This is a genomic window from Nitrospira sp. (assembly GCA_016715825.1).
Classification (GTDB): domain Bacteria; phylum Nitrospirota; class Nitrospiria; order Nitrospirales; family Nitrospiraceae; genus Nitrospira_D.
On sequence record JADJXO010000003.1, the window covers coordinates 1 to 230,686 of the forward strand.

Annotated in this window: 236 protein-coding genes, 3 tRNA genes, 1 other RNA gene and 3 pseudogenes (1 of these 243 cut by a window edge); 142 read left to right on the forward strand and 101 right to left on the reverse strand. The window is 54.5% G+C overall.

Annotated elements, in window-relative coordinates; all coding sequences use genetic code 11:
- Positions 1–595, reverse strand: a 595-nt coding sequence (leuD, locus tag IPM58_09615) for a 3-isopropylmalate dehydratase small subunit (protein ID MBK9307321.1), incomplete at its 3' end; no start/stop codon positions are given.
- Positions 596–649: 54 nt separating this feature from the next.
- Positions 650–2,049: pseudogene (leuC, locus tag IPM58_09620) on the reverse strand (3-isopropylmalate dehydratase large subunit).
- 114 nt (positions 2,050–2,163) lie between these two features.
- On the opposite strand from leuC, the gene IPM58_09625 reads away from it, so the two are divergent.
- Complete coding sequence (locus IPM58_09625) at positions 2,164–2,634, forward strand: MEKHLA domain-containing protein (GenBank protein MBK9307322.1); 471 nt, start codon at positions 2,164–2,166, stop codon at positions 2,632–2,634.
- A 1-nt stretch (position 2,635) separates the two neighbouring features.
- Here the strand turns inward: IPM58_09625 and IPM58_09630 are convergent, their stop codons facing one another.
- From IPM58_09630 to IPM58_09640, 3 genes are all read right to left on the reverse strand, one after another.
- Positions 2,636–3,337: a hypothetical protein gene (locus IPM58_09630; GenBank protein ID MBK9307323.1), complete on the reverse strand. Its 702-nt coding sequence runs from the start codon at positions 3,335–3,337 to the stop codon at positions 2,636–2,638.
- Between the two features lie 252 nt (positions 3,338–3,589).
- The gene (locus tag IPM58_09635; GenBank protein ID MBK9307324.1) at positions 3,590–5,935 is read right to left on the reverse strand and encodes a glycosyltransferase; all 2,346 of its coding nucleotides are present in this window, start codon (positions 5,933–5,935) and stop codon (positions 3,590–3,592) included.
- A gap of 182 nt (positions 5,936–6,117) precedes the next feature.
- Positions 6,118–6,732, reverse strand: a complete 615-nt coding sequence (locus tag IPM58_09640; protein ID MBK9307325.1) for a CBS domain-containing protein — start codon at positions 6,730–6,732, stop codon at positions 6,118–6,120.
- A 286-nt stretch (positions 6,733–7,018) separates the two neighbouring features.
- Here IPM58_09640 and IPM58_09645 point away from each other — a divergent pair, with 286 nt between their 5' ends.
- The gene (locus IPM58_09645) at positions 7,019–7,495 is read left to right on the forward strand and encodes a hypothetical protein (protein ID MBK9307326.1); all 477 of its coding nucleotides are present in this window, start codon (positions 7,019–7,021) and stop codon (positions 7,493–7,495) included.
- Positions 7,496–7,633: 138 nt separating this feature from the next.
- Here IPM58_09645 and IPM58_09650 read toward each other — a convergent pair whose 3' ends face one another.
- A complete protein-coding gene (locus IPM58_09650; protein MBK9307327.1) occupies positions 7,634–7,981 on the reverse strand; it encodes a 4Fe-4S dicluster domain-containing protein in 348 nt (115 codons plus the stop codon).
- Between the two features lie 278 nt (positions 7,982–8,259).
- Here IPM58_09650 and IPM58_09655 point away from each other — a divergent pair, with 278 nt between their 5' ends.
- From IPM58_09655 to IPM58_09725, 15 genes are all read left to right on the forward strand, one after another.
- On the forward strand, positions 8,260–8,703 hold the full coding sequence (locus IPM58_09655) for a DUF192 domain-containing protein (GenBank protein ID MBK9307328.1): 444 nt from the start codon (positions 8,260–8,262) through the stop codon (positions 8,701–8,703).
- 36 nt (positions 8,704–8,739) lie between these two features.
- Positions 8,740–9,060 carry a Rieske 2Fe-2S domain-containing protein gene (locus IPM58_09660; protein MBK9307329.1) on the forward strand — a complete coding sequence of 107 codons (321 nt, stop codon included), beginning with the start codon at positions 8,740–8,742 and terminating at the stop codon, positions 9,058–9,060.
- A 46-nt stretch (positions 9,061–9,106) separates the two neighbouring features.
- Positions 9,107–9,445 carry a protease inhibitor I42 family protein gene (locus tag IPM58_09665; GenBank protein MBK9307330.1) on the forward strand — a complete coding sequence of 113 codons (339 nt, stop codon included), beginning with the start codon at positions 9,107–9,109 and terminating at the stop codon, positions 9,443–9,445.
- A gap of 4 nt (positions 9,446–9,449) precedes the next feature.
- Positions 9,450–10,289, forward strand: a complete 840-nt coding sequence (gene dat / locus IPM58_09670; GenBank protein ID MBK9307331.1) for a D-amino-acid transaminase — start codon at positions 9,450–9,452, stop codon at positions 10,287–10,289.
- 104 nt (positions 10,290–10,393) lie between these two features.
- On the forward strand, positions 10,394–10,876 hold the full coding sequence (locus IPM58_09675; GenBank protein MBK9307332.1) for a ribosome maturation factor RimP: 483 nt from the start codon (positions 10,394–10,396) through the stop codon (positions 10,874–10,876).
- Between the two features lie 50 nt (positions 10,877–10,926).
- Positions 10,927–12,078: a transcription termination/antitermination protein NusA gene (gene nusA, locus IPM58_09680; GenBank protein ID MBK9307333.1), complete on the forward strand. Its 1,152-nt coding sequence runs from the start codon at positions 10,927–10,929 to the stop codon at positions 12,076–12,078.
- Between the two features lie 22 nt (positions 12,079–12,100).
- A complete protein-coding gene (infB, locus tag IPM58_09685; protein ID MBK9307334.1) occupies positions 12,101–14,665 on the forward strand; it encodes a translation initiation factor IF-2 in 2,565 nt (854 codons plus the stop codon).
- A gap of 102 nt (positions 14,666–14,767) precedes the next feature.
- Positions 14,768–15,049, forward strand: a complete 282-nt coding sequence (locus IPM58_09690; GenBank protein ID MBK9307335.1) for a DUF503 domain-containing protein — start codon at positions 14,768–14,770, stop codon at positions 15,047–15,049.
- Between the two features lie 43 nt (positions 15,050–15,092).
- Positions 15,093–15,503, forward strand: coding sequence for a 30S ribosome-binding factor RbfA (gene rbfA, locus IPM58_09695; protein ID MBK9307336.1), 411 nt, complete (start codon positions 15,093–15,095; stop codon positions 15,501–15,503).
- Complete coding sequence (gene truB, locus IPM58_09700) at positions 15,503–16,459, forward strand: tRNA pseudouridine(55) synthase TruB (GenBank protein ID MBK9307337.1); 957 nt, start codon at positions 15,503–15,505, stop codon at positions 16,457–16,459. Before rbfA ends, truB begins: the two co-directional genes overlap by 1 nt.
- Positions 16,460–16,475: 16 nt before the next feature.
- Positions 16,476–16,745, forward strand: a complete 270-nt coding sequence (gene rpsO / locus IPM58_09705; GenBank protein ID MBK9307338.1) for a 30S ribosomal protein S15 — start codon at positions 16,476–16,478, stop codon at positions 16,743–16,745.
- A gap of 192 nt (positions 16,746–16,937) precedes the next feature.
- Positions 16,938–19,055: a polyribonucleotide nucleotidyltransferase gene (pnp, locus tag IPM58_09710; GenBank protein MBK9307339.1), complete on the forward strand. Its 2,118-nt coding sequence runs from the start codon at positions 16,938–16,940 to the stop codon at positions 19,053–19,055.
- A 3-nt stretch (positions 19,056–19,058) separates the two neighbouring features.
- On the forward strand, positions 19,059–20,324 hold the full coding sequence (locus tag IPM58_09715; protein ID MBK9307340.1) for an insulinase family protein: 1,266 nt from the start codon (positions 19,059–19,061) through the stop codon (positions 20,322–20,324).
- Positions 20,325–20,610: 286 nt separating this feature from the next.
- A complete protein-coding gene (locus tag IPM58_09720) occupies positions 20,611–21,129 on the forward strand; it encodes a hypothetical protein (GenBank protein ID MBK9307341.1) in 519 nt (172 codons plus the stop codon).
- 40 nt (positions 21,130–21,169) lie between these two features.
- Positions 21,170–21,832: a hypothetical protein gene (locus tag IPM58_09725; GenBank protein ID MBK9307342.1), complete on the forward strand. Its 663-nt coding sequence runs from the start codon at positions 21,170–21,172 to the stop codon at positions 21,830–21,832.
- An 88-nt stretch (positions 21,833–21,920) separates the two neighbouring features.
- Here IPM58_09725 and mutS read toward each other — a convergent pair whose 3' ends face one another.
- The 5 genes from mutS to IPM58_09750 are packed head-to-tail and all read right to left on the reverse strand — an operon-like array spanning position 21,921 to position 27,825.
- Positions 21,921–24,575, reverse strand: coding sequence for a DNA mismatch repair protein MutS (mutS, locus tag IPM58_09730; protein ID MBK9307343.1), 2,655 nt, complete (start codon positions 24,573–24,575; stop codon positions 21,921–21,923).
- Positions 24,568–24,912 (reverse strand): LapA family protein, encoded by a 345-nt coding sequence (locus tag IPM58_09735; GenBank protein ID MBK9307344.1) that lies wholly within the window; start codon positions 24,910–24,912, stop codon positions 24,568–24,570. The genes mutS and IPM58_09735 overlap by 8 nt, the downstream gene beginning before the upstream one ends.
- Entirely contained in the window at positions 24,909–25,460 is a 552-nt protein-coding gene (tsaE, locus tag IPM58_09740) for a tRNA (adenosine(37)-N6)-threonylcarbamoyltransferase complex ATPase subunit type 1 TsaE (protein ID MBK9307345.1), read from the reverse strand. Before tsaE ends, IPM58_09735 begins: the two co-directional genes overlap by 4 nt.
- A gap of 40 nt (positions 25,461–25,500) precedes the next feature.
- Positions 25,501–27,066: an NAD(P)H-hydrate dehydratase gene (locus IPM58_09745; GenBank protein ID MBK9307346.1), complete on the reverse strand. Its 1,566-nt coding sequence runs from the start codon at positions 27,064–27,066 to the stop codon at positions 25,501–25,503.
- Positions 27,067–27,111: 45 nt separating this feature from the next.
- Complete coding sequence (locus IPM58_09750; protein ID MBK9307347.1) at positions 27,112–27,825, reverse strand: pyridoxine 5'-phosphate synthase; 714 nt, start codon at positions 27,823–27,825, stop codon at positions 27,112–27,114.
- Between the two features lie 308 nt (positions 27,826–28,133).
- Between IPM58_09750 and alaC the strand changes: the two genes are divergently transcribed.
- The 13 genes from alaC (at position 28,134) to rlmB (ending at position 40,690) form a co-directional block, all read left to right on the forward strand.
- Positions 28,134–29,330, forward strand: coding sequence for an alanine transaminase (gene alaC, locus IPM58_09755; GenBank protein ID MBK9307348.1), 1,197 nt, complete (start codon positions 28,134–28,136; stop codon positions 29,328–29,330).
- Positions 29,327–30,640: a homoserine dehydrogenase gene (locus tag IPM58_09760; GenBank protein MBK9307349.1), complete on the forward strand. Its 1,314-nt coding sequence runs from the start codon at positions 29,327–29,329 to the stop codon at positions 30,638–30,640. Before alaC ends, IPM58_09760 begins: the two co-directional genes overlap by 4 nt.
- A 3-nt stretch (positions 30,641–30,643) precedes the next feature.
- Positions 30,644–31,702, forward strand: coding sequence for a threonine synthase (locus IPM58_09765; GenBank protein ID MBK9307350.1), 1,059 nt, complete (start codon positions 30,644–30,646; stop codon positions 31,700–31,702).
- 21 nt (positions 31,703–31,723) lie between these two features.
- Positions 31,724–32,932 (forward strand): phosphoglycerate mutase, encoded by a 1,209-nt coding sequence (locus tag IPM58_09770; protein ID MBK9307351.1) that lies wholly within the window; start codon positions 31,724–31,726, stop codon positions 32,930–32,932.
- A 5-nt stretch (positions 32,933–32,937) separates the two neighbouring features.
- Positions 32,938–34,161 (forward strand): aspartate kinase, encoded by a 1,224-nt coding sequence (locus IPM58_09775; protein MBK9307352.1) that lies wholly within the window; start codon positions 32,938–32,940, stop codon positions 34,159–34,161.
- Positions 34,162–34,389: 228 nt separating this feature from the next.
- Entirely contained in the window at positions 34,390–35,952 is a 1,563-nt protein-coding gene (locus IPM58_09780) for a citramalate synthase (GenBank protein ID MBK9307353.1), read from the forward strand.
- A 142-nt stretch (positions 35,953–36,094) separates the two neighbouring features.
- Entirely contained in the window at positions 36,095–36,370 is a 276-nt protein-coding gene (locus IPM58_09785) for an integration host factor subunit alpha (GenBank protein ID MBK9307354.1), read from the forward strand.
- A gap of 42 nt (positions 36,371–36,412) precedes the next feature.
- The gene (locus IPM58_09790) at positions 36,413–36,760 is read left to right on the forward strand and encodes a MerR family transcriptional regulator (GenBank protein MBK9307355.1); all 348 of its coding nucleotides are present in this window, start codon (positions 36,413–36,415) and stop codon (positions 36,758–36,760) included.
- A 77-nt stretch (positions 36,761–36,837) separates the two neighbouring features.
- A tRNA-Pro gene (locus tag IPM58_09795) sits at positions 36,838–36,914 on the forward strand.
- 102 nt (positions 36,915–37,016) lie between these two features.
- Positions 37,017–37,829 (forward strand): 5'/3'-nucleotidase SurE, encoded by an 813-nt coding sequence (gene surE / locus IPM58_09800; protein MBK9307356.1) that lies wholly within the window; start codon positions 37,017–37,019, stop codon positions 37,827–37,829.
- Positions 37,826–38,467 carry a DedA family protein gene (locus IPM58_09805; GenBank protein ID MBK9307357.1) on the forward strand — a complete coding sequence of 214 codons (642 nt, stop codon included), beginning with the start codon at positions 37,826–37,828 and terminating at the stop codon, positions 38,465–38,467. Before surE ends, IPM58_09805 begins: the two co-directional genes overlap by 4 nt.
- 5 nt (positions 38,468–38,472) lie before the next feature.
- Entirely contained in the window at positions 38,473–39,942 is a 1,470-nt protein-coding gene (locus IPM58_09810; GenBank protein MBK9307358.1) for a cysteine--tRNA ligase, read from the forward strand.
- Positions 39,943–39,952: 10 nt separating this feature from the next.
- Complete coding sequence (gene rlmB / locus IPM58_09815; GenBank protein ID MBK9307359.1) at positions 39,953–40,690, forward strand: 23S rRNA (guanosine(2251)-2'-O)-methyltransferase RlmB; 738 nt, start codon at positions 39,953–39,955, stop codon at positions 40,688–40,690.
- A gap of 1 nt (position 40,691) precedes the next feature.
- On the opposite strand, the gene IPM58_09820 is transcribed toward rlmB, so the two are convergent.
- Positions 40,692–40,970, reverse strand: a complete 279-nt coding sequence (locus IPM58_09820) for a response regulator transcription factor (protein ID MBK9307360.1) — start codon at positions 40,968–40,970, stop codon at positions 40,692–40,694.
- A gap of 158 nt (positions 40,971–41,128) precedes the next feature.
- Here IPM58_09820 and IPM58_09825 point away from each other — a divergent pair, with 158 nt between their 5' ends.
- From IPM58_09825 to IPM58_09850, 6 genes are all read left to right on the forward strand, one after another.
- Positions 41,129–41,917: a prepilin peptidase gene (locus tag IPM58_09825; GenBank protein ID MBK9307361.1), complete on the forward strand. Its 789-nt coding sequence runs from the start codon at positions 41,129–41,131 to the stop codon at positions 41,915–41,917.
- A gap of 287 nt (positions 41,918–42,204) precedes the next feature.
- On the forward strand, positions 42,205–42,636 hold the full coding sequence (locus IPM58_09830; GenBank protein ID MBK9307362.1) for a GspH/FimT family pseudopilin: 432 nt from the start codon (positions 42,205–42,207) through the stop codon (positions 42,634–42,636).
- A complete protein-coding gene (locus IPM58_09835) occupies positions 42,633–43,118 on the forward strand; it encodes a prepilin-type N-terminal cleavage/methylation domain-containing protein (GenBank protein ID MBK9307363.1) in 486 nt (161 codons plus the stop codon). Before IPM58_09830 ends, IPM58_09835 begins: the two co-directional genes overlap by 4 nt.
- Positions 43,119–43,144: 26 nt before the next feature.
- Positions 43,145–43,873: a hypothetical protein gene (locus IPM58_09840; GenBank protein MBK9307364.1), complete on the forward strand. Its 729-nt coding sequence runs from the start codon at positions 43,145–43,147 to the stop codon at positions 43,871–43,873.
- 13 nt (positions 43,874–43,886) lie between these two features.
- The gene (locus IPM58_09845) at positions 43,887–45,356 is read left to right on the forward strand and encodes a pilus assembly PilX N-terminal domain-containing protein (protein ID MBK9307365.1); all 1,470 of its coding nucleotides are present in this window, start codon (positions 43,887–43,889) and stop codon (positions 45,354–45,356) included.
- 164 nt (positions 45,357–45,520) lie between these two features.
- Positions 45,521–47,248, forward strand: a complete 1,728-nt coding sequence (locus IPM58_09850) for a type II/IV secretion system protein (GenBank protein MBK9307366.1) — start codon at positions 45,521–45,523, stop codon at positions 47,246–47,248.
- Positions 47,249–47,273: 25 nt separating this feature from the next.
- On the opposite strand, the gene IPM58_09855 is transcribed toward IPM58_09850, so the two are convergent.
- A complete protein-coding gene (locus IPM58_09855) occupies positions 47,274–47,594 on the reverse strand; it encodes a PilZ domain-containing protein (protein ID MBK9307367.1) in 321 nt (106 codons plus the stop codon).
- A 297-nt stretch (positions 47,595–47,891) separates the two neighbouring features.
- Here IPM58_09855 and IPM58_09860 point away from each other — a divergent pair, with 297 nt between their 5' ends.
- The 14 genes from IPM58_09860 (at position 47,892) to IPM58_09925 (ending at position 64,678) form a co-directional block, all read left to right on the forward strand.
- Entirely contained in the window at positions 47,892–48,428 is a 537-nt protein-coding gene (locus IPM58_09860) for a prepilin-type N-terminal cleavage/methylation domain-containing protein (GenBank protein MBK9307368.1), read from the forward strand.
- Positions 48,429–48,443: 15 nt separating this feature from the next.
- A complete protein-coding gene (pilV, locus tag IPM58_09865; GenBank protein MBK9307369.1) occupies positions 48,444–48,971 on the forward strand; it encodes a type IV pilus modification protein PilV in 528 nt (175 codons plus the stop codon).
- A gap of 30 nt (positions 48,972–49,001) precedes the next feature.
- Complete coding sequence (locus IPM58_09870; GenBank protein ID MBK9307370.1) at positions 49,002–50,228, forward strand: PilW family protein; 1,227 nt, start codon at positions 49,002–49,004, stop codon at positions 50,226–50,228.
- Between the two features lie 68 nt (positions 50,229–50,296).
- On the forward strand, positions 50,297–50,851 hold the full coding sequence (locus IPM58_09875; protein ID MBK9307371.1) for a hypothetical protein: 555 nt from the start codon (positions 50,297–50,299) through the stop codon (positions 50,849–50,851).
- 85 nt (positions 50,852–50,936) lie between these two features.
- Positions 50,937–51,248: a hypothetical protein gene (locus tag IPM58_09880; protein ID MBK9307372.1), complete on the forward strand. Its 312-nt coding sequence runs from the start codon at positions 50,937–50,939 to the stop codon at positions 51,246–51,248.
- A gap of 63 nt (positions 51,249–51,311) precedes the next feature.
- The gene (locus IPM58_09885) at positions 51,312–55,703 is read left to right on the forward strand and encodes a hypothetical protein (GenBank protein MBK9307373.1); all 4,392 of its coding nucleotides are present in this window, start codon (positions 51,312–51,314) and stop codon (positions 55,701–55,703) included.
- A gap of 41 nt (positions 55,704–55,744) precedes the next feature.
- The gene (locus IPM58_09890; protein MBK9307374.1) at positions 55,745–56,716 is read left to right on the forward strand and encodes a putative Ig domain-containing protein; all 972 of its coding nucleotides are present in this window, start codon (positions 55,745–55,747) and stop codon (positions 56,714–56,716) included.
- Between the two features lie 94 nt (positions 56,717–56,810).
- The gene (locus IPM58_09895; protein MBK9307375.1) at positions 56,811–57,878 is read left to right on the forward strand and encodes a PhoH family protein; all 1,068 of its coding nucleotides are present in this window, start codon (positions 56,811–56,813) and stop codon (positions 57,876–57,878) included.
- Positions 57,878–58,372, forward strand: coding sequence for an rRNA maturation RNase YbeY (ybeY, locus tag IPM58_09900; protein MBK9307376.1), 495 nt, complete (start codon positions 57,878–57,880; stop codon positions 58,370–58,372). The genes IPM58_09895 and ybeY overlap by 1 nt, the downstream gene beginning before the upstream one ends.
- Before the next feature lie 2 nt (positions 58,373–58,374).
- A complete protein-coding gene (gene ftsY / locus IPM58_09905; protein MBK9307377.1) occupies positions 58,375–59,310 on the forward strand; it encodes a signal recognition particle-docking protein FtsY in 936 nt (311 codons plus the stop codon).
- Positions 59,311–59,397: 87 nt separating this feature from the next.
- Positions 59,398–60,183 carry a response regulator gene (locus IPM58_09910; protein MBK9307378.1) on the forward strand — a complete coding sequence of 262 codons (786 nt, stop codon included), beginning with the start codon at positions 59,398–59,400 and terminating at the stop codon, positions 60,181–60,183.
- A gap of 10 nt (positions 60,184–60,193) precedes the next feature.
- Positions 60,194–62,404, forward strand: coding sequence for a hypothetical protein (locus IPM58_09915; GenBank protein ID MBK9307379.1), 2,211 nt, complete (start codon positions 60,194–60,196; stop codon positions 62,402–62,404).
- 31 nt (positions 62,405–62,435) lie between these two features.
- Positions 62,436–63,515, forward strand: coding sequence for a PD40 domain-containing protein (locus IPM58_09920; protein ID MBK9307380.1), 1,080 nt, complete (start codon positions 62,436–62,438; stop codon positions 63,513–63,515).
- 26 nt (positions 63,516–63,541) lie between these two features.
- Entirely contained in the window at positions 63,542–64,678 is a 1,137-nt protein-coding gene (locus IPM58_09925; protein ID MBK9307381.1) for a phosphatase PAP2 family protein, read from the forward strand.
- 162 nt (positions 64,679–64,840) lie between these two features.
- Here IPM58_09925 and IPM58_09930 read toward each other — a convergent pair whose 3' ends face one another.
- From IPM58_09930 to IPM58_09945, 4 genes are all read right to left on the reverse strand, one after another.
- Positions 64,841–65,482: a hypothetical protein gene (locus IPM58_09930; protein ID MBK9307382.1), complete on the reverse strand. Its 642-nt coding sequence runs from the start codon at positions 65,480–65,482 to the stop codon at positions 64,841–64,843.
- 41 nt (positions 65,483–65,523) lie between these two features.
- The gene (locus IPM58_09935) at positions 65,524–66,603 is read right to left on the reverse strand and encodes a glycosyltransferase family 39 protein (GenBank protein ID MBK9307383.1); all 1,080 of its coding nucleotides are present in this window, start codon (positions 66,601–66,603) and stop codon (positions 65,524–65,526) included.
- Positions 66,604–66,667: 64 nt separating this feature from the next.
- Positions 66,668–66,958, reverse strand: coding sequence for a lipid-A-disaccharide synthase N-terminal domain-containing protein (locus IPM58_09940; protein MBK9307384.1), 291 nt, complete (start codon positions 66,956–66,958; stop codon positions 66,668–66,670).
- Between the two features lie 36 nt (positions 66,959–66,994).
- Positions 66,995–67,735 carry a glycosyltransferase family 2 protein gene (locus tag IPM58_09945; GenBank protein ID MBK9307385.1) on the reverse strand — a complete coding sequence of 247 codons (741 nt, stop codon included), beginning with the start codon at positions 67,733–67,735 and terminating at the stop codon, positions 66,995–66,997.
- A gap of 500 nt (positions 67,736–68,235) precedes the next feature.
- Between IPM58_09945 and IPM58_09950 the strand changes: the two genes are divergently transcribed.
- Complete coding sequence (locus IPM58_09950; protein ID MBK9307386.1) at positions 68,236–69,843, forward strand: RHS repeat-associated core domain-containing protein; 1,608 nt, start codon at positions 68,236–68,238, stop codon at positions 69,841–69,843.
- Between the two features lie 423 nt (positions 69,844–70,266).
- Positions 70,267–71,103: a transposase gene (locus IPM58_09955; protein MBK9307387.1), complete on the forward strand. Its 837-nt coding sequence runs from the start codon at positions 70,267–70,269 to the stop codon at positions 71,101–71,103.
- 58 nt (positions 71,104–71,161) lie between these two features.
- Here IPM58_09955 and IPM58_09960 read toward each other — a convergent pair whose 3' ends face one another.
- Complete coding sequence (locus tag IPM58_09960) at positions 71,162–71,725, reverse strand: hypothetical protein (GenBank protein ID MBK9307388.1); 564 nt, start codon at positions 71,723–71,725, stop codon at positions 71,162–71,164.
- 139 nt (positions 71,726–71,864) lie between these two features.
- Here IPM58_09960 and IPM58_09965 point away from each other — a divergent pair, with 139 nt between their 5' ends.
- Together IPM58_09965 and IPM58_09970 are read left to right on the forward strand one after the other, a co-directional pair.
- The gene (locus IPM58_09965; GenBank protein MBK9307389.1) at positions 71,865–73,283 is read left to right on the forward strand and encodes a class I SAM-dependent methyltransferase; all 1,419 of its coding nucleotides are present in this window, start codon (positions 71,865–71,867) and stop codon (positions 73,281–73,283) included.
- 13 nt (positions 73,284–73,296) lie between these two features.
- Complete coding sequence (locus IPM58_09970) at positions 73,297–73,500, forward strand: hypothetical protein (protein ID MBK9307390.1); 204 nt, start codon at positions 73,297–73,299, stop codon at positions 73,498–73,500.
- 96 nt (positions 73,501–73,596) lie between these two features.
- On the opposite strand, the gene IPM58_09975 is transcribed toward IPM58_09970, so the two are convergent.
- The 3 genes from IPM58_09975 to IPM58_09985 all read right to left on the reverse strand — a co-directional run bounded on the left by IPM58_09975 (position 73,597) and on the right by IPM58_09985 (position 75,542).
- Positions 73,597–74,622: a hypothetical protein gene (locus IPM58_09975; GenBank protein ID MBK9307391.1), complete on the reverse strand. Its 1,026-nt coding sequence runs from the start codon at positions 74,620–74,622 to the stop codon at positions 73,597–73,599.
- 88 nt (positions 74,623–74,710) lie between these two features.
- Entirely contained in the window at positions 74,711–75,184 is a 474-nt protein-coding gene (locus IPM58_09980) for a carbohydrate-binding protein (GenBank protein MBK9307392.1), read from the reverse strand.
- 43 nt (positions 75,185–75,227) lie between these two features.
- Entirely contained in the window at positions 75,228–75,542 is a 315-nt protein-coding gene (locus IPM58_09985) for an HPF/RaiA family ribosome-associated protein (protein ID MBK9307393.1), read from the reverse strand.
- A gap of 409 nt (positions 75,543–75,951) precedes the next feature.
- Here IPM58_09985 and IPM58_09990 point away from each other — a divergent pair, with 409 nt between their 5' ends.
- Positions 75,952–77,421 carry an amino acid permease gene (locus tag IPM58_09990; GenBank protein ID MBK9307394.1) on the forward strand — a complete coding sequence of 490 codons (1,470 nt, stop codon included), beginning with the start codon at positions 75,952–75,954 and terminating at the stop codon, positions 77,419–77,421.
- Between the two features lie 83 nt (positions 77,422–77,504).
- Complete coding sequence (locus IPM58_09995; GenBank protein ID MBK9307395.1) at positions 77,505–78,653, forward strand: agmatinase family protein; 1,149 nt, start codon at positions 77,505–77,507, stop codon at positions 78,651–78,653.
- Between the two features lie 134 nt (positions 78,654–78,787).
- On the opposite strand, the gene IPM58_10000 is transcribed toward IPM58_09995, so the two are convergent.
- Positions 78,788–79,213, reverse strand: a complete 426-nt coding sequence (locus IPM58_10000; GenBank protein MBK9307396.1) for a hypothetical protein — start codon at positions 79,211–79,213, stop codon at positions 78,788–78,790.
- Positions 79,214–79,443: 230 nt separating this feature from the next.
- On the opposite strand from IPM58_10000, the gene IPM58_10005 reads away from it, so the two are divergent.
- The 11 genes from IPM58_10005 to IPM58_10055 all read left to right on the forward strand — a co-directional run bounded on the left by IPM58_10005 (position 79,444) and on the right by IPM58_10055 (position 91,321).
- Positions 79,444–81,093, forward strand: a complete 1,650-nt coding sequence (locus IPM58_10005; GenBank protein MBK9307397.1) for an AsmA family protein — start codon at positions 79,444–79,446, stop codon at positions 81,091–81,093.
- A gap of 359 nt (positions 81,094–81,452) precedes the next feature.
- Positions 81,453–82,070, forward strand: coding sequence for a hypothetical protein (locus IPM58_10010; GenBank protein ID MBK9307398.1), 618 nt, complete (start codon positions 81,453–81,455; stop codon positions 82,068–82,070).
- 111 nt (positions 82,071–82,181) lie between these two features.
- Positions 82,182–83,954 carry an OmpA family protein gene (locus IPM58_10015; GenBank protein ID MBK9307399.1) on the forward strand — a complete coding sequence of 591 codons (1,773 nt, stop codon included), beginning with the start codon at positions 82,182–82,184 and terminating at the stop codon, positions 83,952–83,954.
- Positions 83,951–84,472, forward strand: coding sequence for a GTP-binding protein (locus IPM58_10020; protein MBK9307400.1), 522 nt, complete (start codon positions 83,951–83,953; stop codon positions 84,470–84,472). The genes IPM58_10015 and IPM58_10020 overlap by 4 nt, the downstream gene beginning before the upstream one ends.
- Entirely contained in the window at positions 84,469–86,271 is a 1,803-nt protein-coding gene (locus IPM58_10025; protein ID MBK9307401.1) for a sigma 54-interacting transcriptional regulator, read from the forward strand. The genes IPM58_10020 and IPM58_10025 overlap by 4 nt, the downstream gene beginning before the upstream one ends.
- Positions 86,272–86,945: 674 nt before the next feature.
- Positions 86,946–87,317 carry a hypothetical protein gene (locus IPM58_10030; GenBank protein MBK9307402.1) on the forward strand — a complete coding sequence of 124 codons (372 nt, stop codon included), beginning with the start codon at positions 86,946–86,948 and terminating at the stop codon, positions 87,315–87,317.
- The gene (locus tag IPM58_10035; protein MBK9307403.1) at positions 87,314–88,066 is read left to right on the forward strand and encodes a response regulator transcription factor; all 753 of its coding nucleotides are present in this window, start codon (positions 87,314–87,316) and stop codon (positions 88,064–88,066) included. The genes IPM58_10030 and IPM58_10035 overlap by 4 nt, the downstream gene beginning before the upstream one ends.
- Before the next feature lie 292 nt (positions 88,067–88,358).
- The gene (locus IPM58_10040) at positions 88,359–89,480 is read left to right on the forward strand and encodes a DUF481 domain-containing protein (GenBank protein MBK9307404.1); all 1,122 of its coding nucleotides are present in this window, start codon (positions 88,359–88,361) and stop codon (positions 89,478–89,480) included.
- Positions 89,481–89,527: 47 nt separating this feature from the next.
- A complete protein-coding gene (gene mscL, locus IPM58_10045) occupies positions 89,528–89,947 on the forward strand; it encodes a large-conductance mechanosensitive channel protein MscL (GenBank protein MBK9307405.1) in 420 nt (139 codons plus the stop codon).
- 73 nt (positions 89,948–90,020) lie between these two features.
- Positions 90,021–90,986, forward strand: a complete 966-nt coding sequence (locus tag IPM58_10050; protein MBK9307406.1) for an OmpA family protein — start codon at positions 90,021–90,023, stop codon at positions 90,984–90,986.
- 77 nt (positions 90,987–91,063) lie between these two features.
- Positions 91,064–91,321: a hypothetical protein gene (locus IPM58_10055; protein ID MBK9307407.1), complete on the forward strand. Its 258-nt coding sequence runs from the start codon at positions 91,064–91,066 to the stop codon at positions 91,319–91,321.
- A gap of 102 nt (positions 91,322–91,423) precedes the next feature.
- Here IPM58_10055 and IPM58_10060 read toward each other — a convergent pair whose 3' ends face one another.
- The 8 genes from IPM58_10060 to IPM58_10095 form a co-directional block, all read right to left on the reverse strand.
- Complete coding sequence (locus tag IPM58_10060) at positions 91,424–91,903, reverse strand: nuclear transport factor 2 family protein (protein ID MBK9307408.1); 480 nt, start codon at positions 91,901–91,903, stop codon at positions 91,424–91,426.
- A 133-nt stretch (positions 91,904–92,036) separates the two neighbouring features.
- A complete protein-coding gene (locus IPM58_10065; protein ID MBK9307409.1) occupies positions 92,037–93,050 on the reverse strand; it encodes an alpha/beta hydrolase in 1,014 nt (337 codons plus the stop codon).
- 100 nt (positions 93,051–93,150) lie between these two features.
- Positions 93,151–93,510, reverse strand: a complete 360-nt coding sequence (locus IPM58_10070) for a hypothetical protein (GenBank protein MBK9307410.1) — start codon at positions 93,508–93,510, stop codon at positions 93,151–93,153.
- 86 nt (positions 93,511–93,596) lie between these two features.
- Complete coding sequence (locus IPM58_10075) at positions 93,597–94,262, reverse strand: MOSC N-terminal beta barrel domain-containing protein (GenBank protein ID MBK9307411.1); 666 nt, start codon at positions 94,260–94,262, stop codon at positions 93,597–93,599.
- 252 nt (positions 94,263–94,514) lie between these two features.
- Positions 94,515–96,092, reverse strand: a complete 1,578-nt coding sequence (locus IPM58_10080) for a sigma 54-interacting transcriptional regulator (protein ID MBK9307412.1) — start codon at positions 96,090–96,092, stop codon at positions 94,515–94,517.
- Between the two features lie 251 nt (positions 96,093–96,343).
- The gene (locus tag IPM58_10085; protein ID MBK9307413.1) at positions 96,344–96,694 is read right to left on the reverse strand and encodes a DUF86 domain-containing protein; all 351 of its coding nucleotides are present in this window, start codon (positions 96,692–96,694) and stop codon (positions 96,344–96,346) included.
- The gene (locus IPM58_10090; GenBank protein ID MBK9307414.1) at positions 96,691–96,981 is read right to left on the reverse strand and encodes a nucleotidyltransferase family protein; all 291 of its coding nucleotides are present in this window, start codon (positions 96,979–96,981) and stop codon (positions 96,691–96,693) included. Before IPM58_10090 ends, IPM58_10085 begins: the two co-directional genes overlap by 4 nt.
- A 100-nt stretch (positions 96,982–97,081) precedes the next feature.
- Positions 97,082–97,525, reverse strand: a complete 444-nt coding sequence (locus IPM58_10095) for a DUF1810 domain-containing protein (protein ID MBK9307415.1) — start codon at positions 97,523–97,525, stop codon at positions 97,082–97,084.
- Positions 97,526–97,772: 247 nt separating this feature from the next.
- On the opposite strand from IPM58_10095, the gene IPM58_10100 reads away from it, so the two are divergent.
- From IPM58_10100 to IPM58_10120, 5 genes are read left to right on the forward strand one after another with little or no spacing between them, the layout of a single operon-like run.
- Positions 97,773–98,063 (forward strand): type II toxin-antitoxin system RelE/ParE family toxin, encoded by a 291-nt coding sequence (locus tag IPM58_10100; GenBank protein MBK9307416.1) that lies wholly within the window; start codon positions 97,773–97,775, stop codon positions 98,061–98,063.
- Positions 98,064–98,080: 17 nt separating this feature from the next.
- Positions 98,081–98,380, forward strand: a complete 300-nt coding sequence (locus tag IPM58_10105; protein ID MBK9307417.1) for a HigA family addiction module antidote protein — start codon at positions 98,081–98,083, stop codon at positions 98,378–98,380.
- Positions 98,377–98,709 (forward strand): hypothetical protein, encoded by a 333-nt coding sequence (locus IPM58_10110; GenBank protein MBK9307418.1) that lies wholly within the window; start codon positions 98,377–98,379, stop codon positions 98,707–98,709. The genes IPM58_10105 and IPM58_10110 overlap by 4 nt, the downstream gene beginning before the upstream one ends.
- A gap of 41 nt (positions 98,710–98,750) precedes the next feature.
- Positions 98,751–99,323, forward strand: a complete 573-nt coding sequence (locus IPM58_10115; protein ID MBK9307419.1) for a hypothetical protein — start codon at positions 98,751–98,753, stop codon at positions 99,321–99,323.
- Positions 99,324–99,358: 35 nt separating this feature from the next.
- Positions 99,359–100,288 (forward strand): hypothetical protein, encoded by a 930-nt coding sequence (locus IPM58_10120; GenBank protein ID MBK9307420.1) that lies wholly within the window; start codon positions 99,359–99,361, stop codon positions 100,286–100,288.
- A gap of 1,428 nt (positions 100,289–101,716) precedes the next feature.
- Here IPM58_10120 and IPM58_10125 read toward each other — a convergent pair.
- Positions 101,717–101,890 (reverse strand): hypothetical protein, encoded by a 174-nt coding sequence (locus IPM58_10125; protein ID MBK9307421.1) that lies wholly within the window; start codon positions 101,888–101,890, stop codon positions 101,717–101,719.
- A gap of 453 nt (positions 101,891–102,343) precedes the next feature.
- On the opposite strand from IPM58_10125, the pseudogene IPM58_10130 reads away from it, so the two are divergent.
- Positions 102,344–102,720 (forward strand): annotated as a pseudogene (locus tag IPM58_10130) (type II toxin-antitoxin system VapC family toxin).
- Positions 102,721–102,831: 111 nt separating this feature from the next.
- On the opposite strand, the gene IPM58_10135 reads toward IPM58_10130, so the two are convergent.
- Positions 102,832–103,914, reverse strand: a complete 1,083-nt coding sequence (locus IPM58_10135; protein ID MBK9307422.1) for a HEAT repeat domain-containing protein — start codon at positions 103,912–103,914, stop codon at positions 102,832–102,834.
- A gap of 240 nt (positions 103,915–104,154) precedes the next feature.
- Here IPM58_10135 and atpH point away from each other — a divergent pair, with 240 nt between their 5' ends.
- The 7 genes from atpH (at position 104,155) to IPM58_10170 (ending at position 110,778) form a co-directional block, all read left to right on the forward strand.
- Positions 104,155–104,694, forward strand: coding sequence for an ATP synthase F1 subunit delta (gene atpH, locus IPM58_10140; GenBank protein ID MBK9307423.1), 540 nt, complete (start codon positions 104,155–104,157; stop codon positions 104,692–104,694).
- 9 nt (positions 104,695–104,703) lie between these two features.
- The gene (locus tag IPM58_10145; protein ID MBK9307424.1) at positions 104,704–106,224 is read left to right on the forward strand and encodes a F0F1 ATP synthase subunit alpha; all 1,521 of its coding nucleotides are present in this window, start codon (positions 104,704–104,706) and stop codon (positions 106,222–106,224) included.
- A 101-nt stretch (positions 106,225–106,325) separates the two neighbouring features.
- On the forward strand, positions 106,326–107,204 hold the full coding sequence (gene atpG, locus IPM58_10150) for an ATP synthase F1 subunit gamma (protein MBK9307425.1): 879 nt from the start codon (positions 106,326–106,328) through the stop codon (positions 107,202–107,204).
- Positions 107,205–107,234: 30 nt separating this feature from the next.
- Positions 107,235–108,677: a F0F1 ATP synthase subunit beta gene (gene atpD, locus IPM58_10155; GenBank protein ID MBK9307426.1), complete on the forward strand. Its 1,443-nt coding sequence runs from the start codon at positions 107,235–107,237 to the stop codon at positions 108,675–108,677.
- Between the two features lie 132 nt (positions 108,678–108,809).
- Positions 108,810–109,232: a F0F1 ATP synthase subunit epsilon gene (locus IPM58_10160; GenBank protein MBK9307427.1), complete on the forward strand. Its 423-nt coding sequence runs from the start codon at positions 108,810–108,812 to the stop codon at positions 109,230–109,232.
- Between the two features lie 135 nt (positions 109,233–109,367).
- Positions 109,368–110,336 (forward strand): RluA family pseudouridine synthase, encoded by a 969-nt coding sequence (locus IPM58_10165; protein MBK9307428.1) that lies wholly within the window; start codon positions 109,368–109,370, stop codon positions 110,334–110,336.
- A 28-nt stretch (positions 110,337–110,364) separates the two neighbouring features.
- Positions 110,365–110,778, forward strand: a complete 414-nt coding sequence (locus IPM58_10170; GenBank protein ID MBK9307429.1) for a hypothetical protein — start codon at positions 110,365–110,367, stop codon at positions 110,776–110,778.
- 102 nt (positions 110,779–110,880) lie between these two features.
- Here IPM58_10170 and IPM58_10175 read toward each other — a convergent pair whose 3' ends face one another.
- Positions 110,881–111,060: a hypothetical protein gene (locus IPM58_10175; protein MBK9307430.1), complete on the reverse strand. Its 180-nt coding sequence runs from the start codon at positions 111,058–111,060 to the stop codon at positions 110,881–110,883.
- Between the two features lie 49 nt (positions 111,061–111,109).
- Between IPM58_10175 and IPM58_10180 the strand changes: the two genes are divergently transcribed.
- Both IPM58_10180 and IPM58_10185 read left to right on the forward strand, forming a co-directional pair.
- Positions 111,110–111,541 (forward strand): GNAT family N-acetyltransferase, encoded by a 432-nt coding sequence (locus IPM58_10180; protein MBK9307431.1) that lies wholly within the window; start codon positions 111,110–111,112, stop codon positions 111,539–111,541.
- A gap of 524 nt (positions 111,542–112,065) precedes the next feature.
- A complete protein-coding gene (locus tag IPM58_10185; GenBank protein ID MBK9307432.1) occupies positions 112,066–112,647 on the forward strand; it encodes an outer membrane beta-barrel protein in 582 nt (193 codons plus the stop codon).
- A gap of 150 nt (positions 112,648–112,797) precedes the next feature.
- Here the strand turns inward: IPM58_10185 and IPM58_10190 are convergent, their stop codons facing one another.
- Genes IPM58_10190 through IPM58_10200 form a run of 3 tightly spaced genes read right to left on the reverse strand, consistent with a single transcriptional unit; the run spans position 112,798 to position 115,425 of the window.
- Positions 112,798–113,628 carry a metal ABC transporter permease gene (locus IPM58_10190; protein ID MBK9307433.1) on the reverse strand — a complete coding sequence of 277 codons (831 nt, stop codon included), beginning with the start codon at positions 113,626–113,628 and terminating at the stop codon, positions 112,798–112,800.
- Between the two features lie 16 nt (positions 113,629–113,644).
- On the reverse strand, positions 113,645–114,436 hold the full coding sequence (locus tag IPM58_10195; GenBank protein MBK9307434.1) for a metal ABC transporter ATP-binding protein: 792 nt from the start codon (positions 114,434–114,436) through the stop codon (positions 113,645–113,647).
- A gap of 47 nt (positions 114,437–114,483) precedes the next feature.
- On the reverse strand, positions 114,484–115,425 hold the full coding sequence (locus IPM58_10200; protein ID MBK9307435.1) for a zinc ABC transporter substrate-binding protein: 942 nt from the start codon (positions 115,423–115,425) through the stop codon (positions 114,484–114,486).
- Positions 115,426–115,595: 170 nt separating this feature from the next.
- On the opposite strand from IPM58_10200, the gene IPM58_10205 reads away from it, so the two are divergent.
- Positions 115,596–116,786: an anhydro-N-acetylmuramic acid kinase gene (locus tag IPM58_10205; GenBank protein ID MBK9307436.1), complete on the forward strand. Its 1,191-nt coding sequence runs from the start codon at positions 115,596–115,598 to the stop codon at positions 116,784–116,786.
- Between the two features lie 6 nt (positions 116,787–116,792).
- Complete coding sequence (locus IPM58_10210; GenBank protein ID MBK9307437.1) at positions 116,793–117,302, forward strand: DUF2726 domain-containing protein; 510 nt, start codon at positions 116,793–116,795, stop codon at positions 117,300–117,302.
- 31 nt (positions 117,303–117,333) lie between these two features.
- On the opposite strand, the gene ybgF is transcribed toward IPM58_10210, so the two are convergent.
- The 3 genes from ybgF to IPM58_10225 form a co-directional block, all read right to left on the reverse strand.
- A complete protein-coding gene (ybgF, locus tag IPM58_10215) occupies positions 117,334–117,825 on the reverse strand; it encodes a tol-pal system protein YbgF (protein MBK9307438.1) in 492 nt (163 codons plus the stop codon).
- 220 nt (positions 117,826–118,045) lie between these two features.
- Complete coding sequence (locus tag IPM58_10220) at positions 118,046–118,984, reverse strand: GGDEF domain-containing response regulator (protein MBK9307439.1); 939 nt, start codon at positions 118,982–118,984, stop codon at positions 118,046–118,048.
- Between the two features lie 289 nt (positions 118,985–119,273).
- Positions 119,274–119,462 carry a hypothetical protein gene (locus IPM58_10225; GenBank protein MBK9307440.1) on the reverse strand — a complete coding sequence of 63 codons (189 nt, stop codon included), beginning with the start codon at positions 119,460–119,462 and terminating at the stop codon, positions 119,274–119,276.
- A gap of 566 nt (positions 119,463–120,028) precedes the next feature.
- Between IPM58_10225 and IPM58_10230 the strand changes: the two genes are divergently transcribed.
- Positions 120,029–121,204 (forward strand): hypothetical protein, encoded by a 1,176-nt coding sequence (locus IPM58_10230; protein ID MBK9307441.1) that lies wholly within the window; start codon positions 120,029–120,031, stop codon positions 121,202–121,204.
- A gap of 5 nt (positions 121,205–121,209) precedes the next feature.
- A complete protein-coding gene (locus tag IPM58_10235; GenBank protein ID MBK9307442.1) occupies positions 121,210–121,842 on the forward strand; it encodes a hypothetical protein in 633 nt (210 codons plus the stop codon).
- A 114-nt stretch (positions 121,843–121,956) separates the two neighbouring features.
- On the opposite strand, the gene rsmA is transcribed toward IPM58_10235, so the two are convergent.
- The 5 genes from rsmA to larC are packed head-to-tail and all read right to left on the reverse strand — an operon-like array spanning position 121,957 to position 126,342.
- Entirely contained in the window at positions 121,957–122,754 is a 798-nt protein-coding gene (rsmA, locus tag IPM58_10240) for a ribosomal RNA small subunit methyltransferase A (GenBank protein ID MBK9307443.1), read from the reverse strand.
- A gap of 2 nt (positions 122,755–122,756) precedes the next feature.
- Entirely contained in the window at positions 122,757–123,074 is a 318-nt protein-coding gene (locus IPM58_10245; GenBank protein ID MBK9307444.1) for a hypothetical protein, read from the reverse strand.
- Positions 123,064–124,137 carry a 4-hydroxythreonine-4-phosphate dehydrogenase PdxA gene (gene pdxA / locus IPM58_10250; GenBank protein MBK9307445.1) on the reverse strand — a complete coding sequence of 358 codons (1,074 nt, stop codon included), beginning with the start codon at positions 124,135–124,137 and terminating at the stop codon, positions 123,064–123,066. Before pdxA ends, IPM58_10245 begins: the two co-directional genes overlap by 11 nt.
- Positions 124,127–125,128 (reverse strand): sodium:calcium antiporter, encoded by a 1,002-nt coding sequence (locus tag IPM58_10255; protein ID MBK9307446.1) that lies wholly within the window; start codon positions 125,126–125,128, stop codon positions 124,127–124,129. Before IPM58_10255 ends, pdxA begins: the two co-directional genes overlap by 11 nt.
- Positions 125,125–126,342 (reverse strand): nickel pincer cofactor biosynthesis protein LarC, encoded by a 1,218-nt coding sequence (larC, locus tag IPM58_10260; GenBank protein MBK9307447.1) that lies wholly within the window; start codon positions 126,340–126,342, stop codon positions 125,125–125,127. The genes IPM58_10255 and larC overlap by 4 nt, the downstream gene beginning before the upstream one ends.
- Positions 126,343–126,524: 182 nt before the next feature.
- On the opposite strand from larC, the gene IPM58_10265 reads away from it, so the two are divergent.
- Positions 126,525–127,133: a hypothetical protein gene (locus IPM58_10265; GenBank protein ID MBK9307448.1), complete on the forward strand. Its 609-nt coding sequence runs from the start codon at positions 126,525–126,527 to the stop codon at positions 127,131–127,133.
- Here the strand turns inward: IPM58_10265 and larB are convergent.
- The 5 genes from larB to IPM58_10290 all read right to left on the reverse strand — a co-directional run bounded on the left by larB (position 127,108) and on the right by IPM58_10290 (position 132,597).
- A complete protein-coding gene (gene larB / locus IPM58_10270; GenBank protein ID MBK9307449.1) occupies positions 127,108–127,863 on the reverse strand; it encodes a nickel pincer cofactor biosynthesis protein LarB in 756 nt (251 codons plus the stop codon). The genes IPM58_10265 and larB overlap by 26 nt on opposite strands.
- A gap of 2 nt (positions 127,864–127,865) precedes the next feature.
- Positions 127,866–128,882 carry an NAD(P)-dependent glycerol-3-phosphate dehydrogenase gene (locus tag IPM58_10275; protein ID MBK9307450.1) on the reverse strand — a complete coding sequence of 339 codons (1,017 nt, stop codon included), beginning with the start codon at positions 128,880–128,882 and terminating at the stop codon, positions 127,866–127,868.
- A 418-nt stretch (positions 128,883–129,300) separates the two neighbouring features.
- Positions 129,301–130,239 (reverse strand): amidinotransferase, encoded by a 939-nt coding sequence (locus IPM58_10280; protein MBK9307451.1) that lies wholly within the window; start codon positions 130,237–130,239, stop codon positions 129,301–129,303.
- Complete coding sequence (locus IPM58_10285) at positions 130,236–131,480, reverse strand: TIGR00300 family protein (protein MBK9307452.1); 1,245 nt, start codon at positions 131,478–131,480, stop codon at positions 130,236–130,238. The genes IPM58_10280 and IPM58_10285 overlap by 4 nt, the downstream gene beginning before the upstream one ends.
- A 70-nt stretch (positions 131,481–131,550) precedes the next feature.
- On the reverse strand, positions 131,551–132,597 hold the full coding sequence (locus IPM58_10290; GenBank protein ID MBK9307453.1) for a tRNA pseudouridine(13) synthase TruD: 1,047 nt from the start codon (positions 132,595–132,597) through the stop codon (positions 131,551–131,553).
- A 142-nt stretch (positions 132,598–132,739) separates the two neighbouring features.
- Between IPM58_10290 and IPM58_10295 the strand changes: the two genes are divergently transcribed.
- The 3 genes from IPM58_10295 to IPM58_10305 all read left to right on the forward strand — a co-directional run bounded on the left by IPM58_10295 (position 132,740) and on the right by IPM58_10305 (position 134,788).
- Positions 132,740–133,555 carry a metallophosphoesterase gene (locus tag IPM58_10295; GenBank protein ID MBK9307454.1) on the forward strand — a complete coding sequence of 272 codons (816 nt, stop codon included), beginning with the start codon at positions 132,740–132,742 and terminating at the stop codon, positions 133,553–133,555.
- 327 nt (positions 133,556–133,882) lie between these two features.
- The gene (locus IPM58_10300) at positions 133,883–134,107 is read left to right on the forward strand and encodes a hypothetical protein (GenBank protein ID MBK9307455.1); all 225 of its coding nucleotides are present in this window, start codon (positions 133,883–133,885) and stop codon (positions 134,105–134,107) included.
- Between the two features lie 72 nt (positions 134,108–134,179).
- Complete coding sequence (locus IPM58_10305; protein ID MBK9307456.1) at positions 134,180–134,788, forward strand: ankyrin repeat domain-containing protein; 609 nt, start codon at positions 134,180–134,182, stop codon at positions 134,786–134,788.
- Between the two features lie 89 nt (positions 134,789–134,877).
- Here the strand turns inward: IPM58_10305 and IPM58_10310 are convergent, their stop codons facing one another.
- Positions 134,878–135,519 (reverse strand): HEAT repeat domain-containing protein, encoded by a 642-nt coding sequence (locus IPM58_10310; GenBank protein MBK9307457.1) that lies wholly within the window; start codon positions 135,517–135,519, stop codon positions 134,878–134,880.
- Between the two features lie 122 nt (positions 135,520–135,641).
- Between IPM58_10310 and IPM58_10315 the strand changes: the two genes are divergently transcribed.
- The gene (locus IPM58_10315; GenBank protein ID MBK9307458.1) at positions 135,642–136,397 is read left to right on the forward strand and encodes an MBL fold metallo-hydrolase; all 756 of its coding nucleotides are present in this window, start codon (positions 135,642–135,644) and stop codon (positions 136,395–136,397) included.
- Position 136,398: 1 nt separating this feature from the next.
- On the opposite strand, the gene IPM58_10320 is transcribed toward IPM58_10315, so the two are convergent.
- The 4 genes from IPM58_10320 to IPM58_10335 all read right to left on the reverse strand — a co-directional run bounded on the left by IPM58_10320 (position 136,399) and on the right by IPM58_10335 (position 139,819).
- A complete protein-coding gene (locus IPM58_10320; GenBank protein ID MBK9307459.1) occupies positions 136,399–137,256 on the reverse strand; it encodes a transglutaminase family protein in 858 nt (285 codons plus the stop codon).
- Positions 137,257–137,366: 110 nt separating this feature from the next.
- Entirely contained in the window at positions 137,367–138,146 is a 780-nt protein-coding gene (locus IPM58_10325; protein ID MBK9307460.1) for an ABC transporter permease, read from the reverse strand.
- Between the two features lie 9 nt (positions 138,147–138,155).
- A complete protein-coding gene (locus IPM58_10330) occupies positions 138,156–139,127 on the reverse strand; it encodes an ATP-binding cassette domain-containing protein (protein ID MBK9307461.1) in 972 nt (323 codons plus the stop codon).
- Positions 139,128–139,129: 2 nt separating this feature from the next.
- Positions 139,130–139,819 carry an LON peptidase substrate-binding domain-containing protein gene (locus IPM58_10335; GenBank protein ID MBK9307462.1) on the reverse strand — a complete coding sequence of 230 codons (690 nt, stop codon included), beginning with the start codon at positions 139,817–139,819 and terminating at the stop codon, positions 139,130–139,132.
- A 169-nt stretch (positions 139,820–139,988) separates the two neighbouring features.
- On the opposite strand from IPM58_10335, the gene IPM58_10340 reads away from it, so the two are divergent.
- Positions 139,989–141,128, forward strand: coding sequence for a carotenoid 1,2-hydratase (locus IPM58_10340; GenBank protein ID MBK9307463.1), 1,140 nt, complete (start codon positions 139,989–139,991; stop codon positions 141,126–141,128).
- Positions 141,129–141,149: 21 nt separating this feature from the next.
- Here IPM58_10340 and IPM58_10345 read toward each other — a convergent pair.
- Positions 141,150–141,922, reverse strand: a pseudogene (locus IPM58_10345) (sulfite exporter TauE/SafE family protein).
- Positions 141,923–142,096: 174 nt separating this feature from the next.
- Positions 142,097–142,567, reverse strand: a complete 471-nt coding sequence (locus IPM58_10350; protein MBK9307464.1) for a hypothetical protein — start codon at positions 142,565–142,567, stop codon at positions 142,097–142,099.
- Between the two features lie 313 nt (positions 142,568–142,880).
- Between IPM58_10350 and IPM58_10355 the strand changes: the two genes are divergently transcribed.
- The 3 genes from IPM58_10355 (at position 142,881) to IPM58_10365 (ending at position 144,669) form a co-directional block, all read left to right on the forward strand.
- Positions 142,881–143,174 (forward strand): type II toxin-antitoxin system HigB family toxin, encoded by a 294-nt coding sequence (locus tag IPM58_10355; GenBank protein ID MBK9307465.1) that lies wholly within the window; start codon positions 142,881–142,883, stop codon positions 143,172–143,174.
- 16 nt (positions 143,175–143,190) lie between these two features.
- Positions 143,191–143,550 (forward strand): helix-turn-helix domain-containing protein, encoded by a 360-nt coding sequence (locus IPM58_10360; GenBank protein ID MBK9307466.1) that lies wholly within the window; start codon positions 143,191–143,193, stop codon positions 143,548–143,550.
- Positions 143,551–143,634: 84 nt separating this feature from the next.
- Entirely contained in the window at positions 143,635–144,669 is a 1,035-nt protein-coding gene (locus tag IPM58_10365) for a hypothetical protein (protein ID MBK9307467.1), read from the forward strand.
- Here the strand turns inward: IPM58_10365 and IPM58_10370 are convergent.
- Positions 144,663–145,148, reverse strand: a complete 486-nt coding sequence (locus IPM58_10370; GenBank protein MBK9307468.1) for a hypothetical protein — start codon at positions 145,146–145,148, stop codon at positions 144,663–144,665. The two genes, IPM58_10365 and IPM58_10370, sit on opposite strands and share 7 nt — an antisense overlap.
- A 62-nt stretch (positions 145,149–145,210) precedes the next feature.
- On the opposite strand from IPM58_10370, the gene IPM58_10375 reads away from it, so the two are divergent.
- Complete coding sequence (locus IPM58_10375) at positions 145,211–145,579, forward strand: hypothetical protein (protein ID MBK9307469.1); 369 nt, start codon at positions 145,211–145,213, stop codon at positions 145,577–145,579.
- Here the strand turns inward: IPM58_10375 and IPM58_10380 are convergent.
- The gene (locus IPM58_10380) at positions 145,576–146,193 is read right to left on the reverse strand and encodes a hypothetical protein (GenBank protein ID MBK9307470.1); all 618 of its coding nucleotides are present in this window, start codon (positions 146,191–146,193) and stop codon (positions 145,576–145,578) included. The two genes, IPM58_10375 and IPM58_10380, sit on opposite strands and share 4 nt — an antisense overlap.
- Before the next feature lie 297 nt (positions 146,194–146,490).
- On the opposite strand from IPM58_10380, the gene IPM58_10385 reads away from it, so the two are divergent.
- Positions 146,491–147,228, forward strand: a complete 738-nt coding sequence (locus IPM58_10385) for a methyltransferase domain-containing protein (protein MBK9307471.1) — start codon at positions 146,491–146,493, stop codon at positions 147,226–147,228.
- 18 nt (positions 147,229–147,246) lie between these two features.
- Here the strand turns inward: IPM58_10385 and IPM58_10390 are convergent, their stop codons facing one another.
- Both IPM58_10390 and IPM58_10395 read right to left on the reverse strand, forming a co-directional pair.
- Positions 147,247–148,065, reverse strand: coding sequence for a hypothetical protein (locus IPM58_10390; protein MBK9307472.1), 819 nt, complete (start codon positions 148,063–148,065; stop codon positions 147,247–147,249).
- Between the two features lie 32 nt (positions 148,066–148,097).
- Positions 148,098–148,976, reverse strand: coding sequence for a hypothetical protein (locus IPM58_10395; GenBank protein ID MBK9307473.1), 879 nt, complete (start codon positions 148,974–148,976; stop codon positions 148,098–148,100).
- 383 nt (positions 148,977–149,359) lie between these two features.
- On the opposite strand from IPM58_10395, the gene IPM58_10400 reads away from it, so the two are divergent.
- The 4 genes from IPM58_10400 (at position 149,360) to IPM58_10415 (ending at position 152,872) form a co-directional block, all read left to right on the forward strand.
- On the forward strand, positions 149,360–150,043 hold the full coding sequence (locus tag IPM58_10400) for a type 1 glutamine amidotransferase (protein MBK9307474.1): 684 nt from the start codon (positions 149,360–149,362) through the stop codon (positions 150,041–150,043).
- A gap of 166 nt (positions 150,044–150,209) precedes the next feature.
- Positions 150,210–151,370: an LL-diaminopimelate aminotransferase gene (locus IPM58_10405; GenBank protein MBK9307475.1), complete on the forward strand. Its 1,161-nt coding sequence runs from the start codon at positions 150,210–150,212 to the stop codon at positions 151,368–151,370.
- A gap of 87 nt (positions 151,371–151,457) precedes the next feature.
- Positions 151,458–152,012 (forward strand): 2-amino-4-hydroxy-6-hydroxymethyldihydropteridine diphosphokinase, encoded by a 555-nt coding sequence (folK, locus tag IPM58_10410; protein MBK9307476.1) that lies wholly within the window; start codon positions 151,458–151,460, stop codon positions 152,010–152,012.
- Positions 152,009–152,872 (forward strand): pantoate--beta-alanine ligase, encoded by an 864-nt coding sequence (locus IPM58_10415; GenBank protein ID MBK9307477.1) that lies wholly within the window; start codon positions 152,009–152,011, stop codon positions 152,870–152,872. The genes folK and IPM58_10415 overlap by 4 nt, the downstream gene beginning before the upstream one ends.
- An 11-nt stretch (positions 152,873–152,883) precedes the next feature.
- Here IPM58_10415 and IPM58_10420 read toward each other — a convergent pair whose 3' ends face one another.
- The 6 genes from IPM58_10420 to IPM58_10445 all read right to left on the reverse strand — a co-directional run bounded on the left by IPM58_10420 (position 152,884) and on the right by IPM58_10445 (position 160,377).
- On the reverse strand, positions 152,884–153,330 hold the full coding sequence (locus IPM58_10420) for a PilZ domain-containing protein (protein ID MBK9307478.1): 447 nt from the start codon (positions 153,328–153,330) through the stop codon (positions 152,884–152,886).
- 62 nt (positions 153,331–153,392) lie between these two features.
- A complete protein-coding gene (locus IPM58_10425; protein ID MBK9307479.1) occupies positions 153,393–153,827 on the reverse strand; it encodes a hypothetical protein in 435 nt (144 codons plus the stop codon).
- A gap of 10 nt (positions 153,828–153,837) precedes the next feature.
- Positions 153,838–155,184, reverse strand: a complete 1,347-nt coding sequence (rmuC, locus tag IPM58_10430; protein MBK9307480.1) for a DNA recombination protein RmuC — start codon at positions 155,182–155,184, stop codon at positions 153,838–153,840.
- Between the two features lie 142 nt (positions 155,185–155,326).
- Positions 155,327–157,963: a hypothetical protein gene (locus IPM58_10435; GenBank protein MBK9307481.1), complete on the reverse strand. Its 2,637-nt coding sequence runs from the start codon at positions 157,961–157,963 to the stop codon at positions 155,327–155,329.
- A 15-nt stretch (positions 157,964–157,978) separates the two neighbouring features.
- A complete protein-coding gene (locus IPM58_10440; GenBank protein ID MBK9307482.1) occupies positions 157,979–159,316 on the reverse strand; it encodes a glycerate kinase in 1,338 nt (445 codons plus the stop codon).
- 11 nt (positions 159,317–159,327) lie between these two features.
- A complete protein-coding gene (locus tag IPM58_10445) occupies positions 159,328–160,377 on the reverse strand; it encodes a lytic transglycosylase domain-containing protein (GenBank protein MBK9307483.1) in 1,050 nt (349 codons plus the stop codon).
- Positions 160,378–160,499: 122 nt separating this feature from the next.
- Between IPM58_10445 and IPM58_10450 the strand changes: the two genes are divergently transcribed.
- Positions 160,500–161,186 carry a uracil-DNA glycosylase gene (locus tag IPM58_10450; protein ID MBK9307484.1) on the forward strand — a complete coding sequence of 229 codons (687 nt, stop codon included), beginning with the start codon at positions 160,500–160,502 and terminating at the stop codon, positions 161,184–161,186.
- Positions 161,187–161,335: 149 nt separating this feature from the next.
- On the opposite strand, the gene fsa is transcribed toward IPM58_10450, so the two are convergent.
- Entirely contained in the window at positions 161,336–161,983 is a 648-nt protein-coding gene (fsa, locus tag IPM58_10455) for a fructose-6-phosphate aldolase (protein ID MBK9307485.1), read from the reverse strand.
- Positions 161,984–162,160: 177 nt separating this feature from the next.
- Between fsa and IPM58_10460 the strand changes: the two genes are divergently transcribed.
- Positions 162,161–162,472, forward strand: coding sequence for a hypothetical protein (locus IPM58_10460; GenBank protein ID MBK9307486.1), 312 nt, complete (start codon positions 162,161–162,163; stop codon positions 162,470–162,472).
- A 70-nt stretch (positions 162,473–162,542) separates the two neighbouring features.
- Here IPM58_10460 and IPM58_10465 read toward each other — a convergent pair whose 3' ends face one another.
- The gene (locus tag IPM58_10465) at positions 162,543–162,818 is read right to left on the reverse strand and encodes a hypothetical protein (GenBank protein ID MBK9307487.1); all 276 of its coding nucleotides are present in this window, start codon (positions 162,816–162,818) and stop codon (positions 162,543–162,545) included.
- Between the two features lie 201 nt (positions 162,819–163,019).
- Between IPM58_10465 and IPM58_10470 the strand changes: the two genes are divergently transcribed.
- A complete protein-coding gene (locus IPM58_10470) occupies positions 163,020–163,172 on the forward strand; it encodes a hypothetical protein (GenBank protein ID MBK9307488.1) in 153 nt (50 codons plus the stop codon).
- A gap of 341 nt (positions 163,173–163,513) precedes the next feature.
- Here the strand turns inward: IPM58_10470 and dapB are convergent, their stop codons facing one another.
- From dapB to IPM58_10510, 8 genes are read right to left on the reverse strand one after another with little or no spacing between them, the layout of a single operon-like run.
- On the reverse strand, positions 163,514–164,317 hold the full coding sequence (gene dapB, locus IPM58_10475) for a 4-hydroxy-tetrahydrodipicolinate reductase (protein MBK9307489.1): 804 nt from the start codon (positions 164,315–164,317) through the stop codon (positions 163,514–163,516).
- Between the two features lie 26 nt (positions 164,318–164,343).
- Complete coding sequence (locus IPM58_10480; protein ID MBK9307490.1) at positions 164,344–165,216, reverse strand: 4-hydroxy-tetrahydrodipicolinate synthase; 873 nt, start codon at positions 165,214–165,216, stop codon at positions 164,344–164,346.
- Positions 165,217–165,218: 2 nt separating this feature from the next.
- A complete protein-coding gene (gene lysA, locus IPM58_10485; GenBank protein ID MBK9307491.1) occupies positions 165,219–166,490 on the reverse strand; it encodes a diaminopimelate decarboxylase in 1,272 nt (423 codons plus the stop codon).
- Between the two features lie 45 nt (positions 166,491–166,535).
- Complete coding sequence (locus tag IPM58_10490; protein ID MBK9307492.1) at positions 166,536–166,751, reverse strand: hypothetical protein; 216 nt, start codon at positions 166,749–166,751, stop codon at positions 166,536–166,538.
- An 8-nt stretch (positions 166,752–166,759) separates the two neighbouring features.
- Entirely contained in the window at positions 166,760–168,169 is a 1,410-nt protein-coding gene (argH, locus tag IPM58_10495; GenBank protein MBK9307493.1) for an argininosuccinate lyase, read from the reverse strand.
- Positions 168,166–169,383, reverse strand: a complete 1,218-nt coding sequence (locus IPM58_10500) for an argininosuccinate synthase (GenBank protein MBK9307494.1) — start codon at positions 169,381–169,383, stop codon at positions 168,166–168,168. Before IPM58_10500 ends, argH begins: the two co-directional genes overlap by 4 nt.
- Positions 169,384–169,393: 10 nt before the next feature.
- Positions 169,394–170,368 (reverse strand): ornithine carbamoyltransferase, encoded by a 975-nt coding sequence (argF, locus tag IPM58_10505; GenBank protein MBK9307495.1) that lies wholly within the window; start codon positions 170,366–170,368, stop codon positions 169,394–169,396.
- Entirely contained in the window at positions 170,368–171,585 is a 1,218-nt protein-coding gene (locus IPM58_10510; GenBank protein ID MBK9307496.1) for an acetylornithine transaminase, read from the reverse strand. Before IPM58_10510 ends, argF begins: the two co-directional genes overlap by 1 nt.
- Before the next feature lie 190 nt (positions 171,586–171,775).
- On the opposite strand from IPM58_10510, the gene IPM58_10515 reads away from it, so the two are divergent.
- Positions 171,776–172,429 (forward strand): DUF2628 domain-containing protein, encoded by a 654-nt coding sequence (locus IPM58_10515; GenBank protein ID MBK9307497.1) that lies wholly within the window; start codon positions 171,776–171,778, stop codon positions 172,427–172,429.
- Positions 172,430–172,491: 62 nt separating this feature from the next.
- Positions 172,492–173,097, forward strand: a complete 606-nt coding sequence (locus tag IPM58_10520; protein MBK9307498.1) for a 2,3-bisphosphoglycerate-dependent phosphoglycerate mutase — start codon at positions 172,492–172,494, stop codon at positions 173,095–173,097.
- A gap of 31 nt (positions 173,098–173,128) precedes the next feature.
- Here the strand turns inward: IPM58_10520 and IPM58_10525 are convergent, their stop codons facing one another.
- From IPM58_10525 to IPM58_10535, 3 genes are all read right to left on the reverse strand, one after another.
- Entirely contained in the window at positions 173,129–173,611 is a 483-nt protein-coding gene (locus IPM58_10525) for a hypothetical protein (protein MBK9307499.1), read from the reverse strand.
- Positions 173,612–173,766: 155 nt separating this feature from the next.
- The gene (locus IPM58_10530) at positions 173,767–175,095 is read right to left on the reverse strand and encodes an OmpA family protein (protein MBK9307500.1); all 1,329 of its coding nucleotides are present in this window, start codon (positions 175,093–175,095) and stop codon (positions 173,767–173,769) included.
- A gap of 401 nt (positions 175,096–175,496) precedes the next feature.
- A complete protein-coding gene (locus tag IPM58_10535; protein ID MBK9307501.1) occupies positions 175,497–177,503 on the reverse strand; it encodes a methyltransferase domain-containing protein in 2,007 nt (668 codons plus the stop codon).
- A gap of 411 nt (positions 177,504–177,914) precedes the next feature.
- Between IPM58_10535 and IPM58_10540 the strand changes: the two genes are divergently transcribed.
- Together IPM58_10540 and IPM58_10545 are read left to right on the forward strand one after the other, a co-directional pair.
- On the forward strand, positions 177,915–178,109 hold the full coding sequence (locus tag IPM58_10540) for a hypothetical protein (protein MBK9307502.1): 195 nt from the start codon (positions 177,915–177,917) through the stop codon (positions 178,107–178,109).
- A gap of 451 nt (positions 178,110–178,560) precedes the next feature.
- Positions 178,561–180,210 (forward strand): DUF2235 domain-containing protein, encoded by a 1,650-nt coding sequence (locus tag IPM58_10545; protein MBK9307503.1) that lies wholly within the window; start codon positions 178,561–178,563, stop codon positions 180,208–180,210.
- Positions 180,211–180,238: 28 nt separating this feature from the next.
- On the opposite strand, the gene IPM58_10550 is transcribed toward IPM58_10545, so the two are convergent.
- Positions 180,239–182,857 (reverse strand): sigma 54-interacting transcriptional regulator, encoded by a 2,619-nt coding sequence (locus IPM58_10550; GenBank protein ID MBK9307504.1) that lies wholly within the window; start codon positions 182,855–182,857, stop codon positions 180,239–180,241.
- Positions 182,858–182,861: 4 nt separating this feature from the next.
- On the reverse strand, positions 182,862–184,082 hold the full coding sequence (locus IPM58_10555) for a tetratricopeptide repeat protein (GenBank protein MBK9307505.1): 1,221 nt from the start codon (positions 184,080–184,082) through the stop codon (positions 182,862–182,864).
- Positions 184,083–184,519: 437 nt separating this feature from the next.
- Here IPM58_10555 and IPM58_10560 point away from each other — a divergent pair, with 437 nt between their 5' ends.
- A complete protein-coding gene (locus IPM58_10560; GenBank protein ID MBK9307506.1) occupies positions 184,520–184,750 on the forward strand; it encodes an RHS repeat protein in 231 nt (76 codons plus the stop codon).
- Here the strand turns inward: IPM58_10560 and IPM58_10565 are convergent.
- From IPM58_10565 to IPM58_10590, 6 genes are all read right to left on the reverse strand, one after another.
- The gene (locus IPM58_10565; protein ID MBK9307507.1) at positions 184,657–185,073 is read right to left on the reverse strand and encodes a transposase; all 417 of its coding nucleotides are present in this window, start codon (positions 185,071–185,073) and stop codon (positions 184,657–184,659) included. The two genes, IPM58_10560 and IPM58_10565, sit on opposite strands and share 94 nt — an antisense overlap.
- 352 nt (positions 185,074–185,425) lie before the next feature.
- Complete coding sequence (locus tag IPM58_10570; protein ID MBK9307508.1) at positions 185,426–185,635, reverse strand: hypothetical protein; 210 nt, start codon at positions 185,633–185,635, stop codon at positions 185,426–185,428.
- Between the two features lie 709 nt (positions 185,636–186,344).
- Positions 186,345–187,016, reverse strand: a complete 672-nt coding sequence (locus tag IPM58_10575) for a DUF4393 domain-containing protein (protein ID MBK9307509.1) — start codon at positions 187,014–187,016, stop codon at positions 186,345–186,347.
- A gap of 354 nt (positions 187,017–187,370) precedes the next feature.
- Positions 187,371–187,793, reverse strand: a complete 423-nt coding sequence (locus IPM58_10580) for a hypothetical protein (GenBank protein MBK9307510.1) — start codon at positions 187,791–187,793, stop codon at positions 187,371–187,373.
- 146 nt (positions 187,794–187,939) lie between these two features.
- Positions 187,940–188,368, reverse strand: coding sequence for an HIT family protein (locus tag IPM58_10585; protein MBK9307511.1), 429 nt, complete (start codon positions 188,366–188,368; stop codon positions 187,940–187,942).
- Positions 188,365–189,006, reverse strand: coding sequence for a hypothetical protein (locus IPM58_10590; protein MBK9307512.1), 642 nt, complete (start codon positions 189,004–189,006; stop codon positions 188,365–188,367). Before IPM58_10590 ends, IPM58_10585 begins: the two co-directional genes overlap by 4 nt.
- 149 nt (positions 189,007–189,155) lie before the next feature.
- On the opposite strand from IPM58_10590, the gene IPM58_10595 reads away from it, so the two are divergent.
- The 9 genes from IPM58_10595 (at position 189,156) to IPM58_10635 (ending at position 198,379) form a co-directional block, all read left to right on the forward strand.
- The gene (locus tag IPM58_10595; GenBank protein MBK9307513.1) at positions 189,156–190,037 is read left to right on the forward strand and encodes a hypothetical protein; all 882 of its coding nucleotides are present in this window, start codon (positions 189,156–189,158) and stop codon (positions 190,035–190,037) included.
- Positions 190,037–190,459, forward strand: a complete 423-nt coding sequence (locus IPM58_10600) for a YjbQ family protein (protein MBK9307514.1) — start codon at positions 190,037–190,039, stop codon at positions 190,457–190,459. Before IPM58_10595 ends, IPM58_10600 begins: the two co-directional genes overlap by 1 nt.
- Positions 190,452–191,648: a trypsin-like peptidase domain-containing protein gene (locus IPM58_10605; GenBank protein MBK9307515.1), complete on the forward strand. Its 1,197-nt coding sequence runs from the start codon at positions 190,452–190,454 to the stop codon at positions 191,646–191,648. The genes IPM58_10600 and IPM58_10605 overlap by 8 nt, the downstream gene beginning before the upstream one ends.
- A gap of 113 nt (positions 191,649–191,761) precedes the next feature.
- Positions 191,762–193,378 carry an AAA family ATPase gene (locus tag IPM58_10610; protein MBK9307516.1) on the forward strand — a complete coding sequence of 539 codons (1,617 nt, stop codon included), beginning with the start codon at positions 191,762–191,764 and terminating at the stop codon, positions 193,376–193,378.
- A 95-nt stretch (positions 193,379–193,473) separates the two neighbouring features.
- Positions 193,474–195,000, forward strand: coding sequence for a proteasome accessory factor PafA2 family protein (locus IPM58_10615; protein MBK9307517.1), 1,527 nt, complete (start codon positions 193,474–193,476; stop codon positions 194,998–195,000).
- A complete protein-coding gene (locus tag IPM58_10620; protein MBK9307518.1) occupies positions 194,997–195,188 on the forward strand; it encodes a ubiquitin-like protein UBact in 192 nt (63 codons plus the stop codon). The genes IPM58_10615 and IPM58_10620 overlap by 4 nt, the downstream gene beginning before the upstream one ends.
- Before the next feature lie 103 nt (positions 195,189–195,291).
- On the forward strand, positions 195,292–196,065 hold the full coding sequence (locus IPM58_10625) for a proteasome subunit alpha (protein MBK9307519.1): 774 nt from the start codon (positions 195,292–195,294) through the stop codon (positions 196,063–196,065).
- Between the two features lie 12 nt (positions 196,066–196,077).
- Positions 196,078–196,887 carry a proteasome subunit alpha gene (locus tag IPM58_10630; GenBank protein ID MBK9307520.1) on the forward strand — a complete coding sequence of 270 codons (810 nt, stop codon included), beginning with the start codon at positions 196,078–196,080 and terminating at the stop codon, positions 196,885–196,887.
- Between the two features lie 4 nt (positions 196,888–196,891).
- On the forward strand, positions 196,892–198,379 hold the full coding sequence (locus tag IPM58_10635; protein ID MBK9307521.1) for a proteasome accessory factor PafA2 family protein: 1,488 nt from the start codon (positions 196,892–196,894) through the stop codon (positions 198,377–198,379).
- 87 nt (positions 198,380–198,466) lie between these two features.
- Here the strand turns inward: IPM58_10635 and IPM58_10640 are convergent, their stop codons facing one another.
- Positions 198,467–199,453 (reverse strand): alpha/beta fold hydrolase, encoded by a 987-nt coding sequence (locus tag IPM58_10640; GenBank protein MBK9307522.1) that lies wholly within the window; start codon positions 199,451–199,453, stop codon positions 198,467–198,469.
- A 145-nt stretch (positions 199,454–199,598) separates the two neighbouring features.
- Between IPM58_10640 and IPM58_10645 the strand changes: the two genes are divergently transcribed.
- Positions 199,599–200,222 carry a class II aldolase/adducin family protein gene (locus IPM58_10645; protein MBK9307523.1) on the forward strand — a complete coding sequence of 208 codons (624 nt, stop codon included), beginning with the start codon at positions 199,599–199,601 and terminating at the stop codon, positions 200,220–200,222.
- Between the two features lie 78 nt (positions 200,223–200,300).
- Here the strand turns inward: IPM58_10645 and IPM58_10650 are convergent.
- The 10 genes from IPM58_10650 to IPM58_10695 form a co-directional block, all read right to left on the reverse strand.
- Positions 200,301–200,376: transfer RNA gene (locus tag IPM58_10650), tRNA-Asn, on the reverse strand.
- Positions 200,377–200,438: 62 nt separating this feature from the next.
- Positions 200,439–200,708 (reverse strand): hypothetical protein, encoded by a 270-nt coding sequence (locus tag IPM58_10655; GenBank protein ID MBK9307524.1) that lies wholly within the window; start codon positions 200,706–200,708, stop codon positions 200,439–200,441.
- 77 nt (positions 200,709–200,785) lie between these two features.
- On the reverse strand, positions 200,786–201,064 hold the full coding sequence (locus IPM58_10660; protein MBK9307525.1) for a pyruvate ferredoxin oxidoreductase: 279 nt from the start codon (positions 201,062–201,064) through the stop codon (positions 200,786–200,788).
- Positions 201,065–201,082: 18 nt separating this feature from the next.
- Complete coding sequence (locus tag IPM58_10665; GenBank protein ID MBK9307526.1) at positions 201,083–201,790, reverse strand: 2-oxoacid:acceptor oxidoreductase family protein; 708 nt, start codon at positions 201,788–201,790, stop codon at positions 201,083–201,085.
- 18 nt (positions 201,791–201,808) lie between these two features.
- A complete protein-coding gene (locus IPM58_10670; protein MBK9307527.1) occupies positions 201,809–202,717 on the reverse strand; it encodes a ferredoxin oxidoreductase in 909 nt (302 codons plus the stop codon).
- Positions 202,718–202,771: 54 nt separating this feature from the next.
- Positions 202,772–203,986 (reverse strand): ferredoxin oxidoreductase, encoded by a 1,215-nt coding sequence (locus IPM58_10675; GenBank protein ID MBK9307528.1) that lies wholly within the window; start codon positions 203,984–203,986, stop codon positions 202,772–202,774.
- A gap of 38 nt (positions 203,987–204,024) precedes the next feature.
- Entirely contained in the window at positions 204,025–204,660 is a 636-nt protein-coding gene (locus IPM58_10680) for a carbon monoxide dehydrogenase (protein MBK9307529.1), read from the reverse strand.
- A gap of 324 nt (positions 204,661–204,984) precedes the next feature.
- Complete coding sequence (locus tag IPM58_10685) at positions 204,985–206,142, reverse strand: hypothetical protein (protein MBK9307530.1); 1,158 nt, start codon at positions 206,140–206,142, stop codon at positions 204,985–204,987.
- Positions 206,143–206,358: 216 nt separating this feature from the next.
- Positions 206,359–206,637, reverse strand: a complete 279-nt coding sequence (locus tag IPM58_10690; GenBank protein ID MBK9307531.1) for a hypothetical protein — start codon at positions 206,635–206,637, stop codon at positions 206,359–206,361.
- Between the two features lie 69 nt (positions 206,638–206,706).
- The gene (locus IPM58_10695) at positions 206,707–207,123 is read right to left on the reverse strand and encodes a DUF2203 domain-containing protein (GenBank protein ID MBK9307532.1); all 417 of its coding nucleotides are present in this window, start codon (positions 207,121–207,123) and stop codon (positions 206,707–206,709) included.
- A gap of 514 nt (positions 207,124–207,637) precedes the next feature.
- On the opposite strand from IPM58_10695, the gene rho reads away from it, so the two are divergent.
- The 8 genes from rho to hisB all read left to right on the forward strand — a co-directional run bounded on the left by rho (position 207,638) and on the right by hisB (position 215,121).
- A complete protein-coding gene (gene rho, locus IPM58_10700) occupies positions 207,638–208,885 on the forward strand; it encodes a transcription termination factor Rho (GenBank protein MBK9307533.1) in 1,248 nt (415 codons plus the stop codon).
- A 95-nt stretch (positions 208,886–208,980) separates the two neighbouring features.
- Complete coding sequence (rpmE, locus tag IPM58_10705) at positions 208,981–209,187, forward strand: 50S ribosomal protein L31 (GenBank protein ID MBK9307534.1); 207 nt, start codon at positions 208,981–208,983, stop codon at positions 209,185–209,187.
- Positions 209,188–209,247: 60 nt separating this feature from the next.
- A complete protein-coding gene (gene prfA, locus IPM58_10710; GenBank protein ID MBK9307535.1) occupies positions 209,248–210,357 on the forward strand; it encodes a peptide chain release factor 1 in 1,110 nt (369 codons plus the stop codon).
- A 5-nt stretch (positions 210,358–210,362) separates the two neighbouring features.
- Positions 210,363–211,268, forward strand: a complete 906-nt coding sequence (prmC, locus tag IPM58_10715; GenBank protein MBK9307536.1) for a peptide chain release factor N(5)-glutamine methyltransferase — start codon at positions 210,363–210,365, stop codon at positions 211,266–211,268.
- Entirely contained in the window at positions 211,261–212,523 is a 1,263-nt protein-coding gene (gene murA, locus IPM58_10720) for a UDP-N-acetylglucosamine 1-carboxyvinyltransferase (GenBank protein MBK9307537.1), read from the forward strand. Before prmC ends, murA begins: the two co-directional genes overlap by 8 nt.
- A 14-nt stretch (positions 212,524–212,537) precedes the next feature.
- Positions 212,538–213,233: an ATP phosphoribosyltransferase gene (locus IPM58_10725; GenBank protein MBK9307538.1), complete on the forward strand. Its 696-nt coding sequence runs from the start codon at positions 212,538–212,540 to the stop codon at positions 213,231–213,233.
- Positions 213,233–214,516 carry a histidinol dehydrogenase gene (gene hisD / locus IPM58_10730; protein ID MBK9307539.1) on the forward strand — a complete coding sequence of 428 codons (1,284 nt, stop codon included), beginning with the start codon at positions 213,233–213,235 and terminating at the stop codon, positions 214,514–214,516. The genes IPM58_10725 and hisD overlap by 1 nt, the downstream gene beginning before the upstream one ends.
- On the forward strand, positions 214,513–215,121 hold the full coding sequence (gene hisB / locus IPM58_10735; GenBank protein MBK9307540.1) for an imidazoleglycerol-phosphate dehydratase HisB: 609 nt from the start codon (positions 214,513–214,515) through the stop codon (positions 215,119–215,121). Before hisD ends, hisB begins: the two co-directional genes overlap by 4 nt.
- Positions 215,122–215,218: 97 nt before the next feature.
- Here hisB and IPM58_10740 read toward each other — a convergent pair whose 3' ends face one another.
- Both IPM58_10740 and IPM58_10745 read right to left on the reverse strand, forming a co-directional pair.
- Complete coding sequence (locus tag IPM58_10740) at positions 215,219–215,632, reverse strand: DUF86 domain-containing protein (protein ID MBK9307541.1); 414 nt, start codon at positions 215,630–215,632, stop codon at positions 215,219–215,221.
- On the reverse strand, positions 215,625–216,020 hold the full coding sequence (locus IPM58_10745; GenBank protein ID MBK9307542.1) for a nucleotidyltransferase domain-containing protein: 396 nt from the start codon (positions 216,018–216,020) through the stop codon (positions 215,625–215,627). Before IPM58_10745 ends, IPM58_10740 begins: the two co-directional genes overlap by 8 nt.
- A gap of 148 nt (positions 216,021–216,168) precedes the next feature.
- Between IPM58_10745 and hisH the strand changes: the two genes are divergently transcribed.
- The 10 genes from hisH to IPM58_10795 all read left to right on the forward strand — a co-directional run bounded on the left by hisH (position 216,169) and on the right by IPM58_10795 (position 224,966).
- Positions 216,169–216,777, forward strand: a complete 609-nt coding sequence (gene hisH, locus IPM58_10750) for an imidazole glycerol phosphate synthase subunit HisH (GenBank protein MBK9307543.1) — start codon at positions 216,169–216,171, stop codon at positions 216,775–216,777.
- 11 nt (positions 216,778–216,788) lie between these two features.
- On the forward strand, positions 216,789–217,514 hold the full coding sequence (locus IPM58_10755; GenBank protein ID MBK9307544.1) for a hypothetical protein: 726 nt from the start codon (positions 216,789–216,791) through the stop codon (positions 217,512–217,514).
- A gap of 1 nt (position 217,515) precedes the next feature.
- On the forward strand, positions 217,516–218,265 hold the full coding sequence (gene hisA, locus IPM58_10760; protein MBK9307545.1) for a 1-(5-phosphoribosyl)-5-[(5-phosphoribosylamino)methylideneamino]imidazole-4-carboxamide isomerase: 750 nt from the start codon (positions 217,516–217,518) through the stop codon (positions 218,263–218,265).
- A complete protein-coding gene (gene hisF, locus IPM58_10765) occupies positions 218,255–219,034 on the forward strand; it encodes an imidazole glycerol phosphate synthase subunit HisF (GenBank protein MBK9307546.1) in 780 nt (259 codons plus the stop codon). The genes hisA and hisF overlap by 11 nt, the downstream gene beginning before the upstream one ends.
- Positions 219,012–219,704, forward strand: a complete 693-nt coding sequence (locus tag IPM58_10770) for a bifunctional phosphoribosyl-AMP cyclohydrolase/phosphoribosyl-ATP diphosphatase HisIE (protein MBK9307547.1) — start codon at positions 219,012–219,014, stop codon at positions 219,702–219,704. The genes hisF and IPM58_10770 overlap by 23 nt, the downstream gene beginning before the upstream one ends.
- 93 nt (positions 219,705–219,797) lie before the next feature.
- Positions 219,798–220,142: a histidine triad nucleotide-binding protein gene (locus tag IPM58_10775; GenBank protein MBK9307548.1), complete on the forward strand. Its 345-nt coding sequence runs from the start codon at positions 219,798–219,800 to the stop codon at positions 220,140–220,142.
- Positions 220,143–220,262: 120 nt separating this feature from the next.
- A complete protein-coding gene (locus tag IPM58_10780) occupies positions 220,263–222,089 on the forward strand; it encodes a DNA primase (GenBank protein ID MBK9307549.1) in 1,827 nt (608 codons plus the stop codon).
- Positions 222,090–222,091: 2 nt separating this feature from the next.
- Positions 222,092–223,906, forward strand: coding sequence for an RNA polymerase sigma factor RpoD (gene rpoD / locus IPM58_10785; protein MBK9307550.1), 1,815 nt, complete (start codon positions 222,092–222,094; stop codon positions 223,904–223,906).
- A gap of 154 nt (positions 223,907–224,060) precedes the next feature.
- A tRNA-Ile gene (locus IPM58_10790) sits at positions 224,061–224,137 on the forward strand.
- Between the two features lie 52 nt (positions 224,138–224,189).
- The gene (locus IPM58_10795; protein ID MBK9307551.1) at positions 224,190–224,966 is read left to right on the forward strand and encodes a hypothetical protein; all 777 of its coding nucleotides are present in this window, start codon (positions 224,190–224,192) and stop codon (positions 224,964–224,966) included.
- A gap of 191 nt (positions 224,967–225,157) precedes the next feature.
- Here IPM58_10795 and rnhC read toward each other — a convergent pair whose 3' ends face one another.
- Entirely contained in the window at positions 225,158–225,820 is a 663-nt protein-coding gene (gene rnhC, locus IPM58_10800) for a ribonuclease HIII (protein MBK9307552.1), read from the reverse strand.
- Between the two features lie 118 nt (positions 225,821–225,938).
- On the opposite strand from rnhC, the gene IPM58_10805 reads away from it, so the two are divergent.
- The 5 genes from IPM58_10805 to ilvC all read left to right on the forward strand — a co-directional run.
- Positions 225,939–226,808 (forward strand): M48 family metallopeptidase, encoded by an 870-nt coding sequence (locus IPM58_10805; protein MBK9307553.1) that lies wholly within the window; start codon positions 225,939–225,941, stop codon positions 226,806–226,808.
- An 87-nt stretch (positions 226,809–226,895) separates the two neighbouring features.
- An RNA gene (gene rnpB, locus IPM58_10810) (RNase P RNA component class A) lies at positions 226,896–227,323 on the forward strand.
- Between the two features lie 225 nt (positions 227,324–227,548).
- Complete coding sequence (ilvB, locus tag IPM58_10815; GenBank protein ID MBK9307554.1) at positions 227,549–229,324, forward strand: biosynthetic-type acetolactate synthase large subunit; 1,776 nt, start codon at positions 227,549–227,551, stop codon at positions 229,322–229,324.
- Positions 229,325–229,372: 48 nt separating this feature from the next.
- A complete protein-coding gene (gene ilvN / locus IPM58_10820; GenBank protein MBK9307555.1) occupies positions 229,373–229,891 on the forward strand; it encodes an acetolactate synthase small subunit in 519 nt (172 codons plus the stop codon).
- A 61-nt stretch (positions 229,892–229,952) separates the two neighbouring features.
- Positions 229,953–230,686 carry the 5' portion of a ketol-acid reductoisomerase gene (gene ilvC, locus IPM58_10825; GenBank protein ID MBK9307556.1) on the forward strand. Its footprint extends 280 nt past the window's final position, so the window shows 734 of its 1,014 coding nt (coding positions 1–734); it begins with the start codon at positions 229,953–229,955; its stop codon lies off the right edge, out of view.

Here is a 230,686-nt window from a genome sequence, read left to right on the forward strand (position 1 = left end):
GAGCTTCCGTCTTTCGACGAGTCTCATAGGCTGTGATCGCATCCTCGTGTTGAAGCGTTAAACCGATCGCATCCAGCCCTCGATACAAACAATCTTTACGAAACGGATCAATCTCGAACCGATAAGTAATTTTCTGAGGCGTCGTCACGGTCTGACGCTCCAGGTCCACGGTGAGCTGATATCCCACTGTGTTGATCACCTCATTCAGGAGTGAGAGGACTTCCTCTGCTTTCAATACCACGGGGAGGACTCCGTTCTGAAAGCAATTGCTGTAGAAAATATCGGCAAAACTTGGGGCAATGAGACAGCGGAATCCCTGATCCAATAAGGCCCACGGTGCATGTTCCCGGGATGAGCCACAGCCGAAGTTGTCGCGAGTCAAGAGGATGGTTGCCTCCTGATATCGAGGCTGGTTTAAAAAGAACGATGGATCGGGAGAGCCATCCGGCAGTTTCCGCCAATCGAAAAAGAGGCCCTCGCGCAGGCCTGTGCGCTTGATGGTCTTCAGAAACTGCTTAGGAATGACTTGATCAGTGTCGACGTCGACACGATCCAATGGAGCGACAAGACCGGTCAGTATCGTAAAAGGTTGCATGTTGTGTATCCCCTTGTTTCGATAAGCGAATGTGCCGTGTAGGATCTTGAAGGATCAAGACCAGTGTCTGATATCGACAAAGTGGCCCTCAATCGCCGCGGCGACTGCCATGGCCGGAGACACGAGGTGAGTTCGCCCTCCAGCACCCTGGCGTCCTTCGAAATTGCGATTGCTCGTTGAAGCACAGCGTTCGCCAGGCTTCAGCACATCGGCATTCATCGCCAGACACATGCTGCATCCTGCCTCCCGCCACTCAAACCCAGCTTCACGAAATACGTGATCGAGCCCTTCTGCCTCCGCCTGCTGCTTGATGAGCCCAGATCCTGGCACCACCATGGCGTGCACGGTCTTCGCAACTTTCTTGCCCTTCGCGAAGCTGGCCGCAAGGCGAAGATCTTCAATTCGAGAATTAGTGCAGGAACCAATGAACACTTTATCAATCTTGATATCGGTGATCGGCATATTGGGGGATAGCCCCATATAGGATAAAGCCCGTTCGGTAGCGTCTCTCGATTTCTCATCAACCATTGTCCGTGGATCTGGCACATGTTCATCGACACCACTCACCATACCAGGACTCGTTCCCCAACTAACCTGAGGGGCGATGTGTTCGGCTTGTAGCGTGACGCTTGCATCATACTTGGCATCAAGACCAGTCTTGAGGTCTTGCCATGCCTGGACAGCCTGCTCAAATTGATCTCCCTTTGGAGCGAGCGGACGTCCTTTGATATAAGCAATCGTCTTCTCATCAGGCGCGACCATGCCCGCACGAGCTCCACCCTCGATCGACATGTTGCAGAGGGTCATACGGCCTTCCATGCTCAGTGAGCGAATCGCTTCGCCGGTGTACTCAATCACGTAGCCGGTCCCACCTGCGGTTCCGATCTTTCCGATGATCGCCAGAATAATGTCCTTGGCTGAACAACGGTCTGAAAGCACCCCATCGACGCGGATCTCCATTGTCTTGGGCCTCTTTTGCACTAAACATTGAGTGGCCAAGACATGTTCCACTTCACTGGTCCCGATTCCGAAAGCCAACGCGCCAAACGCACCATGGGTGGATGTGTGTGAATCACCACATACGATTGTGGTGCCGGGGAGGGTAAACCCCTGTTCGGGACCGATGACATGGACGATGCCCTGGCGGATGTCATTCATATTGAACAGGGGAATCTGAAAATGGGTGCAGTTATCTTCAAGCGTTTGAATCTGAAGAGCGCTGATGGGATCCATGATTCCCAGACGACGGTCCGTGGTCGGGACATTGTGATCTGGTACAGCCAACGTGGCCATGGGCCGCCGGGGTTGTCCGGCGCCGCAATCCCTCAAACGCTTGAGGGGAAGTCACCTCATGAACCAACTGGCGATCGATATACAGCAACGTCGTCCCGTCCGGATTCAGCCCGAACGACGTGGGAGTCCCAAATCTTGTCAAACAATGTTTTAGCGGCCATCACGACTCCTACTAGTTTTGGCACAGAGGCCACATTATACAGAGACAGACCATGCGGTTGACAAGGCGTCTGTGAACCTTGTCCTGAGGGGCAAGACGTGATAGCAAAACGAGTATGGGTATCACAGACTGGAACCAACCCGATACCATACAGTGGTGCCAACGTTTGCTGGATAGCTACCATCATTGGACGGGACGAGAACTAATCGAACGGGTAGGCAAGGCCGAACATCAGGCGCGTATCTTGTTTGAAACTCCGTTTGTCGTGGTCTCGCATGGAAACGAGCACGATCCAATCTTGAACTATGGGAACCAAAGGGCACTAGATCTGTGGGAGCTCTCCTGGGATCAATTCGTTCAGACGCCATCGCGGCTGACGGCCGAACCGGATGACCGTGACGAACGAGAACGGATGTTGCGGCAAGCAAAGTCCGATGGCTATTTCGATGGATATCGGGGAGTCAGAATCTCTTCAACGGGGCGGCGTTTTCGTGTCGAACAGGCATTGATCTGGACGGTGATTGATTCAGCTCAGAAACTGATCGGTCAAGCGGCGACTTTCTCGAATTGGTCGACACTACGATAAGCTAGAAAGGAAAGTAGACCTCGGCTCCGCCATAGCCTCCGCTGTGAAACGAGGTGCTGTTCTGATACCCACCCCTGACGAGAAAGAAAACCTTACCAATCGGGATCTCGAGAATTGGTCCTGTCTGGATGGCGCGGTATTCACCGTTGCCCATTCCAGCGATATCCCACCCGGTATAGAGGGGACAGCAACCTTGATTGGACTTGTAGGTCAGCAATTTCCCGCGCAGCCGACCCCAGAAGAAGTCGTCCAGATCGGCATAAGATCCGATAGCATGGAGGCTGCCTTTTTCATGCCAGTAGAGTCCTTCAATCTGGCCGAAGAACCCGACTTGATGGTCCACGCGCGAGCTTGTATTGAAACGGGCTTCCTCGACCCGGCGCAGCTGTGGACCTGCAAGTGCGAGAAGAGTCCACCTTCCGAGCGACTGTGAAATCCCAAGAGATGGAACGACAAATTGTATGTTCGCATCCAACAGTTGTCCACTGCTTTTGAAGCTATATCCAAGACCGGCTGTCATCGCCTGCGCGAATAGGGTTGTTCCTCCTGACATGAGCAAGACCGGCGTTCGTACGCCTAAGTAGCCGAAGTATTGGCTCTTATTATCGATTTGAAATCCAGTGAACACGTCTCCTGCTTGTGCGCGGACGGGTATGATAACCAAGATAAGTGTTACCAGTAAGAATGACACAGATCGCGCCATCGGCTTTCCCCTTCGAGTAAAGAGTCAATATGAAACCGACCAACAGGTGAGTAATCGAGCTGAATGACGCTGGAGATCAACGGGTGTTGCCTCGAATGTGATGAACGAGAGCTAGATTAGGATAGTGCAATACCTGGACAATCAGGAGAAAAATAAGAACATGAGACGGGACATCCCCTGCGGACTAACTCTGAAGTGACACTACCGATCGACCGTGAGTGATGAATGATTGGAAGGAAATTCAGGTGACGATTATCGAATCACATTGACCAAAAATGGGCAGCAGACTAGAGGTGTTTTCAACACGCCATTCATCATGACCGTCTCCACCCCCTCGTGCAACGCTCTCCAGTGCTCTTCGCCTCGTTCGATACTATCGACCCTGAAACGGACATTAGTCTTACGGAGAGCGTGCACAATCGATACAGGACTTACCTTCAGGGTGGTACGGGGGAGTTCTAGGAGAGCGCCGTTAAACGATCCATCTGGAGTTGAAGGGAAGCGGACGCTCACGCCCGTGAAGGATATATCTTCCAGCTTCCCAGGCAGAAAGGACGTCGAGGTGCGTAATCGACAGGAGCTCTCATGAGAGACTCGCAGCATCCGACGCCGTTCCCAGTTGAATGACCGCCATGGAGCGGTTAGAGCATAAAGCAGTGATCGCAGGCTGCTCGAGATACCGGGTTGGAATCGATAGCTGTCTTCCCAGGGCGCTGGATCACCAAAAATCTTGTCAAGGAGCACCTCCCTAATTGTGTCATCAAGCTCTATAAACTGAAGCCCAGCTCCCACGCCACCGGATGGAAGCCGTTCCTGTCTAACGATTCGGCTTGGTAGCCGTACGATCGTGCCTTGAGAAGAGGTTAACAGGAGAGACACGGTACCCTGGGCGGTAAAGACTGGTTGCTCCAACAGCAAGGCGGCACCGTGTTCATTAATGTTTAGGATGCGAGCGGCGACCGAGGTGTCATCCATAAACAATTCACCGGCAAAGTCACGATTGAGTCGGAACGCCTGTCGGCCTTGGGCTTGTTCGTTGGCGACGAACATGGCGATTGTTAGCAGCAGCAGATTGACGGATCCCCAAAAAAGGCTGACCGGCAGACCGGGGTCCCCAACGTCGTGGCGAAGGTTCTGAATCCCCAATGCCAAACCCACGACCAACAATCCAAATGTCAACAAGTGCGGCCAGGCGAACATCAATTCAGCGGATGTATCTTTTCTAATGCGTTGCCCTTTTGGCGTCACTTCGAAGGCTCGCTCTTTACGAGGCGCGATCAGGGCTCTCAATGCGACAGCGCTGAGTGCGAAGCACATGGCGATCTCATAGATATCAGACCAGAATGGATTGCGTGACCCTCGGCTGACAGGGCGCATGACGAGTGCCGATGCGATGTAAAACGAAAGGAAATGCACACCAAGCAGGAGTATATCGGCATGAATTGGCGAGGTATGGAACAAAAGGCTCGATAATGGAGCAACAAGGCAAATAAGGCGTGGGAGACCAAAAAAGAAATAGAAGATCGATCCGAAATAGTCCAGCCGCTGTGGCAACGTGAGACCTCGTTTGGTGAGGGGGTTGTCACGGAGGAGTACCTGAATGCAACCCATGGCCCATCGCTTTCGCTGCCTAAGATACCCTTCAAACGTCTCTGGCATCAGGCCGGCAGAGAGGACACGATTGAGGTAGCAGGACCTGTAGCCTTTCGCATGTAGGTTCATACTGGTATGAATGTCTTCGGTGATGGTTTGGGTTTGAAATCCACCGATCTCCTCTAGTGGTTGCCGACGAAAGAGGCCACCACTGCCAGCGAAAAAGGCACTATTGTGCGAATCTCGTCCAGCCTGAAGTGAGCGGAAGAATAAGGCCTGCTCGTTCTTGACGAGCTCTCCTACACGGAGATTGCGCTGGAAGATATCTGGATTGTAGAAGTGGTGCGGAGTCTGAACTATGGCCACCGTTGGATCATCGAAAAACCCAACAGTTTCTTTCAGAAACCTATGGGTCGGGACATGGTCAACATCGAAGACCGCTATGAGGTCGCTATCGGTTAAACGAAGTGCATGATTGAGGTTTCCGGCTTTTGCATGGCGGGGACGATCCGGGCGTCTGAGGTAGCCACAGCCCAGCGCGGTCGCGAGTTTTTTTGCTTCAAGCCGGTGGCCATCATCGAGTACGTACACGGTGAAACGATCTTTAGGATATTCCTGTGCTAAACAGCCCACCAACGTCTGCCGTAAGAGCGATAGAGGTTCATCAACGACCGTGACCATGATATCAACGGTCGGATAAGTCGTGATTGACGCCGGTTGGCGATTGGTAGGGGACCAGGATTGATATGTAAAGAAGCAAAACTGACAGAGTCCGTACAGCTCTGCGAGATACACGATCCATCCTATAACCATACTGCTGGTGTCTTCGGTAGGTAGGGTGTAGAGAGCGCGCCAGACCATGTAGCGGATATACAAGAGGAGGCTCAAACTCAGAACCCAACGACGTCCCTGCTCCTTCTTGAGAAGAAGCCCAATAACCAATAACACCAGCGCGGAAACTCCTACTGCGACTGGGGTGTCGAAGAATATGTCGAAGAGTGTCATAGTGAAGGTACCTAACAAGAAGCTATTCCTCGGCCTACCTTCTATGTGAAGTCACCCTATTACGGAATCGCCGGTCAGCCTAGTCCTACGAATGTGGAGGAGCCTTATGAGGGGGGCAAACCGCTTGATCGTATGAGGGATTTCTCCGGGTACAGAAGTGAACGCTTCTTCGAAAGGGGGGGCTAAGTCCAGAGTTCAAGAGGGCCATGCTGAGTAATGGCTTGGAGTAGGTCGTGCGTTGATACGATGCCGGTGAGAAGGCGATGTTGGTCCAGGATCGGAACCGCATGGATCTGTTCGTCGAGCATGATGTGTGCAATCTCTCGGATTTCCGTCGAAGGAGTTGCCGTAATTACTCTGGGAGTCATGATTTCAGCTAATCGCCTTTGTGCTGCCTGTCGCTTGTCACCTCCAGTGAATAGTTCAGGGACGTGCAGGAGCAGGTCACGATGCGATACCATACCAACTAGGGTGCCATGGAGGGAGGTTACGGGAATATGGTGAAAACGTTTCTGAGACATGATAGCCCAGGCATCGAGCAACAGACTGTCCGATGGAAGAGAGACGACCGGAGATCTCATGAGATCTTTGGCTAAAAGGGCTGGTTTTGGGTGTCGTTGTTGAATGTCAGCCTGACGGTAAGCAGTCTGCGCAGTCAGAGCGGAATGATCCAATGACGGAGAGTGTTGGTCGTGAGGTTCACGATCTCCGGCATTTTCTGCGCGGCTAGACCGAGAGCTCACCTGCTTTGCGGGGTAGATCTCGGTTATCGCATTGACTGCCAAATTGATAGGCATGGGGCACTCTCTCCAACGTCCGTATCGGAACTCTTGGGAAATACTTAAGCCGCAGCAAAGACTTGGACCGAAGGAAGAACAACCTCTGGGCCTAAGGCCCTCCAACTTGGTTGCTTCCATTTTAACCCTTGTGTTATAAAACTCGAGATCTTGTGCATTAGGTGGTGAAGAAGCGAGAGAGAAAAATATACATTAACGAGCAAGCCTGCACGTCCTCCGGAGTTTGGCGATACATATTCACAAGCCTCTTATCTATATCTCTTCATTTCTTGTTAAGGGGGTAGTCATGGGCAAGTCAATGCTGACAGTTTTCCTGAGCCTGGGAATGGTCTTGGCAGGAGTTTCGGGTTCGTATGCGCTGCAAGCAGGCGGTGTTGAAGTTGGAGATTTGGAAACTGGATCTGTGGTGGGCCAACCGTTCAAAGAACTGCCTGTGGATCTTACCTTCTATGCCGTTGAAATTGGAAACATGAAGGTATGGTATCCGCCCATGACGGTCATTGATTTCAAGACGCGCCCAGGCGCACCTGTTCTCCTGAAGGTGACGAATAATTCATCGGCTGAACATGGCTTTCACCTGAGTGGTGCGGCCAATCAAGCGGGGCCTTTTGTCTTGGAAACTAAGCTGGTGCTGAAACCTGGAGAAACTCGATTTATCGGTATTCCAACAAGTGATTTGTTTTATTCGGCTGGAAGCGTCTTGGAATATCGTTGCCATTTGCATGCCGGGCATGTCGGCGGTAAGTTGCTCATGCTGAAGTAATCTGCGACGGCGCTCTCGAATAAGTAGAGAAAAGGCCTCGGTTGGTTTAACCGAGGCCTTTTCTATGGGAACGTAGAACAACCCTAGTGTAGTCTAAACCCTGGGGTCGCTTTGAAGACGAAAGAGTAAATAGCTAGGTTAGTTTCTTACTCCGCTCCACACCTTGGCCGCATCTATCTCTTTATCAGGATTCAACGTCCTTGCTTTGTCAAGAAGTACTTCTGTCGTCTCAGGGTAGGCAGGGTCTGAGATACAGCAATTATCGACGGGACACACCGCTGCACATTGAGGCTCGTCAAAATGACCGACGCATTCAGTGCACCGATCGTGTGCGATGACATAGATGTTGTCTCCGACACCTTGCCCGTCACCCACGTGATTACCCTTGCCTTCGGCGTCGCTTCTGGTCTCAAAGATCGCTTCATTCGGACATTCCGGCAGGCATGCGCCGCAAGAGATGCATTCATCCGTGATCAATAAAGCCATGGCCAAAGCCTCCTTCTCACTCTCAAAGACGAAACAATATTGACAAGTTCACGTCACTCCAACCATAGTGCGCTCATCATCATACATGAAGCGCGCGGGGAGGCATTTTATTCTCCGATTCTTTTCCAAGTCAACAGAATGCCCTGCTTCCAGAAGACCTAGGTTGGTATCGAGAGTAGGCCATTGGGCTCAGCAGGGGCAGTAGTCGTTGAACATTACCGATGAGCTCTAATCAGACACAGCTGGGAAGCCGGGAACAACGAAACAAGCGGATCATTATGATGGTCTTGCTCGCACTTCTTTTGATGAGTGTGTCCGTTTTCCTGGGCGAACGCAAAGAATCAAGCATCATTGTCGTGACTTTCCCCAGTGGACTTCAGCTTGAGGCTGAAGTGGCGGATACTCCAGAGAAATTGCTTTTTGGGCTGGCCTTTCGCGATACATTGCCTCCCAATGGAGGCATGCTTTACATTTTCGAACAAAACGGCTTGCACCGGATCCAGACCAAAGAATATCGATTTCCTATTGATATTCTTTGGATAGACGAGAGTCATCATGTTGTCCATATGCTGGAGCATGCGGAGCCGTGTCGTAAAGAGCCGTGCCCGTTCCTTGGGCCACCACCTGAACCAGCTCGCTATGTCATACAGGCCGAATCGGGATTTATTCAGAAGGCAAGGGTTGCCGCCGATGATGAACTTAAATATACGCTCCGTATGTAGGATGTAGCCGCTGGAACCGCAATAAAGGATATCGGTATGACCAATAGCTTTCAGAAAGTTGCGCAGATCGATGAGTTACTACCAGGTCAGTCGAAAATCGTGAAGGTCAATGACAGGCCGATCGCGCTGTTTAACATTGGCGGAACATTTTACGCCATTCATAACAGCTGTCCTCATGAGGGTGGACCGCTTATTGAAGGAAGACTCAAAGGATTCGTCATTGCCTGTCCATGGCACGATCTGGCGTTTGATATTCGAAACGGCCAAGGTACAGATGGTGGTGGCTACTGTGTTGGAAGCTATGAAGTACAGGTTGAAGGAGCTGACATCTTGATCGGTCCACGCAAAAAGATGTAAGCATCGGAGCAGCCCTCGATGAAGGTTCTCATGAGAAGAAAGAGACGTGAGCATTTCTAGCACAGACCACAACCCTACCCTCGATTCGGCCGATTGTCGTAAGGTTGTCGTTGAACAGCCGTTCGTCATTCGCATGTGGGAAGATCGGACCAGAGGCGAACAATGGGTACCGACGTACGACACAAAAGCCCTCGCACTTTTGAGCGACGAATTCCTCCGTATCGCGAGTAATAATGCGGTGGAGAATGGGCAACGCAGCTTTGAGCTGAAGGCCGTCCAGCCCGGTGTGTATCATCTCGTTTTTGAAAAACGCATGGGATGGAAATTTACTGCCGAAGAACGGCGAGTCTTCACAATAGAGGCCAGGCCGGTCACTGAGAGTTGAACTCATGCCTGATATTGCGTTCATTAATGGTCGTTTTGTTCCATGGCAGGATGCGACGGTTTCGATTGATGACCGGGGATTTCAGTTTGGTGACGCAGTCTACGAAGTGGTCAGGACCTATCGCGGTATACCCTTCCAGCTGGAGGCGCACCTCGTGCGACTGGAACGGAGTGCGCGAGAGCTCTTTATTCCCTTTCTCTACCCAAGGGCTCAATGGATGCAGTGGATTCAAGATGGACTCAGCCTTGCTGAATACCAAGAGGCCAAGGTTTATATCCAGATTACCCGGGGGGTGGCTCCTCGGGAACACGCCTTCCCTTCGCAGAACTGCCCCACGACCGTGATGACAATTAGGGAGTTGCAAGGCCTGCCAGCTGAGATGCGCCGGGTCGGCGTCAGGGCATGTACTCGCGAAGACCTTCGATGGGGACGATGCGACATCAAGAGCGTCAATTTGCTTGCCAACGTTCTTGCACGGGAAGAGGCCAGAAAAGCCGGGGTGTTCGAGACCATTTTCGTTCGAGAGGGTCTGGTCATGGAAGGAGCGCTTAGTAATGTGATGGTTGTGCGGGAGGGAGTGGTTATGACGGCTCCCGAAAGTTCCAGAATTCTATCTGGGGTCACAAGAACAGTGGTATTGGATTTGGCGAGAAAGGAGAAGATCCCGATTGAGGAACGGTTCGTCCGAGTCAATGAGCTGTACGCTGCAGATGAGGTCTTTCTGACGGGAACTACGCTCGAAGTGCTCGGGGTGGTTCAGATTGATGGGAAGACAATTGGCCCTGGCCAGCCCGGTCCCGTGACGAAAGCGTTGGCTGCCCAGTGGGCACTCTTGACCGGTTAGTGCCCTTGCTTTGCTTCTGGGTGCGTGATATGGTGCCCCCTCTGTAAGTGGGCTCATGCCCACTTTTTTGTTTGGACACATGTCAAAGAATATATAGGTTGCGCATGCCGGATGATGGTTCGGAACCGGTTGCCGACCGGTTGCAAAAAATTGTTTCCCCGATTTTGTGGACACTAGGGCTTGAGTTGGTAGACGTGATCTGTGTCGGTCAAGGTTCTCGCTCAGTCGTTCGTGTTCTGATCAGTAAACCCGGTGGAGTCACCATCGCAGATTGTGAGCAAGCACATAAGGCCCTGGGACCAGCTCTGGATGTAGCTGATCCCTTTCCCCACGCCTATACGCTAGAGGTCTCTTCACCGGGTCTGGATCGACCGTTTAAGAGACTTCAAGACTATCAACGGGCAATTGGCAAAGAAGTGAGTCTCAAGCTTCGCCAACCACTCGAAGGTCAGTGGAAAATTAAGGGGCGATTACTGAATGTGGATGAGCAAGCGGTCGTGCTGGATCTCCTCATGTCAAAGATGACGCAGTCGATAAGGTTGGATCGAGAAGTGATCGCCGAGGCAAAGCTGGTTGTGAAACTATAAGCACGTGAAGTCCGGCGTATGAATGGTAACTGGATGCAGGAGCCTGAGGTATGAACCGAGAACTGATTTCAGTCATTGATGAAATCGGGCGTCAAAAAGGGATCGACAAAACCCGAGTAATCGGAGCCATTGAATCCGCCCTGCAGACAGCCGCGAAGAAGCGCTTTGGTCAGGCCGAAAACATTCAAGTGGAAATCGACCCCAAGACCGGAGAAATTTCTGTCGTCTCTAAAAAGACGATTGTAGAAACAGTGACCAACCCCAAAGCCGAAATTTCACTTCAGGAAGCGCGTTATTACGACAGCGAAGCGGAAGTCGGCGATGAAATTGGATCACTGATCGAGATGAACGAATTGGGACGAATCGCCGCGCAAACGGCGAAGCAAGTCATCTTTCAGAAAGTCCGGGAAGCCGAATGGGAAGCAGTTCAAAAGGAGTACTCGACGCGGCAGGGAGATCTTGTCACGGGGATCATTCTTGGTATGGAGCGTCGGAATTATCTCGTCGATCTTGGCAAGACCGAAGCTATTCTGCCGATCCAGGAGCAGATTCCTCGCGAAACCTATCGGCGTGGGGATCGTGTGAAGGCCATGTTGCTGGAAGTCCGTCGTACGCCGAAAGATGTTCAGGTCATCTTGTCTCGAAGTCACCCGCAATTCGTGGCGAAGCTTTTTGAGCTCGAAGTACCAGAGGTGATGGAGAAGATCATTGAAATTAAGTCGGTTGTTCGAGAACCGGGTGATCGGACGAAAATTGCAGTCACGTCGCGCGAAAAGGCTGTCGACCCAGTTGGAGCCTGCGTTGGGATCAAAGGGTCCCGTGTTCAGGCGGTTGTTCGTGAATTACGGGGTGAGAAGATCGACATCATCACTTGGACGCAGGATCCTCGTGTGTTCATTGCCGAAGCATTGAATCCAGCGACGATCGAAAAGGTCGGGATCGACGAAGAGAAAAAGTCGGCCCTCGTCGTTGCGGCTGACTCGCAATTGTCCCTAGCGATCGGTAAGAACGGGCAAAATGTCCGACTTGCCGCCCGATTGACCGGATGGAAAATCGATATCATCAGTGCAACTGAATACGAGAAGGAGAAGGTCGAGCGCGATAAGGAAATAAAAGCAGCTCTAGCAGAAGAGGCGGAAGCGCAACGACTCCAAGAGGAAGCGCGTCAAGCAGCAAGAGCCGAAGAAGCGACGAGCGAATAACAGACGGAACCATTTGATGGCTATGCGTGTATATGAACTCGCTAAAAAGTTAGGAATGGAAAATCGCGTGCTCATCCCCGAGCTGAAGAAAATGGGTGTGTCGGTTTCGTCTCATAGCAGCACTCTGGACGATGAGACGGTGCAAAAAGTATTGGAATCGATCGGTTCAAAATCCAATGAGCCATTACGGGTGACTGAAGGAGGTGTCACTGCAAAGTCAGTTCGTGAGGGGATGCGCGGTAAAGATGCCCCAGCCAAAGCGCAGTCGCCTGGGGACCCTCCTAAGTCAGACAAGCGGCGTATTCTGATTAAGCGAAAGAAGGAGGAGGATGAACCGCCCGAAGTTCCGCTTCCAACGCCTGTGGTTGGAGATGAGCGTTCAACGCAAATCGAGGCGGACGCTTCCGTAGCCACCTCTTCGACGTCTGTGGATCAGGTCAGCGTAGACGTGGAGACTGAGCAAGCGTCCCCCATGGATGAAGCTCCAGCTAAGATCGTGCCGGCTCCACCATCTCCTCTTGTTCCGCAGCAGGAGGCAGTACCGCCAAGGCCAGCGACGGCTCCACCAAGCCTTGCAGCAGGAACAGTGGAGTCAGTGGCTGCCAAAAAGAAAAGCATGGCTTTTGAGGCCATTGAGGCTGAGAGGCAGAAAGATAAGGCTAAAAAAGTTCGAAAACCGGGTCGTCCCAAAGACGAGCAACCGGATGTGAAACTCCGTGAAGATGCCGCCCGGTGGCAGGATCTTCGTGCAATCCCGGTGCAGCGACGGGAAGACCGATCCAAGCACCTGCACCACAGTGCCCCCGCTGAAATCACGAAGCCGCGTCGAAAAAGCGTCAAGGTCACCCCACGGACAACAGTCAAGGAGTTTGCTGAGCTCATCGGTCAACGGCCGGCAGACATTGTGCGCAAATTGATGGACATGGGCCAAATGTTGACCTTTCAACAACCGATGGATCTTGATGCGGCCTCGATTTTTGCAGAAGAAAGTGGGGTCAAGATTGAAATAGCCGTTGAACGAGGAAGTGAGGAGTTACTGCAGGATCTTGTTGAGACGGGAGAGGATGAACGGCCTGAACCTCGACCTCCGGTCGTCACCATCATGGGACACGTCGATCATGGGAAGACCTCATTGCTTGATGCGATTCGTCAAACTAATGTCGCCGAAGGTGAGGCTGGAGGTATTACTCAGCATATCGGGGCGTACACAGTTTCAGTGCATGGGAAGCAAGTCACGTTTCTGGACACCCCTGGCCACGAGGCCTTCACCGCGATGCGTGCTCGCGGAGCAAAAGTCACTGATATCGTCATTCTGGTTGTGGCCGCGGATGACGGGGTTATGCCGCAGACAGTCGAAGCGATCCATCATGCCAAAGCTGCCGGTGTGTCTTTGATTGTTGCGATCAACAAAGTCGACAAACCTGGCGCGAACACAGAACGAGTCAAAAATGCTCTCTCGGAACACGGTTTAATTTCGGAGGCCTGGGGAGGGGACACCATTATGGTGGAGGTCTCCGCGAAACAGAAGACGGGGCTTGATACCCTGCTGGAGATGATCTTGCTCCAGGCCGAGGTGCTTGAATTTAAGGCGGATCCACACCGACCAGCCCGAGGCATCGTGATCGAAGCTAAAATTGAGCGAGGTCGGGGGCCGGTCGCAACGGTCTTGATACAAAGCGGGACACTCAAGGTAGCCGATGCCTATGTTGTGGGCCCATATAGCGGACGCGTTCGAGCCCTCATCAATGATCGGGGGGAAAAGACAAAACAAGCCGGTCCATCGATTCCTGTGGAAGTGATCGGATTACCCGGAGTTCCTTCGGCGGGAGATGTCTTCCACGTTGTTTCGAACGAAAGAGTGGCACGCGAGATCGCTGAAGAGCGAGCGCAAAAACGACGGGCGGTTGAGTTAGGTGGCCCGGCAAAGGTGTCGCTGGATGATCTTTTTGCGAAGATCCAGGAAGGGTCGGTCAAAGAATTAGCCATCGTAATTAAAGCTGATGTTCAAGGCTCATCTGAAGCGTTGGCAGGCGCCGTTGAGAAGCTCTCGACTGACGCGGTCAAGCTCCGTGTGATTCATAACGGAGTCGGGGGTATCATGGAGTCCGATGTGCTCCTGGCTGCTGCATCACGAGCGATCATTATCGGTTTCAACATTAGGCCAGAACCTAAGGCTGCTTCCTTAGCCGAGCAGCAAGGCGTAGATGTTAGACTCTATACCATCATCTACGACGCCATTGCCGACATCAAGGCTGCAATGGAAGGATTGCTGGAGCCTACACTCAAAGAACGAGTCTTAGGCCGAGCCGAAGTGCGGCAAGTCTTTACGATTCCCAAGGTTGGTGCGGTGGCCGGGGCGTACGTCGTCGATGGTACAATTGCCCGATCGAGTGCTGGGGCTCGGGTTATTCGCGATAATGTCGTCGTCTATCAGGGTAAGTTGGGGTCGCTTCGGCGATTCAAGGACGATGTGCGGGAAGTTCAGCAGGGGTACGAGTGTGGATTGAGCGTTGAAAATTTCAATGATGTCAAGACCGGAGACATCATCGAGACCTATGCAATCGATAAGATCGCAGCGAAGCTCTAGCTACGATTTCCTCGCGAGCATTGTCAATACACGGTAGAAGCCACCCAGGGAGATGACATTTACAGAGACTCATCGGTTGTCTAATCCGAATGAGCAATCGATATGGTCGTCGGACTCTGTACCGTTGAATTATTCATGGCGGGGAACCAGTCGCTAAAAGATAAGCGGCAGGTGTTGCACTCATTGAAAGATCGACTTCGAGGCAAATTTAACCTCTCCATCGCTGAAGTGGACAGCCAGGATCTCTGGCAGAGAGCTGTCTTGGGAATGGCTTGTGTCGCGAATGACGGTGGTCATGTGAATCAAGTGCTTGACCAAGCGTTGAACACGATCAGGGACATGACGGCAGTCGAGATTGTTCGGACTCAGCTAGAATTGCTGTAATTCTCGTTGTAATGCGTGTGATTGTCAACGACACGCGGACAAGATGTCAAAAACAACCTACAAAAGGGCGGATCGGGTGGCTGATCAGATCAGGATGGAAGTAGCTGACATCCTCATGCGAAAAGTCAAAGATCCTCGTGTGCACGATGTCACGGTCACCGATGTCGATATGACCGGAGACTTGCGTACAGCCTATGTGTATATTACGACAATGGAAACCGGCGAGGCAGAACGAAATGTTTTTTCCGGGCTCTCAAAGGCTTCTGGCTTTGTGCGAGCAGAGTTAGGACGCCGACTGTCACTTCGCTATCTTCCCGATCTCATTTTTAAAAAGGATATCAGTGGGCCTCGTGGCGATCGCATTCTGCAGTTGCTCGAAGGGCTGCAGGGGGAATCAGAAGGACATACGATAGCTGAGTCTCAGAGTGAAAGGGCGCAGGCCACCAACTCCTAATGAGTACGAAGACCTCTGGCATCACGATAGATCGTCGAGCCAGCCTAGACGGCGTCCTTATCGCTTACAAGGAAGCCGGATGGACGTCCCATGATGTCGTGGCCAAACTCAGGAAGGTACTTGGAGAAAGTAAGGTTGGTCACGCTGGCACTCTAGACCCCACTGCGACTGGTGTGCTTCCTATTCTGCTCGGTCGGGCTACGAGAATTTCGGAGTACCTCATGGATTGGGATAAGGAATACCGAGCGGTGTTGCGGCTTGGAGAAACGACCGATACGCAAGATGCTGCCGGCAGGGTGCTTACAACGCACAACCCATTCCAAGTGAACGAAGATGCAATTCGAACGACTGTGGCTGATTTCCGAGGGGAGCAAAAGCAATTACCTCCGATGTATTCTGCTGTAAAAGTCAGTGGCCAACCGCTGTATAAAGCAGCCAGAGCGGGAAAAGTTCTCGACAGAGTCGAACGGTCTATAACCATCCACAAACTTGAGGTGGTCGCCGTGAAGGGTCGTGATGTGACGCTGCATATTGTGTGTTCAAAAGGAACATATGTGCGCACATTATGTGCGGACATTGGGCAGTCTTTGGGGGTCGGTGGACATCTCTGTGCCTTGGAACGTGTTCGAGTTGGTCCTCTTTCGATGGATCAGGCCTTGACGATCGATCAAATTGCCGATCATCTCACCATGGGCACGCTTGAACATCACGTGCTTTCATTAGACCATCTCTTATCCCAGCTCCCGGCCGTGGTTGTTAACGCAGAGCAGGCCGAAAGGGTCATACATGGGAATCCGGTCTCTCCGGCTGGAATCCACCAGCTTCCGGTTTCACCGAGTCCTATGTTTGTACGGTTAAAGAATGAAGCCGGTCAACTGTTGGCAATTGGCACACATGATACTGGTAATTTGGGACCAATTAGAATTCGGAAAGTATTCAGTCTCTTGACCCATTAGGATGGAAGGAACCATTATGGCCTTACTTAAGGAAGCGAAGACCGAACTTATTAAACAATTTCAACAGCATGATAAGGACTCGGGTTCCCCCGAAGTTCAGATTGCCGTGTTGACCAACCGGATCACGTATCTAACCGAACATTTCAAGACGCATAAAAAAGATCACCATTCCCGTCGGGGTCTCTTGCAACTGGTCGGACGCAGACGGCGGTTACTTGACTATCTTCGCGGTGTAGAAGAAGCACGATACCGAACGGTGATCGAACGTCTCGGCATTCGGAAGTAAACGGTTACCACAAGAGTCGGGTGGGCTCCGGCTATTGTCGAGCCCACATAAATTCCACAGGTGAACACCGATATGCGCTTTGGCCCTGCGATGTTCGATGCCGTCAGACCAGCTTCTTCGGCTGATCGGAAGATTCGCCCGTTCGAGCGTATCTCAGTGGGCATCTGTGGATCTAACCAGAGGAGACCATAGATGGTACATGTCGTAGAGGTGGACATTGCTGGCCGAACACTTCGCCTTGAAACTGGTCGTGTCGCCAAGCAAGCTGACGGATCAATTTGGGCGACATACGGAGACACCGTTGTTCTGGCGACAGCTGTTGCTGCACAGACGGCCAAACCAGGAATTGATTTTCTTCCACTCACAGTCGACTATCAGGAAAAGGCGTACGCGGCGGGGAAAATTCCAGGCGGCTATTTTAAACGCGAAGGTCGGCCGGCGGAAAAAGAAGTCCTGACCAGCCGATTGATCGACCGCCCCATCCGACCACTCTTTCCGGAAGGCTACTATTTTGAAACACAGGTCATTGCCTCGGTGCTCTCCGCGGATAAGACCGGGTCTTCTGATGTGATCGGAATCACTGCGGCATCCGCTGCCCTGGCGGTTTCCAATATTCCGTTTCATGGGCCAGTCGCTGGAGTGAAGATCGGCCGTATCAAGGGACAACTTGTCGTTAATCCAGACCTTGAGTCACTGGAGCAGAGCGACCTTCACCTGGTCGTCGCCGGTACCGCCGATGCGGTCATGATGGTCGAAGCCGGAGCCAATGAACTACCGGAACAGACTATGCTCGAAGCCCTGGAGCTAGCTCATTCCGAAATCAAAATAATCGTCAAGAAGATCGAAGAGCTGGCGAGCAAAGTCGGCAAGGTGAAGCGAGAGGTGACGGCTGAATCGATCGATGCCCACTTACAGGCCGAGGTCAAGGCCCTGGTTGCTCAGCCGATCCGGGAAGCAATCATGATCTCCAACAAGACTGCTCGGCAAGAACGACTGGATCAGATTCTAGCCGACACCCTTGAAAAGCTGAAAAAGACGGATGACTTGTCACGTGAACGGCACGTGAAGATAGTCTTCCATCAGCTCGAGTACACGGAAGTTCGAAAGATGATCTTAGAAAATCAGTCCCGAGCCGATGGGCGTGGTCCTGCCGATATCCGTCCGATTACCTGCGAAGTGGGTGCGTTGCCAAGGGCCCACGGGTCAGCAATTTTTACCCGCGGCGAAACACAGAGCTTGGCGGTTGTTACGTTGGGAACAACCGACGATGAGCAACGCATCGACGCGCTGGAAGGTGAATACACCCGTACATTTATGCTCCACTACAACTTTCCGCCCTTCAGCGTCGGTGAAGCACGACCTTTACGCTCTCCAGGTCGACGGGAAGTCGGGCATGGCGCATTGGCTGAACGGGCGTTGAAGCCCGTTATCCCAAACAAGGATGTGTTCCCTTACACGCTGCGGATTGTGTCTGAGATTCTAGAATCAAATGGGTCGTCGTCGATGGCGACGGTCTGTGGGGGTACACTGGCCATGATGGATGCCGGTGTTCCCATCAAGGAACCGGTAGCAGGCATTGCGATGGGGTTGATCAAGGAAGGCGACGACGTCATCATTCTCTCAGACATTCTTGGCCTGGAAGACCATTTGGGCGATATGGACTTCAAGGTGTGTGGAACGAAGAACGGGGTCACGGCGCTCCAAATGGATATTAAAATTGGGGGAATTACCACCGCACTGATGCAGCGGGCTTTGGAGCAAGCTCGCCTGGGACGATTGCACATCCTCGGTCATATGGCGAACGCGCTTGCCGGAGCCAGGACCGTTCTTTCTCCATTTGCCCCACGCATCCATACGATGAAAGTCAAACAGGATAAAATTCGAGACATCATCGGCCAGGGTGGGAAAACGATTCGAGGTATTCAGTCCGATTGCGGAGTCAAAATTAGTGTTGAAGATACCGGAATCGTCACTATTGCTTCTTCCGACGAAGCGTCATTACAAAAGGCCAAGGACATCATCGGTCGCTTGACGGAAGAAGTCGAAGTAGGGAAGGTCTATATGGGAACCGTCAGAAAGATCATGGACTTCGGTGCTTTTGTAGAGGTCTTGCCAGGAACAGATGGGTTGGTCCACATTTCTCAACTGGCGCATCACCGTGTAAAGGCGGTGTCCGACGAAGTCTCAGAAGGGGACCAAATTCTGGTCAAGGTCCTGGAAATCGATAAACAGGGCAAGATTCGTCTGAGTCGAAGAGAGACGCTTCCTATGCCGACAGGAAGCGGCGACAAAGATCCTTCCAGCGAGTAACTCTTGTATCGCAAGCTCATTCTCGATAACGGGATTCGCCTCGTTACTGAGCGAATCCCGACTCTCAAGTCTGTCACTATCGGTATTTGGGTCGATGTGGGATCCCGGGACGAAAGCCCAGCGCAAGCCGGGTACTCCCACTTTATCGAACACATGTTCTTCAAAGGGACGGCCACTCGCTCGGCAACGGACATTTCGAAAGAAATCGATGGTCTTGGAGGCGAAATCAATGCCTTCACCACGCGCGAGACGACGACGTTCTACGTCAAGATCTTGGATCAACACCTGCCCAAAGCCTTGGATCTTCTATCGGACCTCTTCCTCCGATCACGGCTCGCTAAAAAGGAGATCGAGAAAGAAAAGCAGGTGATTCGTGAGGAAATCCGTATGGTCCAAGATGATCCGGAGGACTTGGTCCAGGACCTCCACACAAAATTGATCATGGGGCGACATCCCTTGAGTCGCCCGATTCTAGGAAGGGAATCAACGATCGCCCACATCACCCGACAAGATCTGTTGCACTACATCGATGCGCACTATCGACCCGAAAAGATTGTCATTGCCGTGGCTGGGAACTTTGATCAGCCGCAACTTGAAGATACCATCACCCACGTGTTCGAGAAGTATGGCCATACCGCTCGGGCACTGCCCGCCGAACGCCGGCCTCCCGAACTGTGTAGCGGCGTGACCATGAAACTAAAGCCTTTGGAACAAGTCCATCTGTGCGTCGGATTGCCCGGAGTTGCCGCTGGTCACAAGGATCGATACGCGGTCTATGCTCTGAATAGTGTGCTGGGTGGCAGTGTCAGCTCAAGACTTTTTCAAGAGATACGGGAGAAACGAGGGTTGTCCTATTCGATCTATTCCTTCTTGTCGGGCTATTCTGATGGCGGAACCATCACGATTTATGCAGGGACTCAGGCGCGAGAAGTTGAGCGCGTACTCGATTTAGTTTGTCGCGAAATTCGAAAGCTGGCCAAGCAGGGCATCGACCCCACTGAATTGAGGCGCACGAAGGATCAAATGAAAGGCAGCCTCATGCTCAGCCTGGAGAGTTCCCATAGTCGCATGAATAAGCTGGCCAAAGACGAACTCACGGCGGGCGCCCATACGACCCTCGAAGACATGATCCGAAAAATTGATGCCGTGACGGATCATCAGATCGCTCGTGTCGCGCGGGACTTTCTCATTTCTCATAAAATGGCGCTGACCGCCCTTGGGCCGCTTTCCTCCCGCCAGAGCCAAGCCCTCAGTGCCAGGTATCCGTGATCACTCGGTACTTTCCCCTGCTAATGTCATCTAGCGCATTGTTTTATAAACGGTTTTATAGGGTACCCTCTTCTGGTTTGTTCAAGCAAACATTTCCTTGACTTGACCTCGCAGTTTCAGTACCGTTCCGATACTATTGCCCGGTTTTGTGGATTGTTCTCAGAAAATTACAGAATCCGAGGTGGGCAATGAGTGATTTTGCATATCCTTTGGATACATCACAAACACTGAATAATTATTGGCTGGTCAACCTATCGTGTTCAATTTGATGAAGGAGGGAAGAGGTATGAAGAGGGCTGTCGTTCTAGCTGCCGTAGCGGTATTTTGTGGGTTCGGCTTGCTAGCAGCCGAATCGTCATTTGCCGCGGGGGCCATTGAAAAATTGGGCCTTGCTGATTCGGTCGTTGGTGGGAAACCACTGAAGGCTGAGGCTGGGTTGAAGACGCTGCAAGGACGGGTCTGGTCGCAATGGGCTGACAATCCCGATGGGGAACTTCTGTTTGGGATCCAGTACTGGAATACCGGAGAACCAGGCTCTGGTGACACCGGTGGCCGATCCTCGACCATGCTTGACGTAAAACCGCCGGATCCTTTGTTCAGTTGCTGCGCCTGGGGATTTTCGGGTGGAGCCGAAAAGAATTCGACGTACTCTGGCTGGTATCACGCAGCGACCACCGTTCGCCTGGCCGTTAAGGACAAGGCGCTAATGGACCAGATCATCAAGGCTTCTCAGGAACTGGTCGCTATGGAAGTCACGCTGAGTGGTCGAACCATTACCGCTTTCAAAGTGCTGAAGGAAGACTAGGCATTCCAACGGCGGAAGACGTTTTAAGGAGGATGTGATCATGATCTTGCAGAAGCAAAGTGCAGCTATTCTTGCAGCCGTTGCGCTGGTACTTGGTATGGGTTCGACGGCTTCCGCGATTGAATCATTTCAGGAACGGTTTGAGTGGGGAGATATGAGCAAGCCGACCACCATCCAAGGTCGGGTGATCGTGCTGGATCCCTATGAAGAGGCTGTCTGGATCAATGTTGCTGTCTACGGCGGTAGCGCCGAAAGCGGCTTGTTTTGGCAAAAGGTTCATCCGGGGAAAACGTTGAAATTCTATGCCGAGAAGTCTGCCTGGCAAGAGATCAAGAAGATGGGGCGATCCCACGCGGGACCGGCAGCTGCCAAGGAAGTGCCTCCTGGTAGCACCACAGATTTGATCGAATTCGTTGCCGTAGAAAGTGATCAAAACCATCGTGTTATTTCGTCAGTGAAAAAGCTTCACGAGGTTGCTGGTAACATGGGCAAGCCTCTAAGTATTTCCGGCCTTCGTTTGAAGGAATGTGCTGGGAAAAACGATTTTGACTCGGCCTGTTCAAAGGCCAAGACAAGCCTTAATGAATCACCGGTATCGCCGGATGGGAGCAACGTAGGCATGCAATATGATGTGATGATTCCTGGTGGAAAAACAGTCGGTGGATTGATTCCCTGGACTGCATCCTATAATCAAGCACACTAGACCATAGAACGAGGTAAGTAGTCAAAAAGGCGGCCTTCTCCGTGTAGGGAAGCCGCCTTTTTCTTTATCGCATTAATCAGTCCACGGTCTAGGTGCTGGATGCCTGGCCGGAATCCTGTTTAACCATGCGCTGAAGGTCGGCCAGGCGATTCATCGCATCCAGCGGTGTTATTGAAAATAGATCGATCTGCTTCACCTCATCGATGATTGGATGGGGTTGAGGGAGAGCTTGGGTCGTCCTGGTAGAATGTTCTCGTGTGAACTCGGAACGGGCTGCATCGGGTTGCTCCAGTTGGCACAGGACAGCTTGTGCTCTACTAATCACAGCGGTCGGTAACCCGGCGAGCTTTGCCACATGAATCCCATAACTGCGATCTGCCTTCCCGGCCACAATCTTTCTTAGAAAGACGACATCTCCGCCGCGTTCCTGAACTGCCACGCGATAATTCCTGATCCCCTCCCGTTGCCGTTCCAAATCGGTCATTTCATGATAGTGCGTGGCAAACAGGGTACGTGCCCCTAAACGAGTGCGGTCATGGATATATTCCGCAATCGCCCAGGCCAGACTGAGCCCATCGTAAGTGCTGGTGCCTCGACCGATTTCATCCAACAAGATTAAACTTCGCGGTGTGGCTGTTCGTAGAATCTGCGCGGTTTCGACCATTTCAACCATGAAGGTGCTCTGGCCTCCGGCTAAATTATCAGAGGCCCCTACCCTTGTGAAAATTCGGTCTGTGACCCCAATTCGGGCCTCGGCCGCCGGAACAAAGCTCCCTATTTGCGCCATCAGCACAATCAGCGCCACCTGCCGAAGATACGTGCTCTTTCCTGCCATGTTCGGCCCGGTGAGGATCACGAGACGGTTCGTGCCCAAATCCAGACACGTGTCATTCGGGACGAAAGTAGTATCCACACAGAGGCGCTCCACGACAGGATGGCGACCCTCCTGAATCGTAAGCGATCCATCTTCGGTGACCGTCGGTTTCACGTACCGATGGAGGGCGGCCACTTCAGCCAGCCCGGCCACGACATCGATCAGGGAGAGAGTCGTGGCTATCTGGTCCAATCGAGCCGATCCCTCGGCAAGCCGTGCAAGAAGCCGAACAAACGCATCCTGTTCGCAGGCCAGCAGCTTCGCATCAGCGCCGATGACACGTTCCTCCAGCTCCTTCAACTCGGCCGTCATAAACCGTTCGGCATTGACGAGGGTCTGTTTACGGATGTAGTCGGCCGGCACACGGCTGAGATTGGCCTTAGTCACCTCGATGTAATAGCCGTAGACATTGTTGTAGCGAACTTTCAGCGAATCAATACCGGTCCGTTCACGTTCGCGAACCTCAAGAGAGGCAATCCACCCTTTGCCTTCCTTACTGACCTTGCGCCACTCGTCGATGTGCGGGTCGTATCCCTCCTTGAAAATATTTCCCTCTCGAACCAAGAATGGGGCATCAGGCAGGATGGACTGTTCGATCAGCTCATGGAGATCCTGCGCGCTGTCCCACGAGCCGAGCGCATCACCAAACAGTTGGCTCCGAAGCACGTGTAATTGAGTGAAGATTTCCGGCAGCGCACCGAGCGAGCGTTTCAAGGCAAGCAGTTCACGCGGGCCCGACAACCCCAGAACAAGCCGGCTACCCAGTCGTGCGATATCTTGAACCTCGCGTAGGGCAGAACGGAGGGCCGTTCGAACCATCATCCGGTCCTTCAATTCCTCAACGGCGTCCAATCTCGGCCGAATCTGCTCGCAGCGAATCAACGGCCTGACCAGCCACTGGCGGAGAAGGCGGCTTCCCATGGCGGTGCCGGTGCGATCGAGAATACCAACGAGTGTCGTCGGGTTGGAGCCGGAGGCACCCTCACCTCCGACCATTGGTTTCAGCAATTCAAGATTGCGAATGGTCGTACTGTCGAGTTGCATGCACTCGCTGGTGTGACGTCGCGTGATCCGACGGATATGCGTGAGGGGGACGGCCGGCTGGGTCTCACCCAGGTATTCCAACACTGCTCCAGCCGCACCGATACCTGCTGATAGATCTTGACATCCAAAATGTTCAAGTGACTCCCTCCCGAACTGTGCCTGAAGTACACGCTCGGCATGTGTGCGGTCGAACGAGTCAGGGGGACGCAGACACAGACGGGCTCCTCCCACCTCATCAATCCACCGGAAGTTTTGGCGATCGCAATTCTCAGGGAGCAGCAATTCGCGAGGCTCCGAACGGGCAAGTTCCGCCAGGGTCTGGGTAACCGCGTGAGGACCGTCTGTCTCCATGACCCAAAATTCTCCCGTGGACACTTCAAGGGAAGCCAATCCGATGACCAATCCTCGGGTAGAATCCTGACGAATCGTCAGTGCGGCCAGGTAGTTGAGCTCGTGAGGAGACAAAAACTCAGTATCGACCAGGGTGCCCGGGGTGTAGAGTCTGACCACTTCACGGCGTACCAAGCCCTTGGCAGCCTTGGGGTCTTCGACCTGTTCGCACAAGGCCACGATCCGTCCGGCTTTCAATAACTTCGCAATGTAGCCGGTCGCGGCATGAAACGGAACGCCACAAAGGGGAACTGGATCGGCGCTGTTCTTATCGCGTGACGTCAGGGCAATAGAGAGAATTCCGGAAGCCACCTGAGCGTCTTCATAGAACATCTCATAAAAATCTCCCACTCGAAAAAACAGAATCGCGTCAGGATATCCCTGCTTGATGTCGCGATACTGTCGCATCAACGGACTCAGTGTAAGGTCACGCATTGTGATAATTCCCAGGATCTTCCAGCTGGGACGAGGCAGAGGGTCGCCCGGACATCTTCTCCAATGATTGCCGAAGACGTTCCAGATCAACCTCGGCCTGCTGTAACGACTTCGTTTTTCGTTTAAGGTCGATTCGCGCTCGTACCCAAGGGGGAAACAATAAGATCGCTGCGACGAGAAGACCGACGAGGAACCCAGCCATGATGGGTTGGTAAATAGGAGTCGAGGCTTCAAGCAAGCCGAAGAAATACCTCAGGGTGACTTCCTCTTCTTGGTTTTGAAGGAAAAACGCCAGTGAAAGCAGTAAGAGGATACCAATTAGGACAACGCGGATCATCGGTCAGACACCTTTCCCCTGGCTCGGCTTTCCGATCGAGGGGATCGTGACCGTCGACCACTTAAATGGCGAGCCCTATAGATCCGCATCAAAAGCGATCGAGCCTCGGCCCCTCGGGCTCTTAGCCGCGCTATTCTGGTCGTTCTGGTTCGATGAATCAACTGCACGTCAAGGCGATCTGATGGGAGTAACTCAGGAAATCGATCGGCCCATTCAACCGCGGTCGCAGTCTCACCTGAAAAGCAAGCCGATAGTCCGATTGCCTCAGCTTCTGCAGCGTGGTGCAATCGATAGAGATCAAGGTGAAGGAGCGGAAGTCTTCCGTGGTATTCGTGCATGAGCATGAATGTGGGACTGGAGACAGCCGACGCTGATCCTCCAAGTCCGGCGAGGATCCCGCGGACCAGGGCAGTTTTTCCTGCGCCCAATTCTCCGATCAAAGCGAGCACGTCGCCCTCTTGCAGCACCGTCCCAATCGTCCGGCCAAACAAATCTGTCTCACGAGGAGATAAAAGCGGCACATCCAGGAGGTCACGAAATTTAGACATAAAACCGGTCCAGGACGGGCTTGTCGTGCACCAAATCGAATCAATTGTCCGCGGTCTCGCCGACAAGTTTGAAGGCATAGGGAATCTGTTCCACCAGATCTCCCGCGATCATCCCAGCTTGTCCCTTGTCGGCAGCAGCCAAATCACCAGCCAATCCATGAAGGTAGGTCGCGGCGCAAGCGGCCTCCCATGATGGAAAACCTTGTGCAAGAAGTCCTACCATCATACCCGTCAACACATCACCGGTTCCCGCTGTCGCCATTCCAGGATTTCCGGTCGGACAGATGGCAACCGCACCGTCCGGTCGTGCCACCATCGTTCTGGATCCCTTTAACACAACGAACAAACCGCGCTCCCGAGCAAAGCGTGTGGCAATACCGAGCCGGTCATTATTGACGGTTTGAGACGTGGCCTCCGGCTCGAGTCGTGCCATCTCACCGGGATGGGGAGTGATGATCGGAGGAGTTTTGCAGGATGCGAGCAAACCGATACGTCCAGACAAGGCGTTCAGCGCATCAGCGTCAAACACCGTTGGTCGGTCAACATGCTTCGTCAGGGCTTGAATGAGCTCGACTGTCTCGGGAGCCGTTGAAAGCCCTGGCCCAATCGCTATAGCCGTTCTGGCCGACATGAACGAGATCAACCGGTCCAAGCCCGTCCTTGCCAACGTCCTGGCCTTGGTTTCCGGCATGGGGAGGGTCATGGCCTCAAGCAGCTTGGCTTCTAGTACATCATTGACGCTGGAGGGAGTTGCGACCGTTACCAACCCTGTTCCCACTCGAAGTGCGGCTCGCGCGGTAAGCGCAGCGGCGCCAGTCTTCCCTACTGAACCAGCGATGATACCGGCATGCCCGAACGTTCCTTTATGGCTCGATGGACGTCGACTGGGTAGGAATGCCTGCACCGCTGTTCGGTTTATCAAGGCGATACGACTGGCCACAGCGTCAACGTAAGCGGGCGGAATACCGATATCAATAACCGTGATCTCCCCCGCGTGATCCATTCCCTGGCCTTGATAGAGCCCCAATTTAGGGAGGCCGAATGTGACCGTGAGGGAGGCGCGCACCGTTCGACCAAGGATGGCTCCGGTGTCGGCATGGAGCCCCGATGGAAGATCGACGGCTACCACGGGATGAGGGGCGTCGTTGATACTGTCAATGACTTCGGCATAACGCCCAGTGACTGGGGAGGAAAGCCCCGTTCCGAGGAGCGCATCAATCAGGAGGTCACTGTCGTTCACAAGCGTTTGCGCCTGAGCCTTTGACGTGTAGGGATACACGGAACCAGTGCCTGCTCCGCGAACAAATTGTTTATACATCGTGGCGGCATCACGGCTGAGTTCCCGGGGGGATGCAAGCGTGAGGACACGCACCTTCGCCTGACGTCGGCGAAGAAGACGAGCTGCAACGAACCCATCACCACCGTTATTTCCCTTGCCGCAGACGATGGTCACCGTCTTGCCGCGTACAGATCCCCACCGTTTCTCAAGGGACGAGACAATCCCCATTCCGGCTCGTTCCATCAACGTCGTGGCCGGCACGCGAGCCTCGGTGATCGTTCTCCGATCAAGCTCCTGCATCTGTGCAGCGGTGACGATTTTGGTCATGACGAACCGAGGATGAGAAACCGACGGACTCGTCGGCTCACAGAGTTAGCTCAAGAGGGCCTTCATTTCTTTAACAGCCTGAACGAGACCCACAAGGACGGCCCGTGCGATGATACTATGGCCGATGTTGTACTCGACGATTTCTGCAATATGCGTCAAGCGCTTGACGTTACGGTAGTCCAGTCCGTGACCAGCATTGACTCCAATCCCTAACTTGTACGCCAGTCTTGCGGCTTGCGTGATGGATTCAAACTCCGTATCAGCTTCTTTCGATCGTGTGGCATTTGCATATCGCCCGGTGTGCAACTCCACAAAATCTGCGGAGATTTTGTGAGCCGCTTTCACTTGACCGAGATCCGGTTCGATAAAGACGCTGACCGGAATCCCGCCGCCATGCAACGCGGAAATGATGTGTTGAATTCGATCCCGCTGTCCGGCGACATCGAGTCCCCCTTCGGTGGTCAGCTCCTGTCGCTTTTCTGGTACCAATGTGACCAGGTCCGGTCTGACATTCAGTGCGATTTTCACCATCTCGTCGTCCGCCGCCATTTCTAGATCAAGCTTGGTACGGGTCACTTCGCGTAGAAGACGAAGATCGCGATCTTGAATATGCCGACGATCCTCCCGCAAGTGCACGACCAGCCCGTCGGCTCCCGCGAGCTCCACGAGCACCGCTGCGGCCAACGGATCCGGATCGGTCCCTCCACGAGCCTGTCTCAAAGTCGCAACATGGTCAACGTTCACACCAAGCCGAGGCATCACCCCTCCTTGTTCTATAAACGCAATTCCTATCGGACAATGTGAAGGTGGAACTTTTGGGGGATCAAGCTAAAATCACCCGTTTGTATTACTAGCAGAAAGGAATCAGAGGGGGCAAGGATAGGATTGCCGAGTCGTTCAGCAGTCGCTCTGATAGAACCTGACCAGATACTTGTCAGACGCATAGAAAAATGACGCAAATTGACTCGACCACAGCCGTGAATTAGAATAGGCGCCTCTCGTCCCCTCGCTCATTCAGGGCGATGAGTCCTGCTGCTACATTTTCTGGAAACGGTCAAGGGAAGTTCATGGGGTTGGGTGAAGGTTTCTATCGGATCAAACGACTGCCTCCGTATGTCTTCGCCCAGGTTCAATCCCTGAAGCTTGAAGCACGGCAACGCGGTGAGGACATTATCGATTTCGGGATGGGTAATCCCGATCAACCGACTCCGTCCCATATCGTGGAGAAGATGATCGAGGCGGCCCGAAAGAGCAAGAATCATCGGTATTCGGCGTCACGTGGGATTACGAAGCTGCGCCATGCAATTTGTAGTTGGTATAAGCGAAATTATGATGTCGAGTTGGATCCAGAGACGGAAGCTATCGTTACCATTGGATCCAAAGAAGGGCTTGCCCACCTGGCATTGGCCACGATTGGTCCGGGTGATGTCGTTCTGACCCCGACGCCCACATATCCGATCCATATGTACAGTTTCATCATCGCCGGTGGAGAAGTTCGTGGCATCGAACTCCGCCAGGACAGCGACTTTTTCGAAGACTTGACCCGTGTCTATCGACAGACTCTTCCGAGGCCAAAAATTCTCGTCATCAATTTCCCACACAATCCCACCACCGCCGTGGTGGATTTTGAATTTTTCAAGAAGATCGTGGCCTTTGCTAAAGAGCATAACGTCATCGTCATCCACGACCTGGCCTATGCCGATCTGGTGTTTGACGGGTACAAGGCTCCCAGTTTTCTTCAGGTCCCTGGCGCCAAAGACTGTGGCGTGGAGTTCTATACACTTTCCAAAGCCTACAATATGCCGGGCTGGCGAGTCGGGTTCTGTGTGGGCAATCGAGAGGTGGTCGGGGCCTTGGCAAAGATCAAAAGCTATCTTGATTATGGGATTTTTCAGCCGCTGCAGATCGCGAGTGTGATCGCGCTGAACGGTCCTCAGGACTGCGTCAAGGAGACGGTGCAGCGGTATCAGAAGCGCCGCGATGTGCTGGTGGGTGGACTCAATCGAATTGGATGGCACGTCACCAAACCACAGGCCACGATGTTTGTGTGGGCACCCATCCCCGTACCCTACCGACATATGGGATCATTGGAGTTTTCAAAATTGTTGCTCAAGGAGGCGAAGGTAGCCGTATCACCAGGCATCGGATTCGGCGAGGGTGGCGACGATTATGTACGATTTGGTCTCGTGGAAAATGAGCATCGAACCAGACAAGCCGTCCGAGGAATCCGTAAGGCCCTCAACCTCGATGGGAGTGACGAGTGAAGTCGCGCATAGGAGTCGGGATCGTCGGATTTGGCACAGTCGGGACCGGAGTCGCGAAGATTCTCGTGAACAGTGCGGCCCTCATCACCCGCCGCGTGGGTGTGCCGATCGAACTGGTTCGTGTGGCGGACCTCGACATTGCCAGAGATCGCGGTGTCACGCTGAAACCTGGGGTGCTTACCACCGACGCCAAACAGGTGTTGACCGATCCGAACGTCGATATCGTGATCGAACTCATCGGTGGATACGATACGGCGAAGCGGGTCATGTTGGATGCGATTGCCGCAGGAAAACATGTCGTCACTGCCAACAAGGCGTTGCTCGCCCAACATGGAGAGGACATTTTTCAAGCCGCCACGAGCAAGGGTGTGGAGTTGGGGTTTGAGGCCAGTGTAGGCGGAGGTATTCCTGTCATTCGAGCATTGACGGAGGGGTTGGCCGGCAATAGGATTGAGTCCATCTACGGGATCATCAACGGGACGTCGAACTACATTTTGTCCCGCATGACCCATGAAGGACACAGTTTCCAAACGGTACTAGAGGACGCACAGCGAGCCGGCTATGCTGAGGCTGACCCAACCTTTGACGTCGCGGGGATCGATTCGGCCCACAAGCTTGCCATTCTGGCTTGTCTTGCCTACGGCATGCCGGTTGACTTCAAGGAGGTCTATACCGAAGGCATTACCAGCATCACGCCGGTCGACATCGCCTATGCGAAACAGTTCGGGTATACCATCAAGCTGCTCGGTATCGCGAAGCTCATGGATGGGGAAATTGAGGCGCGGGTTCATCCGACCATGCTTCCATCCACCTCACCGATCGCTCAAGTCGAGGATGTGTACAATGCCATTCAGCTTGTGGGTGACGCGGTTGGGGATGTCGTCCTCTATGGGCGAGGAGCCGGATCCATGCCGACCGGAAGCGCAGTAGTGAGTGATATCATCGCGATCGCGCGAAACGTGATCAAGGGCGCCATTGGTCGGGTACCAGTGGCCTCGTTCCAGCAGGATCAACGAAAACCACTACGGGTGCGGTCGATGGAGGAAATCAGCTCGCTCTACTATCTGCGGTTCACGGTTGTGGATCGCCCTAGTGTGTTGGCGCAGATCGCCGGGGAGTTGGGACGCTGTGGGATCAGCATTTCGTCCATGGTGCAACAAGGACGTTGTGAAGGACAAACGGTCCCGGTCGTCATCAAGACACACAGCGCGAAAGAACGTGATGTGCAAACCGCCCTTCGTGAAATCAACCGAAAGCCGTTCGTCTCCGAGCCGACAATGCTCATTCGGGTCGAAGGCAAGGATGAGTGATCGATGAATCGCTGGCGTGGAATCATAGAGGAATACCGAAAATTCCTCCCTGTGACCGAGAAGACCCCGGTCATTAGCTTGGGAGAAGGCAACACGCCGCTGATTCGTGCCACCAGATTGGCCCAGGCGATCGCCCCGGGAATTGAGCTCTATCTCAAATTTGAAGGAGTCAATCCCACTGGGTCATTCAAAGATCGCGGCATGACGCTGGCCATCTCAAAGGCGGTAGAAGCCGGCGCACGGGCCGTGATGTGCGCCTCGACAGGCAATACTTCAGCCTCAGCCGCCGCCTATGGAGCGCGTGCCGGATTGTCCGTCTATGTCTTGATTCCAGCCGGAAAGATCGCGATGGGCAAACTCTCCCAGGCGATGATGCATCAGGCGACGGTCATTCAAATCGAGGGTAATTTTGATCAAGCCCTGGCGCTCGTGAAAGACTTTTCTACGTCGCTCCACATTGAACTCGTCAACTCAGTGAACCCGTTCAGGATCGAGGGACAGAAAACCGCGGCCTTTGAGATCTGCGACCAACTCGGCGAAGCTCCGGCCCTTCATGTCTTGCCGGTCGGGAATGCCGGCAACATTACCGCCTATTGGAAAGGGTACAAAGAATACCGTGCGGCGAACCAGGTCAGGCAAGTCCCACGCATGATGGGGTTTCAAGCTTCAGGGGCAGCCCCAATCGTGTTGGGGAAAGTCGTCGAACACCCCCAAACCGTTGCTACCGCGATTCGAATCGGCAATCCTGCCAGTTGGTCCTCGGCCCTTGCAGCGGTTGACGAGTCCACCGGCCTGATCGATCTGGTGACGGATGAGGAAATTCTTCAGGCGTATACTACCGTAGCAGCTACGGAAGGAGTCTTTTGCGAACCGGCGTCGGCCGCATCCGTTGCCGGGGTGGCAAAACTGCATAGAAACCAAGCCCTGAAAGAAGGGGAAACCGTCGTCTGCACCTTGACAGGACATGGATTGAAGGATGCTGATACGGCGATCGGCGTGTCGAAACCACCACAAACTGTCAAGGCGACCCGCGAGGATGTTGCCAGGTTTTTGAAAGTCTGATCTGAGAGGCGAGTAAACCCCATGAAATATGTGATCGTGCATGCCGGCGGAATCGCCAATCACCCGCAAGAAGAACTAGGAGGTCGGACCCCACTCCAAGAGGCTGCCACGCCTTCTCTCGATCGTCTGGCACGGTGCGGAGAACTTGGGCAACTGCTGATTCCTGCTGAAGGTGTTCACCCGGGTGGAGGCCTAATCGGCACCGCGATCCTTGGCTATGACCCGAAGAAGTTTTACCCCGGCCCTGGTCCCCTTGAGGCTGCCAGCTTGGGAGTGTCTGCGACGGAACAGGACGTGGTCTATCGCTGCACGATGGTCACCTTGGCACCAGAGGGAAGGAAGAGCGGCGAAATCAAAAAATTAGGCCCCCACGTCATTATGGAAGATGCCACGGCCGGGTTGATCGAGACAGAGGACGCGCGTGACCTACTCGAGTCGATCAATGAACAGCTCGGCTCCGAAACCATCCAGTTCTATCCAGGCGCTGGACACCGTCATGTCATGGTGTGGGTGAATGGAAAACCGAGAGCTCTCTGCACTGATCCGCAGTCGATCCTCGGCAAGCCGATTGCCGATGCGCTCCCGGCTGGAGATGGGGCAGACATTCTTCGGAAGCTCATGGATGCATCCTATCTCATTTTGCGGGATCATCCGATCAATGATGAACGGGTCGCGGCCGGGAAGAAACCAGCCAATTGCCTCTGGCTCTGGGGTGAAGGACGGGCCGTGATGTGGCCGAGTCTAGCGGAACAATACGACATCGTGGGCTCGGTCGTGGCCACCAACGACGTCCATCGGGGCCTCGGGATCAATGCTGGCCTCGATGCGGTGGATCCTGAACGGCTGGAAGGTGGAGATCTTCGGACCAAGGCGACTATAGCCTTGGAGGAATTTGCCAAGAAGGATTTTGTGTATGTCCATGCCAAGTTGACGGACGAAGTCATCCATGGCACCGACATCAAGGCCAAGGTTCTGGGAATAGAAGAGTTCGATCGGAACCTGGTCGGTCCCTTGGTTGAAGGGTTGGACAAGCAAGGACCCTATCGCTTCCTGGTGATCTGTGACCATAGCGCAGGCATTCAGGGGCCGGCATTCTATGCGTTCGGTGAAGGAGGCGGAAAAGATATCGGGACTCCCGGTCGCCGCTTCACCGAGGCCGATGCGAGTGCCTCCAGCACCTCTGCTCGTGACGCGACTAAATTCGCGAACAAGTTCTTCTCAAAAACCTGACGATTGTGGCGCTGATCGTTCAAAAATACGGTGGCACCTCCGTGGGCACGATCGAGCGCATCCATCGCGTAGCCGACCGTATAGCCCGAACCCAAGGTGAAGGGCATCAGGTCGTCGTCGTCCTCTCGGCGATGAGCGGCGAAACGGATCGACTGCTCAAACTCGCCCATGAGGTAACCGGGACTCCAGATGAACGTGAATTGGATATGTTGCTCTCGACGGGCGAGCGAGTCACCATCGCCCTGCTGGCGATGGAGTTGCGCGGGCGAGGGCTCAATGCGCGGTCCTTCACAGGCCGTCAGGTCGGCATCATCACCGATAGCGCCCATACCAAAGCTCGTATTGCACGCGTCACGGCTGATCGAATTAAAGAGGCCTTGAACGAGGGCGTCATCCCCATCGTGGCCGGATTCCAAGGCATCAACGAACGCTCTGATGTCACCACCCTCGGCCGAGGCGGATCCGATCTTTCCGCCGTTGCGCTGGCAGCAGCCTTGAAGGCGAATCGGTGCGTCATCTTCACCGATGTCGACGGGGTTTATACTGCGGACCCCAACATCGTGCCCGCAGCCAAGCGGATCGACAAGATTGCCTATGAAGAGATGCTGGAGATGGCCAGTCTTGGCGCAAAAGTGCTTCAAACCCGATCAGTGGAGTTTGCCGCCAAGTTCAATGTGCCGGTCGAAGTGAATTCCAGCTTCACAGAAGGGAAGGGAACGCTCGTGTCGAAGGAAGATAAGGATATGGAGGCCGTGGCGGTAGCTGGGGTGACTGGCGACCGTAATCAAGCCAAGATCACGATCATCGGCGTTCCTGACAAGCCGGGTATTGCCGGGCGAATTTTTGGTCCCGTGGCAGAGGCCCACATCAATGTCGACATGATCATTCAGAACATCGGTCAAGCGGCCTTGACCGATCTCTCTTTCACCGTCCCCCGCGCCGATTTGAAGAGAGCTGAGCCACTCATTCAACGAGTGGCAAAGGACATCGAGGCCAAGTCTGTTTCGATCACCGAAGCCATCGCCAAAGTGTCGCTTATCGGCGTCGGCATGCGCTCGCACTCTGGGGTGGCAGCGAAGATGTTCGAAGTACTGTCTCGGGAGGGCGTCAATATCATGATGATCAGCACCTCGGAGATCAAAATTTCCTGCGTGATCGAGGAGAAGTACTTGGAGCTGGCCATGCGCTCGCTCCATACGGCCTTCGATCTCGATCAGAGGCAGACCTAACACCCAATTGACCTCATTCTCATTAAACCAGCGGCCCTGAACGATACTCCTCTACGGGAATGAATTTGATGTGAATACCCACACGAACGATGGCCCTCCCATCTCGACAGGCGAGCCCATCTCCTGATACCCTTTCTCACCATGACTAGAAAATCCCACCAATCTCGCGTTTCTCGCGCCTCACGTGAGCATCCGCCCGTGCATCCGCGACGGCCGTCGGCGGAACAAATGACGGAGTTGGAGATCTATGACACGACCTTGCGGGACGGCGCCCAGGCGGAAGACGTCAGTTTCTCGGCAGATGATAAGGTCTTGATCGCGCAGAAGCTGGACGAGTTGGGTGTCCATTTTATCGAGGGCGGGTGGCCGGGGGCGAACCCGAAGGACATTGAATTCTTCCGGATGATGAAGACCATCCCGCTGAAGCATGCGAACGTGATCGCCTTTGGGTCGACCCGGAAGGCCAGCAACACGGTCCGTAAGGATCCGAATCTTCAAGGCCTACTCGCAGCTGAGACCGCGATCATCACGCTCTTTGGAAAGACCTGGTCGTTGCATGTGACCGACGCACTCGGTATCTCATTGGCCAAGAACTTGGAATTGATCGGCGATTCCGTTGCCTATCTGCGAAGCAAGGGGCGCCGGGTCTTCTACGACGCCGAACACTTCTTTGACGGCTATAAGACCAATCCTGATTATGCGATGACCACGATTCGAAAAGCGGTGGAGGCTGGGGCTGAGCGGGTGATCTTGTGTGATACGAACGGCGGGGCAATGCCATGGGAGATCCGTGAAATCTGCAGTGTGGTGCAACGCGACTGTCCGGTCCCGCTCGGCATTCATGCCCATAACGATTGTGAAATGGCCGTAGCGAACTCACTGGTCGCAATTGAAACCGGTATCCGTCAAGTCCAGGGGACGATTAATGGGATTGGAGAACGCTGCGGGAATGCCAACCTCTGTTCGATCATTCCCAATTTAGAATTGAAAATGAAACGCCGTGTTTTGAGCGATCGATTGAGCCATTTGAAAGATGTGGCCGGATACGTCACGGAGATCGCGAATCTGATGCCCAATACACACCAACCCTACGTTGGAGACTCGGCGTTTGCACACAAAGGGGGCGTCCACATTCATGCCGTGCTGAAAAATCCGGCGACCTATGAACATGTCGATCCGGCACGCGTCGGCAATCGACAGCGGATGCTGATCTCCGATTACGGAGGACGCAGCGGACTGCTGGATAAGATTGACGCCTATGGCATCAAACTGACGAAAGGCCACGCGAAGGTCAGTGAGCTGATCCATGCCTTGAAAGATCGAGAAAGCCAGGGCTATCAGTTCGAGGGGGCCGAAGGTTCATTTGAGCTCCTGATGCGCAAGGTCATGGGGAGTCATAAATCATCGTTTCAGCTCCTAGGTTTTCGTGTGATTGTCGAGAAAAAACAAGAAGATGGGCTACCTCTTTCAGAAGCCACTGTGATGGTGAAGGTTGGTGAGGTGGTCGAGCATACGGCAGCCGTCGGTGCAGGGCCGGTGAATGCGCTGGACCACGCCTTACGCAAGGCTCTGGAAAAATTCTATCCACAGCTACAAGAAGTCAAACTGCTTGATTATAAGGTGCGCGTCCTCGCAGCCAATAAAGGGACGGAATCCAAGGTTCGGGTCCTGATTGAATCCGGGGATCACAAGGATAAATGGGGTACGGTTGGGGTATCGGAAAATATCATGGAGGCGACATGGCAGGCCCTGGCGGATAGTATCGAGTACAAGCTACTTGCCGCGGATTAGCGTATTTTCGTAGGAGTTCTCCAAATTTATTCTTGACAGGCTTCATAACCTCACGTAACTTAAGCAAAACTCATCGCGACGGGAATCGATCTCATAAGCGGAGCAGCGCGGCGAGTTGTTACGGTCACGTTGGGGGGAGAGCATGCGAAAGGCTGATATCGCTGAGGAAATCTTCAAGCAGGTCGGTATTTCAAAAAACGAGGCATCGGATATCGTGGAGTTTGTCTTGAATCTCCTCAAGTCTGTATTGCAAAAGGGAGACTCGGTCAAAATCGCGGGATTTGGAAATTTTGTTGTACGCAGTAAGGGTGCCCGTAAAGGACGAAATCCTCGAACTGGAGAAGAAATTGGGATTACCCCCCGACGCGTCGTCACGTTTCGACCAAGCCAAGTGTTCAAGAAGTACGTCAATTCGTAAGGCTACTTCATCCACATCGTCGACGGCACCGTGAGGCCGGTCATGGGAACTGAGCCCAGGCTGGGGAGCAAGGTTTTCTATAAAATTGGTGAGGTGAGTCACCTAACGAAGCTTCCCGCGTACGTGCTCCGCTTTTGGGAATCGCAATTCACCTTTTTAAAACCAAAAAAGAGTCGAGGGAATCAGCGCCTCTATATCCAACGCGACGTGGAAACCGTCCTAGAAATCAAGCGGATGCTCTATGAAGAAGGACATACGATCGAAGGGGTGAAACGATACTGGGTTCGTCGCAGGAGGATTAACTCACGCAAACTGCGCCCGAGGGAAATCGCAAAAAAGGTGATGGGAGACCTTCGAATTATTCTCAAGATCCTCGACTCGCACGCATGAGTATAGCAAGGACATTTCATCGAGAACGATTCACAGGCAGGTGATAAAACAGCAGCTCGATTGAGCTTCGGATATGTCGGGGCGTAGCGCAGCCCGGTAGCGCACTCGCTTGGGGTGCGAGTGGTCGTGGGTTCAAATCCCGCCGCCCCGACCAGTTTCCAGTGTCGCAGACGTCCGGACCTTCACCGATGATCGTAACGAAATGAGTGCCGATCCCCGAGCTGCTGCAGGCAGCTCTTTTTGTTGAACCTCCATCATGCGCATTCTTGTCACCAACGACGATGGGATTCACTCGCCAGGAATCCTGGCCCTCGCAAAAGGATTGGCTAAAATTGGCGATGTCTGGGTGATCGCCCCAGATCGTGAGCGCACGGCCGTAGCCCATGCTGTGACCTTGCACAAACCACTGAGAGTTCAGGAGGTTAAGCCACGATTCTTTGCAGTCAATGGGACCCCAGTGGATTGCGTGAATTTGGCGTTGCTGAAGATTATGCCCAAAGCACCGGATCTCGTAGTCTCCGGGATCAATAAGGGGGTCAATCTCGGCGATGATGTGATGTATTCAGGCACTGTTTCGGCAGCCATGGAGGGAGCCATCCTCGGTGTCCCATCCATCGCGGTGTCTCAAGAAGGGACAGATAGATTTCACTTTGATGTGGGTGTCATTTTTGCTGTACGGGTCGCACGGTTGGTGCTGGCCAGCGGACTGCCCGACGAGACCCTATTGAATGTGAATATTCCTGATCGCCCACGGTCAGGCATCAAAGGTGTGCGAGTCACCTGTCTGAGCCGAAGGCGGTTCCACAATCCAATTATCGAAAAGCTTGATCCTCACGGTCGAAAATACTATTGGATTGCCGGAAAACGCGTCTCATGGAGCCGCAGTAAAAATGCGGACCACGAGGCCATCGAAGATGGATGTATTTCCATTACACCGATCCGTCTGGACAGTACGCATTATGAGATCCTCGATCAGTTTCGCCCGTGGGAGGCGATGGTGAAGCAGGGCGTTCGAAAATCAGCCATCATGCGGTCACTACGTGTTGGCGCGGAGGGGTTAAAGACATGATCGGCGAACTCATCGAAACCATCATTGGCGAACTCAGCCGTTTCGTGATCGCCGTCATCTCACGATTCGGCTACGGCGGTATTCTGTTCACGATGGCCGTTGAGAGCGCCTGTATCCCGCTACCGAGCGAAATCATCATGCCGTTTTCCGGCTATCTCGTGACGACCGGAGAGTTCACCATGCTGGGGGTGACGCTGGCCGGTGCCGTTGGGAATGTGCTGGGCTCCATTGTCGCGTACTATGCGGGTGTCTGGGGAGGACGACCCTTTGCGGAGCGCTATGGACCGTACTTCTTAGTGTCACGGCATGATCTGGATGTAGCTGATCGCTGGTTCGCCAAATATGGAGAGGCGGCGGTGTTTTTTGGAAGGATGCTGCCGGTCGTGCGGACGTTTATCTCACTCCCGGCCGGCATTGCGAGGATGAATTTCCCGCGCTTCGTCCTGTTTACGTTTGTCGGGGCCTTGCCCTGGTGCTATCTCCTGGCATACATCGGCCTTCGGATGGGAGAAGAATGGGAACACCTCCGTGATTACTTTCATCAATTTGACATCCTCATCGGGCTCGTCCTGGCTGTAGGCATTGGGTATTTCCTGTGGTCACATTGGCCCAAACGCAGAACGAGCGCAGAGCCGTAAGTCTTATGCTCAAACTGTTCAATACGATGAGCGGGCGGCAAGAAGTGTTCGAGCCGATGGAACCGAAACACGTGCGCATGTATGTCTGCGGTGTCACGGTCTACGACTATTGCCACATCGGCCATGCCCGTAGTGCACTGGTCTTCGACGTGCTCAGGCGCTACTTGGAATACAGTGGTTACAGTGTCACCTTTGTGAAGAACTTCACGGATGTGGATGACAAGATCATCAAGAGGGCCAATGAACAGGGCGTTACCTGTGAGACGGTGACGCAGAAGTTCATCCAAGCCTATCATGACGACATGGCAAAGCTTGGTGTGCGCCCAGCCTCAATCGAACCCAAGGCGACGGAACACATGGAGGAGATCATCGAACTGACCGGGACTTTGCTCCGCAAAGGGTTGGCGTACCAAGTCGAAGGCGACGTGTATTTTGACGTGGCCCAATATCCAGCCTACGGCGCTCTCTCCAAACGCAAGCTTGAAGATCTGCAAGCCGGGGCCCGGGTTGAAGTCGATGAGCGAAAGCGCCATCCGATGGATTTTGCCCTCTGGAAAAAAAGCAAGCCCGGAGAACCGGCGTGGGAGAGCCCTTGGGGACCAGGCCGTCCTGGCTGGCATATTGAGTGTTCAGCCATGTCGATCCGGCATCTCGGTGAAACCTTTGATATTCACGGTGGCGGGATGGATCTGATCTTTCCTCACCATGAGAATGAAATCGCTCAGTCGTGCGGTGCGACTGGCCAGCACTTTGCCAAATATTGGGTGCATAACGGATTTGTCCAGATCAATAAGGAGAAGATGTCGAAGTCGCTCGGCAACTTCTTTACCATCCGTGAGATCTTTGAGAAATCAGAATGGTCGGAAGCGATTACTGGTGAAATCCTCCGCTACTTTCTTCTGTCCACTCACTACCATGGGCCGTTGGATTTCTCAGACCAAGCTCTGAAAGAGGCCAAAAACGCTCTGAATGGTTTCTATGATTTATTCGCTCGCCTGGAAGAGACTGGGACAGGGGCACAAGAGGCCGAGGAAAGCCTCCGCGCTTCGGTTGGCTTGACGCAAGACATGTTCATGAAGGGCATGGGTGATAATCTGAATACACCCATGGCATTAGCGGAGTTCCAGCAATTGAAGAACCAAGTCAACAAATTGTTGGGGCAGGGTCTTTCAACGGAAGCAAGGAAGATTGCAAGACAAGCGTTTCGGTCGCTGGGAAACTGCCTGGGATTGTTTCAACTAGACCATTGGCAGTTTACTCCTTCAGTTTCAGATTCTCAGCCGATCAAGATCCATGAAACCGCCACAGTTCAATCTGTCCCCACAGAGACAATTATTAAGGGAATGCTGGAAGAGCGAAAAGAAGCCCGTAGTCAGAAAAACTTCAAACGGGCTGACGAGATCAGAAACTCGCTCGCAGCTCAGGGCATCATAATCGAGGATAAGCCCGATGGCACCAGCCGGTGGAAACGGTAGTCCACAAGAGATCCTCTACGGTCTCCATGCCGTCCGGGAAGCACTGAAAGCTGAAAACCGCCCATTGCAGCGAGTGTTGGTTCTTCGGACCGATAAGCAGTACACAGATGTGGTGCAACTCGCTCGAGCACGCCAAATTCCCATTCATGTTCAACCTCTTGCCTCCTTCGACCGGCTGGTGCCCAACGGCAGGCACCAAGGCGTGGTTGCCGTTGCCTCAGTAAAGGCCTATCAGACGGAGGATTCGATTCTTGCTGGAGCTGCTCACCGGCATGAACCTCCGCTGCTTGTCATTCTTGATGGGGTGGAAGACCCTCACAACCTTGGCGCTGTACTTCGGACGGCAGAAGGTGCGGGCGTCCATGGAGTGTTTATCCCGGAACGCAGGGCTGTCGGTCTGACATCCGCCGTCGCAAAAGCGTCAGCCGGGGCGATCGATCACATTCCCGTAGCGCGTGTCACCAACATGAGCAGATCGATCGAATCGTTGAAGGCCGCCGGTGTTTGGATCTACGGTGTCACCCCGTCGGCCGATAAGGTCTTTACCGAGATCGACCTGCGAGGGCCGGTTGGGCTAGTGCTAGGCGGAGAGGGGACGGGCATCAGACCAGGCGTGTTACAGCATTGCGATGACTGCATTCGCATTCCGCTGAGAGGGCGAGTTGAATCGCTGAATGTGTCGGCGGCTGCCGCGATTGTCCTCTTCGAAGCCGTTCGTCAACGAGCTCAGCAGAATCACCGGCCATGACTCATCGGATTCTTAGCGACCCACCTTGGATAGCGGTCTTCAGCAGCTGAGCGGTATTCGAGACCCGCATCTTCTTCATCATATTGGCCCGGTGGGCCTCGACGGTTTTCACGCTGATCTTCAGCCGGTTGCCGATTTCCTTGTTCTTAAATCCAGCCCAGATCAATTCCAGGATCTCTTGTTCCCGTGACGTAAGCGACTCCGGACGTCTTGGGCGCGGAGGAGGCTCGAGGTTCACAAGGGATTTCCGAGGTCGTGGCTTGACACTCCCTTTAGCCATGATGACAAGTTCTCCTTTGATCGGAATAGGTTTCAGGTATACTCGACGTGATCGTCGAACCGATCACGCGAGCATTATGGAACGATTAAGGAAGAATGTAAATTCGGGTAGTTTGGCCCTAGTAGGGTTCCTGGGTAAGGGATGCACTCTGAGCAATTATGCATGAGAGCCAGTCACTAATCTCGGTCTATTTCGTGGCTGGTCTTTTGGGGGCACTCGTCGGGAGCTTTCTGAATGTCTGTATTTACCGATTGCCTCGACACGAATCCATCGCATGGCCAGGGTCCCATTGCCCAGCCTGTTCCTACTCTATTGCGTGGTATGACAACATCCCGGTCCTCAGCTACGTGCGACTCAGGGGGCGTTGCCGGCACTGCGCGGTTGGCATTCCGTACCGCTATCCCTTGGTGGAGACGCTGAATGCCCTGGGCTATGTCGGGATCGTCTGGTTTTTTGGGATGACCTGGTCGGCAGCTGTGTACGGGATATTGTTTTCGGCTCTTCTGGTTGTCGCCGGAACGGATCTATCGCATAAGATCATTCCCAATGCCATCACCTTCCCTGGGATTGTGGTTGGGCTCCTCAGCGCCGCGACGGTTCTCCCCCTTGGATTCTTTGAGGGTTTACTGGGTATGCTCGTAGGCGGAGGTCTCCTATGGCTCCTAGCCTGGGCGAGTCCGTACCTTTTCGGCAAAGAAGGGATGGGTGGAGGAGACATCAAGCTCCTCGCAATGATCGGAGCCTTTCTTGGGTGGAAGCCAGCACTGATGACTATCATGGTTGGTTCCTTCCTTGGGTCCCTGGTTGGAGTAGGTCTTATCGTAACTAAAGTGATACGGCGGGAAGACTATATTCCCTTCGGTCCCTTTCTCGTCTGTGGGGCGCTGGTCTCCTTGTTCTTTGGTCAATCTCTCCTCGGTTGGTATCAAGGCTTATTGGCTGGATAATGGCTCCCATGGCTGATTCACAGCTAGTTAGGTGTATCTCTTTCGATAAGCACTGTATCTAATCGTGCATGAAATAACTCCGACGTCATCCCCTCCTTCAATCGGCCGCTTCACCTTCGCTTAAAGCACAGCCACATACCTGAAGCCCTAATAAATCCATGCCTTATGGGATCCTGTGTTCCTTGGAATAGCTCCGTCCAGTACTCACGGATAGCCGCTAGAAGAGCGGCACGCATTTTGACATACAGCCATATCAAATGAGTAGGGTGTGGGACATAGGGGAAAGTATGAAGCAGGAAGGAAAATCATTAGCTGAACTCATGGTGGTCGCGGGGATACTTGCCATGGTCTCTCTTCTGGCACTTCCCAACTACCTTGGGCTCAATTCACGAACCCAACTCCGGTGTGTCACGGAAGACATAGCCTCCGACCTGCGTCTCGCGAGGCAGCTCGCTTTAACCAATCGAGAGCGAGTTCGAATTGTCATTGACGCAGCAGACCAGCGGCTGGTCACACAGTTCGTCAACCAGGATAGCACTCACCACGCGTATCACTATGGGGGGAAGGGGCTCATCATTGAAGAACCGAGTGCAGGGTGGGACATTCTTTTCCATCCCAGCGGTCGCTCAGCTACAGCAACGACAATCCAGCTTCGGAATAGGGAGGGCCAGACCCAAACACTCACGGTGAGTATTACCGGTCGGGTATTGATCTTATGAGCAGTCATCTTCAATGCGACGGTTTCAGCCTGATCGAAGTCATGGTGGCGATGATGATCTCGGGAATTGCGTTGCTGGGGACACTGGGTGCGGTAGAGATCACGTCAAGATACGTGCAGCAGGGTGGTCTCAGCAGCAAGGCGCTAGAGTTTGCACAAGGGAAACTCGAAGCGAAGCGTTCCATGCGATGGTCATCCCTTCTCGAGGATGATCTGGATCATGACGGCATAATTGATGCCATCATGGTGGACGACGGTCAAGGGGCTGATATCAACGCCGGGGACGGGATCTATACGGCTAGCTACGAACGCGATGGCATCACACTGGTCTGGACCATTGAAATTGATCATGAGAGGTCGCTACACACCTCGGGGATTATCGTCATCCGAGCGGTGGCTTCTTACTCCGACCGAAGAGGCCAACGACGAGAGGTTCAAGTGGCGACCCTCCGAGCGAATCCGAATTATGTGGGGCTGCGATGATCTTCAGGAATTATCCTCATTCCATCATGAGACGTCAGTCAGGCGCGCGCAGCCTGTTTAACAGCGACGGTGTCTGCCTGAGTGAACTCATGATCAGTTTGTCGATCGGTGCGGTCGTGCTTGCAACGGCGTTAACCACCGTGAATATCGTCCAGACGCATGCGGGTAAACAGCAACGCTCGCTGAATCAGCAGCAAGAGTTACGACTAGGGCTCGAAGTATTTGAACAAGAAGTGCGACTTGCTACAGCCGAGACGATAGTGACGGCAGCCTCGGACCAATTCCTATTTTATGCCAATCTCAGTGACCATCGGACTGTCACGACCGCCGGGCTGAGTCCTGGACAAACCGTGTTGCCGGTACGGGATGGCAGTGGATGGGGAGAAGCCAAGACGATCTCTGTGTGCGGGCGGCAGGGCTGCGAATCCCATCGGCTCGCCTATGCGGGGCAACGGTTTCACCTCACGCTTGTGGACCCGATTCAGTCATCATTTCCTGAAGGTGCATCTGTGCAAATCCTTAATCGAGTCGTCTACTACGTCAAACGCCAGGAACCCGACCAGTGGAGTCTGATGCGTATGGTTGATGGCGGCGCGAGCGTTCTGATTGGCAAACTCGACGAGCTCCGATTTTCATACAGAAACGACCTAGGACAACGCACGGATCAGGCAGCACTCGTGAGACGAGTCATCTTAGCCATCCATTCAGATCAACCCCTGCATCGAATGGTGCGGGAAGTGAGCATCCGCTCTTAGGAGGGTCCCCATTATGTTCTGCAGAAGCATCGACGGTGATCAACGAGGAATCGCACTTCTGGGAGCCATGGTGATCGTGCTGGTTCTCTCAGCGCTTGCAACGACACTCTTGAACCTGAGTGGGCAAGAGGCTGTCAGTGCAAGTGCAGCGGGCCAAGTGGCCATCGCCCAACAACTTGCTGACGCATCCGCCGAACTTGTGGTGGGATGGTTTCATGAACCATCGTCAACGAGTACGATCCCTGCAATCGTGGCACTGCGTACCAGGACCGGGCGTGACACGGACGGTACACCCTCATTTTTTGATGCGACTGGTCGATCCCAGTTTATGGGGACAGTAGACCGTCCGGATTTACACGTGCAGGCCCAGAATGATTTAGACAATCGATTACTGAATGATCCGAAAGACGGACTGTTTCGTACCATGCAACACCTTGGGCATGTAGAGGAACTCAAAGTGTATGCGCCGACCGATCCAGGGCTGCTTTGTACCGTTGATACCACCATCGCAACCAATACAACCCCTTCCGTTCGGCAATCAGTCCGAATGCAGTTGAGCACCTTGGGACTGCCTGCATTGAAGACCGCGGTGCAGGTCCTCTGGAATCTAGGCCAGCCGCAACCTGGTAGGGAATCACCGGTCTTTCTACATTGGGGTGATGTGAAAGTTGGGGGAAACCTGGTGCTCAAAACGGTTACTGATCTTCCAAAGAAAAGCGGAATCGCTCCACTCAGCGGTCAGAGCTATGAGGAGCTCGGTCAACGAGAAGATCGGTGGGTGGAGGTCTGGGTGGGAGGCGATGTTCAGTTGACTCAACCGCTTGCCCGACCATTTACGGATGTGCCCAGTAACATTCATGTCGGTCAACATCCCGTTCCAGGAGTTCGCTTCGATGAGTGGCCATACGAACACCTGAAGCGAATAGCCCAACGGTTCGGTCGGTACTACGCAATCGATCGAGACGGCCTTCTTTATCCCCAAGGGATCGTGGAACCCGGCAAAGGCGTGTCTCCGGAGCTGGTAGTACGGTCCCAAGCTCCTGGTGATCAGTTGGGCCTGATCTTTGTCGATACCCTCGACCAGATGCCGCCGCGTGCCGACAATCTGGGAGTGCTCAAGCTCAGGGCGCCGTATATCGAGGGGACGGTGGTCATGCAGGGGCATATTGAACTGGCTCCCAGCGGCAGCGGTGCCGTGATTCCAGCACTGAGCCCTCCAATGCCTGATCAAAGCAACTCGCTCGCGCGCACTCCCCTTCACCTCACGGGTATCAATTTCAATGGAGTGCTACACGCCATCGGTACCATCTCGCTCTCTGGAGGAGTACGGCTCTATGGAGCGGCATTGGTAGGCGAAACAATTACGCGATCAGATCCAGGTAGTTCAATGGAGGTGTGGTATGACCACGATCTTGGGGAGGGTTTATTTCGAGGGTTGCCGGTGGTCTATCGCGCTCCAGGCACCTGGATGGCACGCTTCTAAAACCGACGTGAGAGAGGAATCCGTAAAAACAACTTCTTATTGGCGATGGAAAAGGATGAGTTAAAATGATTGTACAAGACCGTGCGGTACGTCCAAGGCGGGCAGTTCTATCAGGTGGAAGCCAGAAAAAACACACGATGGCGAAACAACCTCGCAAGATGACGATGGAGCGCAGTCTCTTGGATTGCATTGCCTATCGAGGCTTGATGAGTCAAGCCGACTTGGATGTGGCCATAGAGGAATCATTATCACGCGAGGTGGACCTCGAAACGATCTTGCTTGAAAAGTACCGGGTACCACGTGCGGCACTTGGGTCAGCACTCAGCGAGTTCTATCAGTGTCCCTATGTTCCGTATGATGAGCGGACCATTATTGACCCCGATCTCCTCAAGAATTTGAGTTTCGACTACCTGAGAAGAAATTCGTGGCTTCCCTTGAAGCGACAGGGAACGGTTCTCGATGTGGTCATCAATGATCCTCATGATTTGGAAAAAGGTCTTGATATCCGGCGTGCTTTTCCGGGGGTGACCGTTCGTTTCTCAGTTGGGCTTCGGCGCGATATTGAGCAATATCTGCTTGTTGCCACGGGGCAGGCCAATGGGGGTTCCATTAGCGATATCCTTGGGGAACTTGTCGATGAAGCCGGCATTGAGCGAGGTGCTGAGGGTGAGCCTGGCGAGATCGACGAAAACGATTCGGCCATCGTGCGCCTAACAAACCAAATCATTGCAGAGGGGTACCGGCTTGGGGTTTCTGATATCCACATTGAGCCATACTCGGATCGAAAAGAGACGGCCGTACGGTTTCGCGTCGACGGCACGTGTTTTACCTACATGCGTATTCCCGCCGTCTATCGGCGGGCCATTGCCTCGCGACTGAAGATCATGGCCAATCTAGATATTGCTGAACGCCGAAAGCCCCAAGACGGGAAAATCCGCTACAAATTGGCCAAAGATCGTGAAATCGAATTACGCGTCGCCACCTTGCCAACCGCCGGCAACAATGAGGATGTGGTGTTACGGCTTCTGACTGCCAAGGAGATCATGCCGCTGGAGGCCATGGATTTTTCACCGGAGATTTTACAGATCGTCAAGGAACTTTCAGAACGCCCGCATGGCATCTTTCTGTGCGTGGGGCCTACCGGGTCAGGAAAGACCACCACGCTGCATGCCGTGATGAGACATATCAATACCGATGAACGAAAGATTTGGACGGCCGAAGATCCGATCGAAATCACGCAGGAAGGTTTGAGGCAAGTTCAGGTCCATCCCAAAATTGGGTTCTCCTTTGCCTCGGCGATGCGGGCATTTCTTCGGGCGGATCCTGACGTGATTATGATCGGAGAGATGCGGGACAAAGAAACGGCCGACATCGCGATAGAAGCGTCGCTCACCGGGCATTTAGTGATGAGCACGCTACACACCAACAGTGCGGTAGAGACCGTTACCCGGCTGTTGGACATGGGGTGTGACTCGTTCAACTTTGCTGATGCGATGCTGGGCATCCTCGCGATGCGTCTTTGTAAGTGTATTTGCCTTCACTGTCGAGAGAGCTATCACCCGACGCAACAGGAATATGAAGAGCTGGTACAAGGCTATGGAGCTCGGTATTGGGAGAGGCTGGACGTCACCTACACCGAGGATTTCACGCTCTATCGGGGAAAGGGTTGTGACGCGTGCAATAACAGTGGGTTTAAAGGGCGGGTGGCTCTGCATGAGCTTCTGGTTGGGTCGGAAGATCTGAAAAACCTGATTCAAGGGAAAGCAAGAACCGCGGAGATCCTGAGCGTGGCCATGCGAGATGGCATGGTGACCCTGCTACAGAATGGCATTCAGAAAGTGCTGAGAGGAGTCACCACGTACCGACAAGTGCGGGCGGTCGCTGTAAAATAGTCTCATCGGGGATGGGCGAGTTCAGTTAGGGGGTGGTGTCCAGGACCAGCACAAAAGCCGACAATTGTCTTAATGCGTCCGATGACATCCGAATAAACTCGACTCCACATCGAGGCGCTGACACCCACCGTACACCGGCCAGCTCAATCTGAACGGGTATCTCTCCGTTCAAGAAGTCAATATCCAGTGACAGGTATGATCCTTTGCTGGGTACGCGCTCAGCTGTGAGGGCGCATCCATGCGCTGAAAGATTCAAGATTGTGCCGCGGCACTGGCCTTCCGAGGTTCCAAGCGTACAAGGAATCTGAACGGCATACCGTTGTGCTTTGCGAAACTCCCGTTTCATAGCGTCATTTGGCCCCATATAGAGATCGACATTCTTTCACCCAACGCATGAGCGAACATTCCGGTCACGGCACCTTTGTCGCATCGCTGTGATGTCAGTACGCTTCCACAAATAGGGGAAGCGTATTCCCCCGTACCAAACCGTACAGCCTGAGCGCCGAAATTTGTTGTTCCTGGGTACGAAAAGTGGTCGATCTCCATCAACTTCGAGACCAAACCCACAGAGTTAAATCAAGGGGTTACGGGAAAGTGACCTCTTTGGTAAAGAGGCATGTACCTTGCTCAACTCTGAGGCGTCATGAAGAATATGCCAATTCTGAGCCCAATACAGTCGGACGAGAAAGGCTTCACCCTTGTAGAAATTGCAATTGTTGGGGCGATCCTGAGCGTTGCAGCCGCGGTATCAGTCCCGAATTTTCTGCAGATGTACGCAAAGCATGAGCTGTATCAAGCCACCACAGGCCTTTATAACAGACTCATCCTCGCCCGATCCTCGGCGATTAGCCGAAATACCATGATTGCCGCGACACCTTCCAGTGTGCCCATGGGACTAGACACGGTCGCGTTTACGGCCCCGCTGGGACCGGAAACTCTTCCGGAAACAATCAGATTCATCACGGTACCGCCCGCAACGACGCCGCCGCCAACGTTGCCGTTACCCGTGTTGAGCTTCACCCCTCGAGGCTTGAGCACGACGCCTTTAGCGACGCAAACGGTTCAATTGCAAAGTACGCGAGACCCGAATCTGATCTATTCGATATCGCTGATGCCGTCTGGGAAGGTGACATGGTGTCGGCAAGCCATCAATCCCTGTCTCGTCAATGACCGGTCATGAGTCAGAGGTTCACAGATGATGAAGCCACAGAGTGAAAAAGGATTTACGTTAGCAGAGGTGATGATCTCTGCTGCGATTCTTGGTGTCGGGGTCATGGGGATGGCTGCCATGCAAGGTGTGTCTTTTTCAAAGAACGTAGATGCCAATGACCTATCCATCGTTACCAATGTCGCGGCTGACATGATGGAACGAATCCAAAGCAACAGGCGGTTTGCATGGGCCTACAACAATATCGACACGACCGGGCCAGGGAACTGTTTAGCGGGCGGAATTCCGGCTCCCGCCCCACCTACGCCGTTCTTCTCCGTTTCGCCATCAGTTCAAGCAACAAGAGGCATACAGGGTGATTGCACCCAATGGAGAACATTGGTCTTGGCTACCAACCTATTGAATGTGCGTGGCACGGTGCAGGCTGCTCCTATACTGCCACTCAAGGACGACTCCAGTGCTGTGCAGCTGACCGTACAGCTGCAGTGGAATGAACGCACGGGAGTACAACGACAACGCTCGGTGGCTTTTCGAACGGTAATTGAGCCGGAGTAGAGTGGCTTTCTACAGGCAGGGGGCGTCCACATGAACCCATTCCTAAGAGTGTGCGGCCGGAACCAGCAGGGCTTTACCTTGGTGGAAATCATGGTGGCGACAATGATGACCGCTGCAATAGTTGCTGCGGGGTTTGGTGCACTCGTCGTCAGTCAGAAGACCACGCGCATTACCGGACAGATTGGGAATACCCAGGCGACTGCTAGAAATGCCTTGGACATGATCACGGCCGATTTGAAGCTAGCCGGGTTCGGGATGCGTGGACTGTCATCAACGGTAGGAGGGTGCCACATCAACGGCACTCCATATGCGCTCGTACCCGGTGATAACAATCCGCTTGGGGCCGACAGTGGACCCGATACCATCTCGATGGTTGTGCCGATGACCAATTCCATCACCGCAGTGGGACCGTTGTGGCAGGTCTTCGTTCCGGGGGCTCCTGGGATCATTGGCGGAGGGGTACCGATCTCGAGTATTCCCATGCCGGCCAATGCGACTACTGCGATGGGGAATACTATCCCCGGTGGTGGAGCGGCATTACTCGGGATGCCGGTTTCCATCGGCGGGATGGCGGGATCGACGATATCGGCCGTCAGTCCCGGAGGTCTTACCGTGAATCCAGCCATTCCAGCGCCTGCGGCCTTTGGGTCGGGAACGCAGGTATACCTGCTCCAGTGCATCACCTATCAAGTCATTCCACCTCCAGACAATCTGAATCTCTGTCAAGGAAACGCCCCCTGCCTGGTTCGTGGCGCTGTCCCGGCTGCGCTCGTGGGCCCTGGTAGTCCGCCCAACTGCAACCAGGTCAATTCAAGCTGCATCCCGATCATGGACGGAGTGGAAGACCTTCAACTGGCCTATGCCTGCGATGGCTGTGATCCGCGTGTCAATGGCGCTATCCCTGATTTGCAGCCGGACGACCTCAATCTGTCGAATCAGTTCGACCAAGCGGATTTCATCACGGACCGAAATTGGTTCGGTACAGCTGGGCCATACGGTTCCTTCATGACCCCGAGAACGATTCGGTTGGTGCAGGTCAACATTGTGGCTCGTCAGACCAGAGCTGATCAAGGAATGGGGGAAGCTCAATCAACCCCCGTCCACAGTTCGGTGTTTCCTGTACTCAGTGATCACAATCATGCAACCGGACTCTTTGTGCTGGGAGACACTGCGTCAGCGGCACAGCAGTCGGCCTATTTCCAGTTTCGTCGACGGATTTTGACTCGGACCATCGAACTCCGCAACCAAAGGTTCTAACGATGCTATCTACTCATGTGGGTTCCAATAAACGAGGGCTGTTCGCTAATGAGCGAGGAACTTCCTTCATGACGACGATGCTGTTGATGCTGATTATAGGAGCCCTTGGCGTCGCCGCGCTCACCATGACTGGGATGGAAAACTCCATGGCCGGAGCGATACGCATGGTTGAAGAAGGGACTGATGCAGCAGAAGCCTGTGTGGGGTCGGCGGTCCGAGCGATCCGGTTGACGATTGACGACCCAGATATGGGTGGCCCAGCGGCTGTCCTTCTTGCACCACAGGGTCCGGTGCCCGCTTCTAATCAGGCGGTATTCAGTCAAGAAATCAACGGCACGCTTCGGAACAACCCCGACATTGCGGTTGGGGCAGGTAATGCGCCAAACCTTGTGATGAACGTCAATGGATATGTAGTCAACGGCGATATCGACTTTCTCTACTCAAAACAACGGGTAGGCAGTAATCTCGCTGATCCAGATAAGACCACTCGTGAAAATTACTATCGAGTCGACTGTACTGCGGCGAACGCGGCAACAGGAACGACGAGTCGGGTGATTGTGACGTTCGAGTGCTTGGACACCACCGGTGAAGGTTGTGTCAAGAGAAGCGCGAACGGTATCTAGTCGATAGGAGATGCGTATGATGAGGATCGGCTCACTCAAATCATTCTCTAGGATGCTCAAGCCTGCAACAATAAGCATGTTTGCCATGCTCGGAGTTAGCCTTCTGGTTGCGGTGTTCGGCATGGCTAACGGATTAGTGCCGCTGGCTTATGCGCTTGATCCGATTCCCCCGCATGTCGCGAACGGATTACGGGCTGGAGTCGTGACGTCGGTTGAGTCTCGCTCCCTCTTCATCAACGGAAAAGAATACCTGGTAGACCCAGACGTAGAAATTCGAGACCAAGAAGATAACGTGTTTCCGCCAGAGGTTGTCAAACGCGATCAGGAAGTGAAATTTCATCTCAAGAAGGGCGCCGGCAACACCATCGATTTCCTGATCGTCTACTTGCCGCAATAGCATGGGCACGAAGTGACACGAGTGAAGAACGAAAATGGTATCAGAGCGGAGGAGGTTAGGACCATGAAACGCAAGACACAGGCCCTCCCACGAACTGCGGGGATCACAATGGCGGCCGGCCTCGCGTGGGCATTGACCGCGTCAGCCCAGACAATGGATCAGTACGCATCTGCTCCGCCCTTTGTCTCTGACCAAGTTGCTCCAAACATCATCATTCTGATGGATAACTCCGGGAGTATGAGGAATCGGGCTTGTGAAATAAGCGGTTGCGGGACCTTACCTGACGGTACCCCGTCGACGACCATCTCTTTTACTGCTACGACGCGTTATTCAGGGTTCGCCGATCCGATGCGGTGCTATGTGTGGGATGCAACCGATAACCGGTTCGAGCATGGTACGCTGGTAAAAGCAGCTCTTAACACCCCCTGTCCCGCTACAGAATACGATGGAAACTTCATCAACTGGGCGACATTCCGTCGATTCGATGCGGTGAAGAAGGCTATGAACGGGGGGCAATGCCAGAATGGATTTAGCCCAAAACGTAATCCTGATTCCACCTGTAAGCCGTATGGGACGCCGTTGTTACCGACAGTGAGAGCTCAGAGCGGGGCTGGGCTCAATACAGAAACGACCGACCGAGTGCGATATGACGGTGGCACGGGAGATTTCACCTACGTGGGGCGCATCCCGGCTGCGACATATGCAGGGACACCGAGCAACATCTATATCCATATTGAAGACGATGGCGACATGTGCATCGACGACGATAGCGGTACGTCTTGTCCGGATAGTGGCGGATTTTCAGAAACCGAGCTCAATCAAATTGCCTTTGCCATGTACAGCGAACCAACGGGTGTAATCCAGCAGATCGGTCCGCAAGCGAGGTTCGCATTGGCGGTCTTCAACGACGATGGTAGTAACAACGGTGTCCGGATCTTGACCGGTGTTGGGAGTCGTCAGTCGATCGACTTTGCCGGCTCGAGCGTTGAAACGTTTACCACGAATACAGCCGCGATGGTAGATGCGGTCGACGAAGCGTTTCCAGCAACCTGGACGCCTCTAGGTGAATCGCTCTATGAGGTAGCTCGGTATGTCGCTCAAGTCAATTCTGCTTATTATCCCACTCAGTATGTCTATCCGATCGCATTCTCCGGTGGAACCTCGAATGGAGTCTCATTTGGAAGTTCGGGAGTAGGGGGAATCGGTGGAGCGGAGGTATCCGCGCTCACAGGGGCCGAAGTCTGCCCTCCTGGTTACATCAACAACGCCTGCGGGCGTGATCCGTTCTTCTACGGGAGTAACCATACTCCGGCTTGGGCCAGCAGCTCGACGCAAGTGCGATGCTGCAAAACGTTCGTGATGATTTTCACAGACGGCGAACCGACCCTGGACCAAGGCGTCCCTAACAGTATCAATCAATATGCCAATGCCAATGCCCAACCCCATGCAGGAACCTATTGTACCGGTAATCGTGGCGTGCCATTTGTGGATCCGCCAGGCAGCACCTGTAACAGCGATCCCTCGACTCCCAATAATGTCTTACTGAAACAACATCGAACCGACTATGCGAGTAGCGGAAGCCATTACTTGGATGATGTGGCCTATTGGTCACACATCAACGACCTCCGTCCCTGCAGTGGAACGGCAGATGGAACGATCCCTGTCCTGGGAGTGTCAGGTCATTGCCTGCAGGGGTTACAGAACCTTACGATCTATACCTTTTACGCATTCGGCAATATATCTGGTCGTGAAATCTTGATGCATGCGGCGCAGTTGGGCGGCTTTGAGGACACGAATGGCAACAATCTTCCCGACCTCGTCAGTGAGTGGGATCAGGTGAATAACCGAACCGGCGCCCAAGGCGCCGATGGGATTCCCGATACCTATTTCGAATCCTCAAACATCGATGATCTACAAGAACGCCTGCTGGCTTCGCTAACGGCGATCTTGCGTAAGAGTGCGTCGGGAACGTCGATCTCGGTCTTGGCCACATCAGCGACCGGTGAAGGGTCGATCTACCAAGCCTATTTCTTTACGAGCGACGTCGGCCAGGGGGGAGCGAACGTCAAGTGGACCGGATATACCCACGCTCTGTTCGTCGACGGATTCGGGAATTTTAGAGAGGATACGAATCAGGATGGGAAGTTAGCCTACGATCAAGACCTGATTGTGACGACGCGGTACGACAATAATCCAGCAAGTCCGACTTATCAGAAAGTACTCGTGGATAAGTTTGCGGATACCAGTCCCTCCGACGGAGTGGCGGACAGTACAACGCCTACCTTCACCGGCGACCTGAAGTCGATCAAACCTATATGGGAAGCGGGGAAGGAACTCGCTCTTGCAACCTCAGGGTCACGGAAAATACTCACGTGGGTCGATATTAATAATGACGGCATTGTCGATTCTACCGAACAGATTGATTTTAATACGACCAATTGCCTTTTGCTTAAAGACTATTTGAGATATTCAGTAGACATCTGTGCAGGAAGCACGAATGCGACGAATCTGATCAACTTCATTCGCGGTGATGAAATCCCAGGATTGCGGACGAGGAAGCTTGAAGTTCCGGTCGGGAGCGGAAGCTATAAGGTCTGGAAATTAGGCGATCCTATTCACTCGACACCGACAATCGTAGGTGCTCCCAAAGCACGGTATGACTTGGCGTTTGGGGATCCAACCTACACGGCATTTTATGCGAAATACCGAGATAGACGTCAGGTCGTCTACGTCGGGGCGAATGATGGGATGCTCCATGCCTTTAACGGAGGGTACTACCATAAGGGCGACGATCCTTCGACGGCTGCTACCGTGGAACATGGGTGGTACACCAAGAATCCGACAGACAATTCAAGTGGACCCAGTCTTGGGACTGAGCTCTGGTCGTTCATACCGCAAGAATTACTGCCCCATCTCCAGTGGCTTGCCAGGACGGACTACACGCATGTGTACTATGTCGATCTCAAACCGACGATCACTGAAGCAAGGATCTTTACGCCGGATGCTGACCACCCTGGAGGCTGGGGAACTGTGTTAATCGGTGGGTTTCGGATGGGTGGGAGTTGCGGAAACTGTGCCGCTGGTTCAGGAGCCCCACCGATGACGGCCACGATCGGTGGAGTTTCTCGAACATTCTACAGCGCGTACTTCGCCTTGGATATCACGAACCCAGAGGTTGATCCAAAATTGCTGTGGGCGTTTAGTGACAGCGGACTTGGGCTAACCACCAGTTACCCGGCTGTTGCTCGCATGAATCCCAAAACAGATAGCCTCATCGATCCGACGAATGAGAAGTGGTACGTCTTGTTTGGGTCGGGGCCGAACGGATACCAAGCAGATCTCACCGCCGCGTCATCCCAGACCGCAAGACTCTATACAGTCGACCTAAAGAACGGACCCAAAGCAGCTGCTGGTGGCAGTCTGACGGCGATGCCGATTGGTAGCTGGCAATCATTCATGGGTCATGTCGTCGCAGTAGATAAAGATTCCGACTGGAGGACGGACGTGGCCTACTCGGTCCGCACGATCCACGACGGCGCCCTACCCTGGCGCGGAAAGCTCTATCGGCTCACGATGGGTTGTGCCACGGCGCCCTGTGACCCAAATACATGGGGTATTGCCCAGGGAGCAAACCGAACTCCGACTGAAGTGATAGACACGTTCTACGATGCGTCTCTTGGGACTACGGCGGAAGTCGGCCCGTCGGCATCTTCTCCTGCCGTAACCCTGGACGACACCGAGAAAATGTGGGTCTTCTTTGGAACGGGTCGGTACTTCAGCAACGCGGATAAGGTGGATAACACCCTGCAACGGCTTTTCGGAATCAAAGATTCGGTCATGAGCAATACCTGTACGCAAACGTCTACGATGAATTGTCACGACGATGATCTCGTTGATGTCACGAACGCCGTCATTTGTATCGTCTGTAGCGGTAGTACCAATCAGGTGACCGATCCGACCAACCCGGGTGTCACCAGCTTCAACGGGACCGGAACAAATTCCATGATCGGCCTGGTTGCTTCAAAAGATGGGTGGCGCGTCACGATGCCGGGGCCCGTTACTCTCACGGATCCGTTTACCTCGCTGACTACCAATTATGCTTCCGAACGTTCCGTCGTGAATCCGACTTTGGTGGCAGGGACGATTTTCTTTCCAACCTTTGCCCTGACGAACGATTTCTGCGCCTCTGATGGAGCGAGTTACCTATATGCGCTCTTCTACAAGACAGGAACCGCGTCGACAGCTCCGGTCATCGGCACGACGAATTCCGGGAGCAATACCAACGTGAACTCCAAGTCGTCGTTAGGGACTGGACTTGCATCAAGCGGAACGATCCATTGCGGGCAAGGGTGTAGCTATAACGTTCAGATGTCTACCGGTGCGTTTACGCAGGGGAACGTGAATCTCGAAGGGAATTACAGCCGCTATGTGAATTGGGTGCATCAGCGGGATTAGGAAAGCAGAATGGCAAGTAGGAGCCGCGAGTTGATGAGAGCATGAGGAACTGTAGGAGCGACGACCTCAAGGTCTGGTTGCTGCTCATGGGGATTACCCTGTGTGCCGCCTGTACTGATCGCGAGATGACCGCGGAGACTCCTCCGATTACTCGGTCTTCGAGTAATAGACCGCCGGCTGTCACCGCTGCCGTGATTGTGAATACACCGCTTTCTCAATCAGCTCCTGCGGCGGTGCAGATTCAGTCTGAGGATCCTGAGCGGGAAGCCGTCTCCTTTCACTATCAATGGTATGTGGATAATGCGCCAATCGTGGGCCAAACGAGTGCAACCTTGCCGCCTGAATTGTTTAGGCGTGGGCAAACGGTGTTTGTAGAGATCATACCAACGGACGGCACGAACAAGGGGCAGCTGTTTAGAACAGCGGGTGTTGTCGTTGGAAATAGTTTACCGAAAATAACGGCGGTTTCACTCGCGCCTCAGACGGCCCGAGCCGGTGATAGGCTGGAGGCACAAGTGCAGGCCAGTGATCCTGACTATGACCGTGTCGATCTCACCTATAAATGGTATCGCAACGGCACGCTGATCAAGGAGGGGGAAGATCCCTTTCTCGACACAGTCGGATTTTCTGCTCCTGATCAGGTTGCGGTGGAGGTAACGGCCAGTGATCCTACCGGCTCGGCAAGTTCCTTGAAGTCCGAATCGCTTGCGTTAGGGAACAGTGGTCCAATGATCGTCTCGACCCCTCCGACCAAGGCCGTCCAAGAGCGCTTTGACTACTCGGTGCAAGCGCTCGATCCAGACGGGGATCCATTAACCTATCACTTGGAGATGGCTCCCCCCGGTATGACAATCAGTTCAGACACTGGTCATATCGGGTGGCAGATCCCAACGGATCAAGCGGGGACCTTTCATGTCAAAGTCGTTGCGAAAGACGGACGTGGTGGTCTCGCAACACAGGAATTTGATGTGACGCTTTCTGCAACAGCGACTTCTGTCCCTCGCGGCGCCTAGCGGTTGTCCCAAGATCTCCCAGCTGCTTGTCTCGTCTATTTCTTGTCTGTTACACTGCAGCCAGTTGCTGTAGGCGGGAGACCAACCACGACTCGTGCGTAAGCTCAAATTACGAGAGGGCACCAACACCGCTGTCCTGTTCGGTCACCATGACCGACATCTCAAGTTGATCGAGGAGGAGTTGGGTGTACGGCTTTCCGCACGTGGCGAAGAACTCACCTTGGATGGCCTTCCCGAGGCCGTTCGTCAAGCCGAACGATTCCTCGTCGAGCTCGCCGCCCTTACCAATGAGGGTTTTACGTTACAAGCTGACGATGTGACCCACGCGCTCGGTGCCTTACGCCGGACTCCCGAAGCACCGCTTCGAGATGTGCTGGGTAAATCGGCCATGGTTGTCACCAAGAAGCGCTTCGTCGGTCCCAAATCTCCGACTCAAAAGGCATACATTGAAGCGATCGAACAACACGACATCGTTATCGCTATCGGCCCAGCTGGGACGGGGAAAACGTATCTCGCCATGGCTATGGCTGTGAGCGCTTTGATGAACAAGGAGGTGAGCCGAATCATCCTTGCCAGGCCTGCAGTCGAAGCAGGCGAGAAACTCGGCTTCCTTCCAGGTGACATCTACGAAAAGGTGAATCCCTATCTGCGACCGCTGTATGACGCACTGTTTGACATGATGGATATGGAACGGGCCAATCGCCTAATTGAGAGAGGTGACATTGAGATTGCTCCTCTCGCATTCATGCGCGGAAGAACGTTGAACGATTCATTTGTGATTCTCGATGAAGCGCAAAACGCGACGGCCGAACAGATGAAAATGTTTCTCACCCGGTTGGGATTCCATTCCAAGGTGGTCGTTACCGGCGATATCACACAGGTCGATCTCCCCAATGACCGAGTGTCTGGCCTTATACAAGTGAAGGAGATATTGCGTGATATTGAAGGGATTGCCTTCATCTACTTCGATGAGAAAGATGTGGTGAGGCATCGACTCGTTCAAGACATTATCAAGGCCTACGATCGTCATCAGGCGATGAATGCTCCTGAATCCCACTCGACGCGCGAACCGCTCTCAGCTCCTAAGCGTCAACCGTCAATTTCACGCAAGTCGACTCCAGTCGAGTTGCCGCCTGTCGGCCACGCAGGACGTTCTCATTAATGACGGTGTATCTCAGGGTGAGCCTTGTGCGGTACACCGTCCGACAATCTTCCTTTAAACATTTGGCCCAACGTATCTTGACGGCTGTCGGGGAAGCGACGTCGGAATTGAGTGTGGCATTGATAGGGGATGCTCGGATACAGCGACTGAATCGTGAGTACCGCAAACAGGATCAGGCGACCGATGTGCTGGCATTCCCGATACGAGAAGCCATCATGCCTCAGGGGAAGTACCCTACGACGAATATGCTGGGAGATGTGGTTATTTCAGTGCCTACTGCAGTTCGCCAAGCTAAGGAACTTGGACGATCGATCGATGTTGAACTGGCAACACTCTTGATCCATGGCGTGCTTCATCTTTGTGGATATGATCATGAGCGCAGTTCACGTGAAGCGGTGAGAATGTCGCGTCGAGAGCGGAAAGTTCTTGAGGCGATTGCTCCGGTTCCTCAATTGATCCGTTCTTCTCCTCAACGGCAAAGGAAGGTGTGCTGACGATGGGGTGGTTCCAACGACTCAGCGATGGGTTGGACAAGACACGCAACGTCATGCAGCAGTCGGTTGATCGATTCCTTGGACGCACGCCGGATCAAGAGCTACTCGAAGAACTTGAAGCCGCATTGCTCACCGCCGATCTTGGCACTCGGGTCGTCGATCGGCTCATTCGACAGATCAACGAAGAAACACGAGGGGCTGATGCGAAAACTTCGGAAGGACTGCGGAATGTGCTTAGTCAGGCACTCTACAGCATCCTGAAACCTGTCTCGAGCGCTACGATTGATCAACTCATAAACGATGGCCCAAAACCATTTGTTGTGTTAGTCGTTGGAGTCAATGGTGTTGGAAAAACAACGACGATTGCCAAGATGGCCCAACGAATGAGACAGGCCGGACGTCGCCCATTGCTCGTTGCCGGTGATACATTTCGTGCTGCTGCCATTGATCAACTACAAGTTTGGGGAGATCGAATCGGCGCAGAAGTCATACGTCAACGACAGGGGGCCGATCCTGCGGCAGTCGCATTCGATGGAATTGTTGCGGCCAAAGCCAGAAAGGTCGATGTCGTTCTGATCGACACCGCCGGGAGGCTGCACACGAAGTCAAACCTAATGGACGAACTCCGGAAAGTAAAGCGAGTGATCGCCCAAGAATTGCCCGGAGCGCCGCATGAAGTCTTGCTGGTCCTGGATGCCACACTCGGACAAAACGCCTTGGGTCAAGCTCGACAGTTTCATGAAGCGATGGGAGTCACGGGGATTGCGTTGACGAAGCTCGACGGGACCGCACGGGGCGGCATTGTCGTGGCGATTGCCGATGAGCTGAAACTTCCTCTCCGTTTGGTCGGTGTAGGAGAATCCGCTGAGGATTTGCAGGACTTCAATGCCGAAGCATTCGTGGCGGCGTTGTTTGGGCAGCGCACCGCCTCCCTATAAACCACGCGTTTCCTTCTCTTATCCTTCGCCTCGTGCTACCCTTTTTGAAGGCGAATAATGCGTCACAATGAATGAGGGTGTGGTGCAATGATCAAACTCTTGATCGTAGACGATGACCAAATGAATTGTGATTTGTTACAGAATGTGTTTACCAGACAAGGGTACCATGTCATCACGGCGACCAGTGGGCGAGAAGGACTTCGGCTCTTCCGCACCTCCAGTCCACGCGTGACGCTCTTGGATTTGCGAATGCCGGAAATGGATGGACTCACAGTCTTGAAGGAGATGCGAGCTATCGACCCCCATGCGCCTGTGCTAATCCTGGGAGGCGGAGCCACTGAAGCTCAGGAGAATCAGGCACGAGCCCTGCGAGCGACCGACTTTATCCGGAAAGGACTCTCGCTCGATGTTCTTGTTGAGGCTGTGAACCGAATTACGCAGGTGTCGATGCAATCCACGATCACCTCATCCTCATCAGGCATCGGGCCATCGATTCAGCAGATTGATGAATCGGTCTTGGTGGTCGATGACGAGCCTCTCGTATGCGATCTCCTCGTCCGCTTTCTGAGTCTCCGAGGGTATCGAGCCTTCGGGGTGAATGATGGGCAAGAGGCCCTTCGAATCATAAGTGACACACCGCCAGATGCCATCTTGCTCGACATGATCATGCCGGGAATGGCCGGGATCGATGTGCTTCGCGCCCTGCGCGAGAAAGAATATCCCGGGGGGATCATCATCATGTCGGGGAGCCAGAGCGAGGAATTGCTTGAAGAGGCCTGGAACTTAGGACCACAAGAAATTCTCCTGAAACCGATTGACCTCGATCGCCTTTTGACCGTGATCCAGCTTGTACTCGTGTGCCGCGAGTGTTAAAAGTTTTCTGATGCCTATCAGAAAACAGACGCTTGCATCGTACCTCTTTGCGCTGATCCTAATCTTCCTTGTACCCCTACAGGATGCGTGGGCTCTACCCGCGAGTGGCGATAGCATTCACGTCCACCATGAACTATCGGTTGGGCTCACCCCAGCGAGCCACGAAATAACAGCGGAGGATCGAATCACACTGGAGATTGATGAGCCGGTTCAGTCCCTCACCTTCACGCTTGCGGGGACGTTAGAAGTTAAATCAATTACAGTGGAAACGCCATCGACCAGGATTGAGCAAGACAGGTCGAGCCGGCTCGCGTCCTTTACAACCGTGCAGAATCCAGACTCCGCCACACGGCGGATCGTCGTTCTGCTTCCTGAGGAGCATGGCCGCAAGATGACGTTGGTCTGGGTCTACCGTGGGCTGATCAACGACCCCCCGAGAGAACCCCGTCACTTGCGGTTTGTCACCCCGAGTGAAACAGGAGGACATATCGGCACGGAGGGTGTGTATCTAAGCGGTGAAAGCCAATGGTACCCGGATCTCCCGGATTCCTTCAGTACCTTTCGGGTGACTGCTACGATTCCAGAGGAGTGGACCCTAGTTGGGTCGGGACGGAAAGTCATGCAGACCGTAGTCGCCGGTATGGTCTCTTCAACATGGGCTGTTGGAGAGAGGTCTGAAGCCTTCACTCTCGTTGCCAATAAATTCGTGGTGAAATCAAGAGAATGGAGCGCGTCAACGGGGCAGCACGTCGAACTGCAGACCTATTTCTTGCCGGATAATGCCGCCTTGGCGGATGAGTATCTCGATGCAACCGCGGAATATCTCGAGGCGTATATTCGAATACTCGGTGAATATCCGTTTGAGAGATTTGCCGTAGTCGAGAACTTTTTCGCGAGTGGTCTTGGCATGCCGTCCTTCACGCTCCTCGGCAGCGGCAGCATCAAGCGGCACTATGTACAACCCTACGCCCTGGGTCACGAGATCGTGCATTCATGGATCGGGAACTCGGTGTTCAATCGAGACGGCCATGCCAACTGGGTTGAAGGACTGACGACCTATCTGGCGAATTACTACTGGCATGAACTCGTTCAAGATGATCGCCAAGCCCTGGAGCAACGGCGGATGATGCTCCAAGGATTTAATCTCTACGTGAAGCCCGAAGACGATTACCCGGTGTCTCAGTTTCTCAGAAAGCACGACGAGAAGGATAATGCGATCGGCTATCAGAAATCGGCCTTTGTGTTTCACCTTCTTCGGCAAGAGGTCGGAGAGGAGGTGTTTTGGCGGGGTCTCAAGACATTTGTCAGTCACCATCGCCATCGGCCGGCAGATTGGGGATCGATCGAGCGAGTCTTTTCGCAAGAAAGTGGAAGAAACTTACGGTGGCTTTTTAAACAATGGGTCGAGCAACCTGGAGCTCCCGTACTCTCCATTGGAGATGTCAGTGCCAAGAAGGTGGACGGGAATGAAAACCAAGAGGCGTGGCACCTGATCCTCCGGATTGAACAGAACGAAATGCCGTATCGGATGGCAGTTCCCATCCATATCGAGATGGAGGACACCACGGAAGTACGATCGGTGGACTTGGCCCCTTCTCGTGTCACCATCGCGGAACTTCTCGTGCCGAATAAACCGTTATGGGTAGAGCTCGACCCAGGGCTGATGACGTTTCGACGAATGGCAAGGCATCAACTGCCACCAATCCTGAACAGCTATGTTACCGATCCACACAAGGCGGTGGTGAGGGCATTTTCAAGCTCTGGTTCTCCATTGGAGCAGGTCGTGTCCCGCCTTGCGGATCACGATTCGCCTGATTCGCAACGCACGACAGTGTCGGCGCTCGAGGGTGCGACGCTTCCTCAGGATGGCTCGATTCTGATACTGGCCGATGCGCACCAGATCCATGCCGTTCAATCTTTGGTACAAGAGTCATGTGGGGATCGCGCCGCACTCAGGGACAACGGATTTCAGATTGATGGACAGATGTATGAGGGCCCAACGATGGCGGTGTTGTTTTCCTGCCATCGGGCGAATGTTCCAGATAGCGTCATGACGGTTTTGTATGGCGTGACATCCGACTCAGTTGCGAAAGTGGCACGACTCCTGTTTTATTATGGGTGGCACAGCTATGTTATTTTTCAAGACGGTGGCGTCAAGAAGCGAGGGATCTGGCCTGGACAAGAGGCCACCATGGAGGTACGGATTGATGACATGTCGTAAGATTGTCGGAGTCTGGCTGGTAGGATGCTGTGTGTTGATAAGCACTCCAGAATTGGGAGAGACGGCTGACAGCCAAAAAGAAAAAGTTTCTCCCGCTGGTTCTACCGAACGTCACTTGGCCAACATTCGGCAACTAACGTTCGGTCGCCAGAATGCGGAAGCGTATTTCTCTTTTGACGGAACCAAACTTATTTTTCAATCGACCAATGACTGGTCGAAAGTATCTAAAGCGAATCCGTTGAAGCCAGCCGACGCCGGACGCGGGTGTTATCAAATGTATGTAATGGATCTGCAAAGTATGACGACGCGCATGGTCAGTACCGGTGTGGGGGCGACAACCTGCGGTTATTTCTTTCCCGGCGACCGGCGCGTCCTCTATTCTTCTACACATCAGGCCGGACCCAATTGTCCCCCGAAACCGAAACGGGATGGGGCCTACCGATGGGCCCTGGACGATTACGACATTTACTCGGTACGCATCGATGGACAACAAGTCCAGAGGTTGACGGCTACGCCGGGCTATGATGCAGAAGCGACGGTCTCGCCGAACGGGAAAACCATCGTGTGGACGTCGGTCAAGGACGGAGATCTGGACTTGTATACGATGAATCTGGACGGCACGAACGTTCGGCGCCTGACGGATGACCTGGGGTACGATGGAGGTGCGTTCTTTTCCCCTGACAGTACGCGTCTGGTCTATCGAGCGGCTCATCCAACCGACCCAGCAGAAATCGAAAAATACAAAGAACTGTTGGCACAGCGATTAGTCGAGCCGGGCCAGTTGGAACTCTTCGTGATCAATGCGGATGGGTCAGGCAAGAAACAGGTCACCTCAACCGGCGCCTCGAATTTTTCACCCTATTTTCATCCTGACGGGAAACGGATCATCTTCTCCTCGAACCTGGAAACGAGGGGAGAGGGTGGTCGCCCAAGTTTCCACTTATACCTGGTAGGAGACGACGGGGCAGGTACGGAACGGATCACCACCGAAGGCCATTTCAATAGCTTCCCCATGTTTTCGCCTGACGGGAAACGTCTCGTCTGGGTCTCGGATCGAAACACCAACGCACCAGGCGAGTTCAACGTCTTCTTGGCGGACTGGATACCCTGACGGACGTATTCGGCCATGAGTGATTGGTGACCAGCTCTGAGCACTCAGACGTCTCTGATCCGAATCAGACCAACCGGCGCGTGTCCTCTCCCATATCTGTGAAAAATATGGTGTCCCTCACGGTGTTCGGCTGTTCCATTGCAGCGCTGGTCATCAGCTTTCTGGGATTACAACGATTTGATCTGCCGGTTACCAAGTATGTTCGATCGGTGACGGTGCATCTCCCTTGGGACCAGCTCACCATCCCATGGATGGCTTTCACGAGTAACGCCGGGGATTGGATCGGCCAAGGGTGGCGTCTCGCGTCGGTCAGTCTCCTCCTCCTGGCCGCCGCCTGGGCGTTCAACAGGCCGATGCTCAAGCTCGCTGCGATTCAGTCGCTCATCGCCCATGGAATTGCGGCTGTATTGGCCAACGTTCTGAAACACCTCATCGGCAGGCCTCGCCCGAAGTTTCTGCACTCGGGAGACTGGCAGATGGCCATCTCCTGGATCTCAGGTCTGGATTCGTTCCCGTCGGGGCACAGTACGGCCAGTTTCGCGGTTGCGACCGTACTGGCCAAGCGATTCCCCACCTGGGGCCCGCTGTGTATGGGATTCGCGGCATTCGTGGCACTGAGCCGCGTCCTTCGCGGGTCGCATTTCCCCACAGATGTGGTGGGAGGGGCCGTCGTGGGCATTCTCAGCGGATCGATCGCTGCAGCTCCACTCAAAGAGTGGCGTACGTCAGTCCAGCAAGGATGTCGCGATGCAGCGATTTGGGCCTCGCTGGTCCTCGCCGTGCTGTGGACATTGTCCCACAAGATGGACGATAGCGTTACGGGCATGTTGTTCATGGCTGTGGGGGTATCAGCCGTTATGGCTGGGTTTTGGATACGACGGACCTATTGGCTATCCCAGGATCGACCAAGGGAAACGTGGTCGTCGAAGACCTCCCTCTATCTGATTGCGTATGGGCTTGCGGCGATGACGACCTCACCACTCGTGCATGTGGCAGTAGGGTTCACCTGCATGGCGTCTTGGTTTGATAGGCTGGGGCACGAGCAGATAATTGTGGATGAATGGTCGAGTGTGTCTGTCATGAAGGAAGGCGTCTTGCTCGGGAGCGTTGCTCTTGCCGTGCTGATCCTCGTTGGTGCACGAGGAGTGTTGCCCTTTCAGTGACCAATATGCCACGCGTCAAGCGTCGTTCGTATCTCGTCTCTCGATCCTGAGTTCCAGGTTTCATGTTCCAAGTTTCCGGACAACCTGAAACGCGAAACCTGAAACAGAAAACTTGGAACCGTGGGCCGATGTGCTTCACACTTCACGAAATACGTTCACGGATTAGTGTCCGAGAATCTTGGGAGGTGTTGCCGTGGGAACAGCTCCCGTAGTCCGGGGCAGGTCGACCATCGGTTCGTTAGCCAAGAGGACATAGCCATGTCGTTTGAGAATCGGTTGAAATGCAGCCGCTTCCGTCGGCAAAGCCTCCCGTAAAGACTCCGGCAGCAGAATCATCGTGCGACCCTCCTTACTCAAGGCTGTACGCAGTCGGTCGAGTTCATTGGATGGAATGAACTGCACCGTCCGTCTCGCATAGAAGGCAGTCGATGGTCTGGTTGTGCCAAACGCGATCAACTGGTCGTTGGGATTGAGATTCAGACCTGCGGCATAGGCCAATTCCTGCGGCGGTGCGATGGCGTATCGATTGAGATTGGGGACCACGACCAGGATGGCGAGCAGAAAGACGCTTGCGAGCGCTGCGCCGGCTACTCCAAAGGTGAGGTGGCGCTTTGTATCGTTGAGACCAAAATAGCCGATGAACCCCATGGCGGCCACGACGATGGTCGCACCCAGGTAGGGGCCGATCCCTAGTTCGAATTGGGTGGCGAGGGGGAACTCTTTGACCATCTTCCCAGAAAATTTATGGAAGAGGTACGGGGCGCTTGCAAGCCCGATGGCGACTAGATACCCGATTCCCATCATGAAGTGAATCGATCCGCGGAGTCCTTTGGCCGAAGCATCTTTCAGACCCAGGGCCCAATAGGAAGTGGCGAGGAGCGCACAGGCAGGAAACAGCGGACCGATATAGTGTGGGAGGCGGGTGGATGACAAGCTGAAAAAAATGAAGACCCGATCACCCACAAGGCTGCAAACCAATCCAATTCATGACCGGATCCTGCCGGCTCGCTTGTTCGAGGCGAACCATTCCGTTCGTGTAACCGACCAGGAGATTCCCGCCATGCGGCATAGGCTCGATAGAACGCGGCGGGCAAAAAAGCGCTCCAGGGATAGAAGCCCAGAAGCAAAACGGGAAAATAAAACCACCATCCCACTCCATGCCCTTCCATCGGAGCGAGGAATCGCCCCACTGTGTGGACCTTGGCCTGGGAGGTATACGCATCCCCATGGAGCAGAAACATCGCGGTATACCAGGGGCCCGCCAAGAGAATGAACAGCAAGGTGCCGACGATGGGAGCGCCTCTTTGCCAAAAGACCAGCCATTGCCGAGTGGCGATGAGATAGAGCAGCGCGGTGATCAGCGGGACAGCAAATCCCACAGGCCCCTTCGTCAGGGTTGCGAGGGCCATGCCGACATAGAAGCCCCAGATCCAGTGTCGGCCTGCCCCCTGTTCGTGAAGCCCCAGCCAGAAACTATAGAGCGACATCGTGGTGAAAAAGATCAGCACGCTATCGGTGATGGCCATGCGCCCCAGCGCCAGTATTTCAACATTCAACAGCAACATGAGCGCGCCCATCAGGCCGACGGTCGGGCCTCGAAGGCGAGAGAGAAACAAGTAGTGCATCACAATCAACGCCACGCCGAAGATGGCGGAGGGAGCGCGTGCGGCAAATTCGTTGACACCAAAGACCTGATAAGACCCCGTCATCAGCCAGTAGACGAAGACCGGTTTCGCCACGCGAAGTTCGCCGTTGAAGGTCGGTGTGACGAGATCACCGGAGGCGAACATCTCGCGGCCTGCTTCGGCGTTCCGACCCTCATCGCGATCGGTCAGACCCATGCTGCCGAGACCGACAAAAAAGAGGAGACCAGATAAGAGCAACAAAAGCAGAAGGTGGACGGGCTGAGGTGTGAGGCGGTCCATGAGTCGGTATCAGGTTACCCGTGAGGAAGGGGAGAGGCCAAGCGAGAGGACGTGGCTGGATCACTCATGCTTGTGGCCCTGGCGCGCTCTTCGTGTGATTCGCACGGTGAATGAGAGCCAGATTGCGGAGATACACCACCGATCCGATAGACTGTCCTGCAATAAAGACCGGGTCCATTCGGTAGATCGCATAGGAGAGCGTGATCAGTCCGCCGATGAGACTCATGTACCAAAAGGAGACGGGGACGCGGCTCTCCGCCGTCCGCTCGGAGGCGATCCATTGAACCACCCAACGGCCGAAGAAGAGCCCCTGACCGAGGAATCCGATACCGATCCAGAGTGTTTCAGTACTCATGAAGTGTGGGAGAGGTTGCTATCACGCACGGTCGACTCACGCCGCGGGTCCTCGGAATTTATACAGGAGCACGCGTTGCTGCATCCAACGCACGGCGATCAGATCGTACAGCGATGTGAACAAGCGGTTTCCCATCCCGTACTTGGAGACGCCATGAATGCGGGGATAATGCCGGACGGGCACTTCGGTTACCGTGAATCCATACATTAATGCGAGTGCCGGAAAGAATCGATGCATCCCCTCAAAGAGCCGGATGCGCTCCAGCACGGGGCGACGAAAGACCTTGAGCGGGCACCCCGTATCATGGACGCCGTCATGGGTGAACACATTTCGCACACGGTTCGCAATTCGAGAAGAGATCATCTTCACAAAGCCGTCCTGCCGGTGCTGTCTCCATCCGCACACCAGGTCGTACGCGTTGGTCAAGGGAATCAGCTTCAAAATATCTTCGGTATCTTGCTGAAGGTCGCCGTCGATCTGGACAATGATGTCACCGTTTGATTGATGAAAGCCGGCTTCAAGCGCACAGGTCTTACCGTAGTTACGGTCAAAGTGGAAGACGCGGACACAGGTATGTTCAGCGGCCAATCGGTCCAGCGCGTCACTGCTGCCGTCGCTGCTCCCGTCATCCACAAAGATGATCTCATACGGGCGCGACTGAGACGCCTCATGAGAGTCCATGACCTTCAATAAACTGGCGATGAGCGGAGATAAATTGTCGCGTTCATCCTTGATGGGGATGATTACAGAGGCCCAAGGGCTGGAAGGCAGGGTCATCTTACGCTAAAGCTCCAGCACTAGTCGGAGCGCCTGTTGATAAGAGCAGCATTCTATCCGAAGGTCGAGGGTTGGTCAAACGAGCGAGGGTAAAAATATTCAGATGGGTGATGGGCAGGCTAGGGCTTGGCCGCCACGACGGTGAAACGCATCGTGCCCATGAGACTCATCTCATTGATTTACTCGCCGGCATGAATCTCCACCATATACCGTCCGGGCTTCCAGATGCGTGGAGGGGAAGACAATCTTAAATAGCCGCTCTCATCCTCCAGGGCGATGAACATGGAGTCTTCGCCGTCGTCAATCTAGGGCTGAACAGCCCCTCCCCCCCAGCTAGGGCCATCTTCGGGGATTGCACCGGGGGAGGAATCGCGTAGACTCCAGCCTCTACGGAGGCGAACTCAGGACACGCACCACAATATGAATCGGACCACGACCTGCAAGATCCGCTGCTCAACACCGAGACCTACACCTACGACAACAATGGCAATGTTGCTACGGTGACGGACCGGAAGAGCCAGGTCACGACCTACACCTATGATGCCCTAAATCGGCGCACCAAGGCCACGTTCCAGGATGGGACGAGTACCAACTACACCTATGATGCCGGGAATCGGATCACGCAGGTGCAAGAGAAAGACGCCAGCAATGTCGTCACGGCCACGATCACCCGTACCTATGATGGGCTCGACCGACTCACCCAAGAAGTCACGCCACAGGGACAGGTAGATTATACGTATGATACCGCTTCGCGCCGTACCAGCATGACGGTCGCAGGCCAAACACAAGTGACCTACACCTATGACAACGCTAACCGCCTCACGCAAGTGCAGCAAGGCACCGATACTGTCGGAATCGGGTATGATATCGCTGGACGGCGCACCAGTCTCACGTTGCCCAATACGAACAGTCTCACCTATGCCTATAATGCGGCCTCAGAATTGACGAGCGTCACGTACAAGCAGGGCACCACGACGCTCGGTGATCTCACCTACACCTATGAAGCGGCGGGCAATCGAATCAAGACGGGAGGCACCTTCGCGCGCACCAATCTGCCTCCCGCACTCACGTCCGCCACCTACAATGCGAACAATCAACAGACCGCCTTTGGGACTACTACTGAGACCTATGACTTGAATGGCAATCTGGCAACCAGTACCGAGGCTGGCGTCACCACCACCTATACCTGGAATGCCAGGAACCAGCTGACGGGCATTAGCAGAACGGGTCTCACTGCGAGCTTGACCTATGACTCCTTCGGCCGACGAACCGGCAAGACGATCAACGGCACGACGACGAATTTTCTCTACGACGTGCTCAATCCCGTCCAAGAAAAGAATGGCGGGACAGTGACGGCAAACCTGCTCACTGGCCTAGGGATCAACGAATTCTTCACGCGAACGGATAGCGTGGGAGTTCGGGCCCTCTTGCCCGACGCCCTCGGCTCGACTGTCGCGTTGGCCGACAGCAGCGGCGTGCTCCAGACCCAGTACACCTATGAACCATTTGGCGTCACGACGCAGACGGGCGCCGCGAGCACGAATAGCTATAAATACACCGGGCGGGAAGATGATGGGACGGGGCTCTACTATTATCGGGCACGCTATTACCAGCCACAGTTCCAGCGGTTCATCGCCGAAGATCCCATCGGGTTCCTCGGTGGGGATGTGAATCTCTATGGCTATGTGGGCAATAATCCCGTTCTCCTCAGAGACCCGATGGGGTTGCTCACACTGGGGCAAGGCACACTCCTTGGGTGTGGGCTCGGAGGAGTGGGAGGCGGAATAGGTGCGAAGAAAAATAAAGTGTTTGGAGCTCTTACTGGGGGAGGTCTTGGGTGTGCGTTTGGAACCTTGATTGCGTCGGGGATTCCCTTTCCACCCACACCTATTGGAATTGCAATTAAGGCAGGAGTAGGTGCTGTGACAGGTGGTATTTCCGGAGGCCTGACGGCTGCGGCAGGGGGAGGGAATACACTGAATATTGCGATCGGTGCCTTTAGTGGTGCGGCAGGAGGAGCTATCGGCAACTTGGTCCCGGGTGGCCCAGTCCTCGGTGCATTGACGGGGTTTGCGGTCTCTACAGTCATTGGGGCTATTGGACCTTGATAGGGGTGTTGTGGACTATCTAAGTAGGGTTGCGGAGAGATTTTCTCTCTGGGCTGCCGGGGGGTTCGTTGTTTTTGCTGGCGTATGGATTTGGTTTCTAACGAGACTAGATGAAGCGGCACGAAAGGAAGCGGAATCGACTCGCTATTGGTGGGAATCGACGTCAACGTTCGAGAGTGAATTCAAGAAGATTCAATCGCGAGGGCGGCTAATCTATTCAATGTTCATTGCTATTAGTCTTTTTGCTGCCACGGTGATTGTGTGTGCCCATGTCCTGGTTCCTTAGCGAAGGGGGCATTTACCAGATTGTTGTCTGCGCTTCAGAGCTCACGAACCTGACTTACAGCCGGGCACGACCACGCTCGACAGGTAAATAGGGTCAGGTCTTACAATCAAACAAGTGTTCTGATATGCTCTGCGGTCATGGCTCGTCCGTTGCGTCTCGAATATCCCGGTGCCGTCTACCATGTCACGAGTCGCGGCAATGCTCGACAGAACATTGTCGCGGATGATCGGGATCGTACTGTGTTCCTGGATCGGCTAGCCCATGTGATCGATCGGTTTGGGTGGCGATGCCATGCCTACTGCTTGATGGATAACCACTATCATCTCCTGATCGAAACGCCAAAGCCGAATCTCTCGCAGGGCATGCGGCAGCTCAATGGTACCTACACGCAGGCGGTTAACCGTCGACACCAACGAGTAGGACATCTCTTTCAAGGGCGGTTTACCGCCATCTTGGTAGAAAAGGAAGCGCATCTCCTCGAACTCTGTCGTTACGTCGTGCTCAACCCAGTTAGGGCCAAGGTCGTCACCCATCCACAGCGTTGGACCTGGAGTAGTTATCGGGGCACGGTCGGCGCGCGGCCCGCGCCGACCTGGCTCACGACGGACTGGATTCTTGGGCAGTTTGGCCTGCGGCAGCGAGAGGCACAGGTCCGCTACCGGGCGTTTGTCGAGGACGGCCGCGAAGGGCCGCGGCCCTGGGACAAACTCAAAGGGCAGATCTACCTGGGTTCTGAGGCTTTCATCGCAGATCATCAGCCGGATCGGGTGATTCGAGACATTCCCCGTCGACAGACCCAGGCTGCTCGACCGTCGCTCAGTGCGCTCTTTCAGCGGCGAGGAGACAAGGTCCGGCAGATTGCGATGGCCTATCGGCAGTATGGGTATCGGCTGCGAGAGATTGCGGACCAGTTGGGGGTGCATGCCGTGACGATCAGCCGGCGTCTCAAGCAGGCGGAGCAGCGAAGAGTATGAACAAAAGACCTGACGGTATTTCCTTTGGGGGTGGTCAAACACAGACGCTGTGGTGAGGCTACCAGTTCGAGGCCACGACGGTGAAACGCATGGTCCCCATGAGGCTCATTTCGTTGACTTGCTCACCGGCATGAATCTCCACCGTATACCGTCCGGGCTTCCAGCCGCGTGGAGGGGAAGACAATCTTAAATAGCCGCTCTCATCCTCCAGGGCGATGTGCATCGCGTCTTCCGCGACGATGGTGGCTGGATCGAGCCCATGAATTCCTTCTGGTCTGCATCGTCCGAAGATGGTAAATGCCTGGTAGTGTTGATGCAACGAGAACACAACATAAATGGCTTGGGCATCGGCGAAAAATTCATCAGTCGGTTTGAGCGGGACGATCTCGTGGGACTGATACCGCCCCATTTGTTCGTCAAATCCCTCAGCCATGACGATTGAACGGAACATGCCTTGCGGAGGGGCATCGAAATCATAGGCTGGGACCTCGTCGGACCGGTTTTGGAACTCAGACATGGGGACGTGTTCGGTGATGGGTGGCTGTTCCGCTATGCCGACTTGAATACATGAGAGCCAGGCTGAGAGGAGCATGCAGGTACACAGAGATATTCGGATCATCATGCCTGTCTGCTACACCTCTTGAAACGACGCTGTCAATCAACCGAGGGAGTTGCCCATTGCGGCCTTTTCCAGCCATCTGGTAGGATTTTCCCTTCCGTACCGCTTCTTGATGAAACCAACACTGGGGTGATCGTAGAACATGCTGCAAGACGCCGATGCCCTCCCTCAGCTTGTCGGAGACTATAAGCCGCTTGATCAGTGGCAGACTCACCTCAACCAGCTCTTCTACGGGCTGAGAGGGGATCGACTCCGATCCTACTACCAAACCTTTGCCTCGGCGGATTTCCGGCTGGCCCATGCGTTGGCGGCCGATTACTACGAAGGCGTGATGAAGCGAGAGCAGAATCGGAGTCGCCAGTCGTCATCCTCCGATCGTGTAACGATTTTGGAGCTCGGTCCCGGCAACGGTAACCTTGCCGCCTGTTTCCTCAGTCATCTCAAGACACTCGATGCACGGGGCCGCATCTACCCACGTCTGCGCTATGTCTTGATGGATTGGGAACAACCAATGCTGGACGGGGCTTTGGCTCACGCAGACCTGGTGCCCCATCGGGATCATGTGGACACCTTGTGTGGTTCTGTAGAGCATCTAGCAGGAGTGGCCGATGGGTCGGTCGATCGAATCATCTGTAACGAACTATGGAACGACCTACCGACGAAGTTGTTGGCGAAACACGGAGGTGAGGTTGAGGAAGAGTATATCCGTCCCAACCTCAGCGAAACACTGCACGCGACGATTCAGGACTGGTCGGCATTCGTTCGAGCATTCCAAGCCAAGGACTTCGATGCGCTCAAGACCTTTCCGCCGTTTCTCGACGAATTGGTGTGGGAGAAGGAGTACCGCAAGGTTGAGTGGAAGGATGTACCCTATCGGAAAACGATCGTGGAGTTTCTCCAACGCATCGACCAAGAGGTGTTGGTGCCGGTGAATATGGGAGCCTTTGCCACCCTCAAAGAGGCAAAGCGGCTTTTGGCTCCGGACGCCATCGGGTTCAGCGCCTTCGATGCAGGGACCAATGACCTCAAGGTCCTGAACGATCCGGAGAAGCCCTGTTACGGCCAGTTCGGCGGGCAATACAGTTTCATGATCAACTTCGCGCTCGTCGAAGCCGTGGCGAAGCATGTGGGCCTCACGGCGGCGACCATCGAGCCGCAACGAGAGTTCGTGGGGCGATCGCTGAATACGAACGCGATCACGCTCATGGAGCTCTTAGCCACCCATCCGTCCGCGGGACCGAAGCTGCAGCCGTGGGAGCAAGACCGTCTCGTGCTCAAGACCATCCGAACGTTGAACGAAACATTTGAGAGTCCTTATCACCGGCGGCTGGAATTTCCGCTCAGCACGAACATGCCGCCGGAAGAACATGAGACCTTGGGGGCCATCCTACGTTCATTGAAAGACGACGGCATTCCTGACACCGTCGCGTACGTGACCGAAGACGAACTCATCCGTGCGCAGAGAGATCTTGAAGGCCTCGGATACGAGATCGAGGCCATCAAGATGGCCTTGCAGGTTCCGCCCAGCCCGATCGAATATTGTCACTTTTCCTGTCGGTGATAAGGAGAACGCGGTGAGTTCTTTTGGTACTGGTCTTGCCGGGCTCGTCGGCGGTGTGGTGCTTATGATGGGTCTGTTTGCCTTTGCACAAAGGCGATGGGTTGCCGGATTAGCCTGGTTACTCGGAGGTATGGCGTTGATCGCCTTGTTGACGTTTCTGGACAAGCCTGGATCCAATTCGTTGAAACTCAGCAAGATATACGACACGTACGGCTGACGCACAGGGTCCACTGCTTCAAACGTAACGACCTATCTGAGACCGCCCCTCAACGTGAGGCAATGAACGGACCAGATGGCCATTTTACGGAAGATGCTACCCCGTCGGACTCAGCGGAGAGATCAGTAAGGAGCTTAAGGGGCTGGCCAGGAGAGGGGCGAGAATCAAGCCGAACTGGGGGAAGTGATCCTGCAACGAGAGGAACAAACCATGGTCCTTCAGCCATTGCTCCAGCCCAGGTTCAGCCGCTTCGCAAGGACGCTCCAAGAGTAGAGCCTCGGCTCGTTTCGCGAGGGCGAGAGCCGCAGGCAGGTAGGTCGCCACCAACATCAACGTAAACGTGACGCCCCAAAAAAGCGTGATGGCCAAGGCTGTGCCCAGCACGGCTTCCTGTCCGGCTTTGTCTGCCACCAGCGCTGCAGGCCATCGCAGCCAGGCGCCCATATGCAGGATTCCGGAAACAAGAATCGCCGAGACTGCGGTCAAGACCTCCTTGAGCCGCTTCATCTGTGATGCATAGAATTTGGGGTCGGGCTGGCCTGAGACCGGCGGCGCGAGGGTACTGCAAGCCGCCAGGAGTGCCACGACAGGGACAATCAAAGCTTGCACATTCACGGTGGACACCACCACCATGACATAGTGCAAGAGATGCTCGCTGATTCGCTGAGATCCGGCCCGACTCAGGTTGTCGTAGCTAAAACCGAAGACAGCCCGGTAGAGCGTATGGGATTCATCGAGCGCCCACATGAAAATCACACCACCTAGCGCAAAGACTATTCCAATGGCCGTGACGATAACCAGCCGTGTACCTCTGTGACATTGGTAAATGATCATTGCGCAGAGAAGAAACGCATAGAGTCCGGCCACCAGGACCAGAACAACGGTGGTGAGCCAGATATACCGAGATTTAGTCTCCACGAGAAATGGAGTAGCACTGAACGGCTGATCCGGATCCCCCGGGGTTGAGTGCATAAGCCAATTCGTGAGGGTATGAAAGTTGTCAACCGTGATGTTAGCGCTGAACTCGAAGAGGCCGATCGCGAGCAGCAGGATAAACACAGGGGGAATGATAAGAAGCAGGAAGCGATAGTCGGAGGCGGATGAGGCAGCCGTGGGTGTCATGACATCGAGACGTAACCGATGCAGATGGTCGCCGTGTCAACGAGGTGGCACATCCTAGCACAGTTTATTCTGTCTCTTTGCTGGAAAGTTAGGCCACCCGCATTCGTTCAAGTGATGCCGGGATACTGTTCCCACCGATGTCAGGAATGATGTGGAGCTCAAGTGCCGTGACCCCGGGAAGGTCGACATGGTGATCTTCTGTTTCGCGGGTCGACCCTTGGGGGCTGAAGTTCCACTGTTGACGGACGATATCTCGGAAGGTTTTCCCTCCATCGTGAGACCAGCGCAATGCATATTCTTGCGTCCGTTCGCTTTCAGACTCCACGAAGTTCAGCCAGATTCGACGAATTCGCTGTGGAGACGAAAAAAGCAGCCGGATCGTTTGCTCGCCCAGTCCGCCTGCTCGCCATCCTGACGATCGGTTGGGTAGCAGTGCGGCTTCAATGGGACGGGCGGGATCTTCTGAGGTGACTTCGACGTCTGCCAGATTGTCCAGATTCAACCAGTTAGAATCGTCGGAGACCACTTGCTTCTGAGTTGAATCGAGGATTCGTTTGCGCATCGATCGATCTCCTAAGGGTGAGAGGTGCTCGTGGTGCCACGAGTTATCGATCCTTGAGTCGGCCGAGCGTACTCTCGACTGATCGCTCGAGTTTATCCGCAGCTCCACCGACCGCCAGCTCGACGGTGGCAGCTTGATGCGTTACGGCGATGGGCTGGTGGCCGGCTAGCCTGGCTTCCAGCACACATCGGATGTCGTCCCCCTTGGTCTTATGGCTGTTGGTGTCGCTGAGATGCGCTTCGACTCGAGTAATCCGATCACGAAATCGCCCAACCGCTCCCTCGACACTGGTCTCAACAAGCGCGACGATCTCCTCGCGCCCATGGATATGATTATCGGTATTGACCTGAATCTGCATCGGACTCCCTCCCTCACATGAACTATTTCTTACATGGACCCTACTCGCCAGGCGCAAAAAAAGTCAATCGAGGAAAGGCTACAGAGGCCGAGCTATCAGTGAGGATGTGGGGTGCATCTAAGAAACTTGACTTTGGTATGGCAAGGCAATAGGATTCTGAAAAAATTGTTCCAAAAGGAAAACTAGGGTTCCGGCTTCCTCTTTCTGTCAGGGAGTGTCTGGTCCAAGAGTTTTCGGCCTCGCATAACGGGGCTCCACGGAGGGATAAAAACCCGGGAGATCATGTACTGAGGTACATGGCCTTTTGGGAATTTAACCTTCCTGCAGGAGGCTTTGTTATGCATCTCCATCGCATAGTTCTTGTCATGCCGGATCAACCTGACCTACGACCTAGGCAGAGAGGTCTGTCATGGTAAGTCACGAAAGTTCAGGTACGGTTCCTCCGGCCCCCGCTTCGCAACCTTCCGAGACGCTCCGCCGCAGCCTCAGCCTCTGGAACAGCCTAACCATCGGCTTCGCAACGGTCTCACCGGTGGCGGGACTCTATGCCATTATCGGTGTGCAGACGGTTGTGACGGGTGGCGGTTGGTTTCCGGCGCTGGCGCTCTGTCTAGTGATGCAGTTGTTAGTCGCCACGGTGTATGCGGAGTTGTCCTCGCAGATTCCGATCGCGGGAGGCGCATACAAATGGGCCAGGCAGCTCGGAGGGGCCACCACCGGCACGTACGCCGGGGCCATCTATGTCAGCTCCACGATTGCGATGCTGACCACGACCGCCTACACTGGCGGGGTCTGGCTGGCGATATTCTTCGGATCTACAAGCGGGACGGGAGTGACGCTGGTCATTTGCGGCGCGCTGTTTCTGCTGGTCTGCACCGTCCTCAATCTCGTCCACGTCTCGGTCTTTAAGTTCCTCATCTCCTTGGGGGTCTATGCAGAAATCGTCGGCTCGTTCGGCGTTGCGCTGTTGCTGTTCTTCTTTTTTCGGCAGCATGATTTTTCTGAACTGTTGGCCCATCTAGGGACAGGCACCGCACCCAGTCAAACAGCGGCGTTTCTCGCGGCGCTCGCTATTTCCGGGTGGGCGTTCATCGGCTTCGATGCCTGCTCAACCATCGCCGAGGAAACGCACGATCCGAAGCGGATGGTGCCGCGTGCGATCTTTTTCTCGCTCTGCATGGTGGGAAGCGTCGTGCTCTTCAACTCCGCCGCGCTGACCTTGAGCTTTAACCGCGAAACCCTGCAGCAGACGAGTGCCGCCTCCGATCCTGTCACACCGGTGATCGTCGCCAATTTTGGCGCCTGGGCAGAGACTCCGTTTCTGGCCATCGTCATGATCGCGTTCTTGGCTTGCGGGTCATCTATGGTCCAGTACACCTCCCGGATCGTGTTCTCCATGGCGCGGGAAGGTAGTATGCCGGTAGTCCTCAGTCGAGTGACCGCTGCCGGCGCACCGCGGAATGCCGTACTGTTCACAGTGCTGCTGGCCACGCTTGGCCTGCTCTTTGGCCTCAATGATGAAGCAGTCGCGACGGTCCTGGCATTCGGGACGGGCGGCTTGTACGCCATGTTTGCGATGACCACGGGGGTTGGGCTCTACACCAGGCTCACAGGTCGCTGGGACCCCTCGTTAGGTCAACTGAAACTCGGCTCGTGGGGACTCCTGATCAATATGGCAGCGTTTCTCTGGTCGGCATTTGAGTTTGTCAATATTGCGTGGCCACGTCCCTATGCCACGTCGCCCAATGCGCCCTGGTGGCAACTCTGGGCTGTCCCGCTGGTATTAGGTAGCATACTCACGGTGACGACGCTGTATGTCCTCGTCGGCAGGCACGAGGCATCAGCCCATCCGAGAAAGGCCGAGCCACAGAAAGAATGACGGAAGGAGTGTACGAAGACTTGCACTGTAAGGAACGTTTCACAGAGAGTCAGAATCCATCTATCCCGTAGAAAGGAGTGCTCATGGCAAAGAAGAGAACATACCAAGGCAAGGTTCCTCTACATGACAAGTACGGGCCGGAGGCGAAATTTGCCGTCGAAGCGGAGGCGCTGCTGCCGACGACGAAATATGAAGAGGAAGTGGCCCGAGGTCTTGAATTAGGCCTGCCTGGTGCCGATTCCATCAAAGATCGCCGCATTCCCACCTTTAGTCGCGGAGAGCTCCCGCATTTCGCGGGCATCAATACCTTCACCAAAGCGCCGTATGTCGAAGACGTCCGCAAATGTGGGGAATACGATGTCGCCATTCTCGGAGCGCCGTTCGACGGCGGAACCACCTATCGGGCGGGTACCCGGTTCGGCCCGCAGGGCATCCGCAAGATTTCGGCCTTATATGGGACGTACAGTTTCGAGCTGGGCGTGGATCTCCGGGAGTCCATTTCCATGTGCGATCTTGGTGACGTCTTTACGATTCCTGGCAACATCGAAAAGACGTTCGATCAAGTCAGCAAAGGGGTCGGCCATGTCTACGCGAGCGGGGCCTTTCCCGTGGTATTGGGTGGAGACCATTCGCTTGGCTTTGCCACCGTGCGGGGCGTGGCTCAGAACATGAACGGCAAGAAACTCGGCATCCTGCACTTCGACCGGCATGTGGATACGCAGGAGACGGATCTCGATGAACGTATGCACACCACGCCGTGGTTCCATGCGACCAATATCCCCAACGTGCCGGCCAAGAATCTTGTTCAGATCGGCATCGGCGGCTGGCAAGCGCCCAGACCCGGCGTGAAGTCCGGCCGTGAACGCCAAACCACGATCATGACCGTGACCGACTGCGTGGAAATGGGCATCGAGAATGCCGCGAAGCAAGCGCTCGAAGTGGCATTTGATGGGGTGGATGCGGTGTGGCTGAGCTTCGACGTGGATTGCTTGGATGCGGCCTTTGTGCCAGGCACCGGCTGGCCTGAGCCGGGCGGCTTTCTTCCGCGTGAAGTGCTGAAGTTTCTCCAGATCATCGCGGACACGAAGCCGCTGGCCGGGATGGAAATCGTCGAGTGTTCACCACCCTACGACGCGGCGGAGATTACCAGCCTCATGGCCACTCGGGTGATCTGCGATGTCTTGGCATGCCAAGTACGATCCGGGAACCTGGCCAACCGAAAACAGCGCTGAAATGCACTGATCTCACGATGACGAAGGAGCCGTTGACGGGCTTGCATGCATGCAAGCTCGTCAACGGCTTTTCAACGCGCAGCTATAAGTATCTGACCTAAACTTTAGAAAATCTTTTCTTGGCGGGCGTGGAGCTACGAATACGACTCATTCCAAAGGTTATTCACAAACTCGTGGATGGGAAGGATCGTTACCTCGCCAACTTTTCGTCGCCGGGCTTCCAGACTGACGCAAAGATAGCGTTTGAGTTTCCGCTCCTCTGCCAGTGCCTTCAATGATTTGAGATCGTTGGAGGTGAGTTCTTCGGCCAATCGCTTCGGACGCTGGCTGAGTGTCAGATAGATGGATGTATCCAAGAGGTCATACAGGCGGGTGCCTCGGAAGGTCTGGGCGATCAAGAAGCTCTTCCCGGTCTGTCGGGGCCCTAAGAGGAAATACGACTTCTTCACCAGGAGACTTGTTAAATGCAGTGATCGATCGCCGGTGTCGAACTCATGGAGTATGGCAACAAGTGACGACTCTATCGTCAAATAGCATGCCAATGACGACAGAGGCGACATCTGTCTGCATGCGGGCGAGAGCACTGCACTCGCTGATCGGCAACTGACGATGAGATGGACCTTCTCCTGCGAGCCGCTTCGAACAAGACCAGTAATCGGGGCGCCGGTTGTGGCAACTGTAAGAAATGACGGTTCTCCTGGGAATGCTCACAATGCGGTCTGAGCCACTGCTCGTTTGACTCACACCAAATCAGTTTCTATACTTACACTTCACCTGGAGGGGATCACCGATGAAAATCCTGATAGGCCTGTTCGTCCTCGCGGTCTTGCTGATCGGAACCCTGCTCTCGCTTCCCTTCCTGGTCGACCTGAATAAGTATCAAGACCAATACAAACCGCTCATCGAAGAAGCCCTCAATCGCAAGGTCCAACTACAAGACATTCGTTTGACAGTTTGGCCGAGAATCGGCGCGACTGTGGCAGGCTTCGCGGTAATGGACGATCCATCATTTGACTCAGGTCCCTTCGCATCACTCTCCTCCTTGGATGTGGGCGTGAAACTGATGCCGCTGTTGAGCGGTCAGGTTGAGGTGGAGGAAGTGACTCTCCGTAATCCGGTCATTACGGTGATTAAGAATAAGAACGGTGTTCTGAATGCTTCGACGATCGGCCGTAAGGGTGTCGCGGTTCCCGAGGCTCCCTCGAAAGCGCCAATTCCTTCCGCCGAAGGCCCGCTGAAAATTCTCGCCCTCTTGGCCGTGGATCGAGTGTCAATCGACGGCGGGAAACTGACCTACCGAGATCAATCGGTGGCCAAGATGACCGAATATGTATTACAGGATTTGGAGGTGCTTCTTCGCGATGTTCGTCTTGGGCAGACGCCCAACGTACATGTCGCGTCGCTTGTTCAGCCTTTTAACATGCCAGTCAAACTCGACGGGACCTTCGGTCCACTCAAGGACACGATGGATGTCGAGGCGATCAACTTCCAGCTGTCCGTCGGGAAGACGGACTTTGCCATTACTGGGGAAGCAGTCGACCATAGTGCGACGGTCAACGTCAGCTCGCCGCTCATCAACACCGCGAATCTTCCAATTGCCCTCCCGTTCAAGAAACCGGTCGAGATCAAGAATCTTCAGATTTCGGCAGAAGTCAAAGGGCAGGAGGCCAAGCTCAATACCCTTTCGTTTGGGCTATTTGATGGCCAGGTAAAGGGGAACGGCAAGTTGGTCGCAGGATCCGATGCGCCTCCATTTAACGGCGGCGTGACAATACAAGGACTCCAGCTCGGTCCGGCTCTCAGCACGGTTGCCGACACGCCGGTTTCTGTCAGCGGAGCAGCCGGTGCGAACCTATCGGTGGAGGGGCGTGGCTTCTCGATGCCTGACTTGACCAAAGCGTTGCAGGGAACGGGTCACTTGGCCGTAAAGGATGGGAAGATTCAAGGCGTGAATATACTCCAAGAGGTGGTCTCCGCTCTCAACGTGGCAGGTATTTCGGTCGATGACCCCAAAGCCACGGTTTTCTCCACGATCGAGACGGACCTCGCCATCAAGCAAGGTCTCATCAAGTTGCAAAATCTCTTGATGGACAGTCATGACTTTCAGGCCACGGGCGGCGGCACCATCGGATTCGACCAACAACTGAATTTGCTCGTCAACCTGAATCTCTCGCAGGAGGTGAGCCAAAAGCTCTCCGGTGCGTCACCCGTCGTCAAGATCGCAATGAAAGACGGTCGACTCAGTCTCCCGCTGACCATCACCGGTACCGCACAGGCTCCGTCCTACGGGGTCGATGTCAAAGGCCTGACCGGAAAAGTTCAGGAGCAGGTCAAGAAGAAGGTGGAAGAAACCGTCGGAGGTCTGCTCAAAGGCACGACGAGACCGGAAGATCTCAAACGGGAAGGGCAAGAGTTGCTCAAAGGATTGTTCGGCCGGTAGGAGACGGTTAAGAAAATCGGCGAGCACCGTTCACTCTGAGGAGATCGAAATATCCCGATCCTCCATCATTCCGAGTCTATGACATTGAACCATCCTCAACTCGTTACGATAGGCAGCTGGTAAACGGTCAGAGCCTGACGGAACAACCCTTCCCCCAACTCCCCCTTGGGGCTAACGGGAACAGACCCCATAGATTTGGTCTTGTTGCCTCTCTGTGCCGGTGCTAGGATTAGCATCCTTACAACGATTCCTCCAAGGGAAGCAGGCGCCGGGTCAGCGTCCCGGAATGGCTGTGAACTAAGAGGCTAGTCCAGGTAGAGCTGGTCCAGCGCGACCCTTTAAGAATATGAGGTGAAGCTATGACTCCATCAATCTATACCGGTCAGCCCAGGAAGGCTCAAGGAGACCCCACGGTACATCCTACTCGAGAAGTGGAGGTGGCGTCTGCCGATGATCCTTCGGCGAGCGGAAATCTGGATAAAATTCGGGACATTCTCTTCGGCGCACAGGCTCGGGAACATGATCGCCGGTTTGCACAACTTGAACAGCACCTGCTTCGTGAAGCCACGGATCTTCGTAATGATCTGAAACGTCGTTTTGACAGCCTTGAAATCTACATCAAGAAAGAGGTTGATGCCCTGGCGGACAGACTCACAAAGGAGCAGGAGATTCGAGGCGCGTCGGTCACGAAGCTCGCGCAGGACCTCACGCAGTTGGCCACGGCTCTGCACGACAAAGCTCGTGAACTGGAAAGTCAGTCCACCCAATCACAACACCATGTCCTGCAACAATTGACCGAACGCTCCGCAGAGCTGGCGAATGACGTTCGTGCACGCCATGCCGAAACCACCTCGGCGCTCAATCAAGCCGTGCACGATCTTCGGTCTGAAAAGACCGATCGTTCCATGCTCGCAGCCATTCTGATGGAAGCCGGGAAACGACTAGTCAATGATGAGGCGAATGCGGGGCGCTCATGAGCCGGGTCTACCAGCGTCACTCGGATCCACACCCGCTATGTTGCGTCCAGCGATCGACATCATCTGACGGGTCCGAGTCCAGTTTCGACTGACGTACGGATGCGTACAGCAATGTCTCGAGATTACGGCAAACCAAGCAGCGAATCCTCCCGCCCCCATAGGGATGCGTCCGTTCATGAAGACTGGACGGAGCTCCGCACCTTACTACTGGCTCCCGAACACACCCAGCTCGACGAACTCCGGGATCGACTGGACAACCATATTATTGAACCTGGTGATGTCAGCAGAGTGCTCCCCGAAGCGTTTGCCATTCGAGGGGAAGGCGACCAACAGTTGTCGACGGTCTTGACCCCCTATGTCGAAAGCGGTTTCGTGACGGCGATTCGGAAATCGCCGAGAACGATTGTGGATGCGATTGCTCCGATCATGGGACCGGCGATCCGACAGGCCATCGCCCGCGCGCTGCAGAGCATGACACAGTCTTTCAATCATACCCTGGACGAGAGTCTATCTGTTCGTGGCATGCGGTGGCGATTGGAAGCCTGGCGGACGGGGAAGCCTTTTGCGGAAGTCGTACTGCTCCATCGGCTCCGGTATCGCGTTGAACAAGTCTTTCTGATCCATCGGGAGACAGGCCTCCTGTTACATCATGTGGCGAGCGATGGGGCCGTCGTGCAGGATCAACACGTCGTGTCGGGCATGTTGACCGCCATTCAAAACTATGTGAGGGATTCGTTCGGTGCCGCTCCAGATCAGGCGCTGGACCAGTTTCAGGTGGGCGAGTGGACAGTGTGGGTCGAACAGGGGGCACACTCCTATTTAGCCGGTGTCATTCGCGGAACACCACCTGCCGACCTACGAGAACGGTTCCGTGACGTGCTCGACCATATTCATGCGCACCATGCCGATGCCTTGGCGCATTTTACCGGGGATGCAGCCCCATTCAAGACGACACAGGTCGACTTAGAGCATTGTTTAGAAGCCCACTATGAGCGGCCACCGAAACAAGGGGCTCTCAAAGGGTGGATTCTGATCGGCCTCATCGTCCTGGGCGTCGTCTGGTGGGGATGGATGGCATATCAGGCGCAAAGTAGATGGTCGCATCTTCTCGATCGGTTACGCGAGGAGCCTGGCATCGTGATCACACAGGCAAGGTCGATGTGGGGTGAGTATCATATTGAGGGATTGCGTGACCCGTTGGCAAAATCTCCCACAGCGCTGGTGGTCGAAGCCGGCTTCAATCCCGCCACCGTGAAAATGGAGTGGGCTCCGTTTTATGCATTAGATGCCTCGCTCGTGGTGGCCAGGGCGCAATCGATCTTGCGGGCACCGGAGAGCGTGAAGTTCCACATCGAGGGTGGCCTCTTGGTTGCCACCGGCGCTGCCTCGCCCGACTGGGCCAGAGAGGCTAGACGGTTGGCGGTGCTCGTTCCTGGAATCTCACAGTACCAAGACGACGGCCTCATGACGGCCTCCATCCCGGCTCTCCTGGACCGAATCAATCGCACAGTGATTCACTTTCCGTCCGGTTCATCGACCGTGGAAGGGGCCGAACGTGATGCACTGGGCACGGTGTCAGCGATTTTACGAGAATTGGATCAGCTGGTGTCGCAGTCGGGCCAACGGGTGGATCTCGAGGTCTTAGGGTGGACCGATGCGACCGGTTCTCCGGCGAGGAATCTTCAACTGAGCCAGGAACGAGCAAGGGCTGTGGTCGCGGTGCTGAGTGAGAAACGGCTCGATAGGTCCGACACCATGGTGATTGGCACCGTTGGGCCGCAGGACCAGCGTGGCTCGACCCAGGAAATCGGTAATCGGCGGATTGCGACTCTGCGGGCTACGCTGACCGCTCAGGGGCAGGACTCCCAGACGGCTGATCCATGATCCAGAAAAAAATCTGTATGTTGGGCGGATTCGCCGTGGGGAAAACCAGCCTCGTGCGACGGTTTGTGAGTAATGTGTTTTCGGATCAGTATCGGACCACGATTGGCGTCACCGTGGAAAAGAAGTGTGTCACAGTGGACGGCCGAGGAGTCATGTTGGTGTTGTGGGATCTCTATGGAGAAGATGAGTTCCAGCATGTGCGCGACTCGTACCTTCGCGGATCATCAGGGTATATCGTAGTGATGGATGGCACCCGAAAGGACACGTTGGAAACGGCCCTTGCCCTCCAGCAGACCGCGGCGACCACGGTGGGACCGGTCCCATTTGTCTCGATTATTAATAAGGCGGATGTGCGATCCGAGTGGGAAATCGACGAGCATGTGATTGAACAACTCCGAGACCGGAATTGGACCGTTCTCTTTGGAAGCGCCAAGCTTGGGCAAGGTGTCGACGAGCTGTTTCTAAACCTCGCCACCCAGATGGTGCAGAGATCTCCCCTTCCCAACACACACCCATGAGTTTACCGCCGCTCCATCCCGTTCCCTCCGAGAACCCACTCCTCGATCGTGTGCTGTCGAGTCTCGATATCGCGGTCTTTGAGCGGAACGGGATGACAGGAGAGTTTTCCCTTCAAGGGCGTGCACCTGAATGGTGGCATGCGCGCTGCGGTCCCGAACCACGCCCGGTGTTGGACCTTGACCTCTGGTCACCATTCTTGAAGGACTACCTCATTGCAGATGATCCGGCCCGGAACGCAGAAGCCACTACGGTGGAGAAGTCGGGGCCATGGACGGAGACGGATGGCCAGGGCCGCACGATGACGTTTGAGGCCACGGTATTGTCCATAGAAGCTCGTACGATCTTACTCATTGAATGTTTAGGGACCGGGTTTGAGCAGATGCGAGCCATTGTGCAACGAGCCCGAGAACGTGTGCTTGCCGAAACCATTGCTTCAAAGGCTCAGCGCAAAACGGAGACACGTCTGATTCATCAGCTCGAAGCCAGCGAACGCACGAAAGACGACGCATTGGCTCTGCTTCAACACCTCGGGCTCGCAGCGCTTGTTCTCGATGAACGTGGCCGTATCACCTTTGCCAGCGATCGCGGACTTGAATTGCTCGGCGTCGCGGCCGAGGAGGCGCTCGGGCGTGAGTGGGAAACGGTATTTCCGATTAACGAACAGGACCGTGTGATGCTCCGCCAGCTGATCGAAGCTCCAACGAACGGCCGGATCGTCGGACCATTGTGTCTGAGGAAGCCCAATCCCTCTTGGGTTGAACTGGGTATTCATCACGATCCCCGACACCCCGATCGGAGAATCCTGGTGGTGACCGACCGCACGGAGCTCCATGCGCTCCGGCGTGTGCTCAAGGAGCAGTCCTCGTTTCATGATCTTGTGGGGAAGAGCCCTGCGATGCTTCGCGTGTACCAACTGGTCCGAGATGTGGCCTCGGTTGACACCACGGTGCTGATCGAAGGTGAAACGGGGACCGGAAAAGAATTGATTGCACGCGCCATCCATTCAGTCAGCGAAAGACGGAACAAACCGTTCATTGCCGCCAACTGTGCCGGCTTGACCGATTCACTCCTCACGAGTCAACTCTTCGGCCACAAGCGAGGGGCCTTTACCGGGGCTGTCAATGACCAACAGGGATTATTCGAAGCCGCGGACGGCGGAACCTTGTTCCTCGATGAAATCGGCGATATCCCGCCGCCGGTTCAAACAGCGCTTCTGCGGGTGCTGCAGGAGAAGGAAATTACCCGCCTGGGAGAAGCCAGACCACGCAAGGTGAATGTGCGTGTGGTGGCGGCCACGCACCATAATTTAAGCGAAGACGTCGTTCGTGGCTCATTTCGTGCCGATCTTCTGTATCGGATCCGTGTCGCCAGAATACACCTTCCCCCGCTCAGAGAACGCCGAGAAGATATCCCGTTGCTCGCACAATCCTTCCTGGCGACCATTTGTACGGCCGCCGCGAAGACCGTCGACTTCCTGAAACCGGACGCGCTCCATCGGCTGATGAGCTATGTCTGGCCAGGAAACGTACGTGAGCTGCGGAGTGCGATTGAATTCGCCGTCATCAGCTGCAAGGGGAGGGAAGTGTCTGCCGACGATCTTCCTCCGGAAATTGTGGGAGCCTCAGCCGTTCTGGATCCTTCCGCTTCGGTCCCGCTTCCTGAGCACGATGAGAAAGCCCGATTGCTAGCCGCGCTCGCGGATGCCAAAGGCAATCGAACAGAGGCGGCCAGACGCCTGGGAGTCAGCAGGGCCACGTTCTATCGACGCCTCATCGAACTCCATATCCAGCCTCGTTAGCAGAATTTCTAGAATCTGTTTTCTCCCCTGCCGTTAATCGGTTTCGAAGGCGGTGTGCCGATCTGATATTCAGCGATCCCGCTTCACCACCACACTGCATTCTCGGACGCCGTACCTGTCTCAGGGCAGCCGGTGCCTGTCTCATGAGACAGGCACCTGTTTCAGGATGAGACAATTTGAATGAGCCTCATCACGAGCAGGTGAGAAAGAACGTCTTCATTATTAAGGGAATCAGAATTCCAGATGAAACGGCATGAAGTTTGAAATCATAACAGTCACGTTGAGACGGTTGAGGTAATCGGGCAAGAGCGTGAATCATTCTTCGGCAACAGATTGGAGAGGCTCAAAGCAATGACCACTCATGGGCTCCTTGTCGAAAATCATCTGGGACAGAACTTCCTGCTGACCACCGAATCGTGTCCGAAGACGAAGGTACATCGGTTGGTTGTACTCCAGCACATCGGCGATACATGGGAGCCGGTGACGGGACTGCAGGCACAAAGCTGTCGAGAATCGGTCATCGGGGCGTTCGTGGACTTCTTTGTGGATATGTGCAGAGTGCTGAATTCCACGGGATCGGAATCGGAACGCGTGTCCGGGAGCACTCCGAGATCTCGACGTGCTCAGGCAAGGGCAAAGTCTCAACCAAACCTTTGGACCACACGATGATTGCTATGGCGTACCAACCGCATGGGCCAATGGAATGGCTCGATCAGGCCTCAGCCGGAGAGCCACACCCACTCTTGGTGTGTCAGTACTGCGGCGTTGTTCGAGACGATGCGGCGAGCGAACGTGAGCAAACAGCCGCGTGGATGACGATGGCGGCCTATCGAAGGAAACACGCCGTGCAACTCCGGGACGTGCCGTTCGTCCACACCTATTGCCCAACCTGTCTCCCACGAATACAGGGAACCGACCTAGGCCACCAAGGTCACGCGACGTCAGTGCCAGTGCATGTCTCTATCAGGACGCCGTTGCGTGTGTGGAGCGACAGAGGCTGGCTTGCCTTCATCAAAGGCCTAATCGAAAGGAAGGGGCGCCGATGAACGTAGATCTTTCAACTGACCGGGCATCGAAGGCAGCGGAACAGATAGGAAATCTATTCAAGGGGAATCATGCGATGGGTGGCTCGACGGGAGTGCGGAAGGCAATACGTGTCTTGCTGATAGACGAATCCATACTCACCCTGTATGGCCTCAAGACCTTCGTGTCGAAAAGCGATCATATCGAAGTCGTCGGTATCGCCACGACCTGCGGTGAGGCCCTGACCGCCATAGAAACCCACCGACCTAATGTCGTCATGTTGGAGGTGGAGGTGGAGCGAAGAAGCGGGATCGAACTGTGTAAGAAAATACGGGACGGCTATCCACATATCGGGGTACTCTTTTTCACAGCTCATGACAATAAGGATCTCCTGCGCGCAGCGATCCTGGCCGGCGCTCAAGGGTATCTCTTGAAGAGTGCTGCAGCGGATGCCGTCACGAAGAGCATCGAAATTGTCGCGACCGGACAAGCGATTATGGATCAACACTTGACTGAGCACGTGATTACGTGGGTGAAGGCTAGAGGTGCAGGTCCGTCGGCAATGGGAAAGGGGCACCTGTCGCGCGATGATCGTCGCTTGTTGGGGTATGTGGCATCAGGCAAGACCAATAGGGAGATAGCCCTCGAATTAGGCGTGCTCCCCACCGCCGTGGCAACGCGCCTACAACGAATCTACAAGCGCCTCCGAATATCCAGAAGATCGGAAGCCGCGCGGTACTATGTACATCTTGAAATGGGCGTGGATCAGTAAGAGAGACGCCGCTTCATGGGAGCTGAAGAATCGTGGAGACGGTCTCAATGCCCTCCACCTCCGCCCATGGCCACCTTCACGGCGGGAGGAGTAAAGCCACGAGTCTCGCTTCTCCCGCCTGAGTTGAATCGGCTGAGCAAAACGGCACAGATCCATCGAAGAACGTCATACTATTCGTACACCTAACAGTGTAGATGTCCCGACAATCTTGTTGCACTGCCTCATGAAAATCGGTATACAACCTAAGGTTGAGTGGCTCTAGGTAAGTACGTAATCACATAAAGGAGGATAAATGAAGCATTCCATCGCATTGGTTGGGTTAGGCGTCCTTCTTTCTCTCTCGACTACGGCGGTGTGTTCAGCATTTCCATTCGATGATCCGGCCCCGGTGTCTGACGCAGCCGCTCCAGTCCATGATGTGGTCACGCTGAAAGACGGCAGCGTCATCCATGGGGAAGTGATCGAAATGGTGGGTGGGGTGCTCCAGATGAAGAGCGCTCTGGCGGACGATCTGATTAAGATCAAGTGGTCTGAAGTGAGCAAATTGGCCGTCTCGCATCCCATTCCGTTCCACCTAAAGGAGGGCACGGTACTCGTGGGCACAGCCGAAGAGAGTGAGCCTGGCACGATGACGCTGAAGGCTGGTCCGACCGGCAGCACGATGACGATGCCGATGGATGCCGTGACGCAGGTCAACCCCATGATCCAACCTCCGGTCGTTTACAGCGGCAGCTTGAACGCCGGCTACTCACAATCTGTGGGAAACAGCCACTTACGGAACGTCAGCATACTCGGAGACTTTATCGCCAGGAGTGAACAGCTCAGGCTGACCCTCTTGGGTCGGTATGTCAACGGAGACAACAATGGCAGCTTACAGGTAAGGAATGCCAGAGGAACCATCAAACTGGACTTCTTTATCACGAAACGGCTCTTCTGGTTTGCCTCGGCGTATGTCGAAAACGATTTTCTTCAAAACCTCAAGCTGAGAACAGCGATTGCGACTGGGCCGGGGTACCAATTCCTCGAGCGTGGAGACCTCTCCGGCATGTTTCGGGATATGACGTTCTATGCCGAAGCTGGTCCGGCCTATTTCAATGAAGATTATCGGGATAACAGCATCACAGGAGATCGGGCCAGCTTTCGTGCCCGTGTAGCCATGAAATTCGATTGGCCGCTGTGGGATGGACGCGTGACGCTCTATCATTACAACGAGATTTTCCCCTCGGTGCAGAACGCCTCGGATTTCTTCTTCACGATGGATAACGGGGTTCGCATGAAGATTTTAGCCGGGCTTTCGAGCGGGTTCCAAGTGACCACCCGCTACAACAATCGGCCGCCTGCCGGAACCGGTGATACGGATAATTTATATTTGCTGACGCTGGGGTATGCGTTCGACACCACCCGCAAGCGATAGGGAGCCAGTCGTCGTGTCCTAAACGGACGTCTCAGAGGAGGAAAGTCATGCTGAAAGAATTTAAAGAATTCGCCATGAAGGGCAATGTCCTGGATATGGCGATCGGTGTCATCATCGGTGGAGCGTTTGGAAAAATCGTGTCATCGCTGGTCAGCGACGTGTTGATGCCGCCACTGGGGTTGCTGATGGGAAAGGTGGATTTTTCGAGCTTGTTCATCGATTTGTCCCAAACATCCCCAGCGTCCTTGGCCGCGGCCAAAGCCGCAGGAGCGCCAACGCTCAACTACGGCGTGTTCTTGCAGAGTGTCTTCGATTTTCTGATCATCGCCTTCGTCATCTTTATGCTGGTGAAGCAGGTCAATCGCTTCAAGAATGAGGCCCCACCCCCTCCCCCACCGCCCCCTGGGCCGACAAATGAAGAGAAATTGTTGATGGAAATCCGCGATGCACTGAAAGGCCGTCAGTAAGGCGACGGCTACAACCTGGGCCAGAACGTGGGCGGGGTGTCTGCCACGCACACGAGAGGAGAAGGAGATCATCATGCGAACGTTTAAGACCTCGATGGTGCTGATAGGGTTGGTGGCACTGGCTGGTTGTTCATCATTGTCCAAGGACCATCCTTCTGGCTATATCAAGCAGCCGACCGTTTGCGTTGACAAGAACTGGTACGGCTATTACCAGGGCAGCGGATGCCCTTCGACGACGAAGGCCGTGGCCTCAGATCCTGCAGCAGATCGCCTCGCAGCGCTGGAACAAGAGCGCAACCGATTAGCCGATGAACTGGAGGCGGCACGCCGAGAGAATGGAGCTCTGAGCGGTCGCGTGAGTGAACTGGAACGTCAGCTCGCTGAACGTGATCGGGAAATCGCTGCACTTCGTTCTGGATCCGGTGACAGCGCCGCCTTGGCGAGTCAGCTCGCTGCTGTGCGAGGCGACTTAGGCCAATCCCAAGATGAAAAGGATCGGCTCGCAGCAGAATTAGCCGCAGCGAAGCAACGGAATGCAGAGCTCGAAGGGCAACTCGCCGGGCTACAGGGTGACTTATCGGCAGAAATGGCCAAGCTGAAAGAGGCAGAGCGTGGATTGATCCGATCGCTTGGCCCTCAAATCAAGAAGGGTGATATTACCGTCCATTTGAACGACGAACGCCTCTTGATCAACTTGGCATCGGGCTATCTCTTTGCGTCAGGCCAAGATCAACTGAAACCGGCCGGCGTGGACGCACTGAAGCAGGTGGGCGGGATCTTAAAAGACTACCCTGAATATAAAGTCGCGGTCGACGGCCATACGGACAACCAGCGGATCAGCGGGACGTTGAAGAAAAAGTTCCCAACGAATATGGAACTCTCAGAAGCCCGTGCCGTCAACGCGGCCAAAGCGCTGGAAGAGGGTGGCTTGAGCAACGCCACCACTCAAGGATATGCGGACACCAAGCCCAAGGCGCCCAATACGACTGAGGTGGGTCGGGCAAAAAACCGGCGCGTCGAAGTGGTCGTCACTAGATAGAGGGCGAGAAATTTCAAGTTTGTGGCCGATCCTCGCAGACTGATCTGTGACTTGGCTGAATAATAGGGAGATGAGCAATGAAGACGAAAACAGCCGTTGTAAGCCTTGCGTTGTCGGTTTTCCTGATCGGTCTGACCACATCAGGCTGGGCCGTCGATATGGGTGCCATGAAGGAGAAGGTTGAGACCGTAAAAGGGCAAGCGGAGAATGTGAAGAAAGAAGGCGGAGAGACAGTGCAAAGCGCGAAAGATATGAAGGCGAAAGATGCCGCGAAAAACGCAGGAGAAATGAAGGATGAGGGGAAGAAACTCAAAGATGCGGCGATGGGCAAATAGTGCGTAGATAGATTCCGTCTTGTCTGGGGCGGCGCGTCTGTGACGCGCCGCCCCTTCTGCCTACCTCCAGCCATAGCCTGGGCCACGTAATCAGGTGAACTCCTATAGCCCAAGCTCAGACAGCCCTGGGTGATTGTCTGGCCGGGGACCAAGGGGCCAGAAATATCTTCGATCCTTTTCCGCGATCGGTACATCATTAATGCTCGCGATGCGCCGACGCATGAGGCCATTGTCGGCAAATTCCCAATTCTCGTTCCCATATGAGCGAAACCAATTTCCTGAGGCATCGTGCCACTCATAGGCGAACTGCACGGCGATTCGGTTCTCGTGGTACGCCCACAGTTCCTTGATGAGTCGATAATCCAATTCCTTGTTCCACTTATGCGTTAGGAAGTGAACGATCGCTTCCCGACCAGCCAGAAATTCTGAACGGTTTCTCCAGGCACTGTCGTGCGTGTATGCCAGCGACACCCGCTCAGGGTCTCGCGTATTCCACGCGTCCTCAGCCATCCGTACTTTTTGGGTCGCGGATTCAGCATCGAATGGGGGCAAAGGCGGTCTAGTCTGTTCGAGACCGTTCATGATGATGACCTCTTTAAATTGTCCTCACATAAGAGGACGATAGAGCATGACGTCACTGCGCGGATTGGACTACCGCCATTCTTCCATCCTCTCCCTTGCAGACAGATCGGCATGAGAGACGTTCGTTGCCCGGTCAACCTTGGCCTCCAGACTTCAGGTTGCGGTTGAGGAACTCCCGAATCAGCTTCGCGATCTCGTGCCTGTGCGTCTCCAAGGCGAAGTGTCCGGTATCAAGGAGATGGATGTCCGCGTTCGGAATATCGCGTTTGTAAGGCGTGGTACCGGCTGCCACGAAGATGGCGTCGTTCTTGCCCCACACGACCAGCGTCGCCGGCTTGTGGTCGCGAAAATAGGCCTGCCACTGGGGGTACAGCGGGATATTCGTGCGATAGTCGTAGAATAAGTCGAGCTGAATCTCCGCGTTCCCCGGTCGGTCGAGGAACGTTTGGTCCATGGTCCAGGTATCGGGACTCACCAGTGACGCGTCCTTCACGCCGTTCGTATACTGCCACTTCGTGGCCGCAAGAGAGGTCAGCCAGCGGATCGCTTCACGCTCGGTTGATCCTCCTGTGCCCCAATAGGCCTTGATGGGGTCCCAGAACTTTTCGAGTCCTTCGTCGTAAGCGTTGCCGTTCTGCACGATAAGCGCGAGCACTCGTTCCGGATTCTTTGCCGCTAGCCGGAAACCGACCGGCGCCCCATAATCCATCACGTACAAGGCATAGCGGTTCACGCCGAGTTGGCGGATCAGCCTGTCCACCACCTGGGCGTAGTTGTCGAACGTGTAGGCGAACTTTGATCGGTCGGGCATCCCACTCTGGCCAAAGCCCGGGTAGTCGGGCGCGATGACATGGTACTTGTCGGCAAGTTGCGGGATGAGGTTACGATACATATGTGATGATGTTGGGAAGCCGTGAAGTAGCAATAGAACGGGCGCGTCCTTCGGCCCTGCCTCACGATAGAACACATCCACGCCATCAATTTTGACGGTGTTGTGCGTCACGCGAGCCGGAGTCGATGGCTCCGTCGTTTGCGCGAACACCGAGATCTCCACAGTGAGAAGCACCAGGCCTAACAACAGTGGTGACAGAAGTCGTCGCCACAGCTGTGTCTGCGGATACCGATATGATTGTCTTCGAATTGTCATGGTTTGCACTCCCTTTACATGAACGCTTTTGCTACAGATTTCAGATGTATGTGGGAGCGAACGGCCTTAGCCATCCACTCCCACGTGACATCACCCGTGATCAGCTATGGTAGTAACGCTCCTTGACGATCTTGCCGTCCTGCCAGTCCGTCTTGACGACTTGTTCGAGGCTGATGATTTGCCCATTCTTTAATTTCACGGTCAGCACTGAGTCGTAGAAGCTGGTATTTCCAGAAACAGCCACGGCACCGATGATGTAGCTGACAAAGGCGGCCACTCCGATTGTCTCTCTGAATTTGTCCAGTCGCTCAATGGCGGCCTGTTTACCCACGACCGGTGGCTGATTGCCTTCCTGTGTCACGACCGAATCCGCAAAGTAGATCTTCTGACCTTCGGTCATTTGACCCTGCTTCAACATGCCCAACATTTCTTCCAACGTGTCCTTCACTGACTTGCTCATGATGCGTCCTCCCTCTATGCCTTGCGGCGGTTGAAAGCGTGAAAGCCAAAAGCTCCCACGCAAGCGATGGTAAAATGTTGGTCCCTCTACGTACGAACAGCCTCGCATTCACGGTGCCGGGCTAGCTCAACTGTGTCGCCGACTCGAATGTCTCCGCCCCGGATCACGAAACAATTCAACGCGAGCGTGCCGCCGAATCTCCGCACAATGTCTGTGAGCACCTGACGGTCTTGTTTCAGGGTGTCGGGGTCAAAGGTCGTCATGATGCAGCGCCTACGGAGATCTTGGATTCCGATGATGACCTCTCCGATGTGCAAGCACTGCCCTGGCCACGAGCGCTCTGCCAGGCCTTCGACCCCTCCGATGACCAGATTCGGTCTGAGCCGCCGGCCGTCACGCCCGAATGCTGCAATTGCTCCATCCGTTGCCACCAGCAACGGCAGCACGTCGAAACGATCACTGGAATCATCGCGTACCAGCTTGGCGCCCGGGCCCACGATATCCACCACGTCTTTGCGGACCTTGGGATCGCTCCATGGCAGGCCATCAACCACAGGCTCGCCGGATTCATTGAGCGTGGCATGGTGACCGAGCAGCCGATGGTGCGTCCTGGACGTGATGACATGACCATCCTCATCCTCCACATGCACGACGCGATCTCCCTCAATGCCGAGTGGTCCGATGCGGGTATGATCAATCTGTTCACCGGCCATCGACTTCACCGGATAACGCCATATCTGTGCCACCTTCATGGTGTGAGCTCCTTTGAAAAAGGAAATGTTTTTCTATCGGCGTTTTCTCTACGTTGCCTTGGTCATCATGTTCATCGGCTAGCGCAAGGCCGATGCCACATGCCATGACGATCAGTGAGACGAGATAAACTGCCAGTGGGAGATGGAGTTAGCGAAGTCGGTGTAGAAGGAACAATGAACTCAAAAGAGAGGCGCCTCCACGACATATCGTGGAACTATGATATGTCGTGGGGATGGACGTGAGATGCGCTGCTATACGGTGGGGCGAGGTTTCTTGATCCCAAGCTTCTGCATGCGGGATCGGAGCGTGTTGGGATGGAGACCAAGTCGAGTCGCGGTGCCCTGCTTCCCTTCGACGACCCAGTTTGTATCCTGAAGGATGCGGAGAATGTGGACTCGTTCGACCTCTTCCAGAGAATCGGCGACCGGCGACGGCGGGGCGGAGTTCCCTTGAAGCATCATATCGTCAATCTGAAGTAGTGGCCCATTCGCGAGGATGGTGGCCCGTTCGATCACATTCTCCAACTCCCGAATGTTGCCAGGCCAGGAGTATTTCATGAGGCGATCCATCGTCGATTGCGACACTCCGTCGATCTGCTTGCCGAGCTTGCGTGAGAACTTGGCGACAAATCGATTGACCAAGAGTGGGATATCCGACGCACGGGCGGGTAGGGGCGGTACCTCGATCGGAAAGACATTCAGCCGGTAAAGCAGATCGGCCCGGAAGGAACCGGCCTTCACCGCTGCATGAAGATCACGATTCGTGGCGGCAATGACTCGGACATCGACTTTGGTTGAATGGCCACTGCCGATCCGTTCGACCTCTTTTTCTTGTAGTACCCGGAGGAGTTTGACTTGAGCGTCCAGCGGCAATTCTCCGACTTCGTCCAAGAAGATCGTTCCTCCGTCCGCCAACTCAAATCGGCCGATGCGGCGCTGTAATGCTCCGGTGAACGATCCCTTCTCATGGCCGAAGAGCTCGCTTTCGACGAGGTTCACGGGAATTGCCCCGCAGTTGACCTTCACCAGCGAGCGATCTCTTCGCGGGCTCAGGTTGTGAATGGCTCTGGCCAGCAATTCTTTGCCGGTCCCTGTATCTCCCCGGATCAGGACCGTCGAATCCGTCGGCGAGACCTGTTCGATGAGTCGGAGAACAGATGTGATGATCGGGCTCTCACCGACGATCTCCTCAAAATTGTGATTGAGTTTGATCTCCTCGCGAAGGTAGAGGTTCTCCGCCTCGAGTCTATTTGTGAGCTGTGCGACTTCTGTAAAGAGCTGCGCGTTCTTGATCGCGGTGGCGGCTTGATAGGCGAAGGTGGCCAGCCGTTCATATTCATCATCAGCCAACGGGCGTCGTCCAAACATCGCGATGACGCCGAGCACGTCCCCGCGAAAGACGAGGGGGTATCCGGCAAAGGACTGGAGCCCGTTGTCTTTCATCCATTGCTTGTTTGGGAGGCGATCGTCGCCGAGGACGTCGTTGCTCTGCATCGGCCCGAATCCTTGGGCGATCTTGCCGATCTTCAGCGACCCCAGCGGAATGCGGCGGTATTCCCCATCGAGGTTTGAATAGAGTCCCGCGCTGGCCCTGAGATGTAAACACTGGGTCTGGTCTCTGCAGTCAGAGGCCTTGTAACAGCCGGTACAGAGATCGCCGGGACCGAGGAGCCAGATACGGGCAAAGGCGGCATCCAGGTCATCCACGAGCCCTTGGGTGATCGTCGTGAGGACGACGTGGAGATCCAAGCTCGACGCCATCTGCAGCGCGATGCGTTCGAGCGCTTTGCCATCGGGGCAGGATAGGGGTGATGCAGAGGGACTATCCAACTGGTGGCCTCCAATCAGGACTGGATCTAGCGTGGAGGACGATAAAGGCCTAATAGAGGATTGTCAATCAGTAGGAGAGCGGGGTCACCCGGGCAAACAATTCTATTCAGATCGTATGCCGCTCGAGCCCCATGGCTGGCAACTCCTGCGTCACAAGCCGAATGCTCCGCCGTAACCATCAGTCGGTGAGGTGAACGAGAGGATGTAAGGAGGCTACTTCGTTGTTCGCTTGTTGGATTTTTGGGAGATGGCTACCGTGAAGTAGGTGGGTTGAGTGCGGTCAGGAGGTGGAGCACCTTTACTTTGAGCCCTGGAAGATCTCGCTCGATCACATCCCAGACGAGTTGGAGATTCACGCCGAAGTAATCATGCACCAACTTATCTCGCATACCGGCGATGGGTTTCCACGCGATATCTGGGTTGGCATTCTTGAGGGAGGCGGAGAGGCGTTTTGTGGCTTCGCCAATGATTTCAAGATTGCGAATCACCGCGTCCTGTGTCTTCCGGTCTGCGAAGAAGCCGTCTTTGCCGGATGTCGTGTAGGTCAGAATGTGTTGGATGGCGTCTCGAATGTGAAGGAGGTAGATACGGTCGTCCTTCATAAGGGTACGGCTTCTGCCTGGATGTGCTGGGCAAGGTAGGGACTGAGTCCCTCATCGGTGAGGATATCAACATGGCAGTGCAGGACGGATTCGAGCTCCTGACTCAGAGCGATCACATCCAGCAAGCTTCGTCCTGGGTGCATCTGCACCAACAAATCGAGGTCGCTGGTTGAGCCGGCTTCTCCACGCGCCACTGATCCAAAGACGCGGACATTGTGCGCGCCGTGCTGCGCGGCGAGTTGGAGAATATGGTCGCGCTTCGTGCTGAGTGCGTCACGGGTGGTCATAGCGGTCATCCCAATGTCTTCGACTAGGATACCCAGGTTCCTGCGATCTGACAAGCATTCCAGTCGTCAGATATCGCACATCAAGCTGCTGGCCAAGGTACTAGGGGTGTTGCGAATGGCGGTGTGCCAGGATGTCGAGGGTCAGGTGGTCTGGCTGGCCGTCGAAGTATGTGAGCAGGGCGTCTTTGAAGATGGTGCTGTCGGGGGCAGCGGTCAGAAACAGGGTCATGCAGGACCGGAATTTGAGATGGTCGGGATAGCCGAAGATCTCCTCAACGCTACGACCGTTCACGTCGAGAACCAGCTGCGTACATGCTCTGAGCCGTGGGCCGAGGGTGGGATGTTGCAGATAGGCCGTGGCCTCGTCGAGTGAGCTGATGGCGAACTGCTGCGCCATCGCACTGTATCCAAGACCGGTGATCTGCGGAAAGATAAACCAGATCCAGTGGCTGGACTTTCTCCCGGCCCGCAGCTCATCGAGGGCTGTGTCATAGACGCCCTCTTGCGCGTCGAGAAAGCGTTGAAGATTGTACTCGTCGTTCATCAACTATCCGCGGCCAAGTACATTCTTTCCAGGACAGTATCATGCCTGGCAATGTTGGATCGCAAGACCTGACACTATTTACTCGGCACGCGTTACTCTTTTGGCGCGCCCCGCCCAATTAGAATGACACGTTTTCACAAGTGGTCAGCGTTGTAGCGAAATAATTCAATCCCCGCCACTATCGGGCCCCGCGCTCTGTCTAGAGTTATGTTTTGACACGTGTTGCGTTACAAGCTACAGTCTCCAGGTGAAGATACGGAACTTTATTCATAAAGGCTTGCAACGGCTTTATCTGGACGGCAGCGCCAAGGGTGTACCGCCAGATACCGTGGACAAGCTGCGGAAGATGTTCCCGTTTCTGGAGGTGATGAGCAGTGCCGACGAAGTGCGCGCCCTCACCTCATGGAAGGCGCACACGTTGACCGGAGACCGTAAAGGCACGGTCAGCTTGAGCGTGACACGCAACCGCCGCTTGACGTTCCGCGTTGATACCGCCGAACAAGAAATCTATGACGTGAATTTAGAGGATTATCACTAGCACAGGAGTACCAGACCATGCCCATGAAGAACCCGCCGCACCCCGGCGATTTTATCCGAACGGAAATTATTCAACCGGCTGGCCTGTCCGTGACCGCTGCCGCCGATGTGCTGGATGTGTCGCGTCCTGCCCTCTCGAATTTGTTGAACGGCAAGGCCGACTTGACCGGCGACATGGCCTTGCGAATCGAAAAGGCGTTCGGCGTCAAAATGGATACACTGATGAAGATGCAATCCAACTATGACATTGCCGAGACGCGCCGCCGAGAGAAAGAAATCAAAGGTGTGCGGCGCTTCCATGCGACGCTGCACCCGTGACGGCTTTATTGCCTAGAGGAGCAGAGTTCTTTAATAAGGTAGACAATTTCACCCCACCGAGAGACCAGCAAGGAGCGAATTTGCTGAAGCATACGGATTTCATTCACGCTCCTCTTCCCGAGCCGATTGAACAACTTCGAATCCAGGAGTGGAAACAATACAACAAGTACGGAGCAAGTTGCACATCATGGTTCTTGTTGCTAGCAAAGACAAGTTTGCAGCGTGTTATAAGATTTGAGGAGTTCCCTTCATGGTCGCCTGATTCCGCAAACAACCCTATCAAAGAAAAAGCTTCTGCGATCATTAAAGAAGGCGAAGGTAATGCCTAGTCGCGAACTCGTAAAAAGCCCTCAAAGCCATAGAACGACCGGTGGACTTTGAGTTTTTCTTTAGTGAATTGAAATCACCCGAGTGGTTGGAACCTCTTGCCGAAGAACGAGTGTTCGATAAGCCATATCCCCCTGTTGAAGAACAGGACTTGATAAGTTTTCCCATCTGGCCACCCTCGCGCTATCTCGCACGCATGGCTGGGCAAGCGCCAGATAAGGTTGTAGAGCTGGCCTTGAGAATTCCCGAAACTGAAAACGTCCGAATTCATGAGGATCTTAGTGACGCAGCCTTGGCAATGCCTGCGGATATTGCACAAAGAATCATTCCCAAGGCGATAGGGTGGGCCAAATCCAAGTATCAGCTCCGATTGGCAGATAGGCTCGGGAAATTGATCAGCCATCTCGCTCGTGGGGGACAAGCCGAGAAGGCATTAGACCTGGCGAAGGCATTGCTAGAGCTCCACCAAGAACAGAAGGAACCGATGGAAGGCTCTGAAGGTGAAAAATACCTATATCCACCTGAGCCAAAATCAGTTCTTTCGGATTGGAACTATGAGCAGATCCTAAAAAAGCACATTCCTGACCTCGTTAAGGAGACTGACCGAGGGCGTTGATCTTGCTTTGTGACCTTCTTGAAGAAGCCATTTCTATGTCGGAAAGAAATGAAGATCCCGGACGTGAAGACTATTCATATATTTGGCGAGGAGCAATAGAAAGCCATAGCCAAAACGAGGGACGAGATTTAAGAGAACATTTGGTTTCAGCTGTGCGGGATGCAAGCGAGTTGATTGTGAGTTCTAATCCGGCACTGGTGAGAGATGTTGTCCGCTGTCTGCATTACAGAACGGACAAAACGACGCTTCGTAGGTGGAAAGTCTTTGACAGAATCATACTCCATGTTATGCGTGAGTACCCAGATACAGTGAAGGATCTTATTAGAGACGATCTGACAGATCATGCAAAGTTTGAAGATCTACGTTTGTCGCATGAGTACCGCCTGCTTCTCAAAGAGATGTTTCAGAAGCTTGATTCGAATGACCAGCAGATCATATTAGGTTGGATTGAAGCTGGACCTGATGACGTTGAAGGATGGACACAGCGTGTTACGGAAGCAGTTGGCGAGGTTCCGAGCCTAGAAGACATCGAGAAGCGCAAGAGATCCTGGCAGCGAGATAAATTGGCCGTTTTTTATCACTCACTCCCAAAGCCATGGGCCAATAGATACAACGCCATGGTGAACGAGCTAGGTCCAGCTGACCATCCAGAATTCTCACATTACTCGATGGGAGTAATGAGAGGACCTATAAGTCCTAAGGGTTCGGCCAATCTTGCACAGATGCAAGTGGATGAGCTTCGTCAATTTCTAACAGACTGGAAGCCAACCAAGGAAGCACTAGGTATAGCTCCTTCTCAAGAAGGGACTGGGGCGAGATCAGTCAAATGGTGGCGAACGATCCTGCAAAGTATGCGCCGCTTGCGCCGTCCTTCGAAGGACTTGGCCCAACCTATGTCCGATCATTCCTGCAAGGGTTTCGAGATGCGATTGGGCAAAAGAAACCGTTTGCATGGGCTCCGGTAATCGACTTGTCATATTGGGTAGTCACCCAGCCGAGAGGAATTCCCGATCGCAACGTTGACAAGTGGGGAGCAGATCCGGATTGGAGCTGGGCACGTAAGACTGTGGCAGGCTTGCTCTCATTCGGCTTCCTTGAAGGTGACGGCTCTATTCCATGGCATTTGAGAGAGCGGGCGTGGGCAACTCTCCTTCCTGTTACCAACGACCCACATCCTGAACCTGAGGATGAAGTCGAAAGGAAAGGTCTCAGCGCCGACCCGTCACATCTTGCGGTGACTAACAGTGTTCGAGGGGAAGCCGTCGAAGCCGTAGTTCGCTATGCCTGCTGGGTCCAGCGGAGTCTAGGTAAGGAAGGTAAGAAGAGATTAGCCGGACAGGGCCTAAGGTCAATGCCGGAAGTGCGCGATGTGCTAGAGGCAATATTTGGAACCGACAAGAGATCCTTCTTTGGCAATTCGATCGGTATACGGTCGTTGGTTCCTACACTCCACTGGTTGGATGCCAAGTGGGCTATACGAACGTTAAGAAAATCTTTCCCGAGCTGACAGGGTTGCGCAAGTACAGAGACGCTGTGTATGGGATACCTACATCATATTCTCAACGCCATACATCTAAATATGCTGACGTCTTTATGAGCGCAATACTCAAAGGCTGTGGGCAGAACTTAGCAGGTCATCTACCATTGAGCATGGGGTGAGATCCCAAAGAGAGATTGGCCGAGCATCTAATGACGTCTTCTATTGGTATGGTAACTGCCTTACCGGGAGAGGCATCGGGGATCCTAGGAAAATTCTTCTCCAACGCTACTGATAAGCTCCGCGGGCACGCGCTTGAGTTCCTGGGGCGAAGTATTCATTCCTCAGGAAAGGTATCTCCTACTGTTATTGAACGACTCCGTAAACTCTAAAAGAGCGATATGCTGGCAGATCCAGTCGTAGAACAGGAAAGACCTTTGCTGGTATATGGATGGTGGTTTGCTTCCGAAATTTCGCAGAAATGGTCAATGGTTCAGCTGGCTATGGTCCTTCGTCTGGCTAAAACAATAGACGTGGATTATCTGGTTCTTTGAGCTGCCCTCATTGTTAGTCGTAGTATGCCTTCTGGAGGCCATACGCCGTTTGCGTTTGATGTGCGAGGACGGCGTTATGGGAAATTTCTGCCATGATGAACAGAAGTACAGATCTTTTCTTCTGTTGTGATTAAATAAACCAGGTGCTTGCAAGGAGATTAACAGCATCGAGATACCGGCTTGAATATCTTACTGCGAAAGGATTTCGTTACTTCGACGATTTGCTCGATTAGATAGTTTCACTCTTCCAAGGCGCTTAGACGCCTTAACGATTTCCTATCGGGTGTTCACTGAACGAGGCGAGTCCACGACCACACGTTGCATGAGCACAGAAGATCGTCAGCCTCCACTCATTCCTTTAGCTATACTGATCCCACGTATCGCATTGCTTGATCGCCCAGAACACGGCCTTTGAGTTTCTTGAGCGTCACGTTGTCGGGATCGCGAATCGCCTGTAGCTTCTTGTCCAGGTTGTAGAGGAGCTGTATAGCAAGCTTATCCGACTTGCTGAGCGCCCTGGCCAGCCTCCTCAACACCGTCCAGTCCGGTCTTTGTTTCCTGCGGCTAGCCGCAATAACGGCAGGACGACCGATGCATCACCATGCAGACTGCCGACCTGTTCTGAGCCACTGCAGCAGCCCGAATAACACCGCGCGCAGAGGTCATCCCAGTAATCAATTCATGAAGAATCAGCCCTGCCGACGAGTTACAATCTTGACTTAGTCACATTGTTAGTCTACTATGTGACCAAGGATTCGTATCAATGAAACCATAGCGAAGACGCATCTCTCCTATCATTTGACGAAACTCAGAAAAAAGGAGAAACAATCATTTTGTGCAACCGCAATCAACCGATTGCAGAAATACGCCTGTTGCCATCACTCCTCACCGCAAGCGTCCCATCGGATTGGCGAATTAGGAGCTTTTCTGTGCCTCTCCAGCGTTCTTTAAACCTCTCAATGACGTCCTTGATGCCTTTCCGGCAAGATATGCAAAGCCTTCCGATACCTGCACCTTTATGGCTGATTACGGATGATCCGGCGCTTTCTGAGCAAGGCGATCTTTTTTACCGACCCGTCAATGAGGCCCATCTCAGCACCATTCCCGTGGGAATGAGGTGAAGTTCGGTCTTGGCAAGCTTCCACTGCCGCAAGCCCCCGAACGCTTTATCCCTGCGCAACGTGAACGACATGGGGTTGTCACATTGCCGTTGGAGGAACAGTCGGTATTCTATCTGTCTCGGTTGCCGTCGCTTCATCGAGACCCGTTTGATCGTATGTTGATCCGCCAAGCCATTCACCATGAACTCACCCTGCTCACGCCTGATCCATTGATCACGCAATATGCCGTGAAGACGGCCTGGTAGCACCGACCTTACACCAGGCCAGGTCATAGCCCCGAGCCTATAAGGCTATAGTGGAAACGATCCGAGAGTGGAACTGAAAAGGGGGGGAAGGCTCAATGAAGGATGACCACTCTAGCTATACTGATCCCACGTATCGCACTGCTTGATCGCCCAGAACACGGCCTCCTTGAGTTTCTTGAGCGTCAGGTTGTCGGGATCGCGAATGGCCTGCAGCTTCCTGTCAAGATCATAGAGCGGTTGGATCGATCGTTTGTCGGGTATCTTCCCGAGCGCCCAGGCGACTTCCGTTAAGACGGCCCAATCAGTCTTGGGATCTTGGAGCTTCGCCAATAACGGAAGGACGACCGACGCATCTCCTGCAATGCCACCGATCTGCCCAAGTCCTTTTGCTGCTGCTGCCTGGACTTCCAGCTGAGGCGCTGTGTTCATCATATCGATGAGGAGGGGAATCCCTTCCCTGCCGAGATTACCCATGGCGACGAGCGCCTGTTTCGCGAGGTCTCGGTCCTTCAGTGCGTCTTTCAGTTTTGGCAGTGCTTCGTCTGCCTGCATGTCTCCCAGGAGGGACATGATCTTGATCTTTCGAGCCTGGCTGGTATCGGGCGAATCCAGAATCTTGAGGAGGCGATCGACGTGGCCCCATTCTGCAGCCAGGAGGAGGGGGAATTCATATTTCCCCAGCGCGTCCTGTAGCTTGGCCAGCGCATACAGGCCGGGATCGGCTGCCTGGGCCGCTTGTGCGGCTGCGACGGCATCTTCGAACTCCGTCCGCACTTCTTTCTGCCATTTGATCTTCATGCCACCAAGCAAGTAGGTGAGTTGGCAGGCGGGGCCTTTCCAAAGACGAGACGGCGAGTCCGGCAGGTCCGCATCTCCGCCAGTCGCTGTCGTCCCTTCCCAGGTCTTGCGTTGCTCGCATTTGACTCGAACAACGACATCGTGAGGCAAGGCAGGATCTCGAACGGTCGCGTATCCAACTTCGCCAAGACGCTGTGCCACGACGTCAGCCAGAGCCGTACCCTGGGCTTCGCCTTGATCGGTGAGGGCGAGGACGTGAACCATAATGGTCTGAATGTGCTCCAGCTGAGTTCGCTGTTCCGGCGTGAAGTATTCGCGGTAAGCCAGCGCGAGATTGTGGCATAGGCCTAGAGCGAGACAGAACCCAAGTCCGAGTAACAAAGACCGAATTCGCATGGTTCACCTCTCCCGCACTGTCCCACAGGATGCGGGTGCGCAATCTTGTGAGGCGGCTGGTGCTGGTGCAACGCTCGAATGTGAGTATACACCGATGGGTTCTCATGTTAGAGCATTGAGAATCAGTCGCGAGCATCATATTGACAGTTTGCAGGTCCCAATGCTAATTTCCGCTGCTCTACTTCGTGACTCACACGAAACTTTCAGATCTGTCCAAACAACAAGAGTGGGTAGAGAACGGTGATAAAGACAACAGTTGCGCGACGTTACGCACAGGCACTTTTCGAGCTTCTCGATCAATCCACCATCGAAGTGACAAGGAGCACCCTCGACAGCCTGAGCCAGGCGATGAGGGAGTCGGACCAGCTGCGTCACGTGGTGGCGTCGCCGGCCTTCGGGGTGGAGGAAAAGACCGCGGTCCTGACGGCGCTTGCCGACAAGCTCGGCTGCCCGCCGATCGGCAGGGCGTTTCTCGGCCAATTGGTGAAGAAAAGCCGGATAGGATTTCTGCCTGAAATCGCCCATGCGTTCGGCACGCTTGTTGATCAAGCCAAGGGGACTCAACCGGTCACGGTGTCCTCTGCAGCCCCCCTTCCAGGAACGGAACAAGATCGTATCAAGGTGCGTCTCCGCGAAACGCTCAAGCGCGAGGTGGATGTGACGTTTCAGACCGATGCGAGTCATCTCGCCGGCTTGCAGATCTCGATCGGCAGCACGGTGGTCGACAGTACGGTCCGAGGCCGCCTGCGCGATTTGCAAGTCGCGTTGACACGAGAATAAGGAGTTGTCATGCAGATTAGGGCAGAAGAAATCAGTGGGATTATCAAAGAAAAGATTAAAGGCTTCGACAAGCAGGTCGATGTTAAAGAAACGGGTTCCGTTATCCAGGTCGGAGACGGGATTGCCAAGGTGTACGGCCTGGATGGCGCCATGGCCGGTGAAATGCTCGAATTTCCCGGAGGCCTCTACGGCATCGCGCTGAACCTTGAAGAAGACAACGTCGGCGCTGTGTTGATGGGCGACTCTGCCGGGGTTAAGGAAGGCGATCCCGTCAAGCGGACCGGCCGTATTGCGGAAATTCCCGTCGGGGAAGCCTTGGTCGGTCGTGTGGTGAATGCGATCGGTCAGCCGATCGACGGGAAGGGAGCCATCAAGTCTTCGCTTTCTTCGCGCATCGAAATGGTCGCCCCTGGGGTCAATACCCGCCAATCGGTTCGGGAACCGTTGCAAACCGGCATCAAGGCCATCGATGCCATGATCCCCATCGGTCGTGGACAGCGGGAACTGATCATCGGCGATCGTCAGACAGGCAAAACCGCAATCGCCGTCGATACGATTATCAATCAAAAAGGACTCGGCGTATTTTGTATCTATGTCGCCATCGGACAAAAGCGTTCGACCGTTGCGCGCGTCGTAAAGACCCTGGAAGAGAGTCATGCGATGGAATACAGCGTGGTCGTATCGGCGAGTGCCAGCGACCCGGCGCCTATGCAGTTCCTGGCCCCCTTCGCCGGAGCCGCCATCGGTGAGTATTTCCGCGACAACGGCAAGCACGCGTTGATTGTCTATGACGATTTATCCAAGCACGCGGTTGCCTATCGTGAGTTATCTTTGTTGCTCCGCAGACCACCAGGCCGAGAAGCCTACCCAGGCGATGTCTTCTATTTGCACTCTCGACTGCTTGAACGCGCTGCCAAACTGAGCGACAAGCTGGGTGGAGGCAGCCTCACCGCGCTTCCGATCATCGAAACGCAAGCCGGTGACGTGTCGGCCTACATCCCGACCAACGTCATTTCGATCACCGACGGCCAAATCTATCTCGGCAGCGACCTCTTTTATTCCGGTATTCGTCCGGCGATCAACGTGGGGTTGTCGGTTTCACGAGTCGGCGGGTCGGCGCAGATTAAGACGATGAAACAGGTGGCGGGTACGCTGCGGCTCGATCTCGCTCAGTATCGCGAGATGGCGGCTTTTTCCCAGTTCGGCAGCGAATTGGACAAGGCCACCCAGATGCAGCTGGCACGCGGTGTTCGGATGGTCGAATTGCTCAAGCAGGGCCAATACAAACCGATGCCAGTGGCGGATCAAGTGCTGTCGATCTATGCCGGTGTGAATGGATTTCTGGACGACGTTCCGGTCGACAAGGTGCTTCAGTTTGAAGCGGACTTCTTGCATTATGTTCAACAAAACCATCCCGACCTCAAGAAAGAAGTGGCCAGCATCGGCAAGATCGATGATAAGGTCGGCGGCCGCTTAAAAGAGATCCTCTCGACCTTCAAGCAAAAGATGGGGTACGGGGGAAAAGCATAAGCACAGGACCGAGTAGCGAGGACTCAGGATCAAGACGAAAAGTAGGGAGTCTGGGACGACCACAGTCCTCAACGCTCAGTTCACTGCCCTAAGAGAATACAATGCCAAGTCTTCAATCGTTACGCCGTAAGATTGCGGCGTTCAAAAATACGCAGAAAATCACCAAGGCCATGAAGATGGTCGCCGCGGCGAAGCTGAAACGGTCTCAGGACCGCATTCTGGCTGCTCGTCCCTATGCGCATAAGATGCGCGGGGTGTTGAGCAACCTGAGTCAGCGTGTGAATCGCTCTTCTCATCCCCTGTTGCAGAAGCGCGAGGGGAAAAAAGTCGAAGTGCTCGTCGTCACAAGCGACCGAGGGTTATGCGGCGGCTTTAACGGCAACATTGTGCGCAAGAGCTCGGAGTTCGTCCGGCAATGTGAAGCGAACGGTCTCCACGTCAACTTGAGCCTGGTCGGCCGTAAGGGCCGCGACTATTTTCGCCGCCGTGATTGGCCCATTCGCCAGGAATGGGCCGGGATTTTCGATAAGCTCAGCTTCGAACATGCGCTCGATATCGGGGCGGATCTGACGGATAACTTCATCAAAGGCACGTTCGATGAATTGTATGTCGTCTACAACGAGTTCAAGTCCGCCATTCAGCAGCGGGTGATCGTTGAAAAGCTCTTTCCGATCGATGCGCAGGAAGAATTCGGTTCTGCGCCGCACGAAGGGATGAGCGGGGGCGGGTACCTCTATGAACCGGATGAAGCCGAGCTGTTGAGTGCGCTGATACCAAAACATTTCCAAGTGCAAACCTATAGAATTTTGTTGGAGTCCGCTGCCGCCGAGCACGGTGCCCGCATGGCTGCCATGGACGGAGCGACGCGCAATGCCGGACAACTCATCAAGAAAGTGACGCTGTACTACAACAAAACCAGACAAGCAGCGATTACAAAAGAACTGATGGATATCGTCGGTGGCGCTGAAGCGCTGAAATAACCGACCCCGTTTCGTCGAAAGGAGCATCTCGTGGCAACAGGTACAGTCATCCAGGTCATCGGACCGGTTGTGGACGTCGAGTTCCCTCCCGGCCAACTACCGAACATCTATAACGCACTCAAAGTCACCCAGGAAGAAAATAAGGCGGCGGGTACACCTGCCATTAAGATCACTCTTGAGGTGGCCTCGCACCAGGGGGAAAACCGAGTCCGGAGTATCGCGATGTCGACGACCGATGGTCTCACGAGAGGGATGGATGTGCAGGACACCGGAGCGCCCATCTCCGTGCCAGTTGGTCGTGAAACGCTCGGTCGCCTCATCAACGTACTGGGAGAGCCGGTCGATGAACGAGGACCAATCAAGGCGAAGAAGACGTACGCAATTCATAGGCCGGCCCCAAAACTGGAAGATCAAGAAACCAAGACCGAGGTCCTCGAAACGGGCATCAAGGTCGTGGACCTGCTCGAGCCCTACAGCAAGGGCGGAAAAGTCGGACTCTTCGGCGGCGCCGGTGTCGGCAAGACCGTCATCATCATGGAACTGATCAACAACATTGCGTTGCATCACGGAGGATTCTCCGTGTTCGCGGGGGTTGGTGAGCGGACTCGTGAAGGGAACGATCTGTGGCATGAAATGCAAGAGTCGAAGGTCATCGATCCGGACGATTTTACGAAGTCGAAGGCAGCATTGGTCTATGGTCAGATGAACGAGCCCCCTGGGGCCCGCCTCCGGGTCGCCTTGACCGGATTGGCTGTCGCCGAATTCTTTCGCGATGAAGAGAATCAGGACGTGTTGCTGTTCGTGGACAATATCTTCCGGTTTACCCAGGCCGGGTCAGAGGTCTCCGCGTTGTTAGGCCGTATGCCGTCAGCCGTCGGATACCAGCCGAACCTTTCGACCGAGATGGGGGCACTACAGGAGCGTATTACCTCAACGAAACGAGGTTCGATCACGTCCGTACAAGCGATTTATGTGCCCGCCGACGACCTGACGGACCCGGCTCCAGCTACCGCCTTCGCGCACTTGGATGCGACGACCGTGTTGTCTCGCTCGCTCGCTGAGTTGGGTATTTATCCGGCGGTCGACCCGTTGGACTCCACCTCGCGTATTTTGGATCCACAGATTATCGGGGATGAGCATTACAAGATCGCGCGTGGTGTGCAGTCCGTACTCCAGCGCTATAAGGATCTCCAAGATATTATTGCCATTCTCGGTATGGATGAATTGTCCGAAGATGACAAGATGGCTGTCGCGCGTGCGAGAAAGATCCAGCGCTTTCTGTCGCAGCCCTTCCATGTGGCGGAAGCCTTTACCGGCGCGCCTGGGAAGTACGTCAAGCTCAAGGACACGGTCCGCAGCTTCAAAGAGATCCTCGATGGAAAATACGACCACTTGCCGGAGCAGGCCTTCTACATGGTCGGCCCGATCGAAGAGGCGGTGGCCAAGGCTGAAAAAATGGGCGTGAAAGTATAGGGAGGCGGATGAACCGAGCATCCGCCTTGCTCGCGCAACCCGCGGTCTCGGAAGATCCTCGTTGGATGCGCGCAATGGAGAACGCCTCGCTTCCCCGCCTGTAGTGGGGAAGAGGTAAGAAAAGAGGAAGGAATGCCAGGAACAATTCTATTAGAAGTTGTGACGCCGGAAAAACTGCTGCTGAGCCAACAGGTCGATGAGGTCATCGCGCCAGGGTCAGAAGGTGAATTTGGCGTGCTTCCTGGACATTGTCATTTTCTCTCGACGCTCCGCATCGGTGAACTCCGCTACCGTATCGGGGATCAGACGAATTCCATGGCTGTGCTTTGGGGGTTTGCTGAAGTCACGCCGACCAAAGTCACTATTATGGCTGAAGTTGCCGAGAAAGCCGAAGACATTGATGTTGAGCGGGCGACCACTAAAGTCGCTGATGCAGAGCGGCGCCTCCAAGCAGGAGGTTTGCCGTCAGAAGTGAAAGAAGCGCAAATCAGTCTTGAGAAGGCGCGCCTACGTAAAAAAATTGCCGAGCGCGCGAGAAAAACCGGTCACGCCTGATACGCCGGGTTTACGTTTGATCTCTTCCTCACCACCTACGTTTTGTCCTTCGCTCCGTTTTTCCATGACACTGTTTCGTTTCGACGCATCATAAGTGATTGCAAACAATAGACATTTGTCCGCGGAGTGGATTCCATGATTACGGAATTCATCGTCACTTCCGGAGAACAACCCAAGCGGTTAGATGTGTTTCTCGTGAATCGAGAACGGGATATCTCGCGGTCAGCCCTCCAACGTCTGATTGAGTTAGGCCGGATCAGACTCAACGACCAGGTTGTGAAGGCGAGCCAGAAGATCAAGCCCGGAGATAGAATCACAATGGATGTGCCGAAGCCGGAACCGCTCTCTATCAGGGGGGAGGCCATTCCCCTTGACGTCCTCTATGAAGATGACTCGCTTCTTGTGCTGAACAAACCGTCCGGTATCGTCTCTCACCCGGCTCCAGGAAATTGGACGGGGACCCTCGTCAACGCCTTACTACATCATTTTCAGACATCGGGCGGAACGATTTCAACGATCGGCGGGAAGGAGCGACCCGGACTCGTTCATCGGCTCGACAAACAAACCTCCGGCATCATGGTGATTAGCAAGACTGATGTCGCACACCGAGCCCTCGCCGCACAATTCAAACTTCATAGCATCACGCGTGTCTATGAAGCGTTGGTCTGGGGAGTCCCGAAAAAAGGCCGAGGGGTCATTGAGCTGGCTATCGGTCGAGATAGCAAGGAGCGAAAGAAATTTTCGGCAAGGACCACGAGTCCTAAACAATCGACGACGGAGTATGTGGTCGTCCGGCGATATGGCAAGGTGGCTGCCCACGTCATGCTCTACCCACGAACCGGTCGTACGCACCAGCTGCGGGTGCATCTCACTTCTTTAGGGCATCCCATTTTAGGCGATGACATGTATGGTGGGCGGCGGGTGTGTGTACTGGATGGGCTGACAATACCTCGGGTGATGCTCCATGCCAATACGCTGGGGTTCGTTCATCCCATGACAGGCGTGATGGCGCAATTCACGAGACCGGTCCCGGCGGATATGGAAACGGTGATGTGCGAGCTTGAACAGAAAACCATTCCAGTAGAGAATACCTCCAGGACATGACTCTCCACATATATTTTGCCGAGAATGTATGCTGACCGCGGAATTTCTTGACGCCTTAGGCGGCCTGACGTCACACATCAAAATCTATGCCACAAAACTTCCGTCGGTCGTGCATTTGAAGGCGGTGCCGTCTGGAGTGAAGCCCTCATTGGAGGCCATCGATAGTTATGAAACCATTGTCTCTCGTACACGCAGTCAGACTGCCGGGACTCCATACAAGGGGCTGAATGAATCCTTGGTGTCATCGCTGGAAGCCTTTGAAATGGGAAACCTTCTCGGGGCCGTGCAGCCATTACTCTTGGTCTTGGATCATCTCGAACGGCTGCAATCTGAAAAAGAAATCGAAGTCGGGCGACTCGATGAACAACGATTCAAGGAGTACCGTGCAGCATTGCACAAAGTTCTTCCTGGAAATCGCCCGGAATTGGATAACCCAACCTAACCCGCCCCGTGAACCCCTCAAGGAGTCGGGCTGCGAGACTGGCTAACGGCGACGGATACCGCGAATCGGACGAGCACCGAAAGATGGCGTCGGTCGGGGTGGTTAATGCCCCATCTTAGGCCCTAATGCGTTTGTTCCGGTCGTGACGAGTTTATATCGTACAACGGCGGCACAATGTGGGCATTTGGCTCTGACGGTCTCTTCGTCAAGGATCTCATACTCATCAGGTTTGAGCCACATGAGTTGAAAACACTTCGAGCAGCTACGGACTTGCGTTGACATACATTTCCTCGTACACTCCAAGAACATTTGAGAAATACTCTAATATAAGATGCCGTCTACCCTCAAGTCCGTGGTTACCTATTCCCATCGGAGCCCACCCGAAGCCTTTCAGCTCTTACGCTTGTTCCATCAGGCGCCGTGGGCCAAGCAGCGGTCCCTTAAAGATGCCAAGGAGATGCTCCAACATACCGACCTGACGCTATGCGCATGGGACGGTGAGCAGCTTGTCGGGTTCGGGAGAGTCCTTACAGACTTTATCTACCGTGCCACGATCTGGGACGTCATCGTTGATCAGGCCTATCAGGGACAAGGGATTGGAACAGAAATCGTGAAGCGCATTCTCAACCACCCACGTCTGAGTCGGGTAGAACTTGTGTGGCTGTGTACGAGACGTCCAGGATTTTATGAAAGATTGGGTTTCACGTCAAAAGAGCAGACCGGGATGGTCTGGAGTCGAACAAAAGAGAGCCAAAAAGAGTAAACCACCGAATCACGCCGCCCCTTTCACGCCAAGGAAACAGATGATGGGCAACCGAGAATCCAAGACCGGTCGGAAGTAAAGCGTTCCTCCGAAGAGGAAGGCGAAGGCGGACGCATTCCAGTCCTCATTCCGCCCGCCAGTGCCGACGCAATTCCATCATTAGCGAATAACACCATAATCTGTCTCGCTCAACCCCCTTGATTCCGATGAAATGTACCCTCATACAGTGAACTACGTTAGCAATAACAGCTGCCTACACGGCAGAGCTGCACTGCCAGGACCTCGTGATGTGAGGGCAATTCATTGTTCACCTATAGCGCATAAAGTAGAAGGTCCCATCCAGCATAGAAAGAGGAGCCGACTCTATACTGTAGTGCAGCACTGTAGTGCAGCCAAAAGAAAAAGTTTCATTGGGCAGGTCCATCTAGCATCTCCCGGCAATCACATACGCAGCCTTGAATTCAGGCAACGATTCCTCTACATTGCATCGGCCTGGTATAGAACAAGCACTAAGGAGGATTCTGATGAGGAATGTCATGAAGGAATGTCTGATCGGTGCCCTGCTCGTTGGGGCGTCCATAGGCTACGGAGCTCCGGTTACATCGACGGCCGCAGAATGGGTACACGAAGGGATGGCAGAAGAAGGGCGGCTCACAGCCGGATTTCGGGTGGGGCCGAGCTTTACGACACAGAGTTCAGGAGTGTCTACAGTTGGGCCTCTTGTCAATTTTCAGGGCATGTACGATCTGAACCGATGGTTTCGTGTCGGGGCAATTATAGAATGGGAACGACACGGGGTGGATGTTGGAAGCGGCGGAGTTAGCACCATTTCTATTCTTCCGGTTAATCTCGAATATCGCCCAGGGCACTTTGGCCCCTTGGTGCCGTATGTTACGACCGGCATCGGCGTGAATGTCAACACGCATAATGTCTCGGATACGTTTGCATGGCGGGTCGGTGGCGGCATTGACTATGCCTTGAGCAACTTAATGGCGGGTGCGCCCAAAGGCCTCATGTTGAACGTGGAAACAGCGTGGAAGCGAAATCATCCGACGAGCGACGCGTCCACCATCGGCCTGCTATTCGGAGTACGACACACGTTTTGATTCCCACCGCTATATCCAATAGGTGGAGCGAGTGAAACCCTCGCGGGCCTCAACCAGATTCCCCTGCTTGTAGAGCGGGGGAATCTCTCCCACGTTGGAACACTCAAACCCAGCTTCCAACAATCTAGTTTGGGTACAGTTCAGAATGCGTTAATGGGAATGTGCCAGCCGTGCGTGTCTCGAGCGCTTGGGCGAGCAGAGCATGGCAATAAAGAACAGCGTGGTGGCTAACAGGACAATGGCTGGTCCGGACGGCACGTCCCAGATAGCCGAAATGAGGACACCCGCTACGGAGGTGAAGATGCCGATGGCCGCTGAATACAGGGTCAGTGTCCGGAGGCTGTGAGTCAGCTGGTAGGCGGTCGAAGCGGGAATCAGAATCATGGCAAACACCAGAATTGCACCAACCGTCTTTAACGACACGACTACGGTCAAGGCGACGAGCGTCAGGAGAAGGAAAAAGATGTGTCGCGCAGGAACACCTGAGGCCTCTGCCATCTCTTGATCAAAGGCAATGAAATAGAGCTCCTTGGAAAAAACGACGATCAGGCCGAGCACCAGAATACTCAAGCCTCCGATGATGCGAATCTCCTCAGGAGTCACGGAGAGCACGCTGCCGAACAAGTATCCATACACTTCGGCATTGTAGGTTTTCATCAGCCCGATAAAAAGAATTCCCAGCGACATAGTCGTGGTGTAGAGAATGCCGATTGAAACATCCAGCTTCATCCGACCTCTTTCTTCCACCCAACCTGTAATCCACACGGTGGCGAGCCCGAAGACGATGGCCAGGAGCAAGGGGGGCCATCCTATGAGGTAGCCGAGTGCTACACCCGCAAAGGCTGCGTGTGACGTCCCCGCGCCGACGAAGGCCAATCCCCGGAGTACGACAAACACCCCGATGATTGAGCAGAGACCGCCCACCATCGCGGCCGCGAGGAGGGAGCGTTGCATGAAGTCGTAGGCGAGGAGATCAAGCATGCTTTGGAATCACTGCTCAGTGGTGGTGGTGGTAATCCTCAACGATGACAAGGTCTTTCTCCGTAATCACCAGATCCTTGCCGTACACTTGGTGCAGAATATTAGGCTTGAGCACGTCGGCCGGAGGACCGGCGGCGAAGAGTCTAGTCTTGAGCAGTACCATTCGATCCACCCTGGTTCGGATCATATTAATGTCATGCGTAATCAAAAGAACGGTCAATTTGAGCTCATCATGGAGACTCTGTACGAGCTCAATTACGTTGTGTTGCGCAGTGATATCCAAGCCGGTTGTCGGTTCATCTAGTATCAGGACTTTGGGCTGCTGAGCGAGCGCTCTGGCAATAAACACCCGCTGCTGCTGGCCGCCGGAAAGGTGCCCAAGCGCATCATCCCGATGAGATTCCATTTCAACCTGACGCAAAGCATCCAGCGCGATCGCACGATCTTCCCGTCCCGGTCGTTTGAACAGACCAAGGGCTCCGTAGCGACCCATAATTACGGTCTCGAGTACCGTCACAGGAAAGTTCCGGTCCACGACCCCTTTCTGCGGAAGATAGCCGATCATCGCACGATGATGGCACCGAAGTTCATCGCAGGCACAGTCGAAGATATGAAGATGCCCTGTAATCGGAGCCAGTAACCCTAAGACGGCTCGACAGAGTGTGGTTTTTCCTGATCCGTTAGGACCGATCACTCCGACGAACTCACCGTCGTGAATCGTTAATGAAATATCGTCCAGGGCGATAAGCCCTGGAAATCCAAAGGAAGCATGATCAAAACAGATGATAGGATCCTGAGGATCAGCCACGGATTCACGGCTCCTTCCGCCGGCACACCACGTATTCTGAAGGGCAATTAGTTGGTTTCCAAGGCGCCGGCCAATTGGAGCACATTATAGCGAAGCATGTCGAGGTAGGTCTCCGTGCCAGGCAAGCCACCAGGCATCGTCGTGAGGACCACCACACGGGCTTGCGTTTCTCTCGAAAGCAGGTCTGGGAGCCGTTGACTTAATTGAATCTCGGAGGCAATGACTCTTACGTGATCCTTTCTGATCTTTTGGATAAGGGATTGAAGGTGACGGGCTGAAGGCTCCGTACCGGACTGAATATGAATGGTGCCGACAATATGAAGGTCGAAGCGCTTGGCCAAGTATGGCCAAGCTGAGTGATGTGCGATAAAGCGCCGATCAGTCAGGACCCGAGTCCGATCGAGCAGTTCGTTTTGCAACAGTCTCAATCGCTGCTGGTAGGCCGCATGATTCGCGAGGAATTCAGCCTTGTGTCTCGGATCGGCTTCAATAAGGGCATCGGTAATATGTCGAAGCATGGTCAGAGCATTCACCGGGTCGAGCCAAATGTGCGGGTTGCCATCCTGGTTGGTCTCGTGGTCTCCCCCATGACGCTCCGCATGCGTATCGCCACCATCATGAATCAGGTCTACCCCGTTGGACGTTGTCACCACACGTAACGTTTTGCTCCCGGCATTCCTTACCAGGGACGAGACCCAGACCTCGAGCCCAAGCCCCACTTGGAATAACAACTGGGCCTTTCGTACGGCGACCAGATCGGTGGGCTTTGGGGAATAGGTATGCTCGTTCTCGTAGCCGTTCAATAAAGAGGTGACGCGCACATAGGGGCCACCGACCTGCTCGGTCAAATCCTTCAGGATCGGAATCGTGACCACCACCGGGATGGGTTCACGGGCCTCTATCTTTGGAATAGACGGCGTGAGGGAACCGGCCAGAACGGTACCAAGAGCTAAGGCAGCACATTTCCAGAGGTAATTGACCAAAAACATCGGCGGGGACCCTACCATCCACGTTACCCAGTGTCAACGACGTCCACCATGGAGGTCGTTCTCCTTGGCCCTGTCCATTCGACTCCTTGACCGCTGGGATGAGTTCCATTAGCGTAGCGCACACCTTCACCCGAACGACTTCATGACAGAATGACGAAAGGATCAAACGAATGAACGTTGTGGGGTTGATGTCAGGAACATCGGCTGACGGAGTCGATGCCGCACTCGTCTCAATCGCTCGACAGAAGGCCGGCATTCAGGTGAAGATGCTGGCGTTCTATTCGCTTCCATACCCACGATCGCTGCAACAACGAATCCTTTCCGCCTCGGTCTCGGGAACAGTCGCGGATATTTGTCACTTGAATGCGCTCCTCGGAGAATGGTTTGCGGATGCAGCCTTGGGCGTTATCCGATCAGCGAAATTGACTTCGGAAAAGGTAGACTTGATTGGCTCGCACGGCCAAACCGTGCATCATCTTCCAGCAGGGATCAAAGATACGAATGTCGGCTCCATACGTTCCACGCTGCAGATTGCAGAGCCGGCGGTGATCACCGAACGAACAGGGATCACGACGGTCGCCAATTTCCGTCCACGTGACATTGCTGCCGGTGGCCAAGGGGCTCCGTTAACGCCGGGGGTCCACGCATTGTTGTTTCGGCACCCACGCCGCTCCCGCCTGATCGTGAATCTGGGGGGTATCAGCAACGTCACGTATCTGCCCCGAGGATCAGGGACGGAAGGACTCGTCGCATTCGACACCGGTCCGGCCAATATGGTGCTGGATGGAATTATGTCGCGTAAGACCAATGGGCGCTCCCTCATGGACCGGGAAGGGCGTCTGGCGCTACGGGGACAGGTTGATTCTCGGTTATTAGCCAAACTGCTCGCGCATCCGTATCTCTCTCAGCCTCCACCCAAATCGACAGGGCGTGAGGCCTTCGGCTCAAAGATGCTTGATGACATATTCAGCTGGCAACAAACACGCTCGATGTCAACGGAAGATCTTCTCGCCACCTGTAGCCGATGGACCGCCGAGGCCGTGGGTACAGCCAGACGTTGGATCAAAGGTAGGGTTGATGAAGTGATTGTCGGAGGAGGCGGAGTCCGGAACCGTGCCATCATGGGGCAGTTAACGGCACTCTATGCTCCCATTCCAGTCACCACCTTTGAATCACATGGGTGGGATAGTAAAGCGCTTGAATCGGTAGCCTTCGCTGTTTTAGCCTATCAGACCGTGATGGAGCAAAGTGGAAACGTGCCTTCAGTGACAGGCGCCGCATCCTCAAGACTCTTGGGGTCCATTGTTCCGAACGGCCCGCGATGGTTTGACCGATTACGCCCAAGCAGGAGGACAAGATAGCTACCAATGAAGATCGTTCTGCTCGGAGTTGTGATCGTTCTCCTCGTCTTAGGCATTCGGGTGTTTAGACGGAATCGACGTCGAAAAAGGCAGCAGGTGTTGCCTTTCAAAATCCCCCATGAGGCCAGCATTCGTACGATTCCGTTGCTCGGTAAAGAAGAGATTGCTCTCTATAATCTCCTTCAATTGGTCGCCCAAGAGCGATATCTTGTCTTTGCTCAAGTGCCGTTATGGTCTGTCGTAGCGGTTGATGCCGGCGATCGTGCGCGCTCACAGATCCTACGCCACATCGCGCTGAAACGAGTCGATTTCGTCTTGATTCATCCTGGAACATGCCTCGTCGAATGCGCGGTCCAAATTGAGCACGAATCTCCGGGACCTGGTGAAACAGAGGGCCAGCGTGTTATTGAATCGGTCCTTGAGGCAGCCGGCATCAAACTCATGAAGCTACAGTCAAAACAAAGCTATTCTCTGCCCGATCTGACTGCCAGATTAGAATTGAGCGTCGAGGAATAAGGAAGAGAGACCATCCCTACAACAATCGAGTTCACTCCGAGGGAGCGGCTGTCTCATCGGTGTCGGCGAATGCTTCAAGGGCTCTGCGAGCGACTTCTGCCTCGGCGCTATCTGGGTGCTGCTCCACAACTCGGTCGAACATGAGCCTCGCTTTTTCCGGATCACCTAACTTGTTGTAGGTCTGGCCGAGTTTTAGCGTAGAAGCCGCCTGTTTAGGGCTGAGTGGGTAATTTGACACGACATCATAAAATGACTTAAGCGCGTCACGGTACCGCCCCGTGCGGTACTGACATTCTCCGATCCAGTATTGTGCATTGGCCGCTAGCGAGGACTGACCGTGCAGTTCAAGGAAGAACTGAAAACCCGCCATCGCGGCCGTATAATCACGATGTTTAAATTCGTCCATGACTCGATCATAGAGTTGACGAATCGAATCCTGCCGCTGCGTCGGGGCCCCGAATGATAGGCTTGCGGGAGTGAGGAGAAGCAGGAGCATGACGATGGTGATCTTTAGCCGAACCATACCGGTCCTCCCTCGCTCAACGGAACCCAAACGCCAAAACTACGCAATGACTGTGCCAAGCGATATGGATCTTCCTGGCAAAGAATCAAAGCGTAACCACGTGTTATGAAAAGATCGCACGCTCATGGACCACGAAATGTTTCCTATGCTTCATCCGCAAGGATACAGGATTGTACAAGCGGAGCTTCCCCATAATGTATTAGCTGCGCCAGGTACCTGATCAGTGCGTATCCGGAGTTGAGGGCAATGTCGTCGCTTGTGCGTCGTTTGGGATATGGAACTGAAAAGAGTTGCCACCTTGCTGCTTGGCGCGGTACATGGCGGCATCGGCGTGCTTCAACAGTTCATCAACATCGTGATCGTCGGTCGGATAAACAGTAATCCCGATGCTGACCCCGATCAATGCCTGATGGGTGTCGATCTGAAACGGCTGGGCCAGTGATTTCGTGATTCGTTCTGCTACCAGCGTAATGTCTTCTTCACACATCAGCCCTTCCAATATAATGGTGAACTCATCTCCACCCATGCGCGCTACCGTATCCACTTCACGTACGCACTCGTGCAGGCGTTCAGCCACCAACTTCAAGACTTGATCCCCGACATTGTGGCCCAACGTGTCATTGACCGGCTTGAATCGATCAAGATCGAGGAGCATCAGGCCAAGTGGTTGTTGGAGTCGCTTACTCCTGGCCATAGCCTGAATAAGACGATCACGGAAGAGTGTACGATTCACCAGGCCGGTCAACTGGTCATATTGGGCGAGGTAGGTCAAACGTTCTTCAGCACGTTTTCGTTCAATGGCATACTGAATCGAGCGGCCCAGCAGGTCTGATTGCCGCTCTCCCTTGACGAGGTAATCCTGCGCCCCGTTACGGACCGTTTGTAACGCAAGGGTTTGATCGCTGAGACCACTCAGCACGATAATCGCAATGGTCGGGTTTGCAGCTTGCATCTGGCGGACCGTTGAAAGTCCGTACCCATCCGGAAGCGAGAGATCCAACAGCACGGCATCAAAGCGGGCACGAGCCAAATGCTTAAAGGCATCACTCAAACGACTGACATGGGTAATCTCAAACTGCTCCAGACTCCATTCTGCCAGGATATCCTGGGTGAGGCGTGCATCGACGTCGTTGTCTTCAACCAAGAGGATTTGGATCATGGGGCGGTCATCGGTCGATCGGTCCTGCTCACAGGGTCATCCTATAGACCCAACAATAAGTATAGCCTAAGACACGCTTCCAACAAGGGAATCGCGGAAGAGCTCACAGGGTGATGGGAATGCCTCACGGCTTCTAATGCGCAGACAACCGCGGCTATCCTATCTTTCCCCTTTGTCCTGGGTGAGAAGATCGGTCCCGCAGACCGTCAGTCCTTCGCACACCCGCGCTACTTAGGTACCGACTAAATTGCAGAGGTGAAACAAGAGAGGTGAAGGCGGAAAGAAATGACTAGGAACGGCGATGAAAAAAAGAAGGACGCTGCAGGTAAATACCGGCAGGCCCCTGCTCCGGCCCAATCCCACCCTCACAGGCGTAGCCGGGTTCAAAGGGCCATAACAATGAACGGCCGACGGCGTTTCCACGTATATGGACATATCGCAGTGTCACACCCATGCGTGCGGCGTCATCTTTCACCATGGCGGTACATCCATCGGGGGAAAACCCACGTCGCGAGATGAGGAGAGGTTCTCCAGAGCTTCCTACAATAGTAAATTCACTGGCACAGCCGGTCAGTCCCATTGAAACCAAGAGCATACCAATGAGAACTCTCATGAGTGTTTGGCGTGTCATGGGAATGTGGGCCTCTTGAAACACCAAGGTCAATCCTGAAGATCCAACAGACAAGTCAAACCATAACACGAACAGTGGGTTTCAATCGAGTGCCTACCAGATATTGCTCAGCAGACGGCTCGAACTCCCTACTAACCTCTGCAGTGCATAGCACTGTCAGTCGTTACGGGGTGATATTACTCAGAGTGATCCTCATTCTCAAAAAGTAACCGAGAGTTCTGTTACGCGAAGCTAACCGGAAAGATTTGCCGTCCTGCCTGCAAAAAGTTCCAGTCACTTCTGACATATCGCCAGGCATAGGGTGATCTTAGACCAGTATACGTACGAGTTTCTCTGGCACGGAAGTTGAGGAAAGCAAGCGGGCCTTGTGCACACTGTAGGATGGTGCTGAGGCGACACGGGAGGCTTGTTTCATGGATATGGGTGAACTATTCCACAATCTGTGGGAACTCCTCAGTCAAGATGTGACCCCTATCAGCGGTATTCAGAGTCCGCTGGTCAGCTGGATCGGTGCCGTAGGAATTCTTGTCCTCTGTCTCTGGCAAAGCGCGACATTGCTCCGCGGCCGAATCGCGCTTGGACGGACTCTATCTAGATTCCACGGATCTCTCTTGCCGTTGGCCCTCGCACGGCAACAGGCTGCCAAGGACTGGATCATTATTCCGGCCTTAGCTGCGAAACGAACGAGTCGAAACAAGACGCCGCAGACTCGATGCGACCTCGATGATCTTCAAGCTCTCGATCGTGCTCTTCGTGCTGAACCGGCCCTCGTGAAAGAATGGTGTTCGTACCGCAAGACGCTGGCGGTGGAGCAGTCTGCATGGTTTCTCGAGCCGACGGTCCATAGTCAAAGGTCGGCAACGGATTTCTTTTCCTTTGAAGCCCTCTGCGCAGATCAGTTCAACATCCGCTTCTACAGGCAACTTCCCTCCTTCCTGACGGGAATAGGGTTGTTGTTCACCTTCGTTGCCATTCTGATTGGTCTCAGTAAGCTCCATGCGAACGGACTGCACATCGAGGGGATTCAAGGCCTTATTAACGGGCTGTCCGGAAAGTTTGTAACGTCAATCGTCGGCCTAGCCTGCGCGAACGCCTTCACGCTTCTGGAACACTCAGTATGGCACGGCCTGGAAGGCCAACACCGAACTTGTCTATCCTTGCTGGACGAACTGTTCCCTCAGAAAGTAGTCGACCATTACAGCCAGCCTCATCAATTGCGGAGTGGAGCTCCTGATCCTGCGAGGAGCTCAATCACAAATGATGGAACAATTCAGCTCGCGGAAGTCATACAGCAACGTCTAAGCTCGACGGTTACTGCCCTGACTGCAGCAACGCAAGCTCTCACAGCATTGAACTCAAGGCAGTCTCCGATGAAATCTGATGATCTCCCGGCGGAGATTGCTCATGAAGTACAACGTGCCTTGAAACCGATTATGAAACCTGTCCTGGAGGCTATGCAGGAACTCACCCGGGCGATCAATACCCAATCAACCTCGGTGCATCTTACGCAGGCTGAGATCGAAGGCATGTTTCATGGGCTCAAGAGTCATACACAGAAGGCGACCGATGATGCGGTACGGACTCGATGAAACCGATGAAGGCGTCGTATAGATCAGGGCGTGACGAAGAGTCCTCAGTCCTGACCAATGGGGTTGTCGATCTCATGACCTCCCTAGCCGTGATCTTTATTCTGTTGTTCGCGGCGTCCATCGCACGGGTGGACACCGGAACCCTTGAACCAGTCCCCGGTCGTGCGACTCCGGCAGAGAACGTAACGATAGGAGGTATTCGCACTTCCACTCCGGAGTCCAGCGAGCCTCACGTACTGGCCCTAACGGTCCCGGATGCCGCGCTACGGTTCGACTTTGGGAAAAGCGCACTCTTGCCATCATCGGAGGAGTTCCTGATAGAGACCATTCCCCAGTACGTGTCGATGATCTGTGGCCCTGAAGGACAGGATGTCGAGGCATTTGTTATTGAAGGATACACCGATGATCTTGGTGATGATGTGCACAACTTACGACTAAGTCAGGAACGATCCTTTGCGGTCCTGGCAAAAAGCCTGGACATCGTACGAGATCGACTTCCCTGGGCCTACGAGTGTTTCTTACAAAAAGCCGTTGCCAACGGGCGTGGGAGGCAAGATCTGTTACGGAATGAAATAGGCTATCCCGACCGCAATAATAGCAGGCGCGTCGTTTTCAAAATTCACAAACACCCTATGTAAGGTAGTGGGAGATAGGAATCGCATGCGTGCATGCGAGTGCGTGCAACATGCAGGTGCATTGGCTCGGATTTCAACTGCTATCCGTTTCAACAGAGCCCATCCTCTTGCTGGGCCTCAGATGCGATGGATGTGCTGGCTTAGTGAGATCAACTCATCGAGGGAAAGCGTTTCTGCACGGATGGAAAGAGAGAAACGCAGTGTCGTCAATGCCGCTTCCACGTGCTTCTGCTCGTACCCTTGATCTTTCAGTGAATTGACCAGCGTCTTGCGGCGATGTGCAAAGGCTGACCTCACGAATGTTGCGAACTGTTCTCTAGCTTCTCTGGTCTGCTCTATCCGATCCTTGACTCGCAGCAACACGACGGCCGAGTCCACATCCGGTCTCGGTCTAAAACATTGCGGGGAAACCTTGAAGGCTTTGGTGATGTCCGCCGAATATTGAGCCATAACGGACAAGACTCCGTAGGCGGAACGTCCAGACTTCGCGACCAATCGATCGGCGACTTCATTTTGAAGCATCAGGACGAGTCGAGGGATGCGATGGGCATGCTCGAGCAGACGAAAAAGAAGGGGAGTCGACAGACAATAGGGAAGATTCGCGACCACGATCGTACCGATGGGAAGCTGTTCAACCGGATACGTCATCGCGTCACCGAGGACCAGCGTGAGATTCTGAAACTGGGCTTGTTGTTCGGATACGTACGCATACAGTCGAGGATCGACTTCAATCGCCGTGACATGACCAGCGGATCGGCACAGGGCTTCCGTCAAGATACCCCGACCAGGCCCGATTTCCAGCACACGATCTGTCGGAGATAATTCAGCCAGTGCGATGATTTTGCGGATGATGTTGGGGTCGATCAGAAAATTCTGCCCGAGGTGTTTCAGGGCTGTGGGGGGAGAAACGCCCACCGTCAACTCCCGGGCGAGGGGGACTGGGACAACTGTTTGGCGAGCGTCTGCAGCGGTATGCGATAACAGTCCACAAGATCGGTAAACTCTTCGACCAAATCGTTGGTGAACGAAGGCCCTGGTTGGATGCCGGCGAAGGCGGAGCCCTGTTCCTGGCCGACCGCATTCGAGATGAGTCCAGCGGTACGTGCCTTCCATTTCAAGAGCCGTTCGGTTCCAGCGACCGTATTCAGATCTTGGAGGGTCTGTTTCGCTAGAGCTTCCAGTTCCTCAATTTGCCGAAGAACGATGGAAAGGCCGGTTGGTACATCAGCTGACATGTCTGGAGGACCCCTTCCGGACATGGTTTGGTCCAGCCTTGAGTTGTGCAATGCTCGCAGCTAATTTCATGGCCTCTACAAGACTCCCCGGGTCGGCGATTCCTTTTCCCACAATATCAAAGGCGGTTCCATGGTCGACCGAGGTCCGTATAATCGGCAGTCCCACGGTGAGATTGACACAAGTGCCAAACGCAACAAGCTTCAGCGGAATCAACCCTTGATCGTGGTAGAGGGCGACGATACCGTCATACTGGCCCTTTGCGGCTTTCCCGAACAAGGTATCGGCCGGCAGAGGATCGCTGGCTAGAATCCCCTGCTGTTGGGCGACCCGTGCGGCTGGAAGTACAATTCGTGCTTCTTCATCGCCGAACAGGCCATGCTCACCCGCATGGGGATTAAGAGCAGCCACGCCGATCTTTGGCCGTTTGATTCTGAACAAGGTTGTCAGTGCCAGTTGAGCCAAGCGAATCGCTTTTTCGATCTTCGCTTGGGTGAGCGTCGATGGGAGATCTCTGATCGCGACATGAGTCGTCACGAACATAATCCGTAACGGTCCGCCCACGATCATCATACCGGACTCATTCGCGTGGGTCAGATCTGCCAACAGTTCCGTGTGCCCTGGGTAGTGACAGCCGGCCATATTGATGGCTGCCTTGTTGATGGGAGCCGTTACCATCGCATCGATACAACCGAGTCGAGCCAACTCCACGGCTTTCTTGATGAACATGACCGATGCCGTGCCTGTCTCGGCAGCTGCGAAGCCTGGTTTAAATCTTGGCAACGGCGTCTCAAGAGGGTCCAAGACGGCGACCGTTCCCTGTCGGAAGAGAGCCGTCTCGTGGTCCTGAAGAGGACGTACGGTCAGCTTGAGTCTCAACGCTTTAATCGTTCGTTCCATCACCGGTAACGAGCCGATCACGAGTGTTCGGCAAAACTTCCGCAGGCGAGGTTGTGAGAGCGCTTTTGCGATGACTTCTGGGCCGATACCGGCTGGATCTCCCATCGTGATGCCGAGCAAGGGGAGCAAGGTCTGTGGTTGGGATGATACCGTCTTAGTTGGCATAGAGATGCAGCGTGTAGCCGATATAGAATACCATCCCCGCCGCAAGCAGCCAGGGACGCCACCGGCCTCCGATCAGGATTTGCAACAGACACAGCCCCACAGCCTGTACCGCTAAGATCATGCTGGTTAAGGCAGACTGTTCAATCACCCATTCGGTGCCGATCAAGCCCAGTGAAACGGGTAAGGTGCCTTGAAACACCATAGCGCCGGTGACATTTGCGACAGCGAGGCGATCTTTCTTGCGGTAGAGCCAGAGAAAGCTATTAGACATCTCCGGTAACTCGGTGGCAAGAGGTGCGATCAGCAGTGCCAAAATCAACGGGGACATTTCAAACAGTCCGGCCATCGATTCAGCTGCCATCACAAACAAATGGGCGCCTAGTATCAATCCTCCTAGTCCTAAGAATGCTTGGAGTCCGATCTTGAGGTACGAGGGTGTGCTCGCGCCCTTGTCGAAAATGAGAGGCTCCAATTCGCTACCCTCTTCTGCATCCGTCGGGGTCAATTTCACCTTCATGTAATACAGGTACAGACAGACTAATAGGCCGGCAGCGATGAGATGGATAAGTCTGGATGGGCTGAACGCACAGCCGAGCGCTATGAGATAGCCGAACATAAAAAACGTGAGATCCGTCATGATCTCTCGGTAATTCAGCTGAAAGCGAGCCGCCCGCTTGCCCGCTCGAGCATAGAGCAAGAGGAGCACCGCCAAAATAGGTAGCACCAGCGTGCTCAGCATGAAAGGGGCGCCGAGGATGGCGCCCAATCCGACTTCCATCTCCTCCTGACTTTCCCCGAAGAAAATGGCGATGATCGGGATTGAAGTTTCAGGCAGCGTGGTTCCGATCGCCGCAAAGATGCTGCCAACGGCACCCTCGGAAATCCCCCGGCGCTTGCCCAACCATTCAATGGCGTTGGTGAAGAGCGCACAACCACCGAGCGTGATGGCAATGGAGACGAAGAAGAGTAGGACGTATAGCAGGACGGTCATGCCCGGCCTCGCTTTGAGGCTGGGTTGCTTTTACCGAGACCCTGTCGATAGGTCGCCATGGCTTCTTCCATGATCGTCTTGAGCGGTTGCCCTGTTTTTTGTGCGATCTTTTTACAATCGAGATACTCGGGCGAGGCCTTCCCCCATCCCGCACCGATATCGGCAACCTTTATCTGCACCGTTCCACCAGGGATCGTGACAGGCACAAATTGACGGGGGAGTATGTGTCGGGTCATCTCTTGCAGCCGGACGCCCAATGTGGGAGTTTCCTGAAAGAGGATTTCCAGGATGGCATCGATCCGCTCTGGTCTGGTGAGACAGCTCAAGACGATCCCTGGTCTGGTTTTCTTCATCACGATGGGGATCAGTGCAACGTCCATGGCTCCAACCTCAAATAATCGCTCCATGACATACTCATACGTCTGAGGATTCAGGTCGTCGAGATTTGTTTCAATCTGCACCACCTGTTCGGTCCTGCGCACATCAGAGGCGGACGCATCTTGTAAAAACACCCGCAGAACGTTCGGCCAATCCTTGGGATCTTGGTCGCCCGCTCCATAACCGACGGCCTCACTCCTCATAGTCGGCATTGATGCGAATTCAGATGCTAAGGTCCGCACTAACGCCACACCGGTCGGGGTGGCCAGCTCGCATCGAGGCCCCTCGGAGTAGATCGGGAAACCCTTGGCCAAGACCGCAACCGCCGGTCCTGGAACGGGTAAGAGCCCGTGGGAGGTCCGTATGGACCCGGAGCCGACGTTGATGGCGGAGGAGGTGACTCTGGTTACGTTCAAGAGATAGCAACCCAGGATCCCGCCGACGACATCAATGAAGGAATCCACCACTCCCACTTCATGAAAATGGACATCCTTGACGGCAACTCGATGGGCGAGAGCTTCTGCTTCCGCCAGTCGGTCGAATACCGACCGACTGCGCGCCTTGACCGGGTCTGGGAGCGTACTGGCAGACAAAATCTGACGAATGCGAGCGAGAGTCAGTGGCTCCTGAAATCCGTTTTGAATGATGACATCGACTTTTGTAGCAGGAAGCGAGCCACGCTGCACTTGACGTTGGCGGAGTCGGTATCCTTTGAGCTTCAAGCCTTGAAGGCCAGTGACCAATTTGCGCCAGGACAACCCGGCGTCGACCAAGGCCCCCAACACCATGTCCCCGCTGACTCCTGAGAAACAATCGAAATGCAGATGTCGACCCACTACATACCTCATCCAGCCCATACGAAATGACCGGTCATCTTACCGAAGGCGCGAGTGAACGGCAATCATTGTTCATTAGTTGAAGCTTCGTTGACAGCCGAGAGATGCTGTGTTATCCCCCTAAGAATGAAGCTGTGTTGTGGCGATCGACCCTCTTACCGAACCATTCTGAGTCATTCACGATGACAGATTTCTGGTCCTCCTCCAGGTCTTCGAGTCGGATCAGCCGGAGGAGCGTTCTCTTTGCACTGCTTTGTCTCTGCGGATCCCTGGTCCTGCTTCTTCCGGCAGAGACCGATTCCCGAGTCACGTCAAAGGCCAAGCCGTCGCGGGCTCCACGGGCTGAACCGGAACTCAAAATCGTCGACCTCCAGATTGCGCCCAAACCGTATACGCTTGGTAACGGGCCACTTCAATTCTCGGTCACGGTTCAACTTCCCAAGGATATGCGCGGAGATCTTATTTTGGAAGTCAGCTCGCTCATTAGCTCTCCGTCCAAGAGTTCCGTGCGATTTCTGTCGCACCGGCAGCCAGCAGGGAGTTCCGCTGCCTCGGGAAAAGGAACGGAGCGGCAAAAGGTCTCCATCGAGCTTGTCTGGGATGGTCAGGATCAACGCAAGCAGCTTGCCGCGGTAGGCACCTATTCCTATGAAGTTCGGACGAAGTTATTGCTGAATGGGGAGAAGGGGCTTCGAACGGTGATGGTCGGCTGGCCGAAGCGCGGAACACTCCAAGTGAAGTGGCCTACAGTGGGCTCCCTCGCACCTACGACTCCGGTCCCAATATATTGATTCGATGCGCAAGACAAGCCGCACCGAATCCATTGTCGATATTCATCACGCCAACGCCCGCCGCACAGGAATTGAGCATCGTCAACAGCGCGGCCACTCCGCCGAAACTTGCCCCATAGCCACGGCTCGTTGGAACCGCGATGACCGGACACGACACTAAGCCACCCACGACGCTCGGGAGGACCCCATCCATCCCTGCGACCACGATCACCACACGGGCTTCAAACAGCCGTTCTTTTCGACCAAGCAGCCGGTGAATTCCCGCGACGCCGACGTCGTACAGCCGCTCGACTCGGCTTCCCATTACTCCCGCCGTGACTCTGGCCTCTTCGGCAACAGGGAGATCCGCTGTGCCGGCTGTGACGACGAGGATGTGACCCCGTGGCCTCGATTTCGACGGGTACACTGCCACAAGACGTGCATCAGCATAGTAGCGTGCGCGCCGGTTGAGTTTGCAAATGGCGCGCGCGACGGATGGTTCTGCACGCGTGGCGAGAAAGGGACCCTGCTTCTTGAAGAGTGCTCGTGCGATCGCGACCACCTGCGCCGTGCTTTTCCCTTCGCATAAGACGACCTCAGGAAATCCCTGTCGCAACGATCGATGGTGATCGAGGGAGGCAAATCCAAGATCCTCATACGGCAAGGACCGCAATCGTTCTAGCGCTTGCTCAACGGACACCTCTCCCTGGCGGACGTCTTGGAGTAATCGTTCAAGCCCTTCTGGATTCATCTCTACCCTTTCTCAGGTTTTGCGTCGCGTTCCATTAAATCACTGACCGCCTGTTGACAGGATTTCTTGTTGTCCAGCACGGCGTTGATCTCTTGAGTGATCGGCATGTCGACTTGGTGGCGGCGGGCCAACGTGAGCGCTGCGCGAGCCGTTCGAACGCCCTCGGCGACAGCCTGCATGCCGGCCAAAATAGTCTCAAGCCGCTCTCCTCTGCCGAGTTGCACGCCGACCGCATGGTTGCGGCTGAGGGCACCGGTGCAAGTCAGCACGAGATCTCCCACGCCGGATAGGCCATAGAATGTACGTGGGTCGGCCCCCATTGCCACTCCAAGCCGAATGGTTTCTGCCAGACCTCGAGTAATCAGCGCTGCGCGAGCGTTGAGACCAAGGTTCAGGCCGTCGATCACGCCGGCGGCCAACGCCATCACGTTTTTCAGTGCGCCGCCGAGTTGTACGCCGAGAACATCAGTGTCGGCGTACACGCGAAATGTGGAGGTCATTAAGACTTCTTGAAAACTTCGTACCAATGTGTGATCGCTGCCCGCTAAACAGACGGCTGTGGGCCGCCCCTCCGCCAATTCGGATGCGAAGCTGGGACCGGAGAGGACCATCAACGCTCGATGCGCAGATGTCGGCAGCTCATCCTCCATCACCTGAGTCATCAGCTTAGCGGATTCTTCTTCGATACCTTTCGTGGCGCATACCACCGGCCGTGCGTTGCCCAGGTGAGGCGCGAGTTGCCGCAAGGCAGCGCGTGCGGCATGCGACGGAACGGCGAAAATAAGGCCGTGGCAGGCGTGAAGTGCTTCGACCAGGGATGAGGTTGCCGCCAAACTTGAAGGGAGGGTGACGCCCTTCAGATAAACCGCATTTTCGTGGGACGTGTTAATCGACTCAACGACGGTCGGCTCATAAGCCCAGAGACGAACTACCAGCCCCTTTTGGGCGAGGTGTTTGGCCAGGGCGGTTCCCCAAGCTCCCGCTCCAATCACGCCGATATTGTTGATCGTGGGTGACATCTGTAACCAGCCTCATGACCTATTTATCACCATTCATGCAGAACCGCGGATTATAGGAAGGCCTCAAAGAGCCTGTCAACGAATTGAAGGGGCTCTGGGTTCATCTCCCTTGATTCTGGCCACGGAGCTAGGCATTGCTGTGGCCATTCGTGATATGGTCCCAACATTCCAGGATTCGTCGGTAAATCTTATGCAAGTCTGCCCAGCGTGTCAGCGATCTCAACCGCAGATCAATCGGTTCTGTGCACAATGTGGTGGGCGCCTCGATGGTCGAGCCAACGAGTCGTCCGCGTCACGCTCTGCTCGGCAAGCTCCAGAGCAACTGAATATCAACGTCCTCTACGGAATGGTCGTTCTGCTGGTTCTTGCCATCCTGTTTCCCCCGTGGGAGACCTCTCCGGATCAGCAGCCGGAATTTCTAGGCATGTCGTTCATCCTCGCTCCTCCCACGCCGGAGGCGGTCGTCAGCCGTATGCTGCTGACGATTGAACTCGTCACCATTGCGATTGCCGGGATGTACGGCGCGTTTCTTTTCAGGAGCAAGTCCTGAATCACATGAGTCCAGCGCCAAGGTCAGGCATTTGGCGGACCCGCCAGATTTCATGAATTCATCCAGATGAACGGCATGGGTTGTATAGCCTCGGTCGTGAAGCCACGTTTGCGTCGCAGGACTTCCTACAGGAAGGACAATATGGTTGCCGATGCAAACGGCATTGCAGGCGAATTTCAGGGCTTCAGCTTCAGGCACAGCAAAACAGCGTTCACCGGGAACACGTTCTGTGATGGCAGCCTGGCCGTAGGCATCGAATGCGGCAGGAAAATACAACAACTCACCGCCACTCAAGGGACAGAAACAGGTATCAAGATGGTAGAAACGATCATCCACGAGCTCGAGTGGGATAATTTCTCGGTGAAACCGCCCGCTGAGAATCGGGAAGGCACGGATATCCGATCGCTGTCGATGGCCGCCGAACCAGACATCCGGAAAGCCCAGAAGGTCCCCGGCTCCTTCAAAACACAGGCCTCCTTCAATCGTCATGACATGATAGCCGTGCTCACGAAACCATCGTTCAAAATGAGCCTCCTCTCGCTGCCGTTCCGCATGCCGGAAGTGGCTGATAACCGCAGTTTGTCCGACAACGACCCCGGCATTGGCGGTAAACACGAGATCGGGTAACCCTGACATGGGTGTTATCCGTTCCAGGGCGACATGCAGATCTTGCTCGAACACTCTCATCAGTGCATACCACTGTCGCACTGCCTGCTCGTGATCCACTCGATTGCTGAGTCGCATCCAGGGATTGATCTCGTACTCGATACCGAAAAAATCAGGAGGACAGACAAGCAACCGGCTCATGTCGCCCTCCCCAAGGCTCGGGCCAGTTCTGTCAGAAATGATGCCGCATCCATGACGAGGCCGACTGCCTGAAAGCTGCCTCGATCGGTCAATTTCGTCGGTACTGATGGGTTGACGTCCACACAGACGGTGGGAACGATGGCTGGCAGAAGATTACCGGTGGCGACGGCGTGCAATGTCGAGGCAACGAGCAGGGCCAGCCCAACGCCGGGAATCTGGGCTCGCATCGCCTGCTGTGCCAGAACGGAATCTGTGATCACGCCCGGTAAGGGGCCGTCGTCGCGGATCGTTCCAGCCATCACCACCGGAACCCCTTGCCGGACACAAGCCGCCATGATGCCATGCTTAATCACACAGGAGGACACTGCTGTCTCAATGCTTCCGATTGCTCGAATCCGGTTAATGGTTCGTAAATGGTGCTCGTGGCCGTGTCGAACGGCGCGCCCGGCACTGAGCCGATATCCAAGGGAGGTGCCATAGAGATCGGCTTCCATGTCATGGGCCGCCAGGGCGTTGCCGCAGAAGAGCACATGAATCAATCTCTGCTCGATCAGCCACGTGAGTGCCTCTCGACCACCAGCATGAACGATGGCTGGTCCTCCTGCGAGCAGCACCTTGGACTGAGGACGGCCTTGCCGCTGTTGTGCTCGGAGATGACGCATTCGTGTAGCGATGTCGGCGATGACATGACCATGGGGCCGTTCTGCGGACACCTGCGATTCCATGAAGCCGAAGACATCTCGTTCTTGGGGTCGCTGCAAGGGAACGACACGTACCCCTTCTCGGCCGATCACGATGTGATCGCCTTCCCGGACCTCTCCCATTGGGATCGCATGCGCAGTCGAACGCTGTGCATCTACTCGAACGGCCAAATCCATTTCAATCCCATCTACGCCGACCCATTGTTTGTTGAGGCGGATTTGGGTCGAGAGATGTGTCGTAGCGTAGAAGTTGTCGGGTAACACGCCGTCGGCAGGTGCTCGGCCGGTGCGGCAGTCGGCCTCCCGTTCGATCGAGGCGCCGTGCGGTTGAATCGCCTTGAGGATGTCGTCTAAGAGTGCCTTCGATGTCGCTCGGATTACGATACGGGCACGAGAGGGTTCTTCTCGTGTCTTGCCGATCTGCACATCCTCAAGGTCGAATGCCCCACCCATCATAAGGATGAGATCTAAAACCTTAGGCAATAGCAGAGAGTCGATGATGTGACCATGGAGGACAACACATTCCTGATGGTGATTCATGGCGGACTCTTTAGCTGTGAGTCTATTGTACCACCAGGCTTACATAGCTGAAGAACGGCAAGCGAGGAAGCTACGGATAAACGGGTGGTCCTTTCATCAGTTCCCTGAGTACGCTCGTCGCATACGCCCCGGGGGGAAGGTTGAAGGAAAGGGTAAGGACATGGTCGTCTAGTGACCATTCCAGTTCTGCCAGCGGTACCCGAAACGTCCGGCGCTCGCCACGGAATCCGCAAGCTTTTGCAGCAGCGACAAGGGTCTCTTTGGTCGTGCCCGCTTCGGCAATGACGGCTTCTTCAATGCGCCCTGGTTCCCCATCCGCCCAGGATACGCGTGAACCAAAGAGAATTCCGGTCGGGCTGATTTCGAAACGATCGGCGCGTGGCTGCTCAATTTCTGCGTTCTCAACCTGGAAACAGGCCCCGTTTTCAGATTTCATGGCCCAATCGCCGGCAAAGATTTGGTCGATGCGCATGATCCGCTTCGCCAGCATCTGATTGAACAAGAACGACTGATAGGCATTGAGATACCAAATACGTTGGGACCGATTCATCCTTTCTCGCCGTCGCGCATCGTGGAGGAGCGCGGCGCCGACTTCGTAGTTGTCGCCCTTCTTCCCTTGCCGTTGAGGGCCGAAGTAGTTAGGCACACCACGTGCCCGTAGTATTTGAAGAACGGCGGGCACAGATTCAGCTGCGTGATCAGCCACGTTGCGGATGATCAAACGGAAGCGGTTGCCGGCGTGGTGGCCGGTGCGGAGACGATTACGATGGCGTCCAAGGATTTGGAGATCCAGGATCTTGTCGTCGATCTTGACCCCTGCCAGTCGCTCCGATGGGATGCCTTGCAACGACACCATCTGCGTGGTGACAGCTCGCGCATCTTTGAGTCCGGCGACTCCGATGGCCTGCAGCTTGATGCCCAATGACGAGGAAAGGAGGCGCACAAGATCCGGCGTAGAAAGGCCGCGTTTGGTGATCTTGACGTACAGATGTTCTCCGTCGCCGCAGGGAAGATAGAGTGGCCGTTCTTCGACCTGAAAGTCTTCTGGCGCGACGCGGATGTGCCCGCCGATTCCAGGGATCTCGCTGGTGAGGAACGGGTCGATTGATGGCGTCACAGGCTTTGCCTCATCGGAATCACAGCGATCTGTGAAAATAGAGCGTTCAATCTGGTGAACAATGACCCCATGCTATACTTTTTCAGCCCATGGACAACGGATCAGACCACTCACGGGTTGAGGAATGAGCACCAGGCGGAGAGTGTCTTGGTCTGACCATGTTCGATCATGTGTCGGCTATTGTTTGAGTGAACCCCTCTATCGAGTTTTCAGCCTTGCCCCACATTGGGAATGGGGGTTGTCCGATCATGAAGTCTGCTTCCTCACTCACAGTCATCCCATTCTCGCCGGTCGTCGTGCCATCCACCTCACCGATCTCCATCTTGACCGATATCACACGCGACATGACGAGATTGTTGCCACTGTCGAGCAGCTTCGCCCAGATTGGATTTTCATCACCGGAGACCTGCTCAACGTGCCGGAAGGTATTCCTCATCTCTTTCGATTTCTCCAACAGCTCCGTGCCATCGCTCCCCTGTACATGACGTTGGGCAATCATGATCATTACAGTGGCGTGCCGGTGGCAGAGTATGCCGAACGAGCCGATCGACACAAGATCACCCTGCTGGTGAATCAAAGTGCGATGGTTTCAACGGGAAAGGGAGAGCTGGTCATCGCCGGCGTCGATGATCCCTCGCTGCATCGAGCCGATCTTCGATGTGTCCCTGCTTGTGCGGACCATCGCTTTACGCTGTTGCTGGCCCATGCGCCGAACATCCTGGATCTCGTCGAACCGCACCATGCCATTGATCTGATTCTCTGCGGACACAGCCACGGTGGGCAATGGAGAGTGCCAGGAATCCCCACCTTCTGGCTTCCTCCTGGGTGCAACGGCCGTGTGGCTGGCTGGCACGAATCTGGTCGGCACAGGCTGTACGTCAACCGAGGGTTAGGGTGGTCCTTCCTTCCCTTTCGCCTGAACTGTCGGCCTGAGATTGCCGTGATTGAGTGGATATAGGTATGCATCGGGGCATAAGCTGTAGAGTCTTTACTCCCGTCGAATTCAACTCATCTTCCTTCTCCCGTGAGCCACATTTTCGGTCTCCATAGGCCGTTGCTCGATTCTGTGTTAGTCTCTGCCTAAACTCGTCTGAGCCATCGTAACCACTTAGGTGGATTTGTACCTGTTGATATGGTTGGTCTGTTCAAACTCCAGGAGTGGAAGTCCGAAGTCGTACCTGAACGATGGGGATCATATGACGGCCTGGAGGTCGTACTTCGTAACCGCACGTATCTTAAGTAGGAGTCCAGCGAGAAACTAGAGTATGCCTATCCAGATTTTGGCATGGAATTCATTGAGGATCTTTCCGATCGACAACGTGGCGACTTTGAGCATCTACGCAAATTTCTCTCATATGGTGCCGGGAAGCCCGCCTCCGTACGGGTGCGCAATCATCCGGGTATCGAAGTTCAGGTGACGGGCTGTGGGTCGGCCAGTGAACGGGAATTCTATTTAGATCTCGCTGATGCAGTGATCGCTGCGTTCGACTCTCATGGCATTCAGCCATAACCATGCTGTAGGTCACACAGCGGTCCGTTCTCAGCAACTGGCGCAATATCGATGACATGGAGCAAACCGTCCATGACACACAAAACCATCGCGGTCTTCGCTGGTTTTCTCGTCGCTGTGTGGGCTGTGCTGTTCGTACTGCCTTATGGAGGCCTCTTTCAACCCCTCCTTGTTCGAGCAGCCGGATTCAGCGACCAATCCCAGTGTCATGCGATTCCATCTGATAGGAACCGATTTCTGTCTAATACAGCCTATCGATTCATAACACTGTCTCCTTCCCTTGCGCAGGGATTCAGAAACATCGAAAACACCTTGATCGCGTTTTCCATAGGTCAAATCAAGTGCCGGTCTGGATTGCCTGGGTTTGCCGAAGAGTCGGGTCGAGTCAATCGCATGATCGACCTGGCCCTCGCTTCAGGAGAACGTGTGAATGATATCGGTCCCTTGGGCGTCCCGAATCTCCATTTTGCCGTGAGTTCGGGGAACCATCTGGTCGTCGAACACCTTCTCAAGAACGGTGCGCGGGTGGACCAAGCAGTGCCGGAATCGACCGAGTTTGCCACCAAGGGTGACACACCTTTGACATTGGCAAGGAGGTTGAAAGACGAGAACATTACAGACACCTCGCTGATCATACGTCTATTGGAACAATACCAATCCTTTAAGCAGCAGGTGCCGTAGACACCATTGCACCGTTGGGAATCGGTGATCCGGTCAGCTCCGCGCTTATCGCCACCGGTTACGCCACCTCCATCTACGACGCCGTGCTCTTACTCTCGCATCCGTTCCAGTGCTTCTCTGGCCCGGCTTCGGACGGTTTGGTCCCAGTCATGCTCCATGACAGTCTTCAGCCGCTCCCGTGCCTCGGTTGCCCTCAGCCGTCCCAACCCCAAGGCAGCACAGGAACGGACATAGGCGTGGTCGTCCTCAAGGGCCTTGAGCAACAACGGCACGACTGATAGATCTTCCAGCGCACCCAGATGACTGGCGGCCATTCCCCTGATCCGATGTTGTTTGTCGTCCAGGGCTCGCTGCAAGGTTGTCGTAAACAGTTCCTTCAAGGCGGGAACAGCCGAATCCAATCCATCAACTCGGTAGGCATTGTTCTCCAGCAGGGCAAAGGCCAGATCCAGCCGTTTCTCCTGGACGGTTGCTCGGTCAAACAATGCCAATAGGCGGGTTCGTTCCTGCGACTTGGCTTGCCGGCGACGAAGGGCATTGATCGGAATCCACAACAGCAGGGCCATCACAGAGCCGATCAGCGTCATCGGCACGGCTTGATCGACGATATAGTCTTGTGCCTCGATCGACAGCCGTTTCCAAATCCACACGCCGGCCACGATGAGGCCAATTACTACAATAAGCCAGGCGGGGTTGATCTCCCCCTGTTCGTTTCGGATCAATGTCCTCATGGAATTGTGATCTTACGAAGGTGATCGAAGAGTCGTCAATCAATTGCCGCTCACATCGTCGGCTTGACCGGTTCTTCCGAATAGGACTATGTTGCGTCAACGGTCATCCTGCAATCGTGCCCATGCGATTAACTATTCTTGGTTCCGGTACCAACGTACATCCCACTCGTGCCGCAGCCGGCTATCTGGTACGGACGGATCAACATATTCTCTTGGACTTCGGCCCACGTACATTAATGAATCTGGTCAAGACCGGTGTGAACAGGCACAGGATCACGCACATCTTGTTCTCCCACTTTCATGCGGACCACTTTTCCGACTTCATCACCTTCTTTTTCGACGCCGTCATCTATGCCAAATACGGAGGCGGGCATCGTCCGGGGATGACGCTGATCGGCCCGAAGGGCACTATTCGGCTCTTGCGGTCGATCATGCAGAGCTTCCCCAGTTTTTCACCGGTACCATTCAAGGTCGCATTCAAAGAAGTAACCAGTAAGCCATTTACCATCGGGGACACTCATATCGTTCCGAAACCCGTGGTCCATGTCCCGGATCTCTCGAGTGTCGGCTATCGGATTGAGTACCGGGGGAAGACGGTCGTCTATTCAGGGGATACCCAATATTGTGACGAGGTGATCTCATTGTGCAAGGAGGCCGACCTGGCCGTTCTTGATTGCTCCTTTCCTGCGAATCGCCCAGGGGCTGCGCATCTGCACGCCGGCCAGTGCGGCCAGGTGGCAAAGGAGGCCGGTGTGGGGCAACTCATCCTTTCGCATTTCTACCCAATCGCGGATCGCTACGATGTGAAGGCGCAGGCGGCGGAAGAGTATCGCGGAAAGATCTGGAAGGGAAAAGATCTGCTGACGATTAAGCTGTAGGCTACAGTCCCTCTTCGCGAGGAGCGCCACCCAGGATTTCGATGAACTTGGTCAAACGCTCAGTCTTAATCGAGTCTCCGGCTTTGGAATAGATCGCCAAGAGGTTCTTGACCATCCGTGACAAGATTGCAGGGACCGGGCTCTTCTGCAGGTACTTATCATCAAAGCCGTAGCCGGCTTCCGTGAGAAATCGAGCACAATTCTTTTCCGTCAGCAAGGCTCCACCGTTGAAACAATCGATGAAAATCTTGTACCGATCGGACTCATACTTCACGAGAAAATGCCCCGGCATGCCGATGCCGAACACCGGAAACCCCAAGCGCTGGCCGAGGAGGAGGTAGACAGCAGACAAGCTGATGGGGATCCCGATACGCCGATCCATGACGCAGGTAAGGTAGCTGTTCTCAACTTCATAGTAGTTCTTGGTGTTCCCTTTAAACCCTTGTTCGGTGAACAGATACCGATTTAACGCATTGACGGCTTCTTCACCGGACGCACGACAGCCGATCCTGGCTTGAACTTCATCCGCCATCATGTTCAACCGTTCACGATAGTGCGCCACGTCGAGCGTCGGGTAGGCGTAACGAGCGATGAGAAAGGCTCCGGTTTCCAGGCAGACAGAGGCGTTCGAACGAGCCACCAGATTCGTCAGCTCATCTTCCAGCTTTCCTCCACGGATTTCTTCGAGGACGGACGCAATCCGGTCCCCCATTTCTGGCTGCTCGATTTCAGCTTCCTGGAGCAGCGGGAGCGCCGAGGGACCGATGTCGATGAGTCGTCCGCTGATAGTTCGAACGATCTTGTCATCCTCATCGGACAACAGTCGAATCAGCGCACGAATTTGGCTTTCAGGAATCATTGCATCTGGGAGCTTCAGCCGCTGTATGGTGCGCTGGTCAGGCGACCGCAGCGTAATTTCATAATCCAATGGATGCCGGTTGACGTCAAGCGATCGCTTGTTCCGTGCGATCAGCCCATCGCGCGACGGAACGCCTTGGCCCCTCCGTACAGACAGAGCGCATCAAAGACCAGCATGACGACGATCACCATCCCCACATGAGGCAACGCCTCACTCCACCCGGACAGGATGAGGGGGCGTACGGCATCAATTGCCCAGGTCATCGGATTGAACTGGGCCAAGAAACTCATCCATCCCGGCATGGCATTCAATGGGACCAGCGCAGAGCTGAGGAAAATCATCGGCAACGACAGGAAGCCGAGAACCGAAAAGAAGTCACCGTGGCTTTTGACGGAAAAGGCCATGGCCATGGAGATGGCCGTCAGGCCGACGCCGAACATCATGCCGATCACTAAGATCATCGCCACGCCGAGGATGCCCGTGGCGGGCTGCACACCGAAGAGATAGGACACGCCAAGAATGACGAGGACCTGCATGGATGTAATCGCCATGACAAAGATAAATCGGCTCAAGATGACGGAGGTGCGATGAATCGGGGTGGACATCAACCGCTCGAGGAATCCATTCTCCTTATCGAACAGCAGATCGACGCCGCCGGCTAGGCCGTTGTTCAAGACGGTCATCACGACGACCCCGGCGGCCAGAAAGCTGATGTAGTTCGGGGCCTGCATGACCTGTGTGTCCGCCGCCCGCTGGAACAGATTTCCGAAGAAAATAAGCCAGAACAGCATAGGCTGGACCAGTGTGAACAGCATGCTGAATTTCTCGCGACTCAACCGTCGAACCCACCGCATCGTCAACGCGCTGATTTCCTGCCAATAATGCTCCACGGGACTCCTTTATGCCGATTCGGCCTCGGGGATCGATTCGGTGATGGCCCGGCCTGTATGGGCGATGAACACATCGTCCAAGCGAGGTCGGTTGTACTGAATGAACTCAATATTGCAGTTTAATCGATTGGCTGACTCTAGAATGGTGGGCAACGCCTTCTCAGGTGATTCGACCCGAATGTCCAAACCCTTTGTGGTAGCTCGGACGGATTTAATGGCTGGCTGTCCCTTCAACGCAGTCTCGAGTGTCGGGATCCGGTCGAGCTCCTTGAGGGTCAAGGAGACGATGTCCCCGCCGAGCGCGATCTTGAGTTCAACCGGCGATCCCATCGTTTTGATTTTCCCACCATCGATAATAGCTAGTCGATCGCACAGTTGATCGGCCTCATCCAGATAGTTGGTCGTCATCACGACCGTCATGCCGCGAGCTTTGAGCATCCGGACATATTCCCAAATCCGGAGACGGCTTTGCACATCAAGGCCGAGGGTCGGCTCGTCGAGGAACAAGATTTTGGGGTCCGGCAGCAGCCCGCAGGCAATGTCGAGCTTGCGTTTCATTCCGCCGGAGTAAGTCTTCGCCGGGCGGTCCGCGTGAGCCTCTAACTCCACCAGCGTGAGCAGCTCGTCGATCCGTTTAGTCGCCTCTTCCTTCGACAGATGGTAGAGGGCACCCAGCAATTGAAGGTGTTCCCGCCCAGTCAGGAACCGATCGATCGCCCGTTCTTGCGGTACGTACCCGATCACGGTCCGCACCTGGTCCGCCTCCCGCACGGAATCATAGCCCATAATGGTGGCTGTCCCCGATGTTGGATGCAACAGGGTGATCAGCGTGCGAAGCGTCGTGCTTTTGCCGGCGCCGTTCGGTCCCAGCAGGCCGAAAATCTCCCCGGCATAGACCTGAAACGACAAGTCATCGACTGCTTTATGAGTCTCGTAGGTCTTGCACAAACGGCTGACGTCAATCGCGACGGTTCGATCCATGTCTAATCCCAGTCCTTTGCGCCGCGATGCTCGTGCAGCATGAACTGCACCACATCGTTCAGCCGACGGGCCCGCTGGTGCAATCCGTCGGCTTCCAGCAAAAATTGTTTTTCTAGCGGTGTGCAGTCCAAGTAGGTGGAGAGTGTGTTGACGAGGACTTCATCACTGACTTCTTCACGGAAAAACCCCTGCCATGCCGCGCTATCCTCCCTGGCCTGGAGATACCGTCCCAGCACTTCGATCAGCGAGCGCCTGACGTTGGTGGACAGCCCCTCATTCGATTGCATGGGGGTCAGGCGAATGGTCGCTTCACGGTAGGGCTTCTCGAAGTATTCCTCAAGAATCTCACATCGTTCGAGGCCTTGGAGCAAGAGGTTGGAACGGCCATCGGGCAAGGGCTGTACGCTCATGACCCGTCCAATGCACAGTGTGGGATAGATGGCCGGGTTTGCATAGTAATCCTGCTCCCAGCCTTCTTTCAGGAGAGCCATGGCGATACATTGACTGCCTAAGGTCACGTCGGCCACCATGCGGCGGTACCGTGGTTCAAACACATGGAGAGGTAAATAGGTCTTTGGAAAAAAGACGACGTTTGGTAACGGGAACACCGGAAGGCGGTTCGGAATAATGAAGGCATCCTCCTGCTTGGCTGGACCTGGGTTCGATGGTCCATGCTCGCGATCAGTCAACATAACTCACGATAGCTGAGGCGCGTGAAAATTGTCAACGCTGGATACTGATCGATGAATACCGAAGAATCGTGAAACCGCGCTCACAGACAAGCGATTTGTTCGCGCATGGACGCGCATGCTATAAACAGCCCGAGACATCAGGCTCTAGCACGGCACTCTGAGTGGAATCATGAAGGGAACACGAATGATTCGAGGTGCTCGACTCGTCATGCTTCTCACGGCTGCGCTTGGCTTTGATTGGGCCCTGGCGTCCGGCGAAAATCCTCCCGCCGCAACGTTTCAACCAGCAACCGCCGGGTATCGGTACGAGTTTCCAAGAGACCACGGCTCGCATCCGAGCTGCCGGACGGAGTGGTGGTACTACACAGGGCACCTGCACACCACGAACGGACGATCGTTCGGTTTCGAGCTGACCTTTTTTCGTCGCGGGGTTTTGCCGGAAGATATTAAGACCCTACCTTCAAAATGGTCGCTGCGCCACATCTATCTGGCCCATTTCGCCGTGACCGACATCACCGGCAAACGATTCCACTTTTCGGAAAAACTCAGCCGCGAAGGGTTGGGAAAGGCGGGAGCCGACGAATCGCGACTTCGCGTATGGATCGACAAGTGGAGCGCGGAGGCTGAGCCGGATTCTGCCGGAGTCCATACCCTCGTTGCCCGCGATGAAACACATAGCCTCGCTCTCAGGCTCGAGCCGACCAAGCCTCCGGTTGCGCATGGCGCGGCGGGAATCAGCCAAAAAGGCAAGGATGTGAGTCAAGCCTCGCACTACTATTCGTTTACCAGACTCTCGACGACGGGGAGCCTGACGATCGATGGTGAACAGTTCGAAGTATCCGGAACAAGCTGGATGGACCATGAATTCGGATCATCTGAACTGGGGGCCGAGCAAGTCGGCTGGGACTGGTTCAGCATCCAGTTGGGCGACAACACGGAGCTGATGCTCTATGGCATGCGGCTTAATGATGGGGCCACGGACCTTGCGTCCAGCGGGACGGTCATATCATCAGATGGACGGACTCAACACCTCGAAGTGACAGACTTTCAGATCGAGTCGACTGCAACCTGGACCAGCCCTGGGAGCAAGGCCACCTATCCGGCGAGGTGGCGCTTGAAGTTCCCCTCACTCGACCTTGTGTTGGACGTTGTTCCGCTCGTTGCTGATCAGGAATTGCGTACCTCTCGCAGCACTATGGTGTCTTACTGGGAAGGTGCGGTGGCGGTGACGGGGACTAAACAAGGCAGGCCTGTGAAGGGCCAGGGCTACGTCGAGCTGACCGGCTATACCGAGCGGCTCAAACTGTAATCGAAAAACTGAGTCGCCGGATCACAAGACGCCCGCGATTAGCCCAACTCCAACTACAATCAACAGACCCGAGACAATCAGTTGGACCGACCGAAGCGTGACCTTCTTGAGCACCTTTCGCCAATGTAGGCCCCGGCAAAGGCAGACAAGCTCGCGCCGATGACCAACTGCCATGCGATGGGCTCCCCGTGGGCTGAGATATCCGCGCCATAGACGGTCATGCGGGAGAGATCCACCATGACGGCGAGTACGACCCCGGTGGCGACGAACGCCTCTTTCTCAAGTCCGGCCTTGATCAGAAACATGCTCCGAAAGGCGCCTTGATGCCCCGACAAGCCGCCGAAGAACCCACTGATAAGGCCGCCGAGCGGGAGCCATCGGCGATCGAGCGCGATCTTGGAGAAGGTGGGAGAAAGCTCCAGGACCACGAAGGATATGATGAGGACACCGATCACGAGCTTGAGCGCCGACACCTGCTGAGCGCTCCCAAACGCGTGGTATTCGTAGATCGGTTTGACTTCCCCCAGATACGTCAGCAATGCAGCTCCCACAAAGGCTGCCGCGATTGCTGGCAACCCGAACTGTAGCAGTACAGAGCGATTGGCCTTTCTGCCGAGCAGCCCAATCTTGAAGAGGTTGTTCGCCAGATGGACCATGGCCGTCATCGCAATCGCCAGGTCCAGCGGGAAGAAGAGGGCGACCACCGGCATCAGCAGCGTGCCGAGCCCAAATCCGGAAAACAGCGTGAGGGCGGAGGCAAGTAATGCTACGATGCAGACGATGAGGAGGTCCAATATCTTTCTCCTAGAGGGCAGGTGAGGCATCGTAGCAGAGGTTGAAGGAGCTGATGTAGCTGACGCTAGAACTGTGAAAGCTCAGAGGAGAACTAGCTGTTTAGTCCAATGGGTTGGGACTTATAGCGTGCCCCAGGGAAGATCTGTCCGCGATGCCTGCTTCGTAGCCCTATCCTATTTGCCATAGAATCGCCTACTGAGCTCTGCAAAAAAATCTGGCCCATAGACAGGCATACCGTGTGAGGCGCCTAATAGGTCACCACGCTCCTGTTCAAGAACGCGAGATGCCTCTCTGGCACGCTCTGCCTCAGGTCCGATCCCCGATGTAACGAGGTTATCGAGGGCATACACATGTCCCTGTGTTGCCGCAGCTATCCACCAGCGAGTAGCTTCCTTAATCCTCACTGGATAACCTGCCATCCAGTCATCTTCAGACTCACAGCACAGCCCCCCCCAAAGGATTGTGGCCATTGCGTACTGACAGTGCATATCTCCGGATTCAGCATGCGGTAACATCAGGTGCTGTAACTCGCTAAACTCGACAACGTCAGGCTGATGCCACGATTCCATGTCAGCTGGATTGCTCTCTGCGTGGGATTGGATAGCAGCCTGATACCGATCGTATAGTGCTTGTAGATTATCCATGACAGCCAGGGGGCCTCACTTCTTCTGGCGCGCGCCAGCTAAGACTTCTTGCCACACATCGCGTTTGGCCTCGAATTTGGCAAGTGCCTTGCCGGTCAGCTTTTTGCTCATCTCGAAATTTCTGGTCACGCAGAACCAGCTTCGTTATCAATGGATACGGTCGTATTCGCAGGAAGATGAAGGATTCCATCAACCCAAGGATGGCTGAACTGTAGGCCTCTGATGTGCAAAAGGCAAGATTCAGGCGTGCGATACTACTGCGATCTGTGACGGGGGCGATTGTTCCCATATTGGGAGCGTGCTATAGTAGGACGTGCGCATCATTGCCAAGCGGGCACTCCGAAACTTCTGGAAGCGATACCCAAAGGCCAAGGGGCCTTTGGAAGCCTGGCATCAGGAGGTCACCCATGCTGATTGGGCATCTCCATCGGCAGTCAAAGCTCACTTTCGTTCAGCCAGTGTCCTGCATGGCAATCGGGTTGTCTTCAACGTGGCGGGGAATCAATATCGGTTGATTGTGAAGATCAATTATCCGTACCGAGTGGTGTACATTCGATTCATCGGCACACACGTCGAGTACGATGCGATCGACGTGACGAGCATCTAGCAGGGGAGGAGTTGCCATGACCATTGTTCCAATCAAGACGGCCCGAGACTATGACCGGGCGTTAGGTCGCATTGAACAACTGATGGATGCGAAACCAGGCACGAAGGCCGGTGATGAGCTGGACGTACTCACGACGCTTGTCGAAGCGTATGAAGCGAAACATCACGCGATTTGTCCTCCAGACCCGGTCGACGCGATCACATTTCGGATGGATCAACTCGGCATGACGCGGAGGGATTTGGAGAGTCTATTGGGCGGGCGCGGACGTGTGTCGGAAATCTTCACAAGGAAGCGGACTCTCTCGCTCGAGATGATTCGTCGACTTCACCGCAAGTTACACATTCCCCTGGAGAGCCTCATAGGGACCGCAGCGTAGGCACTCCTTCCCCTCACCAACATAGTCGTTTGGTCCCCTCCGCTTGACTCCCATCCGATCGCTGTGGTTAGGTCCCGCACCACGATGACGCTGCTTCGCGCTGCCCTTACATTGGCTTCTCTTACGCTTCTGATCTCCGCGCTCGCCTGTCAGAAGGAGAGCGAGTCCATCGTCTCCATCGCGCTGCATCCCACCAACGCGAATATCCTCTACGTGGCGACGAACGATGCCGTCTACAAATCGCGTGATGGGGGTGGGACCTGGGAGAGGTTTCCAAGCTTTAGTGCCCGTCGGGTGACGACGCTCGCGATCGATCCTGTGCTGCCGGCCACGATTTATGCCGGGACGATGGGGGACGCGGTGTACAAGAGCCCGGATGGCGGGCAACGGTGGTTGCCGCATAACGTCGGGTTGAAAGAGCATGTGTCGTTCGTGAATCAGTTCGTGTTTCACCCGGCACTCAACGAAAAGATCTATATCGCCACGACCGTCGGTGCCTACTACTCAAAGGATGCAGGCCGCGAGTGGGAAGAACGGATGAACGGGATGAAGGAAGTCCACATTGTGACGTCGATCGCCATCAATCCAAAGGATCCCACCATCTTGTTTGGAGGGACAACGGGAGGAGTGTATCGCTCAGACGACGCCGGGATGTCGTGGAAACGGATCAATAATGGGCTAATCCCGGAGAGTGAGCTGATGGCGGCGATGGCGCTAGGTGTCAATGCCATTGAAATCGATCGGACGAATCCCGATATCGTGTATGCAGGGACGACGAAAGGGCTTTTTCGGACGGAGAATAAGGGGGAAGCCTGGGACCGAATCGGAGAATCCTTGTCGGATCCCTTTATCAGCAGCCTGCTCCTGCATCCCTCGGATCAGTCGGTACTCTATGTCGGTGGCACAGCCGGAGTCTGGAAAAGCGTCGATCGTGGAACAACCTGGAAGGGAGTGAACCAGGGCATTGCCACGCTGAACATTCGCGCCCTGGCCATGAATCCAAAGAACTCGCAGCTTCTGTATGCCGGAACGAACGGGAGTGGGCTCTATCGATCGACCGATGCCGGCGCGACCTGGGCGGCTGTGCCGCTCAAAACCGCGCCGGTGATACATCAGTAGCCGGACTTTGCTCCACCACTCCCGTGCTGATACCGACCGCTGTAGGACAGCATCTTGTCGGACATGGCTTTCCACTCATCGGCCGTCATCAGTTCCTTCATCTTAAATCTCAGAGAGAGGACCTTGGCCGAACTTTCCGTCCGTTGAACGGTCGCTTCGTTGAGGATCTTTGAAAATTCCTCGGGCGCGGCCGTGTAACTGGTGTTGAGTGTGTAGAGTTGCCGGTGATAGTTCCGTTCCTGTTCTCGGCCGGCTTTCAGTTCGGTGATGATCTCAGCAACGAGCGCATTGACCTCTTTGGCCTTAGTAGGGTCCTGTACCGTCCGATTGATCAGCCCTTCCATGTCTTGCTGACCCTTCTGCCAATAGGCGTCGCTCTTGCTTGCTCCCATGCCGTGGTGATGATGGTGGTATGAGGAACACCCGACCAGAACGACCATTCCTATCGCCACAAGTAAACCATTGACCATCCGATGCATATGTCCCTCCATGAATAAGTTGTGACCTGGCTCCTTCTTACCGTATCATTGTCCGGAATATCATGCCAGAATTCTTCCCGGCCACACCTGATGAGTTCCATGCGCTTAAAACGGAGTTTCGTCACCACCTCGACACGTTCTATGCGGGGCTCAAACTGGCTCCACCGTACGAAAGCGTGGAAAAAGCGGTCCGCACCCTGACAACCACGGTCCATGGACTTCCGATTGAAGAACAAACCCGAGTCCTGACTGATCCTGTCTTGCGCTGGCGGCAATTCCAACGCGCCTTTGAAGCCTCAGGCCTGTCGAAGAAACACCGTGGGATCATCGCCGGCCTGGTGCGAGATCGATCGGCAGTCAGTTTGCCTGCCGAATACGACCATTTCCTGGAGTTTTTTCGACTCGAGGGGCATGGCCAGAGCAATGGTTAGGAAGAGGCTGGACTCGAGAGCGTCTCGCGCAGCTCCTCGTAGACCTTCATCAGGCGGGTATCTTCCAGACGATAGGAAAAGGCGAGGGTGACGAGCCCGAAGGCCAAGACAAGACCTGCCAGCCCGACAATGCCGAGCCCAACCAGCGCGCCTCCTAGCGAGGCGAACCCACCTTCCATGGCGTATTGAACGACAAAGGTCAGTGATCCGATGAACACAAGTGCAAACCACATGAATGTAATCAGCGTCGATGACCATGGAATGCGTTTCACACAGAGAGTCCCCAGCGCATGGTCGTGCGCAGCAAGATGAATCAGACCCTTCACCGGCCAGGCCGTACGAAATCGCCTCGAGAAGAATCGATACCGCGGACGAATTGCGATCTGAGATGATTCCGGGTAAAAGCGGGCGACTCCGTGGGGGAGCATCAACACGCCGGTGGGAGTGAATCGTTCACGCACCGTGCTCAGTGCGGTATTCGGCCATTGTTCCGAACGATCTGCCACCCGGCAGCCATACCGAACGGCGTACGGCGTCAGCCGGATGAAATACAGCCAATCGCCGACGACCAACCCGACGCATAAGGCAGCTGCAAAGAGACCCGCGAGAAGCATGGCCGTAGCTATCCCATAGGAGTGGAGCCTGAATCAAGACAACGGGATCGCAGGATTATTCGTGTCCCACACCAAAGAGTCACGCGAAGACTCCGATTTCCAAGTCGTCCAAGGAATCTGTTGACTCACGAAGAGCAGTTTGGCTAGAGTACGGCGGGCGACGTTCCGGGCGGGTCTTGTATCACTGGGGTTTCCCGCCACAATTTTATTCCTACGTCCACACATCGCGAATTAATTGTCTACACTCCGCAGCAAAGCGCACGCAGCGAGTGGGTCGTCTGGCGTTTGGAGGAGAGCATGGATCCCATCAAAATTGAGCGTGTCTACACGACGTACGCGGGCTTTTACGATAAGGTGTTTGGAAAAGTGTTCCATGAGGGGCGTGAATCGGCCATTCGGAATCTGAACGTACAGCCGAACGAACACATTTTGGAAGTGGGTGTGGGGACTGGGCTGGCCCTTCCGATGTATCCACGCCATTGCCGCATCGTCGGGATCGATCTCTCGGAGGGCATGCTGGCAAAAGCCAAAGAAAAGGCCGGAGCGCTTGAACTCGATCATGTTGAGCTTCATCGCATGGATGCGGGCGCGATGGAATTTGAAGACGACAGCTTTGATACGGTGGTCGCCGCATACGTCGTCACGGCGGTTCCAGACTATCGAAAGGTCGTGAATGAGATGATTCGGGTCTGTCGTCCTGGTGGCCGGATTGTCATGTTGAACCACTTCAGCAACGGAAACAAAGTGATCGCGGCGGTGGAGAAAGTGATCTCGCCATTGACCAAACACTTGGGTTGGCGCACGGATCTCTCGCTGAATACTGTGTTGGAAGGGACGTCTTTGCATGTTGCAAGGAAGCAGAGCGTCAATCCCTTGCGGTTTTGGGCGCTGGTCGAGTGTGTGAACGGAAAGACCAAGCAGACGAACGGAAACGGTGCAGGACACCGCATTCCTAGCTATATGAACGGTAGTGATGGTGTCGGTTTTTCATCGGGGAATGGGAAGGAACAGTATTCCCCGGAACACGTGCACTGACTTTCAGATCATCGGTTCTTACTGACTACGCCGTGAGTGGTCTTCCCGTGCCAGCCAGCCCTCCCAGTCGCGACCGGGGATGATCGTCGTGCCGACCAGGCAGTCACCAGGAAATTGCCGGGTGATGTGATCGGCGAGGACTTCAAGAATGCGGCTCATCTGCTGGTTTTGATCCCCGAATACACGCAGCATTAATCCGAAGCCATGCCCTTCCAGCGGGCCATAGGCCAGGACATGCATCATATTGTCCTCGCCGGCGAGGGAGTTGTGGACTGGAATCAGATCCCCTTCCCACTGCACGACGGAATGTGTCCCTGCGTTCCGATTCGTCTTTCGCCAGGTGCAAGGCAGACCCGCCTGGTCCAGCTCGTCTAACAACCAGTCGACAGTGGGACCCTGAGGAGTCCGCCCTTGGAAAACCCACCGAGCGAGTTCCGTCGCATGCCGAGCCGTCACGAACGGAACGGCGACTTCCTCGAGGTGGGCCTCATCACAGACAACGTACAGTTCGCCCTGCGGGTCGAACCAAAACCGCAGTTTTCCAGCGCTCCATTCCGTCTGGATAATGCCGAGCGATGAACAGTCAACTCCATCTTGCTCGAACACCGAAAAATCCGTCACCCCCGTCATCGTGAGCGTCGCCACTCGGACCAGTTCCCGTACCTCATAGCGAATGGTCACGGCGATCGTCGTTCCAGCCGGCACCTCACGTCCCGAGCGTTCGTCAAAAAGGCGACGTTTGGTGATCCGGATGTCGGTGACATACCCCGAGCGGAACCCGCCGGTATAGCCGATCAACCAGCGCAAATCGTCAGCGTTCTGGATGAGGTACGTCATGGGGCGATTGTAGCCTACGTGTGGACGAGCTGCTACCTCTGCGTATGCCCCCAAACCGACAGTACAGGGGGGCGGCGAGGTCGGAGTGGGGTGGTGATCTCACAGGCACCCTGCCGAGTGAGTCCGACCTTTCTGCAGAGTGAGGCCGCGAGAGTCGCCTCGTTTCGACCCTGATTAATCATGACGAATCGACCGTGGGGCTGCAGATTACGAGCGATCCGTGCAAATAAGGTGTGCGGTGTAAAGAGGGAGAGTGGTAATCGCCAGGCCAACACAGGGTCAGGCGTCACGAAGGGATACCAGGCCGTCACGATGTCCGCCGGACGGTCGTAATAGGCATAGTCACCGACGATGAACTCCGTGTTAGGCAGCGAGTGGATATACCCGTGTGCATAGTCGAGGCGACTATACCCGTTCAAGTAGATCCGGTGGCCTTCGACCTCGATTCCCAATAACTCAGCGGGACGGAAGAAGGTGTGCAGGACGGGTGCGTACCAAAAATTACTGGAGCCGATATCCTGAACGACTCCGCCTCTCAAATGGGGAAGTCGCATTCCTGACCAGGCCTGTTCCAGAATATCGAGGTAATCGTACTGTTTCAGGGCCGTCAGTTGTCGCGCAGACGCTTCGAACCGAACGCCAAATCGCTGTTGAAGCCGTTCGATCCGCTCACGGACAACTCCGCTGAGTTGATCCAACTGTCCGGATGAGCGTTCACGATAGATCCCGCGCGACCAGGCGACCCCCTGACCTAGGCGAAACCAGAATGCGTGATACTGGGAAGCCAGCCGCTGCCGAATCGAATAGGACGTGTCGCATTCCGGAGAAATCGAGGATAGGGATGGCGTCCGATCTTGAGAGCCTATAGGCTGTTCCACGACTGCATTGTGCTCAACGACGGAGACGGCCATATGCTTTCATCGGCAGATTCGCCAATGGGCTAAAGGGGAGTCGGCGCAAAAGATGGTCAGGATCAGCCGGAGAGGGCTTGTCGGCACCTATCTGCTTGGTCAGGGGTCAACAACCAGAGGCGATCATGGTTGCGTTCAATCGAGACAAAGCGATCGGTGCGAGAGGCGTGCATATGTACGATGTCATGCCATGTAGTCCATAGCCAACTGTATGGCACTACAGTAAAGATCTGCTGCTCTTTTCTTCGGGGCCTGTCGTCGGCTATGGTAGAGAAGATATCCGCTGAGGGTTCTCGGAGAATGGGCAACGAGTGTGACTGGAAAACAATTGTGTTCGAGGGGTGAGGTGGGAAGCGAAAGAGGGTGGGTGTTAAGGAAATACTATGCGCGCGGTTTGTCTCCAACACGTTCCCTTTGAAGGCCCAGGTGGTTTTCGTTCGGCGCTCGCCGAACGCGGTGTCTCTTTAGAACGCTATCTGGTCCCGCAGGACGGCCTACCCAAAGACGCTGGTGATCTTCTCATCGTGATGGGTGGACCGATGTCAGTCAACGATTCAGATACATGGATCACTGAAGAAACCGCATTCATCAGATCGGCGCTGCTGGCGGGGAAACCCGTGATCGGAGTCTGTCTGGGCAGTCAGTTGATGGCGAACGCCCTCGGTGCGAAGGTACGGCCGGGCAGGGCATTGGAAATCGGCATGACTGCGGTTTGTCTCACGAGTGCAGGAAAAGGAGATCCGGTGTTCGGAACAGGCCCCGATACCTTCTCTGTCTTTGAATGGCACGGAGAAGTGTTCGACCTGCCTCAAGGTTGTGTGGCTTTGGTGGAATCTGAGGTTGCGCCGCTCCAGGCATTCCGGTATGGCAAGCATGCCTATGGCCTCCTCTTTCATCTAGAAATGGAAGAGAGTGGCATCGATTCGCTGTGCGGAGAATGTGGGACGGATTTGATCAAAGCGGGTCTTACTGCTGCCCATGTAAAGTCGGCGGCCATGCCTCACCTTCGCCAGTCGCATATCATGGCCGATCGGCTGATCCATCACCTTCTGAGACCTGCAGATTGATTCCCTAGCTAGTCATGAAGTAGTCTTGTTTCCCTCTTTACACGTTCGAGCGTCCTCATGCCTATCATCCACGGTCGATTCCCTGACTTGTGGATGCAATGACTTTGTCACGACGAGATGAGGACATTATATGAAAGGAGTTTGATCCACCATGGCCGGTTTTCCGATTGAAGTCGCGACCCGTATCAAGACCTTACCCCCCTACCTCTTTGCAGCGATCGACAAGATGAAGCAGGAGGCCATTGCCCGAGGGGTTGATATCATCAATCTTGGGATTGGCGATCCCGATTTGCCGACGCCGAAGCCCATCATCGACAGCTTGGCAAAGGCGGCTCAAGACCCCACGCATCATCAATATCCCTCGTATGAAGGCATGTTGTCGTTTAGGAAAGCCGTGGCAGGATGGTACAAGCGACGGTTCAATGTGACGCTCGATCCAGCCGATGAGGTCCTGACGCTGATCGGCTCCAAGGAAGGGATCGGGCATGTCCATCTGGCGTTTGTCGATCCAGGAGATCTGGTGCTGGTGCCCAGCCCAGGCTATCCCGTCTATCCCGTCGGAACCAGTTTTTCAGGTGGTGCCGCCCATCTCATGCCGTTAACCAAAGCCAATGGTTTTCTCCCGGATTTGAGTGCGATTCCGAAGGAGGTGGCCCAAAAGGCCAAGCTGATGTGGCTCAATTCGCCGAACAATCCCACGTCGGTGATCATGACGAAAGATTACTTCAGGCGCGCCATCGAGTTTGCGCAGGAAAATCACATTATCATTTGTCACGACGCGGCGTACTCGGAGATCTATTACGACGGCAAACGACCGGTGAGTTTCATGGAAGTGGAAGGCGCCAAAGACGTCGGCGTGGAATTTCATTCCCTCTCGAAGACCTACAACATGACGGGTTGGCGTATCGGATTTGTCGTCGGGAACAAGGCGGTTTTGGCCGCTCTCGGCAAGGTGAAAAGTCAGTTGGACTCCGGAGTGTTTGAAGCGATACAGGAGGCCGGCATCACCGCCCTCGAGCTAGACGATTCTGTGACCGACGGCATCCGAAAGATTTATCAGGAGCGTCGTGACACGATCGTCCCTGGGCTCAAAAAGCTGGGGTTAGAAGTCGATGCACCTCCCGCTGCATTCTATATCTGGGTAGCTGTGCCGAAGGGATATACCTCGACGTCCTTCACTGCGCATTTGCTGGAAAAGTCCGGCATTGTGACGACACCAGGCAACGGCTTCGGTGCACCGGGCGAAGGCTATGTTCGCATGACGGTCTGTACAACCAAAGAGCGGCTCGCGGAAGCGGTGGAACGGATCAAGAGGGTGGGGTTTTGACCAAGTCGTTCGTGAAGCGTGAAGCGTTATTCGTAAAAGGCCCTTTCGTCTCGACGATTCACGCATAACGTTTGGCGAGGTACGTGCATGGCGGAGACGGTCTTCATTGGGTTTGGGTCCAACGTCGGCGATCGAGTTGATTGTTGTGATCGGGCCGTGACCCTACTCAGTTTGCTGCCCCATTCACGGCTGACGGGAGTATCGCTCTTGTATGAAACGGAGCCGGTTCGAGGTAAAACCGATCCCGGGGAGGGCTGGTTTCTCAACGGGGTGGTGCAGATTGAAACTGATATCACACCCCAAAGCCTCCTTGTGATACTCCAAGAGATTGAGCGATCGCTCGGACGAGATGAGGATAACCGTTCTGGGCCCCGGACAATCGATCTCGACATTCTTTTTTACGGTGAGCGTGTCATCAAGGAGCCAGGGTTGACTGTCCCACACCCTCGCCTCCATGACCGACGATTCGTCCTCATGCCGCTGAATGAATTGGATCCGCGCTGGGTCCATCCCGTACTCCAGCAGTCGGTTTCACGATTATTGGAACAGGTAAAAGACCAAGCCCGCGTGCAGCTCCTCTTTCCTCAGCCGTCCACAAAATACGGGTCTCGTCCCACGTGCAGTTCACCACCGCGCACATGAAGATCATCCGTTCACCGCATGCCATGACTGCCTGGGCTGAGGGGCTTCGGCGGGAAGGTGTACGGATTGGGCTGGTGCCCACGATGGGGGCCTTGCACGATGGACATCGCGCACTGATTCGAGCGGCTCGTATGCAATGCGACGCCCTTGCTGTCAGTATCTTCGTCAATCCCACGCAGTTCGGCCCGCGTGAAGACCTCACCCAGTACCCACGCCCCATTTCGCGCGATCGAGCCCTTTGCAGGCAGGAAGGGGTGGATGTGTGTTTTGAACCGACTCCAGCGGGCATGTACCCTGAAGCCTTTCAGACGATCGTCACGTTGCCTACGATTGCGCGTCGATGGGAAGGAGAAGTGCGCCCTCATCACTTTTCCGGGGTTGCCACTATCGTGACCAAACTCTTCGGGATTGTCCGCCCTCACATCTCACACTTTGGGCAGAAAGATTTTCAGCAATCGGCGCTGGTTCGACAGCTGGTCGAGGATCTCAACCTTGGTGTGACTATCGTCGTGCAACCGACAGTCCGGGAAAATGATGGGTTGGCGATGAGTTCGCGCAATGTCTATCTGTCGCCTGATGACCGAGTGCGCGCCATAATCCTGTACAGAGGCTTGCAGGCGGGAGCTGACGTAATCCGAAAAGGTGTTCGTGCCGGAAAGGCAATACAGACGGCGATGCGTCGAGTCATCAAGGCCGAGCCGAGCATGGCGGTCGACTATCTGGCGGTTTGTGATCCTCGTACGCTAGAACCAATTTCTGCCGTGACTTCGAGAGTTGTCTTGCTTGGAGCGGTACGTCTTGGGCCTGTTCGACTGATTGATAATCTACTGGTGACGGCTCCAAGACGGCGCTTGGAATAGACAAGGCAAGACTAAGAAAAGAAATTCTGGTGTAGGTTTTGTCCCACCAGCAGGCTGAGAATGACCTGGCTGAGGCGGTTCTTATCGGCTGTCACCATTTCAAGGAAGCTGAGCCCCACTGATCCTGGCCTCGACGAGCACACCATGGCCGTTTCAATTTTGATCGGCTCTTCATCAGAAGCTGGCTTGATGACCAATTCGACGAACGTTCCCTGAGGCAATGTTGCGGCGGTCTCGAGCGTACACCCCCCCATCGATATGTCCGTCACACGATTGGCCGTTTGGGCGGCGTTTCCTGTGAGGAGGTTGGCGCGGAACGACACGGACAGTCGCCTATACTCCCGGCGGTCTGTGGCCGAGGAGGGGGAAGTGGGGAGGCTTCTGAAGACCCGGAAGCGTGTGGTACAGAGCTGACAACGAAACGGAAAGATCCTGAAGCGATTGAAGATCCGCTCCATGGTGCCCTCATCATGGATCCGTCGAACGAAGGGGGTTCCGCAAGTTGGACAGTGTGGATCTTTCATGTGCTCTCGGAGGAACCTGTCGCGGTGTCGTGTGTTGATAGCGCCGGAGTCAAGAGGTGCTCTCGTTGTGCTTCCAAGATGGGGTTGATATCGGCGGGCGAGTAGGTTGGAGGTTTCACCCATTTCCCATCTGCTCGCTTGTATCCACCTACCTTACTCAGATTCGACCGATGGACTTCCTGAAATACCGGCTCCATATCGATCCCATAGGACACCGCCGTCCCATAGGTCACGTAGAGCAGGTCCGCCAGTTCCTTCGCGACTGCAGCAAGATTTTCAGTGGCCATGGCCTCCGTCAATTCGTCGAACTCTTCCTGGATGAGACGGACACGAAGGTGCTTCGTGTCATCGTTCAGGTCGGTCGGAACGGTCCGCACCAGAATGTCGAATTTGTTATGAAAGGCTTCAACCATGGTTTGTTCGTTCGTCATGGGCACTCCTTCAGTCACTTTCAAACGACAATGTTTTCTGGGGTACGACCTCGGTCGGTTCAAGCGTGACAATCTCGCGATCAGAGGATACTCCCAATTCTTTGAAACGCCGCGCAGCCGGGAGAATACGTGTCTCCAGGGAGCTCACCGCGCGGTTATAGGCCGACACGCTTTTCCCCAGGGCTTGCCCGACATCGTTCATATGTCCCGCCAGCACGGCCATCCGTTCGAACAGTTCTTTGCCCAACCGACCTGCTTCCTCCGCGTGGGCAGTCAATCGTTCTTGTCGCCATCCGTAGGCCACGGCACGCAGCAGCGCCACTAATGTTGCCGGAGTCGCCAACACGATGCCGTTCGCAAACCCCTCTTCAATGAGCTGAGGATTCTGGTCTAATGCGGCCCCGAGGTATTGTTCGCCGGGAAGAAACAGGACGACGAACTCAGGGGAATGATCGAATTGCGTCCAGTAGGCTTTCAATGAGAGTTCGTCCATACGACTTTTCACCTGGGCGGCATGGCGACGCAATGCCTCAGCTTGTTGGACATCATTCTGTGCTTCGTGGGCGTCCAGATAAGCGGAGAGCACGGTTTTCGCATCTACGATAATTTGACGCCCGCCTGGCAGTTGAACGACCATATCAGGTCGAAACCGTGCGTCCTCAACGGTGACGGACGGTTGTTCCATGAAATCGCAGTGTTGCACCATCCCGGCAAGTTCGGCGACTCGTCTTAGCGTCAACTCTCCCCATTGTCCTCGGACGGTCGGCGCTCGTAGGGCTTTGACCAGGTTCCCGGTTTCTTGCTGCAACCGCTGCTGAGACTCAGCCAATGATTTCAGATGTTGATCCAACCCCCCGTACGCTGACTGTCGTGACTGTTCCAGAAGACGAAGTTGCTCATCATAACGTTGCAACGTGTCGTGGAGAGGACGGACCAGCGCATCAATGGCCTGTTGGCGTTGAATTAGGTCTCCATCAGCCTTGACATGAAGACTTTCGAATGTCACAGCGGCAAGCTTCAGGAAGGCTTCGTTATTTTGTTTTAAGGCCTCGCCGGAGAGGGCTTGGAACGTCCCGACGAGTTCCGTGCGAGACTGGTTGAGCAAGACCTTCTGTTCCGCGAGCTGTCGTGCCGACACGTCCATTCGAGTTTCAGCCAGGATTCGGGCCTGTTGCGCTTGGGATAATTCTTCGCGAAGCAAGAGGGCTGCGGTCCGCTCTAGCTCCAATTGCTTTCTGAGTTCGTCGGCGGTTGCCTCGGCGCGCTGGGCCTGAGAACGCAAGCGTCCCGTGACCCAAAGCCCTACGACTAAACCACCGAGAAAAATCCCAACCCCAAAACCTATCGCTAAGGGGATTCCCTCGGTTAGGTGTGGGAGAGACTCAAACAATTGAGGAAACAAAGAACTCCTATATGTAGGGTGTCATAACTACATTTTCAGTCACAGTACGCAAGGTATTGAGAAAGGTCAAGGAGCAGAAGACCCAGATCAAATAGCTCTACCCACACGTTGGTGATGGAGATGGCCCGATACGAATGGTCCCCGCCTTCGTGTCAAGCGTGACTTGTAGCCCGTCAGCAAGTTGTGTCATGGCCCCTTGCACGTTGGCGATGGCCGGTAACCCATATTCGCGAGCGATGATGGCTCCATGTGACAACGTGCCGCCCATCTCTGCGATCAGCCCTCCAGCAATTCCAAAGAGCGGCGCTAGCCCTGGATCGATCACCGGCACTACCAGGATGTCACCCGGCGTCACCTTGCTCCAATCCATGACCGATCGGATCATCCGTACAGGACCAATCACGGATCCAGTACTGATTGGCATACCGGTGAGCTGGCTTGGGCTATCAGTCTGAATGGATAATTGCATCTGGTCGTTCACGGATTCCCAGTCCTGAACGGTATCGGGGACGGGGATCGCTGCATGATGCTCTCGTTCCAGGCGGCGTTCCCGGACGATAGCTCTCCAGTCGCTGGTGTTCCCGGTGAGGAGATCGTTTCGCTCGTCGATCGAAAGGAAAAAGATGTCCTCGCGTTGATCCAGTCGACTCTGTGCGACCAAGAGCTCACCGAGACGCATCAAAAGAGTGCGGATGGCGGTTGAGTAATACATCAAATGGTGTCGATTCGCTTCTCGTAGTGCGAAGAAGCGGCTGAGCCTTCGATAGCACCAGAAGAAAATCAGCCGTCGCTCGACACGCCAACCCATTCGTTCCTTGATTTGCTCGAGCGCGGCGACTCTCATCTTTTCTTGACGCGCAAGAACTGCCTGATGCGAAGGAGAAGCCGAGAGGAGTTGGCGGCGGAGAACCATCAAGATGGTTTCAGGATTGTCTGCCAACCGCGGCGACATGACATCGGATTCGCCGATTCCTCGGTGACCATAGTCATCCATATAGGCCTGGAAGGCTCGAAAGAATTGTGTGTTGTTAAGCACGGAGCGAAATGTGGAGGGTTCCCATGATTCTGCTGTGAGAAATGACCTTGCGGTCGGCTCTTCTCGTGCGATGTCGGCGATCTCAGCGAGGCGGAGGATCTGCTGGGCGCTGATGACGGTTCCCTGTCCTTGCAGTGCGGCGTTCAACAGTTCTCGCCAATCGTGGCCCAGCCAGTGAGGAAGGGTGCGGTTGAACATTTCTAAACACTGACCGACCCCTGCAGCAATTCCAAACGTGACCTCTCGGCCCTCGAGCCAAGGACCCAGCGAGTCCAACTTTAGGACCAGTTCATCAAATGGAAAATGCCGCACGCGAGCTTGACTATAAGCTGCAGCCAATTCCTTCATTTCGAGAAACAGGCGTGGACCAGCACGCTCAACCCGCCGCATCTCCTGCCATATCAACCATCCAGCCCGCACAGAGGCTGCGCTGCCGAGTGGCTGAACCGGAGGTGCGTTTACCAGCGGTTCGCCTCCCATCTGTTCGGCGTTCAGTGATGGGTCTCCACCGAGTTGAGCCACCAGCAGATGGAAAAGGGTCACGTTCAGATAGGGCCGCCCCTTCAGAATGCGGACGGACGAAAGTCCATCCGGGATACGGCATCCCAATCTCCGATAGTGAGCCAGGATGTAACGGTCCATGAACCGCTCCAGGAACGAAAGACTCAATGGGCTTGGTAGTTCCGGCAACGTCTCCTTGAAATTGGTTCGCGACCATTCACAGTCATCGTTGGAGAGGGTCGATGAGGGACGGACGTTTGTAATTGGTCTGGCCTGGACCAGCCAGAGTTGTTCTGCGTCATAGGCCCACTCAAAATCTGTGGGTTGCCCCAAGGCCAGTTCGATTCGTTTGGCGGTCATTGCGAGGGCAAACAGTTGAGAGTCTGTCAGTGATGACCGGTGTTTGCTGTCTCCCTCGAGCAGATCGGTCCGTAACCCATCAGGCGAAACCGAGAGCCGTTGGGACTTCTGGGTCTGGACGCGTGTATGAACGGCGATCGGTTGCCCATTGTCGGAGACTTTCACGACGTACTGATCCGGAGTAATCGTGCCGTCGACCAATGGTGCGGCAAGCCCAGGGATCGCATTAATCATCACCTGATTCCTTCGGCCAGTCACGGGATGGATAGAGTACCCCACTCCAGCAGTTTGGGCGTCGACCATCGGTTGAATGAGTACGGCCATTCTTGGAGGTGCGTGGGGATTCTGTCGAGCCATGTAGTCAACAACACGTTCTTCCCATAGGGAAGTCCAGAGGTCCTTAATGGCCCCCTCGATCTCCGGCAGGGCCATGCCAAGGTGGGTGCGGTAGAGACCAGCGAAGCTGGCGTGGGTCGCATCCTCGTTCGTGGCGGAAGAACGAACAGCCCACCGCACATCTGGAGGTCGGCTCAATGCTTCGAGCGCGGCCAGCCATTGACTGGCCAGTTGGGAAATATTGATCCCTTTGATCTGATTCCGATAGCGGCTTAAGGTTGAGTGCCGTTCAGTCACAGGTAGTCGGTAAATCGCGGGCCATAGGTCGAAATCTTGGATCCCTGCTGTCAGTAACGCCTGCCCGTAGGCATCTGTCGTGATACACAGTCCCGGAGGAACGGAGAATCCAGCCACAATAAGCCGTGCTAGACCGACGGCTTTTCCTCCGGCGAGGCTCACATCGATACACTGAGATAGTGGAAGGATAAGCGGAGGCGCCATGAGCGTCGATAGTAACTAGAGAAGGAGCAGGAGGTAAAGGTCGTTTACGTTTGTTCCGGTTGGGCCCGTATAAATGTGACATCCGAGCGTTTTTAGGGCGGGGTAGGTATCATGCCGATTCACGGCAGAACGGAGGTTGATGTTGAGTCTCTTGGCTCGCGCGACGGTCTCTCCGTTAACAATCGCGCCTGCGGCGTCGGTAGGCCCGTCGGTTCCGTCACTGCCGAGCGCGACAACCCAGGTATGTGGAAGACCTGCAATCTCACATGCAGCGGCGGCAGCGAATTCCTGAGCACGTCCGCCGTTTCCCTTCCCTGTGACCGTCACGGTCGTCTCACCTCCCGCCACCACGCAGCAAGGGCGCTTTACCATCGAGTGCCCGTCGGCATTTGCTCTTGCAATGGAGGTCAATTGTCTTGCAGCTAAACGCGCTTCCCCTAAGATTGGAGTCGAAAACAGGATGGTACGAAGGCTCAGGCTGCCAGCGGTACGCGAGACAGCATCCAGCATGAATCGATTGGTTCCGATGATCTGATGGTGCACCGAACGCACTCGTCGCGAACCGGGTTTGAGGGTCTCAGGCACGATCCCCTTCTGACCACGCTCCAAATAGTGCCGGACTGCAGTAGGCACGGCTCTCCAAATTCTGTAACGCTTCAACACGGTTACTGCGTCGGCAAACGTGGAGAGGTCGACAACGGTGGGTCCGGAGCCGATGGAGCCCAGATCATCGCCGATCACATCTGAAAGAATGAGCGTGACAATTCTCGCATGAGTGGATGTTGCGAGTCCGCCGCCTTTAATCATCGAAAGATGTTTCCTGACGACGTTGATCTCGTTGATCGTCGCCCCGCTTCGGAGCAGGAGTCGCGTGGTACGTTGTTTATCAGTCAAGGTGACGCTAGGTACTGGGGCTGGCAATAAACTTGACGCTCCCCCGGACAATAGTACGAAGAGGAGGTCCCGAGGGCCGAGGTCTTTGACCAGGCGCAGGAGCTGTTGAGTCGCATGAACTCCGGATCGATCAGGAATCGGATGGCTGGCTTCACGAATGGCAATCCGCTTGGTCGGGAGTGTATGCCCGGTCTTCACGATGACTAGTCCATCTGCCACCCTTTTGCCGAGCACCTTCTCTAATGCTTGTGCCATCCTGGCTGAAGCCTTTCCTGCGCCGACGGCGATCACTCGGTCGGTGCGTGAAAGATCATAGATTCTTCGGCCAACGCGCAATGACTGTCCCTGCAGCGAGACGGATTTGAGCAGTGCACGATAGGGATCGGCTGCATCCAGTCCCGCGATGATTAATTGGCGAAGGAACGACCGAGCAGAGGAGGAGGGGAGGCGGAGCTTCATGAGTGTGACGGCTATGGCGTCTTCTCTTGCTTAAAACAACGACTCGGACAGGTTTGACGGGGTACGCGAATCTGATAGTTGCCTCGGGGGAGCATATCCTTCTTGAATTCAGGATTCAACATTTTAAGCTCGAGAAGATAGGTGCCGAATTCCTCTGCGATGGACGTCAGTGCACGCTGAGATTCCTTCACGTTCACCGTGATGGTTTCCGTTTCGAGCGGCATATAGAGGTCCTTCTTGGTCAGTCCAAGATATTTCTCCGGCTGAGAATAAATTTCTTTCGCAGCAATGATCCGTGGGACATAGCGCATGGTTTCTCGCGGTCCGTGCATCTTCCAATAGTCATCAATCTTCTGCGCCTTGAGTAACTTTCGAACCCGCTCTTCGCCGGCGTTATACGACGCCATGGCGAGGAACCAATCGTTGTTCTGGTACTGCTTGAGATACGTGAGGTATTTCACGGCTGCCTCGGTCGACATTTCCAAATTTCGACGCTCGTCGCGAACAGCGTCGCTCTTGAGCCGATAGCGACGGCCGGTGGAGGGAATAAACTGCCAGGGGCCTGAGGCTTTGGCCTTGGAATAGGCCGCTGAGATGCATTTGCTCTCGACCAACAACATGTACTTGAGATCATCGGGCAATCCGGCATCAGCCAACTGTCTCTCAGCAGGGGGAAAACAACGTCCGGTACGTTTGGCGAGGATAATGCTTTCGCCTTGATCCTCTAGGAATTGGTAGAATTCGTATTCAATCCTCTCCCGCACTTGCCAGTTGTCCAAGGGAACCGGGAGTCCTGCGAAAGTAATTTTGTCGGGGAGCTTAAAGGAACTGAGGAAGAATCGCTCTCCTTCTCGCTTGATTTCAGGAAGAATAATCAGACGGTCATCCGAGTCGGATTGCGGGTCCAACGGGTCCAGTATCAGCAACTCATTGTCCGCTTCAGATTTGTGACCTTTCGTCTCTTTTGTGGTGGATGTGGCGAGAGCCGACACGTGTATTACGAGGGTGATGAAAATGGCTCCGATCACAGAAGACATGACTTGAGTCCCGCAGATCACCATCTTGCACGCTCCTCTGTTACTTTCGAAAGGGAGTTCTATGGTAAATGCGTGGTTATGCTACCAGCTGGCCCACATGCCAGCAAGAAGAATAGGGTTCTCGTTCATGGTACACTGCGACCCGTATGAGAACTTTGAAACTCTTGAACGGAACTATCAGTGACTGCACGGCCTGTCCTCGCTTGGTCCACTACCGAGAGACCATCGCCAAAGAGAAGCGGAAGCAATATCGAGACTGGACGTATTGGGGCCGTCCCGTCCCTGGTTTCGGTGATCCGAAAGCAGCGCTCTACATACTTGGGTTAGCACCTGCGGCACATGGCGGAAACCGGACGGGGCGGGTGTTCACCGGTGATCGGAGTGGTGACTGGCTCTACGAGGCTTTGCATCGATATGGATTTGCCAATCAAGCTTCTTCGACGCACCAAGGTGATGGGTTAGCATTGACGGACTGCTATATCGGTGCAGCGGTGCGTTGCGCGCCGCCAGGTAATAAGCCTTTACCCGACGAATTTGACCGGTGCAGCCGATTCTTGCATGAAGAGATTCGCCTTCTAAAGAATCATCGTGTGGTGATTACCCTAGGGAAGATTGGCTTTGATCATTATCTGAAGGCCTGTCGGACACAAGGGCATGCGATTCCTGCGCCGATGCCGAAATTCGGACATGGCGTATCTTATCGGCTACCTTGGGGGGTGACGCTGCTGGGTTCCTATCATCCCAGCCAGCAGAACACGTTTACAGGGAAATTAACTCGCTCGATGTTCCACGAAGTGTTTCGGAAGGCTAGAAAAGCGCTCGAAGGTCATTAAACGAGGGAGACTCGTAGCCTGAACCTGTATGGGTTCTGTCGTTCAGATGTAGAGGAGTAGGAGCCAACTCCTCATGCATTTCCGATACGGTGGCTTTTCGTTCCGTTTCTCCTAATCCAACTTCGTTGAGTGATAGGCTTGCCCTGGCTCTACTGTTGCCCCTTCGTCTTCCAGTCTTCGAGGAACTTTTTCAAGCCTGCATCGGTCAACGGGTGCTTAAAGAACGCCTGGAACACACTGTAAGGCATCGTGCAGATGTGACCACCTGCTAACGCCGCCTCGACCACGTGCTGTGGATGGCGGACACTTGCGACCAAGACCAACGTCTTGTAGTCATAGTTCTTGTAAATCGTCAGGATCTGCCGAATGAGTTCCATCCCGCTTGAGCTGATGTCGTCGAGCCGTCCGATAAAGGGTGAGACGCACCAGGCTCCGGCTTTAGCCGCCAGCAGTGCCTGAGTAGGGGAAAAACAGAGGGTCACGTTCACCTTGATTCCTTCTGAAGCCAATCGCTTCGTCGCCTTGAGGCCTTCTGGAATGAGAGGGCATTTGACCACAATGTTCTTGTGGATCTTGGCGAGCTCCTTCCCCTCCTTCACCATCGCGTCCGCTTCCACACTCACGACCTCAGCGCTGATAGGACCATCGACGATCTTGCAGACTTCTTGGAGCATTTCCCTGAAGCTGCGGCCTTCCTTGACCACAAGGGAAGGGTTCGTTGTCACACCGTCGAGCAATCCGAGGCCTGCGGCTTCTTGAATTTCCTTTACGTTCGCTGTATCCAAATAAATTTTCATCGTTGACCCTTTCGTCTGAAGAAGAGGTTCTACTTATATATCCCATTATCGGTTATTTTATGAAGAACACAACAACACTGCAATATATTGACGAAGGGTTTGACAGGGGATCAAGCCGGATATAAGATTTTTACGGTTTGAGTCCATTAACCTTTAACCTTGTAACGGAGAAATTAAATGTGGCGTCCCCTTTGGCTGCTGTTCTTTAGCCTACTACTATCAGCCTGCGCTGGGAATAATCCCTATCTAGAAGCCTCGCTCAAGCCAGCCGAGCTTCAGGGAAAGGAGAAGGGATGGTTCGAGAAAAACTGGGGTTCTCCGGACGGCAAGGCGTCCCGTTTTTTTGGCGGTGAAACATGGACGTACTATCGCATCGCAGGAGGAAAAGCTGGACCGCCGTTTTTTAACTTCACCCCGAATCAATGTCAAATCACAGTGCAGTTCGGTAAAGATGACAAAATGTCTGATTACTCCTATTCTGGTTGCTAGCAGAAGAGAATGAGCTAAAAGGAAGACTTGTTCAAGCCCTTCGATTTCCCTACGCTCCCCTAGCGATTTTCTACACGGGGTGCTGGCTCCGAAACGTCACCGCACACTCTTTACTACAGAAACAATAGGTCCGTCCTCCCATTTCCTCGACCACAGCAATCCGTCTGGGCACGAATGTATGACAGACAGGATCCTCAATCATTTGATCCTGTTCTTTGTCCCGTTCGGCACTGCCAGATGAAATACTCCGATTGTCTCTAGTGAGGCCAGTGACACCACGAAACATGTGTCTCAGCAGGAAGTAGAGGGCGATCAGCAGAAAGATGATGAGGAACACTCTATACATAGTGGAACTCCCCAAACGGACCACAATCCTATGGGAGAGGTCTAAGACTGTCAAGTTCGACGCCAAAATTTCATCTTGAGTTGTTGCTACAAGACGTGTACAAACGACCCATGCTGGTGGGGACGATTGGGACTTTTGATAGTGCCATACAGTACTTCAGGAGGATTGGATTCAGATCCTTGGGCTGCTAGAGTGAAGACTATGAAGACATGTGATAAATGCCATGGAGCGATGCTGCCTGAACGGGCAGTGGATTTGGATGCAGGATTGGCGATTACGGTGTTTGCCTGTTTGAACTGTGGCCGTCGGAAGGCAGCTGATCAAGAGCCTCGGCCAATTACAGCTCGACACTAAATCCCTTCCCTGCGGGATTCCAAATCTTATATCTGCCGATCAAAGCTAGAGTGGTGTGGGCTGGCTTGCAGGAATTTTTGTCCTGATGCTGACTCCATTACTAGCTTTTGTTCATTCCCTGTGTCCATTACGGCTCTTCTCACCGTCGTAAGCCGTGGTCACGGTCGAACCGATACATCAATCCCCACAGAGCCAGGGGTATCTTTTTCTCGAGACGGGTGCGGGCACCGTAGGAGTGTAGTTATGGCGGACAATTCGCTCTAAGGCAGAAGTCTGGTAGGCACTAACAGAGGGTAGGGCGGGACACTCGGCCGTGGAACACGGTTAGATCCTGCCAATAGCTAGCGTAAATTAAGGACATCTATCATATCGTACAAGCCTGGTGGTTGGTGGACGACCCACTCCGCAGCACGGATGGCCCCTCGTGCAAAGGTATCACGGCTACTTGCACGGTGGGTCACTTCGATCCGCTCTCCCATACCGCCGAACAGAATGGTGTGGTCGCCGACGATATCGCCGGCTCGAATGGTTTGGATACCAATCTCTCCTTTGACCCGCTCCCCGATTATTCCTTTACGAGCGAAGATACCAACCTGGCTTAAGTCGCGGTTGACAGAGCGAGCAACAACTTCGGCTATGTGAAGAGCTGTGCCGCTCGGTGCATCCTTCTTCAACCGGTGGTGGGCTTCGATCACCTCGATATCGTAATCCTCCCCAAGAGTGCGAGCCATTTCTCCAATGACCTTACAGATCAAGTTAATCCCAACACTCATATTTGGAGAAAACACACATGGAATTTGGTGGGCCAACGATTTGAGCTCCTCCAACTGAACAGGCGAAAATCCGGTTGTTCCCACCACGATCGCCCGTTGATGGCGAACGGCTGTTCGCATATGTTCCAGTGTGGGTTCTGGTGCAGAGAAGTCGATCAGGACCTCCCCCTGTTCCATCAACGACGAAAGGTTATCGGTGATTGAAACGCTTGCCTGCCCTGATCCGGCCAATGCTCCCGCGTCCTTCCCTAAGGACACATGGCCGGTAGTCTCCAAGGCTCCAGCCAGCATCAGCGTGGGGGAATCCTTGATCAGCGAAACCAAACGGCATCCCATTCGTCCGGCTGCTCCTGCAACAATGGTCTTGGTCATGGTGTTCTATACCCTAGTACATGAGGTCATATTAGCGCCGCTTCCTTTAGGACGCCAATCAGTTTGTCGCGTGTGTCTTGTCCCATAGGACAGAGCGGTAATCGCAATTCTGGATCGATTTTTCCCATAAGTCCCAATGCTTCCTTAACTGGGATGGGATTGGTTTCATAGAACAGCGCCGCAAAAATCGGGGATAGCTTGAAATGAAGACGGCGAGCTTCCCCAATCTTTCCTTCTACAAAGGCTTTAACTAGATCCGCCATTTCGGCAGGCAGGATGTTGGCTGTTACGGTAATCACGCCTTTCCCTCCAACTGCCATCATTGGCAAGGTGAGAGAATCATCCCCAGCTAGGACTGTAAGACGGTCACCGCACATCTGTACAATATCTGAGGCCTGTTGGACAGACCCGCTTCCCTCTTTGACTCCGATAATCGTCTGAATCGCAGAAAGCCGAGCAATCGTTACCGGGAGCATGTTCACGCCGGTTCGACCAGGAATATTGTACAGGACTAGCGGTAAGTCAACTGCTTCCGCTACGGCCTTGTAATGGAGATACAGACCTTCCTGGGTGGGCTTATTGTAATAGGGGGTAATCAGTAAAGCTCCATCGACTCCCGCTTGCTTCGCATGTCGCGTGAGAGCGATCGCCTCGTCGGTGCTGTTTGAACCAGTTCCCGCGATGACCGGCACCCTGCGGCGGACGACTTCAACCGTCAGCTCTATGACCCGGTTGTGTTCGTCGTGAGAAAGTGTGGCGGATTCACCCGTTGTCCCGCAGGGGACAATGCCGCTAGTGCCCTTGGCAATCTGCCATTCAATCAGCTCGGCTAACGCCTGCTCATCGACTTTTCCTTTTCTGAACGGGGTAACAATGGCAACAAGAGATCCAGCAAACATAGTTACTCCATAGTGCTCAGGAACGAAGGAATATGCTCGCCATGTATAAGGTCTTCGTACCGCTCTCGCTCACGAATAACGTGGAACTCCCCATCTCGTACCAACACCTCCGGGACCCGAGGCCGGGAATTATAATTTGATGCCATGACAAAGCCATAGGCCCCAGCGCTCATGACAGCCAGCAACTCCCCGGCCTTAACAACCGGGAGGGATCGATCTTTGGCCAGAAAATCCCCCGACTCACAGACTGGGCCTACGATGTCGACGGTTTGTTTAGGCCGTTGACCAGCTTCCTCGTTCACGGGGCGAACGTCGTGGTAGGCCTCGTAGAGACTTGGCCGAATGAGATCATTCATGGCGGCATCGACGATGACAAAACTCTTCGTCTCTCCCTCCTTCAGGTACAGAGCCTTTGTGACGAGGATACCGGCATTTCCGACAATCACGCGCCCAGGCTCCATGACGAGGGTTATCTTCAAACCCTGTACGAGCGGTAAGACTGCGTTGGACAAATCTTGTGGTAACGGTGGCTTTTCATCCGAATAGGTGATGCCGAGTCCGCCTCCGATATTGAGGTAACGGATGTTCAGGCCTCTTTCTTGTAAGCTCTCGATGAGGGACACGACTTTCTTCAGGGCGGCTGTAAAGGGAGTCACATCGGTAAGCTGAGATCCGATATGGGCATGGACGCCTACGACGTCGATATGGCTCATCGAAGCGGCGAGAACAAAGTCTTCCACCGCTCGATCGGCCGCGATTCCGAACTTGCTCTTTTTGAGACCAGTCGAAATGTAAGGATGCGTTTTGGGGTCAATGTCCGGGTTGATCCGAAGCGCGACGCGAGCCTTTTTACCAACTTCGGCGGCGACTTGATTGATCGCATGCAGCTCGGCCGACGATTCGGCGTTAAACATTAGGATGTCGGCGTTCAGTGCATCACGAATTTCACTGGGGGCCTTGCCGACACCAGCGAACACGATTTTGGAAGCGGGGACACCGGCCTTCAACGCTCGGTACAACTCTCCTCCAGATACAATATCCACACCGCTGCCTTCTCTGGCCATGAGTCGAAGGATCGCAAGATTGGAGTTCGCCTTCATAGCAAAAGCGATGAGATGAGGAATGTTCTTGAACGCGCTGTCGTACGAATGGAAATGGCGGATCAGCGTCTCATGGCTATAGATGTAGCAGGGGGTGCCAAGTTCTTTGGCGATTCTGCTGACTGGCACCTGCTCGCAGTACAACTCGCCGTGGTGGTATTGGAAACTATGCATGGTGCCGTTCCTCAAGAAGAAGTAAATCGATTAAACACGTTACGTTCATCGGGTTCCGACCGGATGTGAAGATGGCAGATCAAGGTCGTGCTCCTCTAAAGATGGGCCCAATCCTATTGGTTCTCCCGTTTCTCGTTCTGCTTCGAGAGTCTGCTGCCGCTTTTGCTTCTCAATGCTCACCGCAACACCCACATACTCTGGAGCTACCGGAGATCCCACCGTCCCGCAAGAGAGCGTCAGGCCAGCCGAGACAATAATCACGAGAGTCCTCATGATAAGAGTTGTTCAAGCTCCTTGATCCGTTGTTCGACTCGGGCTTTGGCTGTTCCACCGATCTGTCCCTTATGATCGATCGCCGCTGCAGCGGTCAGTCGAGCGAACACGCGCTTGTCTATGCGGTCACAGAATCCCTGCATCTCCTCCAACGACAACTCAGCTACCTCACGTCCCTGATCCAGGGCGGTGCGGACGATGCGCCCTGTGATGCCATGGGCCTCACGAAAAGGGATGCCACGCAGAACCAAGTAGTCCGCTAGTTCCGTCGCGAGCAGACCGCCTCCCTGCAGTGCCCGATCGAGTACCTCTCGGTTGACGTTGAGCCGGCGCATCAGCGCGGTCATGATTTCGACAGAGGATTGTACCGTATCGAGGGCATCAAACAACGCCGGCTTGTCTTCCTGCAAGTCTCGATTATAACTCAACGGCAGGGCTTTCAGCATTGTCAGCAAACTGACCAAGTGGCCATAGACACGTCCAGTCTTGCCTCGAACGAGTTCCGGGACATCCGGGTTCTTTTTCTGCGGCATCATACTGCTACCGGTACAGAAGGCGTCAGGGAGGTCAATGAACTGAAATTCCTGCGAGGCCCATACGATCAACTCTTCACTGAGTCGTGAAAGATGCATCATCACAATGGAAAGGGCCGAGGCCGCTTCGATCATGAAGTCTCGGTCAGAGACCGCGTCCATGCTGTTTGCGGTCACAGTAGGGAAATTCAATAAAGTCGCGGTGTACTGTCGATTCACCGGGTAGTTTGTTCCGGCCAAGGCGCCTGAACCCAGCGGCATGACATTAAGTCGACCTTTCGCGTCACGCAGTCGACCTTTGTCACGCTCGAACATTTCCACGTAGGCCAACAAATGGTGGGCGAACAGCACTGGTTGTGCTCGTTGAAGGTGAGTATACCCCGGCATGATGATGTCGCGGTTCGCGCCGGCTTTCATCACCAGCGTTCGCTGCAGATTGATCAGTTGCTCATGCAGCTGCTCCAGCTGCCTGCGCAAGTACAGCCGAATGTCCAATGCAACTTGATCGTTTCGACTACGCCCTGTGTGCAGTTTTCCGCCTAATGGGCCGATGACCTCAGTCAATCGCCGTTCGATTGCCATATGAATGTCTTCATCGTGAGGCAGGAAGGAAAATTGTCCACGATCCAGCTCTCGTTTCACCGATTCCAGGCCACGGATGATCTTACGTGTCTCTGAGGCTGAAAGCACGCGCGCCTTCTCGAGCGTTTTGCAATGGGCAATGCTTCCAGCAATGTCATCAGCATAGAGCCGAACGTCGACCGTCACCGATCTGGTGAAGGCTTCCACCAATTGATTGGTCTTTTCACGGAAACGACCATCCCAAGCCTTACCCCCCCCAGCAGCATTCGGACGGCGCCTACCCTTGGTCATCGACGCGATGCCTTCTTTCTTTGGGCACGGATCTTGAGGCGCAATGCGTTCAAGCGGATAAAGCCTTCCGCATCTTTCTGGTTGTAGACATCGTCTTTCTCGAAGGTCGCGATATCGAGTCGATAGAGCGACTGGTTCGACTTACGGCCCGCCAATGTGCAACTCCCCTTGTAGAGCTTTACACGCGCCGTGCCGTTCACGTCTTTCTGGGCCTGATCGATCGCCGCTTGTATCATTTCGCGCTCTGGGCTGAACCAATAGCCGTTATAAATCAGATCGGCAAACCGAGGAATCAAGCTATCCCGGAAGTGGAGGACCTCACGATCCATAGTCAAGGATTCAAGCCCCCGATGGGCGACATGCAAAATGGTCCCTCCCGGTGTTTCATACACCCCTCGCGATTTCATTCCGACATAACGGTTTTCTACCAGGTCGACCCGCCCGATGCCGTGCGCACCGCCTAGTCTGTTGAGATGGGCGAGTAGTGTCGCGGGGCTCATCTTCTTCCCATCGACCGCGATGGGATTGCCTCCTTGATATTCGATCTCGACTTCACGCGCTTTATCCGGTGCCTTCTCAGGAGAAACGGTCAGTTGGAATATTTCATCGGGCGGGGATTCCCACGGATCCTCAAGAATGCCGCCCTCATAGCTGATGTGAAACAGATTCGGATCGGTGCTGTAAGGCTTGGCTTTGGTTGCGGTCACAGGAATCTCATGACGTTCGGCATACGCGATCAGTTCCTGCCGCGAACGCATGGTCCATTCTCGCCATGGGGCAATGATCTTCAGGTGTGGCGCGAGTGCCATATACGTAAGTTCGAAACGAACTTGATCATTGCCTTTTCCCGTTGCTCCGTGCGAAACCGCCTCCGCTCCTTCTTTCAGCGCAATCTCGGCTTGTCGGCGGGCGATCAAGGGGCGAGCAATCGAGGTCCCCAATAAGTAGCAGCCTTCATACATCGCATTGCCACGCAGCATCGGAAAGACATAGTCTTTGACGAAGGTCTCTCGAAGATCTTCGACGTAGACCTTCTTGACACCGAGGGATTGAGCCTTAGTTTTGACGGCCTTCAGATCCTCTCCTTGCCCAAGATCAGCGCAAAATGCGATGATCTCGGCGTGATACGTCTCTTGCAGCCACTTCAGAATGACGGAGGTATCCAGTCCGCCGGAATACGCGAGCACGATTTTCTTGATGGGTTTTGGTTTCATGTCGGAATGCCTACCGTGCGCCTTTCTTTCGGCTGAGTAAATGGCTCAGGATGGCCTTCTGCATATGGAGCCGATTTTCAGCCTGGTCAATGATCACCGACTGCGGGCCATCCAACACATCTGCCGTAATCTCTTCCCCACGATGGGCCGGCAAACAATGCATCACGATGGCATCGGGCTTTGCTCGTTGCAGGAGTCGCGTATTCAACTGATAGGGGGCCATGGTCCGTAATCGTCTGGCTTGTTCTCGCTCGCGACCCATACTGATCCAGACGTCTGTGTACACGACATCTGCTTCCTTGACCGCCACCTGGGGGTTTCCCACCACCGCGATAGCGGCACCGGTGGTTTGTGCGTCCATTCTGGCACGATCGAGCACCCGCTGATCAGGCTGATAACCGGATGGGCATCCAATGACCACGCGCATCCCCATCTTCGCACCAGCTTCGATAAGCGAATTGGCGACGTTATTCCCGTCACCGATGTACGCCAAATTGATGCCCTTCAGCCGACCTTTTATTTCCTGAATCGTCAATAAATCAGACAAGGCCTGACAGGGGTGGCTGTGGTCGGTCAACCCGTTAATGACCGGCATGGTGGCTTCTCGCGCCCACTCTTCGACGATTGAATGGTCATAGGTCCGAATGACGATGCCGTCCAGGTAACGGGAGAGGACCCGCGCAGTGTCCGCGACGGTCTCCCCACGCGATAGCTGGATATCGCCCATGGGAAGCACCAGCGCGTGGCCGCCCAACTGATTCATGCCTGCTTCAAAGGACACGCGGGTCCGCGTCGAGGGCTTTTGGAACAGAAGCCCCAAGGTTTTGCCGACGAGTAGTTGATGTGGTGTGCCCAGACGTTGCTTCTTCTTGAGTGAGGCCGCTAACTGCAGCAAGTCCAGAATTTGTTTGCGCGGCATTGTGGCGACGTCAAGGAGGTCCTTGGCGTAGCGGGCAGCACCGACTCTGTGGATTGGTTGAACCATCAATGATGCGAGTCTTTTCCGGCTGTCTGGCGCTGATTCAGCAGCGCACTTAGTAGCTCAAGGAGTTTATCGATCTCCTGCTGCGAGATGATCAGGGGCGGGACGAAGCGCAACACGCGCTCATTCGCGGCGTTGATCAATATCCCACGGGCAAGCGCATCTGCGACCAACGCTTTGGCGTCGGCGTCTACCTCCATGCCTTGCAAAAGGCCAAGCCCCCGGATGTCCGTGACGATGCGATAGCGGTCTTTGCAGTCGGTGAGACCCTTAGCCAAGTATTCTCCCATGCGCTTTGCATGGTCCAGAACGCGCCCTTCGAGGAGGACTCGGCAGACAGCCAGCCCTGCGGCACAGGCGAGGGGGTTGCCGCCGAAGGTTGATGCATGGGCACCTGGGGTAAAGGCTGAGGCGACGGGTTCGATCGCGAGGCAGGCCCCGATCGGGACTCCACCGGCTAGCCCCTTGGCCAGAGTCATGATGTCCGGCTTCACCCCAAGTTGTTCGTAGGCGAAGAAAGTGCCGGTCCTTCCGATGCCGGTCTGAATTTCATCAAAAATAAGGAGGATGTCTTTCTGCGTACAGAATTCCCGTAGGCGTCTCAGGTACTCACGATCGGCGACGTACACGCCGCCTTCCGCCTGAATGGGCTCGAGCATGATGGCGGCGGTCTGGTCGTTGACCATTGCTTCCAGCGCGCTGAAATCATTGAACGGGGCATAGGTAAAACCGGGCATCAAGGGCTCAAAGCCTTTTTGAACTTTGTCCTGGCCCGTGGCTGTGAGCATGCCCAAGGTACGGCCATGAAACGAATTCTTCATCGTAATCACTTCGAACCGTTTGGCGCCATGCCGCTCGTGTCCATAGCGGCGGGCGAGCTTAATCGCCGCTTCATTCGCCTCGGCGCCGCTGTTGCAGAAGAACACGCGGTCCGCAAACGAGTGGTCGACCAGGAGGCGCGCGAGCCGCACCTGGGGTTCGGTGTAATAGAGGTTCGAGGTGTGAATCAGTTGCGCCGCTTGGCGTTGAATGGCCTGCACAAGGTCGGGATGACCATGTCCTAACACGTTAACGGCGATCCCACCGACAAAATCAATGTACTCTCGCCCCTCCAGATCGTAGACCTTGGCGCCCCGTCCGCGGGCGATGGAGATCGGCTGCCGACTATACGTCTGCATCAAGTATGTCGCGGCATCGTCCTTTAATTCTTCGGTCGGCATGATGGCAGATCCCCTAAGAAAGGTAGGAAAACTAGCACAGGGTCAAGTACAAGAGCAATAAGTGGGGGCTTGAGCACGCTTGTTTTGGAGAATGTGGATGCTCTAAGTTTGTAGGCCTTCTCTTTTCTAAGTAGGCGGACCAAGAGATAGGCCCAACAGTCCACTCTCAAGTATGGTAAGGTGAATTTTTATGACGGCCTGTAGCCAATGTCACCAACAGAACCCTGACGACGCCAACTTTTGTCATCAGTGCGGAACCAAACTGGCTGAAGAAGCCGGCGCGACCGCCGAGTCTGCGACAGAAGAGCGTGCCACTCGCCCGGCTGAAGATGCGGACACGGTGTGGCGACAATTCATCGGCCCAAATGCCGACCACTATTTGACTGCATTCAGGAAATTCTCGGCGAACGGGCAACCACGATTCGCTCTATCCTGGAATTGGCCGGCGTTTCTCTACATTTCGTTCCTCTGGTTCCTGTACCGCAAGATGTATCTCCACGCGTTCGTCTATGCGGTCGGGCCGATGGTTTCCACATACTTTACGGGAGATTTTTCAGCCGGTATTGTCTGGAGCGTCATGGCTGGAGCTACGGGCAACTACCTCTATTATTGGCATTGCCGTGAACATATCGCCGAAATCAAGAAGGCAGGGGGGGGAGATCAAGCCAGACAAGCGGCAGTGCTGAAAGAAGCGGGTGGGGTACAACCCTATGTCATTTGGGTCGGTGTCTTCTTTTACATCATCTTCCTCGCTACGCTGACGAAGATGGTTCAAGAGAGCCCACCCGATCTCGATCGACCAGTCGAGGAAATCGGCCGTAGTCGGGGCGCCGGTGTGATGTGAGTCAGTTACGTTCGTTTCTTGGTCCAGATCGGACCGTGCTGCTCGAGTGAGGAGATTGAACGATGGCGCGATTAGTCTTGATTCGTCATGGTGAGTCGCAGTGGAACTTGGAAAATCGATTCACGGGGTGGGTGGATGTCCCTCTCTCTTCGAAAGGTATCGAGGAGGCGCGACAAGCCGGTGAAAAACTCCGTGGGTTTACGTTTGACCGGGCCTTTACCTCGGTGCTGAGTCGTGCAAACGAGACGTTACGAATCGTCTTGGAGACCCTTGGGCAGTCGACGATTCCTATCGAGAAGGACAAGGCCTTGAATGAACGGATGTACGGGGAGCTTCAGGGGCTCAATAAGGCCGAAACGGCTCAAAAGTATGGTGATGCGCAAGTGAAAATTTGGCGGAGAAGCTATGATGTGAAACCGCCAGGCGGAGAAAGTCTCAAAGACACGGCCGAGCGCGCCTTGCCCTATTATGAGAAGATGATCAAACCCTACCTGTTAGCAGGAGAAACCATCATCATTGCGGCGCATGGCAACAGCCTCCGTGCCTTGGTGATGGAGTTGGACCAGTTGTCGAAAGAAGAGGTGTTGGAGCTGAACATTCCGACTGGGGCGCCGCTCCTATACGAATTCGACGAGCGCGGGAAGGTCCTGTCGCACCGGTACTTGTGAGTCAGAACTCTGCCTACGCGTTGCGCGATCGCTAGAACGCCTCGTCGAGCAACCTTCCATACTCTGAAGCCGGAGCGTAATCGATAAGTAACACCAAGAGGTTCGGCCGGTCCTCTGGGGAAATAAAGCCTTGATCTTCGATGAGAGAGGCTGTTTCCGCGCAAATACCGGCGTGGCTAATCCTTTCCTGATCAACGAGGCGGGCGTAGTGTTCTCGTCGTTCATTCAGCTCAGATTGATACGTGTCCCAGGTGCCTGGCCCGAACTGCCGTGATTCCCACCAGATCTTCTGGATGGACTCGAATAATTGCTCCGTGATGGCCGCCTGATACTTGGTCGGGATATGCGCATCGACCGCAGCGAGGATCCAGTAGAGATTCAGTGAGAGAATCTCGCGCGCGATGTATTGGGCGCTGGAGTCCGATGTCTCAATACCGTACTCTTCGAGCTGTGAGGCGGTGACGGGCTGCGGCATGGTTTTGAACAGCGCATCGGCGGCTTCTGCAGGGGTCATAGGATCGATTCTCCTGGTTCACTCCAAATAGCTAGCTTTGGCGTACGTTCCGGCATCGACATGGATGAAAATTGAGGCCAAGCGGTAGGGTCCGACGAGATAGACCTGACTAGGTCAGGCCAATTTCACCGCCGACCCAGTCAGGCCTGTACGACTTAACGGTTGATGATCTTCTGAACCGCCTTCTTTTGTTGGCCGGGCTTGCTCACTACAGGCTCCACCTTCTTACCCTTACCGGCTGAAGCAGACCAGGGGGTGACGATGATCTCGACCCGGCGGTTCTTGCTTCGGCCTTCCGCGGTCTTGTTGCTGGCAATTGGCTTGGTGGCGGCATACCCGACGGTCTTGATCCGGTCGGTGCCCAACCCGCTGTCGATCAAGGTTTGACTGGCATGTTGGGCCCGTGCCTGAGAGAGTTCGAGATTGTCGCGGAACGGTCTCCGGTTGTCGCTCCGGATCGGAAGGCTGTCCGTGTGCCCGGCGACTTCGATACGCTGGTTGCGGAACTGTTGTAAGGCGGCACCAATTCGTTCCAGCAACGAGGTTCCTGTTGCGGTCATGGTGGCGTCTCCTTGTGCGAATACTTCACCGGAGGCCAAGGCGAGGGTTAGTTGGTTCCCTCGTTGCCGGAGGGCCACACTGCCTCGCGTAAGCTCATCCCGAAGAGCGCTCGCCAGACTCTCGCTCACTTTGCCGAGATTGACTGGTCCAGCTTGGCCAGCCTCGGTATTCTTGTAAGAGACGGCCTGGTCGCCATCCTTCGGCAAGCTTCGTCCGAGGCTTGCCAGCAATTGCTTCGCCTGGGTAATCTGTGTGTTCCGCTCGATCAGTTCGCGGTCCAGATCCGCCAGGGTGTGAGTCATCTTATCGAGATTGGATTTGGTCGCCTGGAGCTCGTGCTCTTTTTCAGCCAGCCGTTGCATCGCGTCACCGAGTTGTTCGTTGGCGACGATCACCTCTCGCTCTGCGTCAATCATGTACTGTTTGGCCTGTTCGAGACTGCTTTTCGTCCGGTTCAAATCTTGTGACATTTCTTGGTGCGTGTCACGCTGTGCGCAGATACCGGAGAGTTCCTGTTCCCTTTGAGTGAGTTGTGCTTCCAATGTATCCGCGCGTGTTTTTTCGATCGTGACCTGACTCGCCGCCGCTGTGGTCTTGTCCCGCAGGTCGGCCAATTCCTGCTCCTTTGCCGCGAGTTGTTCTTGGAGTTGAGCCAACCGTTCCCGCTCCCGTTCTGCTTCCAAGAGGTGACTCTGTGGACCATCGACAGTGAGAGAAGTAGAGGTCGTGGGGGCAGCCTCCGAAGAAGGATGGGCATCAGCGCTGTTGTCGCTATGAACTCGATAGAGGTGCGACCCACTGAAGCGGATCGGTTGAGCCTGCTGAGCCACGGCCGAAGTCCGAAACCCGGCAGCTAAGCTCGATTCCTGTCCATTCACCGTAAAGGTGAAGAGAAACGCAACGGCGACGAACCTCGTGATCATGTCTCACCTCCTTACTGGATGATTAGGCGGTAGCGATTCCGTGATAGACTCAAGAAACGGGACGGTAGAATGTCGAGGAACGAATGCTCACATGTGCGCTCACATTCAGAGTGGAATCCGAATGGGCACTCAACATCTATCGTATACCCCGTCTGGGAAAACGATGCAACCCGGGATCGACTTCGTCTGTCGTTCCATTCGGTGGACTGTAAGTTGCGGGAAAACCTCAGCAGCGCTGATAGGGAGAATGCGTTCACCCTTCTCCAGAGGAGCGACGATCAACACGAGTGGATCTGATAGATACAATTGGCCGTATCGGTTTTGATACAAGGAAGCGGAGAGTTGAGCGCAGGTGTCTTAGTGAGAGAGATGAGTGAGCCTGTTTTGAAACCTCACGAGTCTCACTTCCAGCCTACAGCCTCACAGCGGCAGCGAGCATAGAAGGCGTCTGGGCTGTTACCCCAGTCGAGGAGCGCCGTTCGCATCGTGGCAAGTTCAGAGTCGGTGGCCCATTGTTCTGTGAGAATCAGTCGGCGATGTTGTTCAAGAAAGACCTCGGCCCAATAACGGCTGAACCCAGCCGTCATACTTAGGGTGCCGAAGGTGTCGCACGAAGCCGACCCAACGGTGTTTCGAAATCCGGCTTCCCGCAGCAGCTGGCGTTGTTTACGTCCGAACCGAACATCGCCTCCGCTACGGTCGATGATCCTCTCGGCCAATTTCCAAAACTGAGCGAGATCCTCGTGGGCGGGATGATAGACATCGCCTTCGGCGTCTGAGTCGCGGAGCCCGATCAGGCCACCTGGCTTGAGGACACGCCAAAGCTCTCGGAGGGCCTTCATCGGTTCTGCTAGATGATAAAGGACCGCGTGGGCCAAGACCGCATCGAAAGTCGCATCTGCGAACGGCAGGGCATAGACACTGGCATGGTGAAATTCAACATTGTCGACTCCACTCCGCTGAGCTTCCTGACGACCCCTGTTCAGCTGGCTGTCCTCGATATCGATGCCCACCACTTGTCCCTGCGGGACGAGCGATGCCAGTGTGACGCTGATCCCTCCAGGCCCACAGCCACAATCTAAAACGTGCATATCTGGTTTGAGGTGAGGCACAAGAAACGCGGCATCACGAGCTGCCGTTCGTCTTGATAAGCCAAGCAAGACAAGCGGATCGTATCCGGCGGAATAGACTTCGTGTTGTTCCATCGAGGGTCGGTTCGTAGGCGTAGTGTTTCGGGGCACCAGCAAATCCAGATAGGAAGGGAACTGGTAATCTTCGAGTGCTGCGTCAAGGCGTACGCAGAGCTGTTTGAACAAGAGAGTCCCACGCGGGCTGGAAAAATCGAGCATTCCGCCAGCAACGATCAATGTGGCCAGGGGAGCCCCCAGTCCGGCTTGCACATCCTGTCGGAGATCCTGGGCTGCATACCCGTGAACACGGTTGTCTACCAAGGTCTTGTAGTAGGATTCAATGAGAGATTCCTCAAGGCTGCGGCGTTGTTCGATCGAGAGGGACCCCGACAGAAAATAGGCCAAATCGCGCGGACCACGAGAACGTCGTGCCACTTGCCAATCAAAGACGGTCACAACGCGATCCTCCCCCGCACCGGTAAAGGCGAAGTTGTCGGCACGAAAGTCGCCGTGAGTAAGGGTTTGTGGGCCAGTTGAGCTCTGTTCAAAATATTCTGGAAGGACTTGGCCAAACTGTTGTGCGCACTGAAGAAGATTTGGTGTCACAAACTCGGCGCATCGTTGTTCAAATCGCGGCAGCATGGCTCGATAGATGCCGACCCGAGTCTCCGCTTCATCGGTCAGGGCGCGGAGCCACGATAATTCCTTGAGGATAGGAGAATTCCAAAAATGCGCATGGAGTAGTCCGAGCTGTCGAACGGCCAGTTGGGCGTCCGTGGCAGAACAGCCGGCAAGATTGTCGCCGAACTCAGCCTGGTGGAGATCTTCCAAGAGGAGGAGACTCGCGCTCGTGCGCACATCATACAGATCGAAGTAGGGACGGGGTACGCGCAACGGAAATCTGGCCAGCGGTGCAAGGTCTCGGTAAAAGCCGGCTTCGGTTTCATAGATGCCTACCCTGCGTAGTTGCTCTCTGACCCCTGGATCGGCGGATGAGAGCTTAGCAAAAAGCGTGAGCGGGGCCGAGAGTTCAGGCTCGGTGTATGTGACTTGCAGGCGGGCTGTTTGTCCGACGAATCCGCTTCCTGCAGCGATTGGAATAACCGTGATAGCCTCGACCACGGCACGGTGCAGCTGGCCGGCGCGACGTAAGACATCAGTCAGCCACTCAGTGCCGATGGAATCCGGCCTGTGCGGTATTGAAACTGGGTCATTCAGCATCGCGAGGGAGAGTACCACAGCCTTGTGACAAAGTGGACCAGTGTAGGAGGCATCCATCGCACTTCCAGCGGCCGGTCATAAAGCCAGTAGTGCCCCGGCACTCCACAATCTTGTTCTCATTCAGGTCACTTCTTAATCCCGTCCACTCATAATCAAATTGGATACAGTTCGTTATCTGTAAGGATACGGCCATGTGGCTCTATCGCGTTCATCGAATCATTCATCCAAGGCTAATACGCATAAACACAACTACTTACATTGTCTTTCATGTTGGCACGCGGATTGCTGGGGAGGGATAACAAGTGATCTGGAGGGTTACAGACCATGGCGCACATCGACTCTGAAGTTCTTGATGCCATGTATGGCCAGATCAGTCGTGAGGCTTCGAATCCATCACGAGGTTGGGGCAGCAGGCTCCATACTCACGCAATCTCAACTTGATGGAAAAAGGAAAGGAAGGGTTTCACCATGCACGAGTCGGCCATCGTAGTCATCTGGTTTGCATTGCAAATTGCCGGATTCATCTTGACGATGCTTATGCCACAAATTTTCCCCGATGCACCTCGAGAGGTGGAAGAGCAGAATAATGTATTGCCGATGTCTACCTACGAGAAGCTCGAAGAAGGTAGCCTGCTGATGGTCTACGGTGATAAGGCGGCTTAAACGGCAGAAGTTGTCTGGAGGTCGCTCATGGATGACCGAATAAGTCTGGATACTCCCCGCGCACTTTTGTCGGCTTGAGACTGACAGTGGCCGAGCAATGCCTGCTGTCAGCCTCAGGTTATCCCTCAACAGGTAATCGTCGGATTAAGAACACGATTAGCTTCTACTCTCACGGTCGGCATCGGGCCATATCAATAAGGGCCCATCGGGTTGCTCTTGCCAACACACCTCTGAATCGATAGAGATACACCTACTTATCCGAACAGATACAAGCTCTCAATAAACCAGATTGGTATGAGCTGTCACAATATAATAAGTAATTGCAACGAATAGCTCTTTATGCAAGATCATCGTCGGCATAGAGCTTGCTACAAGAATCCTATGACCGGTGACTATCAGTTGCTGCCCCATCGTACTGAGACCAGTCAGGCCGGATTGAGGGGGAGACCACATGTCAGGGAAAAACATCGTGTTGTGTTCGGACGGAACAGGCAATACAGCGATTAAGGCCCGAGGGACCAATGTGTTCAAACTCTACGAGGCTGTGGACATCCAAGGGCATAAGTTTGATTCGACGTTGACCCCACAAGTGGCTTTCTACGACGATGGCGTTGGTACGTCGCGGTTGGCTCCGATGAAACTCATCGGTGGGGCATTCGGGTACGGATTCGGCAAGAACGTGCGGGATCTGTATACCGAGTTGGCTCATGTCTATGAACCGGGTGACCACCTCTACCTGTTCGGGTTTAGTCGGGGCGCCTACACCGTCCGGGCGCTGTCGGGGCTCATTCAGTATTGTGGAATTCTCGACATCAAAAAGGTTGGGTACGAATCCCTCAAGAGATGTGTCGAGGACTGTTGGACGGCGTTTCGGCGGGAAGCATTTAAGCGCGTGTCGGAAAGCCAGCGACGCGAAGGTCAGCCGACAGCCGATTACAGTCGGGAAGATCGAGAACGGCGGGAACGGTTTTGCGCCGTTATGGACGATACTCACGTACCGGACGGATCAGTCACGATTGATTTCGTTGGTGTGTGGGATACGGTTGGGGCGGTGGGGATGCCGTTTGAAGAACTCCGTGACCTGTTCAATTGGGTCTACCCCATGCGGTTTTCCGAACTGACACCCAGTAGCCGGATCACTCGTGCCTGTCACGCACTCTCGATCGACGATGACCGCCGCACGTTTCACCCAGAGTTGTGGAACGAGAAAGGCATTCGTTCAACGCAGGTCGATCAAGTATGGTTCGCCGGGGTGCACTCCAACGTGGGCGGCGGCTACGTGAAGCACGGCATGTCTCTGGTGGCATTGGATTGGATGATGGCCGAAGCAGAGCGATGTGGGCTGCGGTTTATCGAGGCCGACCGCAACTATGTCCGTACGCACCACGATGTGCACGACGAATTATACGATGCGAGAGCTGGATTGGGTGCGTACTATCGTTGGCAGCCGCGCGACATCGTCCGACTCTGTCGAGATCACCATATCTCTCGTCCCAAGATCCACATCAGCGTGTTCGAGCGGATCGCCAACGGTACGGGGTGCTATGCTCCGTTGAATCTACCCGCTCAGTGCCTGGTTGTTCGAACCAATGACGACTGCCCGTGGCCGGGAAAAACCACCTTGTCGGATATTGAGCGAGAAGGCACGCAAACCGAAAGGAGCACCCTCGCTTCTCCAGATAATCAATCATTACTCGAGAACATTCGCGGAACCGTGCAAAGCGGAAAGATGTCGTATTACACGTTTGTGGCGGCCACGATTCCGGCTCTCGGCTGGTGGTATGCGTTGCCGCCGTTTCCGCAAATAGTCCACGCCATTGCGCAATGGTGTCCGTACCCCAATCTCGTTATCGGCGGCTTGTATGCCTGTGTCGGTGGGCTGATCTGGTGGTGGGCTAAGCGAGTTGATGACCGGATGGAGTCGGTGGCACAGGATCATTGGCAACGTCATCGAGAAGCGCTTCGCGGGGTTTTCATGAATAGCTGGTTGGCAGGCTTGTCACGAGCTCATGACGTGGGTGTACGGAGAGACCCATTGACCGTCCGAACGACGCCGAGTCTTGTGGTGAAGCGATCGGTTGGGGAATCCAAAACCGGTTAGGAAAAGGGAATTGCCAGAGGTGGATCGATCATCTTTGTTCAAAATACCGGCGAACCAGGGTTTCCACCGGCGCAAAGTACCGTTCAGGCAGGTTTTTGAAACGGCGCCTGCATTCTGCAAGTGCCTGCTCCGCAGTCGAAAATGGTTCGATTACGGACTGTAGATGACCATAGTAGTCCCTGAGTTTTACTTCGGCGGTTCGCACATGGCTGGGATCACCGGCAATGACTTGTGCAGCCTTGGCGTGGTCTCCACTGGTGTCGACCAGGGTCTGGAAGCAGAGTCCCTTCAAGCGCTGCGTCACCGTGCTGCGATCCCATCCTAGTGCTGCGGCTGTGGCCTGCATGTCGAACCGATGCTCTCTGAGGCAGGCAAGAACTGCCGTGTCACCGGCCGATTCAGGGGGTGGCAGCCTTGTATGTCCTAAGCTCCCTTGAGAATTTTCACGGAGCCGGAGCGAATCTTTGGTCAACATGGAGCCATCGTTCAGCGTGATGGCTCGTTCCAAACAGTGACGGAGTTCCCTGACATTCCCTTTCCAGTCATGCTCAACCAGCGAACGAAGTGCGTCGTTCGTGAGTGTTGGGACCGGCTTTCCTGTTTCGTCGGCGATCCGGCTCAGGAAGGTCTCAACGAGAAGCGGGATATCTCCGGGACGATGGCGAAGCGGTGGAAGGTAGAAGACAAGCCCGGTGAGTCTGAAGTACAGGTCCTCCCGAAACCATCCTTCCGAAACCCCTCTTTGCAGGTCGCGATTGGTTGCAGCCACAATACGAACATCAACCATCGTTTGCGTCGTGGCACCGACACGATAAAAGGTCCCGTCTTGTAACACCCGCAACAACTTACTCTGATGATCCATCCGGAGGTCTCCGATTTCATCCAAAAAGATCGTGCCATGGTCGGCGAGACCAAAGTACCCACGGCGATCGGCCGTCGCTCCGGTAAAACTCCCCTTCATATGCCCAAACAGTTCACTTTCAAAAAGCTCAGGCGAAATTGCAGCCATGTTGACCGGAATGAACGCTCTGGCAGAACGCGGACTTAACTGATGAACGGCTCGGGCAAAAAGCTCCTTGCCGGTTCCCGGCTCCCCGAGCAAAAGAACCGACAGGCGAGACTTGGCCCCCTTCTTGAGGTCGTGAAAAAGCCGAAGGAGCGGCCGATCTTGCGTCATGATTCCATACCGACGGGCTTCGGTTTGGGATCGGTCAAGCGCTGCGTCGGCGACCTTGTGTGGTCCCAGGGTCGCTACCCGGAGGTCGCCGAGTTGTCGCTCTAGTTGCTCCAGTTGCCCGCGTGCTTCCTGTTCCTGCTGTTGGGCCTCGACAATTTGGGCTCGTAGCGCATCCATCATTGTCGCTAACTCTTCCTGTTGTCCGGCTGAATGTGCGATGGTGGCCGTCGCTACTGCTAAATCTTCCTGAAGTGCCTCTGCTCGGTCTTCGCGCATGATCAGTGCTTCACGAACGGCAGCAGACTCTTCCTGGAGCTGGATCATGTCACCTTCGAGCAATATGAGACGCTGGCTCGCCATCAGATTCACCAGTGCGGTGGCACCCATGAAGGCAAGCACGGAGGCTAACAATGGGAGCCCGACGGCTAGAACGAGCGACGCCAGACTTAGACTCGCGGCGGTGCATGCTCCATACAGCAGGACGATACCGGCCGCGAGAAAGAAACCGGTTGTCTCTCGCCATCGTAAAAGGATCCATGCCACGACTGATCCCAGTACGGTTGTGATGACCAGCCTGGTCGTCCAACCGAAAGACACGATCGGTTCATTGTTGAGCAGGGCATTGAGAAGGTGAAGATGGGCGGTCATGCGGTCGACGACGGTTCCAGAGGCTAAGACACGGGTTTCTGAGCCGGGTGGATCAGCACGGATGACAACAATTCGGTTTTTGAACCACGAGGTGAGTTGTTGCTCGTCTCGCTGCTGGATCCTTTCCCAGACTGATGACAGCAGGATCGGCTGGAGCGCCACGAGTGATCCATCTCCGGCCACGTTCACCAGCGCAGCCGCACGCGCGTGGCCTGAAGAAACGGGCGCCGACGGCGGGGTCTGTCCTCGAAATTGGTTGAATAGGGCCACTGCGAAGGCGGGGATTGTTTGGGATTCAATCCTGGTGAAAAGTGAAACGTGCCGAGTCACGTTGTCACTGTCGCGCTCGACTTCATGGTGAGCAGAGATCGCCGTATCGGAGTGAAGAAGGGATTCAGTCTCGTACACAAGCACGACAGGTGAGGCTGTGCGAAGGGCCTCAAGGAGGAGGGCGTCGCTTGCGGCGCCACCGACTTGGGACGGGCTTGCGCGGTCCAAGCGATGGTCGAGTCCGATCACTGCCGCACCGGCCTCATGTATCGCCACAACGAGTTGAGCCAGAATGGCACGGTCCCAGTGGCCGGATCCAAACCGTTCTTCACTGGCGGGGTCGCGAGAGACGACGGTCAATGACGGATTCACGGCCATGCTGTGTCGGTGAAGAAGCCATGTATCGAAGGCAGTATAATCCAGAGCCGTAAAAGTCGCGGGAGACGAAAACCACAACAGGACCGAAATCGCCGCGCTTCCCAAGCCGATGCTCAAAGCTTGGAGAGGAATCGAGGAGATCCATACACGTGAAAGTGTCGTGGGACCACGCATGTGACTAGCGAATTCCAAGTTCGTTGAAGATCGCCTGGGCTTCTTTCTTGGGAAGGCCGGTGAGGATTGCCTTCGCCTTTTGAAGGTCCGCATCGACGCCGAGCCCTGTCCCATAAATCCGGGCCAGAAGCTTTTTAGCGGAGGGGAATCCATCGGCTGCGGTCGTTTCGAAACAAGCCAGGATTCTCCTGTCGAACGGCTTCAGGTAAGGGGTAGGTCCGGTTTCATAGAGAGTGGCCAGTAGCGCGTGCGCCTCTTCGCTCAGTGTGACGCCTTCCTTTAACAGTGCCCAAATTGCGTCTTCTCCGCGACCCTGTGCGAGAAGAGCCTTCCCCAGCGATTGTCGATCACTCACGCGACTCATGTCCGGGTAGTCGTTCCAGAGTCGGGTGCGGTAGGCCTGGAAACCTGTAAGCAGCTCCATGCGCTGGAGGGTGCTCAATCCGGGAGCAAGGGTCTGACGCCGCAATTTTGACAATGAGAGAAAGGAGGTTTGTTCACCGAGTTCAACAGCCTGCATCCACCAATAAATGGCCAGTCCGAGGTTTTTCTCGACCCCTTGCCCGTCTTTGTAGGCATTGCCAAGGAACAGCCGCGCTTCCGGCACACCCCCAAGAGCCGCCGTTTCGAGATGTGGGATGGCTTCTTTCAGCTGTCCCGTGATCATCAGGAGGAGTCCGAGGTGATGATGCGCATCCACAAAATGTGGGCGCAGTTCGAGTGCTCGTCGATAGTCTCGAATTGCTGAGGTCACGTCGCCGAGTGAGTAGTGAACGGTTCCCAGGCTGTAGTGTGCGTGGGGGAGGTTCGGTTCCAGCCGGAGCGCTGCTTTCAGCGCAGAGCCGGCAGCACGCCAGTCTTGTTTTGCGGAGAGTAAGAGGCCCAGCTGGAGGTGCGCGCGTCCATCATCTGGTTGCAGCCGAATGGCAGCGCGACATTCCTCGATGGCAGAGTCCAGCTCGCCAAGGCGTAACAACGCGTCGGCGAGCTGGAGGCGGTACTCCGGGACGTTCGGCAGGAGTCGGATAGAACGCCGCAATGCTTCAAGTTCTGTCAGCGCATTGGGGCGATTGGGTGCCTCCAATTCTGAGGGTGCTTGAGGAGACTCGGATATGTCTCCGTGGAATGAAGCCGCATGCTCCTCGAACGAATGCGCATGCGTGAGATCTGGACCGATAAGCAGCAGGGCGACTGTGAGCGGTAAGAGGATCAATCCGAAACGCATGAGAACGGATCACCATCAGGTTCGATAATTATGAAGAACGTGGCCAGAATTATATCATCTGATTGATATACCGCATGAGAGGTCTCCTAGCGAGCCATACCAGGAAACTGTAAGGCGGTGGGAATTGTGTTCCTGGCGAGCTGGAGCGGAGAGATTCACGAGGACACTCCTTATCAGAAGGCGTTTCCTCAAATCATACTTCCCCTCCTTACCCCCTGGTTTCTCGTTCAGTCAGTTTCCAAACCTATGCTCACGTCAAGGGGCATATGGCTCCCCCTCTCTCAATTAGGGCCATATTCGGGGATTGCCAAGGATGCAGAACTCTGTAGACTCAGACTCGTACGGAGTCAAACCCATGGCACGCGCCAGGGTGCCTGCGGAGCCTCATCACTCTCCTGGGGCAGAAGACGGTCTATACCCCCGACACCAGCAATGGTGTGACCCAATTCGGCTACGATGCCAACAGCAATCTCCTGACCGTGACCGATGCGAAGAACCAGACGACGACGTACACCTATGACAACATGGATCGGCTGGCCACGCGAAAGGATGCACTCAATCGAACGGAAAGTTATCAAGATGATCTGGCGGGCAATCTGACGCACCCCGCGCGCACCGGATTACGAAGCACGTTGCGGAGGACCGTGAGGAGATGGCGGTCCTGTTGAATCGGAACACGTTTGAAGCGCCCTTGCCAGACATGGCCATGACTCCGGTAATGCCGATGATAGCGACGGACGTGACTGGTCATCCACCATTGCATGAACGGGCTCAAGGCCGTACTCGTCACGGATTGCACGACCAAATGAACATGATTCGGCATCAGGCAGAAGGCCAAGATCTGGATGGGATGTCGGGCTTTGGCCGCGCCAAGCAGCTCGAGGAAGGCGGCATAGTCGGCGTCTTTCTGAGAGACGGCAGCTCCAGCATTGCCACGGTTCAACACATGGGAGGCGTGCCCAGCGATATGGCCGCCAGGAATCCGAGGCATGGGATGACACCGGTACGTCAAACGGGAGGCGGCAGGCAAGAAAAAGTAGCCTGTCCCCTTTTCTGTCCTACAAGGCTAAGAGGCTCATGAATCAAACTATCACCTATATGTTTGGATCTGAGGCTAAGATTCCAGTGGTGGTTAAGGGGTCTGAGGGTGATGATCTTGGAAGGAGGGAGACGAGAGAGAACGTAGCGTGAGCCTATACACTCCGCTTCCCTATGTAAGTGGGTTAATACTCCTTGATAAATAAGGAAACTATACTTTCGAGGGCCTCATTCCTTAACCCACTTGAGTTTTCACATGGAGGCTTCCTTAACACCCCTGAGATTTCACACGGCCTTAACCAAACTTAGAGCGTAGGCTGCTTGTAAATAAACAATATAGCGAGAAACTGAAGACTGGCCAGTGCGCTTGCTGCAAAAGCTCCCTGGCCCCAGATACCCACCACCGCAATACACAATGCGAAAACGGAAATGGTTGCAGCCGGTCCTGTGGCAGATAGCTTGACGATCAGATTTTTGAAGAAGTCCATGTGGTCCTTTCCAGAATCATCAGTCATAGATGCTTCCGTGAGTAAGTTCCGGGTCAAAGTAGTTTTTTGTTGCACATCGTTTAATACGCGTCTATATTTCGGAACTCTCAGAGCACCCGGAGCGTGCTGGCTGGAATCCAAAACACACTCCGGATGATGAGTCCTCCAGGGGTTAGCCCTGGTTACGTCCTTTGGGGACGTTCAATGTCTTCTCATATCTCTCACCTCCTTCCTATTCTGATGGCCTCAGGTACTTGTCTTGGCGGACTTACCTGAGGCTATCGAACTTCTGATCCATCAAAATGTCCTGAGTTTCCCCCTCCACGCTTCTGCCGAGAAGTCATTAGTGAAGCCAGAGTAGGAGCGCAATGAACATCCCTAAGTTCAACCCCTCAGTTAATTGTGACGGTCATTCACCTTGCTCCTAGAGAGGAAAAGGTTTGTGATTGATGCTCTGCCCAGGTGTCATTTGAGGTGCGTAGAGCGTATGAATCACCATGTCGTGACTACATATAGCTAGCATGTTTTATTGTCAACACCAAATGTTGTGGTTTTTGGGGAAATATGAGGACAGACTGTGAATAGTCGAAATGCGAGTCTCACAGCCTCTTTGGGGCACTTCTCAAAGAGGTTATCCACAGAAATATTTCGTTATAGACGCCTCAGTCAGTTGACCTGGGCCATCTTTCTTTAAAACCGACCATCCGGCCAATTTTCACCGTCTGAGGCGAGAACTCTAGGACGATGTACCACGACATGCGGTTACGAATGCACGACCAAGGACAGTTTGAGAAACAAGTTGGTAGTTGGAGCCCGCGTCCCACATCATGCCAGAAGCAATTAATCCAAGCCGGTTCAAGTTTCCAAGTGACTGACATACATCTTTAGGTGGATTCATTTCCACGGTGGGGTTGTCAGTGACTAGTTTCTCAGGAAGTGCGTACGTGTAGAGTCCTAATTTTTCGTACTCCATAGGAAACGAATAAATCTTGTCCAGTATTGCTGCATCACGAGAACTTAGATTTTGGAGAATGCCAATAAAAGCGGGCTCCACAACAATTCCACTTTTAGCATCACCCGCAGTCACGAGTAATTGAGCCCATAAGTCCTGGAGGTCGTTGTCTTCTTCCATAGAGCCAAATTCCAGTATGCGAACTAAGATGCTGAGTGGTACAGCTCGAGTAGGTCCCGATATTTCCCGCTGACGAAGGATCTCTACCGCACGCTCCTTAAGGCGCATATACCGTTCCAACCGCATGAATCTTAGCCTGTCTTCCACAATGCCGGACGCCTGCTCTAGTGGCCCAGTAAAGAATTTAGCAAAGAATTGCCCTGCCTGAGCCATGGCATCAATCGCTTTCCCCACTGTTGTGGCAACTTCCTTTACGGCCTTTGTCTCTTCTTCCACGCTGCTTCCCACCCCATGACTTTAAGGTTAGGTCAACCTTAAACAGGGTATTAGAAAGTGTCAATCGGAGCATTTGACCCGGAGCTTTTGATCTGAGTCATTTATCTCACACTCTGCTAGCCGTTGGGTTCAAATAGTGTCAACGAGCGGTTAACCTCTCCTCCACAGTGTCGAGCCCAACAAACCTGAAACTCGCATTGCGCCTTTCTGGTCTCTGTGGTTCTCTGGGGTCGTATCTTGAATGGTGCATCAGTTCACACCCTAAAACCAGGTTGGTATCGTAGAGACAAAGCCACGACTAATTCTATCTGCGATGGATTGAATCCGGAGCGGCTCAGTCGAAATAATCAGCCTTCACAGCGCCAGATCTCTCCGTGATTTAACAGTGCTGTGAGGAAGCCATTTCACAGTAACTTGTGTGGAACATAACCTGTTCTCTCGTTTCGTTCTCGAGCCCACGTCCCTCAAGAAATTCCGGCACGTGACGTACACGCGAATCAGAACCGGTTCCTGACCAGAACCCTCATCCTCACCAGGCCTCCTCGTCTCAGTCAGCTCCTGCCACGCTGCGAGGACCTCCTCAGTGGCCTTCTTCCGTATGACTTGTTCCACCTCGGCCAGCTCGACATCCTTCGGTTGGATCCGGTGCTGCTCTCGGAGATGCTTGCCAAGTGCGAGGAGTGTTCCAGGCGTGGAGAGTCGGCAGAGGTGACAGGTAAACCGAATACAATTCTTATCTTCTTCACGAAGCGAGTCCACCTGGTGCTCTGGGCCCATCGTTGAAGAACTCTCGGACCCACGAGGTGTGACGAGCGACAAATAAATGGGTCGTTGCTTGACCTTGTACCATGCATTCAAGGGGGCGGATATTTTTTCTTCTGATGGTTTGGGATCACCATGAAGGGTCGACTTACGGCACGCCACTAGCTTGTCTTCTTCAGCGCTTGGGCGATGCGGTTGATGGTGTCTTGGAGGACTGATCCTTCGAGCAGGATGGGATCATGCGGCACCCGCCAAACCGGTTCTAACGGGGCCGGGTCGGTTCCAAGGCGAGGAATCACATGCCAGTGGAGATGGGGAAGCTGATTCCCAAGGAGTTCATAGTTGATCTTCTTGGCTTGGTAGACCTCAGACAGAACGTTGGCCACAAGGGTGACCTCCTCGATCAACTGAATACGCTCGGGGGGTGCTAGGTGGAATAACTCAGTGGCGTGACGTTGAAAAACCACGACGGTCCATCCAGGGAAAAACTGGTCCTCGTGAAGGTAGGCTTTGGACAATCCGAGATCTGCGATAAAATAGTCTGGTCGAGGCCAGGTTCCCAGGCAGGCCTTGCAAGTCGGATCGCTCATGGGTGAGTCGCTTTCTTCCATTCTTCTTGCGTCAGGACTCCCTTCTTGATCAGCAACTGAATGAGCGTATCGAGCGTTTTCTGATTCGTGGTTGACGACGATGTCTTGGCTGGAGACGTGGTTGTAGCGGAAGACTCAGTCCGCTTGACTTCTGGAGGAGGTCGTTTCTGTCCAAGTACTTTGAATTGAGGAGTGAAGACTGCCACATAGTCTCGATTTCTTATCCGGACGGAGGCCGGGCTGCTGACAGCCTGGGGGAGGAGATCCGGTACATTCCCTGCCCGAATGTGGAAGAAGGGTTTACCGTCGTCGGTGTGACCGTCTTGGTCCAAAATGTCGAACCGTTTTAAAAAAGATTCGCCCGTGAGGCCTTCTCGGTCATCACCGGCGAGGTTGGTAATCTTGTCGAGTACGATCATCAGAGAATCGGCGATAAGGGTATCCGGTGAGAGGTTCCTCACGCTCACGTCATAGCGATACTCGCTGGTGAAGTTGTCACGGCCCTTCAGGGTGACAGTCACATGGGTGTTCCCTGTTAAATCCGTCAGCTGGTCGAGGGGGTTGGCGAATGTGATCGTTGCATGAATGAAGATCGTAGCAGTTGTGAGCAGGTAACAAGGTCTTAGGAAAGCCCGCATGAACGCCTTGCCTCACGGTAACGACATCGTCTCAGCATAGCAAAATTGGTGGGATTCGGCGAGGAATCGGCATGAGGTTCCTTGACACCTCATTTGGACCGACGATATTCTCCCGCTGATTACATCAGGCCACTCAGGGATCTATACCTATGATGATGTCGGATTCTTCTCAGGTGAGGCCGTTGGGAGTCTCGCGCCCACTGGTCAACGAACTCATGAAGTTCTATGACTATCCCCATCCGCATCACCCAAAACGAATTATCCGTGGCTATGATCGTCCGCATGCCCTGCGAACAGCACGGATGTGTGTTGCTGTCGCGAACCGCTTAGGGCATCCTGCCGATCGAGTCCAGCGCTATCATGTTGCTTGTCTACTGCACGATCTGGGCCGTGCCGGACTCGATCGACAACTCTTTGGAACTATTTGGTCTTGGGCGAAGCAACGGGGTATTCCAACAAGACCTCGTGAATGGCGCGCCATTCACCCAGGGACCACTTATGGACGTGAGACGGAAGCCTTCGTGTCCCTGTATCGCCGGGATCTTGAAGCATCCGGTGTGTCTATGGATGCTTGGGCGATTGAACAGATCGAAATGCGCCTTGGCTATGCTCGCCGTCTTGCTAGGCGATTGCGGGTTGTGAGGCCCGCACTCAAGAAGCTTGGTGTTGGATGGGAGCCTTGGATGCAACAGGTGATGTTGTACTACTATTATCCAGAACGGCTGAGCAAAGCCAAAGTCTGGGTGAAGCAACTGGCAGAAATCCTCGTCGCGTGTGAGCAGTTTGAAGCCTATAGTAACCGGCGACGGGGGCAGGATTACTATGCTCGAAAAAAGGAAAGCTTACCGGAGGCCTTTGCCTATCTTGAGAAACTGGAACACGAGGGCATTCTCAGCAGCGAGGTGTTGACTGCCGTCCGGTTGTTGTCAGCTGAAGGGGCGTTCGATGCTGTTTTGATGGAGGCACGGGGGGAGCCGCTGACGAGAAGCGACCGCCGCTATCTTCGTCGGTTCAAAGGTGAAAGCGTCTAATGGCTGTCCGAACCGTCCTATTGACGATCCGCATGACCGGTGGGACGGACATGCAAAATATTACACAATCCGTGGCCGAGGCCGTCGCGTCCTCGAGTCTTCGAGACGGAATTGTGACGGTCTTCGTGAAACATACGACTGCCTCGATCATGATTATCGAGGATGAACCAGGGATTCGCGTCGACACCAGAACGTTCTGGGACCGCGTCATCCCTCCCGACTCTCGCTGGCAGCATAACACCCTCAATCCCGGGGAGGACAACGGCCACAGCCATCTTCGAGGACAGCTCCAGGGGCCCTCGCTCACCATCCCCTTTGCATCCGGCACCCTTCTTCTAGGAACGTGGCAACAAGTCGTCCTGGTCGATTTTGACACCCGTTCACGAACGCGTGAATGTATTGTGCAGGTACTGGGTGAATAGGCTCCTACGATTCGTCACGCTCCCCCTGCTATGCAGTGTGGCCGTTTCGTTGCCGGTCGCGTGGTCCGGTGAGTGGGGCAAGCCTCTTGGTGCGGTCTACGATGGCCCGGAGGGTAAGCCTCGCCCCGTGACTCCGGCACCGGCCGAATTAGGGCCTGACGAACGGGCGACTACGGCCGTCTTTGAACGCGCAACGAAATCGGTCGTCTTCATCGCGAACACCGCCATACAGCGGGATTTCTGGTCCCTCGACATGATGGAGGTGCCTCAAGGGTCGGGATCAGGCTTCATGTGGAACCAGCAAGGCCATATTGTCACGAACTTTCATGTCATTTATGGAGCCAATTCCATCAAGGTGACGTTGGCGGATCGCACCGAGTACCAAGCCAAGGTGGTCGGAGCCGATCCTGATCATGATTTGGCGGTACTTCAGATTCAGGTGCCGGATCATCCACTCGAGCCGTTGGCAATCGGTTCTTCTCATGACTTGCGTGTGGGGCAAAAGGTGCTCGCGATCGGAAACCCGTTCGGGCTCGACCATACGTTGACCACGGGAGTCGTGAGTGCGTTGGGGAGGACGATCAAATCGATGTCCAATCGCACGATTGAAGGGGTGATCCAAACCGATGCGGCGATCAATCCGGGGAATTCGGGTGGCCCCTTGCTCGACAGTGCCGGGCGATTGATCGGTGTGAACACGCAAATCGTGAGTCCAAGCGGCGCCTATGCAGGGATTGGATTCGCTGTCCCTGTCGACACCGTCAACCGTATTGTCCCGGAACTCATCAAGCATGGGAAGCTCATTCGTCCTGGCTTGGGTGTCTCACTGGTTCCCGATGCCATGGCGAAACGGTGGGGAATTAAAGGGTTGATCATCGGGAAGGTGACCAAGGGTGGGCCGGCTGATCGCGCGGGTCTAAAGGGTGCGCGCGAAACCACGGCCGGCCGGATTCAGCTCGGCGACATCATCCTGTCGGTCGCCCGGAAACCGATGAACACCGTCGACGATCTGATGGACGTGATGGAGGAACACAAGGTCGGTGATCATGTGATGGTGGAGATCCTCCGGGGAAGCGGCAGGAAAAAGTGGCGGTCACTCTTCAGGCCGTCAATTAGCACAACGGCAATTCAGAACAGGCGTATGGTAGGATCATCGGGACTAGCTGCTTCACGGAGGATTCATGAGTGATCACAGAGTTTCCGATCATGGTGAGCCTACCCATCAGGGCAATGCCGCTTCGCCAAACAGAGGGACCGATCCGCTTGAATTGATCGAGCAATGTTTGGCGTCCTTCCCAGAGAGTGATCCTCGTCAAAAGCTACTGTATACGTTGCGTCACGCGGTGTTGCTCTCCCCAGGCCGCCTCTCAGCAACGCGAACTTGAATTCAAAAAGGTCAGTGATGTAGTAGCCAAGCTCACGGCGCCGGCGAATCGTATCGGTACCTTGCTCGATCTCCCGGGCGAAGGGCTCGCCCGTATCGTGGTCGGTGGGGCCGAGTACTATGCCAATGTGGACCCTCGTGTTCCTGAACCAGATCTCAAGGTTGGAACACAGATTCTGGTGAACGAAGCCTACGCGGTGATTAGGACATTGGGCTACGACCGAAACGGGCCCATCTTGAAACTGGCCGAGGCGATGCACGACGGGCGATTACGGTTTGAACAGGACATGGGCCGACAATCATTGGTCTTGCAGCGATCGACTGATTTGATCGGAGTGGAGCTTAAGGCGGGGGACGAAATTCGAATCGATCCAAGCCATCGTGTGGCCATCGAAAAACTGGGAGATCGTAAAGCCAGCCGACACGCGCTCGATGAGACGCCGACAGTAACCTGGGAGCAGATCGGTGGACAGAGCGAAGCGATCGCCGCCATCAGAAAGGCGATCGAATACCCGCTGCTGCATGCGCAGACTTTTGAACGGTTCAAGTTTTCACAACCAAAGGGCTTTTTACTCTACGGTCCACCAGGGTGTGGGAAGACGCTTATTGGTCAAGCGGCGGCGGGAAGTCTTTCCAAGTTGGTAAGCGAATCTGATCAGATAGGATCTTCGAGTGCCGACAATCGACCGCCGGTAACGAGTGGAACGTTTCTTCATGTGAAGGGGCCTGAAATCCTCAACATGTGGCTCGGCGAATCGGAACGGATCGTTCGCGATCTCTTTGATCAGGCTCGCGCGAGGCGCAAGAACGGCGCCCTGCCGTTCATTTTTATCGATGAGGCCGAGTCGATTCTGGGAACCCGACGCGCGATGCGATCCTTCAATATTTCCAATACGCTTGTTCCGATGTTTTGCAGCGAGATGGACGGGATTGAGTCGTTGCGAGATGTCGTGATTATTCTGGCCTCCAACCGACCAGACTTGATCGATCCGGCGGTATTGCGTCCCGGTCGTATCGACCGCAAGATTAAAGTGAGTCGGCCGAACAATGACGCGGCGGCCCAGATTCTCAAAGTGTACTTGACTGAGGACCTACCGCTGGACACAGGGTTGGTCAAAGAACGAGGTGGCGAGCACGCCCGAGCGGTGGCGTCGCTCGTCGAAGAGGTTATCGAGTCCATCTTCCAGCGAACGGTGGATAATCGGCTTCTCTCGATCAGGATGAGAAGCGGTCAAACCAAGGTTCTCTACCGCGGCGATCTCGTGAGTGGCGCCATCTTGGCGTCGATCGTTCAACGTGCCAAAGAAAAGGCGATCGACCGCACGATTCAGTCCGGCCAACCGGCAGGATTATTGGCCAGTGACGTGCTCGATAGTGTCTCTGAGGAGTTCAGAGAGGGCGACATGTTACCACCTGACGATGCGGCAGAAGAGTGGCTCAAGCTTCTGGATCATCACCCTGAACAGGTGGTCGGAGTTTCTTCGTTCCGGCGTGGTCGCCAAACGGAAGAGCGAATCCTCAATCAAATTATTTGATGATGTGACGTGTAAACGGTGACACGCTGCTTGACCTGGTACTGCAGACGAGAGTGATCAACGGTTCACGGTTCCTTTTGTACCTGTAAGAAACCATGCGCCTTTTTGGCATCGAAACTGAGTACGGGATCACGAGGGATGACGTAGCGGAAGTCGATCCGGTCGTCGAATCCATGGAATTGGTGCGGGCTCATCTGGAAGCCTCATTTAAGCGACGTTGGGATTACGCCGGCGAAGATCCGCATGAAGATGCCCGTGGGTTTCGTGTCTCGGGCTTGCAACAGGATCGAGAGGAAGATGAGTTTGCAACACGTGATGCTCATCGTCCGTTTTCCTTCCATGACATGAAGAGTGACCTCGTGTTGCCCAATGGGGCCCGGTTTTACAATGACCACACCCATCCAGAATATTCCACACCCGAGTGTCGGACACTCAAAGACCTGGTGGCTCAGGATCGCGCGGGCGAACGCGTCCTCCTACGTGCCGCCCAGCGGCGCAATAAGGTCCTGGGTGGAGATCATGTCCGACTCTACAAGAACAACACGGATTTCCACGGACACAGTTATGGTTGTCACGACAACTATCTCGTCGCACGGTCTATTCCCTTTCCCAATCTCGTCGCCGGGCTGGTGCCGTTCCTGGTGAGCCGTCAGGTTATCGCCGGTGCGGGGAAGGTCGGGACTGAAGCACAGGAGTCGGGATATGTTCCAGGACGGTATCAACTCTCTCAACGTGCCGACTTTATGGAGGCGGAGTTAGGCGTCGATACCATGCACAATCGGCCGATTCTCAATACGAGAGATGAGCCCCATGCGGATCGTGAGAAATATCGCCGCCTCCATCTCATCATCGGTGATGCGAACATGTGTGAGTATGCGACGGCGCTCAAGGTTGGGACGACACAGCTGGTTCTGGATCTCATCGAACGTGGTGCGGCACCGGTGTGTGAACTCGATCACCCTGTGACCGCGGTGAAACAGTTGTCGCGCGATCCTGACCTCAAGACGGTCGTCACGCTTAGAGATGGCCGGAAACTCTCGGCATTGGATATTCAGGAATTGTTTTGCGAATCCGCGAGCCGGATATTTTCAGGTACCGACGAAGAGATTGATTGGTTGTTGAGAGAATGGTCCGAGGCCTTGAGCCTGTTGTCGCAAGACCGCTCACGGTTGGTCGGCAAATTGGATTGGGTGACCAAACAGTGGTTACTCGAGAGCTTTATGCGGGAAGAGCAGATTGGTTGGGATGATCCTTGGTTGGCCAGCTTAGACTTGGAGTATCATAATGTACATCCCGAACAAGGTCTTTACCTGGGATTGGAAGCCGAAGGAAAAGCATGGCGGATGACCACCGACGAAGCGATCGAAGAGGCTATGTGGAACGGTCCAACAGATACCCGTGGCGGATTGAGGGGGCTTTGTGTTCAGCGGTTTCCTGATCAGATCAAGTCGATGCAGTGGGAGCGCATTCAGTTTACCGGCGGAATACGTTCTCGTAGTTTGGACATGGGAGATCTCTTCGATCCGAAAGAAGTTCGAGAATGTGCACATATCTTTCAAGTGGCCAGCTCGCCGAGTGACGCGTTGGCGGCGTGGAGTCACAGAAAGGATAGGGCGATATGAACCAGAGTACGATGCCGGAACGCCGTGAAGGACCGGTCGATCCCATGCCTCAATCACCTCGTCCTGAAGAGGGAGGTGGGCCACGACGCCAGGAGACTGGGTCGCCGGAGAAGGAGAATCTCATGAAGCGGATGCGCAAAGTCGATCCGAAACAAGCGGAGCGGTACCGGCAACGGACAGGGGAATAAGCTGAAGCGTAAAAAGTGATGGGTAGAACGTTGGTGAGGAATGCGGCTATTCGGCAAGCCATAAACCTTATACTTTTCACGTGTCACCTTTCACGGGGTAACAATGGGCATGCAGGGCGATTTCTATCAAGTGTTGAAGGAACAAGGATATGTGTTGGGAGTGTCGGGGGAGGCCGGAGCACATCAGCACCTGACAACCGCGACCACGATCCTCGCGTTCAAGTACCTTGACGGTGTTTTGGTCGCAGGAGATCGTCGTGCGACAGCCGGCAATTTGGTGATGTACGACCGTACCGACAAGGTGTTGGAGATCGACCGCCACAGCGTCATGGCGATCGCCGGAGTACCGGCTACGGCGTATGAAATGGCGCGCATCCTCGAACATTCTTTCAAGTACTACCGGCGAACGCAACTACAGGAACTCAGTTTTGAGGGAAAGCTGCGAGCGCTCTCCAAGCTGCTGAAGGAAAATATTCCTGCAGCCTTAGCCGGCACCGGGGCCGTCGTACCGATTTTTGCCGGCTACGATTCCGAACACGATGCCGCCAAGATCTATTTCTATGACATCCTCGGTGCGGAATTTGAAGGAGTCGAATACGCGGTATCCGGATCCGGCTCACCGACCATTCGCGGCATCCTTCATTATGTGAATACATGGGGAGAACAGCCACTGAGTGAGATGCCTGAGGAACAGGCGACTGTGCAGGCATTGCGGCTGTTGACCAGTGCTGCGGAATTCGACAGTGCAACAGGCGGGGTTAATCGCGATGCCAATCTTTATCCGGTCGTCAAGTTCATCACGACAGCCGGCGTGAGGACGATACCGGATTCTCAGCTCCGGTCGCTGTTCGAATTGAATGTTTGTCGAGGTCTGTAAGGATCATTCCAGATGTATGAAGAACCGTATCGATGGATCGAAGCGATAGGAAATCGTCGACAGTATCTCGATGGTCAGTTTCGACAAGGGAGTCCGGTCATCGGAATCGGGTGGGACGCGGGCATTTTGCTCATGACCACAAGCAAGGGAACGCCCAAGTTGTACGAAATCTACGACCGTCTTGCCTTGGGTGGGATGGGGCATCCGGCTGATCTTGAGAAGCTGCGCTTCCATCTCTTGGAAATGGCGCACGTGGAAGGATTCAATCGCTCGCCGTCTGATGTGACAGGGGGCCGCATAGTGAAATATGGCATTGCACCGGTGATTAAGCAGGCGTTTGAAGAGGTGTTCAAAGCCCCTTTCATCGTGAAGATCTTGTTAGCTGAGCTCGGCCAGAAAGTCGAGAAAGATCGTTTTTTAACGGTCAACTTTGACGGGACCTTCGAAGAGAAGAGTCAGTACGCGGTGCTGGCGGCTTCACCAGCGATCGAGCAGGAGATGGCGGCGTATTTGCGGCAACAGTCCGTCGTCTCTTTGGAACAAGCCGTCAATGTGGCGGTGTGCTCCTGGGCTGTCGGGGATCGAGCGCAACGTCAGACACTCGAAGAATCCAGAGATCAGCTTAAAGGTCAGGATGCCCCAGCTCGGCTTGCAAGCGATTCTGACCTGCTGTATGAGCATATACGTCAATGCATGCATGGCATGACGATCGAATGCGCCCTGCTTGATCGTCATGTGCCAGTCTCCTCGAAATATCGTGCACTTGCGCCTGATGAGCTGGAGCGGTTGTTACCCAACGATCTCGGTCATCCAACCACGTAGTCTGATGTTGAATCGTATTTTCGGCCTTGAAACCGAATATGGCCTAGTGATTCACGAAGATCGGCCCGACCATTCGCCGACCTGGTTTGCCCACAAGATACGCGATCATCTGTTCCATATTCAGCGGCGGGGCGTGCTTGATCTCCATCACAGAGGGCATGATGAACCTCCTGGGAATGGAGGCTTTCTCGCGAATGCCGGTAGAATGTATCTTGATATGGGACATTTGGAGTATGCCTCGCCCGAATGTCATTCGCTCACCGACCTTGTTGCCTCAGACCGTGCTGGGGATCGTTTGTTGCAGCAAGCAATCGAGGATCTTGGCTTTTCCGATCATGTGTCGCTGATCAAAAACAATATTGATCACGAAACAGATGCGACGTTCGGTTCGCATGAGAATTACCTTGTGTCCCGTCGGTTTCCGTTCTCACGGAGAGGCATGGCTCCACTGGTGGCCCATCTTGTGACTCGACAGATTTTCACCGGCTCGGGGCGTGTCGGTTCCGCTGCCCCGCAGGATGCTTGGATTCAGGTGGATCGGTTAATCATTCCGAGGGCTGCCCTGAGCGCCGGCGCGGTGACAAATCTGCCCTTTCAAATCTCTCAACGGGCTGATTTCATCGTGAACGATTTTTTCGAATGGGTACAGCACAATCGGGCGATTGTGAATACGAGAGATGAGCCGTTGGCCGATCCCAATCAGTACCGGCGCATTCATCTGCTGCTGGGTGATTCAAACATGACGGAATATGCGACCGCGTTGAAGTTAGGAACGAGCGGACTGGTCCTGCAACTGATTGAGGAGGGACATGCACCTCAAGAATTGGAAATCGATGAACCGGTCGAAGCGCTCCAGGAGATTTCGCAGGACCAAAAGCGACAGTGGTTGGTTCAACTCCGTTCACGGAAGACGATGTCGGCTTTGGACATTCAAGAACAGCTTCTTGATGCGGCGACGCAGTATTGTAAAGGGCAGGACGAAGAAACAGATTGGGTCCTGACTCAATGGGAAGCGGTGCTTCGAGATCTCCGGGGGGATTATCAGAAGCTCGTAGGGCGTGTGGATTGGGCCTCCAAGCTGTGGCTGTTGGAATGCTTTCGAGAGGCCGAAGGTCTTGACTGGCACGATCCACTGGTGAAGAGTTTGGACCTGGAGTACCATAACCTCAATCCAACAAAAGGACTGTTCTATGGGCTTCTGGAAGAGGGGCGTGTCCCGCGAGTGACAACGGATACATTGATTGGACTCGCCATGGACCAGGCACCTAAGAACACGAGGGCCTATGGGCGGAGTGAACTCGTCAAGCAGCTGCTCGGTTCCTTGTCTGGGAGCGATTCCGAGCCGTTGGCCGATTCAGAACGACTGTTTCCTCCCTATGTCATCAATTGGTCGATTTTCCAGGTGCGCGGTCGGGCGCCGTTTCCCATGCCAGATCCATTCAAAACCTATATTGAAGACGTTCGCACCCACCTTCAGAATGTGATCGCCTAGAACACCAAAATTCAGAAGAGCAGGGTTCTTTCCCGATAATGCAGAGCAGGATGGGTCTCCCCGGGGTTACCGTCCACGGCAACTTCGTTAAACTCCTCTCCCCAAAAAATCTACGATCCGGTTCTCAGCCCAGTAGGAGTCCTCTCCGTTTCGGCTACGATGGAAAAAGCCACAGTGCCCTCCGTAGCGAGGGGCCACCAGGACGATTTGTGGATTGCGTTGGATTTTCGTATCCGTGAACATGGAGAACGGAATGAACGGGTCATCCTGTGCCGTGACGATCAGGGTGGGAACGGTAATCGCGTCGAGCACGTGGCGCGCTCCGGCCCGATTGTAGTAGTCGGCGCCGTCTCGATAGCCGCCGTCCCTTGCGGTATACCGGTCATCAAACTCGCTGATGGTCGTGATCTGATCAAGTATCGAGAGATCCCATTTACCCGGGAACAGAGCCGCTTTGCGGCGGAGCCGTGATTTCAATCTCGTCACAAAGTGACGGTGATAAATCCAATTGCGCGGCTCTTCCAGCGCACGGGCGCAGATTGTTGGATCAATGTTTGGACAGACAGCGGCCACTCCAGCGAGGGCCGGCATGCTCTGCCCGCTTTCTCCGGCGGCCTTAAGAACAAGGTTTCCGCCCATGGAATACCCAACCAGCCAGATACGGTCGAGACCATCGTGGTGAATGAGCTCGTCGACGATCGCGTGATAGTCCCCGCTTAAACCACTGTTATAGAGCGTTGGCGAAAGATGTTCTGTTCCCCCGCAGGTGCGTTGATTCATACGGATAATGTTGAACCCGATCCGATAGGCCTTTGCGGCGATGCCTCGGATGTAGCGCGATTCGCTGCAACCTTCGAGACCATGAACCAAGACCGCCGTTGGAGAGGCGTGGCGATCCATTTGCCAGTGGCAGTACCCTTTCACTTGTGTATGCGAAGCGACCCTGAACAACCGTTCTTCCTGGGGCAATCCAGTCAGTGACGTATCCCTTGGCCAGTAACGAGGTACGAGGGTCATGAGATGCGCGTTGTGGAGAGGAAACGGAGGGTTAAAGGATGAGGTGAGTTCTGTCATGGTGTAATGGATCAAGGGAGTCAGTATGGTAGGGTGTGGTCCGTCACGGTATGGATCTCACGGGAAACCTGTTCGTCGCCTTTACTGAGCTGGTACAGAGAAGAGATCAAAAGTACAAGCATATCGCTATTCTAAAGGAGGAAACATGCTCACGGCTATCGGGGATGTGATGAGACGCTGTTATGAGAGAGGATGGATTACGACTAGAGACGGCAATATCAGTATGAAGAAACGAGAAGGGAAGTATCTCTATATCACCCCATCGGGTTGGCGAAAGACGATCGTTCATCCTGAGCATGTGATAAGGCTTGAGATCGTCAGTGATCCAGTGACAGGCCTGAAGATTCCGAAGGTGGGGGCAGAACAGAAACCCTCAGGCGAATTGTGGATGCACTGGAACCTTCAGCGGGATTCAAAGAAAACAAGAACCGTCGTACACGTGCATGCCACGCATGTTGTGGCGGCGATCTATGCCGGGATTGACCTCCAGGCTATCAGTGCGGAATTCCCTGAAATCTCGCGATATACGAGAGTGGGGCCAACCGTTTCTGCATTTCCGGCGCTGTCGCGTCAATTGGCGGACGCCACGGCGGAGTGTTTGGGAGTTCGTGAAGACGGGACACTTGCGTTCGATATCGTCGGGCAGGCGAATCACGGAGTCTGTGCCGTAGCCATGGATCCCTGGGCAGCCTTCGAGCACATTGAACGGCTCGATCATATCTGCGAGATCGTCCTGAAAAGTGGGATTGGTGCCCGAAGAGCAGGCTGATTAACCATTTCTACGGATGAATCCCATATGAATTGACCTAGGCGTGATTGGGCATCAGGTGAGGGAATTTTGATACGCTGGCTCCCCGGGCAGGACTCGAACCTGCGACCAGCCGGTTAACAGCCGGCTGCTCTACCAACTGAGCTACCGGGGAACAAGGATTTATCTGAAAGAGAAATGTATTCTAGCAAAACTTATTGTGGAATAGGGAAGTTTTTAAATGTCGAAATCGTCTGTTTCATCGTCGTCTGACGTCGCGTCAGTATTGCCTTTTGCCATCGAGGCGTAATGTTTAGCCCAGGTCAAATACAGGTTTCCGCTGTCTCGCATCGTGTCGGCAGCTTTCATAAGCTTTTCTGCAAGCTCGGGGTCTTTGCCCGTTGCGTGGATCAACGTCGCCTGTTGCTCGATGGCGACTGGGTATTGGTTGATCAAGGCAGCAATATCAGCCAATAGTTCGTCGAGGGTGTTATCTTCGCTGTCCATCCCGTGGCTCCCATGGTTGCAATAAAAAGCCCCATAGCGAGGGCGCTATGGGGCTTTTTCAAGTCCAGCCTGACTGGCTAGCCTTGATAGGCTTGACCGAGTGCAGCTGACTCACCCTTCTTGGTCATCAGTTGTCCCGTAGCACTGACGGCCTGCATGCTGATGGCAAAATGTTTGGCTGCGTCACAGACGATCACACAGAGCTCGCAACCTTTGCAGCGATCAATCGTGACTTCCGCAACCATCTTACTAGTATTCAAGTCCAGGCAGTTCGCCTCCGGGCAATACATGATGCAGAGACGGCATCCCTTCTTGGCGGTACACTTTTCATCGATGACTTGCGCAACATTATACATGCAACGTCATTCCTTCTCTTAAGCAGCGACAGCTGGATTTCCGACTCGCAGCTCAACCTTGTTCTTGTCGGCCCATTCGCTGGCAATTTCGTACGCGGCTTTCACGGTGGCCAAGTTCTTGGCCAACAGCATTTCCTTCTTGGCAAATTTCTTCTTGATGGCCTCGTCCAGTGAAGCAGTTCCTCCTGAAGCCACAAACTTTTTCCCAAAGCGTTCCTGGAGCGCCCCATCAAGGGCTTCCATCGAGACACACTTGGTGATACCCGACACGGAGCCGATCATCGCCATATTCGTCGATAGCTCAGTGCCAGCCACTTCAATGGCTAACTCGGTGCCCGCGATGTAGAATACGGCCACGTTTAACTCTTTGAGCCGCTCCACATCCTCGTCGGACAACAACGGTTCGGCAGAGTTGATAACGACGACACCGCCTTCCTTGACTCCAGAATAAAAAGGCATGGTGTAACTTTTCCCCATGGTGATGACCTGGGGATGAAAGACTTGAATGACATCGGGAAACACTAATTCCCCGCGGTCATAGATCCGCTCGATACCGATCCGACAGTAACTCTCGGCCGGTGCCATACGCTTCTCAGCACCAAAGAATGGGTTGGAAATAGAGAACTTACCGTCCCGGTTGGCAGCCATGGCTAAGACGTGTGCGGCAGTAACCGCACCCTGTCCCCCTAAGCCGGACATCCGGATATTCAATCGTCTTTTTATCATATCGAACCTCCGGTCTAATTACGCTGTTGCTTGGCCCGCCAGCTGCTTGGCGGCGGCTTTTCGTTCCTTGTCCTTTGCCGCTAACTCGGCAAGCAATTGTTTGGCTGGTTCGCTGACGTATTCCTTATAAGCGAACCGTTCGGTCGGCTTTTCAGAATCGCGCATTTCTTGTAAGCCTTCCATGCTGTTCTTGCCGATCTCCAATATACAGGGCGTGTACAACTGTAGGTAGGTTGGCCCAATTTCACGAGCAATATGCACGGCGTTACGGATGACTTTTTCGACGAGCGAAGGTTTGCTGACCGTGCAGTTCACAACATAGTGGCAGCCGGACTCCCGGGCGATTTCAGGCAACCGCACTTTTTCGAAGAGCTTTCCGACTGGTGCCATCTTCGCGACAAAGCCCTTCTGCATGAGTCCGCTTTCCTGGCCACCGGTGTTGGCGTAGAGTTCATTATCGAAACAAATGGTCGTGAATTTTTCCTGACGGAACCAGGCCTGCAAGGTCATGTCAAGCCCGATATCCACAGTCGCGCCGTCTCCGGCTAGGACCACGACATCTTTTGTCCGGTCCGGGAATCGAACACTCAAAGCACGTTTCAGACCGGACGCGATGGCGTTCTGGTTGCCGAAAAGAGAGTGGATATTATGAACAGCGACCATCGGGAAGACCAAGCTTGTACAACCAGTTGAGCCGACCATGACAGTATCTTCTGGATTCGGGAGGGAAGCGAGAATGTATCGGAAGGCCATAGACTCTGGACAGCCAGCGCACAGCGAGTGTTGCTCGATGAGCTCTTTCGATGTTCCGATGTCTTTCCACCCTCGATCCTCTTTGCCATATGTGGAGCTCTTGACGAGGTCTTGATAGTCTGACGGCATGATGTCGAAAAGATCTTCAGAAATTTTTATTTTCTCTTTGCTCATATAAATCTCCTCAAAGTCGCTCGTGGGAGCGACCGTGTTTGAGTTGTATGGTACTCAGCTTCCACGACCAGCCATGACAAAGGATTTGTGGAGTCCTAATGTCGTTTTGATCTCGTTGACAATGATCTCTGGTGGCATGGTCATGCCTCCGCAAACATGCGGGCCAGCGTGTACACGCTCATGGTTGGGAATGGTGGCCTTGATTTCTTTGGCCAGCCAACCGGTTACGTTAAATTCTGGGACAAAAATGTGCTTAGCATTCTTCGTGGCCTCCCGGATCTCTTCTTCCGGCCAAGGACGAAGGGTTTTCACCTTTACGAGGCCGCACCGCACGCCTTCTTCTTCCAGGAGGCGGATGGCTTCTCGCCCCTGAGACACGGCCGTACCGGAAGCCACGATCATGATGTCAGCATCGGTATTTTCGGTGTCGATCAGGCCATCGAGCCAATGGATCGAATGTTTTCGGGAACGTTCCACCGCGGCCCAGATTTCTTGTTGCCAGCTGGCGTGCGTCGCATAACTGATGTAGTTGCTCTTCATCACAAAGGGATCACGCATCATGCGGACCGGTGGGCATTCCATGTCCATGCAGGGAACGGGCGAGCGATACGGATCGTACGGCGGCAAACACATATCTGCCGGTGTCAGGTTTACGACGTCTTTTGTATGCGTGACGAAAAATCCATCGCAGCAGAGGGCCAGTGGGAGGTGCACATCAGGCTCCTCCGATACCATGTAGCCTTTAAGAATCCAGTCGAAAAAGTCCTGTGCGGTTTCTGCATGCCACACCAACATGCCAGTGTTCAACAAATAGGCAATTTCCAATGTGTCTGGCTGGATCGATAGGGGTGAATTGATCCCACGGCAGGTGACAATCATTTGGATCGGCAACCGTGCACCGGACCACATCGGGAAGTTTTCCATCGCACGCATGGTGCCCGGTCCGGCCGTCGTCGTGAATACGCGGGCTCCTCCAAACGCGGCACCGGCACATTGCGACATGACGGCGAATTCGCTTTCGCCTCGGAAGTAGTCGCCGATATAACCTTCGGCAAAAAGTTCGCCGATCAAAGCGGCAGCTTCGCTCTGGGGCGTGATGGGATAGGCGATCATGACATCACAGCTCGCCCGCCGGAGCGCTTCCTTGATGACCTCGCTCCCCGTAAAAAACGATGGAGTGCGCGGGGCTTCATTCATCATTTTCCAGGTATCAGTAAAAGTCTGTCCCTTTTTGTTCTGCGTTCCGATGACTGACCGTGTATCTGCCATGGACTAGCTCCTTTCACTCTTTACGGAATCTCAAACGACTAGTTCGAGGCTCCACTCTTGGCTGATGTCAGCCGTGGTTGGACCGTCCCTTTCAATTTTCTCACCCAATCGGCCAATTTCATAATCTTTTCTACGGATGCGTCGCGAAACGAGAGCATCGCGTCTTCATGGCCAGCTTGGGCGCACATTGCGATCGTATAACAGGAGGTTCCCCCTCTAATGATTTTCAGCGAGAGGTTTGCTTGGTGGCAATGCACACCAACGAACATGCAACAGTCGATCTTGTTATGCCAGATGGTCAAATTCGGGTGGTTCGGATTGATTTCGACTTCGGGGTCAATCTTTGGATACTTCGGCCGGTAATCCGGCATCGGGATCAACATGGGACTTTGTCCAGGTTGAACGCATTCCTTTAGTGTGTTGTAAAGCTGCCGAATTGCGGCGGCCTTCTTGGCGGCCTTCTCATTCCAAGCCCATAAGACGAGGGGGCCAGGGAAGATGGTCGGGACTTTGGCCATCAGGAATTGCTTGGCCGCCTCTTCATAGGCCTTTTCTTCCGAAGCGATCACGCCGTTAATGTGGGCTTCCCCAGGATTCGGCAATCGAATCCCCATGCTTGCGGCGGCTGGTGGGAGAAAGTGTTCCGGTCCTGGCAGCACACGATAATCACTCATCACAATATCCTACACTCCGAGAAAATTAAGGTTAATGAAAATACAATCAACTACGGTACTTTAAGGTGTTTCCCTGTTGTTCCGCAACATCTCAGAAGGCCCACCTTGAGGAGATTTCGGGCCAAGATTTGCAGAGAGTTTAGGTCCTTTGTCCCCACTCAACAGTTGTGACGTAGTGAGGCGTGGTTAACAAAGCCCTTCGCATTATAGGTATTGCTCTTTTGGATTGTCAAATCAGTCACTGAACATATGCGGGATGGCTGCCTACCACAGCTGTCCGGAAGAAATCCAAAATGAATGACTGAATCCCGGTAAGGAAACTGATCAGGGCAGTTGTTCGCAGGCCTCTGTCGCCCCGAGCCTGCACGCATGTTCATAATCGTCTTTTGCCAAGCGTCCCTGGAGTTGGTCATGGTACAGTTTGGCTCGAGCCAGGAGAGCAGGCCTATTCGCAGGGTCTGCTCGCAGGATCGCGCTGAGATCATCGATCGCCAGCATCGGCCGCTTCAATGTCTTGTAGATCTCACTTCTCAAAAAATAGGCTTCCTTTTGGTAAGAAAGCCAACTGTCCGAAATAGAGGGGAGCAAGCACTTTTTCAAGGTTGTAAGGGCGGAGCTCCACTGTTTCAGCTCGACGAGCTTACGGGCCTCAGCGGTATACAGAGTAATGAGACGGTGACGGGCGAGGTCGAAGAAAGGATTTAATTCAAGGGCTTGTTCGAAAAACTGGGCTGCTTGTTCAGAGCGATTCAGCCATGTATTGACGTCGCCTTGCCCAAGAAGTACCCAGGCGTTGTGGGAATCCATGAGGAGGGCGCGGTCGAAATCCATCCGTGCATTATCAACATACTCGGAGTATTCGCTGGGCCTGGATCGATTCGAATACGCAGCCGATGCGAGTCTAAGATAGGTCTGGCCTCGTATGATCAGGGGCTCGATGGAATGGGGGTCTATCACCGCAGCCTGTGAGACCAAGTCAAGTTTCTTGGGAAGATGTTGGGTTGACAGTGCTTTCTCGACTAACCTCTGGGCTTGTTCACGAGCACCATGCGTGCGACTAGCCGGCTCGATATGAAGCGTTCGTACCCCAGAACGACGGGACCTCAGCTCGTCAAGTTGATTTTTGAGCTCCGCATTTTCCTTTTGGAGACGGCGAAAGTGATCAGCCAGTCGTTGCTCAGCCTGCCACCTTTGGATTGCAGCCTGGAGATGGTCTAGGTCGACTACTGCACGAATACGCACGTAGAAACTTGGTCGATCATCTAAAAAGGAACGGCGTGCTTCCAGGATCTCCGTTCTGGTGATCGCTGCCGCAATGGTTCGTACCTCCAGTGAACTTGTTTGAGTGCTTGTGCCCAGTACGGATCGTTCGAGATCGTGGAAAGTTGATTCGATGTACAGCCCGGCCTCCTCGACGGCTCTCCGTTGCGCCCGCTGGAGTACCCGTTCTTCGGCGATCGCAAGCGTGTCACCATCCCCCATCACGTAGCTCCCCTCGGCTATCACTGTAGTTTGAGAGGCGTTGACGAGAGAAGAAAATCCAAGGAGAACGATGGGAAAACTGACCAGGGTACCTAGGAAAGCAGGCCTCAGGTTCATGGGTAAACTATACCGCTCAGTTGTAGGTTGGACAATGCTGGGAAAGGCAGGTAGCTGAAGGAACCTTCTGGTGCGCGGGTGCAGAGCGGTGTTCAGGGGTTACGGAACTTTTGGTAAAACTTGCATAAATGGATGGACTTCATATCGCTCGTAGACGCCATGAACCGTGTATGGATCATGACGGGCGAACTCCTCTGCTTCTTCCTGTGTCTTGAACTCTAGCACCAACAAGCTTCCAGCTTTGTCGGTAAGCGGGCCAGCAAGGACCACTCGCCCCTGCGTCTCTAGTGGCTCAAGATTACTTAAATGAGCCGACCGATGGACCTTACGCTTGGCTTCCCCTTCAGGACCGTCATAGCCGATGATCACAAACTTCATGTCTTTCTAACTCTCGCGATTGAGGTTTAGGTAGGTGCAGGCTCAGATTGTCTATGGCGATAGACTTGGCTAAGTGTGTTCTTCTTCGATCGGGCAACGATCCTTGTAGCCACTCGTGACTTCGTGCCACCAGCGAACCTCGCTCTCACCCAGTCTCCAGCAAAGATACACGACGCGGCCGTTACGAATATGGGGGAAATCACACAGGCCAAGGTCGATGTCCTTCACGACAACCCCTAGCTCATGGATCGTGTGAAGGTTGGTGCTGATGTCTTGGAGGCTTTTCACATAACGTGCACCAACTGCCGTCCCACCTCCTAGTAGAGCATTTGCCGAAGCTTTGCCGACTTCCTCTCGGGTGCTTATCAGTATGGCCTTACATGTCTGGACAGTCGACAAGTGAGCCTGCAGCTGTGGGATCAGCTGGTTCGCTTCGAACAGGGAGAAGACGCGGTCCGGACTGGTTTCGTTTTCGTCGCGTGCCATCGGGATATCTCTGATACTTGTCAGTTGTCTAACACACTTCAGTTTCACTGAACAACACTCGGGATATTGGAATGTGTCACATGCCTGATACGACAAGGTCAAAATCAAGTTGCCAGTTGACAATCAGATGTTGCCTGGGTATCATCACCCCAACGTTAGATGGGCTCTTATTAGCAAGCTGATTCTCTCCACCTGAAGAATTCAACTTCCGAATCTACTCTCGACCAAAATCTGGTAGCAGTGAGAATGAGTTTGAAGTTAGTTGGCCATCCATCCAAAGGCTTTTCTGAGGCCGTAGACATCGCAAGAACTAGAGACAGCATCATTATTTCTATATATAAAATAAATAGCGAACTTCCATAAGTTTTTCCAACCCAACGGACCAGAATCTAAGCTCGTCACCAACGATAAAATCACGTTTTGCTAATGGTCACTCAGCCTGAGCGAATTACTTTAAACTGAAGCCGAGCCAAAGCTCGAGAGGAGTCGTATGTCAGTAGCTAAGGGGGAAGTAATGCATCTCGCAGAATTGAAGCAGAAATCCATTGCCGACCTGAATGATGTGGCTCGGGATCTGAAAATAGAAGGTGCCGCCAATTTACGTAAGCAAGAGCTCATCTTTGCGATTCTCCAAGCCCAGACCGAAAAAAACGGATCGGTATATGGGGAGGGTGTCCTTGAAACTCTTCCTGATGGATTCGGCTTCCTCCGTGCGCCGGACTCCAATTATCTGCCGGGTCCTGACGACATCTACATCTCTCCCTCACAAATTCGGCGATTTAACCTTCGCACGGGCGACATCGTGTCTGGCCAAATACGGCCTCCCAAAGAAAGTGAACGGTATTTTGCGCTCCTCAAGGTCGAAAAAGTTAATTACGAAGATCCTGAGGTGGCGCGGGACAAGATTCTATTCGACAACCTTACGCCGTTGTATCCCGAAGAGCGGCTTAACCTGGAGTTTGATCGTGAGGAGTATTGCACCCGTGTGATGGATCTGACGACACCAATAGGTAAAGGTCAACGGGGGTTGATCGTAGCGGCTCCTCGTACCGGGAAAACGATGCTGTTACAGGCGATTGCTCGAGCCATCCTAAAAAATCATCAAGAGGTGACGCTGATCGTGTTGCTCATTGATGAACGTCCGGAAGAAGTCACTGACTGGCAGCGACAGGTGAAGGCGGAGGTGATCAGCTCTACCTTTGATGAACCGGCTCAACGGCATGCCCAAGTCGCTGAAATGGTACTTGAGAAAGCTAAGCGGCTCGTCGAACACAAGAAGGATGTCGTCATCCTGCTGGACAGCATCACTCGCTTGGCTCGTGCCTATAACACCATTGCACCACCAAGCGGGAAGGTGCTCTCAGGGGGGCTTGATTCCAACGCCTTGCAGCGGCCGAAACGATTCTTTGGCGCGGCTCGAAATATTGAAAATGGCGGAAGCTTGACCATTATGGCGACCGCGTTGGTAGATACCGGCAGTCGAATGGACGATGTGATTTTCGAAGAATTCAAGGGAACCGGAAACATGGAGGTTCACCTGGATCGGCGTCTTGCGGATAAGCGTCTCTTCCCGGCCATCGATATCAGCCAGTCCGGGACGAGAAAAGAAGAGTTGCTGGTGGATAAAGATCGGCTTAACAAAATGTGGATCCTCCGAAAGGTCCTCAGCCCCTTGGGCACCATGGAGGCGATGGAATTCCTTATGGACAAGATCAGCGGCACCAAGAATAATCAAGAGTTCCTGCAATCGATGAATCGGTAGAGGCGCTTGTATCTTGTGCGCCCTTCAGATAAAGTGTCGCCCCTTAGGAAAGGGGCGGAATCGATTCTCACTCTATTCGGCAAGGAGTCGTAGGTATGCAGAAGGGTATACATCCAGTCTATCGCGAAGCCACTGTTCATTGCGCGTGCGGGAATTCATTCAAGACTCGGACGACCATTGGCAATATCAGTGTGGATATCTGTTCGAAATGCCACCCATTCTTCACCGGAACGCAGAAAATAGTCGACACAGAGGGGCGGGTCGAACGGTTTAAGAAGAAGTACGCGAAGAAGGGCAAGTAGCACACCACCATGGCTTAGGAAGAGACCCTGCTTCGTGTTTGAAGCAGGGTCTCTTTTTTTATGACCGTTCCCAAGGTAGAGGGTGATCGCGTGGAAGCCGTGTTACTGAAAAAGTGGGAGAGTCTTACCTCAAGGTTTCATGAGCTGACCGATCAGCTCATGGATCCGTCCGTCATCAGTCAACCGAACTTGTTGCACAAGCTAAGTAAGGAGCGCACTGACCTGGAGCCGGCTGCCAAATTGTTTGACCAGTACGGTGACTATGTAAAACAGCTGCAAGAGACAAGGCAGATTCTCGCCGATCCTTCAGCCGGGAGCGAACTGCACAAGTTAGCGGCAGACGAAGAGCGCGAGTTGGAGCAGCGACAAGCGGAAATCGAGGAGCGCGTCAGAGATTTTTTGATCCCCAAAGACCCGCGAGACGAAAAAAGCCTGGTGCTCGAAATCCGAGCGGGGACGGGTGGGGATGAAGCGGGGCTGTTTGCCGGTGAGCTCTTTCGGTTGTACGGTAAGTATGCGGAAAAGAAAGGGCTTAAAATTGATACAGTGGAGGCGTCAGAAACCGGCATTGGGGGTTACAAAAACATCGTCGCATTAATTGAGGGCAAGGGAGCCTTCGGTCATTTTAGATACGAGGCGGGTGTACATCGAGTTCAGCGGGTTCCTGTTACGGAAGCAAGTGGTCGCGTTCATACTTCGACGGTTACGGTGGCGGTCATGCCGGAAGTCGACGAAGTAGATGTCCACATTGATTCAAAGGACTTACGGATCGACACCTATTGCTCGTCCGGCGCCGGCGGGCAGAGCGTGAACACCACTTATTCAGCCGTTCGCATCACGCACCTTCCGACCGGCGTGGTGGTGACCTGTCAGGATGAGCGGTCTCAGTTGAAGAACCGGACGAAAGCTATGCGGACATTGCGTGCCAGAATTGTGGAGGCTGAACGGGAAAAGCAAGAGGCAGAGATTGCTCAAAACAGGAAGTCCCAAGTGGGGAGCGGGGAGCGGAGCGAAAAAATTCGGACCTATAATTTTCCGCAAAACCGGGTGACGGATCACCGCGTCGGCGTGACCCTCCACAAGCTGGAATTAGTCATGGAAGGTGACCTGGATGAAATCGTCCAGGCTTTGAAAGCGCAACAGCAGCAGGCAGAAACAGCGAAGGTGTAGTCCGGATGACAGCCATCCTGGAAGATCCAAAAACCGTCGGTGAACTTGTCGCGTGGGCGCGCCGGTCCCTAGATGCGGCTGGAACGGAAAATGTGGCTCAAGAAGCCTTGTGGCTGTTGGCCGCTGCTCTTGAGGTACAGCATCATCTATTGGCCAGCCGAACGGAGCAACCAGTGAGCGTTGAGCAGTTAGTGCGAGCGAAAACGCTGGTGTCGAGGCGTGTGGCGCGAGAGCCCATACAGTATATTTTGGGAACCCAGGAGTTTTGCGGACTCGACTTTGTCGTGAATGCCTCCGTCTTAATCCCTCGACCGGAAACTGAGCTGTTGGTTCAGGTGGTGCTCAAGGAGGGAGGGCTGGTAGAAGGTACGACGCTGGTCGATGTAGGAACCGGGTCCGGGTGCATTGCTGTGACACTTGCCACCATCCTCGATGGCGTCCGAATTCTCGCAGTAGACTGCTCTGCCGACACGTTGGCGGTTGCAAGAAGCAATGCCATGCAACATGGAGTGGGAGAAAAAATCGAATGGCTCAAGGGAGATCTCTTGGATCCTCTGCGTGATCGAAACCTGATCGGAGCAGTTGACGTCATTGTCTCGAATCCTCCGTATATCGCTGAAGGAGCATGGGATCAACTCCAACCCGAAGTACAAAGATTTGAACCGCGAGTAGCCTTGCTTGCCGGGCAGAAAGGGACTGAGTTCCATGAACGATTGTTCCGTACCGGCAAGGAGTTCTTGGCGCCTGATGGGATGCTGGTGATGGAAATGGGGCAAGGCCAGCTTCCGCTCGTGCAACAGGCAGCAGGTCAGGTCGGCGGCTACACAGGTCTGCAAACCGTTAAAGACGAGGCCGGTATCGAACGTGTCATGATCGCCCGGCGTGCAGGTTCGGTATCCGGCCATGGATGAGATTCTTATCAATGGCGGAAAGCGGTTATGCGGAGAAGTCCGCATCAGCGGTGCCAAAAATTCAGCGCTTCCCATCCTAGCCTCGACACTTCTCGGGAGCGGGGAATGTGTCATCACGAATGTTCCAAGGGTTGTCGATGTATTAACAATGGGAAAGCTTCTGGGAATTCTGGGAGCCAAGGTGTCCCATGAGGGCAATCGCGCGGTCATCCAAACTGGCACGATTCACTGTACCGAAGCCCCCTACGATCTAGTCAAGACCATGCGGGCATCCGTATTAGTGTTGGGGCCATTGCTGGCCCGCTGGGGCGAAGCCAAGGTTTCTCTTCCCGGCGGTTGTGCGATCGGCTCACGGCCCGTCAATCTTCATCTGGCCGGGTTGACCAAGCTGGGAGCCGATATCTCCATAGACCATGGCTATATCACAGCCAAAGCGACCAGGCTCAGGGGTGGACGCATTTACTGTGATACGCCAACAGTCACCGGGACAGAAAATCTCATGATGGCGGCCACACTTGCCGAAGGGACAACGGTGCTAGAAAATGCGGCCAAAGAGCCCGAGATCCTGGATCTGGCCGATTTCCTCATCAAGCGTGGTGCAAGAATTCATGGAGCAGGAACGGATGTCATTACGGTTGAGGGGGTGCGAGAACTGCATGGCGGAGACCACGAAGTGATCCCGGATCGCATTGAGGCAGGTACCTATCTGGCGGCGGCTGCGATCACGCGGGGGGATGTGACGGTCACCCACTGCCGACCGAGCCACCTTGAAGCGGTACTGATGAAAATGCGCGAGGCAGGTGCCGAGATTCGGGAGGAGAAAGACGCGGTGCGCCTCACCATGCCGAACGGCTTGCGAGGAACGGACGTGCGGACCTTACCGTTTCCTGGATTTCCAACCGACATGCAAGCTCAAATGGCTGCGCTGATGAGTCTCGCCGAAGGCACCAGCGTGGTCACTGAAACAGTTTTTGAAAGTCGGTTCATGCATGTGGAAGAATTGCGACGGATGGGAGCCCATATCCGCGTGGAAGGTAATCGGCTCGTGGTGACCGGATGTCAGAAGCTCACCGGGGCTCCGGTCATGGCCTCCGATCTGCGAGCGAGCGCCGGTCTGATCGTAGCGGGGTTAGCGGCAGAGGGGGCCACTCAAGTGCAGCGTGTCTATCATCTTGATCGAGGCTATGAGCGGATTGAAGAAAAGCTCGGGGCGCTCGGGGCCTCTATTCAGCGTCAGCCGGCCGGAGTCGTTTAGTAGGACTATCTCCCATGTTGACGATCGCGCTCTCTAAAGGAAAGCTCATCGACGCCGCGCTCGAACTGTTTCGGCAAGCCGGCTATAGAATTACCGGACTCTCGGGGGAGAGCCGACGGCTGATCTTCGTCAGTCGCGAAAATGAGATGACCTTCCTTATTGTTCGTCCCAGCGATGTCCCGACCTATGTGGAGTATGGCGGGGCAGATGCCGGAATCGTCGGGAAGGACGTCTTGATGGAGCAGGAAAGTAACGTATACGAACCATTGGATTTAGGGTTCGGAGCGTGTAGAATCTCGGTCGCCGCGCGCCAGGGAGAAGACTCGAATGTTCGTCTGTCTTCAAAGGCCCGGATCGCGACAAAATACCCTCGGATCACGGAACGGTACTTTAATAAGCGCGGAATTCCAGTCGAGATCATCAAATTATATGGCTCGATTGAGTTGGCCCCGGTCGTGAGATTGGCAGATCGAATTGTCGATTTGGTCGAAACCGGCGGTACGCTTCAGGCCCATGATTTGGTCGAAGTGGAAGTGATTGCTCAGTCCTCGGCACGGTTCATCGTCAACCGGGCAAGCTTTCGCCTGAAGCAGGAACCGCTGATGGCGTTGATTCGGAAACTCCGAAGTGCGGTGAAGCGTCAAGGCATTAAATCCGGTAATGGCCGTCCGTTGACGGCCGGAAGCCGTAAGAAGAAAGTCGCTCGTTGATGAAAGTTATCACACAAGCAGATCGCAGCTTTCTCCCATCGTTGAAAAAAGCTGCGCTTCGAGGGCGGACGACCGGGGCTGCGGTAGAGAAAACTGTGCGGACGGTCCTGCAGGCCGTGGAGCGCGGGGGCGATAAAGCGGTTCTGCGCTACACCAAGCAGTTCGACAAGATCGTGCTGAAACCTGAAGCGTTGCGCGTGACGTCCGAAGAGATCAAGAACGCCTATTTCCACATCCGAAAAGACGAAGGCGATGCGCTGCGACTCGCGGCTCAGCGGATTACTTCGTTTCATGAGCGGCAACGGACCAAAACATGGATGTATCAGGACGGAGATGTCACGTTAGGCCAGGTGGTGGGGCCTGTCGACTCCGTCGGGGTCTATGTCCCCGGGGGGAAAGCCGTCTACCCCTCATCCGTGCTGATGTGTGCGATTCCAGCCAAGGTTGCAGGTGTCTCTCGAATCGTCATGGTTACGCCTCCACAGAAGGACGGAATCAATCCCTATCTGTTGGTCGCGGCCGATATTGCCGGTGTGACGGAGATCTATCGTATCGGCGGCATTCAAGCTGTGGCGGCACTCGCCTATGGCACGAAGACGATCGACCGCGTCGATAAGATCGTTGGACCTGGCAATATCTATGTCGCAACGGCAAAACGGTTGCTGTACGGCACCGTCGGCATCGATATGGTGGCCGGTCCGAGTGAATTATTGGTGGTGGCGGACGGCGATGCAAAACCTGCTCATGTGGCTGCGGACCTGCTCTGCGAAGCCGAACATGACGAAGACGCCCAAGTATTCCTGGTGACGACCTCTGAACGTTTGGCGAAGGATGTGTCCAAGCTGATTGAGAGTCAGTTGAAGGGACTCCAAAGAGAAAAGATCGCGTCGAAATCGATCGCTCGTCATGCCATGGCCTTCGTCGTCCCTACGTTGGATGAGGCCATCGCGGTGGCCAACGAAATCGCAGCGGAGCATCTGACACTTTCGGTGGACAACCCATTTGATTATCTGGAAAAGATTCGTCACGCTGGAGCCCTTTTTTTGGGGCGCTATACGCCGCCTTCAGTGGCGGATTATATCGCGGGGCCGAATCATGTTTTGCCCACGGGAGGAACGGCCCGGTTCTTTTCCCCGCTCTCCGTGAACGACTATGTGAAAGTCAGCAACATCGTACACTACACGAAACAGGAGTTGGCGAAGGTGAAAGACCCGCTGGTTCGCCTCGCGCAGATCGAAGGCTTCGATGCGCACGCCAAATCGGCCCAGAGCAGATTCTCATGAAGAAGAACGGGTCTGCCTCACGTCGGGCGAATATTCACCGAGCGACGAAAGAAACCGATATCCGTGTCGAGTGGACCTTGGACGGCAGTGGAAAGAGCAAGATCGACACCGGCATCCGTTTCTTCGACCATATGCTGGAACTTCTTGCGAAGCACGGGTTCTTCGATCTCATCGTGCAGGCTAAAGGTGACCTCGACATCGACGAGCATCACACTGTGGAGGACGTCGGGATCGTGATGGGCAAGGCGCTGCATCAGGCCTTGGGGGAAAAAGCCGGCATCAAGCGATTTGGGTTTGCCTCTGCGCCGCTGGATGAAACGTTGGCACAAGTCACCGTCGATCTCAGCGGGCGCCCCTTTCTTGTCTACAACGTCGCCTTGCCTGACCGGAAGATCAAAGCCTTCGATCTTGGCCTGTTCGAAGACTTCTTCCAAGCCTTCGTGACCCACGGCGGCCTCAATCTGCACGTCAATCTCATGTACGGCCGCAACCCTCACCACATCATGGAAGCCATCTTCAAGGCTCTTGCCAAGGCCCTCGATCAAGCAACGATGCTGGAAGATCGGCTGGCCGGACAAGTCCTCTCGACGAAGGGGACGTTGTAAGCGTTTCGCGGGGTCTATCAACTGCTCCGCTCACCCTTGATTAAATGTCATCATTGAGGGGGTCTGTCAGGCCTTGCGATCACGCATCAGGCCAATATTAAGCGCAGGCTTTCACGATCGTCGAGGAGAATGTGCAGAAGTCGTCCAGTTGCTTGGTGATAATGGCATGGACCACGTCCAAGTTCAGGCGAGCATATTCGTGAATAGCCACGTTGCGGAACCCCACCACCCGCTGCATGCGCTGAGCCAGGTCAGCCGGAAGAATTCCACCAGTTTGCAGTAGAGAGAAGGCATCGCGGCTGTCCTGCGGTACGCCGAGCTTCCGTTGACTGACCACGTACATGGCAAGATCGATGGACGTTTCACAGGCGCGCTGAAGATTAAGAATGATGGCATCCTGTTTAGTCTGATTGGCGACCAGGTTCTGTGTGTCTCCTGCGCATTCCTCTCGGATGCGCTGAAGGCATCGTTCGATGCTGGCGGATTTGTTCAGGACTACGTCGTTAGCCATACACCCGCCCCCTGTTTGTAATCCCCTTCAGGATCTCTCCGCGCTCTTCATTGAGCCTGGCATAGTCCGAGTAGGCGTACATTTCAAACTCTCGACGGGCTTGCTCATCCTGACTAGCTAAACAGGTGCCGGTGGAGAGGATCTGCATCCGCATGACCGTTGATGCCAAGCGAAGATCAACGAGGTCAATGTCACGATGCAATTGGATCGCCAAATCCTGGGCCAATTCAAATCGGCTCAGTTCCGGTAAGGCTTCATGCGTGAGAATGGCGAGAGCAATGTCACTATCAGGTCGAACGGCACCACGTTCTGCTGAGCCAAATCGATATAAGGCGATGAGGCGCGGGACGGTCTTTTTGATGTATGCGGTCAATGATGAGTCGTTCATAGCTGCTGATCGTGTTTTGATTGGGTCAGGCTACTGGTTCACTCCCATCCTGTCAATCGAAAGCCCAGGACTCATGCTGTGAAGATTGCCAGTGGCACGAAGTGTCCAGTTGCGGTATTGTTACGACTTTCTAAGTGCGGACGGCTGTATGATTGCCATCATTGATTACGGAATGGGCAACCTGCGCAGTGTCTCCAAGGCCTTTGAGGCAGTGGGACACCAGGCGATCGTGACACGCGATGCCACATCGATTCGAAACGCCAGCCATGTGGTGTTGCCGGGTGTGGGGGCGTTCGGGGACTGCATGGCAAATGTGAAGCAGTATGGATTGATTGAATCCATCCAGGTCGCGATTCAATCAGGCAAGCCGTTCCTGGGCATCTGTCTCGGGTTGCAGCTGCTGTTTACGGAAAGTGAAGAATTCGGCAGGCACGAAGGACTCGATATTTTCCCGGGAAAGGTGCGAGCCTTTTCGAAAGATCACGCGTTAAAGGTTCCTCACATGGGGTGGAATCAAGCGAGCATCCAAAAGCCTTGTCCGTTGTTTGAGGGTATTGCTGATGGCGCCAATTGGTACTTCGTCCACTCATTTTTTGTGGATCCTGATGACCAGCAGATCACAGCCACGACAACGACATACGGCATATCGTTCACCTCCAGTATCTGGAAAGACAATGTGGTGGCTTGCCAGTTCCATCCGGAGAAGAGCCAGGCCGCCGGGCTGCGATTGATCAAGAATTTCGGAGCATGGAAGTGAGAAGGCATCACATGCGAGTGTGCAAGGTATGGACGCTCAGCGTTGTTGCTGCGGTCAGCATTGCGACGGGCTGCAGCGGGGCCAAAGTGGTGACAAAGTCGGCCCCTGATCTCTCCCGATACCAAATTCGCTCCATCGCCCTCTTGCCGTTTACATCGATTGCGACACCTCAAGCTCCAGACCAGGATGACTTCTTTCTTCCCGTTCCTGACAGTGTCCGTCGGTCCGCTATCTCTATGGGGGTTCCGCCTGAAGCGGACTCTTTGCCAAAGAAGACTCTGGCGGTCCCAGGCTATGCGGCGGAGAAAGTGACAGAGTTGTTCTGGGGGCGCCTTCAAGATTGGAACGGCGTTCGTGTCGTAGCTCCTGGTGAATCAGCTCGAGGCACGTTGGGAAATAGTGAAGGACTGGGAAAGACGCCGGAACAAGCCGCTGCTCAAGCCGCCAAGCGACTGAATGTGGATGCCGCATTGCTGGGGCTTGTCTCGGCGTACCGGGAGCGCGTCGGGAGTCGACTGGGAGCCGACCCTCCGGCCTCTGTCGGCTTCCAAATCAGTGTGGTAGCGGCCGATGGGCAAGTGCTGTGGGTCGGGAGGTATTATGAACGGCAGCGGCCTATGACCGAAGACCTGATTGGGTTTTTGCAACGATGGGCGTTTGTGACAGCGGGGGAACTGGCAGAATACGGAGTTGAGGAAGTGTTGAAGGAGTTTCCGTTCGGAAAAGGAGCGCAATAACGTGCGAGTCATTCCTGCCATCGATGTAAAGGATGGGCGCTGTGTCAGACTGCGCCAGGGCGATATGGCTGCCGAAACGATCTATGCTGACGATGTGACGGAGGTCGCGCGGAAGTGGGAACAGAGTGGAGCCAGTCTGATCCATGTTGTGGATCTGAACGGAGCCGTCGACGGGGAGCCCAAGAATTTGTCGCAGATCCAGTCCATCCTCAGATCGGTCGACGTCTCGATTCAGGTTGGTGGGGGTATCAGGAGTCTCGAAACGGTTCGGCAGTATCTGAACGCCGGTGTCTCGCGTGTGGTGCTTGGCACTGCCGCCCTCACGAACCGGACGATACTCGAAGAAGCATGCCGAGAATTTCCCCATCGAATCCTTCTGGGGCTGGATGCGCGGGATGGGCGAGTGGCTGTCAAAGGCTGGACATCGGTATCGGAGGTCAAAGCGATCGACCTTCTGAAAGAGCTCTCGGGCTGTGCCATTGGGGCGGTGATTTACACCGACATTGCGCGAGACGGGATGCTCAGTGGGCCGAACCTGTCGGCCCTAAAGGGGATTGTGGATTGTTCGCCATTTCCGGTGATTGCTTCCGGAGGGATTACCAGTCTAGAGGACTTACGAGCGGTGCAATCGCTCGGCCCTCAGATCGAAGGAGCGATTGTCGGGAAAGCGTTGTACGACGGAAAATTGGATTATCCGACGGCTATGGCCGCTCTAGGGACTCATTCTACCCAAGCACATCATGCTAACTAAACGGATCATTCCCTGTCTGGATGTCAAAGAAGGGCGTGTGGTCAAAGGGGTCAGCTTCGTCAATCTCCGCGATGCCGGTGATCCGGTTGAAGCGGCGGTAGGGTATGATCGTGAAGGAGCGGATGAACTGTGTTTTCTCGATATCACCGCCTCGCATGAAAACCGAAAAACGATCATTGATGTGGTCGAGCGGACGGCTGCCCGAGTCTTCATGCCGGTGACCGTTGGCGGCGGCGTCGGGGCGCTCGACGATATTCGAGCCCTGTTGAACGCCGGAGCCGATAAAGTGAGCATCAATACAGCCGCTGTCCGACGGCCTGAGTTCGTCAAGGAGGCCGCACAACGATTCGGCACACAATGTATCGTCGTGGCGATCGATGCCAAACGCACAACAGCGGGCCGCTGGGAAGTCTTCACGCATGGCGGACGTACGGCCACCGGAATCGAGGTCATCGAATGGGCTGTACGGATGGAACAGTACGGCGCCGGGGAGATCTTATTGACCAGCATGGACCAAGATGGCCGGCAGACGGGATACGACCTGGATCTCAACGCAACTGTGTCGGGGGCCTTGTCGATTCCGGTGATCGCGTCGGGTGGAGTCGGAACCCTGGAGCATCTCTATGATGGTTTTATGAAGGGGAAGGCGGATGCGGTCCTAGCTGCGTCCATTTTCCACTTTCGGACCTATACGATCGCCCAGGCCAAGTCGTATTTGCGGGAACGCGGTGTACCGGTCCGAATGGATGTGCTTTCTGGGGTTGCGTGACACGGTGAACCAGGCTACGACCAGCACGCTCAAATTTGATAGCCAAGGTCTTCTCCCGGCAGTCATTCAAGATTGGCTCGACGGCACGGTTCTGATGCTTGGGTATATGAACCAAGAAGCGCTGACCAAGACCGTTGCCACGAAAAAAGTCCATTTTTGGAGTCGGTCTCGGAATGCACTCTGGGAAAAGGGTGAAACCTCCGGTCATACGCTTCAGGTCAAGCAACTATTCATTGATTGTGACTGGGACACCATCCTCGTCAAGGCCCAGCCTCTCGGACCGACTTGCCATACCGGAGCACGAGCCTGCTTCTTTTCCAGGCTGGATGAACAGGGTCAACTCGTTCCGTTGAATTCAGAAGACGCCCATGGAGGCATTCTTGAAAGTGTTCTTCGTACGATTCGCGATCGCCGTTCCGCTCCCCAGGCTGGTTCCTATACTTCCAAGTTGTTCGACGGGGGGCACGATAAGATTCTGAAGAAAGTGGCGGAGGAGGCCGGGGAGGTCTTGCTAGCCTCCAAAGGGGGCAAGAAAGAGGAGATCATCTACGAAGTGGCTGATTTGTTCTTTCATACACTCATGGTTCTTGGGTATCACGACCTTTCGCTACAAGATATTTATGGAGAATTGGGAAGACGATTTGGGAAGTCTGGTTTGAGGTCTGAATAGCAGACGCTGGCATGAATTCTATGGATGTTGGTTGATCTGATCCTGAATGAATTCCGCAGAGATTCGCCTTGAGAACCGCTTCATGAGGTGACTATGAGCGATTGTCTTTTCTGTAAGATCGTGGAGAAGAAGATTCCCGCGAAGCTCGTTCAGGAAGACGAGTACACGGTCGCCTTTGACGATATCAATCCTCAGGCGCCTGTCCATACGCTGGTGATCCCTAAACGACATGTCGGAACCGTTCATGACTTGGGGTTAGAGGATGAGGCGTTGCTCGCGAGGTTGCTGATAACCTGCACGAAGGTGGCAGCTTTGAAAGGGTTACAGAGCTCCGGCTATCGGGTCGTGACGAACACCGGGCGAGATGCAGGACAAACCGTCTTTCACCTTCATTTTCATGTGATGGGTGGGCGACACATGGCCTGGCCTCCAGGGTGACAAGGTCCGTCGGTTGACAGATTTTTATACCGTCTGGTAATCTGTACGGTCAACTCTTCCAACAACATAGCACCGACTCGTCGAGTAATACGAGTTGAGACTCTAGGAGCTGAGACTCTCGTGGGTCAGGGTTTAATTTCAGACGACACGATCGAACGTATCAAGGGTCGGGTGGACATTGCCGACATCGTGAGCCAACACGTCTCTTTAAGTAAGGCCGGGCAGAATCTCAAGGGGTTGTGCCCTTTTCATCACGAAAAAACCCCCTCGTTTACCGTCAGTCCTTCGAAACAGATTTTTCACTGTTTTGGTTGCGGCGCAGGCGGCAACGTATTTACATTTCTTTCCCGTCTGACCGGGGACAACTTTCCGGAAGTGGTGCGCGATCTTGGGAAAACGGTCGGAATCGAAATCGAAGAGAAAGCTTCCCACTCCAGCCCCCAGTCGGTCATGGCACAGACGGTCGAGCGCATTAATCAGGCGGCAACCGCTTGGTTTCAGACGAACTTGCGCGACGACCGCACCGGACACCAAGCACGTGAATACCTCGATCGCCGTGAGGTCGAATCGCGCATGGTCGACCGTTTTGGAATCGGAGTGGCACCAGCTGAATGGGATGGGTTGCTACGGGCGCTCACTAAGAATGGTTTTTCACAGAGCGATCTTGCAGCAGCCGGTTTGGTGATAGCGCGAACCAACAAGTCAGGATTCTACGACCGGTTCCGTGCCCGGGTAATGTTCACGATCACGGATTTACGAAAACGTGTGGTCGGGTTCGGCGGTCGTGTGCTGGGCGATGAAGCACCCAAGTATCTGAACTCATCCGACACAGTGCTCTTTAAAAAGAGCCACACACTCTTTGCGCTCGATCATGCGAGAGAAGCGATTGCCAAGACAAAGACGGTCATCGTCGTGGAGGGTTATTTCGATGCCATCGCGCTGCATCAGGCAGGGTTGGCACACACGGTGGCGACCTTGGGCACTGCCCTCACAGCGGACCATGTGCAGACGCTTCGGCGGTTTGCGTCAAATGTCGTGTTGCTGTTCGATCCCGATCCTGCCGGAGTGCGAGCCGCGCTGAGAGGCTTGGATTTGTTTGTGAACAGTGGCCTGGGGGTCAAGGTTGTCACATTACCGGTGGGGGAAGACCCTGATACCTATGTCCGGAAAGAAGGCTCTGAAGGATTCGTTCGCTTAGAGGAGCAGGCGCCAAGTTTGTTGGACTTCGCCCTAGAGCAGAGCCTTGCAGCGACGGAGGTCGAAACGATCGAGGGGCGAATCCGCAGCGTCGATGAAATTCTGCGTATCTTACAGAAGAGCGAACATCCGATCGAGCGTGAGGAACGTCTAAAGGTTGTGGCCGAGCGGCTCGGAATTAGTCAAGCTCGTCTGATCGAACGGTACCCCATCCTGTCCCAGCAGCACAGGGGGAATTCGGGAAGGCCACGACAAGCGGTTGCGGGTACGACTCCAATGGAAACCCTGTTCAAGGGAGCACCCGAGGAACGAGACCTCGCCGTTCTTCTGTTGAGGGGCATGCTTTCGGCGGCAGATGTGCGACGCCTCAAGCCGGACCAATTTTCAGTCGGAGGATGTCGCAGGCTCGTCGAATTGGCCATGGATCAGGTGGATCGAGACGGTCGCATTCGGGTCCAGCCGCTACTGGATCGGTCGATGGACGATCCAGAGTGTAGGGCCCTCGCGACGGACTTATCACTCCGCGATGATCATTTCGACGACGAATCGGCGCACGCGAAGGCCTGCCTGGATCGTCTGGATCGCAAGCGATCGGACCAGACAATGCGGGAGCTTATTGCGAGAATGAAAGCCGCTGAACGAGAGGGTCGCGCGGACGAAGTAGGTGTGCTCAATATGCAGATCAATGCAATACGGATGCGGAAAGCCGGGATGCCGACCGCCGCCATTGTTTCACTGGTGAAGGAGTAGTCATGCCGAAACAAGAATTGCTCGGTGAGGTCAAGAAGCTGATTTCAATCGGGAAGGAAAAAGGCTTTCTCACCTACGACGAGCTGAACAACACCTTGCCCGCAGAAGTCGTGTCCTCGGACCAGTTCGGCAGCATTATGGCCATGTTCGGGGAGATGGATATCGAAATCGTTGAGACCGCCGAAGGGGAACGGGTACAAAAACGATCGGATGGCGAGGTCGGCGAAGATGCGGAAGAAGTCGAGTCAGATTCCGAGGATGACAACGAGAAGGCAATCGATCTGACACCCGGCGCCCTCAGCCGCACGGACGACCCAGTGCGGTTGTACCTCAAGGAAATGGGGAGCGTGGCGCTTCTCAGCCGCGAAGGCGAGATTGAAATCGCCAAGAGGATTGAGGAAGGCAAGAACGATATTGCGTCGGTGATCTACGGCATGCCGATGACCATTGAATTCGTCTTAGCGCTCCGGGATCAACTCAAGAACGGTAAGATTGATGTCCGTGAAATCGTGCCGATCCAAGAGACCGAGGAGGGTTTCGAAGAGGATCAGCAACCAGTTGAACGAGATTATGAAGAACTGCGGGTCAAGACGCTAGATGCGCTCAATTCCGTCCGGAAGGTTTCACTGGCACTCAAAGGGTTTGCCGACAAGGGGCGAAATCTTGGCAGTGATCCGGTTAAACAGAAGAAGTTCAAAAAACAGTTCGATGCCATCCGTCAGCAAGTGGTGAGCAAGATTGAATCCGTAAATCTCCACGGGGTGTTGAAAGACCGCATGGTGCAGCGTGTCCGCGAATTGGCTCTCCAGATCAGAGCGGCTGAGCGGGAAGCGGTGAGCTGCCAACGGCGCATCGGCGTAGCTGGAGAGGCTGGGGCCGAGCTGCTGAGGCGGATGTGCCGGAGCCGCCAGGACTTTTTAGCGGTCAAACGGAAGACCGGAGCCTCCGAAGAAGCCTTGACCGAGATTCGCAGAGTCTATCAAGCCGCCAAGGCGAAGGTGCGCCAGCTTGAAGCGGAAGAGGCCCTCGCTCCGGCAGAAGAAATCAAGGATGCGGTCAAACATCTCGATATTGCCGAAGAAAAGGTGAAACGCGGGAAGGCGGAATTGGTCGAAGCGAATTTGCGGCTCGTGGTCAGCATTGCCAAGAAATATACAAACCGAGGCCTTCAGTTCCTCGATCTGATTCAGGAAGGCAACATCGGTCTAATGAAGGCGGTAGACAAATTCGAGTACAGGCGCGGGTACAAATTCAGTACGTACGCCACGTGGTGGATTAGGCAGGCGATCACTCGGGCCATTGCGGATCAGGCGCGCACCATTCGCATTCCGGTGCATATGATTGAGACCATCAATAAGCTCATTCGGACGTCGAGGCATCTGGTGCAGAAGCTTGGGCGAGAACCGCTTCCGGAGGAGATCGCCGAGCGCATGGACCTGCCGCTGGACAAAGTCCGAAAGATCTTGAAGATCGCCCGTGAGCCGATCTCCCTGGAGACCCCGATCGGCGAAGAAGAAGACAGTCACTTGGGAGATTTCATCGAAGATAAGAAGGCGGTGTCTCCGTTGGAGGCAGCGATTCGGTACGACTTGCAACGTCAGATCAACAGCGCGTTAGAAACACTGACGCCGCGTGAGGAGAAAGTTTTGCGAAAGCGATTTGGCATCGGGGAAGCGACGGATCATACGCTGGAAGAAGTGGGGCAAGACTTCGAAGTGACGCGTGAGCGTATCAGGCAGATCGAAGCCAAAGCGCTCAGAAAACTGCGGCATCCAAGCCGCAGCAAGAAGCTTCGGAGTTTTGTCGAGAGTTTATAAGTGTTCTCGGTCGAGCGCCGTGATTTGACTCCACTCGAAGGGTCGGCCTAGAATCGAAAATCTTAGAGAGACGACCGGGACGGCTAAGGCGGATGGCCGCCGTCAGGTGTGTGGCGCTTATCAGGTCGTCAGCTTGAGCTCGCCCCTTCCGATCGGGCCCATAGCTCAGGTGGTTAGAGCGGCTGACTCATAATCAGCTGGTCCTAGGTTCAAGTCCTAGTGGGCCCACCAACCGGGCTGGTTTTTTCCTCTTCAATGCACCGGCATTGATGGAAAGGGTACGGTGAATCAGAAACTTTCCCCTCTGATTGAGTTGCAAAAACTCGATCTCCGCATCATGGAGATCAACGAAACTCGCCGAAGAATTCCCGAGCAGCTCCATGCCGCTGAATCGCCGCTTCGCGACGCGATCCAACGCTTACACGACACGAAGGCTACCGTCGACAGCGCCGTCAAAGAGCGGCGTGCGCACGAAAAAGAACTCGAGGCGCATGAGGCTCATACGGAAAAAATGAAATCTCATGCAGCCAATCTCAAGACCAACAAGGAATATCAAGCGCACTTGTTCGAACTGGAGTTGGCGAACAAGAAGCGAGGAGACTTCGAAGAAAAGATTCTGGTTGCGATGGACAAAGTCGACCAGCTTCAGAAGGCCACGAGAGAGCTCCAAGACAAGAAGGATGCCTTAGAGAAAGCCTTTACGCAGGAGAAGCAAGGATTAGACGCCCAGGATAAGGACCTGGCGACCGAACTAGCACAACTCGAAACCCAATACCAGGACGCGTCTCTGAAGATTGAGAAGCGGCTACTCGATCGGTACAACCAGGTGAAAGCGTCGCGGAAGGATCAGCCTCTTGCTGCAGTACGCGACGGTATCTGCGCCGGGTGTCGCCTCCAAATCCCGCCACAGCTTATTGCACAGGTCAAGCGCTCCGATGATCTGCATGTCTGTCCCTATTGCCGGCGAATGCTCTATTGGGAAGGAGAGCCGCCAACAGAAACGTCGCACCCTCTCAGCGAAGCCAAGAAAGCCGATATGGAAGTGGGTGAATCGGTCTAGTATGTACGATGCTTTGATCTAAGCTGCACAATCTCCGTCACGACATCTTTTCTTGGTTTCTGCCCACAATCGCCTATAGTTCAATCGTCCTTCATCAAGCGTTAAAGGAGAACGCCAATCTGTGGCCTCATGGACACATAAGGCCCTATGGTTTGTCCTCATGATAAGAGCGACGAGTGCCAATGAAACATTTACGTCAGCCCAGCCAGCACAGCTTTAGTCGTCTTGAAATGCAGTTTCGCCACTGAGCCCAGCCGCTCTTGCCCGTGTTTCTTGATGATCATCTTCGCCGCAAGTTCGACGGCTGGTGATGCACCTTTTGGCAGCATGGTCCCGACTTCGCTGGAGAGGCGTTTCAATCGAAGTAAAAATTCAGCACGGGCCAAGATTGAAGCGGCGGCGACAGCCAAGTCGGATTCTGCTTTGGGTCGCTGTTCGAGGACGATCGTCCGTTCCTTTTCCTGCAATGCATTCAGAATCAACCTCTCGTCCCCGAATTGATCTGAGATAGCCCGTTCGCACGTCACGCCTCGCTCGAGCATATTCTCCAGAGCCTTCGCGTGTCCCCAGGCGAGAAGACGGTTCAGATTCTTGATCTTGGCATAGAGTTCGTTGTACTTCTGCGGTCCGATGGCAATGATACTGTGTGGGCAAATAGTCTTGATATCGGGAGCCATTTCCAACACCCGCCCGTCGGACAACTTCTTACTGTCTCGTGCCCCTATCAACCTCAATTCACTCTGCGTGGTCGCATCCACGAACACGGCGGCGACGACGAGTGGACCAAAATAGTCGCCTTTCCCCGATTCGTCGATGCCGATACGTTCGATGCTCTGAGCTGGTCGTGTCGTCATAGGAGTTCTGCGACAGCCTCTAGAAATTATTCCTAGGGAGGCGGTAATCTACCAATCAGATCCATAGCGGTCAATCCACCTGAATCTATCGTGACGCGTTTGAACGGGAGGACAGAAGATGTATACGTGGCGGTTCGCGCAAACAACGATGGTGCTCTGTCTACTTGCAGTATCGGCAAGCTTGGTAGGATGTGAGACCAATCCCTATACCGGTCGCAAACAGTTGCTGATGACGTCGGTTGGTCAAGAAGTGCAAATGGGGGCGCAAGCGTACAATCAGGTCAAGACAGACCCGAAAATGCGACCCTCGCAAGATCCTCGTGAGATTGAACCGGTGAAGCGCGTCGCGGCTCGGATCGTCGAGGCCGCCAAACGGTCGAAGTATGCCGAGATGGCCAAGCAGTTTCAGTGGGAAGTCACGGTGATCAAGGATGATAAGACGGCCAATGCCTTTGCATTGCCTGGGGGAAAGATGGCGGTCTACACCGGCATTTTCCCCATGGCCAAAACTGAGGCCGGGTTGGCGGCGGTCATGGGACATGAGGTCGTGCATGCGTTGGCGCGACATGGGGCGGAGCGGATGAGTCAGGGACAACTCACGAAGACGGTGTTACAGGTGGCGGGGGCTGCGATTGGTATGAGCGGCGGCAATCCGATGCTGGGTCAGGCGACGATGGCTGCCCTGGGTGCGGGGGCGCAGGTTGGGGTACTGCTGCCATTCAGCCGAAAACATGAGTCGGAAGCCGACTATGTCGGGATTCTCCTCGCAGCTGATGCAGGATATGACCCCCGCGAATCTGTCGCGCTCTGGGAACGGATGGGGCAGGCATCCGGCGGTGGTGGAGGATCCGGAGAATTCTTCTCAACCCATCCGAGCCACGAAACCCGGATCGAGCAATTGAAGGAGTGGATGCAGGAGGCGATGGCGATTTATCAGAAGAGGACTCAGATGCCGGCCAAGCCGTTGCCGGATGTCGGAGGCAACTGAAGGCTCTCGATCATTGATCCTCGTAACACAAATTTACGAGTCTGCTTGTGACCGACCTGGCTCATTCTTTATACTGAGTAGGCGTGGGTGGAAGATTGGATGGTCGCTCGGTGCCTCGTGCATCGAGAGGAAAGTCCGGACTCCACGGGCAGGGCGCTGGGTAACTCCCAGGCGGAGCAATCCGACACCAGCACCACAGAAATCAAACCGCCGATGGCCAAGGCGATGGGATCCCATCTGGTCGCTGCGGCTCAGGTAAGGGTGAAACGGTGGGGTAAGAGCCCACCGCGGGGATGGTGACATCACCGGCACGGTAAGCGTCGCCCGGTGCAAGGCCAAATAGGAAGACATGTGCCGTGCTCTTCAAGGGGTGCGGTACACCGACTGGCCCGGTCGAGGTCTTCGGGTAGGTCGCTTGAGGTTCGAGGTAACTCGAATCCCAGAGAAATGATCATCCACGCAAAGAGGGAAACTTCTTTGCAGGACAGAATCCGGCTTATAGGTCTTCCCTCCACGCTCTCTCGGGTAACCATGCTTTTCTGAGCGGCTTCTGGATTATTCCCCTCAGGGCTTCGCTCGTCGACGTGTTGACGGGCTCCGAGTGAGGATGCTAGGATCTTGTATCTTTCCCCTTGATTTCACAAACATTTCTGCATGATGATGCAGCCTCAGCCGGGCCTGTCTTTCGAAGTCCCACTGAGACGAGCAGATCCGATCAAGCAGTGAGAGGGAGGGTTGTCATGAAACTCACCGGTGCTGAAATCTTCATCGAATGCCTGAAGCGTGAGGGAGTGAAAACCGTCTTTGCGCTGCCAGGCGGAGTCGTCTTGAAGATTTTCGATACGCTCCATCAACAGAAGGACGTGGAAGTCATTTTGACGCGTCATGAGCAGGGTGCGGGCCATATGGCAGAGGGGTACGCCAAAGCCACCGGGAAAGCCGGAGTCTGTCTGGTCACCTCCGGTCCCGGCATGACCAATGTCATTACGGCATTGGCCGATGCTTATATGGATTCCGTCCCGGTCGTCTGTTTCAGCGGACAAGTGCCGACCAGCTTAATTGGAAACGATGCATTTCAGGAAGCAGATAACATTGGGTTGAGTCGTCCCTGTACGAAGTACAATTTTCTTGTCAAAGACGTAAACGATTTGGCGAGTACGATCAAGGAAGCGTTTTACATTGCGACGACCGGTCGCCCTGGACCGGTTCTGGTCGATATTCCCAAAGATGTCTCGATGGATAAGGCGGAATTCACCTATCCGAATTCCGTGTCGATTCGTGGCTACAATCCGACTTACGAAGGGAATAAGTGGCAGATCAAGCAGGCAGCCGAAGCCATTATGAAGGCCAAGAAACCAATTCTCTACGTCGGCGGCGGGGTCGTGTTCTCAGGGGCTTCACAAGAACTGCTGGAATTGGCCGAGATGACGCAGATTCCGGTCGACATGACGCTGATGGGCCTCGGAGCGTTTCCGGGAGAACACCCGCTCTCCATGGGGATGCTAGGAATGCATGGGACCTATGAAGCCAATATGGCTATGCACTATTCCGATCTGGTGATCGCGATCGGCGCACGGTTTGATGACCGGGTGACGGGGAAGCCGTCGGAGTTTTGTCCTTACGCCAAAGTGATTCATGTTGATATCGACCCGACCTCCATTCGGAAGAACATCCATGTCGACATTCCGATCGTGGGCGACTGTAAGAACGTACTCCGCGAGTTGAATCAAATCTTGCGCGCCACGGTCAACGGTGAACAGAAAGAGCTTCGCAAGCCCTGGTGGGATCAAGTCCGAGAGTGGCAACAAGCGCATCCGCTGACCTATCACCAAGAGAAAGACGGACCGATCAAGCCACAGCAGGTGGTCAAGCGGTTATACGAGCTGACCAAGGATCGGGATCCGATTGTCTCGACGGATGTGGGTCAACATCAAATGTGGGCTGCACAGTATTTTAAATTGGCCAAGCCGAATCGATGGCTGACATCCGGGGGGCTTGGGACCATGGGTTTTGGGTTCCCAGCTGCCATGGGTGCACAGGCTGCGTTCCGGGATCGGTTGGTGCTCTGCATCGCCGGAGACGGCAGTATCCAGATGAACATGCAGGAAATGGCGACGGCGGTAGTCAGCAAGTTGCCGGTGAAGATCATCATCCTGAATAACGGATTCCACGGCATGGTCCGGCAATGGCAGGATCTTTTCTACGAAGGACGCTATGCGTCGAGTTATCTCGATACGACGCCGGATTTCGTCAAGCTCGCGGAGGCCTATGGCGCGGTTGGTCTGCGGGTCAAGAAGGTTGGGGATCTCGATGCAGTGTTGAAGGAGGCGTTAGCGACGGACAAACCGGTGATCGTGGATGTTCCGACCTATCCCTTTGAAAATTGTTATCCAATGATCCCTGCAGGTGGGTGCAATCATGAGATGATTTTAGAGGATTCGCCGGAGTTGAAGAAGAAACAATCCGGCTCGACGAAGGTGACACCGGAAGATAAAGATACGGTGCTCACGGCGTAAGGGGAAGTGCCAAGAGATATAAGTACGCAGAGTTCGGAACTAAGAAACATGGAACACATCATTTCGGTGACGGTTGAAAATAAATTCGGGGTTCTGTCGCGAGTAGCCGGGTTGTTCAGTGGGCGAGGGTTCAACATCGAGAGTTTGTCGGTCGCGCCGACGCTCGATCCCTCAATGTCTCAGATGACGATCGTCACGTCGGGTGACGAGCGGATCATTGAGCAGATTGTGAAGCAGCTGAACAAGCTTATCGACGTGATTAAAGTGGTGGACCTAAACGAAACAGAATTTGTCTCCCGAGAAACCACCATCATCAAGGTCCATACGAAGGATCAGGATCGCGCTGAAGCGCTCAGGATCGTCGACATCTTTCGGGCAAATGTCATCGATTCAACGCCGACGACCTACACGATCGAAGTCTCCGGCGATCCCAAAAAGATTGAAGCGATCATCAACCTGCTGCAACCCCTTGGGATTAAGGATTTGGTTCGAACCGGCCGAGTCGCCGTCGCTCGTGAACCAGTTCGTTCCGCTGCGACCCAAACGAAGAAGGTGGTTCGCGAGTAGCGCCTTACGAGCAAATTGGCGGTTTGTTATATGCTGAATACGATGAGGGAAAGGGTGTTCCATGAAAATCTACTACGATAAAGACGCCGATCTCCAGCTGATTCGAAGCAAGAAGGTAGCCGTGATCGGTTACGGAAGTCAGGGGCATGCGCATGCCCTGAACATGAAAGAAAGCGGTGTGACCGTCGTCATCGGGCTGCGGGAAGGAGCCTCCTGGAAAAAAGCGGAGCAGAGCGGGCTGAAAGTGATGCCGGTTGCTGATGCAGTAAAGGCCTCCGATGTCGTGATGATTCTCGCGCCGGATGAAGCGCAAGCCGCTATCTATCGGCAGGATGTTGCACCCAATCTGAAGCCTGGATCCTATCTGGCATTCGGGCATGGGTTCAATATTCACTTCGGGCAGATTGTGCCTCCGGCTTCCATTAATGTGTTCATGGTGGCGCCCAAAGGGCCAGGGCACCTGGTCCGTTCCGAGTATACGAAGGGCAGCGGCGTGCCCTGTTTGTTGGCGATCCACCAGGATCCCAGTGGTACGACGAAGCAGGTCGGATTAGCCTATGCCAGTGCCATCGGTGGCGGACGCGCGGGCGTCATTGAAACGAATTTTCGTGAAGAGACTGAGACTGATCTCTTCGGAGAGCAAGCTGTGCTCTGCGGAGGACTCACGTCGTTGATCCAAGCCGGGTACGAGACATTGGTTGAAGCCGGGTACTCACCGGAGATGGCCTACTTTGAATGTTTGCATGAGGTCAAACTCATCGTCGATCTCATCTACCAGGGTGGAATTGCCAACAT

Coding starts and splice junctions, on each gene's coding strand:
- IPM58_09625 (MBK9307322.1), top strand. CDS start 2,164: ATGGGTATCACAGACTGGAACCAACCCGATACCATACAGTGGTGCCAA.
- IPM58_09630 (MBK9307323.1), bottom strand. CDS start 3,337: ATGGCGCGATCTGTGTCATTCTTACTGGTAACACTTATCTTGGTTATC.
- IPM58_09635 (MBK9307324.1), bottom strand. CDS start 5,935: ATGACACTCTTCGACATATTCTTCGACACCCCAGTCGCAGTAGGAGTT.
- IPM58_09640 (MBK9307325.1), bottom strand. CDS start 6,732: ATGCCTATCAATTTGGCAGTCAATGCGATAACCGAGATCTACCCCGCA.
- IPM58_09645 (MBK9307326.1), top strand. CDS start 7,019: ATGGGCAAGTCAATGCTGACAGTTTTCCTGAGCCTGGGAATGGTCTTG.
- IPM58_09650 (MBK9307327.1), bottom strand. CDS start 7,981: ATGGCTTTATTGATCACGGATGAATGCATCTCTTGCGGCGCATGCCTG.
- IPM58_09655 (MBK9307328.1), top strand. CDS start 8,260: ATGATGGTCTTGCTCGCACTTCTTTTGATGAGTGTGTCCGTTTTCCTG.
- IPM58_09660 (MBK9307329.1), top strand. CDS start 8,740: ATGACCAATAGCTTTCAGAAAGTTGCGCAGATCGATGAGTTACTACCA.
- dat (MBK9307331.1), top strand. CDS start 9,450: ATGCCTGATATTGCGTTCATTAATGGTCGTTTTGTTCCATGGCAGGAT.
- IPM58_09675 (MBK9307332.1), top strand. CDS start 10,394: ATGCCGGATGATGGTTCGGAACCGGTTGCCGACCGGTTGCAAAAAATT.
- nusA (MBK9307333.1), top strand. CDS start 10,927: ATGAACCGAGAACTGATTTCAGTCATTGATGAAATCGGGCGTCAAAAA.
- infB (MBK9307334.1), top strand. CDS start 12,101: ATGCGTGTATATGAACTCGCTAAAAAGTTAGGAATGGAAAATCGCGTG.
- IPM58_09690 (MBK9307335.1), top strand. CDS start 14,768: ATGGTCGTCGGACTCTGTACCGTTGAATTATTCATGGCGGGGAACCAG.
- rbfA (MBK9307336.1), top strand. CDS start 15,093: ATGTCAAAAACAACCTACAAAAGGGCGGATCGGGTGGCTGATCAGATC.
- truB (MBK9307337.1), top strand. CDS start 15,503: ATGAGTACGAAGACCTCTGGCATCACGATAGATCGTCGAGCCAGCCTA.
- rpsO (MBK9307338.1), top strand. CDS start 16,476: ATGGCCTTACTTAAGGAAGCGAAGACCGAACTTATTAAACAATTTCAA.
- pnp (MBK9307339.1), top strand. CDS start 16,938: ATGGTACATGTCGTAGAGGTGGACATTGCTGGCCGAACACTTCGCCTT.
- IPM58_09720 (MBK9307341.1), top strand. CDS start 20,611: ATGAAGAGGGCTGTCGTTCTAGCTGCCGTAGCGGTATTTTGTGGGTTC.
- IPM58_09725 (MBK9307342.1), top strand. CDS start 21,170: ATGATCTTGCAGAAGCAAAGTGCAGCTATTCTTGCAGCCGTTGCGCTG.
- mutS (MBK9307343.1), bottom strand. CDS start 24,575: ATGCGTGACCTTACACTGAGTCCGTTGATGCGACAGTATCGCGACATC.
- IPM58_09735 (MBK9307344.1), bottom strand. CDS start 24,912: ATGATCCGCGTTGTCCTAATTGGTATCCTCTTACTGCTTTCACTGGCG.
- tsaE (MBK9307345.1), bottom strand. CDS start 25,460: ATGTCTAAATTTCGTGACCTCCTGGATGTGCCGCTTTTATCTCCTCGT.
- IPM58_09745 (MBK9307346.1), bottom strand. CDS start 27,066: ATGACCAAAATCGTCACCGCTGCACAGATGCAGGAGCTTGATCGGAGA.
- IPM58_09750 (MBK9307347.1), bottom strand. CDS start 27,825: ATGCCTCGGCTTGGTGTGAACGTTGACCATGTTGCGACTTTGAGACAG.
- alaC (MBK9307348.1), top strand. CDS start 28,134: ATGGGGTTGGGTGAAGGTTTCTATCGGATCAAACGACTGCCTCCGTAT.
- IPM58_09765 (MBK9307350.1), top strand. CDS start 30,644: ATGAATCGCTGGCGTGGAATCATAGAGGAATACCGAAAATTCCTCCCT.
- IPM58_09770 (MBK9307351.1), top strand. CDS start 31,724: ATGAAATATGTGATCGTGCATGCCGGCGGAATCGCCAATCACCCGCAA.
- IPM58_09780 (MBK9307353.1), top strand. CDS start 34,390: ATGACGGAGTTGGAGATCTATGACACGACCTTGCGGGACGGCGCCCAG.
- IPM58_09785 (MBK9307354.1), top strand. CDS start 36,095: ATGCGAAAGGCTGATATCGCTGAGGAAATCTTCAAGCAGGTCGGTATT.
- IPM58_09790 (MBK9307355.1), top strand. CDS start 36,413: ATGGGAACTGAGCCCAGGCTGGGGAGCAAGGTTTTCTATAAAATTGGT.
- surE (MBK9307356.1), top strand. CDS start 37,017: ATGCGCATTCTTGTCACCAACGACGATGGGATTCACTCGCCAGGAATC.
- IPM58_09805 (MBK9307357.1), top strand. CDS start 37,826: ATGATCGGCGAACTCATCGAAACCATCATTGGCGAACTCAGCCGTTTC.
- IPM58_09810 (MBK9307358.1), top strand. CDS start 38,473: ATGCTCAAACTGTTCAATACGATGAGCGGGCGGCAAGAAGTGTTCGAG.
- IPM58_09820 (MBK9307360.1), bottom strand. CDS start 40,970: ATGGCTAAAGGGAGTGTCAAGCCACGACCTCGGAAATCCCTTGTGAAC.
- IPM58_09825 (MBK9307361.1), top strand. CDS start 41,129: ATGCATGAGAGCCAGTCACTAATCTCGGTCTATTTCGTGGCTGGTCTT.
- IPM58_09830 (MBK9307362.1), top strand. CDS start 42,205: ATGAAGCAGGAAGGAAAATCATTAGCTGAACTCATGGTGGTCGCGGGG.
- IPM58_09835 (MBK9307363.1), top strand. CDS start 42,633: ATGAGCAGTCATCTTCAATGCGACGGTTTCAGCCTGATCGAAGTCATG.
- IPM58_09840 (MBK9307364.1), top strand. CDS start 43,145: ATGAGACGTCAGTCAGGCGCGCGCAGCCTGTTTAACAGCGACGGTGTC.
- IPM58_09845 (MBK9307365.1), top strand. CDS start 43,887: ATGTTCTGCAGAAGCATCGACGGTGATCAACGAGGAATCGCACTTCTG.
- IPM58_09850 (MBK9307366.1), top strand. CDS start 45,521: ATGGAGCGCAGTCTCTTGGATTGCATTGCCTATCGAGGCTTGATGAGT.
- IPM58_09855 (MBK9307367.1), bottom strand. CDS start 47,594: ATGAAACGGGAGTTTCGCAAAGCACAACGGTATGCCGTTCAGATTCCT.
- IPM58_09860 (MBK9307368.1), top strand. CDS start 47,892: ATGAAGAATATGCCAATTCTGAGCCCAATACAGTCGGACGAGAAAGGC.
- pilV (MBK9307369.1), top strand. CDS start 48,444: ATGATGAAGCCACAGAGTGAAAAAGGATTTACGTTAGCAGAGGTGATG.
- IPM58_09870 (MBK9307370.1), top strand. CDS start 49,002: ATGAACCCATTCCTAAGAGTGTGCGGCCGGAACCAGCAGGGCTTTACC.
- IPM58_09875 (MBK9307371.1), top strand. CDS start 50,297: ATGACGACGATGCTGTTGATGCTGATTATAGGAGCCCTTGGCGTCGCC.
- IPM58_09880 (MBK9307372.1), top strand. CDS start 50,937: ATGCTCGGAGTTAGCCTTCTGGTTGCGGTGTTCGGCATGGCTAACGGA.
- IPM58_09885 (MBK9307373.1), top strand. CDS start 51,312: ATGAAACGCAAGACACAGGCCCTCCCACGAACTGCGGGGATCACAATG.
- IPM58_09890 (MBK9307374.1), top strand. CDS start 55,745: ATGAGGAACTGTAGGAGCGACGACCTCAAGGTCTGGTTGCTGCTCATG.
- ybeY (MBK9307376.1), top strand. CDS start 57,878: ATGACGGTGTATCTCAGGGTGAGCCTTGTGCGGTACACCGTCCGACAA.
- ftsY (MBK9307377.1), top strand. CDS start 58,375: ATGGGGTGGTTCCAACGACTCAGCGATGGGTTGGACAAGACACGCAAC.
- IPM58_09910 (MBK9307378.1), top strand. CDS start 59,398: ATGATCAAACTCTTGATCGTAGACGATGACCAAATGAATTGTGATTTG.
- IPM58_09915 (MBK9307379.1), top strand. CDS start 60,194: ATGCCTATCAGAAAACAGACGCTTGCATCGTACCTCTTTGCGCTGATC.
- IPM58_09930 (MBK9307382.1), bottom strand. CDS start 65,482: ATGATGGGAATCGGGTATCTAGTCGCCATCGGGCTTGCAAGCGCCCCG.
- IPM58_09935 (MBK9307383.1), bottom strand. CDS start 66,603: ATGGACCGCCTCACACCTCAGCCCGTCCACCTTCTGCTTTTGTTGCTC.
- IPM58_09940 (MBK9307384.1), bottom strand. CDS start 66,958: ATGAGTACTGAAACACTCTGGATCGGTATCGGATTCCTCGGTCAGGGG.
- IPM58_09945 (MBK9307385.1), bottom strand. CDS start 67,735: ATGACCCTGCCTTCCAGCCCTTGGGCCTCTGTAATCATCCCCATCAAG.
- IPM58_09955 (MBK9307387.1), top strand. CDS start 70,267: ATGGCTCGTCCGTTGCGTCTCGAATATCCCGGTGCCGTCTACCATGTC.
- IPM58_09960 (MBK9307388.1), bottom strand. CDS start 71,725: ATGATGATCCGAATATCTCTGTGTACCTGCATGCTCCTCTCAGCCTGG.
- IPM58_09965 (MBK9307389.1), top strand. CDS start 71,865: ATGCTGCAAGACGCCGATGCCCTCCCTCAGCTTGTCGGAGACTATAAG.
- IPM58_09975 (MBK9307391.1), bottom strand. CDS start 74,622: ATGACACCCACGGCTGCCTCATCCGCCTCCGACTATCGCTTCCTGCTT.
- IPM58_09980 (MBK9307392.1), bottom strand. CDS start 75,184: ATGCGCAAACGAATCCTCGATTCAACTCAGAAGCAAGTGGTCTCCGAC.
- IPM58_09985 (MBK9307393.1), bottom strand. CDS start 75,542: ATGCAGATTCAGGTCAATACCGATAATCATATCCATGGGCGCGAGGAG.
- IPM58_09990 (MBK9307394.1), top strand. CDS start 75,952: ATGGTAAGTCACGAAAGTTCAGGTACGGTTCCTCCGGCCCCCGCTTCG.
- IPM58_09995 (MBK9307395.1), top strand. CDS start 77,505: ATGGCAAAGAAGAGAACATACCAAGGCAAGGTTCCTCTACATGACAAG.
- IPM58_10000 (MBK9307396.1), bottom strand. CDS start 79,213: ATGTCGCCTCTGTCGTCATTGGCATGCTATTTGACGATAGAGTCGTCA.
- IPM58_10005 (MBK9307397.1), top strand. CDS start 79,444: ATGAAAATCCTGATAGGCCTGTTCGTCCTCGCGGTCTTGCTGATCGGA.
- IPM58_10010 (MBK9307398.1), top strand. CDS start 81,453: ATGACTCCATCAATCTATACCGGTCAGCCCAGGAAGGCTCAAGGAGAC.
- IPM58_10015 (MBK9307399.1), top strand. CDS start 82,182: ATGTCTCGAGATTACGGCAAACCAAGCAGCGAATCCTCCCGCCCCCAT.
- IPM58_10020 (MBK9307400.1), top strand. CDS start 83,951: ATGATCCAGAAAAAAATCTGTATGTTGGGCGGATTCGCCGTGGGGAAA.
- IPM58_10025 (MBK9307401.1), top strand. CDS start 84,469: ATGAGTTTACCGCCGCTCCATCCCGTTCCCTCCGAGAACCCACTCCTC.
- IPM58_10030 (MBK9307402.1), top strand. CDS start 86,946: ATGGCGTACCAACCGCATGGGCCAATGGAATGGCTCGATCAGGCCTCA.
- IPM58_10035 (MBK9307403.1), top strand. CDS start 87,314: ATGAACGTAGATCTTTCAACTGACCGGGCATCGAAGGCAGCGGAACAG.
- IPM58_10040 (MBK9307404.1), top strand. CDS start 88,359: ATGAAGCATTCCATCGCATTGGTTGGGTTAGGCGTCCTTCTTTCTCTC.
- mscL (MBK9307405.1), top strand. CDS start 89,528: ATGCTGAAAGAATTTAAAGAATTCGCCATGAAGGGCAATGTCCTGGAT.
- IPM58_10050 (MBK9307406.1), top strand. CDS start 90,021: ATGCGAACGTTTAAGACCTCGATGGTGCTGATAGGGTTGGTGGCACTG.
- IPM58_10055 (MBK9307407.1), top strand. CDS start 91,064: ATGAAGACGAAAACAGCCGTTGTAAGCCTTGCGTTGTCGGTTTTCCTG.
- IPM58_10060 (MBK9307408.1), bottom strand. CDS start 91,903: ATGAACGGTCTCGAACAGACTAGACCGCCTTTGCCCCCATTCGATGCT.
- IPM58_10065 (MBK9307409.1), bottom strand. CDS start 93,050: ATGACAATTCGAAGACAATCATATCGGTATCCGCAGACACAGCTGTGG.
- IPM58_10070 (MBK9307410.1), bottom strand. CDS start 93,510: ATGAGCAAGTCAGTGAAGGACACGTTGGAAGAAATGTTGGGCATGTTG.
- IPM58_10075 (MBK9307411.1), bottom strand. CDS start 94,262: ATGAAGGTGGCACAGATATGGCGTTATCCGGTGAAGTCGATGGCCGGT.
- IPM58_10085 (MBK9307413.1), bottom strand. CDS start 96,694: ATGAAGGACGACCGTATCTACCTCCTTCACATTCGAGACGCCATCCAA.
- IPM58_10090 (MBK9307414.1), bottom strand. CDS start 96,981: ATGACCACCCGTGACGCACTCAGCACGAAGCGCGACCATATTCTCCAA.
- IPM58_10095 (MBK9307415.1), bottom strand. CDS start 97,525: ATGAACGACGAGTACAATCTTCAACGCTTTCTCGACGCGCAAGAGGGC.
- IPM58_10105 (MBK9307417.1), top strand. CDS start 98,081: ATGCCCATGAAGAACCCGCCGCACCCCGGCGATTTTATCCGAACGGAA.
- IPM58_10120 (MBK9307420.1), top strand. CDS start 99,359: ATGTCGGAAAGAAATGAAGATCCCGGACGTGAAGACTATTCATATATT.
- IPM58_10135 (MBK9307422.1), bottom strand. CDS start 103,914: ATGCGAATTCGGTCTTTGTTACTCGGACTTGGGTTCTGTCTCGCTCTA.
- IPM58_10145 (MBK9307424.1), top strand. CDS start 104,704: ATGCAGATTAGGGCAGAAGAAATCAGTGGGATTATCAAAGAAAAGATT.
- atpG (MBK9307425.1), top strand. CDS start 106,326: ATGCCAAGTCTTCAATCGTTACGCCGTAAGATTGCGGCGTTCAAAAAT.
- IPM58_10160 (MBK9307427.1), top strand. CDS start 108,810: ATGCCAGGAACAATTCTATTAGAAGTTGTGACGCCGGAAAAACTGCTG.
- IPM58_10165 (MBK9307428.1), top strand. CDS start 109,368: ATGATTACGGAATTCATCGTCACTTCCGGAGAACAACCCAAGCGGTTA.
- IPM58_10170 (MBK9307429.1), top strand. CDS start 110,365: ATGCTGACCGCGGAATTTCTTGACGCCTTAGGCGGCCTGACGTCACAC.
- IPM58_10175 (MBK9307430.1), bottom strand. CDS start 111,060: ATGTCAACGCAAGTCCGTAGCTGCTCGAAGTGTTTTCAACTCATGTGG.
- IPM58_10180 (MBK9307431.1), top strand. CDS start 111,110: ATGCCGTCTACCCTCAAGTCCGTGGTTACCTATTCCCATCGGAGCCCA.
- IPM58_10185 (MBK9307432.1), top strand. CDS start 112,066: ATGAGGAATGTCATGAAGGAATGTCTGATCGGTGCCCTGCTCGTTGGG.
- IPM58_10190 (MBK9307433.1), bottom strand. CDS start 113,628: ATGCTTGATCTCCTCGCCTACGACTTCATGCAACGCTCCCTCCTCGCG.
- IPM58_10200 (MBK9307435.1), bottom strand. CDS start 115,425: ATGTTTTTGGTCAATTACCTCTGGAAATGTGCTGCCTTAGCTCTTGGT.
- IPM58_10205 (MBK9307436.1), top strand. CDS start 115,596: ATGAACGTTGTGGGGTTGATGTCAGGAACATCGGCTGACGGAGTCGAT.
- IPM58_10210 (MBK9307437.1), top strand. CDS start 116,793: ATGAAGATCGTTCTGCTCGGAGTTGTGATCGTTCTCCTCGTCTTAGGC.
- ybgF (MBK9307438.1), bottom strand. CDS start 117,825: ATGGTTCGGCTAAAGATCACCATCGTCATGCTCCTGCTTCTCCTCACT.
- IPM58_10220 (MBK9307439.1), bottom strand. CDS start 118,984: ATGATCCAAATCCTCTTGGTTGAAGACAACGACGTCGATGCACGCCTC.
- IPM58_10225 (MBK9307440.1), bottom strand. CDS start 119,462: ATGGTGAAAGATGACGCCGCACGCATGGGTGTGACACTGCGATATGTC.
- IPM58_10230 (MBK9307441.1), top strand. CDS start 120,029: ATGGATATGGGTGAACTATTCCACAATCTGTGGGAACTCCTCAGTCAA.
- IPM58_10235 (MBK9307442.1), top strand. CDS start 121,210: ATGAAGGCGTCGTATAGATCAGGGCGTGACGAAGAGTCCTCAGTCCTG.
- IPM58_10245 (MBK9307444.1), bottom strand. CDS start 123,074: ATGTCAGCTGATGTACCAACCGGCCTTTCCATCGTTCTTCGGCAAATT.
- pdxA (MBK9307445.1), bottom strand. CDS start 124,137: ATGCCAACTAAGACGGTATCATCCCAACCACAGACCTTGCTCCCCTTG.
- IPM58_10255 (MBK9307446.1), bottom strand. CDS start 125,128: ATGACCGTCCTGCTATACGTCCTACTCTTCTTCGTCTCCATTGCCATC.
- IPM58_10265 (MBK9307448.1), top strand. CDS start 126,525: ATGACAGATTTCTGGTCCTCCTCCAGGTCTTCGAGTCGGATCAGCCGG.
- larB (MBK9307449.1), bottom strand. CDS start 127,863: ATGAATCCAGAAGGGCTTGAACGATTACTCCAAGACGTCCGCCAGGGA.
- IPM58_10275 (MBK9307450.1), bottom strand. CDS start 128,882: ATGTCACCCACGATCAACAATATCGGCGTGATTGGAGCGGGAGCTTGG.
- IPM58_10280 (MBK9307451.1), bottom strand. CDS start 130,239: ATGAGCCGGTTGCTTGTCTGTCCTCCTGATTTTTTCGGTATCGAGTAC.
- IPM58_10285 (MBK9307452.1), bottom strand. CDS start 131,480: ATGAATCACCATCAGGAATGTGTTGTCCTCCATGGTCACATCATCGAC.
- IPM58_10300 (MBK9307455.1), top strand. CDS start 133,883: ATGGAATTCATTGAGGATCTTTCCGATCGACAACGTGGCGACTTTGAG.
- IPM58_10305 (MBK9307456.1), top strand. CDS start 134,180: ATGACACACAAAACCATCGCGGTCTTCGCTGGTTTTCTCGTCGCTGTG.
- IPM58_10310 (MBK9307457.1), bottom strand. CDS start 135,519: ATGAGGACATTGATCCGAAACGAACAGGGGGAGATCAACCCCGCCTGG.
- IPM58_10315 (MBK9307458.1), top strand. CDS start 135,642: ATGCGATTAACTATTCTTGGTTCCGGTACCAACGTACATCCCACTCGT.
- IPM58_10320 (MBK9307459.1), bottom strand. CDS start 137,256: ATGATTCCTGAAAGCCAAATTCGTGCGCTGATTCGACTGTTGTCCGAT.
- IPM58_10330 (MBK9307461.1), bottom strand. CDS start 139,127: ATGGATCGAACCGTCGCGATTGACGTCAGCCGTTTGTGCAAGACCTAC.
- IPM58_10335 (MBK9307462.1), bottom strand. CDS start 139,819: ATGTTGACTGATCGCGAGCATGGACCATCGAACCCAGGTCCAGCCAAG.
- IPM58_10340 (MBK9307463.1), top strand. CDS start 139,989: ATGAAGGGAACACGAATGATTCGAGGTGCTCGACTCGTCATGCTTCTC.
- IPM58_10350 (MBK9307464.1), bottom strand. CDS start 142,567: ATGGATAATCTACAAGCACTATACGATCGGTATCAGGCTGCTATCCAA.
- IPM58_10360 (MBK9307466.1), top strand. CDS start 143,191: ATGACCATTGTTCCAATCAAGACGGCCCGAGACTATGACCGGGCGTTA.
- IPM58_10365 (MBK9307467.1), top strand. CDS start 143,635: ATGACGCTGCTTCGCGCTGCCCTTACATTGGCTTCTCTTACGCTTCTG.
- IPM58_10370 (MBK9307468.1), bottom strand. CDS start 145,148: ATGCATCGGATGGTCAATGGTTTACTTGTGGCGATAGGAATGGTCGTT.
- IPM58_10375 (MBK9307469.1), top strand. CDS start 145,211: ATGCCAGAATTCTTCCCGGCCACACCTGATGAGTTCCATGCGCTTAAA.
- IPM58_10380 (MBK9307470.1), bottom strand. CDS start 146,193: ATGCTTCTCGCGGGTCTCTTTGCAGCTGCCTTATGCGTCGGGTTGGTC.
- IPM58_10385 (MBK9307471.1), top strand. CDS start 146,491: ATGGATCCCATCAAAATTGAGCGTGTCTACACGACGTACGCGGGCTTT.
- IPM58_10390 (MBK9307472.1), bottom strand. CDS start 148,065: ATGACGTACCTCATCCAGAACGCTGACGATTTGCGCTGGTTGATCGGC.
- IPM58_10395 (MBK9307473.1), bottom strand. CDS start 148,976: ATGGCCGTCTCCGTCGTTGAGCACAATGCAGTCGTGGAACAGCCTATA.
- IPM58_10400 (MBK9307474.1), top strand. CDS start 149,360: ATGCGCGCGGTTTGTCTCCAACACGTTCCCTTTGAAGGCCCAGGTGGT.
- folK (MBK9307476.1), top strand. CDS start 151,458: ATGGCGGAGACGGTCTTCATTGGGTTTGGGTCCAACGTCGGCGATCGA.
- IPM58_10415 (MBK9307477.1), top strand. CDS start 152,009: ATGAAGATCATCCGTTCACCGCATGCCATGACTGCCTGGGCTGAGGGG.
- IPM58_10420 (MBK9307478.1), bottom strand. CDS start 153,330: ATGGAGCGGATCTTCAATCGCTTCAGGATCTTTCCGTTTCGTTGTCAG.
- IPM58_10425 (MBK9307479.1), bottom strand. CDS start 153,827: ATGACGAACGAACAAACCATGGTTGAAGCCTTTCATAACAAATTCGAC.
- IPM58_10435 (MBK9307481.1), bottom strand. CDS start 157,963: ATGGCGCCTCCGCTTATCCTTCCACTATCTCAGTGTATCGATGTGAGC.
- IPM58_10440 (MBK9307482.1), bottom strand. CDS start 159,316: ATGAAGCTCCGCCTCCCCTCCTCCTCTGCTCGGTCGTTCCTTCGCCAA.
- IPM58_10445 (MBK9307483.1), bottom strand. CDS start 160,377: ATGGTGATCTGCGGGACTCAAGTCATGTCTTCTGTGATCGGAGCCATT.
- IPM58_10450 (MBK9307484.1), top strand. CDS start 160,500: ATGAGAACTTTGAAACTCTTGAACGGAACTATCAGTGACTGCACGGCC.
- fsa (MBK9307485.1), bottom strand. CDS start 161,983: ATGAAAATTTATTTGGATACAGCGAACGTAAAGGAAATTCAAGAAGCC.
- IPM58_10460 (MBK9307486.1), top strand. CDS start 162,161: ATGTGGCGTCCCCTTTGGCTGCTGTTCTTTAGCCTACTACTATCAGCC.
- IPM58_10465 (MBK9307487.1), bottom strand. CDS start 162,818: ATGTATAGAGTGTTCCTCATCATCTTTCTGCTGATCGCCCTCTACTTC.
- IPM58_10470 (MBK9307488.1), top strand. CDS start 163,020: ATGAAGACATGTGATAAATGCCATGGAGCGATGCTGCCTGAACGGGCA.
- dapB (MBK9307489.1), bottom strand. CDS start 164,317: ATGACCAAGACCATTGTTGCAGGAGCAGCCGGACGAATGGGATGCCGT.
- IPM58_10480 (MBK9307490.1), bottom strand. CDS start 165,216: ATGTTTGCTGGATCTCTTGTTGCCATTGTTACCCCGTTCAGAAAAGGA.
- lysA (MBK9307491.1), bottom strand. CDS start 166,490: ATGCATAGTTTCCAATACCACCACGGCGAGTTGTACTGCGAGCAGGTG.
- argH (MBK9307493.1), bottom strand. CDS start 168,169: ATGACCAAGGGTAGGCGCCGTCCGAATGCTGCTGGGGGGGGTAAGGCT.
- IPM58_10500 (MBK9307494.1), bottom strand. CDS start 169,383: ATGAAACCAAAACCCATCAAGAAAATCGTGCTCGCGTATTCCGGCGGA.
- argF (MBK9307495.1), bottom strand. CDS start 170,368: ATGGTTCAACCAATCCACAGAGTCGGTGCTGCCCGCTACGCCAAGGAC.
- IPM58_10510 (MBK9307496.1), bottom strand. CDS start 171,585: ATGCCGACCGAAGAATTAAAGGACGATGCCGCGACATACTTGATGCAG.
- IPM58_10515 (MBK9307497.1), top strand. CDS start 171,776: ATGACGGCCTGTAGCCAATGTCACCAACAGAACCCTGACGACGCCAAC.
- IPM58_10520 (MBK9307498.1), top strand. CDS start 172,492: ATGGCGCGATTAGTCTTGATTCGTCATGGTGAGTCGCAGTGGAACTTG.
- IPM58_10525 (MBK9307499.1), bottom strand. CDS start 173,611: ATGACCCCTGCAGAAGCCGCCGATGCGCTGTTCAAAACCATGCCGCAG.
- IPM58_10530 (MBK9307500.1), bottom strand. CDS start 175,095: ATGATCACGAGGTTCGTCGCCGTTGCGTTTCTCTTCACCTTTACGGTG.
- IPM58_10535 (MBK9307501.1), bottom strand. CDS start 177,503: ATGGATGCCTCCTACACTGGTCCACTTTGTCACAAGGCTGTGGTACTC.
- IPM58_10540 (MBK9307502.1), top strand. CDS start 177,915: ATGCACGAGTCGGCCATCGTAGTCATCTGGTTTGCATTGCAAATTGCC.
- IPM58_10545 (MBK9307503.1), top strand. CDS start 178,561: ATGTCAGGGAAAAACATCGTGTTGTGTTCGGACGGAACAGGCAATACA.
- IPM58_10550 (MBK9307504.1), bottom strand. CDS start 182,857: ATGCGTGGTCCCACGACACTTTCACGTGTATGGATCTCCTCGATTCCT.
- IPM58_10555 (MBK9307505.1), bottom strand. CDS start 184,082: ATGCGTTTCGGATTGATCCTCTTACCGCTCACAGTCGCCCTGCTGCTT.
- IPM58_10565 (MBK9307507.1), bottom strand. CDS start 185,073: ATGCCTCGGATTCCTGGCGGCCATATCGCTGGGCACGCCTCCCATGTG.
- IPM58_10570 (MBK9307508.1), bottom strand. CDS start 185,635: ATGACTGATGATTCTGGAAAGGACCACATGGACTTCTTCAAAAATCTG.
- IPM58_10580 (MBK9307510.1), bottom strand. CDS start 187,793: ATGGGCCCAGAGCACCAGGTGGACTCGCTTCGTGAAGAAGATAAGAAT.
- IPM58_10585 (MBK9307511.1), bottom strand. CDS start 188,368: ATGAGCGATCCGACTTGCAAGGCCTGCCTGGGAACCTGGCCTCGACCA.
- IPM58_10590 (MBK9307512.1), bottom strand. CDS start 189,006: ATGCGGGCTTTCCTAAGACCTTGTTACCTGCTCACAACTGCTACGATC.
- IPM58_10595 (MBK9307513.1), top strand. CDS start 189,156: ATGATGATGTCGGATTCTTCTCAGGTGAGGCCGTTGGGAGTCTCGCGC.
- IPM58_10600 (MBK9307514.1), top strand. CDS start 190,037: ATGGCTGTCCGAACCGTCCTATTGACGATCCGCATGACCGGTGGGACG.
- IPM58_10615 (MBK9307517.1), top strand. CDS start 193,474: ATGCGCCTTTTTGGCATCGAAACTGAGTACGGGATCACGAGGGATGAC.
- IPM58_10620 (MBK9307518.1), top strand. CDS start 194,997: ATGAACCAGAGTACGATGCCGGAACGCCGTGAAGGACCGGTCGATCCC.
- IPM58_10625 (MBK9307519.1), top strand. CDS start 195,292: ATGGGCATGCAGGGCGATTTCTATCAAGTGTTGAAGGAACAAGGATAT.
- IPM58_10630 (MBK9307520.1), top strand. CDS start 196,078: ATGTATGAAGAACCGTATCGATGGATCGAAGCGATAGGAAATCGTCGA.
- IPM58_10635 (MBK9307521.1), top strand. CDS start 196,892: ATGTTGAATCGTATTTTCGGCCTTGAAACCGAATATGGCCTAGTGATT.
- IPM58_10640 (MBK9307522.1), bottom strand. CDS start 199,453: ATGACAGAACTCACCTCATCCTTTAACCCTCCGTTTCCTCTCCACAAC.
- IPM58_10645 (MBK9307523.1), top strand. CDS start 199,599: ATGCTCACGGCTATCGGGGATGTGATGAGACGCTGTTATGAGAGAGGA.
- IPM58_10655 (MBK9307524.1), bottom strand. CDS start 200,708: ATGGACAGCGAAGATAACACCCTCGACGAACTATTGGCTGATATTGCT.
- IPM58_10660 (MBK9307525.1), bottom strand. CDS start 201,064: ATGTATAATGTTGCGCAAGTCATCGATGAAAAGTGTACCGCCAAGAAG.
- IPM58_10665 (MBK9307526.1), bottom strand. CDS start 201,790: ATGATAAAAAGACGATTGAATATCCGGATGTCCGGCTTAGGGGGACAG.
- IPM58_10670 (MBK9307527.1), bottom strand. CDS start 202,717: ATGAGCAAAGAGAAAATAAAAATTTCTGAAGATCTTTTCGACATCATG.
- IPM58_10675 (MBK9307528.1), bottom strand. CDS start 203,986: ATGGCAGATACACGGTCAGTCATCGGAACGCAGAACAAAAAGGGACAG.
- IPM58_10680 (MBK9307529.1), bottom strand. CDS start 204,660: ATGAGTGATTATCGTGTGCTGCCAGGACCGGAACACTTTCTCCCACCA.
- IPM58_10685 (MBK9307530.1), bottom strand. CDS start 206,142: ATGGGGGATGGTGACACGCTTGCGATCGCCGAAGAACGGGTACTCCAG.
- IPM58_10690 (MBK9307531.1), bottom strand. CDS start 206,637: ATGAAGTTTGTGATCATCGGCTATGACGGTCCTGAAGGGGAAGCCAAG.
- IPM58_10695 (MBK9307532.1), bottom strand. CDS start 207,123: ATGGCACGCGACGAAAACGAAACCAGTCCGGACCGCGTCTTCTCCCTG.
- rho (MBK9307533.1), top strand. CDS start 207,638: ATGCATCTCGCAGAATTGAAGCAGAAATCCATTGCCGACCTGAATGAT.
- rpmE (MBK9307534.1), top strand. CDS start 208,981: ATGCAGAAGGGTATACATCCAGTCTATCGCGAAGCCACTGTTCATTGC.
- prfA (MBK9307535.1), top strand. CDS start 209,248: ATGACCGTTCCCAAGGTAGAGGGTGATCGCGTGGAAGCCGTGTTACTG.
- prmC (MBK9307536.1), top strand. CDS start 210,363: ATGACAGCCATCCTGGAAGATCCAAAAACCGTCGGTGAACTTGTCGCG.
- murA (MBK9307537.1), top strand. CDS start 211,261: ATGGATGAGATTCTTATCAATGGCGGAAAGCGGTTATGCGGAGAAGTC.
- IPM58_10725 (MBK9307538.1), top strand. CDS start 212,538: ATGTTGACGATCGCGCTCTCTAAAGGAAAGCTCATCGACGCCGCGCTC.
- hisD (MBK9307539.1), top strand. CDS start 213,233: ATGAAAGTTATCACACAAGCAGATCGCAGCTTTCTCCCATCGTTGAAA.
- hisB (MBK9307540.1), top strand. CDS start 214,513: ATGAAGAAGAACGGGTCTGCCTCACGTCGGGCGAATATTCACCGAGCG.
- IPM58_10740 (MBK9307541.1), bottom strand. CDS start 215,632: ATGGCTAACGACGTAGTCCTGAACAAATCCGCCAGCATCGAACGATGC.
- IPM58_10745 (MBK9307542.1), bottom strand. CDS start 216,020: ATGAACGACTCATCATTGACCGCATACATCAAAAAGACCGTCCCGCGC.
- hisH (MBK9307543.1), top strand. CDS start 216,169: ATGATTGCCATCATTGATTACGGAATGGGCAACCTGCGCAGTGTCTCC.
- IPM58_10755 (MBK9307544.1), top strand. CDS start 216,789: ATGCGAGTGTGCAAGGTATGGACGCTCAGCGTTGTTGCTGCGGTCAGC.
- hisF (MBK9307546.1), top strand. CDS start 218,255: ATGCTAACTAAACGGATCATTCCCTGTCTGGATGTCAAAGAAGGGCGT.
- IPM58_10770 (MBK9307547.1), top strand. CDS start 219,012: ATGTGCTTTCTGGGGTTGCGTGACACGGTGAACCAGGCTACGACCAGC.
- IPM58_10775 (MBK9307548.1), top strand. CDS start 219,798: ATGAGCGATTGTCTTTTCTGTAAGATCGTGGAGAAGAAGATTCCCGCG.
- rpoD (MBK9307550.1), top strand. CDS start 222,092: ATGCCGAAACAAGAATTGCTCGGTGAGGTCAAGAAGCTGATTTCAATC.
- rnhC (MBK9307552.1), bottom strand. CDS start 225,820: ATGACGACACGACCAGCTCAGAGCATCGAACGTATCGGCATCGACGAA.
- IPM58_10805 (MBK9307553.1), top strand. CDS start 225,939: ATGTATACGTGGCGGTTCGCGCAAACAACGATGGTGCTCTGTCTACTT.
- ilvB (MBK9307554.1), top strand. CDS start 227,549: ATGAAACTCACCGGTGCTGAAATCTTCATCGAATGCCTGAAGCGTGAG.
- ilvN (MBK9307555.1), top strand. CDS start 229,373: ATGGAACACATCATTTCGGTGACGGTTGAAAATAAATTCGGGGTTCTG.